Here is a 224,594-nt window from a genome sequence, read left to right on the forward strand (position 1 = left end):
CCGGTGGGAAAAGCTGAGGTTCTTTCTTGCAATCATGAGGTCATTCATTGGGGGGGAGGATGCGAGGGATGTTGAGAGCCTCAAAAGTGACGACACACTTGCGGAGGTTATGGGGGAATTCCGCGAAATATCGCCCTCAGCATACCGTGTGCTTGTTGAGGAGAGGGATGCATTCATGGCCCACAGGCTCCTCTCCATTGAGGAGGACCGCGTTGTTGCCGTTGTGGGCGCAGGCCACAGGAGGGGAATAGAGCACTACATCAGAAACCCGCAGGAACTTCCACCACTTGAAGAACTCATTTGAATATCCGATGATATCATTCAGGGTAATGTCCCGGGCACACCCCCAGGCTCCCAACAATATTACAAGTCATCATTCAGAGTAATGGCATGATAGGGGAAAAATATTCATTAAATACCGGTCCAATAAATATTTACTGTGGAAAGAGCAGTGTGATATGCAATGTACGTCATATTCAGATGTGACTGTGGAAGGGCCCTCTACTCAAAGGAGGGCGCAGATACCCGGAAGTGCGTCTGTGGAAAAACCCTGAAGGTTAAAACAAGGCGCATATTTGGAAAGGCCGCTAGCTTCCAGGAAGCCGCAGAAATTGTGAGAAAACTCCAGGAAGAAAGGTGTGGCACCTGCCATTTCACAAATCCAGTGAAAAGGGAATAGAACGAGATATGATAGAAGATATCCGATCATTCACATCAGCCGGTGAGAGGAGGAACATAGAATTCAAGAAGGCACTCTCACCGGGGTATCATCTGAAGATGGACCGGAAGAAGAGCCTGATCTCCCAGATGAAGTACCGTATGGAGAGGGGTGATGGAAGGGCAGTATACCTCCTTGGTGTGGAGGACAGCGGTGAACCGGTTGGCCTCCCTGATGAGGAACTCAGGGGGTCAGTTGAGGTCCTCAGAAAACTGAGTCAGGAGATAGATGCCGTTGTGGAGGAGGTTAACCTTCATGAGGGAACCCACGGTAGGGTGGCCGAGGTGATAATCTCAAGGAAACAGAAAACAGAGAGGGAACACCTCCTCATAGGTGTCGCCGGCCACGTTGACCATGGAAAGAGCACGCTCCTCGGTACACTCACAACAGGAACCCCCGACGATGGAAGCGGTAAGACAAGGATATTCCTTGATGTCCAGAAACACGAGATAGAAAGGGGTCTATCAGCGGATCTATCCTTCGCCATATATGGATTCAGGGATGGAAGGGTCATAAGACTCAAAAATCCGCTGGACCGAAAGGAGAAATCAGGGCTCATGGACAAGGCCGACAGGGTAATATCCTTCGTTGACACAGTTGGACATGAGCCATGGCTGAGGACAACAATAAGGGGGATTGTGGGGCAGAACCTGGACTATGGCCTCCTGACCGTTGCCGCGGATGAGGGTCCAACACATATAACAAGGGAACACCTGGGTATAATGATCGCGATGGAGCTTCCTGTGATCGTTGTGCTCACAAAAACCGATATGGCCACTCCTGAGAAGAGGAGGATTGTGCGGGAGAAGATATCTGAACTCCTTAAACTGGTTGGGAGGATACCCTTCCATGTGACCGGAAGGGACTCTGCAAGGGAAATAGCCGGCAAGATGAACCAGCACATAGTACCCATAATAGAGGCATCCTCTGTCACAGGGGAGGGCCTTGAAGTCCTGGATGAACTCTTCCTCAACCTGGAGGTTAAGCGTGACGTCAACGGGGATGAGAAGCCGTTTCTCATGTACATAGACAAGGTATACACCATCAGGGGTGTTGGAACCGTTGTCAGTGGAACCATCCAGCAGGGCCTTGTCAGGAAGGGGGATACGCTGCTCCTGGGCCCCATGAATACCGGAAAATTCAGGGAGGTCACCGTTAAATCCATTGAGATGCACCACTACCGTATAGGCTGTGCAGAACCAGGGCATATAGTTGGAATATCCATCTCAGGGGCATCCGCAGATGAAATAGAGAGGGGTATGATCCTGGCCCACCCTGACTATGAACCCGAGGCCGTCAGGGAGTTCGAGGCCGAGGTGGCCATACTGGTGCATCCCACAACCATAAAGGCTGGCTATGAGAGCGTAACCCACATTGAAACAATAGCAGAGACCACCATACTGGAACCCCTTGATGCAGAGTTCATGTCAGCCGGTGACAGGGGTCGTGTGAGGATGAGGTTCAAGTACAGGCCTCACCATGTGAGGGAGGGTCAGAAGATAATCTTCCGTGAGGGAAGAAGCAAGGGTATTGGCTCAGTTACCAGAATCCTGGAATAAGTTAAAAAGAGCCTCTAATGATCCGTTTCTTCTATAATTTCAAGGAACTCACAGGCCTTACATTTAATCCCTGATGCTGGTTCTCCACATACTGAACACTCCCCGATCCCATCCTCCTCCACCAGCGGTTGGAATGTGACCGTTAATGATTTCATGATCCTCTCCTTTATGCCAGGACTTTTCGATTCTATCCTGTTAAGGAAATCCCTTATCCCGGCCCTCATTGATCTGCTGGAGTAGGGACAGGGGTCACTGTGGAATTTCACATCATTGAGTTCAGCCCAGAGCCTGACATCCCCCTCAGGTGTGCTCCAGAGGGGTTTTATCCTTGGTACCATCGCGGGGTGTATCCTCTGAAGTTTCGGGCCGAACTTGGAGAACTTCCTCACATCGCCCCTTGCAAGGCTCATGATGAATGACTGAACCTCATCATCCATGTTGTGGCCCGTTGCAATCTTTGATGCTCCTATTTCCCTGGCTGTCCTGTTGAGTATCCATCTCCTGAAGACACCGCAGGGGATGCAGGGGCTTCTGAACCCTTCCAGAACATGGTCAAGTTCAAAGTTGAATTCATCCCTGAATGATTTCTCTATTAGTTCAACATTTCTCACACGGGCGTTTTCCCTTGCTGCGAGGACCCCATTCCCCCTGTAGCCCTCTATACCCTCATCAACCGTGATGGCTGTGAGTTCAAAATCCAGTTCCTCCCTTAAATCTGCGAGCGCATGGAGTGTCAGCACACTGTCCTTGCCGCCTGAGAGTGCCACTGCAACGTGTTCTCCCCTCCCTACGAGTTCATGTGATTCCATGAGACCCCTTATTCTGGCCATGATTCTCCGGTTGAATTCCTGAACATCCATGGAACCGTATATATGGAACAGCCGACATATATATTCACCATGATAACAGCGGAGCTCACCATAATACCCCTCGGTACAGGCAGCACCTCGCTCAGCGGCTACGTGGCAGCTGCAGTCAGTGCCCTCGAGAGGATGAACGTGAGGTATGAGATCTCAGGTATGGGGACTCTTGTTGAGGCCGGTGACCTGGATGAACTCCTTGAGGCTGTTAAGGCGGCCCATGAGGCCGTCCTGGAGGCAGGCTCAGAGAGGGTTTACACAACCATCAAAATCGATGATAGAAGGGACACCGACAGGGGCCTCAGTGACAAGGTTGAATCTGTAAAGAAAAAGCTCAAGTAAATGTTCCTTAATAAAGGCTGAGTCTCTGAAACTCCCTTAAGTGTTATTCAGTAGTTTAATTTTTAAATGTAAATCCTCAGGGCGTTGAACGATAAAAAAATAGAATTTAGGTTCTCAACACTACACCACACCTGAGATTAATAATAGAATGTTAGTTCTGCCCGAAGAAATTCCTGACAGAATCCACAATCATTTCAAGGTCCTCGTCAGTAAGGGCAGGGTGTACCGGTAGCGATAGGACCTCCTCTGCAGCCTTCTCACTGGCAGGACAGCTGGCATTGAATCCCATCCTCCTGTAGAGTTCCTGCCTGTAGATGGGTTTCGGGTAGTGAATTCCCGTACCTACACCCCTCCCGTTGAGGAATTCCATGAGCCTGTCCCTTGAACCCGGAACCCTCAGGGTGTACTGGTGGAAGACGTGTTTAACCCCCCCTGCAACGTGGGGTGTTGACACCTCCTCAATGTCCCTGAGGTTACCTGTGAGGTACCCTGCATTTTCGATTCGTCTTCTGTTGAATTCGTCAAGTTTGTCGAGCTGGGCTATACCAATGGCAGCGGAAATATCGGTCATCCTGAAGTTGTAGCCGAGGTAGGTGTGGTTGTAGCGCTCTGTCTCACCGTGGGCCCTTAGAATACGTGCCATATCTGCAATTTCCTCATTATCAGTTGTTATCATCCCGCCCTCGCCTGTTGTCATGTTCTTTGTTGGATAGAAGCTGAAGCATGCGGCATCCCCCATCGAACCCACCATCCTCCCATGATACTCCGCACCATGGGCCTGGGCAGCATCCTCAATCACCAGGAGGTCATGGTCAGCAGCCAGGTCCATGATGGGGTCCATGTCGGCGGGCTGCCCGTAGAGGTGTACGGGTATTATCGCCCTTGTGCTGGGTGTTATGAGTTCCTCAATTCCCTCAGGATCTATATTGTAGGTTTCGGGATCTATATCTGCAAATACAGGCTCAGCGCCAACATACAGTGCCGCGTTTGCCGTTGCAGCGAAGCTGAATGGTGTTGTTATAACCTGGTCCCCCCTTCCAATTCCTGCAGCCAGGAGGGCCAGGTGGAGGGCTGTTGTCCCTGAACTCGTTGCAACAGCATGTTCCGTGCCCACGTAGGATGCAAATTTCTCCTCGAATTCAGCCACCCGGGGTCCCTGGGCAATGAATCCCGATTTAAGTACCTTCACGACTTCCTCTATTTCCTCTTCATCGATTATGGGAGTAGCAACCGGTATCATGTGAACACCTGAGTAAGAGTTACTGAGTTATTAGTTTCTCGCCGGAACTTAAAAAGTGATACCCTACCCCTGCAATCAGTCAGAAGGTACCAACCCGTTACTGGGATTCAGTGGATTGTTGATCCTCATCCACGGTACCTCAAAACATCCAGCAAATCTCTGTAGCGCCCCCTGAACAGTATGGCCACAAGAAGAACCGATGCAAGGATAAGTGCCAGTGGGGAGGTGTAGGGATCTGATGGGCTCACCATAAGGGATGGAAGGTTTCCGAGACCTGCCTCCGGGGAGCTGTGTATAACACTGACATAGAGGTTGTTTGCAATATGCACCCCCATGGCAAGTTCCACACCATCATCTGTGAGTGTTATGAGTGCAAGTACCAGTCCAATTATGAATGTGCTTGCTGTGATTGAGAGGCTCATTGTAAGGGTTGTACCATTCCACCAGTGCAGGATCGAGAATATCAGTGAATTCAGGATCATCAGTGGGATTGGCCTCTTAATGATCATCCACATCCCCTGCATGAGGTATCCCCTGAAGAATATCTCCTCAAAGGAAGCCTGCACAGGGAATGCGAGTAATGCAAGGATTAGAAGCCACCAGAATTCCTGTGTGAATTTAAATCTGACTGAAGACGGATCCATGATAATCGAGATCAGATCAAGGACCCCGATAATAATAAACCAGACCACTCCCCCCCTGAGAATCCGCCTCCAGTCAAGCCCCTCCCTGGAGTTCACGGCTGATATGAAATCACGTTTGTGGATAAACTTCAATCCAACGTAGAGAAAGAACATTGAGGCAGAAAAGGCCACCGCCACCATGATGAGTAAAGCTGGCCAGCTGAAACCCGGGATGCCCTCAATTGCATCCACACTTCCCGTGATTATCAGGATGGCCACAAGGAATAAGCCCACAATAAAACCAGCGCCCACATTGGACACCACGAAGCTAAGGAGCACCGTCAGTATATAACGCCAGGGTTCATTTCTTCCAGCATAGACGTTGTCCAGGAAATTCCTCATTTAGTCACCGGTCCCCTTGCCAACTGTCTGAGTATCACAGTAACCAGTAAATCATCCGGCACTAATAAATATATTGATGTGGGTGTCGAGGCTCCGGTCCTTGGTATGTGCTGAGTTTCATTTATTGGGCTGCTCCCCATAATCATAACAGTGTGCATGTAATTAAGTTTCCTTTATTGGATGTGAGTCCAGAACCATAACTGTGGATTGTTATCGTGTTTATAGGTAAGGAAGTGTTACCATGATAACCATAAATGAGGGTTCAGTCACAATTGAGGTCCCGGATTTCAGTAAGGTCTCGTCCAGCGCCCCTGTATTCTATAACCCTGTAATGGAGTTCAACAGGGATGTTTCTGTGCTTGCGGTTCAGGCCTTTCAGCGGATACTTGATAGGGAGATGCGTGTTGCGGATACATTCTCAGGGAGCGGCATAAGGGCCATAAGGTACCTGGTGGAGGTTGATGGTGTCTCTGATGCCGCTGCAAATGATATAAACCCCCTTGCAGTTGAATGCATAAAGCACAACTCAGAGCTGAATTCTGTATCCCCCGAGGTCAGCAGGGAGGATGCCGCTATATTCCTCAGAAGGAACCCTGGCCGCTTTGATGTTATCGACGTGGATCCCTTCGGGACCCCAGCACCATTCATGGACTCTGCGGCGGCATCCGCCAGGAACAGGTCCCTCCTTGCTGTTACAGCCACAGACACCTCGGGTCTCTGCGGAACCTACATAAAACCCTGCCTCAGGAAGTACTCATCAAGACCCCTCAAAACAGAGTACTGCCATGAAACTGGGTTGAGGATACTTGCAGGTTTCACTGCAATGAACCTTGCAAGGTACAGTAAGGGTGCATCCTTCCTTCTCTCACACAGCAGCCAGCACTACATGAGGATCTATGCCCATGTGAGGAGGGGTGCCGGGAGGGCAGATGAAACCCTCAAAAACATTGGCTACATGCTCCACTGCTTCAGCTGCCTTCACCATCAACATGTTAGGGGTGTGCCAGATCACAGAGAGTGCCCCATCTGCGGGTGTAAAATGGATGCTGCCGGACCCCTCTGGGTAGGGGAACTTCATGATGAAAAATTCATAGGCTCCATGATGGCTGAAGCCAAAAATAAAACCCTCAACAGATCAGGGGATGTTCTGAAACTGCTCAAAACCTGTGGGGGGGAGGTGGGAATGCCGCCGGGATTCTATGATGTCCATGGGGTCTGCAGCAAGCTGGGGGTGAGCGCCCCCCCGCTGATAGATGTTATGGGTGGTCTTGAAGAGGCCGGCTTCAGGGTTTCAAGGACCCACACAAGGCCAACCGGGATAAAAACAGATGCAGGAATCAGGGAAATTGAGGAGGTTATAATGGACCTCCACGGTTCCCCTTCGTAGTCCTTTACCATCCAGCTCCATGTGCCAAGGCCAAAAGCCAGTTCTCATTCATAATTCAGCATGTTGTGGGTGTAGTAGTACTGAAGGGCCCTTGCATTCTTGATCTCAAAGTTCCGGTAGGGGTTGTTGAGGTACGGGAAGATTATTCCCCGGATAACATAATAATACGCTGCGATGGGCCCGTACTCTTCCCTTGAAATCTTGTAATATAGGGGGAAACCGCATCCCTGGTTTATGAAAATGTCCCCCTCCCTCACTGTCCCATGATACACCATTGGTATGGGACCCACCTGCCCATGCTCCTCGGCCCTCTCCTTTATATAAGCCAGAGCCTCATCCAGGGTATCAAATTCCTTACCATCTGAACGGTAGGTCCACTTGTCGTCCGGGATACCATATATACCCTCCTGCCAGACCTCATTCCAGTCTATGCCCGGTCTGTACTGCTTTTTTTCGACGTATGCAAGTTCAAGGATGTAGACATCACCCTCCATGTAGCAGCGATAATTGGAGCTTCCCCCGTAATGGACCACAAGGATGCATTTCGAGCCCCTCTCCCGGGCATAATCTGCAAGTAACTTTGAGTGTATGTGCCCCGGGTACATGTCGGGGTTGGCGATTTTAACGAATCCGAGTCTTCCAAGTGGTTCAAAATCTCCTGAAGTGGATGTGAAGTAGAAGTAGCCCCCTACAATCACCAGCAAAGCAATGAGTAGTATCCCCTTCTTCATCCATTCACCTGTTCTCCTGTGTTATTAACTGTGCAGCGATTTATATATTCCTCTAAACAGATTAGACAGTTTTATATATAATCATTTATATAATTTTAGCTGCGGGAATCCGCGGAGGTGTGAAAATTGGATATAGGTGAAATTGTAAACGACGCCATAATGGTATCCCTCCAGTGACTGGAAGAAGGTCATAATACTCGGTGTCCTGATGATAGCCAGTGTTCTCATAATACCCCTCTTCCTGGTCATGGGATACGGTTTCAGGGCCCTCAAGGCCTCAATAGCGGGTTTTGATGAGCTTCCTGAATTTGATGAATGGGGTGAGATGTTCGTTGATGGATTAAAGGTCTTCGTTGTCCAGATAGTATACATGATAGTTCCATTGATAATAATATTTGCAGGTACTTTCGGATCCCCGGCAATGGTTTCACCAGCCGGTGCTATCCCAGAGCCCACATCCTTCACTGGTCTTCTTGGAGGTACTGCGATAATCGGTGTGATACTTGCAATAATCCTTGGGCTCATAGAGACCATCGCAATAGCACACATGGCCTACAATGACAGTGACCTTGGAGCAGCATTCAGGTTCAGTGAGATACTGGATGTAATCTCCCAGATCGGATGGATCGACTACATCATCTGGTACATCGTTGTAGGTCTGATCGCAGCTGTTATTGCATTCATTGCCGGTCTTCTCAATGTAATACCCATCATAGGTACCATCATAGCGGTGCTCATAGTATACCCCTACATCCAGCTCTTCTGGAACAGGGCCCTTGCACTCAGGTACGCCTACGAATAGATTAACCCTTTTTTTACTTTTTCCTGTCTTTCAGCTAAACATTTATAAGGGAATATCCACTATCTATAAAAGTTAATAACTTCTTCTAAAACACCATAATTTAAAAAAGTTTATAATATAACTTCCACAAGTATACATTGTTTAGTGGTGATTCCAATGGATGATGATCTAGTCAAAATCGATGATATTGACAGAAAAATAATAGACCTCCTAAATGAGGACGGACGCATGTCCTACAGGAACATATCAAGAATACTTGATGTCTCGGTGGGTACTGTGCACAACCGTGTTGAGAAGCTGGTCAGGAAGGGTGTTATAAAGAAATTCGTGCCGGTGATAGACCACTCCAAACTTGGATACAAACTCACAGCCATAATAGGCGTGAAGGTCAAGGGCGGAGTCCTGAGGAACTGGGAGACACGGACAGCCTACCACAAAAACGTCCTTGCAGTTTACGACGTCACAGGAGAATTCGACGCCATACTCATAGGAAAATTCAAAGATACCGGGGAACTGGATAGCTTCATCAAGGGTCTGCTGAGTGAGGGTGACGTTCAGAGAACCTACACCCAGACAGTCCTCAACATAGTGAAGGAGGACATGACCTCCACCAAGATGATAGGCGATTAATTATTTATTCCCTTGCACCAAAAATTCAACCATGGCCATTATATACTCCAGCACCTATGACCTCCACAACAATAAGGGCCATGTTGAGAACAAGGGGAGGACAGGTGCAATCATTGACGCCCTAAAGTCCTCGGGGCTCCAGCTGAAGTTCAGGGAGCCGCGCATGGCAGGTATTCATGATATCCTCATGGTTCACAGCAGCGTCCATGTGGAGTACCTTGAGGAGTTCTCAGGGAGGGGCGGTGGATGGCTGGACTATGACACCTACATGACACCTGAGAGCTTCAGTGTGGCGAGGCTCGCCGCAGGTGGCGCCACGGTCGCGGCTGAGGAGGCACTGAAGGGTGGATGGGGATACTCCGTTGCAAGGCCCCCGGGTCACCATGCCACCTATGACAGGTCCATGGGTTTCTGCATATTCAACAACATCGCCATAGCCATTGAGCACAGCCGCAGGAACCTCGGGATTTCAAGGGCGGCTGTGATTGACTTTGACGTTCACCACGGGAACGGAACATCAAGCATATTCTACACCGACCCGGAAGTCATGTATGTCTCGGTTCACCAGGACCCCAAGACACTCTTTCCAGGGACAGGCTTCATTGAAGAGATAGGAGAGAGTGATGGTGAGGGCTTCAACCTCAACATCCCCATGCCCAGGGGTTCAGGAAACAGCGACTATATCTGGATACTCTCTGAGGTGCTCCAGCAGGTACTCAGTGAATTCAGGGCAGATATGTTATTCGTATCTGCAGGGTTCGATGCCCACAGGCTGGATCCACTGGCAGATATGAGGGTGGATGAGGAGTTCTTCTCATGGATGGGATGGTTCATCCATGAAACAGGGCTGCCATGCGCAGCTGTGCTTGAGGGGGGCTATGACCTCCAGGCCCTTGGAAACTCAAATGTCTCATTCATCGGGGGCCTTGAGGGTTCCAGTGTTAAGGTGGAATATGAGAGGTCACCTGCGGTGGCTGAAATCTTCAACGAGATTAGCGACGTGTTTTCACCATTCTTCAATTTCTGAGAGGGTCAGAAGATGGAAAAAATCAGACTTGAACAGGCAGAGGAGCTTATAAGAAAATCATGCACGAATATCCGGAGGGAATCCAGGTTCAGGGACCCCCATGATGGTGTCATAGACACCAGAAAATTTCAGGAGGCCCTGATGGAACTCATTGAAGCCGAGGACCATATATATGCCAGCCTTCCATCCCATGAGCTCACCGGGGAAGATGCATACGATTTCTGCAGGAGGCTCATGGCCGCCAGGGAGGCCATTGACGGCATGCTTGCAGATTTCGGTGTCATTGAACGTGAAGACCCATCTGAAAGGATAAAAGAAGCTTCGAAGGGTAAACTGATACTTGTGAATAATTCATCAGTTAAAAAGCTCCTTGTTAAGGCCGGCGTTGAGCCGGGGAATATCCTGGTTGCAGGTGCGCCCCTCTCAGTGGATGATATGAAGAAGATAAACCCCCGGATCCCTGATGCTGCCCTTAAGGGTATAGAGAAGAAGATAGAGCACCTTAAGAATGACATTGAAAGGAAGCTTGAAGACCTTGGGGAAATCCTCGTTATAGGGGAGCCCGATAAAAGCACAGGCCTCCTTGCATCAAGGGCTGAAGAACTGTATGGTGCCGGTGTGAGACTGGATGAGAATATCAGGGACCTCACCCCTGAGGAGATACTGAAACTCCTCTCATAGATTGATTATTGCCTGAGGTATCTTTTGATGGTAGAATGATGCCTTCAGTCACAGCATGACCCAGGTCCCGATACATCCTCCATTATTGCACCATTTCAGAAAAGACCGGACTGAAATTCCATCAAAGAAACCAATCCCCACTTACACTTGACTCCAGTGTAATATTATGTTTCATGGGACTCATAATCACCGGACAAGTATATAAGCAAAGTTTTCATACTATACTTAAAACCTAGGTAACCATTACTTATGGGGTGTAAAATTTGGGTTTAGTTTGTTTTCCAGATACACAGGACAAGATTCCTAACATCCCCGTTCACCTTACAAGGGTGGGTGTTACAGGTGTTAAGAAGCTTCTGAAGATAGAAAGGGATGGTAGAAGACCCATAATACTTCTTCCAACATTCGATGCATTTGTGGACCTCCCGAGCAGGCAGAGGGGGATCCACATGTCAAGGAACCCCGAGGCCATAAGTGACGTCCTCGAGGAGGTTGTTGAAAACAACGCCCTTGAACTGGAATCCCTATGCGCAGAGATAGTCAATGAACTCCTCAAAAAGCACAGGTACGCCCGCAGAGCCGAGGTGAGCATGAAGAGCGACTTCATGTTCATGAAGAAATCCCCTGTCACCGCCAAGAAGAGCCAGGAGATGACAAAGATCATGGCAGACGCCATCGGGTACCGGGACGATGACGGTATAGTGATACGCAAGATGATAGGGGCAGAGGTGGTGGGGATGACCGTGTGCCCCTGTGCACAGGAATCAGTTAAGGAAACATCCCGTCAGAATCTTCTGGAATTCCTTGACCCTGAAACAGTTGAAAGGGTTCTTGACTGTGTATCCTTCGCCTCCCACAACCAGAGGGGGCGCGGCATGATAATGATAGAGGTCCCTGAGGACCAGACGATAAGGGCCGAGAACCTCATAAACATCATAGAGGGCTCCATGAGTTCACCTGTCTATGAACTCCTCAAGAGGCCCGATGAAAATGCCGTTGTTGTGGGTGCCCATGAGAACCCCATGTTCGTTGAGGACTGCGTCCGTAACATGGTGCACAGGATAGTCAGCGAGTACCCACACCTCCCCGACGACACAATAGTCACCGTAAGGCAGATAAACGAGGAGAGCATACACAGACACAACGCCTTCGCTGAGAAGGTTGCGACAATGGGGGAACTTAGATACGAGATAGAGGAACTTAACGGATCAGAGGAGTGATAACCTTGATGAAACTGCACAGGATAGCCGGGGAGATCATGGGTTACTTTGAAGCTTTTGAGGGCTCAAGACCAGCCCTTGACTCAAAGGAGATACTAATAGTTAGGGGAATGTCAAGAAAGAGGATGAACATTGAGGAAATGGGCAGGGAACTTGATGGCCTTATAGAGAAACTGGGTGCAGAGGAACTGGAGCTCATATCCGAGGAGGGCACGGCCCTCATTGGTGTGATGGATGAGCAGATAAGGTCCTGTGTTGAGGTCGGAACAGAAACCGATATCGGGGGTATCCACAGGCTCAAGGAGGCCCTTGAGGATATGAACTTCAGCGTGGATTACAGGCTCTGCATGACAGAGGATACAGGGCTCTTTGTTGTTCTCTACAGGGACCGGAGTGGTGTGGGGCCCTGTTTTGTTGAGGTTGTTGTCTCTGATATTTCAGATTAAACTTATTTTAGCGGTGCTTCCATGGTTCTTGGAAAGGAAGAAATCCTGGAACTTCTCCTTGTTGATGGCCCTGAACTACTGGACCTCATGAAGCGTGTCTGCGAGCCAGGGGAGGTGACCTACTCAAGGAATGTCTTCATACCCCTCACAAGGGCCTGCCGCAACCGCTGCGGTTACTGCACCTTCAGGTCAGACTCCCCCGACCCCCCCATCATTCCCCCAGGGGACGTCCTCAGGGAGGTCAGGATGGCCAGAGATATGGGGTGCACAGAGGCCCTCTTCACCTTCGGTGAGAATGCACATGAGGTCCCCGAGGTGATGGAGAAACTCGAAGAACTCGGATTCAGTGATATGGTTGATTATGCCCATCACCTCTGCAGCGCCACACTGGACCTTGGTCTTCTGCCACACACAAATATGGGTGTGCTTGGCTACAGGGATCTCAGGAGGCTCAGGGAGGTGAACGCGTCCATGGGGCTCATGCTTGAGTCTGCAAGTCCCCGCCTGATGGAAGAAGAGGCGCACCGTGAAAGCCCGGGTAAAGATCCTGCCTTAAGGATAAAGATGATAGAAGACGCTGGGCGCCTTAAAATACCATTCACCACAGGGATACTCGTGGGTATAGGTGAGACAGTGGAGGAGCGGGCTGAATCACTCCTTGAACTCAGGCGTATCCAGGACAGGTACGGTCACCTGCAGGAGATAATAATCCAGAACTTCCGGGCAAAGCCAGGGATACCCATGGAGCGCCACCCAGAGCCCTCACTCCTTGAAATGGTGAGGATGGTTGCTGTGGCCAAGCTCCTCTTTCCCGATGTGAGCATACAGGTGCCCCCAAACCTCAACAGGGAAACAGGTGAGGTCTTCCTGCTTGCAGGTGCAGATGACTGGGGTGGTGTTTCACCGCTGAGCAGGGACTACGTGAACCCGGAGGCCCCCTGGCCAGAGATAGATGAACTTCGAAGGCTCACAGAGTCTGCTGGTTTCACGTTAAAGGAGAGGTTACCGGTTTACAGGAAGTTCATCAACCGTGATTTTTTAAGTCCAAAGGTCATGGAGACAATAGAAAAGCTTTACCCTGAATTCCTTGTATGAAACCCTTCTTTGAGAATTTATGGGTCCCTAAGGGGTTGGTTTATCCAACTGTTTTTTAGATTATGATTCCTCAACCTTTGGGAGTATTATGGTTCCCTCGGAGGGATCCCCTAATTCCATGAAATTTCCCTCTGAATAGAGGAGGGCGACCAGTGCAGCCGTGAGGGCGTCCCTCTGGTGTATGCTCATGGTGGAGGTATCACAGAGTTCCAGCTGCAGCCCTGCATTTTCCAGCATCCCCTCTGCTGTCCTGGGGTGTGTCTCAATAACCTCCACCCCACGGGATTCAAGTGCCTCCCTTATCCTGATACCCCTCATGGTGAGCTCCCTCATCCCCCTCCAGGTCAATGGTAGAACACTGCCATACCTTCTGATCTCAAGGTCAGCCCTTCTGAAGTGGCCATGCCTGCTGCAGCTGCAGTCACTCCTGAGGCAGCAGCGCCCTCTGGGAAGTGAGAGTGGCGCGTCAACCGCCACTGTATCTGCGGATTTCACTGAATGGATTATCTCATCAAATGAGAAGACACTGAACACCTTCACCTTCCCACCATCTATTATGGCCACGCCTGTCTCGTTTTCATGAGATGCAGCCAGATCAACGCCTGCAACAGACACCGCTACCCCTCAGTGGACCCTTACATCCAGGACAACATGCCAGACACCCGGCGAGTACTTCTTTATAACATGCCTGTCAAGAACAGACACCCTCCTTGGGTGTGCTGCCCTTTCAATCCTCTTAAGGGGCCTTGAGAACATTATACTCTCAGGGACAGTTTCATGGTAGTGTAAAACGCCCCCCTCATTGACGCATTCCAGCGCAGCTTCAAGGAAGTGGTGGGTGGTTCCAACATAACCCATTATAACCCGGTCAGCGTCCAGTTCAGGGGCGATGGAACGGCAGTCGCCCAGGTGTGGTTTCACGACCCCCTCAACCCTGTTGAGTTCTATATTGGATTTAAGGAATTCAAATGAGTCAGGGTTTATCTCTATGGAGTGAACCCTCCTAGGATTTGAGTGGACCGCCACCGGTATCGAAAAGTAGCCTATACCCGCAAACATGTCAACAACGGTTTCGCCGTCCTCCACAAGTCCGGGTATTCTGGCCCTCTCATTTATGTTGCCCCTTGACCACATTACCCTGGAAAGGTCTATCCTGAAAAGGCAGCCGTTTTCCCTGTGGATTGTCCCGGTGCATTCACCTGCAAGGACCCTGACCCTGGGCTTCCTCAGGGGTCCACGTATCCCCTCAACAAGGAGAACACCCCTCACACCGGGCATTTCAAGGAATCTTTCAGGGTCCTCAACATCCCTGTTTAGAACTATAATGTCCCCTATCCTCACCCATTTCATGTTTTCACTGCTAGGAGGGCTTTCTGAAAAATAAATCCATAAATGTTCTTCTTCATCAAAGTATTTAATGGCTTCTGTTGAAGGCAAAAAAGATAACTAGCATGAAATCCAACCCTTTATATATAAATTTGAGGGGTTTTTTTATGAGTAAGGTAAACCGTGATGAGATACTCAGCATCCTTGATGGATACAGCAGGGAAGACATAACAGTTGCAACCCTTGGCAGCCACACATCACTTCACATACTCAACGGTGCAAAACAGGAGGGCTTCAGAACCGCTGTGGTATGTGAAAAGGGCCGGGAGGTACCATACCAGCGGTTCAGGGTTGCAGATGAATTCATAATTGTTGACAAATTCAGTGACATTGTAAATGACGATGTTCAGGACAGATTAAGGTCCATGAACAGTATAATAGTTCCCCACGGATCATTTGTGGCCTACGCAGGCCTTGACCATATCGAAAACGACTTCTATGTCCCCATGTTCGGTAACAGGGACATACTGAGATGGGAATCCGAACGCGACCTTGAGAGGAAACTCATGAAGGAGGCTGGTATAAGGATACCCCTCAAGTACACTGACCCCGAAGAAATAGACAGACCAGTGATGGTCAAGTTCCCGGGGGCCAGGGGTGGCCGGGGATACTTTGTGGCTTCCAGTACAGAGGAATTCAACGATAAAATCGATTCAATGATTGAGAGGGGCTGGATAACCGAGGACGATGTTGATGATGCCCACATTGAAGAGTATGTCTCAGGTACAAACTTCTGTATCCATTACTTCTACTCAATCATGAACGATGAAGTGGAGCTCATGGGCATGGACAGCCGCTTCGAGTCAAACATCGACGGCCTTGTGAGGATACCTGCAAGGGACCAGCTCGAGATAAACCTCGAGCCATCATATGTTATAACAGGTAACCACCCTGTTGCGATGAGGGAATCACTGCTTCCACAGGCATTTGACATGGGCGACCGTATGGTTGATGCGGCCAGTAAGATCGTGCCCCCGGGTATGAACGGCCCATTCTGCCTTCAGACCATGTGCACAGATAACCTCGAAATCGTTACATTCGAGATGAGTGCCCGTACAGATGGGGGAACAAATACCTTCATGCATGGATCCACCTACAGTTACCTCATCCATGGGGAGGGGATGAGCATGGGGCGGCGTGTTGCAAGGGAGATAAAGGTGGCCTCAGAGACAGACCGCCTGCCTGAAATCATAACATAGCACCCCCACTTTCATTCTGGATCCATAAAAACCTGAAATGATAACCCCCTTAACCTTATTTTATTATAAAAAAATCGCAAAGTTTAATAAGGACCTCCAATTTATATAAGGTACAGAACTTTTATGTCCTCATGGACAGCCACTTACATCATAAAACACAATTAAGAACTGGAGCTGGTTTTTTATTATTTTTATTGAGGTGTATTTATGAAAGATGAAAAAACGCTGAAAGGCACCACAACTGTTGGCATAACATGCAAGGATGGAGTTGTTTTTGCCACAGAGAGAAGGGCCAGCATGGGCAACCTCATAGCCCACAAGGCCACAGACAAGATCTTTAAAATAGATGAACACATAGCAGCCACAATAGCGGGCTCAGTTGCAGATGCCCAGAGCCTCATGAAATACCTCAAGGCAGAGGCTGCCCTTTACCGCATGAGAAACTCAGAAAGGATAAGCATAGAAGCTGCAGCTGCACTTGCAGCCAACATACTTCACTCATCACGTTTCTACCCATTCATTGTACAGACACTCCTCGGTGGTGTTGATGAAACAGGTGCAAAGATATACTCCCTTGACCCATCAGGGGGTATGATACCTGACAGGTTTGTATCCACAGGTTCAGGTTCGCCTGTGGCCTACGGTGTGCTTGAGGACAGGTACACCGATGAACTTTATGTTGATGATGCGATTGACATCGCCATAAGGGCCATAAAGTCAGCCATGGAGAGGGACACCTATTCAGGCAACGGCATCCTTGTGGCGACTGTCACAGAGGAGGAAGGCTTCAGGATGCTCAGCCCAGAGGAAATCCAGAAAAGGCTTGAAGACCTCAACTGATTTTTTCCTGTTTTTTTAATCTGCAGTAAACGTCCCGTTTACTGTTGATCCCCTGTTTTTTAGAAGTGATCTTATGGTTTCAGAGATGCTTGAAGAAATCAAAAGGACAATAATGCAGAGACTTCCTGAGAGGGTCCAGGTTGCAAAGGTGGAATTTGAGGGACCCGAGGTCGTCATTTACACCAAGAACCCCGAGATAATAACCGAGAACGGTAACCTCATAAGGGACATTGCAAAGGACATACGCAAGAGGATAATAATAAGGTCCGACCGTTCGGTACTCATGGACCCTGAGGAGACCATAAGGAGGATCCATGAGATAGTACCTGAGGAGGCGAAGATAACCAACATATCCTTTGACGATGTCACCTGCGAGGTCATCATCGAGGCAAGAAAACCAGGGCTCGTAATAGGTAAGTACGGCTCAACATCCAGGGAGATAGTCAAGAACACTGGATGGGCCCCCAAGATACTGAGAACACCTCCAATATCCTCTGAAATAATAGAGAGGATACGCAGAACCCTCAGGAAGAACAGTAAGGAAAGGAAGAAGATTCTGCAGCAGCTTGGAAATAGAATACACCAGAAACCAAAATATGAGAATGACTGGGCACGGCTTACAGCCATGGGTGGCTTCAGGGAAGTGGGGAGATCCTGCCTCTACCTCCAGACCCCCAACAGCAGGGTCCTCCTTGACTGTGGGGTGAACGTTGCCGGTGGGGATGACAGGAACTCCTACCCCTACCTCAATGTCCCTGAATTCACACTGGACAGCCTGGACGCGGTAATAATAACCCACGCCCACCTTGACCATTCAGGTTTCCTGCCCTACCTCTACCACTACGGATACGATGGGCCCGTCTACTGCACAGCCCCAACCAGGGACCTCATGACGCTCCTGCAGCTTGACCACATAGACATAGCCCACAGGGAGGACGAACCACTTCCATTCAACGTTAAACACGTGAAGAAGAGCGTCAAACACACCATAACCCTGGATTACGGCGAGGTGACCGACATAGCACCGGATATACGGCTGACACTCCACAATGCAGGCCACATCCTGGGATCGGCAATGGCCCACCTCCACATAGGCGACGGCCAGCACAACATGGTCTACACAGGGGACTTCAAGTATGAGCAGAGCCGGCTCCTTGAACCAGCAGCCAGCAGGTTCCCGCGAATTGAAACCCTGGTGATGGAGAGTACCTACGGTGGACACGAGGACGTGCAGCCACCAAGGACACGGGCAGAGAAGGAACTTGTGAAAACAATCTACTCCACCCTTAAAAGGGGCGGTAAGATACTCATACCGGTATTCGCGGTTGGAAGGGCCCAGGAACTCATGATAGTCCTTGAGGAGTACATAAGGACAGGTATAATCGATGAGGTCCCGGTATACATAGACGGTATGATCTGGGAAGCCAACGCCATCCACACGGCAAGACCCGAGTACCTCAGCAAGGACCTCAGGGACCAGATATTCCACATGGGCCACAACCCCTTCATCTCAGAGATCTTCCATAAGGTCAATGGTATGGATGAGCGGAGGGAGATCGTTGAGGGAGAACCCTCAATAATCCTGTCAACATCGGGTATGCTGACAGGCGGAAACTCCCTGGAGTACTTCAAGTGGCTCTGCGAGGACCCCAAGAATTCACTGGTATTTGTGGGTTACCAGGCCGAGGGCTCCCTTGGTAGGAGGATCCAGAAGGGGTGGAAGGAGATCCCCCTCAAGGATGAGGAGGACAAGATGCGGGTCTACAATGTGAAGATGAACATAAAGACCATTGAGGGTTTCAGCGGTCACTCAGATAGAAGACAGCTCATGGAATACGTGAAGAGAATCTCACCCAAACCTGAGAAGATACTGCTCTGTCACGGTGATAACTACAAGACCCTTGACCTTGCATCAAGCATCTACAGGACGTACCGCATCGAAACAAAAACACCGCTGAACCTTGAAACAGTACGTATACAGTGAGGCTAACTATTTAGATGACCTTAAACTATTCTTTAGTGGTGATTGAATGGTAACCTATTCAGAATCCGGCGTGGATATAGACCTGGAGGAGCTGACCGTATCACGCTTAACCTCCCGGCTTAAGGACACACTCAGATACTGCGACGTTATAAGCGGGGCCGGCCACTTCGCAGCCCTGGTCAGGATGGGTGATGTGGCCATAGCCATGAGCACCGACGGTGTCGGTAGCAAGATACTGGTCGCTGAGATGATGAACCGGTACGACACCGTGGGGATTGACTGCATCGCAATGGTGGTAAACGATATACTCTGTGTGGGCGCAAGGCCGGCGGCACTCGTTGACTACCTGGCCGTTGAAGAACCCGACCCTGATGTTGCGGATGAGATAGGTGAGGGCCTTGCAAGGGGTGCTGAAATCGCACAGGTGGCCATAATAGGTGGTGAGACAGCCTCACTACCAGGTATAATCAGAAACCTTGACCTTGCAGCCACGGGGATCGGTTTTGTTGGTGTGGACAGCATAATAACCGGTGAAAACGTAAGTGATGGTGACGCTGTTATAGGCCTTGAAAGCAGCGGTATACACAGTAACGGCCTGAGCCTTGCCAGGAAGGTATTCTTCGATGAACTGAAACTCTCAGTGGAGGATGAAATGCCCGGCTCCAGTAAAACCGTGGGTGAGGAGCTGCTTGAACCCACAAGGATCTACGTGGATCCTGTAATGAGGCTCCTTGAGTCAGGGGTGAGTGTCCATGGCCTTGCCCACATAACAGGAGGGGGCTTCGGAAACCTCAAGAGGCTCAACAGGTACGCCGGATACCATCTTGATTCCCTGCCAGAACCACAGGAGATATTCAGGACCATCCACGAAGCAGGGGTTAATATAACAGAGATGTACAGGGTTTTCAATATGGGTGTGGGCTTCTGTGCTGTTGTCAGCCACGGGGACCTTGACGATGCCCTTGATGTCCTTGGTGATGGGGCCCACCATATCGGGAATGTCACATCCAGGAAAGCGGAGGTTGCCCTTAAAACTTACACCGGTGAATCAATAAAGCTTTAGGAGGACTCTTATGAGGATAAGTGCTGAAGAGGAAGTTAGAATCATAAAGGAGATACTCACCGCCATGAATGTTCCAGAGGAGGTTTCAGAGATAGTGGCTGAGGTTACCCTTGACGCTGACCTGAAGGGTTTCAGTTCACATGGAATCGGCCGTTTCCCCCAGTACGTTGAGGGGCTGCGGTGCGGAACAATAAAGCCCCATGCTGACATAACCATTGAAAGGGAAACCCCTTCAACGGCCCTCATAAACGGTAACCACATATTCGGACACTTTGTCGCCTGCAGGGCCATGGAACTTGCAATTGAAAAGGCCCGGGATACCGGTGTAGGGCTTGTGGGTGTCCATGACTCCAACCACTTCGGTGTCGCCGGATACTACTCGGACATGGCGGTCATGAAGGACATGATAGGGATTGTGATAGCAAATACAGAGCCTGCAGTGGCACCCATAGGTGGTAAAACACCCATACTGGGAACAAACCCCGTGGCCATAGGGATCCCATCAAACAGGCACTATGTCTCGGTTGACATGGCAACCTCAGCATCCGCCAGGGGCAAACTCCTGGAGGCCGCCAGGAAGGGTGAGAGGATACCCGAAAACATAGCCCTGGACGCCGATGGAAACCCCACCACTGACCCTGAACTTGCCCTTAAGGGGTCCATACTCCCCTTCGGTGGGCATAAGGGTTATGCACTTTCATTCATGATAGAGATCCTGGCGGGCCCCCTTGTGGGGGCGGCCTTTGGGGCTGCGGTCAGGGGAACAGCGAACCCCCGGGAGATGTGCACCAAGGGTGACCTCATGATGGCCATAGACCCCTCAAAGATGGTTGACCTCCAGGAATTCAAATCCAGCGTGGATGAATTCATCGAGGAGGTCAAATCATCCGGTGACGTCCTCATACCAGGTGACATTGAGGCCATGAATATAAAGAGGGGGCGCGATGAAGGAATAGATGTGGACGAAAAGCTCCTTGAAAGGCTGAATGAAATATCAGATGAGCTCGGACTGGACCTCAAGATTAAGGGGTTATGAAGTTGGATAGCAGCAGGGCTGTTTATGAGGGTATGAAGGAGGCGGGGATAGACTTCGCGGTCAGTGTCCCCTGTGTGAACCTCAGGTTTGTCCTTGAAATGCTGGACTCTGACCCTGAAATCAGACACGTGCCTGTTACACGTGAAGAGGAGGGATTCGGTGTTGCAGCCGGTGCCCGCATGGCCGGCAAGACCACGGCCATGCTGATGCAGAACTCTGGTCTCGGTAACTCCGTGAATGTCCTGGCATCACTCTACAGCCTCTACCATATCCCCATAACCATGATTGTAAGTCACAGGGGCACCCGGGGCGAGTTCATGGAGGCCCAGGTTCCAATGGGAAGTGTCACGGCGGATATACTTGATGTCCTCAAAATACCCTACAGTACCCCTGAAACACCCTCAGAGGCAAGGGAATCCATAATGGAACTCACAGAACTCTCACTTGAAAGGAGGCACCCTGTGGCTGTACTACTTGAGGTTGCCTACTGGTGATACCATGCTCACAAGAATTGAAGCCATAAAAAGAATTGTGGAAGTCCTTGATGATGAAATCGTGGTATGCAACCTGGGTTTCCCGTCAAGGGAACTCTACAGTATTAAGGATTCGCCAAGGCATTTCTACATGCTTGGATCCATGGGTATGGCATCCTCCATTGGACTTGGACTTGCCCTCTCACAGGATAGAAGGGTTGTTGTACTTGATGGTGATGGATCCATCCTCATGAACCTGGGGGGACTGGTAACAGCCGCTGCCCAGGCACCCGGAAACCTCATCATAGTCCTCCTGGACAACAGATGCTACGGGACCACAGGTTCCCAGTGCAGCTACGCAGATGTGATAGACCTGGGGGACGTTGCTGAGTCAATGGGATTCAATGTTATCAGGTTCCACAAGGAACTCGACTTTAAAAGGGCCCTCAAGGAGGATGGGCCCGTGTTTGCCCATGTGCCTGTAACCCCCGGTAACGCGGATGTACCTGTCATAGATTTAAGTCCTGAGGAGATAATAGAGAGGTTCATGGATGAGCTGAGGCCTTAAGAGCTCCTGCCTGTGTATGTGGCGTAGAAACCATCTGTGTCTGCGTAAACCGTGTGGAAACCGAATTCCTCGGCGATTTTTATTGTCCTCTTGATATAGTCCCTTCCCCATGCGGTTATGGCCTCTGCACACTCCATTGAATACCACCTGAACCTTGAGTAACCGTAGACCCCATACATGGTGTTCGCAAGCCTCTTGAGGGCTTCCTGCTGTACATTGAGTATCTTCCGCTCCATTGGGTCCTCTGAGCGCTTCATCTCCCCCTTGATTCTGACCCTCTCAGAGAGTATCTCACCTATAACCGATGGTACAAAACCAGGTGGCTCCTTACGGAACCTGTAACCGTATTCTGGTGCAACGTGGCATTCACAATCCCCCTCATCTGTGAGTGTATCGGGGGATATGTTCTTTGAGATTATTATGCTGGGGTAGAGGCTGCGGAAGTCAAACTGGACTATGTTCTCATGGAGGCCCCTCTCAGGTTCCTTAACATACCCCCCAACGGCCCTGCGGCCCCTTCTCTTTGAGAACTCCGAGTGTGAGGGTTTGTTTGGTACAAGTTCACCGTACTGGTGTGCCTTGCGTACAAGGAACCATTCGGCCTGCTGTCCGGTTGCCATGCGGGATATGTCAAATAGGGGCTGGCCAACTATACGGGTGAGCTCCATGTTAAGGGGGAGGATCTTCTCTGCGATCCTGTAGGTTGCAACGACATCATCAAGGGAGTACCTGAAGAGTTCATCCCTCAGCTCCTCCCGGTCCCAGTACTCCCAGAGTTTATCGCCGGGAAGGTCTATCTTCTCCTCCCCGAATAGCTCCTGGTAGACCCTCTCAAGTGTGTAACGGTCAAGGTTCATGTACCTCCTCATCACAGGGTAGAGGTCCACATGCACCGTCCCCCTTATGGCTGTTGCGTTTGCAAATCCCCTCCTCATGGTCTTTATCCCTGAGCCGTCCCATCCAAGGTCAAGTTCCACTCCAAGAATCTCGGCCCTCCTTGATAGGTAGGGGAAGTCGAAGTTGTCGGAGTTGTAGCCCACGAGGATGTCGGGTTTTTTCTCCCTGACGATTTCAGCGAACCTATCAAGGATTTCAGCCTCATCCTCAACCATTTCAACGAATTCCAGGTGCTCGCCCCTTGTTGATATCACCGATTCAACACCCATGTTGCCGGCAATACCAACCATCACTATCTCATCATTCTCAGGGTCAGGCATCCCATGGGGGTTTCTAACCTCAATGTCAAAGCTGAGGATGTCCAGTTGAGGGAAGCCAGAATCAGATGTTTCTATTTCATCTCTTATCTCAATGATTCTCACATCATCTGATTTGACGGATGGTGCCGAGTCCACCTCCACCCCACTGAATTCTATCCCTGACATTGGCACGATTGACCTGTCAATGAGGTACCTCCTGTAGAATGGGATGTCATGTTCCCTTATATCCGCCACGGATTCAAGGTTCCTTATCCTCTCCCTTAACTTCGGAACCTCCTGGGGGTGCCTGAATTCTATCCTTATAACCTCCACTGGTCTTCCAAGGTCCCTTCGCTCTGTGACCTCAAGCTTTTCCAGTCCAAGTTCAGCGAGGTCATCCATGCACCTATCTGTATCAGTGGGGATTGCATAGATGTAGGGCCTGAATGAACTGTCATATGCGATGATTGGCTCATTCCCTGACCTGTCCTTACCAAATAGTCTGATGACCGGCATCTCATCGACAGTTAGGTAGTCGATGTCAAGGAGCACCATACTGTATCTGTCCATAAAATTTACTCTGTTTTGGGGGACTAATAAAATGTTCCAGTGAAAAATGAAGGGGTCATTCGTTTTACCTGGAATGCAGAAAATTTCATATCAGCTCCTCTTCACAATCATATAATATATAACTCTTCTTAAACTAGCAAATGAGAATATTTACGAGAGTTGTCTTCCTAGAGGGCCCTAGCCTATCAGCGCAAAAAAGAAAGAAAAAAGTTCTTGAATATCCATCACACAAATTGTTAACGTACTGGTTTAATTAATCGTGGAGAAGATAAAATATGGTATCATGAATCTTATGGAAATGATAAGTAATGCTCTTAATAGATAAAGGCAACTAAAGGCTTTGAGAGGGTGAAGTTCATAATATTGTATGGATCAGCAGCCCATGGTAGAGCACAGTAGCTCCGATATAGACCTTTGGATCTATTATGATGGGGACAAGGAAGAGGCTGGGGATTTCAGATTCAGGCTCTTATCAAAGCTTCCGGAAATATTTGATGTTGAGATTTTCCACTTCTCCCATTGTACATTAGAATAGAGGTTGAAGGGAAAATTAATCTACTGTGAGGATGAAACATTCTTGCATGATGTTGCATGGGAAACTATAAAAGAATTCGACGCCTTTAAACATAGGTTCTATGATTATATTGGAGAAAAGTCAATAGGATAAGGGAGTGAGGATGGTAAGGAAGACTACTATAAGAACGAAACTTAGGGAAATAGAAGAAAGCATAAAGTCGGTGAAAGAGAATACTCCCACGACCTTCAAGGAATTTTCCAGGCTAGGACTTGTAAAGGACGGGATCTATAAAAGATTGGGATTTTCCATGGAGAATATTTGACATATGCTTCTGATCTAAAACTTGGAGTTCCAGGTGAAGATGAAGACGTGTTCGAAAACCTGATGCGGGAGAACATCATAAACGAGAAGATGGGTGAAAAACTCAGGGCCATGAAAGCCTTTAGGAACATCTTGGCTCATCGTTATGGAAAAATCGATGATAAAATAGCCTTCAATACATTTTCAGGATAGCTTCCTTTAAATTGAATCTTTTCACAATCCCTTCTAAGGTTGTTAATTTTACTTGCTTTCCTGGTGGAAATCCTTTAATTGTGAAGTGGCCAGGCCTTCATAATCTTCTTTTATCCTTATTTTTTCCATGTTCTTGCTGAGGCCCCCTCGTTGAATGCTATTGTTTTCTTGTCTAAGCTATTAACTTTAATGTTTTTTAGGAGCAATGAATATGAGCTTGGATAGGGTTCGAAGGCATATACTTGCCCCGCCCCCTTTAGTATGAAGTATATTGGTGAATCTCCGATATGAGCCTATATCAACCACAATTTTCCCTTTAACGTTTAATTGTTTGTAGACTTCCATGCCAAAGATCTCGTTTAACACTTTGAGGGCGTCTAGTAGCACTCTTTTACTTGAATAGAATCTAAGGTTTCGGTTTTTGAATTTGAATTTTATGATGGAACCCCAAATCTTAGCATCCTGTAGCATGTGAGAATAAGATACGATAATAGTCCCATAGATTTTCTATTTCTACTTTTTCTCCATTGCTGAGCTCCCCTAGGAATCTGTTCGAGACGCCAAATCTGAATAGTATGGCCTTTAACCAATTCTTGAAAACCTTTCTAGCATTTAAAAACTCTTCATGATAAAACAAGAGGTTAGAGGAGAATATGGCTCTCATATAATCTGTGAAGGTTACATTTAACATAGTTTGTAGTCTCCATATTTGGAGAGGGTCATTGTATCTGGTTTTTTGTGGTAATATGGAATGGTTCTAGGGAAATGAAAGATTTTATCTTTGTTGTTTGGGATGAGGGAGCCGTCTCCCGGAACTCCCAAAATGAAGCTCTTTGACATATCAAGGCAGAACGGGAGAAGTTTCGTCTGTCGGTGGGGTGGTTCACCTCGATCTTAAAAATTTGGATTTTCACCCCCCCATTGTAATTTCCTCTTTTAGTTAAGCTTTTTTTGTTTCCTACACACTTTAACCTATTTAGTAATGCCTATTTTAGGGGGCACTTTCATCTCAGCAACACTTTTACGGGGCTTGTTGCTTTAACCTTTGCATTTTAACTAGCCGTTATGCTTAACATGAAGATCAAAACAAGGTGCAAAGCTAATAAGTCTTTTTTAGATGATTTCATCCATAAACTTATTATAAATCAACGTAATTTAATGGATACAGAATATTTTGAAATCTAGGTAAATTTTATGTCTGTCATAGAATGAGAATATTATTGTAAATCTAATTACAGAAGGTGAGGTTCAGAAAATGGTTGATGTGCTTAGAGAAATATTTGGTGATACTAAATTGTATTGTTAGAGATGATGAAAAGGCCCATAATTTCTGTAAAAACCTGTTAAAAAAATCACATGAACTTCAATCATTTTTAACAAGGACAGCCATATGGTCCTTCTCGTAGGGATTGAGACCCACCTGATCGATCACCTGGAAATCTGAGTCCCTGAGTTTCCTGACCTCCTCACGGAAGATCTTACGGGGGCTCCTTGTAACATCTATGCTCCTGGCCTTTATCATTATGAGACCGTAGCCATCATCCCTCAGAAAATATTCCATATTCTCGGTGAACAGCCGGGTCTGATCTGGCTGTGCAATGTCACAGTAGACAAGGTCAGCGGCCTCAACCATCCTAAGGTAATCTCTGGGTCTTGAGGCGTCCTCGAGAAGCGGCAACATGTTCATACGGGCACTGCACACCTCCAGAAGCTCCCTCATCATTCTGGGTGAAAATTCAACGCAGTATACCCTGCCGTCTGTCACGATGTCCGAGATGTGCGAGGCTGTTGTTCCGGCCGAAGCCCCAAGATACAGCACATGGCAACCGGATTTGAGGCTGAAGCCTCTGAGGCCGTTGTGAATGGCAGCGGCAAGTTTGGATCGCCTGGGATCCCAGACCCGGTACTCCCGGCCACCCCACTCCATGAGCTTCTCCCCGTAGACCCTGACACCGGGGTTGAGGTTTACTGTGAGGAGAGAGTCATTCATCATAAAAACACCATCAAGACCCTTAACACGTTTCACTGGACACACCCTCCACTCCGATTATCTTTTCCTATTGAACCTCTTCTTTTTGACGGGAGGTTTTTTATTTTTCTTTTTAATCAATTCTAATCTCTCATTGAAACTTTCAATGATCTCTGGATCGAATTCACCGCTGAAAACATCCTTTCTCACCGCAATCACTGTTTTGCCAGCAAGAAGCCTTGCAACCTTGCCCCTTATCCACCAGGGCGATGACCGTATGGATGGGTGCTGAAAGATCACACCATGCTTTGGTGGTCTGGCATTTGATTTGAGGTGCCTGAACAGGGCCTTTTCAGCCCCAAGGACCTGTACAGTGGATGAGGGGAGCATGGCAAGTTCTCTCAGGCCACCTGCATGTGCAATAAGCCTTGCCCCAACATTAGCACCTGCAAGTGCCCTGAGGTTGGGGGCGAGTTTCTCCATTTTGAGGTCAATATACCTCTCGGTGTCCTGCCTCAGCCTCTGAAGTCTCCTGATATTCTCTGCAAGGTCCATGAAGATATGAAGGTCCTCGCTGCTGATATCTGAGCCTATACTTTCCTCAACATCCATCCTGAAATTTTCAAGTATCCTCTCCCTGTCACCGTACCTGGCAACCAGCTCAACGTACTGCTCATGGCTCCTCACACCATCCAGTTCCGGGAAGTGAAGGGAATACCATTCCCTCAGCCTTTCTATCAGTTTCCCGATCTCCTCGTCCAGTTCATCAAGGGCATTTATGGCCTGTATGAGGAACCTGTCGGATTCTCTGAGGGACTCCCTCAGTTTTTCCCGGGCTGCCGAGATGAGGGCGTCGTGTATTAATCTGGAGGGGGGTATATCAGTGATGGATTCCAGTATCTCATCGAGGTTTTCCCTCAGATGGACTCCGGCGCCTGATGGCATTTCGAACCTGATTTTACCGAATTCAGAGTATGCAGGTGAGGGTTCGGCCTCAACAATAACTTCATCGTATTCAGCAATTAGCCTTTCAAGTATACTCCTCTCCTCAGGTGTGATTCCTCCCATCTGTGATTCTTTGAGCCTGCCGGCCACCTCATCCAGCGGGAAAGTTTCATAATCTATGACTTTCAGATCTTCACTGAAGGCAACAAAACCAGCAACGCAGCCTGTAAGATAACACTTCATAGGGGTACATCTATAGGTGGTGACTATAAATATATTTAGAAGGTGTTTTTCATGCTGAGGACCAGGATATGTAATATTGAGCTCAGGAATCCGACCATGCTTGCCGCGGGAGTTATGGGGAGCATGGCATCATCCCTCAACAGGGTCTACCGTGCGGGTGCAGGGGCCGTTGTAACCAAATCATTTTCACTGGAACCCAATGAGGGCTATAAAAATCCCACCACAGTCGAGGTTACCGGCGGGATCATAAATGCCATAGGCCTATCAAATCCAGGGGTTGAGGCATTTAAAGAGGAGCTCAGGGGGGTGGATGATGATGTGTCCCTCATAGCATCCATCTATGGGTCTTCACCGGAGGAATTTGCCAGGGCCGCTGCTTCTGTGGAGGAATATGTTGACATGATTGAACTCAATGTGTCCTGTCCCCATGCCATGGCGGGCTGCGGGGCTTCCATAGGGCAGGATGCCGGGCTGACATTCAGGGTGGTGTCAGCTGTAAAGGACGCCGTTGGGGTGCCGGTATCCACCAAGCTCACACCAAACGTTACAGACATCGTTGAGATAGCAAAAAGTGCGGAGGAAGCGGGTTCAGATGCCCTGACCCTCATAAACTCCCTTGGCCCCGGGATGAAGATTGATATAAAAACAGCAAAACCTGTACTCTCCAATGCCTTTGGGGGAATGTCGGGTCCCGCCATAAAACCCGTGGCTGTAAGGTGCGTCTATGATGTTTACCGCAGTGTTGAGATCCCCCTAATTGGTGTCGGTGGCGTCAGGGACTTCAGGGACGCGGTTGAATTTCTCTTTGCAGGTGCAGTGGCCGTTCAGGTGGGTACAGCCATAATGTATGATGGTCCCGGGATCTTCATGAGGATATGCAGGGGCCTTGAGAGGTTCATGATTGAGGAGGGCTTCTCATCGGTTGATGAGATGGTTGGCCTGGCCCATGAGGGGGTGTGAGTTCCATGGGAAATGTTCCGGAGATTCTTGAAATTAAGGGGATAGTTGAGGAATCTGAGACCGTCAAAACCTTCATATTTGACTGGGACTTCAGGAGCGAAATAGTCCCCGGGCAGTTCGTCATGGTCTGGAATTTCAGCGACGAGAAACCCATGTCAGTATCACTCATTGACCATAAGAGGTCTGAGATCGGCATATCCATAAGGAGGGTTGGTGAATTCACATCATCGGTCCATGAACTGGAGGAGGGAGACCTCCTGGGGGTCAGGGGACCCTATGGAAGGGGTTTTGAACTCATAGGAAGAAACCTGATCCTTGTGGGTGGAGGGATAGGCATGGCCCCCCTGGCAGCCCTTGCAGAGGAGGCTGTGGCCCGGGGCATGAATGTGGATGCGGTTGTGGCTGCAAGGACAGCAGATGAGCTTCTCTTCACCGAGAGACTTGAGGGCGCAGGTGTTAATATCCATACATGTACAGATGATGGAACCTGCGGGTTTCAGGGATTTGCACATGAACGCCTTTCTGAAATGGATGGAGAATATGACATGGCGGCTGTGTGCGGTCCGGAACCCATGATGTTCCATGTGAAGGAGGTGCTTGATGAGAGGGGAATACCGGCCCAGTTTTCCCTTGAGAGGTACATGAAGTGTGCCGTGGGTATCTGCGGCCAGTGCTGCGTTGATGGGACAGGGTGGAGGGTCTGCGCCGAGGGCCCTGTCTTCTGGGACCATGAATTAAGGTGTGTGGGTGAATTTGGCAGGTACAGGAGGGACGCTGCCGGCCGGAGAATCAGCTGGTAATGTGGTGGTTTCATGATAGAGAGGCTCAGAGGCACCATCACATCCACTTCATTCCTTGTACTTGCACTGATACTTCTATCGGCCATTGTAATCTATCCCATCTGGACCATGCTCTTCCTGGGGGCGGTATTCGCCTACATTGTAAGGCCTGTGGCTTTAAGGATAAATGAGAGGATACCATACCTCTCGGTCTCCATAATCATCGCAATGGTCTTTGTTATAATGCCCCTTGTTGGTATAGTGGTTTTCACAGTGGATTCCCTCATAAACTCCACCCCCTCACTCATAACCCTCGCAAGGGGCTTTGATATCCCCCACCTTCCGGGACAGCTCCAGAATTCCGGGAGCACCCTGGGGGCTTTGAGGGGTATTCTAACCGACATACTGAGCGGATCCCTCAACTATGTGATCGATGTGATACAGTCAGTCCCCATGATAGCCCTGCAGCTCTTCATATTCCTCTCATCAACATTCTACTTTGCAAGGGATGGTGAAAGGCTCCTTTCATATATAAGGGGCATCATACCCACTGAAGCCAGGCCCTTCATGAGGAGGATGGCCTCTGAGACAGAACGTGTTCTCATGAGCATATTCTATGGCCACTTCCTCACAGCGCTCCTCATAGGCATCATGGCGGGCGCCGGCTTTCACCTCCTGGGCTACCCCTACGCGATACTACTCGGTATAATAACAGGGATATTTCAGCTCATACCGGTTATAGGTCCATGGGCGGCCTACACCCCCCTTGCCATCTATGACTTCGTGACCGGGAATATCCTCAGGGGGGCTCTGGTCCTGATCTTCGGGATATTCCTCAGCACAATCGACATATACCTCCGGCCAAAGCTCTCAGGTAAGTATGCTGATATACACCCCATGATATTCCTCGTGGGCTTCCTTGGCGGCCCGGTTGTATGGGGTGTGGCAGGGTTCATAGTGGGGCCGCTGGTCCTGGGGCTTGCCTACGCAGCCCTTGAGGCCTACCGGACTGGAGAACCAGATACTGGGGAGAACCAGTGAACCTGGAGTGTCATATGGTTATTTCATAATACTAAAGTACGTGGATGATAGACAATCCAAAAACAGCAAAAAACTAATAAAACTGGAAGAAGGGCATCGTAACAAACAAACTAATAGGCCCTAAAATTGCACTATAAAGGTTCTTAGTCCAATGTTAAATTTTTGATAAAATGAATGAAACTATAAAACCTAGAACTGTTATAAGCCCCGCGAGCTCATGAGTCTCTGAGAAAGCTTCTGGTATCATCGTATCGACGAGCATGGCCAGGATGGCGCCAGCTGCAAGGGCCATGTTAGTCGCGATCAAACCATTAGGTAGATTATTGAAGAGCGTGTAACCTGCAAGTGATGCCATTGCAGTGCAAAATGCTACGAAAAGCCATAAACCAAAAATTGAAATAGCCTTCCAGCCCGATTTTTTCATCCCCACAGAACTTGAAAGACCCTCTGGTATATTGGACAAAAATATGGCGATTACAGTAGCCATGCTCACAACACCACCTTTTATCATAGTAAGGCCTATCGCAACAGATTCTGGTATACCATCCAAGATCGAGCCTACTGCAATGGCTAGACTATCACATTCCAGCATATAGTCACCGGAACGTTTACGATGCTTACCCCCTTTACGCGCCAAATAAACATTCACTCCAGTGAAGATGACAGCTCCACTTATAAAGCCAATGGTAGCATGTAGAAAGCCTCCAAGTTTATAGGCTTCATCCATTAGTTCGAATGCTATGGCTGATATGAGCACACCAGCCCCGAATGCCATGATAGAAGCAACAAGACGCTTGGGCATCCTGAAAAAGTATCCGATTATGGCGCCGATTAGAAGGGCTGAACCAGCGAAGAATCCCCAAAGTCCCGCTAACAACACCAACATAACTAATATTTTGTAAACCTTAAAATATGTTTCTCTAGATTGTAAAGTTTATATTTTGATTTCGAGTCCTATGGGGCAGTGGTCTGATCCCATAACATCTGATAATATCCATGATTTTTTAACATTACCCATAAATTCCTTGTTAACGAAGAAGTAATCTAGTCTCCATCCAACATTCATTTCACGGGCTCTTGTCCTGTAACTCCACCATGTGTATTGTCCTGGTTCCTTGTTGAATGCCCTGAATGTGTCGATGTAACCGTTTTCGATGAAAGTGTCAATCCATGTCCTCTCAACCGGAAGAACCCTGAGATGTTACTGTTTTCCCTTGGCCTTGCGAGGTCTATTTCTTTATGGGCGGTGTTGAAATCGCCGCAGACTATTATGTTATGTCCTGAATCTCTTTCGCGGTTCACATCCTTGAGGAATGCATCATAGAAGTCTAGTTTGTATTTGGGGCGTTCTTCGGACATTTTACCATTGGGAAAGTATATGTTGTAGAGTAGGAAATCATTGAAATCTGCTATTGGATTCGGCCTTCGATGTCGAATTTTTTTATTCCGAATCCTTCTCTCAGGCTTTTTGGTTTGATTTTGGTGTACATGGCAACTCCACTGTAGCCTTTTCTCTGGGCTGGTGTGAAGAATGTGCTGTAACCTTCAACGTGCCTTAATTTTCTTGGGATTTGTCTGTGGTTTGCTTTTATCTCCTGTAGACATAATATGTCAGGTTTTTCTGTGAGGAACCAGTCCAGGAAACCTTTACGATAAACAGCCCTCAGGCCATTAACATTCCATGAAATTATCTTAACAGTGGACATACCAACACCTAATAATTCTCTGGATAAAATAATAGTTAGTATCCATTTATCTTGAGATTTTTGTAGTCAAATGTTTTATAAACTTGGACTGAGATATGTTTTCTTTGTTATGATGAGGCATTCATTTAAGACCGGGTTTAGTTTTGGTTTGACTTCCGCGGTAATCACAACCCTAGGTTTGATGGTGGGTTTGAATTCCGGGACACATTCGAAGTTTGTGGTTATTGGTGGTATATTAACGATAGCGGTTGCTGACGCTCTTTCTGATGCGCTGGGTATCCATGTTTCTGAAGAAGCTGAGGATGGGCATACTACAAGGGAGATATGGTAGGCGACTTGGCCACTTTCTTGTCTAAGTTTGTTTTTGCTTTAACTTTTGTCATCCCACTTTTATTGTTGAGTTTATCAATTGCAATTGTGGTGAATATCTTTTGGGGTTTGTTTCTTTTGGGAATTTTCAGTTTTCAGATCGCCCGGGAACAGAAGAGGGATCCTTGGAGGATAGTGTGGAGCATGTGGTTATAGCGTTGGTGGTTATAATCATAGCACATTATGTTGGAGTTTGGATCTCATTAACATTCTGCTAGGAGGTTTAATTTTAGCGTGGGAAGCTTATTGTTTTTCAGAAGTTTGCCAAGGATTATGGTAAAGGGGAATTTTTTTCACTAGGAAAGTTATTATTCTTTGGATATATAGTAGGTTGGGTTTTCTTTCCTCTCTGTTTTTTTGTTCGGTGTATTGTGAAGTTTTTTTGGGTGTCTAACCCCTCTACTCTTTACAAACTTTAGAACCCATGATCATGGGGGAACAATTAGAGGAGATGGGTTTGTCTGTTAACCAAATTTTGAGACCTTTATTTTGTTGGTTGAGGGATTCTTTGGGTGTTATAGCATTCATCCATTTAAAATGTTTTTTGTTGTTTGTGATTAATTTTGCATTTAATGAGAGTGCTGTGCCGCCTATGGCATAATCTCTAGCATTTTCGCTGAAATCCCAATTGTCGAGGCGCTTGCAACGGCTTTTTTGCTTCTTTTTCTCTGAATGGCACAATTTAATATTTGCTTCTTTTAGGAAGGTGTTTACCATGGACTCCGTATTCCTTTGTTCATTTGATGGTATAGAAATTCCATGTAAGCAATTGATGGCAAATATTTTTGTTTTGAGTTCAAAAGCCCACTTACAAAAATATTTTATCGTTAAAAACATTAGTATCTAAGATTACCATGATCACCTATACTATCTTAGGGATTTGAGGTTCCTTATACCTCTTAAAACCTTCTCTTGATTCTTTTACTGTTTCCTTTATATCTTATGATTCTATTATCTTCTCTGCTAGTTGTTCAAGTTTCATGAGCTTCCATTCCCCCCTTCTTTGTCTTTTATGAAGACTACTTTGTCTTTTGCTTGGATTTTAAGGTCTTCACGCACTTTCCCTAGGGATTGTTACTTGATACTTTCTTGTAACACTTACCATAATATCACCTTACCCTATTTGTAATACCATAAATGATTTTCTAGTACCATCCCACTTTTAAGTAAATTCTCATCTAAAATGAAGACTAAATTGAGTTTATAGATCTCGATGAAAATTTAGGTGTCTCAAAAAATCAGTTTTCAAAAAAAGTTAAAAAGGAAAAAATTATTTGCCTTTTGGCGTGCTTTTAACATTGTTGATTGTATGGAGAATGCTGCCTCTTTTGATGTAACCTAGCGCTGCTATTATGAGTATTGCGATCAAAGCTAAAGCTGGGTATGAAGTTCCTGCGACGGTTTTATGTGGGCTTAGATATGAAGCCTTCTTGACTGGTTGAGGCGTTGTAGGAGCTGGCATTGCATAATGACTTACACTTGCCTGCCCCTCTGCCATTGAAATGCTTGAAATTCTAGGCAATACTATCACATTTGACTGCGCTCCCGGCGTTGGAGTGACTGGAGTTGTTGGTTGAGTTTCCTCAGTTTTAACTGGTACTGTTATCTCTTGAGCTTCTGCTTTGTTTCCATTGGCATCAACGCCATAATAGTATATTGTAGCTGTTTTTTCAAGTTTTATTGGATTTGTGTATTGTTGCCATGTTGAACCGTCTGTTGAATAATATATGGTACCTTCTTCGTTGATGTCCATGTAAACTGTTGAATCTTTTACTGTTGCCGTAATTTCTGGTGGCGTGACATCCTGGAAGTTTAATAGGTATTCAACAGGGTCTCCAGCCGCCAATAGCTGATAATATTCCGTTTTTGTGAGTGTAACTTCCTTTTTGATGCTGTATGCTTCCTGTAATTGGCTATAAAGCTCTTTTCCTGGGAATGCGCTTGTAATGTACCAGAGGGCCCAGTACATTGTCCTGTAGTAATTGTTGTTATCAGGTTGTATACTAGTTAGAATTTTCTTGTCATAGTCTATGAGGATTGCTTTACCTGTATTTTTTGACGGATCCCATCTTATCGCTATACCCTGTGATGAGGATAAGGCTTGTGTATTTCTAACCCCTGTGGTGTAGTATGTTCCTTTAGAAGCTGAAAGTCCGAGAACTTGCATTATAACTTGTTCTTTACAATGGGCTGGTACTCCAATGTATACATAATATTGTGTTCCTGTTAATGGTAGCCATGATTTTATGAGATCTGCTATTACATATCCCTGTGTCAGTCCTGAACCTGGACAGCCGCCTCCAATGGCCGCTAACATGAAGTCGTATGGCATTCCGACTGCCCATTGGTTTGCAAGGCTAACTATATAATAATCTTGCTGAGCATATGCTGGTATATCATACGTGTATGTTCCATAGACTGCGAGAGATTTTGTATAACCTTCTGTCCCCTTGTTTCCTTCAAGGTTTTTTGCGCTGATATCGAAGACATTATAGCTTACACCATTGTAGAGTACTGGTTTTATTTTCCCTTCAGAATCGATGAAAACTGCATATAAAGGTCCGTCTGCAATCGTCGGTTTTTTCACGAAGACGTACCAGAGTGGTGTTTGGGTGCCTCTTTTAAGGGAATAAATGTTCTTTAACAGCATCCCTGTGGAATCTATCACACCATCGATGGCTGCATAGGTTAGTCCGAGGGTTTGTGAGTAGCCGGCTGATGTTATGAGAAGATCTTCCTTGGTAAGTGTTGGTAGTCCAGCTTCTTTGAATGCTTGGTTTGCTGCATCCACTGCTTTTTTACCGTTTTCGTAAAGGCTATTGTAATTGTTTATTGGTAAAACTGGAATGTCTGTGTTCATAGTTTCTTGGGGTTGTGGCAAACTGTTTATATATTCTTTGTCTATTCCTGTGGCCCATAGGTGTGAGAATTGTTCATCATTGATTGTGGCTAGTTTCAGGGTTTTGTAGAGAGATGCTGGGTTTGTTGAAAGTAGTGTGAGCAATTCTAGGTCATGTTTTAGTTCTGTGAGCGTTCCTGTAGGACCACTGTATTTTACATTATCGTTTATTGTCCAATAAAGCAGTTTACCCGTTTTTGAGTTTGCGTCCCACCATATGTAGATGTTTTCGTTCGGATCCTTTGCATATGTTGATCTGAAGTTGTAGTAGTTGCCGTTCCATTTGAGTGGTGTGGAATCCATGAAGAACATGGGGACATCGTCGTCACCGCCGCCTACAGATGTTATTACATGGTATGAGTTTGTATTTGATTCGAGAGGATAATTTTGTATGAATTGTTTAGATGCTGCATAGGCGGTTATAAGGCCGTCGTTGATTGTTCCAGTCCATGCTGCTATCTTTAGCATGTCTAATGGTGCTCCTGCTGTCCAAGCGCTTGCAATAGCTAAAATGTCATATCCTAGTTCTTTGCTGGCGGTTGTGAATTGTGTTCCTGTCATCTGCGGTCCTATGTTAATTTTTTGTGTTTTTTCCCATCCTGATTCGAGGATTGTGTATTTTATTGCATAAGCGTTGTTGTTTTCTTTTTTGACGAATGTGAATGTCACTGGATCGTTGGGTTTGTTTAGTTGGAGTATGTTTGAATATTGTAAGGGGATTTCGTCTTTTACGGTTTGTAGAGCGTCTTCTGTTGTTGAATTTTCATATTTCGCGGGTCCTGCCGTGGTTATTAATAATGTGTTGTGTGGATTTTGTAAGTTTAGTGTGTTTTGTGCGTCTGTTGCCATATTTTTTGTAATGTTTGTAAGGTCGGATGCTGAGGCATGTCCACTGAGTACGATGACTATTACTGATATTATTAGAAAGTGTATTATTTTTTCTTTAATTTCTTTCACCTCCTTAGTCGTCCTTAGTCGAAATGCAACAAAATGCACTTCGTACACTTCGTATATATGAAGTGAAGCAACTAATAAAATTAACGAAACAACCCTCAAACGAAAAATTTATATATAAAGGATGGCGGTCTCTAAAAACTTAACATTGACACAAAAAACCTTGAAGGAGAAAAAATACTTTGATACGCCCCGTTTTAAAAAAGCTTGAAAGCAAAAGAAATGACGTCTACGCTATAAAATACAAAAATAAGCAGTTCATAGTGAAAATATACAAGAATAAAGACTCCAGAGTCATGGAAGAAAAAACTCTTAAAAGATTAAACAAACACGGATTAAACGTGCCCAAAGTAGTCAACTCCCATAAGAACATCTTAATAACAGAATTTATAGACGGCAAAACAATAGGAGAAGCAATCCATACAAGTGCAGATTGGGTTGAAGACCTTGCAAAATGGCTAGCAAAGCTCCATAACATAAAACACGATGAAACCACTATCTTAAAAGGAGATTGCAACCTGAAAAATTTCATATTCACAAAAAAGGGAGTATACGGGATCGACTTCGAAAATACATTTTATGGAGACCCCATCCATGACCTGGGAGAGATATGCTTCTTCATAATCGACAGCACTTCAACCCTAAAAAGAAAAACCAAGGAAAAAATAATTAAAAAATTCATCCAAAACTACCAAAAACACTCCAAAAAAAGTATAGATACCAAAAAACTAAAAAAGGCTATGAAAATAGCAAAAGAAAAAGCACAAAAAAGAAGATCAAAAAAAGATAGACCCTATATTGGATCATAAAATATCCTTTTATTTTTTTAATCAGATTTTTAGTAAAAAAGGTATATATTGGGTTAGTTACATAATTTTAATCCCAACTGAAGGCCATAATTTCACCTCCGGGTTATTGTTGCAACACAATAACCTGGAGTGAATAACTCCATTTTTCTGATTCCTGATGAAATAAAAATAAAAAGCCATTATTTTCCATTAAACTTCATCAAGAACTTCGTTCCTTTTCTTCAAGTTTTGCTGCAATTTCATCAACTATGAGGGATGCAAGGTCATCCTTGCTCATTACAGGAAGTTCCAGGGTCCTATCTGAGACCATGATGGCCATGTTACTGTCTGAGCCGAAACCCTCAACTGAAACATCATTTGCAACAACGATATCCACACCAGCCTCCCGCATCTGCTTCTCTGCAGATCCGATAAGTTCCTCCCTGGGGACATCGTACTCAGCCTTGAATCCAACAATAAGTGCATCAGGGTTAAGTTCTCTTGCAATTTTTATGATCTTGGGGTTTGGTTTCAGTGTGAGTGTGAGCTCTCCATCTGAGGATATCTTCCTCTCAGTGCAGGTGGGTTTGAAGTCAGCGACGGCTGCAGCCGATACGAATACATCATGTTCCCCTATAAGTTCCCTGACTGCGGCTGCCATGGAATCCGCTGTCTCAGCCTCTTTAACAGTGAACTGCTGGGGAATATCCACTGAGACGATACCCGCCAGGAGTGTAACATCTGCACCCTCAATGTATGCCCTTCGTGCAACCGCAAGACCCATCTTACCTGAACTTCTATTTGTAATGCCCCTCACTGGATCGATTGGCTCATATGTTCCGCCGAGGCTTATGAGAACCCTTTTACCCCTCAACCTCTGCTTTGAGGTCTGCCTCATGGCCTCAAGTACTATGGTGTTGATGTCCGGGAACTTGGCCTTACCCTCATCCATGCGGGGTTCAACAAAGACAACGCCCTCCTCCCTCAGCCTCCTTATGTTCCCCTCTGCGGCGGCATACATGGCCTCATGCATTGATGGAACCATAACTATGGGTGTCCCCATCCCGGATGCCGTGAGGAGAAGGGATGATATGGGGTTGTCGGCCAGCTTAAAGGCAAGCTTACCTATGATGTTAGCCGTTGCAGGGGCCACCAGGATGAGGTCTGCGTCGGCGTACTTAACGTGCTCGATCTCCCCTGTAAGTTCAAGGATGGGTTTACTTCCTGTGGCAAACTCCATTGCATGGGGGTGTATTATTCTGCAGGCGTCCTCACTCATGAAACATCTGACGCTGGCACCCTGCCTTCCCAGTTCCCTCGCGAGTTTAACTGCCTCAATGGCGGCAACGCTTCCTGTAACGCAAAGTACAATCTCCATTCCATCCCCATCATGTGTCATCTATAACAACAACCGTTTTCTCTCCTGTCAGCATTTCTATTATCTCGTTGAGGGTTTCAAGTTTGCCTGGCACTCTCCTTGCATCCTCCCGCATAACCCTGATCTTGAAGCGTTCCTCACCGTCCTTCCCGAATACTATGTTGATCCCTGAAATCCTTGCAGGTGCAAGGACATCCTCTGCAACTGATTTGAGGTCAGAGTTCTCACCAACCACCCTCACCTTTTTACCCAGGGCCCTTGATATTGCCCTTACGATTTTACCGCCCTTACCTATCAGTTTTCCGACCTCATCAGACTCCGTTATGATTATAACTATTCCATCAAGGTCTATGGCCCTTTTAAATCCTAGTTTTCCCTCTCCAATCCTGTATAGAACCTTTGATATCTCCAGTTCAGTCTCGGTTACCTCCCCTGTTTTAAGTTTATTTTCACAGCCCTGACATAAAATTCCGCTTTTAAGACAGACATCGCATATTGGCAATACCATTCCTTCTTCCTCCTTTTCTTTAGTGGTTACCGTGGTTATCGCAAACAAGGCCACACCTATAAATCCCGGTTTAAAAACCCAGTACAGTCTTTAAACCTCTGGAGATAAAATAAAAAGAGCCCATTTAGTTATCACTGCAGTGACCCTTATAATTTAATAATATTTTGATAAATATAAATTTATAGTTTTGGCCTATCCCTAAAGAAAGGAAGGTGGAGTTAAATAAACCTGAAGCTGTTTACGATGAGGTCGAAGTTCTTTCCTTCAGCATCGAACCTGTCAGCCGGGGCTGTGCAGAGTATCACATAGACCCTTCTGTTGTTCTGTATCCAGATGGCCCTATGCTTCTTCTGGACTCCATCAAGGACAATATAGACATTTTCTATTGCCTGGTAACCACCTATGGTTGTGTTTGTCTCTGAGACCCTCCTGTAACTGGAGTTAGTGAACAGTGCATCATAGTTGTCCCTGTACATATCATAGATGTTACCCTTAAGCTCCCTTGACTGGATAACAACCGATACCTGTGCAAGTCCAGATGAATCAACTGATGTCGGGTCCCCAACTGCTGCAATGGTTTCGTTTGCCAGTGAATTGGCCGTCACCCAGTTGGATGGGTACTCAAATGAAATGTTGTTTCCGGAGAACCTTTTGGTCTGGTTCTCTGAGTTGCTGTCAGGTGAGGTGCATCCTGACACCGCAACGACCATTATTATGAAAAGGATGAACCAGTGCTTCCTCATGCAATTTCCTCACTCTCATGGTGATGATGGTGGATTCTGACCGCCACCGGTCCCCTGATTATCGGGTGCTGTTGGAGTGGTGGGTGTTGAAGGCTTTTCTGGAGTGGTGGGTGCCGTGGGTGTTGTGTTGGTGGGGTTCCTGTTTGTGGGGTGGGTTACTGTCACATTCTTAACGGTGTTGTTGAAGGATGGGAATGCTGTTTCATTCACGGTAACTGTCCCTGTAACGGGGGTTTCATCCTTCACGTTCATGAAGTACAGTCCAAAACCCGTTCCAAAGAAGAATGCCGCCACAATTATTATGGCACCTATGAGCGACAGATTCGGACCCCTCTTTCCCTTAACCTCATCTGTCCTGACGTACTTCCTGACAAGTTCCTCCTTCTCCTTTTCATCCTTCTTTTTCCGTGATTCCTCCACCCAGTGGTCGAGGGTTTTTTCCGGGGTTTTCTGCCCCTGAAGGCGCCTTATATTTTCAACTGCCTCAATTGTTTCAAGTTCCTTCGTGTACTGTTCCTTCAGTTCACTGTATTCCTTCCTTGAAATATTACCCTCTTCCAGGTCCCTTTCAAGTTTCTTGAGCTGTCTCAGGATGATTTTCTTATCCTGACCAATCATAATCATCTCCTGATAAATCGATGATATCAACTGGATCTATATTGAACAGCCGGGTATATATAATTTATATGGGATGGAACACCTAAACCCCTGATGCTCCGTTAACAGGCAAAGTAGCTTTATACCTAGGTACCCGGGTGCTCAGGTGAGTTCCTGAAAAATCAAAAGGGCTATTCATAAACAGTTTCCTCTGGATAGGATCCCAGAATTTTAAAGAAAGGTGTTCTATCAGCTATACAATCAAGCACACCCATTATGACGGCGTCCTTCCGGTGTCCCTCAAAATCTATGAAGAATATGTACTTGCCAAGCCCCCTCTTTGAGGGTCTGGATTCTATCTTTGTGAGGTTCACTCCATGCTCTGCAAAGAATCCCAGAACCTCATAAAGCCCCCCTGGTCTGTCCTCTGCCAGTGAAAAGACTATGGAGGTCTTGTCCCTTCCTGTTGGCTCATGATCCTTTTCCGAGAGGACTATGAACCTTGTGAAGTTGGGGTCAAAGTCCTGTATGTCCTCTGCGATCACCTCAAGGCCATAGATATCCGCGGCTCTCAGGGTCCCTATCGCCGCAAGTTCCTGTCTCCCCACTATCGTCCTGGCCGCTGCTGCTGTGCTGGGTGCTGAATGTGTTGTGACACCCAGCTCCTCCAGGAACCTCCGGCACTGGGCAAGGGACTGGGGGTGTGAGTAAACCTCCCTCACCTCCCCCAGGGAGACCCCCCTGTTGACAAGGAGGTTGTGCCTTACCCTAAGTATTATCTCCCTCTCTATGCAAAGATCATATTCCCATGCCAGAAGGTCGAGTGTTACCCCAACCGGCCCTTCAATTGAGTTCTCAATGGGAACAACCCCCTTTGAAGCCTTACCTGATGCCACAGCCCCCAGAACCTCAAGTATGGAGTCAAATGCCAGAAGTTCATCACCAATATGGAGCGCAGCCTCCTCGGTGAATGTCCCCTCAGGCCCGAGGTAGGCTATGGATTCTTCTGCCATCAGTAGAGGCCCCCCTCCAGGTAGTTGTTTATCCTGTCTGTTGTTGCCTGGTAGAATCGCCTCACCGTGGCCTTACCGTCCCTGTAGTCTGCGAGGGTCGCTGAGACACCGAGATGTACAAGGTGCCTTATGAACTCCTCGGCGGTCTCCCTGTCCTCCACATCGATGATAGTGTCCTCGTAGGCGGCCTCACCATCTGCTATGGCCTTTATCCTCTCAAGCATGGGGTATATTATTGCCTCTCCCAGGCGGTGAGCCCTCTCAAGGGTTTCCTCATCTGACTCATCCAGTTCATAGGCCTGGAAACCCTCCCTTATAACCCTGCTGAAGAAGAAGGGTCTCCCAAAGTCAAAGGGGTAGCTGAAGGCATATGCAAGTTCCCGTGCATGTGCCTGGGATGATGTGTACTTCAGGGGTGGTAAATCCATTGAGGGGTCCTTCATGACAACCCCCTCTCTTCCCTCCTTCCCCAGGGCCCTTATTATATCTGCAACCTCCTCTGCAGCATCTTCAACAGGGTAAATCCCGAATAAACGGACGGGTGGAAGATCATAGGACTCAAGAAGGTCCCTCTTCTCTTTTATTGGGAGGGGCTTGTTGGTGTTCTTCTCCCTCAGGTCAAAGACCCTGAAACCCAGGGACCCCACCTCAGGGTAGTCCTGTGAAACATAGGGATTGTCCCTTCCAACCATCTCACCGCATACAACAAGGTCCCCGTGGTCAGAGAAGAACCCGTCAAGGTCCATGAGTTCCAGCGCCTTCCGGGTTGTGAAGGGGCATACATGGCCTCCTCGTGTGAGTGCAACCGTATCACCAGATGAAAGGCGTGTTATGCGGACATTGTAACCGTTCATCTTCTCCTCTACTGCAACGCTGTCCCTGAAGTGTTCCATCAGGGTGGGGGCTAGTAGAAGTGTTCTTCTGATCTTCGGAAATCCCCGGATAACCTCAACCTCATCTCCAGTGTAGATCACCGTGCCTGCCTCAAGGTCCATGAGGGACTTTTTGAAAATTAGTGCATTCATGCCACCCTCTTCAGTGACCCTGATGGCACCCCTGGCCAGCCCCGCCTCCAGTCTTTTAGATGGAATCCCTGTTTTCTCTGTGATCTCATGGAAAGGAATGTCTGTATTCATCAGATTCACGCTGATCATTCAATTATAAACATGTGTATTCAGCTTATTCAAAAAAATAAAGGATTAGAAGACACCCTCTATCTCAACTATGAGATCAAGGATGTCCGTCTTTGTCACTATACCCTCAAGTTCGCCGTCCACAACAGGGAACCCGCCGTAACCTGTCTCCATCATCATGGATGCAAGATCCGTTACCGGCGTGTCTGCCTCAACGGTCCTGACGTTCTGTTTCATTATATCCTCAACAAGGAGGTTTCTTATCCTTGATGATTTGTGCTTATCAGGTACGACCTTCCTGAAGTTTATAACTGCACGTGTCATGTCCTTTGCGGTGAGTATACCGGCAAGTTCCCCTCCATCCATGATCAGAAGCCGTCCTATGCCTGCATCAATCATCATCCTCCTTGCATGGACAGCCCTCTCCTGGGGGGATACTGTTATCATCTCTGTGCTCATGACATCGGCCGCTGTGTAACTCTCATAGGCCCTTCCCCTGCAGATATCAAGGAGGTCTGATTTGGTTACGATTCCCAGTATCTCATCATCAAGGATAACAGGCAGACTTCCTATGTTGTTCTCAAGCATGAGACTTGCTGCGTTTCCTGCATCCATGTCTGGATCTGCAGTTATGAGTTCAGATGTCATGACCGTTGAGACATGGAAGTGGGATGGTGCCATGTTCCCGTACCTTGATGATCCCAGTTTTATGGCTATATCCTTCTCGGTGACTATCCCCACAAGTTCCCTCTCATGTTCGCTGTTTGTGTTGATCACAAGGAGCCTTGATACGTTTTTCTTTCCCATTAATCGAAGGGCGTCGCAGACGTTCTGGTCCTTATCGATGCAGACAGGATCCTCTGACATGATATTTTTAATTATCATACTCTTCACCTACTGTATCCCGCTTATTATATCTGTTTTGGTTATTATTCCCACCAGTTCCTCATCCTCAACAACGGGCAGTCCGCTTATTCCATTATCAAGCATCAATGAAGCGGCCTCTGATGCATCAACTGAGGGTTCAACTGTTATGACGTCCTCAGTCATTATATCCCCTGCAGTTAACATTGCGATTGTCCTTGCCCTTCTCTTCTCCTCGGATGCGCGGCTTATGAAGTAGACCCTTTCAACAGGTATGCCCCTTTCAGGGTCCTCAAATGTTGCAAATGAAAGGTTCTCAGAGGTTATTATTCCCTCAACAGCCCCATTTCCGGTTACAACGACCCTTGATATACCGTTCTCCTCCATGACATCTATAACATGGGCCAGTGTATGGTTGGCTGTCACGGTTTTAACGTCCCGGGTCATTAAATCCTCAACCTTCCATCTGCCGGCGCACCTGTCCTTGAAGAATCTGAGAAGGTCCCTCTTGGTTATGATGCCTGCAAGTTCCTCTCCATCCATCACAAGGAGTGAGCCTATTTTCTTCTTCAGCATGAGGTCAGCGGCTTCCCTTGGAGTGGCGTCGATATCAACGGTTATGGGGTTTTCGTTCATCACCCTTCTTATTGAGATCTTATCTATTGGCCTTCTCTTCCATGCGGGTCCGTTGATTCTCAGCTTCCTTGTTATGTCCGTCTCTGTGACGATACCTGCTGGTTTCCCCCCGGAGTCCACCACCACTACCCTGCTTATCCCATGCCTTAACATGAGGTTCCGGGCGTATGCAACCTGCTGTGTGTCTTCCATGACAAAGACTTCATCTGTCATTATAGCTCCAACATTCATGGGACCACCTAACCTGTTATTGCCCTCAGAAGGTCGCTCTCTGTTATGATTCCCCTGAGGTTTCCATAGTCCACCACAGGCAGACCACCAATTCCATGTTTCTCCATGATCTCACAGACCTCCCCAAGGGTGGTTGATGATGTGACGGTGCAGACCTCCCTTTCCATGATTTCGGTAACAGGTGTGGCGAGAACCTCCTCTGCACTGTTGTTCTTCATTGAGTTGAATGCCTGGTTCCTTCCAAGGAACTCAAGTATGTCGGTGGATGTAACAATTCCAACAAGTTTTTCATCCTCGGGATGGGGGGTTCTTCTTTCCTCACCAATAACAGGTATTCTCCTGAGCCTGTTTCTTACCATTATCTTGGATGCACCCTCTATCGGTGTTCCGGGTGTTGTTGTTATAACATCGGCCGTCATGTGATCCTCAGTGACCTCATCGATGAATACACCTGCCATGAGGAGCACGAAGTCCCTCTCGGATACTATACCTGCTATCCTCCCATCATCATCAACTACCGGCAGAGCACCGACACTGTTTTCCAGCATCATGGTCACCGCATCTGATATGGAGTCCCTGGTGGTTATGTGGATGACATCACGTGTCATTATACTCTTAACCGGTTCGTTGACTGCTGCGAGGAAGTTATCATCGTATTTGTTATCCAGGATCTTGAACTTATCTCCCCCTCCTAAAAAGTCCAGGATGTCCATGGCCGTTACTATTCCCTGGAGCTTCCCTGTTCCGGGGTTTGTTATGGGAAGCCTCCTGAATTTGTTCTTAACCATTATCTCCGCTGCTTCCTTGATGGTGGCTGTCTGTGGTATGGAAATTACTTCCTTGCCGGCGATTGTCATGACATCGCCTTCATGGTCGAAGTTTCTGCTCTCGAATTCAATGGGACCACGGTCCCTAGACTTTACCAGGTTTATGGTGTCTTTTTTTCTCATTTACACACCTCTCTGGGAGATATACTTACATGAAGTAAGTATCGTTATTACCCAAACCAATATTTTTAATAAAAATTAATTTCTCGTTGATGGGACTTTCAGGTTTCATCAAGCCACCATTTCACTTGATATATGCTTCCAGGATGTCCTCCCTGGACACTATACCCAGAAGATCGGCCTCCTTCACCATGCTGGGGTCCCTCTTCACAAATACAGGGTTTTCAACCACTGGGATCCTTCCAATATCCTTCTCCAGCATGAGAGAGGCGGCCTTTTCAGAAGGAGTATCCGGTGTTATGGCAACAGGGGGTGTCTTCATTATCTTCTCAACCGCCACGGATTTCACGTCACCTGATTCCCTGTGTATCCTTGCATGGCCGTACCTCAGGAGGTCCTTCCTGGTTATGATACCTATAACTTTACCATTCTTCATCACAGGAAGGCCTGAAAACCCTGATTCATCCATAAGATCCCATACAGCTGAAAGCTGGTCGCTGTGTTCACATGTAACAGGGTTTTTGGACATTATCTCACTTACAGGGGTTCTGACCGGCTCATAGCCGTTTTCAAGGAAGCCTGATATGAGGTCTATGGCGCTCAGTATTCCCACAAGCTTCATGCTGTCGGTTGACTCAACAACAGGTGCCTGTATCTCACCGGCCTTTAGTAGCTCAGATGCTGCCCTCACCGCATCCATCTCAGGGGTCAGGATAACCTTTGGTTTCTCCATTATGCCCCTTGCCTCAAGATTTGACTTGGTTGCTGTGATGCTGAGCACATCACCCCTTGTTATAAGACCCCTCAGTTTCTCTCCCTCAACCACAGGGACGCATCTGAAATCCTCATCCCTTAGAATGGATCTTACTCTTGTGGCGGCGGTTTCAAGTGAGACTGAGACGGGATTCAAAGTCATTACGTCTCTTACAAACAAATCATTCACCCTCTAGGTCCTCTTTACACTCCTCACATATGTATCTACCATCATACTCCTCAAGGTACTCCTCATAGTTACCGCAGACCTCGCACACACCGGGGACAGACCTCTCATTCTCAAGTGTCAGTGCCCTGTTCTCCTCAATCCTTGCATTCTCAACAAGGATCTCGGTGAGCTCAGGGGCGACCATCATGACATCAGAGGATGTAAGTATCCCCACCAGTGCACCGTCCTTAACCACAGGGAGTCTCCTTATACTGTTCTTTGCCATCAGCCTTGCGGCGTCACTGAGTTCCCTTTCAGGTTCTATGCTTATGAGGTTGCGGCTCATTACCTCGCCAATTGTAACCTTGCTGGCAGTCAGGTCCTTGGAAACCACCTTCCTTATGATGTCACTCTCTGTGATGAGTCCTTCAGGTTCGGAGTTGCTCTTCACAATGATGCTTCCGACCTTCTTTTCTGTCATTATCGATGCTGCTTCTGCAACGCTGATGCCAGGGTCTGCTGTTATAACATTCGATGTCATGGCATCATGGACTGTAACCTTTGTTTCCATTTCCATCTGACAACCTCCTACCTAAGGCCAAGGGCCCTATGCATCTGTGGTATAACGTAAACATCCATATACTTTCCGGCTTCCTGAGACATTTCCAGCAGGCGAGGAGTGTACAGAGCCCACTGTTCAGGGGGACTGCAGGGCTGTATAACCATTGAAAGTTTTTCAGGTTCATCAACGCCTTCACGGAGCCTCATGGCCAGGGCCCCGATGTATTCAGCCCCCGTTGTGGGCATCACAACCACCTTACAATATGTATTTACACCTTTTGATATTAATATGTTTATGACTTGAATCTCCCGATCAATGAGGTCATCTGGACCGGATATATCGGATTCTGTAATATTCTGGTTGAAATCCCCTGAAAAATGTTCAGATGTTTTAATATCCACCGATGCGTAATCAAAGAGGTGGGATATCCTCCGGGCACTGGCCGGGAGAGAGCCGTTGGTTTCAAGAAGAGCACTCCATGGGGAATCCTCAAGGAATTCCCTGATAAAATCAGGGTAAAGAAGCGGTTCACCACCTGTGATGCTCAGTGAATGAAAATCAGGTGTCATGAGGTTTTCAACCATCCCCTGAAGCTGGTCTGCTGAGATTTCCTCTCCACATGAGGGGTCCCTGCTCTCTGGGGTGTCGCAGTAGCTGCAGTTAAGGTTGCAGCCTGCGAACCGTATGAAAATCTGCCTCTTCCCTACAAGGAGGCCCTCACCCTGGATGCTGCTGAAGACCTCCATAATGGGTGCCCTCATATGGATCACCGGGATATGGTGTAGATGGCCCCCTGTCCTATTCCCTCATTTACGCAGACCTCAACCGAGGATATATCGTACTTTCTGCCAAGCTCCTTAAAGAGGGTGGAGGCAAAGTAACGTGAAAGTTCCTCTGCAGAGCTGGACTCAAGGTCAAGGAGGCAGCAGTCCTCCTCGGGTATGCTGTACTCCTTACCACCGATCTCAAATTTGATGTTTCCACTTATTGATGAGAAATTTATAAGAGGACTTCTGAGGGGTATGAGGAGTTTATGGTCAAATCTGCTGCATAGTTCTCTGACCACTGCCTTAACGTCCTTGAAGTCAGCCACGAACCCGTGCCTGCCACTCCTTTTCCCCTCCACCTTAACGTCAACTATGTATGAATGTCCATGTATGCATCCACATGACTCGTGTTCAGGTATCATGTGTGCCGCTGAAAACCTCAAATTGGCATGTATCCCGTTGATAACTATTTTCATTTTAACCACATCTGCTAATCAGAGTGTCTGTTCCTCAGAAGATTCTGGTTTTGCATATATCCTCCTCAATGGAGTCAATCTCATGTATGTATGCCATGGCAACGTTCTCCGCTATCTGCACCACGCCCTCCATTCCAATTTCAGGCCTCTCATCCAGGAGCCCCACGGTAGCCACATCATCTGGTGTGCCCTTCTCATGGATGTTCACACCCAGGTGTATCTTCATGCTGGATACCGAGGCGGTTGCTATGGAAACAGTTAACTTGGATGCTCCTATGTAGAGGTCATCACCCTCCCTCCGGATCTCGAATCCATGGCCCATGAGCTCCTCCATGAGGAGCATGACCAGAATCCTCTGCCTGTGATAGGATAAACGCAGACTTGATGGCTGTTCATCAAAGTGTTCAACAATGAAGTGGAGGACATTCTCAGACTTTATCTCAAGGTCAACGTCCTCGTAGTCCACGATGTTCTTCACGTCCATTGGGCCTATCCAGGTTATTATGCTCGAACCCTTTATTCCCAGTTCACTGAGGGCCCATGCAGGTTCTATCTGGCTTCCATCATAGAGGATAGGGTCCTCGAGGTGCTCATATATCATTCAATCACCATCTAAATATTTGGAGGTGGTCCTATAAGTAGGATTTGAGTCACGTGAAAAGACCGTAACAGAGATCCCGCTGGGGAAGTGATCTCAGGATTTGAGTTTCTGATGTGATTAAAATCATTCAAGAACCAGTAGCTCCCTGTAACCGGTTCTATCATCCATCACCCTTCTCAGTTTACCATGATAGGGTATCACGGCAAGTTCGACGGTTGTCCTTACCCTGCAATAACCCTTAAGGTGTCCGCCAATTACCCTTCCAGAGGAATCAGCCACTGCAATGTGGATGTGGACACCATCGCCTGTGATTGTCCCCTGAAGGGATATTATCTCAAGGGGACCCTCAACCTTGAGGATGCTCTCATCCGCTGTCCTTATCATCACACCATTGAGGCTACCTATACCCGATACAACGGCGCCCTCAACTTCAAGGGCCTCCATCTCAGCCATGAGATCCATTCCAGGCACAATTCGGAGGAGAATCATATTAAATTATTTGCAGATCCGCCCTCATTTAATTATCCCTGAGAATCCAGATAACCCAGAAGAGATACAGCCTCCCATGATCCCCAGAAGAATATGAAAAGCTTTATAGTTACATCATGCATTTAATTTACCTATGAAAGCCCGAATCCGTGACTTCATATACACCTCTGATGACCTATTCTTTGCTGTTACATCATATGTTCATCCAGAAGACAGGATACTATCCTTTTTACGCTACATACCCGACAGTGAAGGTGAAAGGTCCCTGAATTCTGCAAGATACTCAAAGGTGAATTCTGAGCTGGCATACACCTTCCTTGAGGAGAATCACCCCACCTACCTCCACCACTATGAGGAACTCGGCGTACTCATGATGGGTGTGCCAAACGAAAAGGTGGAGAGGATACTGAGGCCAGACGAGCGCCTTATGGATATAATGGAAGCACCCGCTGATAAGCTGCTGGAAAGGGTTGTAATGGTTGCAGACACTTTGCATGATGCCGCAAGGATCCCCTACAGCTCCATGGGGGTTTCAGGTTCAGTGCTTCCCGGATTATATGACCCCCTGAACTCTGATATCGACTTTGTGGTTTACGGTTTAAGGAACCACTGGAGGGCCATGGAAGCCTTCGGTGAACTTAAGGAGGACCCTGAGAGCCCGCTGAATGGACTGGATGAGGAACAGCTCATGAGGGTCTACAGGAAGAGGATCACCGATGATACGCTCTCCTTCAGGGAGTTCTGCTGGTATGAGATGAGAAAGAACAACAGGGGAATAATCGATGGGACCCTATTCGATATCCTCGCTGCAAGGGACTGGAGTGAAATTCATGGTTCATGGGCCGATACAACCTATGAGGACTGCGGCAGGGTGACTGTGGAGTGCACAGTATCTGATGCCATCGAGGCCTTTGACAATCCTGCGAGGTACCTTGTGGAGGATGTCATTGTACTTGAAGGGCCCGAAGCTGAAATCACTGAGGTTGTATCCTTCACCCATACCTACGCGGGGCAGGCCAGGGAGGGTGAAAGGATAATCGCAAGGGGTAAGCTTGAAAGGTTCAGTGGAAGGGAAAAAGGATACCGGGTTGTTGTGGGGACAACAAGGGAGGCCGAGAACGAGTTCATAAAGCTAAAGGAACTCAGATTATAATAACAGGTGAAAGACCCAATATACCTTAAATTAAAAAGAAAATGGGTTCATTAAACCGTGGTGAATACTGATCTGAAGTCCGCTGCCATCATGTTACCTGTGCTGGTCTTAACTGCAGTCCTTGGAACAGTTATGATGTATTTTGTACGGGCACGCCAGCTGCCAACGGGTTTTATGTAGAGCCTGTTACCTACGATCCTCTTACTGATGGACTTCGACCTTCCAGTGGATGTTCTAACCGTTATCCTACTGTAGGTTGGCCCTGCAATTATACTGTTACTGAAGGTTATAACAATAGTCTTGGTCCTTGAAACCCTTGTCGCACCATTTCTCGGGTCAATGTAGGTCACAGCAATTGCGGATGTGAAGAAAGAACTGAAATCCGATGTAAGGGTAACCCCATTGGCAGTTTTAACTGAGTTCCTTGGCACGGTAATTATATACCTGACGCCGGGGCTCCATCTGCCATCAGGGGTAATGTAGAGCCTGTTACCACTTATACTCTTGTAGATTTTCTTGGAGACACCGCTGGATGTTTTGACTGTTATGTTACCGTATGCAGTGCCGGCGAGGATATTCTCACTGAAGGTTATAACAATCTTCCTGGTTGATGAAACTGAAAGTGCACCCTTAGGCGGGTCAACTGAGAGTACACCTAATGGTTTGAAGACTGTAACATTCACCGGTGTCATGTTATTTACAGTCACGCTATGGGTTCCATTCTGAAGAATGATACTGAATGTCACCGTAACCGTTGCGTGTGTATCAACTTCAACAATCTTCTGATCAACTATAACACCATTCACAACGAGAAGGACTGTCTCATTCTTTGAAAAATCACCAATATTTGTGATTTCAGCCGTTACTGTGACATTTAATGGTTTTGTTCCATTCAAGGGTGTTACAGTGAGGTTATCATAGTTTATGGTGGCAGGTATAATGTTCCTGTTCACTATGAGATTGTTGTTGAGTACACGGGCGTCCCTTATATCTTTACCCTCTAGGTCTTTACCCTCTAGGAGCTGGGTTGTATCATTGTAGGGAACTGTTATGTTGACCACATGGTTACCTGGCCCGAGGCTTACTGGCCTTGTGATGGTCTGTGTCTCGCCGTAATTGAGTGCATTTATGTAGTGCACTGTTTCATTGCCATCACAGTTTATCTTAACCATGAACTGTCCTGTGGGGTCTATGCGTGTGAGGTTGGCCCTGCCGTTGTTCCTTATAATCACCTGAATGTTCGTGGGTGTTACCGCAGCATCAACCACTTCAAGGTCCACTATCATGGGTCTATAATCCACAGATATGGGTGAATCCCCAAGTCCATCCCCATCGGTATCATTCCCTAAGTAATCTGACCAGTAGTTACCTATCTCTGTGTTGTTAAGGCGGTTGCCCGCTGCTGTAGACACGACGCCGTCTATGAGATAGTTTCCATAGATACTATTATCACTACCTGTGAGGTAAAGATTGTAACAGGTCGAATTAGCTATCCTGTTAGCTGTTATGGTGTTGTTGACACCGTAATTGTGTATTCCAAAATTATTGTCGGTCATGTTATTATCAGATATTGTGTTGAAGGTGGCCCCGTTCATGGAAATTGAATAGGTGTTTTCTTCAAATGTGTTCTGGGATATGGTGTTGTATGAGGAATCCTGAAGGTATACGCCGATATATCTGAGAGTTATAGTGTTTCCTGAGATCAGGTTATCTGAAGAATTTATGAGATCTATTGCGTCTCCGCCGCTAGTTATGGTGTTACCCATAATTTTGCTGTTGGAGGAACCGTTAAGTTTAATTCCGCCAGCTGTGGTGATGTAGTTACTCGATATGTTACATCTATCTGCATTCACAACTATTCCATAGTCATTGCCCCCGGTTATATTGAATCCGCATATACCAACACCTTCTGCCGTTACGTTTATTACGGGTCTGTTGGGATCACTTGGATTTATAACCGCGGTTCCCATCTTTGCTGCTCTCAGTGAAACATACTCCTGGTTTATCTGGATATTCTCAGTGTAGGTTCCAGCCTCAACTCCTATAACATCACCCGGGCCACACTCATCCAGTGCCGCCTGAATGGTGTCATAAATCTTCCAAGTCCTCTCGTTGACAACAGCCCCTGAGGCTGTGCTGGAAAGGGCAGCCGCAAAAAAACAGCCAATAACAACATAAATACCTTTCTATACATGCACCTCCCCCCATTGAGTACATTAATTATATTGAACAAAAAACAATTATATAATTTACTAATTTAACCAAAATTCCAAAATGTATGGAGAAGTATACCTTCATGTCTCACCACGGTTCGCCTTTTCATCAGGAAGCGAGGAAAATCAACTCAATTTCCCTATTTCATCGGAAGTTGAACTATTTAACTGCAATACGATAAATCATCAAGGTGGACATTGGATAGACACCAGTAAATGAAGTTATACCATTCATTTAATATACATGGAGGTTTTCATGTGAATGTTGGACTCATAGGATTTGGAACAATCGGGGCGGGGGTTGTGGAGATATTCAACACCAACCATGAACTCATCAGAGAAAAAACTGGAAAGGACCTGAAACTCAAGAGGGTGGTGGACCTTGACATAGAAACGGACCGTGGCGTTGAGATAGACCCTGAGATACTCTCAACAGACGCTGATGATATACTCAATGACCCGGAAATCGATATCGTGATAGAGCTCATAGGGGGCTATGAACCTGCCAGGAGCTTCATACTGAAGGCACTGGAAAATGGTAAGCACGTTGTAACAGCCAACAAGGCACTCCTGGCCAGGCACTGGGATGAGATAATGGCCGCTGCAAGGGAGAATGGTGTGAGGATCGCATTCGAGGCCAGTGTGGGTGGGGGCATACCCGTGCTGAGGGCCCTCAACGAGTCCCTTGCAGCCAACAGGATAAAATCCATTTATGGTATAATAAACGGCACAGCCAACTATATCCTCACAAGGATGGCCTCTGAGGGTATGGAATTTGATGATGTCCTCAGGGAGGCCCAGAGGCTCGGTTATGCTGAGAGGGATCCCACATTCGATATTGAGGGTCATGACACCGCCCAGAAGCTGATAATACTGGCTCTACTTGGTTTTGGTGTTTATATACCTGAAGAGGACCTCCACGTGGAGGGTATAAGCAGAATAAGACGGGATGACATTGAATACGCAAATAATGAGCTTGGGTGCAGTGTTAAACTTCTTGCAAGGGCCTCTCTGGATGATGGTGAGCTGGAAATGGGTGTCATGCCCTTCCTTGTACCCCATGAACACCTGCTTTCATCTGTAAATGGCGTGTTCAACGGCATATACATCACAGGTGACTTCACCGGCCCTGTGATGTTCTATGGTAAGGGGGCCGGGAGGAGGGCCACTGCAAGTGCAGTTGTTGCAGACTGTATGGACATCGCCCTGAACCCTGAAAGTCCGCTGCAGCCAGGACCTGGTGTCAGGATGGTTGAATCCATAAGGGAGTTCAGAGAAACCAGATCAAGGTACTATATCAGGCTCGATGCGGTTGACAGGCCAGGGGTCCTCCATGAGATAGCCGGGGCCTTCAGCAGGCATGAAATAAGCATTGAATCGGTTACACAGAAGGGTGCACTTGAAGGCGAATCTGTACCCATATACATAGTGACCCATGAGGCAGCCGAGGGTGACATTCAGAGCGCCATGAAGGAGATATCTGAAATCCAGTGGGTTACAGGTGAACCTGTCCGCCTTAAAATACTCTAATTTTCTAAATCTCCTCTTTTTGTTTTTTCATTGCGTAGATATCACGTAAACCCCATGCCATGAGTTCCTTCAGACCCGGGATTCTTACCACCATACTTAATACTTATTAATAAATTAATAATAATATAGTGGTGGTGAATTCTATGTCCATTGCGGTTTCCATGATATCTGAATTCATGTTCTGTCCCATGAAGGTATACCTCCGTGAACTCCTTGGTACCAGTGAGCCGGGTAACAGGTTTGCAATAAGGTTAAGGGATACTTACCTCGATTTCAGGGCAGCCGCTGAGAGCAGGGCCCGGAAGATCGATGAAGACATCAGGATGGATGAACTGGAATCGGTCCTCAGGGAGGATCTCGAGGGGATAATAAGGGGCCTTGATGACACCGAAAGGGATAAGATAGTGGATCTAATGCTTTTTGAGGTTGAATCCACTGCAAACAGGATAATGAGGGCGATGAGCACCCTTGGGTTTTCAGGGGACATGGCGGCCCATGTGCTGTTTCCCCCATTGATCAGGGATTACCCCATAAACGATCCCTCCCTTGAGATCCATGGACGTGTAACCATGGAGCTGGTTGATGGCTCCTACTACCCCCTGAAGATCAAGACCTCAAAACCCCCCTTCAGGGGTGTCTGGCCAGCTGACACCCTTGAACTCACAGCACAGGCTATTCTGGTGGAAAGGGAATTTGAAACAGAGAGCATGGTTTCATTCATTGAATACCTGCTTCCCGGTGCGCGAAGACCCGTGCTGACAGATTACGGGAGAAGGGAGTACCTATTCGATATCCTGGATGATATAAGAAGGATAAAGGATGATGGTGAGGTGCCTGAAGTTCAGGTGAATCCCTCTAAATGTGCAAGCTGCGCTCTTGCAGAGACCTGCTCACGGGAGTATCCGCTAAAATGACGGTGTTATAGCATCTGCACCACCAGTAAAGCCAAGAGATCACAAAATCCACTGTACAATAATCATCATCATGTGAAAAAGACCCCGACATTCTGCCGCTAAAATGATTAGAATTAAATAACCGTTAAAACATAATAATTCAAGGTGATGATATGAAGGAGGAGCTTCTTAAAAAGTGTGAGGATATTGACAGCCCGGATGTGATGAGCAGTTGCCGTGTTCTCCTGGAACTCGCTGCCAAGAAGAAGGAGGAAATACCCGAAGAGGATCAGACCTACCTTGAAATGGCAGAGAACCTCAAGCCATCAGATGTATCAAAGGTCCTTGAACTCGCCCTCAAAATAAGGGAAAGTGGTGAGATAAAGGACCCTGAACTCAAAAACGCAGCCAGTAAACTTATAAGGGCTATCGAGATGAGCTGAAACCTTTAAATCTTTTTTACCCTTTATCCGGGTGGCTAAAATTTTTCACCCCTTACCTTTTCAATGTTAAAAACCGCGGTGTCGGCAACCGCCATTACACTCATAACCCCCGCCTGTATGGGGTCTGTCACCACAAGATCCGCCACCCCTGTGACGCTCCCTGGCATGTTGAGGCTTATGACGATAATATCATGTTCACTTTTAACCCTCTCAACAGCCCTTGTGATCTCCCCACCCATGAGCGAACCGGCAAGTACAAGGGCTGCCACCCTCGGGAGCCTTCCAACCGCGCTTACAGCCTCTGCAAGTTCAGCCTCACCCACGAGGGGTATGGTGTCGATGCTTATGCGCTCGCCCCTTATGTTGTGCCTGTCGGCCTCGCTGATGGCACCCATTGCTACCTGGGATACCTGGGCCCCTCCCCCTATTATGATTATCCTCTTACCATAGATCTCCTCAAGTGACCTGTGCACCCTGACATCAACCACTGTTTTCGAGGCCCTGATTTCATCCAGGAGGGAGTCCATGTCCTCCACATCCTCAAGTTCCATGTATATGGAGCCATGGCCATCCCTTTCAACATACAGATGGGCGTAGGTGATGTTTATATTCCTTGAGGCTATCATGCCGGTTATTTCACTGAGAACTCCTGGCCTCTCAACTGTCTTTATACTGAGAGCTGCTGAACTCATTTAAACCACGGAAAAATTTAATCTGAAGCCTCAAGGAGGGCTTTCTCTCTCCTCCAGAGGCTCAGGTAGTTATCCTCATCCCTTACGGGTATTATTCTGAGGCCCAGTTCTCTGTGTTCATCTATCCAGTCCTCATCAAACACAGGGACCTCTATCTTGATGTGCTCGTCGGTGGGGTTTACGACTATGAGGTTCCTGTAGGGGAACTCCAGTTCCACTATGTATCCACCGAGGCTTATCATGTGGTGCGGTCTTATAACAATCTTCATGTTATCACCTTCATACGAATGCCACCACCAGTGCCAGAACCCCTATCACCGATGCTGCTGCTGTTACCGGATAGAACTGCTTGAAAGTGAATACCGGTGCAAAGGCGCTGAATACTGCCATGATTATGGGGAATATGACTGCAGCTGCCAGGTTGACGAGTATGCCCCAGCTCAGTATGTTGGGGGGTACCCCGATGAAAAGCACGGAGAAGAGACACCCAAGTGTGAACATCAGAAATCCCCGGGTTATGTAGACGAATGCCCTGTACTTGGAAGCGTACTCCATGTAGGGGCCCTCTATAACATCGGCCTTGGTCTTGAGTATTGCGAAGGGATACTCGTTGAGGAGTATCATGTAGCCAATGAAGAACGCCACTGTACCTATGACCCCTGCAAGGGTGAAGAGCACAGGGCCATTGGCTGCCTGGTATGCCACTATATCCCCAATGGATATGCTTCCAGCCATAACCGCAGGCACGAAGAGTGCGATGTACAGGGGGAATGACCCGAATGCAATCAGCCTGAAAGCCCTCATTGCACTTAGATCCTCAAGGAAGTACCTCTGGACGTTGGGGTGTTTGGCCCCCTTTGCAAGGTCAGGGAATGGCATTCTGAGGGACATGACCGACCTTGAGAGTGAACCCATGAAGACGTAGATCACCTCCTCTATCTTGAGGAATCCTACAACTGCGACGAGACTTGCAAGGGCCCCGAAGGTGTACATGGGGGGTATGAGGAAGAGCAGTATGAGGAGTGCTGATAGGAACCCTATAATGGGGAGTGAGTTGTATAGACGTGGGAGTGGTGAGCATGGCTCAATGGTCTTCTTGTAGAAGAACTTGAGTGCAGCCATGAGTCCCGGGCTTGAAACAGGGGGACCTATGCGCTGCTGTATCCTTGCATGGACAAACTTCCTCTCAATACCCGGAAGCCAGAGGCTTACAATCAATCCAAGTATGACTGTTCCCGTGACAGATATGATTGAATATGATGCATCCACTTTGATCACCCTTCAGCATTGAGGTCTACTATTTCAATTGCCCTGTCTGTGCATGTGAAGCAGGGGTCGCACTGCACTATCCCGAGCTGTGCATCGGTGATGTGGTGGCCTATGCAGGCATACTGCATCGCCCCTATGTTTGACATTGAGGGTGTCCTTATTATTGAACCCCTCACCCTTCCATCCTCTATTGCATAGGAATGGTAGAGTCTCCCCCTGGGGGCCTCAACGTAACTCTTCACTATTCCCGTATCCTGCATCTCCCAGTTCCTGTCAACAACCCTTCCATCTGGGAGGTCCCTGAGGGCCTGTCTTATTATCTTTATGGATTCAAATATCTCGAGTACCCTCATGAGGAGGTTTGCCCTGACATCTCCACCATCCTGGGTTATGACCTCGAATTCGAATGGGTCGTAGCATGGCATTTCAGTCCTCAGGTCGAATTCTACACCGGTTGCCCTGAGTGTTGGACCTGTTACATGTAATCTGAGGGCATCCTTCCTGCTTATGGGGCAGACCCCTGTTATGCGGGACATTACCATTGGATCCGATGTGAACCTCTCTGCAAAGGCCTCAACCTTCTCCTCTATGAAGTCCATTCCCTCCATTATCCCCTGGATTTTCATCTCATCAAGGTCTGCCCGGGGCCTTATTCCCCCGATGATGGGTACACCGTACTGTACCCTGTTACCCCCTATGAGCCTCAGAAGCTCCATGACGGTCTCCCTTATATAGAATAGCCTCATGGAGAATGTTTCATGGCCCAGGACCTCATTTCCATGGGCCAGATAGAGGAGGTGGCTGTGGAGCCTTTCAAGTTCCCCCACTATTATCCTTATGTAGGATGCCCTTTCGGGTATCTCCACACCGAGGCCCTTCTCAGCCACCAGGACTGAATTCCAGAGGTGAACGCCTGAGCAGATCCCGCATACCTTCTCTGTCAGGCTGTTGGCCTTCTCAACAGGGAGCCCCTCCATTATCCTTTCAATTCCCCGGTGGTTGACCCCGACGGTTATCTCGGCGTCTCTGACTATTTCATCCTCAACGAACAGCCTCACACGGTAGGGTTCTATGGCTGCCGAGTGCACGGTACCCATTGTTATTTCTGTCTCAATTATCTCCCTTTTTCCATCCATTGTAAGCACCCTGATTTATCAATCTGCCTCCAGAAGTTTTGGCAGTGCTGCGACTGCCCCTGCAAGGACATCTTCAGGTCTTACCGCGCATCCAGGGACCTTTGCATCCACAGGTATGACCTTATCCACTGGGCCGCAGATCTCCTCTGAGGGGATGTCCCCATGTATATTCTTGTAGACCCCGCCCATCAGAGCGCAGGCCCCTGCAGCTATAACAGCCTTGGGTTCTGGTATTGCATTGTATATCTCCTTAAGTGGCCCCTCGTTCTGTTTTGTGACCGGACCGGTTACTATTAGTACATCAGCCTCCCTGGGGTTCCATGTCAGGAAGATCTTGTACTGTTCGGCGTCATATTTTGGTGAGAGAACTGCGTTCACTATCTCTATGTCGCAGCCGTTGCATCCCCCGGTGTATACGAGCATTGCATGTACAGCTCTTGCCCTTGAAAATGATTTGAGACCCATAATCCATCACCTACATCTTCCTTGCAGCCTCTGCAAGGGTGTCGGTCCTCTTTATAACGCTTTTATCCGCCAGGAACTGTGATATGAACTTCAGTTTGTCCTCACTTATCTTGATGGGTTTCTGAAGTACGGCTCCGGCGTCAAATTCCGCCTCACCCACATCATTGGGGTGGATGGTCCCTGGTTCCCCGAAGAGGGCGTAGAGTGGGCAGAAGTCATGGCAGTAATAGCAGTGAACACACTTTTCACTGTTGAGGACCGGTATCTGTTTCTTTATGAGGCCCTCTATTATCTCAACCGGTTCATCAAGGTCCTTCATCTCAATGGCCCCTGTTGGGCATGCATTTGAGCATCCAGCACATCCTATACATGATACCTCCGCAACCTTTGGTTCCGGTTCCACTGTGCCCTCAAGGATCCTTCTTCTCAGTTCCATGTCCGTTACCCTGTCTGCTGCAAAGAGTATCCTCTTGAGGTTTGTGTAGGAACCCTCCAGCATTATCCTTAATATGTTCTTCACATGAGCCACCATCCATTAATCTGATAAACCGAACTCCCTCTCAAAGAGAACAGCCCTTGCAGGGCATATGTTTGAACAGGCACCGCAGTGTATGCATTTATCCTCATTCACCATCATGAGCCCGCTTTCATCCCTTGATATTGCATCCTCAGGACATATATCCATGCAGAGACCGCATCCAATGCATAGGCGGGGGTCTATGAGTGTGAAACCGCCTGTTATCCTTCTCTTCTTCATGGTAGTTTTTGGTATGGCGTCTGCGGGGCAGTGGATTCCGCACTTCTCACAGAGTATGCATTTATCGGTGTCCACCTCTATGGAGCCCCTCTTAAGGGTTATGGCATCAACAGGACATATCTCTGAGCAAACACCACAGGATATGCAGTCCTCTGAAACCGAGCCGTCCCATCTCACCGTCTTGAAGTCACGGGCCCTGCTCACATCACACGCCCTGACGCAGCGGCCACAGGATACGCAGTAGCCCCTCAGTTCCCCGTCAACCATCCTCAGGGTTCCGACAGGACATGCGTCTATGCAGGGGGTTTCATCGCAGTCCCTGCAGAGGGATGGGTCGTATCTCAGCTTGCCGTCAACCATCCTGATGGCACCCCTTTCACAGGCCCCTGCACAGAGCCCGCAGTTGAGGCAGGATACTATGCTGCCCTCACGCTCTGTTTCCGGTCTCCTTATCTTCACCTCGAAGTCATCCACGTATATTGCTCTGCTCGGGCATTCCCTGAGGCATTTGAGGCAGAGTGTGCACTTCTCAGGGTCTATCTCAAGGTCCTCTATTGCCCCCACAGGACAGACATCCTCGCAGACACGGCACTCTGTGCATACCCCATCATCTGTATCAACGATTATGGCGCCCGTTGGACAGTAGTACTGGCATCTCCTGCAGAGGGTGCATTTATCAGTGTCAGTGATCACATTGACCCTGGTGGCCTCATGGCTCCGGGGCGTCCTCCTCACAGGTGGCTTCACCGCCAGGTTGAGTGATTCCAGGAAACGGAGCTGTCTGTCTTCTATGAGGTCAAATGCATCCACTCTTGCCCCCAGGGGGCATTTATCGACGCAGAGACCGCACCTTGCACATATGCCCTTAACTACACCGTCCTCTATCCTTATGCTGTTTACGGGGCACGTCATCTCACAGACACCGCAGGCGTTGCATTTTGCCCTGTCAACCACGTATCCCCCGTACCTGTTCCTGCGTATTGCCTTGTTTGGACAGGCCTCCATGCATGCACCGCAGGTTATGCAGCTGAAGGCCCTCCCATCAATCATCCTTATTGCTTCAGTTGGGCATGCCCTGATGCATTCTCCAAGTCCCTCACATTTTCCTGTTGATATGAACATGATACTAACCCCATGATATTATCAGCGCCCAAGTAAGAGTTTACCCGCCACTATACCTGCTGCTGCCGCTGCAAACCCTGTGGCGATGGGGATATCGGTGTAGTACGGGAATGGGCCGATGTTCCATGCCACCAGGATGAGGACCAGGAGCAGCACAATGTAGGTGGATGCAGGAAACTCATCATCCCTTATTCTGCTTCCAAGTATGAATCCAAGTAGAAACCCGAAGATTATTGGACCTGTAAACATTCCTGATTCCCCACTATTCAGTGACCTCTTCACCCCTGAACTCCATGAATGTTATCACGATTGCGCTGAGCCCCACGAGGACCTTGAGGCCCACAACTATGTTGAGGTAGGGTATTATACCTGCATGTGTCGGATCCGGGTAGTTGAAGAAGCCACTGACACTCTGTGATATGCCATAAAGGTCAACTCCCAGGTTGTAAAGGAAGAAACCTGAGAATAACAGGCCGCAGAGTCCCAGTGCAACGTATCCAAGCGCCCCTATGCTTTCCATTGCAGACATGAATTCATGTGAAAACTGGAAGGGGCTCTTTTCGATTCCGTATACGACTGCACAGAATATGAACCCGGCTGCAACCATCGCACCCCCCTGAAAGCCTCCTCCAGGGGTTATGTGGCCCCCGAGCACCGTCAGGATCCCCAGGCACATTATGAATATTGCTGCGGGGAATGCGAATATCTTAAGTATTGTACTCATCTCTCTTTCCCTCCATCATCTCTCCCTATCTGGACCTTACCCCTTCCAAATACCAGAAGGGTTACAAGTACAGCTGTGACAAGTATGAGGGCCTCTCCAAGTGTATCGTATGCCCTCCAGTCAAACACAACAACCGTCACCATGTTTGGGGCTATCTTTGTTCCCAGGTAATTGTAGACAATGCTTATCCCGGGGTTTATCACATGGCTAAGGTCAATGATGGCATCAAAGAGTGTCACCCCAAAGAGGCCCAGTGCCACCGTTGCCATGAGGCCCCTGATGGATTCAGACACCTGAACCACCCCAGTAGAATATTGAAGCCAGTATTCCGAGTGTCATGAGCACATAGAATATCATCCTGCTGAACTCGTCCCCCTGTTCACTTCTGAGTCTCACAGAGATGGGGAACGAGGTCAGGAGGAAGACTGCCAGCAGGAGAACCGTGAAAACCATGAGGATGAAATTTATCTTCCTCAGCATCACCGCAGCTATCAGGACAGCTGCAGTTACGGTTATCTCTGCTGTGAGTGCTGCTGAGGCCGAAATGTTGCTTACTCCCTTCTCACCATCTTTTTCTGTTAATTCCCTTATCCTGTCTATTACCGTATCATAGAAGCTCATCTCATCCCCTCTCATATTATAAGACCCTGTATCAGTGATGTGAACTGGGATGTTGCAATCCAGGGCGCCAGTCCCAGTGCCGTGCATATGAGAATCAGCACCACAAGTGAGAATACCGTTGACCTGGGGACCGATTCGGATTCCAGTTCCATTCCCTCAGGTTCTGGTCTGAGGTAAACCGAATAGAATGCCCTTAGGAAGGTCATGAAGGTGACTATGCTGAGGAGTATCATCACAACACCCAGTTCAGGGAATCCGGCCTGTATGGATGCCTGTATGAGCATCAGTTTACTCTGGAATACATTGAATGGTGGTACACCCGCCATTATGAATCCTGAAAGCATCACGAGACCTGCAAGGCCTGGTTTATATGCTATGAGGCCCCCTATCCTTTGAGGGTCGGATCTTCCAGTCATGTAGAAGATTGTTCCAAAGCCCAGGAATATGCATGCTGTTATGAGGGCCTCGTTGACAGCCTGAAAGAGACCCGCTGATATGCTGGCTGCGGTTCCAAGGCCAAGGCCTATTCCAATGTACCCCAGTTCACCCACCGCAAGGAAACCTATCATCCTCCTTAGATCAGTCTGCATGAGGGCCATGATTATACCCAGAACCATCCCTGCCAGTGAGAAGAACACCATCGCCCACCTCACAAGCGGCATGTGGTAGAACATTCTCAGTATGACCAGTGCAAGGGCTGTGAAGGTGAATACAGAGAAGGCCTGAAGAAGTGCCGCCCCATGGGGCAATGCCCTGCTGTAGACCGCTGATTTGATGGTGTGGAATGGTGGGAGCCCAGTTCCATAGAGCCACCCGAAGAGTATCAGTGATGATGCAAGCAGGAACAGGGGGCTGCCAGGGTTGACAAGACCGCTTCTCATTGAAAGCACTATATCTGATATGTTAACGTTTCCTGTCAGTGCAAGGAGTATGGCCACCCCCAGAAGGAGCATTGGGGCTGCCACCCCACCTATCATCATGTATTTGAGTGCGGTTTCATAGCTGCGCTCCACCCCCGAGCAGAGTATCACACCAACCTGTGCAAGTGCCGCTATCTCAAAGAAGACATAGAGGTTGAATATGTCATCTGTGAGGACTATGGCTGTAACAGCAGCTGTCCCCATGAACATGAGGAATGCGTAGACGCCTGAAGGTTTCCTGACCTCATTGAGGGATGTTAAAACCGCCAGGAAAGTCACGATTGATAGTATAATGAGGAAGATCCTCTGGGCACTTCCAAAGAGGTATGTTATCCCCGGGTGAAACGAGTAGAGGTACGATGACTTTATGGACTCAGGCAACCCTGATGCAATGGCAGGATTCTCTGATAGGGGGGCGTAGCCACCAAAGTAATGTGCACCGTACCCTGCAAGGAGGGGTATGGTTGGAAGTACAACTGCCACTGCAACAGCCAGTGCCTTCACGGTTCTGTCCCTTCCATGAAGGAGGTTGAGTAGAAGAGCGCAGAGAATCGGTAAAACCACCATGACCGGTATAAGTGGATTCATAATTTCTCACCTGTTAAACTCCTGATTTTTTTACTCTTCCAGCACCTTGGATGCGCTTATGGTGCCGTGTTTATGGTAAAGGATTATTATTATGCCGAGCATCACAGCAAGGGTGCTGGCCCCTATAACTATGCTTGTGAGTACAAGTGCAAAGGGCAGGGGGTAGGATGCGTTTTGTGCGAACCAAGTCCCTGACATTCCTGGAAGGTAAATGTAGACTATACCCCCGGGCCTATAGCCCAGTGTCACAAGGAAGAGGTTAACGCCGTCGGCTATGAATGAAAGGGCTATAACCTTCTTTATGAGGTTGTCTATGAATATCACGGCCACAGCGCCTATGACCATGAGGCTTCCTGCTGTCAGTAGGGATGCCAGCTGTAGAGAGATCATGATTCTTCCTCCATTCTCATTGTCCTGTAAGCAGCAAGTGCAAAGAAGACCGGTATAATTGCGGATCCAACTATCGCCTGTGTCAGTGCCACATCAGGTGCCAGTAGCAGCTGGTAAAGGGCTGCTATTGCAGCCCCGGGAACGCCTGTGAGTATGGCTGCCTTCAGCAGGTCCCTCTGGACCAGTGCAAGTACCGCTCCAAGTATGGCTATAATCATTATCACGTATTCGATCATCTAATCCCCCTCCCCATGGTAGTGGGCGTTTGCTATTGCATGTGAGACGAATGGTGCCAGTATGAAGTATGTTGCGGCCAGTAGTGGTTCCCCAAGGGCAAGTAGTGCCAGTATGCATGCAACATCGGCAATGCCAAGGACGTGGATCCTTGCATACAGGACCCTCTCTATGTCATCCCTGAATCTGAGTATACCTATGGCTGCAAGTATCACGAGTATGGCTGATACGATAAGGATAGCAGACCTTAAAATCATGATGTACACTTCTATCAACCCCTCAGAACCCTCGCAAATGCTATGGTGCCAACTGGCCCCAGAAGAACAAGGGCATAGGCTATATCACGGCAGAAACCAACCCCATAGATCCTGTTTATAAGTATGAGTATCGTTGCGATGGCTATGCTTAGCGCCGATATACCAACAAGGCCCATCCCTATGCTCTTCCTTGTTGCGATCCTAACCGCTGCAATGGAGAATACTGCCAGTGAAGCCAGGAGAATATATTCTGATATTATCAGCAGATCCATGAAAAACCCCCTATTCAAGCATCCCCCTTATGTAGGGCTCGAATGGTATTATGTCCTCCCTGCTGCGGGGATATATTGCAGCGACCTTCAGGATTCTGTTCTCAGAATCAAGGTCAACCGAAAGTGTTCCTGGTGTAAGGGTTATGCTGTTTGCAAGTATCGTCTGGGACACCGGCCTTGTGAGTTCAGTCTCTATTTCCACTATTACAGGCTCAATGTTTCCATTCAGTGTTCTTACTGCCACGTCAGCTGTTGCCTTAAGTATCTCATATATCAGGACCAGGAAGTAGGCGATACCGTACAGAATCCTTGTGATAAACATTTTATAGCTCCCTTCTCTTTAGTACCAGTTCTAATTAACATGATTATTTATGATAATATAAAGTTTTCTATATAAATCGTAATAAAAATGTGATAGTCGTTGATTACGGCAGGAGGAGCACGTAGACTACCACAAGAGCCCAGAAAATCAGCATAAGGATCCCGAAGCCCCTTCTGAAGGTTCTCCCTGAGAAGGGCCTCATGAACCTGACCCCTGATGGTGTGAAGGAATCAAGGACATCATGGCTGATGAACCCGATGAGGAGGGGCCCCATTATTGTGTAGAGATTCATTGTGGGAAAATCCGTGAGAAACACCCCAAGAAGAGTCAGAAGTACGAATGGTAATATCATCACCCTGTTAAGGAACATGAACCCCAGAACCATGAGTATGACCACTATTGATGCCTTCCTATCAAGGCCCAGTGACCACAGAAGGAAGAACATAGATAGAACAAATACCGTCAGGCAGGCAGAGATTATGAGAGCCCCCAGAATTGAATGTGTGAATCCCCTGTGCCTTGAAAGGTAGAATATGAGGGCAAGATCCATAAGGGCAATCCCCGCAAGGTAGGGAAGACCCAGGATATAAAATACAAGGAATATCACAAGTCCAAAAAGAAACACCGTTGACACATTCTCTGATTTAACCTCATGGTCCATATCAGGAATCATGGCCCCCAGAAGTGCCAGTGCAACCGGGAAAACCGCCTGGAAAATTGGGGACGCCATTATGATTGAAAAGGCGGCATGTTTCTTATATGAGGACACTGACCCACCCCACTCTACTGAAGGAACACATCCAAACACCTCATCATGATAGAATACCCATGTACTTCAGAAAAAGCCTCATCTGCAGGAGCGACCTCACGTCACTGCCCTCCCTGACAACTCCATTCTCAGATAAAACCTCACAGGTTACAGAGGGGATGCCTGCAAGATTGCATTCATCCTCAAGGGCCCCTCTGTAATGGGAAGACGCCCTCTCATAGCATAGAAGTTTTGATGAAGTCCTTGAGGTTATGTAACGGGCTATCTCCATGCTTTCATGTTCAGGTTCCTCTGAACAGAAAACACCCTCAACACCTGGTTTGCTTCCAGGTGCCGTGGAGTGGAAATCTGCAAGGGCATCTACCCCCATCTCACATGCCCTCCTGAATATGGAATTTGTCACAGACCCCCTGATACTGGCTGAGCGGTTCAGATCATGACCCATGAACCACCTGCTGTTCTTCATCGTTGCCCATGGGGCGGCAAATGGTATCACATGAACTGTCCCCCTGATATCCATGGATAAAAGCTGTTCCGAAAGCCTTAAAGCCGCTACCTGTGGGGGTATCTCATTGCCATGGACCCCCGCCACTATCATCACCACTGGCCTCCCCCCTCCAAGGGTGAGCATCACTGTACCCTTCCGGGAGTGCTCTGCCAGTTCAAGGGAAAGTTCTGAGCTTAAATGTGGCCGTAGAGCATCATTGAGAGTAACATCACCCCCCGAGCCCTCATGTACAGTTGAAATTTTAATCGACTCCTCCCTCACAAACATCAAGGTCACCACGCACAGAACCATAAACCTAATAGAGTATCAGGGGTCCCCAGTGCAGATCTCTCAGTTAACCGAAGTGGTGATAGCACCTTCACCCCATCACATATAGGTCTCCGGCTACACCGGGGACAGACTTAATAACACCTAGCCATTATATCTATAATGCTGGTAATAAAAACATGAGTATTTGATTCTTATAAGGTGATTGTTATGGATAAGGTGGTTCTTGCTTTCAGTGGAGGTCTTGACACATCTGTATGTATCAAGCTCCTTGAGGAAAAATATGGTATGGAAGTCATAACAGCCTGCGTGGATGTTGGTCAGCCGCGAGAGGAGGTTGAAAGACCGGCAAGGGTTGCAGAGGAACTCGGAAACTATAAACACCACACAGTGGATGCAAGGGCAGAGTTTGCAGAGAACTACATATTCCCCGCAATAAAGGCAAATGCAGTATACGAGGGCTACCCCCTCAGCACGGCCCTTGCAAGACCCCTCATAGCAGAAAAGATAGTTGAGGTGGCCGAATCCGAGGGTGCATCTGCAATAGCCCATGGATGCACAGGTAAGGGGAACGACCAGTTCCGTTTTGAGGCAGTTATAAGGTCAAGGACAGACCTTGAGGTCATCGCACCCATAAGGGACCTGAACCTCACAAGGACAGAGGAGATGGAATACGCAAGATCCTGCGGCATACCCCTGCCCTCCGATAAGCTCTACAGTATAGACGAAAACCTCTGGGGGCGTGCAATAGAGGGCGACATCCTGGAGGACCCCATGGTGGAACCACCTGAGGACGCATTCCAGTGGACAAGGCCCATCGATAAAACCCCTGAAGAACCAGAGGTGGTCGAGATTGAATTCAGGAAGGGTGTCCCCGTTGCACTGAATGGTGATGAGATGAAGCCCCTTGAACTCATAGGCCTCGCAAATGAAATCGCTGGTAAACACGGGATTGGAAGGGTTGACATCATGGAGGACCGTATCATAGGTATGAAGAGCCGGGAGGTCTATGAAACACCCGCAGCCTTCCTCCTCCTGGAGGCCCACCGGGCCCTTGAGCAGCTGACACTTACCAGGAGCGAACTTAGATTTGCGGATATAATCAGCAGCACCTACGCTGAACTCGTCTACAGTGGACTCTGGCATGACCCCCTCCGTGAGGACCTTGACATGGCAATAAATCACATGCAGAGGCGTGTAACAGGAATGGTGCGGGTCAAGCTACATCGGGGCAGTATGCGGGTCATAGGCAGAAAGTCACCCTACAGCCTCTACAGTGAGGAGATAGTATCCTTTGAGGACAAGACCCTCGACCAGAGGGAGATGGCAGGAATGGTCAAGAACTACGCCCTCCAGGCAGGGATATACAACAGGGTGTGCAGGAAGGAGAACTGATGGAAGGGTTCTCATTCCTTGTTCTCATTGTGGTTGCCACATTCATAATTGCGGGGGGTCTTGCGTCCCTCAGAATACTTTTTGGTGTTGGAAGGAAGATACTGGCACTTGCAGGAAACATAGTGCTTGGTATTTTTCTTCTTTTTGGTATTAATATGCTGCCCTTCGTAAACATCCCCATCAACCTTCTCACAGTCCTTGTGGCTGGTTTTGGTGGGGTGACAGGAGTCGGGATACTCCTCATTGGAAACATCCTTGGGCTGGTCTGAGGATAACCCCTTTGATATTATTTTTGACTTCACAGTGAAAAGGAGGTCCCTTTCAGCCTCCCTTAAGCTATTAATTCAACTATTACTTTTTGATGGCTCAGAAGCCATAGGTCCGCATATCCATCGCCCCTGGAATAAAATCATGGATCTCTGATGCTAAAAATCCTGTTCCATATTTCTCCATTGCCAGTTCCCCTGCCTTACCATTTATGAATGCTGCAAGTGAGGCGGAATCAAATGCTGAAAGCCCCATTGCACGTAGACCCACAGTTAAACCAGCAAGGCAATCCCCTGTGCCGCCCACAGTCATCCCCGGGCAGCCCGTCCTGTTGAGGCGGAATCTGTCACCCTGGAATATCATGTCCACAGGACCCTTCAGAAGTACCGTTCCCCTTATCCTTGAGGAAACAGAGCTGAAGGCAGCCACCTGTTCACTGAAATCGGCGTATATCTCGGATCTGAGTTTAAAGAACTCCCTGAATTCACCCATATGTGGAGTGACGGTTAGATCCCTGTAGTCATTGACATGGGAGTAATCAATCAGCCTGAGTGCATCGGCATCGAGTACCAGGGGTTTTCCCATCTCCTGGAGTGCTCCAATAAGTTCTCTGAAAGTTTCTGATGTTGATTGGTGTCTGCCAGCCCCACAGCCCACAAGAACAGAATCGGCATTTTCTGCAAGTTCCAGGAGCTCCCCCAGAGACCCTGGCCCTATATATTTACCCTCAAGTTTCCTGACTATTAGATCAGGTACGATGGATTTGATGGCGCTGGCTGCACTGCCCGGTGCTGCAACGGTTACAACGTCTGCACCTGCCCTCAGTGCGGAGATGGCTGCGAGTGCAGGGGCCCCTGAGTAGTGATGGCTTCCACCGATAACCAGAACCCTCCCGTTTTCCCCCTTATGACTCTCAGGGCTCCTGGATGGTATCCTGAGAAGGTCCCCCGGACCCACAAATACCTCGGCTGCCCTTGGTATCCCTATGTCCCTCACCACGACTTCCCCTGTGATGGCAGGGTCCGCCTTTTCAAGTCCATCCTTCATCCTGTGAAAAGTCACCGTAAGGTCTGCAGATACAGCCACATCATCCACGGTACCAGTCTCTGGGTTGAGTCCACTTGGTATATCCACAGAAACTTTAAATGCATCTGAACGGTTTATGAGTTTAATGGCTGACCTTGATGGTTCCCTTATAACCCCCCTGACACCCGTGCCAAGTACTGCATCAACAACCACATCTGTATCCACAGGGAAAAGCTCAGATGAATCACTGACTGCCCTTAAACCGAGTATGCCCGGCTCCGGCTGCATGACCCTGAGAACATCCCAGTTACGCCGTGCCTCCGCTGACCGTATCCTTTCGGGGTGCGTGAGTAGGAGAACCTCAACCTCGAATCCCATGTTAAGGAGATGCCGTGCGGCAACAAACCCATCACCACCATTTCCCCCCGATCCGCAAAATAATACGACCCTTCCTCCATCCGCATAATTCCCTATCTCCTCTGCAACTGCCCTTCCAGCAGTCTCCATAAGGGAAAGTCTTGGAATACCAAGGTATTCGGCATTAATATCGGCTGCTGCCACATCAATCGGCTTCATGACTGTTTCACCATCCTTAGAATTTCAGGGTTAATTCCAGAGCCCCCACTCCAGATGCTCTGAATTTATATTATTGGCTGACAGATATTTAACATATCAAGAGGCGAGGTTTCCCATGCCACCCAAAAGGAATCTGGTGGAGAATATTCCATACGTTCCCCTATCAGTCATATACTATGCCCTCGCGGCTCTGGCGGCTCTCATAATTTATGGTATAGCTGGCTCAATGTACATAATGGGGCTTGACCTCTACAATGCCATCTACTTCACAGTGATCACCATCGCCACTGTGGGTTACGGGGACATAACACCCGTCACGGTATCCCAGAAGATATTCTCTGTTACCCTTGCCCTTGGTGGTGTGGGACTCATAGCCTATGTTCTAAGCTTAACCGTTTCGGTGATCACGATGACACTGCAGGAGACCATATCAGGTGCCCGGATACGGAGGTTAATGCAGTCAATGAACAACCACTTCATTCTCTGTGGTTTTGGCCGTGTTGGATCCGCCGTTTTTAATGAACTCCAGAAAAGGAATCAGAAGACCATAATAATTGAGAAGGACCGGGAAATAGTGGAGAAGGAACTCTGGGAGGATCCCAACGTACTTGCAATACCTGAAAGCGCCACAGATGAGGATACACTCAGGGCTGCGGGGATAAAGAGGGCCCGTGGGGTTATAATAACAACAGGGGATGATGTTGACAACCTCTTCATAACCCTCACCTGCAGGGAGCTGAATCCGGATATATGGATCGTGACAAGGTCCAGTAAGAGGGAAAACATAAAGAGACTCTACCGTGCAGGGGCCAACCGTGTGATCTCCCCTGAGATCAGCGGGGGTGAGGACATCTACTTTGCAGCCATGGAGCCCACCATGGTGAAGATAACAGTTAAGCATGACGTTGAGGATATTGGAAGGGAGGCAGAGATAATACTCAAATATGGGTGCACACTGGAGGATATAGAGTACCATCTCCCTGAGTTCAAGGAGCCCCTGGTGAGGAAGATCGGGGTATCCGAGAGGAAGGAACTTGAAAGGTTTTTAAATGCCCTTGAGAGTGATCCCGCCAGAAAGAGCTCCCTTACAAGGATCTATGAGTCTGTGAGCGGAATACACTCCCACTGGATATCCGGGCCAGACAGGGAGAGTATAGATAAGGTTATAGATGAACTAAAAGAGGAGGGTATCCTTCTCGGGGTTAACCTCGATGACGGTGAGATAAAGGAAGTTGCAAGGAAACATGGGCGGCTTGTTGAGATAATAATTAAACCTGAGATGAGCATTGTTGAAAACCACGGCGTGGATGACATAAGAAGGGAAGCAGAGATCATAATAAAGAATGGCTGTACAATCGACGACATAGAGTACTACCTTCCAGGTTTCTCAGAGCCCCTCAGAAGAAATGTGGGTGTTGATTCAATTGAGGACGTCGACCGTTTCATAAAGACCCTCCAGAGTGACTCCCGTAAACTGGAATCCCTTGACAGACTCTACACCCTCTCAGGTGGGGGTATACATACCCACAGGATATCAGGACCCGACGCAAAAAGCCTTGATAGGGTGGAGGCGGAACTCAGGAAGGAGGGTTTCCTCATAGGGGTTAATCTGGACCTCGCCGAGATCAAATCCATAATACAGGAATCAGGAAGGGTTGTTGAGATGCTCCTCAAACATGACCTGGGTAACATGGACGACAAGGAGACAATTATAAGGAGGGGCGGCCGAATCCTTGACTCAAAGCACTACCTTCCAGGGGTGAGGCAGGTGGTCACAAGGAACCTTAACATAAGGAACATGGATGACCTCCGGAGGTGCCAGGAGGAACTTGAAAAGCCAGACGCCAGGAGATCCCTGAAGGCCCTGTACAGCATATCAAGGAATATACACTCACACACCGTCGCTGCAAGTGACGTTAAGGTTATAAAGAAGATTGAGAGGGACCTCGAAAAGAGGGGTGTGCTCCTTGGTGTTAACCTCTCTGAAGATGAGATATGGGACATAGTTGAAAGTGAAATGATGGAGAAGTTCTGCATAGAATAAAAAATGTTCTAATTAAGAATAAAAAATGAATTTAGAAGAGGTCATGGAGTTTGATCTGGTATGCTCCAAGGTTGCCGCCGTAGTTCCCTGCGCTTATCTTAATTGTGCCCGGAACGGTACATGCGGCCTTTATACCTTCCTTCATTGCTTCCCTTACAACCTCTTCGTTGACACCGTCTATAACTATCTCATATACCCCATTGACGTTTTCAGGTATCTCGCTGCCCTCAACCTCATCCTTGAGTGTCACGCACATCTTCTCATTGGTTGATGCGTTGAGGAACTTGTACTTGTTTGATCCAACCTTTGAACCTGAAGCCACCACACCGCCAGGGAATGGTGTTATCGTGCCTTCAACTGCGGCTATTGCATCCACTGCAGCCTGGGCCGCAAGGAGGGCTGATGCCTGACTGTCACCCATGATGAAGAAGTTTCCGCCTGCAACTCCGTCCTTTATTCCAAATTCGCTTTCAATGAGGAAGTCGCCTGACATTATCGGGATTGAGTGGATCTTTCTTCCGTCGATCTCAAGTTCCTTCTCGTAGCCATCCCCGAAGAACTTGAGTTTGAATCCCACGTTGAGCTTCTCGTCCTCGTCATCGAGAGCATCGAATACTGCGGTTGTTGGTGCTGTAAGTATACCCATCCCTATCCTTTCAAGGAGTTCATGGTCCAGGTTCTTCTTTGATGGGTTGCAGATCATTATTATGTATCCAGGCCTTCCATCGGGTGTCTCCTCTGGTGGAACGTAGCAGTCTATACCTGCCTCTGCAGGACACCCTATAACAGATGTACCGTAACCTGTTGCCTCGGTTGCAGCTATCTTTGCAAGTTTTTTGGTTGCTGCGGTTACAAGGACCCTTGAAACCTTGATACCGAAGGCCTCCGCAAATGTATCCTCTATTTCAACACCATTTATCTCCATAATTATCACCTAGTTGATTTAGTGGAAGAACTGCTAATATATTTTTCTAATTTTGTTTAGGTATTAAGGCCCTTTCAAAAATCAGTTATCTTCTCAGCACCCCAAGAGCACTTTAAATGAATCTAAATGATCTTCTGGAGAATTAAAAGTACTAAACCACTGCCTTAAATGAATCTACAGGATGTTTTACAGAATTAAAAGTGACTTTGAGAAAAACTATCAGTAAACCAGAGTAAAGAAATTGCATGAATTATCCTCATGGAGGTTTAATCCAAGATGTGCTTCATTCACCGTCAGCGGGTTTCAGTACCTTTATCCTGAAACAGGTTCCAGGGGAGAGCCTGTAATCAACCTTTGCCTCTATCTGATTCAGAAGGCTTCTTACAAGCTGCAGACCCAGTGAATCTGCATTCTCAAAGTCCACGTCCTCAGGGAAGCCACGACCATTGTCCCTGACCTCAAGCATGTAGTGATCATCCTTATTCCTGAAAACAGCCCTTATCTTTCCATCCTGTCCCTCGGCAAAGGCGTGTCGGAAGCTGTTGGATAGTAGCTCTGAGAGTATCATCCCAAGGGGCACCGCCAGGTCAAGGCCCATTTCAGCATCCTCAAAGTACATCTCAAGTCTCACATTTCCCGGTTCAGGGGAGTATGTGCTTAAAATCCCTGAAACAATGCTCCTGGCATACCCTGCAAAGTTTATTGACTCAAAGGATCCCTCATGGATAAACTTCTCATAAGCTTTCCTTATTGACCTTAGACGATTCTGGGTATCTCTGAGGAGCTCATAATCATCCCCATCCTTTATATATGGGAACTGGAGATTAACTATGCTTGTGATAAGCTGAAGGTTCCTGTCGATCTGCCTGTAGAGGCCATTTATTGTATTCCTCAGTTCAGAGATCGTTTTACGGAGCTCGGCCACCTCATGAATCTTTTCTGAAGCGTCTCTTGCAGTTACAAGGATAAAATCCTGGCCTGATAGTTCCAGGGGTCTGAAGCTCAGTTCAAGGGGCACATCCCGGCCATCTGAGTCCATGAACTCCATGATGGTTGTGCATGGGCGGGGTTCCTCGGCCAGACGGTCGAGTATTATCCTCAGCCTGGACTTCTGAATGAGGGGAATCGCCCTCAATGTTGGAAGGTACCTTCCCCGCAGATTATCAGGATCATACCCCAGCTTATCAGCGAAGGAATTGCTCAGGTCAAGTATGAAACCATTTATATCCTGTAATATCCAGGGTTCAGAAGATTCCAGGAGGAGGTTGAGGTAATCAGGTGATGAACGTATTTCCTCCACGAGGTTCTCATACATTTTTTCGTCGTGTAACTTATCGGTTAAGAAAACCCTTTCAAGCATGATTATCCCCCTAACCTGCTGCAGCGGTCAATCTATAGATCTGATTATTGACCCATAAATCTTTTTCCAGTGTTGTGTCAGATTTCACAATAACCCTGAAGTTTTACATCAGTTTCCCGGATACTCACCAGAGTAGTCAAATGAGTACTATGCTGACCTCCCTAAAGTTTCTCCATCAGTTTCTCAGATACAGAAGCCCCAAAGTAGGGTAGAGATGCCACACCCATTGCTGAGATCATCCAGAAAGATATGAGTCTCTCAACCACAGTTACGGCTGCGCTGACAGACGGCGATACGCCTGCTGCCGAATAGAAGACTATCATAACCCCATCAACGGCACCAAGGCCTCCTGGAAGGAGCGGTATCATGCCAATGAGTGTTGCCAGAATGAAGACCTCGGCTATCACAATAAGTGAGACGCTTGTGCCAAATGCCTCAAATACAAGGTATACCCTTATGATCTCAAGGATCCAGAGGAGAAATGAAAGTGGTATTCCATACAGCAGCACTCTCCTATCAGCCAGCATTATCCTCATGGTACTCTGAAATTCTCTGAGCGCATTTCTTAACCTTTTTTCAAGTTTTTCATAGTTCTTTCTGTAGAACCTCCTTACAATGCCAAGTATCCAGCCAAGTATCCTCTCACCGGACTCCCTGTCAATGGATATGTAAAGGACCAGGAAGAAGGCCGCGGTTATTATTATAACCGAAACTATAAGTGCGGCCACTATCCATGGTGAAAGTTCAAAGTAGAGGACTATTGCGACTATGGTGAGTATGGCGAGGAAAATAAAGGGGAATGTGTCAAGACCCCTGTCTGCTATCACGGTTGCAAAAGCAGCCTCCATTGAAGCCCTGGAGTATTTTCCAAGTATATATGCCCTTACAGGTTCACCCCCACCCCTTGCGCTCGGTGTGAGGTTATTTATTGCCATTCCCACAAGTAGCATTGGAAAGAGGTGCCTTTTTCTTATGTTTATTGAAACAGCCCCCGTGGTAATGGCCCACCTCACGGTGAAGAGGCCAAGAATTATGAATTCCAGGGCAACCGCCATGATCACATAAAGTGGGTCCGCCTTCCTTAGGGCCTCCTCAATCTCTCCAGGCCCTATGACAGATATCATAACCGCAAGGGCCAGTACCCCTATTGCAATAAGAATTGCGCCTTTGTGTTTCATTTAAACCATCGAGATCCTTTCTCAGATATTATATCATGATTAAGACCTCTCTGTTTCAGAGAGTAAATCAAAGCCTTACAAATTCACAGGAAAGCCTGTCTGTGTCAAAAAGCGCCAGTGTGCTCTCCCCTGAAAGGTAACCGCAGAGTTCACCAGGATTAACCGTTATGGTTTCTGCGCTCACAATGCTCTTCTCATGGGTGTGGCCGGTTACCACAAGGTCATATCTACCACATCCAGCAACACAGTCAAGGATCTGCCTGTTATGGCCATGTATAACCGCTATTTTCAGGCCATCAAATTCCAGTTCCTTAAAGTCAGATAGCTCTGTGAGTTCAGAGTACGCGGCACGCAGCCCATCCCTTTCACCATCATTGTTTCCAAATATGGCCTCAAATCTCATCTCAAGCCTTCCAAATTCCTGTGCAGTGAATGGGGATATTAAATCCCCTGCATGTATAACAAGATCCACAGATTCCCTGTTGAATAAATTGACCGCCTTCCTTACTGAATCAAGGTTATCATGCGAATCAGCCACCAGTCCTATCAAACAAACCACCCGCAAAAGATACAGTGATCTACATACATTTATATACTATGATGTTTAAGTTTATGTATGGGATGCGGTGAGGTCATTATATTATTTCTTACTGTTTCTGGTTGGAAGTAATTATATGATTTTGTGCGTCCCTACTTAAGGATGTGATGAATTGTTTGGAGATAGCTACTACAGGAAGGAAACCTACTCCACACCAGTAAATGTTGGTGAGGAGTATGAAGTTAAAATTGAAGACCTCGGCAGAGATGGCGATGGAATAGCCCGTGTTGAAGGTTTTGTTGTTTTTGTACCTGGTGCAGGTGTCGGAGACGAAGTTAAAATAAGGATAAGTGCAACCAGGCGCAAGTTTGCTTTCGCTGAAGTTGTAGAATAAGCTGGATTGAATTTTATATACGGAGTAGATTATTCTACCCAAAGAACTTTATTTTTTGCTCATTTCCCCCTTGAAGTATTACCCCCTTCTTTATCCATTATTCTAAAAATTTAGAACTTCTATTTTTTGCCTACTCCCCCATTGAAGTATTACCATCTCTTTATCCATTATTCTAAAAATTTATATTGGAACAATCCCATTCTTTATATGGTAACATGAGATACGTTGGAAAGAGGGACCTTTTTACCGTTGGAAAGTATCTTGGCAATATAATGCAGGGGATAGGCTTCGTTGTTGCATTACCCCTCATTGTTGCACTGATCTACGGTGAAGGCAATTTTTTAAGTTTTATTGTGCCCTCAATTATCTCGCTCAGCATTGGAACTGTGCTCAAAAGATATTCCCCTGAGGAATGCTCCATACGCCTGAAACATGGTATGATGGTCGCATGTCTTGCCTGGCTCTGGGCTGGATTCATAGGTAGCCTCATAATGATGTCAGCCCTTAACATCGATTTTGCAAATGCCTTCTTTGAGAACATGTCTGCCTGGACCGGCAGTGGACTCACAGTTTTCTCCAATGTTGAAGCACTCCCAAAATCAATTCTATTCTTAAGAAGCCTTGAACAGTGGATCGGTGGGCTTGGAGTTGTTATAGTTGTTATAGGTGTCCTCATAAGGCCAGGTACAGCTGCTGCACGTTTATACAAGTCCGAAGCAAGGGAGGAAAGGATAAAACCCAGCATAGCAAACACCGTCAGGACTATCTGGTGGATCTACCTCACCTACACGGTCCTCGGGATCGTGCTCTATGGGCTGACAGGGATGCCGCTCTTTGATGCCATCAACAACACCCTCACGAACCTCTCAACCGGGGGAATGTCCATAAAGAACCTCAACATCGGCTACTACCGTAGCGATGCCGTCTACCTTGTAACCATGTTTCTCATGATACTTGGGGGGACAAGCTTCCTTGTGCACTACCAGGCAATAAAGGGTAGATTCTCAAATGTTCTGAGGGATATACAGCTGCAGGCAACCTTTGCCTTTATAATCCTTTTCACGGTCCTTTCGATCTACATTGGGGGCGTGGCCCCCCTTGAATCCGTCTACCATGTGATATCAGCCCTCAGCTGCACCGGTTCAAGTATAAGTTCAACCAGTCAGATGGTTGCCTGGTCAGGGTACTTCAAGATAGTTCTAATAATATGCATGCTCACAGGTATGGCTGCAGGTTCAACCACAGGGGCTGTGAAGATAATCCGTGTCATAACTGTACTTAAGGGTGTCTACTGGGACATCATGAGGATCCTGGCACCTGAGGGTTCGGTTATACCGAGAAAGATATCATGCAAGTCTGTGAGTGACGCTGAGATAAGGGAGGCCGGGTCATACATAAGCCTTTATTTTGTCCTCCTGTTTTTCACGTGGTCGGTTCTTGTAACCTATGGATATGACCCCCTCAACTCCCTCTTTGAGGCGGCCTCTGCCCAGGGAAATGTTGGGCTCAGTATGGGGATAACCAGTTTCAATCTCCCCCTGATACCGAAAATGGCCCTTATAATCAGCATGTGGCTTGGAAGACTCGAGATAATCCCTGTGCTTGTATTAATACGTGGTTTCGTGGAGGCCTTCAAGGTTAGCTGAGACCCGAGAACAGCCATGATCTTCCTGAAAAACCTTATTAATGATGACGTTTAACACAAGTAAACACGAGTAATGATTATCTTTATTCTGCCTGAAGTCTGAAAGGTGTGGATATGTATGTTGTTATAATGGGTGGAGGAAGAGTTGGTTTAACACTCGCAAACCTCCTTATATCAGATGGAAATGATGTAACTCTCATAGAAAATGATGAAACACTCTGTGCAAATGCTGCAGTTGAACTGGACGCCCTTGTGATCTGCGGTAACGGTACAGACATAAAAACCCTTGAGGAAGCCAACATAAACAATGCAGATGTCTTTGTTGCGGCCACAGGAAATGATGAGGCCAACCTCCTAAGCTGCATACTTGTGAGGGAGTACAACATACCCAAGATCATAGCAAGGGTCAGCAACCCAGACCACGAGGACGCCTTCAAGAAGGTTGGCATAGATCACGTTATAAGCCCGGAGAGGACCGCTGCAGGTTACCTTGAGAAACTGATAACAAGGCCAAAGGTGGCTGACCTCATCGTCCTCGGGCATGGGGATGCCGAGATCCTTGATATGGAGATAAAGAGCAGTAAAATTGTTGGAAAGAAGGTCAAGGATGTATCCCCCACTGAAAAGTACATCATCGTGGCAATATACAGTAACGGTGACCTCATCATACCCCAGCCAGACATGGTCCTTGAGAGGGGAGCCAAGATATCCGTACTTGTAAAGACAGAGGCGGTGAATGAGGTTACAAAGAAATTCACAGGCTAAATACCCCCAGTCTTTTTAATTTGATTGCTTTTACTGAATCAACCTCAAAGATCAACTGATCCGTATAAGCCATAACCAGAAGGATAGTTGTGATTATACGTGGTAAACTATGGTTAAATGGTACTTCATGGCTGGCCTCATCACTGGACTGGTCACAGGTATTCTGATTGGTACCTACCTTGAGAGCTGGATTTCAGATGACACCCAGACACCCCTTGATGAAGGTGTAGATTACCCTGAGCCGTTAAATGGGACGGCCATTATATCATACAAAAACACCTGCTCTCAGCTCAACCTATCAGACGTTGATGAGAACCCATTCTTTCTAAAGAAGCAAAGGGTGTGGGTTGATGGAATAATATTCAGGAAATATGAATTTGAAAGTATCAACAGAACAGTGACCCTTATGGTACTCAGCGTATCCCCAGGGCCCGGTTACGTGCTTGTTAAATATGGTTCAGCAAGTCCCCTGAAAAGCGGGGACCATGTGAGGGTCTACGGGGAGTATTTCTATCCAGCGGTGGATAAAATCACACCTGAACTCAGGAACAGAAAATTGCCGGGGATAAAGGCCGTTTACATGCAGAAAATGGAAATAACATCACCCTGAATCCCGGAACCAACCATTTACCCTATTCCAAGGAAGGCCGCAGCCAGTTCCACATGCATTGAACCGTTATCAACCCATGGGCCGTGGCCAGGGAACAGGTACTCGATGTCGAGTTTCATGAGTTTTTTAATGGACTCTGCAAGTTCATTTATGTCTCCGCCAACATCAACCCGACCGAATCCCCCATCAGCAAAAACCGTGTCCCCTGAGATGAGGGATCTACCATCATACAGACATATGCATCCTGGTGTATGGCCGGGTGTGTGGATAACCTCAAAGTCGCCTATGAAGTCCCCATCCCCGATTTCAACAGCCACTTCCATTGGCTCCATGGATGCCGAGAACATGTAGGCAACCGTCTTCGCGTCGTCACCCTCCCTGAGTGCTTCTGCATCAAGACTGTGAATTGCTATATCTGCATCGAAGAGCCTGTTTCCCCCGGTATGGTCAAAGTGGCAGTGGGTGTTCACTATATGTTTTATGCTGCCCGGCTCAACACCGGCCCCCCTTATCTTCCTCATGAGGTTATCAGGGTTCATTCCGGTCCCTGTATCAACCACCGTGTCTCCAAGGATGTATATGTTAGAATCAAAGAGTGTTCCTTCAATCGCTATTATATTATCAAATTTCTGTATCATGAAAGCGCCTCAGAAAAAGGGAGTGATGGGGTCACTGGGATTTGAACCCAGATCCTAGGATTTCTCTTGTCTCAGTACTCCAATCGGTCATCATACTGTAGTCAGAGCGCGCATTTTCTTCAAAGACAACTGGAGTCCCAGATGATAGCCTGGTTACACCATGACCCCATTTGATAGAAATGTTGAAGCCAAGGGTGAGATTTGAACTCACGTGTAATGGATCTGCAGTCCACCGCTTCGCCACTAAGCTACCTTGGCATAGAGTAACTAATATCAGAATTAGTATTTAAAGTTTGCGGTCCCCTCATCTGAGGCGGGTCTGCCTTTCGCAACCGGTGATCTCATGTATATCCCTGCCCCTCTCAAGGGCAATATCAAGGTCAAGCCTGTAATTTTCCGATGGTGTCATCTCAAGGTCAGCCGGTGAAAGGAAGATCCAGTCCCTGTACCTGAATTTTACCCCGATATAGGGTTCTGCACCGAACATCTCTGAAAACTCCAGAAGCCCCTTTATCTTTCCTGAATCAATGTATATGCGCTCACCGGATGTCATCTTAACCTCGATTGCAAGGTATATCTCTCCGTTCCCTGCAATGATGTCAGGTAGGGGCTTTTTTGTGGCCCCACCAGAGGCCGGTGCTCTCATGGCAGCAAAATTCTTTTCCCAGAGGAGTTTTACAAGGTCCCTCTCTCCCCGCGATCCATCCCTAACCATGAAAACACCCTGAAACCCTCAATTCTTCCTTCCCAGATACACTAAACAACACTCTCTATTCTCCTCTCCCCAGACACATTAAACAACAACCTGGACACACTAAACAACACTCTCTATTCTCCTCTCCCCAGACACATTAAACAACAACCTGGACACACTAAACAACACTCTCTATTCTCCTCGCCCTGAAGGTCCCCCTTCCACTGTCACTGAGCCAGTCAATGAGCGCATCCTTTACAATGACATTCTGGTCATGGAGATGGATGTCAACTGTCAAACCGGACCTGTTGAACCTCTCATCAGAGGGTATGAAACGTATAAATGTCCCTGTAAAGTGGTACCTTGTTTTAAGGAACCACTGTGTCAGGTATATGCCCTCCATGATTCCTATCTCCTCGCCCTCCTGGATCACGGTAGCCCTGAAGGAGGCGCAGGTCCTTTCAATACGTATCATATAATCAGCCGTGGTGTTCTGAGATAATCTGATCTACGGAATCCGTAGCTGGTACTGAAAATCTTCATCATAACACAATAAATAATTTTCCATGGATGATTAATAAAACCTCCTAAAGGATCGGTGATTTCACTTGGATCACGGGTAATCAGATGGATGACAATAAACCGTGTCCCGGGGTGCCCGAATTTTGTATTATTCCAGAACTTGATGATTCAGAACAATGAAAAAATGATTGATGAGAATGGGGCCGGGGCCGAGATTTGAACCCGAGTCGCGGGATCCACAGTCCCGAAGGATAACCACCTACCCCACCCCGGCAGTTGAATTCTATCACAGTGCGGGGGCAGGGATTCGAACCCTGGTAGGCCTACGCCAACAGGTCCTAAGCCTGTCCCCTTTGGCCAGCTCGGGCACCCCCGCAGCAATGATGCTCAATATGAAGAATAATCATAAAAGGTAAGAAATGCTCCGGCCGGGATTTGAACCCGAGTCTTCGGCTCGAAAGGCCGAAATGATTGGCCGGACTACACTACCGGAGCCTCTGATTACCGATTAAGTGGGCCCAATGGGATTCGAACCCATGGCCGCCCGGTTATGAGCCGGGCGCTCTACCTGGCTAAGCTATGGGCCCATGACGCCGCCGACAGGGCTCGAACCTGTGACCAATCGGTTAACAGCCGAACGCTCTACCTACTGAGCTACGGCGGCACCTGCCAAGTACAAGTCCTTGCTTGCAACAAACCAGTGGTTTGTGGTGCACATCCCAAGGCGTACAATTAGATTTATACCCATCATATATAAAGTTTTCGGTTTAGCAGTGGTTCTGCAGACACCCCCTGAGGATGTGTTCATATGCTGAATAATGCTGACGCCGCAGCCGCCATTACAAGGGCCACCAACACAATCATCAGTGACTGGGACTTTCTCCTGGAGGAGGAAAGCACGTAGATTACAGATACCATGAGGGCTGCTATAGCACCCATGAATCCAAATATTCTGCCAAGGATCACCATGAGGATCACAAGCACCAGTGCGCCGCGCAGGGAGGTATCCCACTCGAAACCCTCCTTTCTGGCATCACTGAACTCTTTCCTCTGGAGCTCCCTTTTAACAGTGGGTTCTCTGAAATCTCCAGACATGAACCTGGATTTGAGTGGTTTTTCCTCAAGGAGGGTTCCGCAGTTCCTGCAGAACCTTGAGCCCTCCCTGTTCCTTTCGCCACAGCTTGGGCAGTAAACCATATCCATCAGCCTCAATGTATCAACATCAAAGCTTATCTCAACGAAAGTTTATAAAGGTATTCTGCATAGCAGAGAGTGTCAGATATGAATGTTATAGAATCACTGAAGGAAATGGATATACTCAAATTGATGAACAGGGCCAGTGAAATCACCCTCAAACATCATGGGGATATCATAACACTGGAAAGGGCGGTTTTTCTCTCATGGTGGTGTGAAAGGGGGGACTGTGCCTTCTGCTATATGAGCACACAGAAGCCACGTATAAGGGAACCATCAAAGGCCAGAAGAAATGTGAACGCCATACTGGCAGAGGCCGAAATATGCAGGAGACTGGGGTGGAACATAGAGTTCCTATCAGGAGGCTATGGTTCATTCTCCCCTGAGGAGATAAAGGAGATCGCAGAGAGGATAAGGGATATAACAGGATCCCCTGTCTGGCTGAACACAGGTATAACCACCGATCTTGAAATATATGGTGATGAGGTGGCAGGTATAACAGGGGCGCTGGAGGTGGCAAACCCTGACCTTCAGAGGAAACTGTGCCCCAGCAAACCCAGGGAGGACATAGCTGAGATGCTTGAGGCAGCCAGGGACCTGGGATTCAAAAGGGGCATCACCATAATACTGGGACTCGGTGAGACACCCGATGACCTCAGATACCTCTTCGAATTTATAGGGGATCTTGAAATAGACCGTGTAACCTTCTATGCCCTCAACCCCCATGAGGGAACGGTATTTGAGAATCAACCCCAGCCCGCCACCCTTTATTATGCAGGAACAGTTGCCGCCACAAGGATAGAGTTCCCTGACCTGGAGATCATCACAGGGACCTGGATGGATAACCTGGGAAGCATAGGTCCACTAGCCCTCAGCGGGGCCAACGGAATAACCAAATTCCCCCTTTTCAAGATGTTCGGGACCTCCTATGGGAAGCGTGTTGAGGAGGAGGTTAGGTGGGCCGGGAGGAGGCTTAGGGGTACATTCACAGATGTGGAGAGGCTCAGAAGGGGGAGGTCCTACCCTGAAATTGACCCCTTCATAGAGAGGTATGTTAATGGATGTCTGAAAAATCTTAAATTGCTTTAAGTTGATGATAATAAATATAATCTGATATGCTTTCCATCACGTTGAACCATGTTACCATGAAAAGGAGGAATAACCATTAAGATGAAATGTGGTCTTGAAATTCATGTTCAGCTTGACACCAGATCAAAGCTATTCTGCAGATGCCCGACAGATTACCAGGACGCCCCCCCAAATACAAACATATGCCCGGTGTGCCTCAACCAGCCAGGGGCCAAACCACATCCACCAAACAGAAGAGCCCTCGAGGGGGCTCTGAAAATCGCCCTCATGCTTGACTGCAGAATAAACCCTGAGATCACATACTTCATGCGTAAGCACTACAACTACCCGGACCTCCCATCAGGATACCAGAGGACATCCATACCCGTTGGACTTGAGGGGGAGCTCAACGGCGTCAGGATCAGGGAGGTGCACATAGAGGAGGACCCCGGTCAGTATAAACCGGACCACGGTGTGGTTGACTTCAACAGGTCAGGCATCCCCCTCATTGAAATTGTTACAGAGCCAGACATGAGGTCACCTGAGGAGGCCAGAAACTTCCTCAGGGAACTCATAAGGGTGCTGGAATACAGTGGCTGTGCCCGTGGTGAGGGCACAATGAGGGCCGATGTCAACATATCCCTTGAGGGGGGCCGCAGGGTTGAGATAAAGAACATAAACTCAATAAAGGGTGCCTACAAGGCCCTTAAGTTTGAGATGGTCAGGCAGAAGAACCTCCTCAAGAGGGGTGTTGAGGTCAAACAGGAAACACGTGCATTTCTTGAATCCCAGATGATAACCGTTTCCATGAGGCTCAAGGAGGAGGCAGAGGACTACAGATACATACCTGATCCCGACCTCCCCCCAATGCACTTTGGAAGTGAAGTGGTGGATGGCGTCAGGGAAGGAATACCAGAGGCGCCCCACCTCAAGGTTAAACGATTCATGGAGGAATACGGTTTAAGGGAGGAGGATGCAAGGGTGCTGACCTCAGAACTGGAACTTGCAGATGCCTTTGAGGAGGTTGCGGCATCCATAGACCCTGAGTTCGCGGCTCTCTGGATGAGGGACGAACTCAAAAGGGTGCTCTACTACAACAAGGTGAGCTTTGCAGAAAGCGGTATAACCCCCCAGAATATTGTGGAACTCCTTGAGATGATACAGAAGAAGGAGGTAACCACCAAGGCCGCCAAAAAGATCATAGAGGAGATGCCGTTTAACACCAGGAGCCCCCGGGAGATAGCTGCCGAAATGGGGCTCATAGGAATCATAGATGAATCCCAGGTTATAGAGGCGGTTGAACAGGCCATAAGGGAAAACCCCCAGGCAGTCCAGGATTACCATGATGGCAAGGAGGCTGCCATAAACTTCCTGGTGGGGCAGGTGATGAGAATTACCCGTGGAAAGGCAGAGCCTGAACGGACAGTTGAACTGATAAAGGAAAGGATCTGAGGTGCATGGCCAAGAACGTCCTGGATCTTCTTATGTGGCATCCTAAATGGGATATTAAAAGGTGCAGGATAAGTTACATCCACAGGGGGGCTCAGAGGAACCTCAAAACAGTTCAGGGGTCAGATATTGAAAGGCTCGAAAGGGGCTTCATTGTGCTGAGTAACGGTGCATCGATACCCTACCATCGTGTGGTTAAAATAGTCTGCGATAACAGTTTCATCTGGAAAAAACAGAAGAAGGGATAGGATGAGCAATAAGGCACTTGTGAAGGATTACATGACCCGGGACGTTATAACGGTCTCCTCAGACACATCAACCGCGGAGATCATCAAGCTCATGAAGGAAACAGGTCACGATGGATTTCCGGTCAAGGATAACGGTACCGTGATCGGGATGGTGACTGCCTTTGACCTCCTCATAAAGCCATGGGTCAAAACAGTATCAGAGATCATGTCAAAGGACGTGGTTGTTGCAGACCAGGATATGTCCCTCAATGACGCTGCGAGGGTCATGTTCAGGATGGGGATCTCAAGACTGCCAGTTATAGATAAGGAAGGTAAACTTGTGGGTATAATAACAAACACCGACATCGTGAGATCCCATATTGAACGTTCCACCCCCATGAAGGTTAACTACTTCAAGAAGACGCTGGAACAGCTCTATGGTGTCAAGCCGGAGGTCAAGCGGATGAAGGTCCCCATCGAAAAGCTGCGGCCCACCCAGAGCAAGGTATACGCCGATGAACTCCAGGGTAGAACCTATGAAATTAAAAGGGGCCTTGCAGAGCCCACGATAGTTGTGAAGACAGGTGACAGGTATGTACTTGTCGACGGTCACCACAGGACACTGGCATCCTACAGGCTGGGCTGCAAGGAGATAGACTCATATGTCATCGATATCAAGAAGGACATGAAGCTGGGTATGGAGAAGACAGCGGACCTCAACGGCGTTTATACTCTGGACGACATTGAGGTTATAGACGACGCCCAGCACCCCCTGATTGCGATAACAACCAGCATGAGAAAGGCTATGGCAGGTAAGAAGAATGGTGGATGAGGGAATTTTAAGGGAAATCTACGCTGTACTTGAGGACCGTCGCGATAACCCGGTGGACTCCTACACCTCCAGACTCATGACAGATGATGAGAAAAGGGCTGAGGATAAGATACTTGAGAAGATCGGTGAGGAGGCAGCAGAGGTGATCATAGCCTCAAAGAATAATGAGCGCCTCGTAGAGGAGTCTGCTGACCTGATATTCCACACACTTCTACTCCTTGTATACAAGGAGATCCCCTTTGAGAGCCTGCTTGAGGAGTTCGCTGCAAGAAGAAAATAAATAACAATGCAGTTACCTCAGTGAAGTGGTGCTTCTAATCTAATAACTGATTACAACTGCAGGATAATTCAGTGAAGTGGTAGTTCCATCTGATGGAATCTTCTTTTTAAAAGTCTTATCTCCTTTTTACCTGTGAATCTGAATCCAAACTTACTGTAAAGGTTCAGGGCAGGGGTGTTTGTGGGTGATACATCCAGCGTGAGCCTATCAAGACCGCTCTCCTCTGCAATCATCTGGGCCTCCTGGAGGAGCCTGAAGCCAACACCCTGACCCCTCGCCTCAGGCGCAACTGCAAGGGATGCTATGTAGAGGTCACCATCCTCAACCTTCTGGGTACTCAGGGAGTCAATGAGGTCCATCATCATGACCCTCAGGGCATCCATGGGTCCCAGCTTTCTGAATAAATCAAGAACCCCAGATTCACTGCCTTCAAGGTCATATGCCAGTACTCCGAGGACATCTCCTTCACTGGCCGCTAGGATTATTCTCTCAGGGTCCCAGCAGACACCATTCCTTAGAAGTTTTTCCAGTATGTCCTCAGGATTTTTGAAAAATAGGTCAAAGAGTTGCCGGTCAGTCTCATAGATGAGCCTACCCACAATCTCTGAGAAACGGGGTTCGAACTGGACAATATCCATAGTACCATCTTCATTGAATAGTTATTGATTTCCTGGACATGAGTACTTTATAATTAGAAATAATAAAAAGATGGGGGTGCTGTGAAAAAATGGGGGGTAGTTAAAAAAATAATTACTGCTCTGCGTCGAGCATTTCGCCGTATTCAATCTCTATCTGGCAGCCCTTGGGGCCACAGCAGAAGTGCTGCAGATCAAAGTTCACAAGCATGATTTCACCTCTCAACCTTCTTTACTATAATAAAGTAACTTAAAGTATTTAAATGATGTACTTACATAAACTGCATATACACACATAAAGTATACTGGATTACATGGTTGATACCATGAGTGATGAAGAGTACATATGCTCTGTTGAGGCCGCCATTAACGAAATAGGGGGTAAATGGAAGTCACTTGTCCTCTGTTCCCTCAAGGATGGTAAGCTCCGCTTCAGTGAGATAAACAGGAAGATACCCCGAATAACCCAGAGGATGCTCACCAAGACCCTCCGTGAGCTTGAGGCAAACGGCCTCGTAAACCGGGTGGTATACCCTGAGGTGCCCCCAAGGGTTGAATACTGCCTAACTGAAAAGGGGAAATCAGTCATCCCCATCCTTGACGAGCTCTGTGAATGGGGCAGGAGGTACGGTACACACGAAAAATGATCAATCACCTGCAAAGGCCCTCAGTATTTTAACCGCAAGTACAGCGGCCCCAAAACCGTTATCTATATTTACAACCCCTATGCCAGGGGAGCACGACTGTAGCATGGAGTTGAGTGCCACAAAACCGCCCTCACCGACTCCATAACCAACTGATGTTGGTACCGCTATAACCGGCACATCAACAAGGCCCGCCACCACAGAGGGAAGCGCCCCCTCCATGCCAGCCACCACGATGAGCACCTTAACATCTGATTCAAGCATGTTCTGCAGTGGTTCCAGGAGCCGGTGGATGCCGGCAACACCAACATCATATGCCGTGATGACCTCACAGCCCGCCTCCTCTGCGACAACCCTTGCCTCCTCTGCAACGGGTATATCTGAGGTTCCCGCAGAAAGTACCCCGATCCTACCCAGCTTTGCAGGTTTCCATGACCTCACAGCAAGCAACCTGGCCGTTTCATGGTAATCGGCGGTGTAATCTTCTCCAAGATCCAGGCCATCCATGATCATCTCAGCCCTTTCAGGCGGGAGCCTTGTTACAATAACGTCACCAACAGTTCTTATAATGTTAATTATATCCTCATCACTCTTTCCAGGTGCAAATACCGCCTCAGGGAAACCTGTTCTTGTCTCACGCAGTATATCAAACCTGACCCTATCGCCCAGTTTAAGCTGGGCCGATTCAATCGCCCTTTCTGCCTCTTCAACCGAGATTTCACCCCTAAGGAGTTCCCTCAAAATCGATCTCACTGACATCACTACCTAATTTATAAGTTCATGAATATAATCTTAGCATGATGCACTGAACTGTCATCTGTATAAGTTCATGAATTAATCCTAGAATGATGTACCAAACTGTCATCTGTGAAAATCCTTAAAGGAGATAGAATGTACCGTGCCCAGCTCACTGTTGAGGGAATAGTGCAGGGTGTTGGCTTCAGGCCAGCCGTCTACAGGCTTGCACATGAACTTGGACTTACAGGATACGTCAGGAACATGGGAAACCTGGTTGAAATTGTCCTTGAGGGGAGTGAGGATACAATCAGAAAGTTCATTGAGAGGCTCAAGGCAGAAAAACCCCCCATTTCCAGGATAACCAGGATAAATAATGAGATGACCGCCATCGACAGCCCATCATTCAGCGATTTCAGTATAAAGGAGAGCTCCTCAGAGTCATCAGGGACATCCGTGATACCTGCAGACGTTGCAACCTGCAGCAGGTGCCTTGAGGAGATAATGGATGAGAATAACAGACGATACCTCTACCCCTTCACCGCATGCACAGACTGCGGGCCCAGGTTCACAGTGATTGAATCCATTCCCTATGACCGTGAGAGGACCAGCATGCGTGAATTCCCCCTCTGCAGCTCCTGCATGGAGGAATACCTCAACCCCCTTGACAGGAGGTATCATGCAGAGGCAACATGCTGCCCGGTATGCGGTCCCAGGCCATTCCTGTGGCGTGGAGATGTTATTGAAACAGATAACCCCCTGAAAATGGCTGCAGAGTTTCTTGATGAGGGTGAAATACTCGCGGTTAAGGGTATAGGGGGCACACACCTGGTCTGCCGGGCTGACGATGAGGATGCCGTTATGAAACTCCGCTCAAGGCTTGGAAGGCCCAGCCAGCCATTCGCCTGCATGTCCCCTGATGTTCCCTCAGTGGAGGTCTATGCATGCATATCTGAAGCAGAGGAGAAGGCCTTAACCTCCAGGCGAAGGCCAATAGTGGTCCTGAATAAAAACAGTGACTACCCCCTGGCCCCATCAGTTGCACCGGGCCTCCACAACATAGGGGTCATGTTACCCTACTCTGGAATGCACCATGTCCTATTCAAGTACACCGCGGCCCCAGCCTATGTTATGACCTCAGCCAATAAACCCGGTGATCCTATGTTCATCAGGAACAGTGAGATAACCAGGGGCCTTGAGGGTATAGCCGATTACTTCCTTCTCCATGACCGTAAAATCATAAACCGCTGCGATGACTCTGTTGTCCGCTTCAGGGGTGGAGAGATGGCCTTCATAAGGAGGTCCAGGGGGTACGCGCCTGAACCCTATGACCTCACCCATCTATCAGAGAATCTGTCAGCCCTCTGCCTTGGGCCGGAACTTGATGTGACCTTCTCTGTGCTCAAGGGTGGCCAGTGCTATGTATCACAGCACATAGGCAACACATCACGGTATGACACCCTCCTCTTCCTCAAGGACGCTGTGAATTACCTCATGGGTATAACAGGCACAGAATCCGTGGATGTCATAGCCTGTGACCTACACCCCCAGTTCCTGACAACATCCTATGCAGAGGAGCTCTCTGAAAGGTTCTCTGCGGACATCCTGAGGGTCCAGCACCACCATGCCCATGCCCTGGCACTCATGCTCGATAATGGTGTCGGTGAGTGCGTGTGTATAGCCGCAGATGGTGTTGGCTACGGTGCAGATGGCACGTCATGGGGTGGTGAGATCCTCCACTGCCACGGCCCCGAATATTCAAGGGTTGGGAGTCTCATGCCACAGAAGATGCCTGGGGGTGACCTTGCAACAAGGTACCCTGCAAGGATGCTGCTCTCAATGCTCCTGGACAGCTACGATGGGGACATCCGTGAACTCTTCATTGAAAGGTACCTGGATTACTTCCCCCACGGTGAAAGGGAGATTGATGTTATATTAAAGCAGATTGAAACTGGGCTCAACACAGGCGTGAGTAGCAGCACAGGTAGAGTCCTTGACGCAATTTCAGCAGCCCTCAGAATATGCGGAAGGAGAACTTACGAGGGCGAATGTGCCATGAAACTTGAATCAACTGCCTTCAGGGCTAAAGGAGAACTCAAAATACCCTTCAGAATCATGAAGAGGGATGGTAGGTACATCCTTGATACATCAGGCATACTCATGGATGTCATGGATCTTCTGGAATCCGGTGAGAAGAGGGTGGAGATAGCCCATGCAGCCCAGCGAGCCGTTGCAGAGGGACTTGCAGAGATGGCTGTCCTTGCAGCTGAGGATCTGGGAGTTGAGGTTATAGGGGGAACCGGCGGTGTTTTCTACAATGAGGCCATAAGCCTTGCGGTGAGGGATTACGTTAAAGAGAGGGGTTACAGTTTCATTCAGCACAGAAATTCATGTGCAGGTGATGGTTCAGTTTCCCTTGGGCAGGCGGTTGCAGCTGCACTTGAATACAGGAAATAACTAGGTCCTCTGATGTCCTCAGGAAATGGAATCTGGTGTCTCAGGAACTGCTCTACGGGTCTCAATAAATGCAAAAAGCCGGTTTGGTGAAAACTAATCCATCTTTCTTCTCATCTCTGCCTCGCGGAGGAGGTCCTCAGCCCGTTTCTTGAGGTGGTCGTAGAGCCTTATGAGGTTCTTTAACTCCTCAATGGCCTCCCACTGACCGTTCATTATCTTATTTTCAAGGTTAAGCAGTCTGGACCACTCGTCACCTGGGGGGAGCTGTTTCCTCTGGAGGAGGTCATCCACCACATCCACCCTGAAGTTGTTCCTGTTTATGGTTATGCTGATGTGGATGTCCCTTGATATATCATAATATTTGCGGGGCCTTCCCCTCTCTATCTTCCTGAAGAAGGAGCTTAAAATCCCTGCCTCCTCCATCGCCCTGAGGTGCTCTATTATGGCCTTCTGACCGATATCCAGTTCCTTTGATATTTCACTGACAAATCTGGGCTCCTCACGGAGGAGGTTTATGATCTCCCTCCGGGTCTTGCAGCCCATAACATCAAGTATAACTTCCATGTTCCGCTCTTCGGTGGATTTTTCTCTCATCATGGTATGGTATGTCGAAAGGTTTATATAACCTTTTGTAAGTATAATAGCTATAAGGTTATAGGTAACCTCTGGTAACTTTAATTTCTGTAAAAAATGAAAGGTGAAGCAATGTGCGAAGAGAAAAAAACTGATTCTAAGCCATCCAATAACTGTGAGGATGAATTAAAGGAACTTAAAAAGCGACTGAAAGAACTTGAAAGTGAACTCGCGGTTAAGGAAGAGGAAATCAGCGAATACGTATCACACCTCCAGAGACTCCAGGCCGACTTTGAAAACTACAAGAAACAGAAGGAAAAACAGGAGCTGGAACTCATAAAAAATGCAAATGAGAAGCTCATACTGAACCTCCTGGACGTATACGAGGACCTTGAAAGGGCCCTTGAAAACCGGGAGAATGATGGTGACGGCCTGGAGGTCATCTACAGGAAATTTAGGGACACCCTCAGGAAGGAGGGTCTGAGTGAGATACCCGCCGAGGGTGAGAAATTCGATCCATTCCTCCACGAGGCAGTTATGGTTGAGAACCATGATGAATACGATGATGGAATCATAATAGAGGAGTTATCAAGGGGTTACAGACTCAACGACAGGATAATAAAACATTCAATAGTCAAGGTATGTAAGAAAAGCTGATTTGAGGTGATCATGTGGCAAAAAAAGAAAAAATTCTCGGTATTGACCTTGGAACAAGTAACTCTGCAGCCGCAGTACTTATAGGTGGAAAACCAACCATCATACCCAGTGCAGAGGGGGCTTCACAGTACGGTAAATCCTTCCCAAGCTGCGTTGCATTCACAGAGGACGGCCAGATGCTTGTGGGTGAACCTGCAAGGCGCCAGGCAGTCACAAACCCTGAGAACACCATAACAGCCATAAAAAGGAGTATGGGTACAGACAGAAAGGTGAAGGTCCAGGGTAAGGAGTACACACCACAGGAGATATCCGCATTCATCCTTCAGAAGATCAAGAAGGACGCAGAGGCCTTCCTGGGTGAGGAGATAAAGAAGGCAGTCATCACAGTACCCGCCTACTTCGACGACAACCAGAGGACAGCCACCAAGGACGCAGGTACCATAGCAGGACTCGACGTTGTAAGACTCGTCAACGAGCCAACAGCAGCAAGCCTCGCCTACGGCCTTGACAAGGAAGACGAGGACATGGTCATCATGGTCTTCGACCTGGGCGGAGGTACACTGGACGTTACAATCATGGAATTCGGTGGGGGCGTATTCGAGGTTAGATCAACCAGCGGTGACACCCAGCTGGGTGGAACCGACATGGACAACGCGATAATGAACTACCTCGCCGATGAATTCAAGAAGGAGACCGGCATAGACCTCATGGAGGACGACCAGGCAGTTCAGAGACTGAGGGAGGCTGCTGAGAAGGCCAAGATAGAACTTTCAACAACCCTCACAACCGAGGTGAACCTCCCCTACATCACCGTGGCCCAGGACGGACCAAAACACCTCATAAAGACCATCACAAGGGCAAAACTGGAGGAACTGGTTGATCCTATCGTTCAGAGATGTGCGGGACCAATGGAACAGGCGCTGAAGGACGCCAAGATGACCCGGGAGGATGTGGATAAAATAATACTGGTCGGTGGACCCACAAGGATGCCCATAGTCCAGAAATTCGTTGAGGACTTCATAGGAAAACCCGTGGAGAGGGGAATAGACCCCATGGAGTGTGTTGCCATGGGTGCAGCCATACAGGGCGGTGTCCTTGCAGGGGAGATAAAGGACCTTGTACTGCTTGACGTGACACCACTGTCCCTGGGTATAGAAACCCTCGGAGGGGTCTTCACCAAGCTCATAGAGAGGAACACCACTATACCCACCAAGAAGAGCCAGATATTCTCAACAGCGGCAGACAACCAGACCTCCGTGGACATACACGTCCTTCAGGGTGAGAGGCCCATGGCCGCAGACAACACAAGCCTTGGAAGGTTCCAGCTGGTGGGAATACCCCCCGCGCCACGTGGAGTGCCCCAGATAGAGGTGACCTTCGATATAGACGCAAACGGTATACTGAACGTATCAGCAAAGGACCTTGGAACAGGTAAGGAACAGGCCATAACAATAACAGCACCCAACAAGCTCTCAGAGGAGGAGATAAAACAGAAGATAGAGGAAGCCAGAAAACACGCCGAAGAGGACAGGAGAAAACAGGAGGAAATCGAGATAAGGAACAACGCCGATTCAATGATCTACACCGCCGAGAAGACCCTCGAGGAACTTGGAGATAAGGTGCCAGCAGATAAGAAGGAGGCGGTTGAAAAACAGGTCAGTGAACTGAGGGAACTCATAGCAGGTGACGATGTCCAGGCCATCAAATCAAAGACCGAGGAACTCACAAAGATTGTGCAGGAAATCGGGGCGGTTATATACCAGCAGGCTGCCCAGCAGCAGGCAGAGAACACCGCATCACAGGGTGAAAACCAGGGCGACGACACCATAGATGCTGACTTCGAGGTCAAGAACTGAGGCCTCCCCCACCCTTTTTATTCTCTGATGTGCAACTATTTTTAGCTGATCACTTCCAGATTCTATACCAGGTGAAAATCGATGGCTAAGCGTGACTACTATGAGGTTCTCGGTGTGGATAGGGGTGCCGATAAGAAGGAGATAAAGAAGGCCTACCGGAGGCTTGCAAGGAAGTACCACCCCGACGTCAGCGATGATCCTGATGCTGCCGAAAAGTTCAAGGAGATAAGTGAGGCCTACGCGGTCCTCTCTGATGATGAGAAGAGGAGAAGGTACGACCAGTTCGGCCATGCAGGTATGGAGGGCTTCAGTCAGGAGGATATATTCAACAACATAAACTTTGAGGACATATTCAGCGGCCTGGGATTTGATATAGGGAACATCTTCGATATGTTCGGTTTCGGTGGGGGAAGGAGACATGGCCCCCAGAGAGGTGCTGACCTCACCTACACCCTTGAGATAAGCCTTGAGGATGCCTACAGTGGCCTTGAAACAGATATAAGGGTCCCACACACAAAGAAGTGTCCCGTATGTCATGGGAGCAGGGCCGAGCCAGGTACCGGTACAAGGACCTGCTCCACCTGTGGGGGTAGCGGGCAGGTGCGGCAGGTGCGTAACACCCTCCTCGGGCAGATGATGAACATAACGACATGCCCTGACTGTCAGGGGGAGGGAACCCTTGTTGAAAAGCCCTGCAGCAACTGTAACGGTAAGGGAGTTGTCAGGAAAACCAGCACAATCCATGTGAAGGTTCCTCCAGGTGTTGAGACAGGATCCAGACTCAGGATCCCCGGTGAGGGGGAGATGGGTCTTCGTGGAGGGGAACCAGGGGACCTCTACGTGGTCATTAAGGTCAAACCCCACAGCATCTTCAGGAGGGAGGGGGCAAACCTCTACACAGAGAAACCAATAAGTTTCGTGCAGGCCGCCCTGGGTGACACCGTGGAGGTTCCAACCCTTGACAGGCCAGTACAGTTGAAGATACCTGCAGGAACCCAGAGTGGCACAACCTTCCGTGTTAAGGGGCACGGTATGCCCCACCTGAAGTGGAATGGCTACGGAAACCTCTACGTGAAGGTCAAGGTTGTAACACCAAGAAAGCTGAGTCCAAGGCAGAAGGAACTCCTCAGGGAATTTGCAAGTATCAGTGGGGATGAGATCCACGAGGATAAGGGATTCTTTGACAAGGTCAAGGATGCCATAATCCACTAACCTACATCCCCCACCTCATTCTAAAGGTTAAAGATGCAATGATCCACTAAAACCTGTTTTACAATATTTTTAGCTCTTACTGATCACGGTGAACCTCAGACAATGGACCACTTTTTAATACATTAAGAACTAACCGTAATATTTATATTATCTTTTTCCTTAAAGTTACTATAAACTTTGAGGTGAAGCATGAAAAATCCTGCAGGTATTCTAATTTTAAGGAAAATAACAGCAGATTTCAGGGGATGATCAGATGAAAAAGAGTTATTTTCTGATTCTCGGTATTCTTGCTGGTTGTGGGTTACTGTGTGAATGGGCTTCTTACAGATGGTTTCCCCCTCCCATCCAGTGGGTATGATCTTCCTAAACCCTAACATGCGCTGAGGCCACAAATATAAGGAGGGGTGCAGTGCACTTGACCTTTCCACTTCAGGGGAGGATCCATATGCCCTCAACTGTCATAGGGTCTGGGTTGAGGGAACGGTGTATAAAAAGGGTGAATCATATGGCATCAAGCCACAGGAAACCCTCATTGCCCTCAAGATCAACACCACTCCAGAGTACATACTCCTAAGCTACGCAACAACAACCCCAATAAAAATTGGAGACCGAATAAGAGCCTGCGGCGAATACTTCTAGCCTGCAGAGGACACAACCACACCTGAACTCAAAAATAAAGAACTTCCCATGAAAGGTCGTCTACATTGAGAGAATAAGAGTTAAAGGTCCCTAAAAGATGTGAAACTCACCGAACTTCTGCGCACATCAGCTCCAGTAAATGCAGAACAGGTAACGCACTTGCGGGGTATCCTGCCAGGATGAATGTTGATAAGGGCATGCCGGGAGTAACCCACCTTCTGTTTCGGCAGCATTCATCTCGGCGGACTACCTCTGCCTCCTACAGTAATCACAGGCAGTATTTGTCCTTGCATCCCGCGGAATGGCCGTTTCACCGGTCCTCCTGGTGTCAGTCTGCTCCTTTAAGGGTGAAGCTTCATTATCATCCACCAGAAGACGTGTCGTTTCTGCTCCAGGGTCCAGCCTCTCAGCTGATGCCTCACGGCACCGCGGTTCTGTATGATGGGTGGAGTTTCCTCAGCCCAAAAATGGACCGTCAGCTGCCCTCCGGCTTGCCCGATAGATGAACATGAGAATAAAAATTGATAGCGGGGCCTAGATTTGAACTAGGGATCTCGGGGTTATGAGCCCCGCGGGATCACCAGACTACCCCACCCCGCTAAACATTAGATTTGTTATTTTAATATATAAAGGTTGTGGTGAGGTCTGGTTTTAGTCCATCAAACTTTAAAATAATGATGGTTTTGAGGTTGGTTATTCCTCCTCCTTCTCCTCAAGCTTCCTGAGCCTCCTGTCAAGGGACTCAAGCTTTTTGTTGGTGTAACCCCTGTACTCGTTGAAGCGGTGCTCCAGTTCATCTATGTTCCTTGATACCAGTTCAAGTCTCTTCTCAAGGTCAGATATATCGTCCTTGGTGGCCAGTGACCAGTCCTCTATGAGTTCATCGCTCTTCTCATTAAGGAATGCGTCTATCTTGTTTGAGATGACATCGGTGCTTATGGGAACCTCCCTTACCTTGCCCATGATCCTGTCACTGACATCTGAAACCTTCTCTCCAACACCTGCCATGTAACCTTCCCTCCCTTCACCTGGTTTTTCGAATGCGCCGTAAACTCTCGTTACCGGCGCCATATTCCCTGATTCCATCAGGTAGTAGTATATTAGGACAATTATGGCCCCTGCAAGTATCAGGATTGCAAGAAGCTCCACCGGTCCCACATTAAAACCTCCAGATCATTTTTTAAGTTTTGCATTGAGTTCTGCTTCCTTCTTCTCAATATCCTTCAGCATCCTCTCCAGTTTCCTGAACTCTGTTCTTGCCTCAAGGAGTGCAAGCCTCTCACTTATCTCACTCTGAAGATAACCCACCTCATGCATTATCTCAGATGTGTTCTTCCTTATGGCAGCCAGTTTCTCCTGCTTGTCCTTTGGGAGAGGTATGGTTGTCTCCATCAGGCGCTTTGCCTGCAGGTCGTTCTCAACAAGGGATATCTTTTTAAGTTCGATCTGCTTTTCAAGAAGCCGGATGTCGTTCTGGGATTCCCTAACCCTCCTCCACTGTATAGCCACAATGATAACTGTCACAAAAGCCAGGATGGATATTATAAGCCACAGGATGTTCTGAGGTATTGTTGCTGTGCTCGCCATATAGCTCCCCCTTGAAGTATTACTGCTGGAAATAATATATAAAGGTTGTGGTGAGGTCTGGTTTTAGTCCATCAAACTTTAAAATAATGATGGTTTTGAGGTTGGTTATTCCTCCTCCTTCTCCTCAAGCTTCCTGAGCCTCCTGTCAAGGGACTCAAGCTTTTTGTTGGTGTAACCCCTGTACTCGTTGAAGCGGTGCTCCAGTTCATCTATGTTCCTTGATACCAGTTCAAGTCTCTTCTCAAGGTCAGATATATCGTCCTTGGTGGCCAGTGACCAGTCCTCTATGAGTTCATCGCTCTTCTCATTAAGGAATGCGTCTATCTTGTTTGAGATGACATCGGTGCTTATGGGAACCTCCCTTACCTTGCCCATGATCCTGTCACTGACATCTGAAACCTTCTCTCCAACACCTGCCATGTAACCTTCCCTCCCTTCACCTGGTTTTTCGAATGCGCCGTAAACTCTCGTTACCGGCGCCATATTCCCTGATTCCATCAGGTAGTAGTATATTAGGACAATTATGGCCCCTGCAAGTATCAGGATTGCAAGAAGCTCCACCGGTCCCACATTAAAACCTCCAGATCATTTTTTAAGTTTTGCATTGAGTTCTGCTTCCTTCTTCTCAATATCCTTCAGCATCCTCTCCAGTTTCCTGAACTCTGTTCTTGCCTCAAGGAGTGCAAGCCTCTCACTTATCTCACTCTGAAGATAACCCACCTCATGCATTATCTCAGATGTGTTCTTCCTTATGGCAGCCAGTTTCTCCTGCTTGTCCTTTGGGAGAGGTATGGTTGTCTCCATCAGGCGCTTTGCCTGCAGGTCGTTCTCAACAAGGGATATCTTTTTAAGTTCGATCTGCTTTTCAAGAAGCCGGATGTCGTTCTGGGATTCCCTAACCCTCCTCCACTGTATAGCCACAATGATAACTGTCACAAAAGCCAGGATGGATATTATAAGCCACAGGATGTTCTGAGGTATTGTTGCTGTGCTCGCCATATAGCTCCCCCTTGAAGTATTACTGCTGGAAATAATATATAACTCCTTATTTAAATAAGTATCAGAACTCAGTTAAGTGGTAACGATGATCGAATCATACTTGAAGGCAGGTAAAATTGTATCAAAGGTTCGAAAAGAGGCTTCAGAGATCATAAGGGATGGTTTACCAGTAATAGAACTCGTGAATTACGTTGAGGATGGTATCAGAAGCAGGGGCGGTGAACCGGCATTCCCCTGCAATGTCTCCATCAATGAGGTCACCGCACACTACACCTCCCCTCCAGGTGACGAAAGCACAATATCAGAGGGCGACCTTGTTAAGCTTGACCTAGGGGCCCATGTGGATGGGTTCATAGCCGACACAGCCATCACAGTCCCCGTGGGTGATGTGGATGATACTTGCTACAGGATGATGGATGCTGCAAGGGAGGCCCTTGAGAATGCCATCTCCACCATAAGGGCCGGTGTGGAGGTTGGTGAGGTTGGCCGTGTTATCCAGGAGACGATAGAGTCCCATGATATGAAGCCAGTGTCAAACCTTACAGGTCACAGCATGGACAGGTGGATACTCCACTCAGGGCTTTCAATACCAAACATAAGTGAAAACAATCCCCATGAACTCGAGGAGGGGGATGTGCTTGCAATTGAGCCCTTCGCAACCGATGGTGTGGGGCTTGTTACAGACATGCCCCAGACCCACATATTCAGGTTCCTCCGTGAAAGACCCCTCCGGCTTGTCCATGCAAGGAGGGTCCTCGGTAAGATAAGGGAGGAGTACCATTCCCTTCCATTTGCAGAGAGATGGCTTGAGGAGTACTTTGAACCAAAAAGGCTCAGCGCCTCCATGAGGCTCCTTATACAGTCAAGGGCCATCTACCCCTACCATGTGCTTCGGGAAAAGAGCGGTGCCACCGTGGCACAGTGGGAGCATACGGTCATCGTTGAGGGTGATGGGTGCACCGTGATAACAGAATAGAAATATAATAGGTTGATGGGATTAGAATGGTGCTGGTACCCATCTCCTTCCTCAGAATAAAAGAAAAACAGTTGATGGGATTAGAATGGTGTTGGTAATCCCATCTCCTTCCTTGCGGCGATGTTCTTCTCTGCTTTTTCCTTTTTCTGTGCGGCAAGTTTTTCAAGCAGTCCCAGACCAGGTTTAACTTCCTCTATTGGTTTTGTCTCAAATAGGCCTGCTTCAACTGCCTGCTTGAATATTGAGTCCCCTGCGTCTGTCCTTGTTATGACGGTTGACCATCCATCGGGTGAACCCACTGAACCGGTTGAGACGTCTGCAAGTTCAGCCACGTAGTCCTTACAGATCTTGCATCCTGCCTGCTCGTATCCATGGGTCTCCTTGAGTGTGAGGGTGAGGACATCATCCTGGGTGTATACCCAGAACTTCCCTTTACCTATATCCATCTTCTCAACGAGTTCCATGCTTACTCCGAGTTTCTCGCAGATGAAGGTCTGGAGTGATGTGTATGGGAAGTTTTCCATGCAGTATATACCCACAAGCAGCTTTATCTTATCTGCAAGGAACCTGACACCGAATGGGTAGGTCTGCATTTTCCTTATACCCATTGTCTGGCAGGGTATGGCAACTGTACCGAGTTTCTCTATACCGTACTGTCTGACGGCCTTCTTGAGCATCATCACGTTGGGTGAGAATGTGTACTTGGTACCGGCTGCTGTCTTGAGTTCATCTGAGCTCATGGCAACCATTGGCTGTGGTTTCCAGAACTCCTCACCTGGACCTGCAACAACTGCACCCTCAATGATACCCTCATCAAGGGCGTAAGCTAGAAGACCTGTGACTATTCCCCCGTCCTGGGCTAGTTTCTGAATCTCACTGTCAGTTGATCTGGCGGAAACAATTTCCTTGTAAGTACCTAAAACCATTTTTCCAGCCTCCTATAGCCCTAACTCCTTTTTGATCTGTTCTTCTGGCCACCAGCTTCTTGGGCACTGCACGTAGCAGATTCCACATTTCACGCAGCGGTCACTGTTCAGTTCCGGCCTTCCGTTGGTCATATCAAGGGCCCTTGTCTGGCAGGCCATTGCACATGTTCCGCATCCAATGCAGAGACCCTGGTTCACGACCTTTGTCTGAAGATCGCATCCGCATGCTTCGGTGTAACCTGCAAGGTCCAGCATTGGCTGCAGGTAATCCATATCATTGTTGAGAAGTGCAACAACGGTCTTTGCTATTATTTCAGGTGATGGTGGGCATCCTGGCAGTGCAAGGTCCACATCTATGAGGTCTGCTATCGGTACAAAGGACTCATGTGATGGCTGTGCCTGCTGGCCACCCCTTGAGTACCTTGTGAAGCAGCCTGTTGCTGCGCATGAACCGAATGCACAGACCAGTTTAGCCTTTTCCCTGAGTTCTTTGAGTTCGTGCAGGCTGTGTTCGTCCTGCAGACAGACGGAACCCTCCACAAGGGCCAGGTCCATCTCTGGCATCTCCCAGAGATCCACCAGGGTCTGTCCATATACTATGTCCACCATATTGGTGAGCAGTTCTGCGAGAATGTCGTAATTTTCAGTTAACGACATGGCGTCTCCGGTACATCCACTCAGGTGAATGTAACCTATTCTTGGTTTTGCATTTTCTTCAGCCACTTTTTCAACCTCCTCTTTTGAAGCTCCAACAGGTTCCGATTTTTCCTTTTCGGGTTCTTCCCTCTTAGCTTCAGCCTCCAATCCTAAAAATCTTTTGATTCGGGCGATTAAACTCATTTAGAAACCCCAATCTCCTCTAAGATCATCTGAATGGCCCTGGGAATAGCCTTCTTTACAGGGGGTGTGAGGCCCATTTCCACATTGGGAGCTGATATCTCCTCGGGTTTACACCCAATTACCACAACGTCAATTTTTTCACTGAGTTCATGGAGGGGCTGGCTCACTGGCCATGTGTGCATATTCTCATAGGATCCCTTTGGAATCTCAGTTACCTCGAATTTTCTGAGGGTTCCAGGTTCTGCATTGAATTCAACAACGTCCACAACTATCATCTTCTTCCACTGTTCATGTGGCAGTGAGAAGACAAAGTGTGGACCGCCAGTTCCAGCGTCTATGAACATTACATTTTCTGGTTTTTCCTTATCCTTGAAATATTCTTCAAGGGCCTTGATAACCTCTGGGCCGAATCCATCGTCCTTGAAAAGGATGTTTCCACAGCCCACCACTAGAATCTCAGCGTCGTATGGCATGTTATTCCCTAGATTCTGACCATTTCGTTTTTAATCACTGATTTGTCCTCATCATCAACAACCATCACGTGTGTTGCGCATGAGAGACATGGGTCGTATGCACGTATAACGTGTGGTCCGTATTCATGGTGGAATCCTTCGGTTGCTGGACCCATTGTTGGGATGTTCCAGGTTGTTGGGACAAGTGCGCTGTAGAACTGGATCTTGCCGTTCTCAACCTTGGCCATGTGCACGTCAAGTCCCCTTGGACCTTCTATTGCACCTATACCCAGTTTACCTGTACCTCTCTCATCGAATTCTGCCCTTACAGGTGCTGATGTGTCGAGTTCATCCAGTATTTCTATTGCCCTTGAGAGTGCGGTTTTCATCTCAAGTGCCCTTGCAACGTGCTGTGCCACAACACCTCTTTCCTTGAAGCCCTGGAATTCAACCATCCTTGCCCTTGGGCCGACCTCCACGTTTCTTCCATCGTAGAGTGGTATTGTTGAGCAGGCCCTTTTGGCTATTTCAGGGTCATCGTACCAGCTTTCTGGCATTACCTCGGTGAACCTGTCAAGGTCGAATTTTGTCCTGTCACCGTATATCTGGTGGCTTGCGAGTGTGGGCTGGTTGTGGACACCGAGACCTTCTGGAAGGCCCTTGTCCTCGATGAGGCCAATCATGAGTTCAACGTGTTCATCAACCTTTGGTTTGAGCTGTTTGAGCCTTGCGTAGAGCCTTTTTCTTGCAAGTTCTGTTATGTTGTCGGCCATTCCACCTATCCTCACGTCTGATGGGTGGATACCCTCACCTGCCACCATGTCAACTACGTACTGTGCATTTTTCCTTATCTCAGAGACTGAGTTTATGGCATCGGCCATCAGGTTTTCAGGCACGAAGTCAGGTGCTATGAGGAAGTGGTGGATTGCATGGCTGTTTACGTGGTGTGCGGCCAGTGTCAGTTCCCTGAGGAGTCTTCCGGCCTTTGGAACCTCAATGTCAAGGGAGTCGTCTATTGCCTCAACGGAAGCCAGTGTGTGGGGTATGGGACACACTCCGCATATCCTCTGGACAATGACTGGAGCTGTTTCAGGTGCTTTACCTGTCACTATTTTCTCAAGGCCCCTGACAGGAGTAATACTGAAGTATCGCCCCTTTGTCACGATTCCTTCATCATCGACTTCCATGACAAGTTCTGCATGTCCTTCTTGTCGTGATGTCGGCGATATAACAATCCTTTCGCTCAAATGTATCACCTCTTGTTTTTAAAGTTCAAAAAACCTTCAATATTATAACTATTTTTAAATGTTATAAGTTTTTCAATTATAAAAAAAGTGAAAACTATTTATATTATGTTGTAAGTGAATTATTATTAGTAGAAAATCTACTTTATAATATTAATTTTTTATTCAGTAATACTGAATATTTATTTATATATGTACCCACATAGTCCATATGTGTTGTCAAACACGCGAGAAGGTGAGTTGATGATAAACTCAAAGATCCTAGCATCAGTGGCAATAGTCCTGATAATTGGAGCTGTTGCAGCAGGTTATCAGGTGAGTCAGAATTCCGAAACACTGTGGAAGTTCACCAACCCCCAGGGCGGTCAGAGCCAGGGGCCACAGCAGGGTGAGTCAAGCGTCCACAGTGAATCCCCCTCAACCACATCATCTCAGGGTGGCAGTGGTTCAGGTTCAGGTGGGGCTTCAGATATGAATGTGAAGATCTCATCTTCAGAGGCAAAGAGCATCGCGCAGAAGTACATAAAACAGGAGGGTGCCACTGCAGGGACCCCAAGGCTTGTTACGTTAAACGGTAAAAGGGTTTACATTGTGCCCGTGGAGATTAACGGCCAGGCCGTTGGGGAGATCTACATTGACCCCATCACAGGCGAAAACCTTGGAGGGGCTGGTGGTGCGCCATGATGATCAAAACAGAAACCGAATGCTGTACAATTTATGCGGAGGATGTTGAGGATGCCGTTGTCCTTGAGGGCTCCCCTGGTGTGGGGCTCATAGGCAACATCCTGGGGTGGCTCCTTGTTGAGGACCTCAAAATGAAGGAGATAGGGTACATTGACTCCAAGTACTTCCCTCCACTTGCGGTTCTCTACAAGGGGGTCGCAATACATCCCTTCAGGATATATGAGGGGGATGGGATAGTGCTCTTCCTATCGGATTTCATCCTTCCACCTGCGGTGGTCTATGACATGACAAATGCAATTGTGGACTGGATGACCCGCAACAGCAGCAGGGAACTCATAACCTTCAACAGCATGGTTGTCCGTGAAAAGTCACAGCCGGTTGCAGGTGCAGGTAACAGCCAGGAGGTCATCCAGAGACTCGCAGATCTCGGAATACCCATAGTCCCCTTCGGTAACCTCAACGGTATTTCAGGAACACTGCTTACAAGGTGCGCTGTTAAGGATATACCGGCCTCATGCCTCTTTGCAGAGATACTAAACCCCTACCCAGATCCCAGGGCCGCTGCAAGTGTTGTTGAGGTTCTAAATGAGATGCTGGGTACAAATGTTAACCCCGAGCCACTCCTACAGGAGGCCCAGGCCATCGAGTCACGCCTCAAGAAGCTCGCGGAGACCGTTCAGGGGGAGGCAGAAACACCCATATACATGTAAAAGTTTATATATGAAGAGATCCAATATCTTTTTACTCTTTTGGTAGGGCCCGTAGCCTAGCCAGGATAGGGCGTCGGACTTCTAATCCGAAGGTCCCGGGTTCAAATCCCGGCGGGTCCGCTAAAAACAGGTGAGTACAGAGGGGCCCGTAGCCTAGCCAGGATAGGGCATCAGACTCCTAATCTGAAGGTCCCGGGTTCAAATCCCGGCGGGTCCGTTCACATTTTCCATTCTGATTTTAAGGGTTGACTTATAAAGTTAGTTTAAGTAAAAGAGTCATTTTTTTGTTGATTATAAATCTACCTGAAGTATGCGTCAAGTGTCTCGGCAGGGAACCTTATCTCACCGTATTTACCCCCACCCCCGGGTATAACGGTGAGTGAACCCTCCCGAAAGGCCTCAACTGCCACCGCAACACCGGCATCGATCCTTCCAATATCCTCAACTGGGGCGCTGAGAAGGACATCGATCTCTGTCCCAAACTCCCCCACAAGACCCTCCCAGATGCCCTGCACGAACTTTGTTGTGACACCCTTACCATACTTCATCCCTATTATCTCTGCAAGGGGCATGATATGGACATACGGCGGCCTGTGCGGGGGATGGTGTGGCTCATCCCAGGTTGAAAGTTCATAGATCCTGTAGTCAACACCCTTCTTGATCCTGCCTCCGCAGGGGCATTTCATCTTCATCTGAAGTGCCTCCTCGGGGCTGTAAATCCTGTAGCACCTTGTACAGGCGGTCATATGGTACTTTCCAAGGCGGGGGTCCAGGCCATAGTTTGCCCTGATCCTGCACTTCCTGATTGACCTTTTGAGGGATGTGAAGGATACGTCATCCATTTCAAGCTGGTTGAACTCCCTCCCAAGCCTGTGGGGCCACGGTGAGTGGGCATCTGAATTTGTTAGGAAAGGTATGTCTGCAAGTTCAGATATCTTATCTGCCATTTCAGTGTCCGCAGAGAGTCCCAGTTCAAGGAAATCCGGTCGCTTCCCGTAGCAGTCCATGTAGCTGTCATATGATTTGTACATGCTGGTCCAGGGGGTGAAGGCATGTGCCGGGCCCGCGATACCATCGTATTCATGTACCATTTCAAGTATCTGGGCCCCGTTCATCCGCACCCTGGGCCTTCCATCTGAGCTGCTGGTTGAGGGCATCCTCTCCCCCATTTCCTCTGCAGCCTCCAGGGATGGGAGTATTATGAGGTGGTGAATCCTCCTTGAGTCCTCCACCTCCGCGGTTATTATGAAGCTGCACTCATCCCGCACATACACACCATCCCCTGCGTATTCAGTGGATTCCTCAATGATTTTCCTCCAGCCAGGGTGGAATGCGTCCCCTGTTCCCACGATATGGAGGCCCTTGAGTTTTGCCTGGGGCGCTATTGCCTCAATGACCATGTTGCGGGATGTTGCCCTTGAAAAACAGCTGTGTATATGTAGATCAGCATTTAAAATCATTTAATCAGCCAGAAAAAATAATTGAGAATCATCCTATGTAACGGAGGTCCTCCTCGCCGGGTTTGAGATTCATCCTGTCAATCATCTCCTGCTCCATCTGCTGGGCCCTGGAGATCATCTTCCGTGTCTCCTCTGCACGCTCCTCGAGTTTCTCAAGGTCAACATGGAGCTTTGTCATCTCAAGGAGCACCTCAAGAAGCGCCCTTGCAGCCTCCGCATCTATGAAGTAGCCTGGTGTTTCACCCATGAGGCAAACTCCACGCATACCCCTCATCCTTCCCATTCCAAGGAGTAGTCCCGATGCACCTATTATACCTCCATCTGCAGAGCGAAGGATAACATCATGCTCTTTAAGGCTCTCAGCAAGTTCCATGTCCGTGGCTGCACCATAAACCCTTGCCTTTTCAACAGGCTGGCCTGTTGCAAGTCCCCCGAGGGTGTATATCCTCTCAACCCCGTAGCCCTCAACAAAGTCTAGTATCATGCCGCAGATCTCATACTGGCCCTCAGGTGAAAGGCCCTGGGTGTTCCCAACAAGTATTATATAATCCCTTTTATCCTCACCAGCCTCCCTGAGGTAGTAGAACTCGTTCTTCATGGGTTCAACTATGCCATTCTCATCTACCAGAACCTGTGGTGGGAATGATGGAGAGTAGAGTTCAGCGAATCTGACCGCCTGGAGTTCATCTATTATATGGTCAGCGGCGAGTTTCCCGACATGCCCTATCCCTGGAAGCGCCTCAATGAAAACCGGGCTGGAAAGTTCAACATCCTCCAGAATATTTATGGTTGTTTCCCTCATTTTATTCACCACTACTTCTCAAGTAAAACCTCTCTTTTGAGTCTTCTCCGGTATTCGCCATACCTGTCCTCAGGGGAAAATTTTGGGGGATAAACAACCCCTGTTGATCCGCCGCAGTGGGGGCATACATCCCTAAGGGTGTACTCCATGCATGAACGGCATCTTCTCATCTTCATGTCAGTTCACGGAGGAATTCTCCCTCTCCACCCTCTTTTTCCACTATATCTATGCACCTCTGGGCCGCTTCCTTGAGCTGTTTCTCGGCCTTGAGGTAATCTGTTGATTTCACTATCAGCCTGTACCTGGGGGCCCCGACGGCCTGGACGGTTATGCCCTCATCCTGGGCGGATTTAAGAGCCTTCCTGATTATTTCAACACCGTTGGGTGCATAGGACTTTATATCAACATATCCTGTGATCTGAACCTCAGGGGGTGTTATGTTACGTTTGGCCACCTCTGTTATGGCAGCGGCCCAGTCCTCTGGGACGCCCTCCTCCAGAAGTGCCTTTTCACCCTCCTCTGCAGCGGTTTCAAATGCGCCGTAGAGGTCGCCGAATATGTCCATGAGTTCGTATCCGACCTCCTCGTAGGCCGTGTCAAGGTCCTTTCCCAGGTCCTTTGCTGCCAGTTCAAGGAACTTTTCAGCCTTCTGCTCTATCTTCCAGGCCTGGATCTTCTTTGTACGCTGGTCCTCCCTTATCCTTTTCATGGAAACATCCACGTGCCCCTTCCTTGGGTTCACACGGAGGACCCTGGCGACTATCTTCTGGTTCTCCCTTACGAAGTCCCTTATATTCTTAACCCATCCAGAGGATACCTCGGATATGTGAATGAAAGCCTCCTTCCCTGGATATTCCTCCAGGGTTGCGAAGGCGCCGTAGTTGAGGACCTTGTGAACGGTCCCAACCACCAGTTCACCCTCTTCAGGCCATTCATTTTTTCTTCTTACCATGAAAAACACCTAGATTAATCCAGGACCTCTAGAATCTGGGCTTTGATCTTTGATTTTCCTCCTGTTGGCTCAACAAGTGTTTTACCGCAGATTATGCACTGGACGTATGATGCTGCCCTGTCAAAGACCACCTGCTGGTTACCGCAGTCCATACATTTAACCCGGAGAAAATTACCTTTCGTATTGTAGAACATCACACATATCACCCCTAGGCTACAAATTCAACTCTTCCAGCCCTGAAGGACCTTTTCTTGATGTGTGATTTTCCACATTCCTTGCATTTGAGCCTGAGGTCAAGCTTCTTGACGGGTTTGTTACCTGAGGGGAGTGGACGTGGGTAACCCCTGTAACCGGCTGTTACACGTCTGAACTGCCTCTGACCCCATTTGAGTTCACTTGCCTTTCTTCTCTTTGATTCAAGTACCTCGTGAACTGTGTGTTTTCTACAGTTTGGACAGTAAGTTCTTCTTTCCTTGGGAATCTTCATATCTAATCACCTCTTAAGTGAAAAAGTAAGCCTTTAAAATAACTGGAACTTTTTTTATACTGGGTTAGTATATCTCAAATCTCTATTTATACCTTTGTATGGAACCTTTCAGACAGACAGAAATGTGCCAGGAGAATGGTATTTATGAGTACCTTATCCTCCTGCCCTTCCTTGCATTTATAAACACATCTGCATTGAGCGATGGGAGTGTAACAATGTCCTGTGGTCGAAATGGGCCGTAAATTTTTTCATCGACCCCCATTATCCTTGCTGGCACCTCCTCAAATATCAGCACCGTCTCAATGCCTCCCCTATCATCCAGTGCATTGGCCCTGGTTTCAGGTTCCCGTGGTCTGGAATTTTTTTCCTTCCGCTTCTGGATAACTTCAGGTTCTGCACGGGGTTCCTTCTCTTTATCAAGTTCTATCGAAGGAATTATTTTCTCCCTGAATTCCCTCAGGGTCTCTATAAGTGAAAAGTAGAGTTCCTCCTCCTCGGGGGTCATGTTGAGGGGGGTTGTATCCTGGAGGTCAAACTGGGGTTTCCCGTTGAACAGGTGGTATGACCTCTGGACGTTCATCACTGCACTGTCTGTTATCTTGTGCTCCCTTCTCTCACATATCTCGGTGGCTATTCTCTGGGTGTCCCTTATAAGGTAGTGTTCCTTTGCAAAGGGGTCATTTCCAACCGCCTCGAGGAGATCCTCCAGGTAGCTGTGGACCCTCTCATAGAAGTCATCACCAACCCTTGCAAGACCGCTTTCAGTTCTTTCCTTTTTCTGAATCCTCCTCAGTTTCTGAAAGAATTCGTCCAACCCCATTCCTCACCAGCAGTTATTCCTCTGCCTCGATTCTTGGAGCAAGGAGGAAACTCAGCTCTCCCTCATTGCTGGCCATCTTCAGTGTTAGTTTAAGGGGCATGTCATCTCCAAGGTTGATGATTGCTGTCTCACTGAACTTATCGGCCTTGAGCATCTCCTTTATCTTGTCAAGTGAGTAAACACTCCTTGCAGGTTTACTTATCTTTTCACCATGGAGATATTCTATCTCGGCGTCTCCGAATTCTCCCTCAGCAGATGCCATGAAGCGATCCTCATCAACACGGAATGTTATCTTATCTGAGAATATGTCTATATCTGCTATTGAGTCCTTGAGGAGCTGGAATGGCACCTCAAATTCGTTCTCATACTGGATTTCAGGAGGACTTGGGGTTTCGTATTCAATGTCAATCAGCCTTATCTTGAAGGTCCTTACTGCCTCTCCCTCAAACTGGACTATAAGGTTCCCCTCATCGGTTGAGAGTATAACCCTGTCGTTTGACTTGGCCCTCTTGAGGACCTTCATGAGTTCCTCTGTATCCACGTTTATCTTCTCTGGTTCATCGCAGACATATTCATCGAAGAGTTCAGATTTCAGTTCAAGGTGCACGTATGTGATGTGGGACCTGTCAAGGGCGTCGAGACGCAGGCCTTCGGCACTGATCTGTATCTGAACCTCATCAACGATGGATGATATGGCATCGAAGCTCGTCCTTAAAATGTTAGGATCATTCAATTCTGCCTTGAACATTTTCGTCCTCCTTATCCTATATAGCTAGATATTGGGGTCATTCTTTATATATTATTCTTCCTCTTTTTCCTCTTCCCCTGTTTCAGCACTCTTAACCTGTTTATAGAGCCTTTCAAGGGGGGTCCTGCCTACGATGCTCTGTACCATCGAGGCGCCAAGCAGCAGGAGACCAGTGAGTATGAGGAATGCTGCAATGACTGTGTTCTCACCTGAGACAACGTTATCCACAACCCTCTCTGAGGATCCGATAATTGCGATTATTCCTGCGATTATAAGGACCGCTCCAAGGGCCATGGCTGAGTACCTGACTATGTCATCCCTGTACTTTATTATCAGTGTCACCGGGAATCCATGATCAGATTCATCATTCTGGATTTCTTCCCTTATCCTTGATATGAAACCCTTGAGGGAACTGGGTTCCTCTGGTTTTTCCTTGTTTTCAGCTCCGGAATCTTTGGTTCCGGTTTTTTCGGTGTTCATCGTGAACCGTCCTCAATCTTCAGAATCTAAAGCAGAGCACTTCATGCCTCAATCGTATTCCCTCCAGGTGTACTTGCAGCGGGTGCACCTGAAAAACCTTGTTTCAGATTCATCAGCCCTTCTTGTCTGCTGCAACCACCAGAAGGCCTCCATGTTACCGCATTTTGGGCATTCCACCCTTGTTGTTGGTAGTGTGCTCACATCATCTCCTGTGAATATGACGTTGTCCTTTGATTCAACTTCCTCTGAAAAGTTGTATTTGTCCTTGAGTTTATCTGTGATATCCTTTTCATAGCCACACTGACAGCTGAATTTTCCCTTCGCAGGAAACATTACAGCTCCGCACCTGGGACAGAACTCCATTTTCTTCCTCCTGATAAGAGAAACTAAATTTTTTGATTTTTAAAATTTTTCTGCAATGACACTTATAATTTTTTTGATTTAATTTACTCCATTCTGGTTTCTAATGGATTTTATGAAGTCATCAAGTATCCGTGAATGGTCAAATGCAAGGTTATCATAGGGTATATCATCAATATGAAACACCCTGGCTTCGGCAGCATCGGATCCTCCAACAGGTCTTCCTGAAGCAGCTGCTGTGAAGCAGATGCTCACGGTGTGCCCCCTGGGATCCCTTGAGGGGTCCGAGTATACGCCAAGAAGGCCCTCCAGTTCCACCTCAAGTCCGGTCTCCTCGAAGGCCTCCCTCCTTGCAGCTTCTTCCACTGTTTCCCCGTATTCAACGAATCCCCCTGGAATGGCCCATGAGCCCTCATATGGGGGTTTTCCCCTCCTTACAAGTACCAGGGTGTCCTCTGACAACCTTATTATCACATCCACTGTGAGTAGTGGTGTCCTCATATCAATACCTCATGCGCTGCCCCTTGACTCGCCCAGTTTAACCCCTGATGCAATGAGATGTGCCGCCCGGAGGGGCTCGGGAATGGAACTTCTGGTCGTTGAGAGCCTCACAATCTCAGCTGCATCCTCCGGGTCTATACCGGCAGTCTGTATGTAGACCGCCTCGGCGGATTCTACCCGGTGAATCTCCCCGGCGTCCTCTATCCTCTGCCACCTCTTCTCCCAGTCAGGGAATCTGTGCTTCAGGGCTCTCCTTATCCTCTCAAGGTCTGGGTATTTGCGTACAACCACTATGACAGGGAGTCCGGTTCTTGAGGATATCTCATTTATATCCGCCACGTTGAAGCCGCCGAAGGTGAGGCCGTCCAGCATTATAACCCTCAGCTGATTGAGGTGCCTTGAGCCATTCACCATTTCAACTATCTTCTCTGTGGCATCATCTCCATCCACCCTTATCTTCGTTGTGAGGACCCCGTCAAGCCAGTGCCCTCCCCTGAAGACCGTGCCCACGAGGAGCACGTCCTCGTCACTTCTGGGTGTGAATGGGGCGTCATCTATCCCGAGAATCCTTATCTCGGATTTTATCTGCCTGAAATTACGGTTCTCCATAAAAATAGTTAGGCTGACTCTATGAGTGACCTGAACTCATCGCATCTCTCAATTAGAGTCCCGGCTGCCCTAATGAGTGATTTCTTGGGGCTCCTTGCCCTTATGTAAAGCTGTGGTTCCCCCACTATGGGGTGGTCGATGGAGTAGGCCGCAGCCTTAACGGTTTCATCCTCCATCAGTATGCTCCTCAGTACATTGCAGAGGGTGTGTGTTTCGCCCTCGAATACTATCTCCATTTCATATCTCTTGTTAAGAATGATTTCCATTTTTCATTACCCCTTAACCTTCATAATTCGCTGATAGTTTCCTTTTTTCCCTGTTTTCACAGTTGGGACACCTCACCTCGTCCCTACCGTTCATCTCCATGAAGTGCCTGCACCTCGTGCACATGGCCTTTATGACACCCAGGTCACGGGATGAGGTCTGGAGGTCTATACCATCAAGGCCCATAACCTTCGTAACCCTTGCCTCCACTATATCCCCTATCCTGAAGGCCTCTGTAAGTTTAGAGAGGTAGCCCTTCTTTGCCTGTGAAACATGAACGCCCCCAACAAAGTAGGTTGCAAGGGCCCTCCTGTTACCCCTGATGCTGTGTATCCTCACAAGGGCCCTCTGGCCCCTCACATCTATTACCTCTCCAATAACCCTTGAGCCTGTCCTGAGGACGGGTGGTGTGCTGAACTTTGAGATTACCTTTATGCTCTTATTCCTATCATCCCTTGCCACCTCTCCAACAACAAGGGACTTTATTTCTCCATCGTCGTCGTAGGTCCCCTCTGAGGGAAGTACCTCTTCACTTACAGCTAAAAAGTCTCCGGGAAAAACGATGTCCCCAGATTTAACTTTCATCCATTCACCTCTTGAAGGTAAAAACAATACCTCATAGTTACAGTGGGTTATGATTACTTTCTGATTATATATATGCTTTTTGTATGATAAGTTGAGCGTTACTCACAGTGTATGGCTGTAAGATTGTTAACATGGTTTCTGCAGTGTCCAGTTAAACCGCCAGTGAAGATCTTCAGGAAAATATTATCTCATCGAGGACGTAATCCTCCCATTCCCTTTCACCAAGGGCTATCTCAAGTTCCGATGGGTTAAGGAGTGGCCTATCATAAATCTGTGAGTCGTCAATGGCAATCCTCGGGCAAGCTGTAACCACGAACGCCTCGATCTCCCTGAATGGCAGCAGTGCCTCTGGTGATACGTTTTCAAGTAGGAATATGAATGCATCCCTTCCAGCAGACTCCAGCTTCCTTTTTATCTCAAGGGCCAGTTTGAATCTCCTCTGCCCCTCCTTTGATGAAACTATTATCCCCCACCTCCCGGCGGAGGAGGCCCTGTTTATCCTTGCGAATCTGATCCTGAGGACCCTATCTGCGAATTCATCCACTCTCCTTACTTCACCATGGTAGGGGTCAGCCACCACAACATCACTTCCTGTTAAAAGTTTTATGCCCAGCGGATGGAAGTTTCCGCTTCCAATGAAGAGGTATGCGTCTGCATCGGTATTCCTGATGGCTGAAAAGTTACACCCGAGTACCTGGCCCTCGGCGGTGTTTACCCCTGAGCCCTTAACAACCTCAAAGCCCCTCTCCTCAAGGAAGGACGCTGCCTCATCAAGGAAGTGGAGGTGCTGTGCGGTTGTTGCAAGGCCCACCCTTTCGTGGCCATCCAGGAGACGGGCAGCATCCTCCAGGACCCCCCTTACATCAACCCCTGAACGGGCCTCGATGAATATGACGGGCACCTCATAGTGAATGGAAAATGGTGTGTGCCCGTAGTGGATTATTAGATCAACCATACCCTTCATCTTCCTGTCTGAAACATCACATGCACCAAAGCATGGGTCTGCAGATATAACAGCTGTCGCATCCGTTTCTGATTCTATAGTCTCTGCAAGTTCAACAGCCCTTGTTTTAAGTCCCTCAGGAAATTGGAGTCCAACAACATCTGCTTTGAGGCGCTTTATTTCCCTGATAACCCTTTCTGTTTCAAGATCATAGAGTGACATTTAATCATTCAGCCCCCATCAGGGATGTCCTCAACGGTGACCCGCCCGTCCACAACATCCACCTTCACAAGGCTCCTTACAGTGAACCCTGTCCTCTCCTTCACCACCCTTGAGCCCTCACCCTTATCTATGACGGTTACAACGTCCACAACATCCACTTCCATCTCCCTGAGGGCCTCGAGGACAGCCAGCAGTGTTCCGCCGGTACTCACTACGTCATCTATTACCATTACACGGTCTTCCCCATCAACACCGTTTATGTAAAGTTCTCCCTCACTGTAACCTGTCATCTGATGGACCGCAACCTCCCCGGGGAGGCCGTACCTCCTTTTTCTTACAACAACAAATGGAATGCGGGTTTTGAGTGATAGCACCGTGGCATGGTGTATACCCATGGCCTCAATGCACACTATCTTATCCACACTGGCAGGATCAGGGTTGAATCTTCTCACTATTTCATCAGCAATTTCCTCAAGGAGTTCAGGCTCTGTGAGTGGTATCCCATCAGTTACAGGGTTAACAAAGTAGTCATACTCCCCCTTCTTTATTACAGGGGAATTTCTGAGGCTTTCCTTTAGTTTATCAAGCATTTTTCAATCACCCGTTATTGTCTGTGAACAGTGATCATGACCTGACTGTTTCAGTGTATCCACATCGGCACAGGATACCCTTTATAAAGGATCTTAATATATAAGTTAGCCCCAACAATAGTTAATGATTACTGATCACTGCAGGTGAAACTATGCTTGGAAATCTGGGCAGGAGTCTCAGTAAAACAATGAAAAAACTGGCAGGGATGACCATAGTTGATGAGGAGGTCGTGAAGGAGGTCATTAAGGATATACAGAGGGCCCTGATCCAGTCTGACGTTAACATAAAACTTGTATTCAATCTTTCAAAATCAATAGAGGAGCGGGCTCTTAACGAGGAGCCCCCAAAGGGGATAACACCCAAGGAGCACATCATAAGCATAGTCTACGAGGAAATGGTTAAGCTCCTTGGTGAAAGGTCCCATGAATTAAAGATAGAGGAAAAACCCTACAGGATACTCTTCCTGGGGCTCCAGGGGAGCGGTAAAACAACAACCATCGGTAAACTTGCAAGGTACCTGCGTAAGAAGGGTTTCACCGTGGGTGTGGTCTGTACAGACACCTGGAGACCCGCGGCCTTTGAACAGCTGAAGCAGTACACAGAGGGCCAGGATATCAGTGTCTACGGGGACCCTGAAAACAAAAACGCCCTTGACCTTGCAGAGAAGGGACTTGAAAGGTTTCAGAAAAAGGATGTTATCATATTCGACACCGCAGGAAGGCACAAGGAGGAGAAAGACCTCCTCAGGGAGATGGAGGAACTCTCGGCCATCATTAAACCCCATGAGGCCATACTCGTAATCGATGGGACAATCGGCCAGCAGGCGAGGGAACAGGCCCTGGCATTCAGGGAGGCCACAGATATCGGGTCAATAATCGTTACAAAGCTTGATGGGTCAGCAAAGGGTGGAGGTGCCCTCTCAGCTGTTGCAGAGATTGGTGCCCCCATCAGGTTCATAGGTACCGGGGAGCGAATAGATGACCTGGAGGTCTTCGACCCTGAAAGGTTCATATCAAGGCTTCTTGGAATGGGGGACCTCAAAAGCCTCCTTGAAAAGGTTGAGGAGGTCTCAGAGGAGGAAATTGCTGAGGAATCCCTTGACGCCATACTATCCGGGAAGTTCACACTGAAGGATATGAGGGTCCAGTTTGAGATGATGGGCAAGATGGGGCCCCTGCAGCAGGTCATGAATATGCTCCCGGGTGTCGGGAAACTCCCCAAGGACGCCACAAAGATGACCGAGGAGACCATAAGGAAGTACCTTATCATAATGGACTCCATGACAGATGAGGAACTGGAAAAACCCGACATAATCAAGCAATCCCGGATCCGGAGAATATCAAGGGGGTCAGGTACCCGGAACGAGGACGTCAAGGAACTTTTAAAGTACTACAGGGTCACCAGGAAGGCCATGAAGGGACTTGGCAGGAGAAAAATGGGTGGCCCCATGGGCCAGCTCATAAGGCAGTTCATGAGGTAGATCTGATTTAGACCAGGAGAATGAAAATGGACGTTCAGGAAAGACTTGATGTCATCTTGGATATCACAGACTCAAAAATATGTCCCCACTGCCTTGGAAGACGTTTTTCTGATGTCATGGAGGGGCCTGGAAACCGCCTTAGGGGTGAAAGGCTTGTTGAAAAATTTTCACTCCATCTGGAAGGCCCCTGCCTGGTATGTGGCGATGTGTTTGAGAGGCTCGATGAGGCTGCCCTGAGTGTCAGGGAGAAGGTGGATGACCTCAACCTGGAGTACTCATCGGTACTTGTGGGTACAAGGCTCCCTGATGATGTGCTCAGAATTGATGAAGAGATAAACAGGCGCCTTGGAATCAAGGTGGAGGGTATCAAAAGGGAGGTGAACCGTGAACTCGGAAAAAGGGTCACTTCAATCCTCTGCTGCGCTGCGGACTTTGAATCACCTGACCTTGTAATAACTGTTGATCTGAGGGGGCAAATAAGGGTCCATGTTCAGATAAACCCCATCTTCATTGAGGGACGATACCGTAAACTTGTCCGTGGTATACCACAGACAAAATGGCCCTGCAGGAGCTGCCGCGGGAGGGGGTGCAGCAGGTGCGATTATACAGGTAAAATGTACCCCACATCTGTGGAGGAACTCATATCAGAACCGGTACTCGAGGCGACAGGGGGAAGTGACAGTAAGTTCCATGGCTCCGGCAGGGAGGATGTGGATGTGCGGATGCTTGGAACCGGAAGACCCTTCGTGCTGGAGATAAAGGAGCCGGCAATCCGCACACCAGATCTAAGGGCACTGGAGGATGAGATAAACAGAAGAGCCAGGGGCATGGTTGAGGTGGCTGATCTAAGGTTCTCCTCAAGGAACAGAAAGGTGGAACTGAAGGAGTTATCAAGGAAAAAATACAAGGTCTACCGTGCCATTGTTGAACTCAAAGGTGCCGTGTCTGATGAGAACCTGGTAAAGCTTGAGAAACTTGACCTGATAAGGCAGCGGACCCCTCTGAGGGTTTCACACAGAAGGGCCGACAGGATCAGAAAACGCAGGGTCCTTGACATATCCTGGAAACGCCTTGACGATCAACTGGAACTCATAATAAAGGCTGAGGGTGGACTGTACATAAAGGAACTGATCTCAGGGGACTCGGGCCGTACAGAACCCAGCGTGAGCAGCATCCTGGGTGTACCTGCAAGGTGCGCCAGCCTTGATGTCCTTGAGGTCGGAGAGGCCACATGATGATCCATATGACCCAGGAGACAAGCCTGATGATGATCTCCCCCTTAACCTGAGAGACCCCCTGCCCTGAGGAAAAATATATATCTATGGAAATGTTAAATACAGAACTTATAAGTTTAGATGTCTGATTCTTGTAAGGTTTTAATGACTGTTACAAGCCATCACAGGCTTTTTATGGAGGTTAAAAAATGAGAAGATCAAGAGGTTTCAGAAGTAAAACAAGACACAAGCTTCAGAAGGTTAAAAGACCTGGAAGATCAAACCCGATAACAAGGAAGATCCAGAGCTTCAGTGAGGGTGACCTTGTACACATAATAATAGATCCAAGCATCCACCGGGGCCAGCCCCACCCCCGCTTCCATGGTAAAACAGGCCGTGTTGCAGGGATGATGGGAAGATCATATGTCGTGTCCATAAGGGATGGTAACAAGGAGAAACAGCTTGTGGTGAGGCCAGAGCACCTTCAGATGCAAGAGTGATTCCCATGATAGGGAAAAAGGTTCTGGAAAGTGAACCTGTTTCAATGGCAGAGGTTAAGAAGATACTTGAAAAATTTGGGGAAGAACATGAGCTCACCTACGAGCAGAACCTTGTCCTTGACCATGTAACCCGCTTTTCAAGGCTTGACCCTGAAACCAGCAGGAGCCTCATTGAGGAACTGATGGGTATCCCCAACATAAAGAGGAGGCATGCTGTCAAGATCGCAGATATCATGCCTGTGGACCTATCTGACCTCCGTTTAATCTTTGCCAAGGAAAGGGTCCCCATAAAGGCAGAGGACCTGCCAGGCATACTCGAGGTAATAGATAAATACCGGGTCGAATAAAAATAATATCTGACCTGAAAAATTAGAGTATGTGATTTCATGGAAGAGTACGCTATCATACTGGATTACCTTCCACTTGGTTACGTGAGTGAAGGTTTCGGTACATTCAAGAAGAGGCCTGTTGCCCAGGCTCTGGGAAAGGACGAGTTCACCCTCCTTGAGTTAACACCCAGGCCAGATGTTGACCTTGAGATTCATGAGGAGGTCTACATAGGTAAGGGTAAGAGGGATAAGATAGCCAAGATCAACAGGAGACTCCGGCACAATGAACTCACGGCCACAGCCAGGGTTGAACTGCCCTACGTCATTGAGGAAATAATAAAGTCCAACGAGGACAGGTTCGTGCGTTTCTTCAATGAGGCGGGCCCCATAAGCACCAGGCTTCATCAGCTTGAACTTCTTCCAGGAATCGGTAAAAAGCATATGTGGGATATCCTGAAGGCCCGTGAGGAAAAGCCCTTTGAGAGTTTTGAGGACATAAAGAACAGGGTCCCCATGCTATCAGACCCTGTTAAACTCATCGTCAGGAGGGTCCTCATGGAACTGGACGTTGAGGGCGCCAAGCGGGGAAAAAGGAAGTACACAATATTCACAAGACCTCCCCAGAAGAAGAGGGACTGATTTTAACCCAATAACCAATTTATTTTATGACGGGACTCTACAGAGAGACAAGGGACGTTCTGAGGAAGTACGGTGTCAGGCTCAGAAGGAGTCTGGGGCAGAATTACCTTGTTGATGACGGCAAGAGGCAGCGCATACTGGGATATGCCGATCTGGGGCCCGATGATCATGTCCTGGAGATAGGGGCCGGCATAGGTACACTGACACTCCCCATGGCGGAACTTGCAGGTCATGTCACCGCAATTGAGAGCGACCCATTCATTGCAGAGATCCTTGCCGATAGAATAAAAGGGGACAATGTGGATATCATTGTCGGCGACGCCCTTAAGGTTGATTTTCCCGACTTCAACAAGGTGGTATCCAACCTGCCCTACCAGATATCGTCCCCTGTAACCTTCAGGCTTCTGAGGCATGAATTTGAGCTGGGAGTCCTCATGTACCAGAAGGAGTTTGCTGCAAGGATGGTTGCAGAACCGGGTGCACGGGATTACTCAAGGCTCTCTGTAATGCTGCACTTCCTTGCAGAGGTCCAGATAGTTGATTACCTAAAACCGGGCTGCTTCTTCCCTAGGCCCCGTGTTGACTCTGCAGTTGTGACTTTAAGGCCCACGGGGTTCAGGCTACCGGCACTTTTTGAGGATGTGTGCCGTGCCCTCTTTCAGCACAGAAAGAAAAAACCTCCAAGTCACTCAGGGAGTCTTTCCACGAGATAAAGGCCGACCTGGACTTCAATGATGTCATGGATGTTCTTCCATCTGAGATACTTGAGAAGAGGGTCTTTCAGCTGAAGCCAGAGGAGATACTTGAAATAGCAGAACGCATGGGGGAACTCTCAGCGTCCTCATGATCACCAGGGCCCCCTCTGAAGTGCAGTCCACTATAGAAAAATATAAATATTATGTAAACTATTTTTTACATGGTGGTTGTTTTGATAATAGCAAGACCCGAATGGTTTGGAAGAAGAAAGTATGGTGGCTGGGGGGTTTCAGTTAAAACCTGGCAGGGCGCTGCATATCTGGCATCCGTGCTTCTAATCCTTGTAGCGGTCCAGCTCCTGCCCCTCAGCACCATGGCAAGAATATATGTGACGGCCGCATGGCTGGTATTCCTCTTCCTTGACATGTTTGATGTTATGTGGAAGGTCAGGAGGGATGAAAGGGAATACATCCACGAGGCAGTAGCCGAGAGAAACGCGGCCTGGGCCATGATGCCAGTCCTTGTGGTGGGAATATTCATCCAGCTCATCTCAAGTTCTCTTAGGGGTGAGCCCTACGTGGATCCAGTCCCTGTGATTGCACTGGTTGCAGGGGTTATCGCCAAATCAGTGACAAACTATCGCCTGGAGAGGGAAAATTGAAAACCCGGATAAGGGAATACAGAAATAAACTTGGATTGACCCAGGAGGAACTGGCAGAGATGGTGGGGGTTACAAGGCAGACCATAATAGCCCTTGAGAGGGGGCGCTACAACCCCTCCCTCATCCTCGCCCACAGGGTCACAAGGGCCCTCGGGGGGGAGCACATAGAGGACATATTCCTCCTTGATGAGGATGGTTGAAATGATAAGGTACGGTGATCTGAAAATCGAAACATGCAGGGACGTATATGAGCCTGCAGAGGACACCTTCCTCCTTGCAGATAACCTCGATGTTGGAGAGGGTGAAAGGGTCCTTGAAATAGGCACCGGTACGGGACTGGTTGCCATAAAGGCCTCAGAGAAGGCCGATGTGACTGCAACAGATATAAATCCCTCTGCAGTTGAATGTGCCAGGAAAAACGCTGCCCTGAATGGTTGCAGGTTAAGGGTACTCCAGGGCGACCTCTTTGATCCTGTGAGGGGTGAGAAATTCGATGTTATACTCTTCAACACCCCCTACCTCCCTATGGGTGAAGATGATCTCACAGAGGACCCCATAGATCTTGCCTGGAATGGAGGACCCGACGGAAGGAGGGTTATAGACCGCTTCCTTGATGGGGTGGCCGAACACCTCAAGCCCGGTGGAAGAGTCCAGCTTGTTCAATCCTCACTCTCAGACACCAGTAGGACACTTGAAAGGCTCCAGAGTCTTGGTTTTGATGCAGAGGTTGCTGCGAGCGAAAGGTACTTCTTTGAGGAGATAGTCCTCATAAGGGCCGTTATGAAAGCTAGGGATCCCTTATGAGTATCCCATCGAACACAAGTACAGAATCGCCCTCCATGTAGGCTCCCAGCTCTGTACCATCCTGGTAGACATCTATTTTCAGTTCACCTCCAGGTAGATGCACCAGGACGCTGTCATCCAGTTTTTCAAGTTTAACCCCTGCAATAACACTGGCTGTGGCCCCTGTTCCACAGGCCATTGTTGGCCCGGCGCCCCTCTCCCAGGTTACCATTATGATCTCAGATGGATCAACCACCTCAACAAAGTGCACGTTGATCCTCTCAGGGAAGAGGGGGTGATTTTCTATTGCGGGTCCAAGCCGCTCCAGGTCCACCGATTCGGCATCATCCACAAATATCACCGCATGGGGGTTCCCTACGCTCAGGGCTGTGAGTTTGATATCCTCACCCTCAACCGGGAGGAAACGGTCTATGAACTCGCATTCCCCCACATCCATGGGTATCTGGTCTGTCTTGAATGTTGCTGTGCCCATATCAACCCTTGAGGAGACCACTGAACCATCATCCCCAATCTCAAGCTCCACGGTTTTGATGCCTGCAAGGGTTTCAACGTCAAGTTTTCTCTTTCTCACAATGGCATTGTCGTATACAAACTTTGAGAAGCACCTTATTCCGTTACCGCACATCTCTGCCTCGCTTCCATCGGCATTGAATATCCTGAACCTTATATCCCCATCACCAGCTGCTGGCTGGACAAATATGACACCATCGGCCCCAACAGAGAATCCCCTGGTGCAGACCTCACTGACGAATTCAGGCTTTTTATCCTCGGGTATGCACTCCCTGGTGCTCTCATCTATAACCACATAGTCATTTCCAAGTCCATGCATCTTGGAGAACATTATCATCCTCGTCATTCTATCTACCTCTTAAGAAGCCTTGCAGGTATGGTCTGTCCTGATAGGAGATCAGCGAATGTCTCCCTCCTCCTCACAACCTCCGCCTCGCCATCCCTTACAAGCACCTCAGCCGGTCGTGGGCGGGAGTTGTACTGGGAGGCCATTGAGAAGGAGTAGGCACCTGCATTCATGATGGCAAGGATGTCACCCTCATTGACCTCAGGCATGGGCCTGTCCCTTGCAAATAGGTCCCCTGATTCACACACATTCCCTGCTATGTCTATCTTTCCTGAGGGCCCAGCAAGGGGCCTGTCTGCAACCAGGATGTGGTGGTAGGAGCCATACATGGCAGGCCTCAGCAGTGTGTTGAAGCCTGCGTCAACCCCTGCGAATTTCCTGTAGCTCTCCTTTACTGTGTTAACGCGTGTTAGGAGATATGATGCATCCCCAACTATGTACCTTCCAGGCTCAAGGCACATCACAGGCTTTCCAAGGCCATAATCAGATAGTTTATCCTTGAAGAGGCCCGTTATCCTTGATGCGAATTCATCGATGTCCAGTGGCTCCTCATCTGGAGTGTAGGGTATGCCCAGGCCTCCACCGAAGTCTATGAATTCAAATTCGACCCCTGTCTCCCCATGAACCCTTCCTGCGATATCCATCAGGGACTCAACTGCCAGCATGAAGGGCTCCGGGTCAAGTATCCCTGACCCTATATGGGCATGTATACCCACCGGCTTAAGGCCAAGGTCAAGTGCGAGACTGTAAACCTCGGGGGCCTCGCTTTCCATGATACCGAACTTGCTCATCTCCCCGCCGGTGATGCAGTGCTCATGGTGGCCTGCACCCACAAGGGGGTTGACCCTGAATGATACCTCAAGTCCCTCAGGGGCCATCTCCGCCAGCCTCAGAAGCTGTGACCTTGAATCAATATTGATCCTCACACCCGCTTCAAGTGCAAACTGCAGCTCATCATCCCTCACATTGTTGCCGGTGTAGAGGATCCTTTCAGGGTCAAAGCCCGCCATGAGGGCGGTGTAGATCTCCCCTGGAGACACGGCATCGATTCCACTGCCCTCCTCCTCCAGTATCCTCATAACCGCGAGGTTGGTGTTGGCCTTGCAGGCGTAGAATACCTGGAAATCTGAATAGTTCCTGGAGAATGCCCTGTGGAGCCTTTTGTAATTGTCCCTTATTCTCATCTCATCGATGACATAGAGTGGGGTGCCGTATTCATCTGCCAGTTCAACTGCATCGGCACCCCCAATCACAAGGTGTCCCTTATCGTTAACCTCAATATCAGAAAACATAATGGATGATCCTCCCAGATTAATTAATGAATCAATCAAATCTTTCATTCAACTGACTAATAAAAGTTCGTGGGATGTGAAAATATGAAACCATTCATACCGGTCGTTAGGGCCCTTATAAGGGGTGATGATGGTGTTCTCATTCTGAAAAGATCCCGTGATTCGGCAACAAACCCCTCAATGTGGGAGCTTCCCGGTGGAAAACCTGATGGTGGTGAAACACTTGATGAGGCACTATCACGGGAAGTCCATGAGGAGACAGGCCTCGAAATCAGGCCCATGCATGTTTTGGGTGCATTTGAGCAGGTTTTCCCGGAGAAGGTATCGGTCAACATTATCTTCTCTACTGAGTTTAGAGGGGGCGTTCCGAAAATCAGCAGCGAACACGAGGACTGGTGCTGGTTCACTGGTGGTGAAATGGACTTTTCACCCTGGCTCCGCGAATTTAAAAATAAAAATCCATGGCTTTTTGAGCACCCCAAAACTCGATGACGCCCCTTAAACCATGAATCTTACTGAAACTAGGAGATGACCTGTCCGAGGACATCGACCGCTGCGTCTATCTCCTCCTTCTTTATGACAAGTGGAGGAACCAGCCTTATCACGTTACCCGCAGTGCAGTTTATAAGCACACCCATCTCCCTTGCCTCGTCAACGACCCTGCTGCAGTCGCCATCAAGTTCTATCCCGATCATGAGGCCCACGCCACGGATGTCCCTCACAGAATCACAGCCCTGCAGAACCCGCCTGAGCCTTGCCATGAAATAGGAACCCATCTTGGCCGCCCTCTCAGGTAGCTTCTCATCCAGCAAAACCTCAATGGTTGCTATGGCAGCTGCACACCCCAGCGGGTTCCCCCCGAATGTTGATCCATGGTCCCCTGGTTTGAATGCCGATGCAACCCTTTCATCTGCAAGCACGGCGCCTATGGGGTATCCTCCACCCATGGCCTTTGCAACCGTGGTGATGTCAGGTCGCACATCAAACAGCTCCGATGCAAACATGGCGCCGGTCCTTCCAAACCCTGTCTGCACCTCATCGAGTATGAGGAGAACATCATTCTGCCTTGCAAGTTCCCCCACGTCCCGCAGGTAGCCCTCAGGGGGGACTATAACCCCGCCCTCACCCTGCACGGGTTCAAGTATTATGGCTGCCGTGTCATCACCTATGGCATCTGCCATTGCCCCCAGGTCACCGTAGGGGACATGTTTGAATCCCTCTGGCAGTGGCCTGAATGGTTCGCTGTACTTCTTCTGTCCCGTGGCGGTTACAGTTGCAAGGGTCCTTCCATGGAAGGAGTTCTCCGTGGCTATTATCTCGGATTTTCCTGTGAACTTTCTCGCAAGTTTTATGGCCCCCTCATTTGCCTCAGCACCGCTGTTTGCAAAGAAAACCCTGTCATGGGGGGATATACCTGTGAGGAGCTTTGCAAGTTCCGCCTGCTCCCTGGTATAGTATATGTTGGATGAGTGGATGAGCCTCTGGGCCTGGTGACAGATTGCAAGTGCAACCTTTGGGTGGGCATGTCCAATGCTGTTAACAGCAACACCAGCAAAGCAGTCAATGTAGGAGTTACCATCAATATCCCATACAGTGGCGCCCTTGCCATGGGAGAGCACAATGGGCTGCCGCGTGTAGGTCTGCATGATAAATTTTTTTTCAAGTTCAATTACTTCCTCTGAATCCATGATATCACCGAAACATGTGGTGGACTTATATTAATCTTGAACCTAAATGGATAATAAATATGTATGTTATGGTGGTTAAATGAAAAGGGCTGTTATTGAAACCTTTAAGGGAGAAATAGAGCTCATCCTCTTCCCTGAGGATGCCCCGAATACAGTTGCCAATTTTGAGAAACTTGCAAACACCGGCTTCTATGATGGACTCACATTCCACCGGGTAATACCTGACTTTGTGATTCAGGGTGGCTGCCCGGTGGGTGATGGTACCGGTGGGCCAGGTTACACCATAAAGTGTGAGATAAATCCCAATAAACACGTGAAGGGGGCCCTTTCAATGGCCCATGCAGGGAGGGACACCGGTGGTAGTCAGTTCTTCATAACACTCTCCCCCCAGCCTCACCTTGATGGGGTTCACACCGTCTTTGGGCGGGTTGTGAAGGGCATGGATGTTGTTGAATCAATAGAGAGGGGCGACCGGATGCTGAAGGTCAGGGTCTACGACGAATGAGAATTCCATTTTCGATTTCATTGATGATTAGGATGAAGACATCTAGGTCAGGGTCTACGACGAATGAGAATTCCCTAGAGGGTTCTATCTGAGGGGTATCTCGCCACGGTAGAACCTTCTAAGGACCCCTGCGTAGGCCTCTGCGATCTTCTCAGCCACCCTGAGGTGACCCTCATTGTAATTTTCAGGGGGATCCGCTGCCACTATCTGCCCTAGGATCCCCTCATCATCCTTCACTGCCAGAGATAGGAACCTTGAAACCTTTATGTGTCCCTCAGGTATCCCATGGGCTGCAGGGTGTCCCGCCGGGTTGTTGGTGAAGAATGACTCCCCTGTATCAAGGGAGTACCCGAGGAGGCCGCCGTACCTCCCGCTTTTTGGGAGCCTGAACCTTGCCTCGCCCATCTCCTCATAGTAACTGCAGTAGTCTGTCAGGTGGGAGAACCTTATACCCACACTGTCCCCATTTTCAGGGTCAACGTAGGCGACATAGCAGTACCTGCTTCCTGTTCTCATTTTTATTTCATCAAAGACAATATCAGAGGCTTCCTTAACAGACGAGACAGATTCAAGTTTTTCCCTCAGATCATTCATCATGGCCCTCCAGTGACCTTATATACCTGTAGAATGGGTGCCCTGGTCGAACCCTGTCCAGGACCCTGCCCCGCACCTCATAAAGGGGGTACCTTCCCCCACCGGTTATGACAGCGGCACCATCCAGTCCCTCAACCCTGAGGATCCTGGAGCCAACCATGACTTCATGGCCCATCCTGAGGCCAGAGGTGCTATCCCTGATGATTATGTATCCCCCCTTATCCCTGATTATCTTAATGGTGGGCTTCTCAGTTTTCTCCCTGATCCTTAAGAGTACACCTTCATGATAAGTCTCGCCGAGGACCTTTACCTGTTCTGTGAGTTCCTCCTCAAGGGCCGATCTGAGACGCATCCATGCCTCAACCTCCCTGCAGCCTATCCTGTCCCTTGTTGACCGCTGGGGGCACTTCCAGCAGTATTTTTCATCCAGGACCCTTCTGAGTTCCCTGAAAGATTTCCCTGCGGCCCTCCTGAATTCATCAATAACATCCTTCATCTTAAAGTTCCCGGGCACAGGTTGCCCTTCATCATTAACCCCTGAGTTTTTCAAGTAGCCCTGACCTCCTTGCGTGGTTGAAGAGGTAGAGCTGGACGTAACCAGCCATTTCACCGTACTCTCGGGCTGCAAATTCAGCAATTTCCCTGGCACTGAAGTTTCTATCAGGGTACATGTGGTTCATTATCCTTCTCACCCAAACATCAACAGGGAAGGCCTCAGTTTTCCTGAACCCATAGAGTAGTATGCAGTCAGCCACCTTCGGTCCGACCCCTGGCAGTTCAAGGAGGACCTCCCTGGCATCCTGGTAGTCCATCCTGTGGATTTTGCTGATATCAAGTTCCTCAGAGAGTATCCTTGAGGTCTCCCTTATGTAGGGGGCCCTGTAGCCCACCCCGCATGATCTGAGGTCAGTGAACCTGAAATCATCGGGTAGTTTATCCTCGCGCCTCTGAAGGTCCTCAAGTGATTCCTCCTCAACTCCTGCAAGGGTGGCAGGAGATGGGAAGGTGTAGAACCGCTCCCCCCTGAATACGTGGCAGTCACCCCATCCCCTTTTGATATCATCCACTGCCCTCGTCCATCTCTTAATGGAGCAGTTGGCGGAGGCTATGGATGAGATTATGCACTCAAATGGATCCTTTGCAAGGAATAGCCTCAGCCCCCTTGATGATTGAATGGTGTCTGAGAGCCCCTTATCCTCAAGAAAAGTGTATAAATCTTCAATTTCAAATTTAAGGTCGAATATATACTCTATCTTCTTCTTTAAAGGTTTTCTGGGGACGTCAGAGTAGGGGTTCACCCGGAGGACTTCATCCTCAACCCTCACCTCCACAGGGCAGGGCACTCCCCCGATTATGAGGAGCTCCCTGAAGGCGCCATCAACCCTTTTCCATGGTGGCTGGGATGTCTGGCCGCTCTCCTGGGTCAGTTCAAGGTCAAATTCCCTTACAGGTATATTCATGTATAGTTTAACCCCGCTTTTCCTGTAGCCTGACCGGGATACCCCTTGAATGAAGGTACTCCTTCACAGCGGGGACCGGATACTCGTTGAAGTGGAATATGCTTGCAGCGAGGGCCGCGTCTGCCTTTCCATCTGTGAAGGCCTCGTATATGTGCTGGGGGTTTCCCACCCCCCCTGATGCTATGACAGGTATGTCCAGGTTCTCGCTCATGGTCCTTGTGAGTGGAATGTCATAGCCCTCCTTTGTGCCGTCGCGGTCCATGGATGTGAGTAGTATCTCCCCTGCCCCCCTGTCCTGGCACTCCATTGCCCAGTTTATAGCGTCTATCCCTGTGAACTCCCTTCCACCGTATATGCTGCACTCGTACCAGCAGTAGCCGTCATCAACTTCTATTATGAACCTCTCATCTGATTCCCGGGGGTTTTCAATGTATCTCCTCTTGGCATCTATTGCAACGACACATGCCTGGGACCCCACGAGTTTTGATGCCTCACTGATGAGTTCAGGGTTTTTGATTGCCGCCGTGTTTGTTGAGCACTTATCTGCGCCGGCCTTCAGCATCTTAACGTAGTCCTCTGGTTTCCTTACGCCTCCCCCCACACATATGGGCACGAAGACGTTCTCGGTGGTTGCCTCTATCACATGGGTCATGGTCTCCCTTCTCTCATGGGATGCTGTTATGTCAAGGAAGACTATCTCATCGGCACCATCCTCGTAGTAGCGGGTTGCGAGTTCCACAGGGTCCCCCGCATATCTTATCCTCTTGAATTCAACGCCCTTCACGACTCTGCCATGAGGCACCTGGAGGTCGCAGTCAAGACATGGTATTATCCTCTTTGCAAGCATTTCAATCGCCACTGGCCCATTAAGATTCCTGAAACTTTATGTATATCTAAAGGGTACCCTCTATAAATCTGTGGTGGTGTACGGCTATGAGAAAATATTTAAATGTTTAAGTTTAAATAGAGAAGTGTCTGTAGGGCCCGTAGTCTAGCCTGGAATATGACGTGGGACTTCGGATCCCAAGGTCGGGGGTTCAAATCCCCCCGGGTCCGTATTTCATCTGGTTCTGACGTTATACCTGTTAATTATAAACTCATAAGGTCGTCTATTCCATTTTACAGCCCCATTCATAGGGTATCAAGTCATTATCATTAGGGTCCAGCCGTCTTTCATCAACGTTTTCAGGATCATATAGAAGGGACGGCATGCCTATGACCACAGCAATATCTGTACCAATATTCTTTGTTCCATGAAATATCCCTGGAGGTATGTAAACAGCTCTTGGGTATCTTTCGCCCATAAAGATTTCATTTATTATACCTAGGTGGGTGAATCCCTGCGGTAGTCATAAAGAGCCAGTTTAACCATTCCATGCACACAGATCAGACGATCTTGTTGCCTGGAATGTATGTGCCACCCTTTAACCATCCCCGGATATGAGTAAGATGCTATTATCTGTTTTATATCCGCCGCTTTCATTCCATGATCATCCAGACGCATTAGCTCTATAAGAAACCCTCTTTCATCTGAAAATGTCACGAGGTCCTTTATCACCACCCCTTCAATGGGTCTCTCACCATTAAATCCTGGCATTTTCTGCACGCGGGGTTTATCCATTTCTTCAAATGTCTTCATGGACTTTCCTCCTTATACATCCATGAAAGGGGATCCTTCCCATCGGGGAACATTGCACCATAAGGTTCAAAATATTTAAGATCCGTTACTGTGCAGAAATGCATCCCCCTATCCGATTCTACCATCATCAATGGTCTGGCTGCTTCTGTATCCCATGAACCATCATTCCTGTTGTATATACGATCATCGACCTCCAGATGCACAACCTTACCTACTATCAGTAGATATGGTACCTCCATGTAGGTATCCTCATAAATTCTGTGAAGTTCGCATTCCATCCATGCATAGCATCCCCTGATTCCCGGCACTGTCACCTTTGCTGATGGTTTCTCTTCAAGACCAGCCAGTTCAAATTCATCAATCTCTGGGGGAACATGGGATGCTGTGGGGATTACTTTCTCAACCATGTCTGCACCTGGCAGATTTATAACAAACTCCTCTGTCTCCATTATGTTCACATATGTATCCCTCATCTTAGCTGATGCCACACAGATAAGGTCAAATGGCCTGAGAATGGGCATCAGACATGAATAGGGGGCTATATTTCTTATACCCTCACCACTCACGGTTGATATGAATGCTACCGGAAGTGGTATTAATGATTCCCTCTTAAAATTTTTTAATATCATATAATCACCGTATTCTATATTAATTTAATAAATATATAAGGCTTTCAGTGTTATATAATTCCTAAATAATCGAACAGCCCTGTGGAAAAACCAGCCCCAGAAACCTAAGAAGAAGATCCAGACAACCAGCAACACAGAAAACATCAGAACATCAAGCAAGGAGAAAATGCAGAACATCAAAGGTAAATGCTGGCAGTTTGTGGGTGGTATTTTATGAAGGGTCTTCTGGGCCTATTATACGGTCTATGGTCTGATTCAGTGGTATGGCGATAATATCAACCCGGGGTTTAAGAGGAGGTATGTCCAGGCATACCGGTGGGTTCACAGGTACCATCTCGACAGATAATAGATAAATGGTGGGTTTTAATGAAATCAGAGGAGAGTTATTTTGTAAGTATGGCTGGAATGGTGATTGTTTTCATATCAACACTTCTCATCCTATTCTCAGGGGGCATCCCGGCGAGCGGACTCTTTCAACTCATCTATCAGCGGCTGAACACAGCCCTGTTTTACCTGCTGCTCAATCTGCTCCTGTTAAGTCTCCTGAAGGCATGGTGGGGGGAGAACTGGCCACCATGTCTCCTATCCCTTGCCATCATCAACATCACAGGTATCACCTATTCAACACTCATGGATATCAGTTTAACCAAAGGCACAATAGAGAGCCTATGGTCAGCCATTCTCCCAGCCGGAATAATCAACATCATCCCAGCCCTCAAACACAAAAGAACCCCAAAAAAGAGGGGGATGAAAAAATAAATTAAATAAATCATCAACACCCTGGCCCAATTAACAGTATCCCCAAACCTGTACCAGAAAAAAGGGATATAAAGGGTTCCCGAAGACAAACCAGAAAAAACCAATGACCCCGATGATCACCAGGTGACAAGAAAGCAACCCCCCAGAAGAATCCTTTCCCATCAACGTGAATAATACATTAAAAGTGAACCATAATATATATGAGTTTTTCTTATAGATTTATTATCAATTTATGGTGGTGATAATGGATGAGAAAGTCGTGTCTTTGGGGTTTGCTGATCCTCTTCACACTCGCAGTATCCTTTAACGCTGCCGCGGCCGCAGCAACCCCACCGATCCCATGGAACTATCCACAGCAGATAACCCTAAAGGGAACTTCACGGATCCAGCAGAGTTCACCATAGACGATAACATCACAGCCGACACCACAGGAGTGGTTATGCAGACCAGGAACTACACCTGCGGCCCGGCAGCACTCGCCACACTACTCCAGAACCTCGGAATAAACACAACCGAAGACGAACTCGCAGACCTCGCCGAAACCACAGAAGACGGAACAACAATGCAGGGACTCATCAAAGCAGCAAAAGGCCAAAGGCGTGAACCTCATTGGAGTGAAACTCAACATCACTGAACTCCGCGGGAACATGATCGCCTATACAGTGAGCGACGGCAAGGGACACTACACCCTCATCAGGGAAGTCACCAGCAACACCGTTAAACTCGCAGACCCCACACAGGGAAACATAGAAATACCACTGGAAGAATTCCAAAAAATCTACACATGCTACACTCTCACAACCACCAACCAAACAGAAACAACTGAAAACACAACAGAAACAGAAAATCAGACAAACCCAGAAAACCAAACAGAAACAGAGCCCCATATAAACACAGGAAAAATCCTAAGCACCGAGGAAATGCAGAGGATTAAAGGGCGGTTATGGTGGCTTCCAGTGACTTTATATGGGCTGGGTAATCCAATCATCACAATCAGAGATAAATATGTTCCTCAAAGATACTGGAAATATTGTGCTTATCATCCGCCAAACAAGAAGGTGAAAGCATACGTGGGGCGTGATCACTGCATACATTATGTAGAATACTAACCACCAAACCAATTATTTTTTAAAAGAGGGGAAAAACTATGAAATATAAAAGGTTTATATTAACGTTACTGGCGGTTTTTGCCATAACTGCGGCTATAGTTCTATCAGGGTGGCTGCAGGGGGATGAGCTGGCCCCATTCTTCTATGTTGTCTCAGGGGACCCTGTTGATTCAGCAGCCTATATTCTCATTTTAGATGTCATTGCTATACTGTTCATGACTGGTTTGAAGGGGGTTATCATAGACACGGGTGGATGCTATGACCATGACTTTACCGGGACACTGCTGATCAGCGCCCTGTTCACACTGGGATTCAACCTCATAGGTTTAACAAACGCCATCCTCACAGAAACACCCATCAACAAAAATGTTGTGGGCACCACATGCGTCGCGCTTACAGTAACCGCCATCGCATATATCGCCTTTACAGTGTTAACCATAATCAAACCAGTAACTGATTCAAAAGATTGAGAAAAAAGCATCATTAAAATACAGCAAGCAAAAAAACTGAAAGTATCGGTTGAAGAAGAAGGGTAAATGGCATGGTGAGGAGTTTAACTGGTGGAAGGTTTATTACTGGGTTGCTGTTGCCGGGACAGTGTATGGGGGTCCTTGGGGCAAAGCGGGTGCCCTTTATCTCATCTTTGAACCTTCAGAAGGGCGTTATTATCGTACACATTGTGGGTGGTGGTATTAAAGTACCGCCATTCCTCCTTATTCAGGAGGTTTTATAATGTTTGATGAAAGAAGGTTTTTAGGCCTATTCACGGTTTTGATGGTAATTTCATTCCTCTATGTGTTGGATGTCCATGGAGCCTCAGAGTTCATGGTTTTTCTCTTGATGCTTACCATGCTCTCCCTCTATGGTTATAGAACTTCAAACCAGCACAAAGGGCAGCTTAAAATTTTTGTTGAGACGGTCCTAACAGCACTCCTCTACATCATACTGGTACTTCAACCAGCGCTAAACACCTTAAACTGGTATGTTGCCATCATATTACTGACAACACTCCTCCTGGTCAACACACCCCAACTGAAACCCTCCTAAGAACCAGCAGTAAAAAGAGACATAGAGTACCTTTTTGGATGCTAAGACCTAACTTATATCAATTGTTGAGGTAGAAGGGTGGCTTCATTGTGGAGATATTTGGGGGGTAGATTTCGATGGGTTCCAGGATTACAGTGAAAGCTAATGGTCTGGTACAGTCACGAGGGTTATAGATTTGCATCATAATGGGGCCTCCCTACCCATTGATAGGTGGTGATTTAGGTGCGACGTGCATATGTACTCATGACTGGGGTTATATTGCTCCTTTTCCCTGGATGCTGAGCAGAAATTCAGGTTTCCTTCTGGGCCTGGCATTCGCCATCTTCACGTGACTCGTTATCGCACGCTTCAGTAATCCTGCTGAAGAAAAGACCAACATGATAATATCAGCAGTATCCTGTTACACAATCCTGGTCCTGCTGCAGGCTCTTAGAGGTTTTCCATTAAATTCCTGGACTTGCTGTTCACAGCAGGGTCATTTTTCCTCTCACTGATCCTCATGCAAACAGGAAGCATTCTAAACAGCGCCCTCCCCCAGTAAACATTCCGGGAAGCCAATGCTGAGACCAGGTAATCCATTTAACGTTTTTTTTATATCTGGATGATCATCTGGTGAACTGAATATAACCTAATGATAAAAAATAAAATTTTAACCCCTGAAACATGGGATGCAGACTATTTCACCATTCTTTATTCTTGCCCTGTGCTCTGAAACCGGTTCTCCGCATTCAGCACACTTCACCGATCCATAGATCCTCGCCTTCTCTGGAATCTCCTCCACCACATCGGTGACATCAAAGAGTTCATTGGGGTCCATTTCAAGTATCCTGTCTGTCATCTCAGCCCTGTCAGCAACTCCCAGTTCATCCATGAGTTCATCAATTGTCTTTTTAAGGGATATCCTTATTCCCTCACCTGTTTTCCTGTTCAGGAACGTGTAGACATGTTTTCCATGGTCCCTGAATATCAGGTTCCCCTTGCCGAATGTGCACCCTGTCATGAACTGGATGGAGTCTATGCTGCAGCTGTCGTTCTCAACAACCGCCACTATCTCCTCATCCTCTGATCTTCCAAATCTCTCTGCCACGATCTTTCCAACCATGTATCCGAGAGCTGTTCCTGCACAGGAATGACCGTGAAATTTGACTATGTCACTATAATCCATGTTATCACCCATTCTATCTCTGGAGACCACACTAAATATAAACGTTTGTGCCGGATCCAGAGAATATTATTACTCATACTTATATTAATTTAAAAAAGTAATAATATTAATTTTTATAGTATTAAAATTATATTCTTAGTGAAAAAACGGATGGAGGTGAAAAAAATGCGTGAGCTATTTCTTGTCTCAGTGCTCTTAATGATGATCCTAATGACAGGATCGGTGGCGGCTGCAGACAACACAACCTGTGAAGTTGGCGTACTTGTCAGTTACCAGTACAGCGATGACACAGCCAGAATAAACCCAACATTTGAGATCACAGACTCGGGGGTTGGTTTGAATTACACGAGAACCTACGACCCATCAAGCGACTACACAAAGCTGATATTCCAGCACACAAATATAAGCTCATCAAATCTTACACTCACGGTGAGGGCCCCTGGATACATAACCGCAGAGAGAAGACTCAACCTCACATTAAACCCGAGGGATCCCAGAGACACAAGGTACTACGCCAGCCTGAACCTTCTGCTCAATGCAACAGAAGCATACCGTCTTGGCAGAGATGTGACCGAGAGGGCCAACAGAATCCTGAACTTCACATCAGGAAGTGAAGTTCTGGTTATAACAACCGCAGGTCTTGTTAAATACAGAAATAAGACGACCGAAGACGTGATAGAGGGCATACTCAACAGGGCAGGGGGTGTTATCAGTTATGGAAAGGCCAACATACTCACCCTCAGGAGAACAGCAGTGGATCCATTCTGCACGGCCTTCATAATAAAAAAGGGCAAAGACCTTCTTATGGCTTTTTACAGAAACAGCACCCTTGTTTATCTTGGAACCGTCTCCCAGAACATGACCATCACCCAGTGGAACAACCTGACCTCAAGGCTGGGGGAAGACGCCTTTCCATTCGCAAGCCTTGCCAATGCATGGGCTGTTGGAGCCCCCGCTGACCTTCTCAAGCAGGCAGCTTTCCACGGTCACATGTGTATTGGAACAATCAGCGGCTATGCCATGAGCAAAACGCTATACATGTACTACCCGCCACTTCAGGACTGGTCAACAGGTTCCCCGATAGAAATCACCAACTATGTAACAATAGGTGTTCCAGGCGGATCAGATGACGACGCACTCATACTTGCACTCGACAATACACCTGGAAAGAGGTCATACCTTGGCTTTGATACATCAGGTACTGGTGCAGATGCGAGTATGGTTGGCTTCATAAGATGGAACTCAAGGACAAATACGGGCACCCTTGTTGTCATGAAGTTTGACCAGCAGGCACTCATCGACCTCTACAAAAGGGAAACAGGTGCAACAGCAGTATCAGAACTCAAATTCAATGCCTGGCTTGTTAAAAAGGTTACACAGAACCCCACATCACTTGTAACCATAGTTAAAGAGCTCGATAATCTCACAGCCGATCAGTACTACTACCTTGCGGGAAGGGAGGTCAACTATAACCAGGTGAACGAAACCCACGGCCTTGACATGGAATACATAAACAGACTCAATCTTCCAAATGCAACCAGGGCAACCCCCGCCACATCAGCTGGTGGTGTGAGTTACACTGAGCTCAGGGAGATCGGAAAAATGGCTGCAGAGATGGCAAAGAACATATTCATGGCTGAGAGGGGTGTGAACCTTGAAAGGGACAGTCTCAACATTGCCGTCCTCACATCGGCAGGTTACGTCTACCTCAACGGTACGCCAACAGATGCATGTTATGACGGAATCTTTGAGGTCCTTGGTTCAAGACTCAGCAGGAAAAATCTGCTACCGATCCACAGCCCATTCTACAAGCCCCTGTGGTTCACATTCGTCCTTAAGGGAGCCGATGGAAGAACACTGGACTCAGTATACATAACCTACAACCCCACGACAGGTGCCCTCACTGCAGGGGCCACGCCGGATGGTATACGGGTCAACGACATAGGTCCTGCAGCCCTTAATGACGCCGCAAGAGACACCGCAAATTCAAGGATATTTGGAAGTTCATATTTCAGCATAGAGAGCATAGCAAACGCATGGAAGTACGACATCCCCTACGACCAGCTCGTGACGTTCCTATTCCACAACCATGTCTGCCCCGGTGTTCAGCCAGGTTTCTTCATAACAGAGTATGCCTTTGAGAACTATCCGCTGGAAGCTGGCCAGCAGTACCAGTGGTTCGGGACAAGCATATACTGCAAGGACGACGCCCTCCTCTATCTCATGGGTGTTAGCCCTGGTACAGGCACATACTTTGCGAAGAGGGTTCTCCAGGATGAACTTGAATCACCCATGATCCCCGGTGGAAGTGAAGAGGGAATACTCATACTATGGGACCCCGTGAAGAAGGTTGGTAAGGCGGTGATGATAAGCTTCAGATGGCCACAGTTTGACCTCAGTGACTGCACCACAAGGAATGCCATGTTCGAGAAATGGGCCGCCGCCTTCATAATGCTCTACAGCGGCCAGACACCAGCTTACATGACATCTCCCATGGTGCTCACAAAGGAGGTTGAGAAGTGGATAACAGAGGACGAACTGAGGGTGATACAGAGTGGTGCAAATGGTAACCCGCTCGCCTACCTGCGTTCAATACCTGCAAGAACTCTGGATGACCTCATACCTGTGAACAATGGCGGATCACAGAGTGGGAACCAGGGAGGTGTTCCTGGTGGCTCCACAGGCGGCTCAACTGGTGGCGTGTCCTCAGGTTCTCATGGTGTTACAGGTGTCCATGCCGGTTACTCACCGGGTGTTGACCTCAGTACTTCACCTGCTGGTGAGAGTGCTGCATCTGAAGCCTCAGAGGAGTCCTCCGTTGAAGGTAAGAAGGCATATGAGGTTAAGAATGCGACATCATCTTCCAGTGACGGAGAATCATCATGGTATGTTTATGGTATCGTGGGCGTCCTTGTGGCTGCTGGTCTCGTGGCCTTCGGGTTCCTAAGGGGTGGAGCCGGAAAATAAAAAAACTTTTTTCTTTTTATATATCACTCATTGACTATGGCCTCCTTGAAGAACTCAGGGAGGAGCGACCTGTAGAGGGGGCTTCTGAAGAGCATCTCTATGTTACCGTCCAGTATGTAGGTGTAGCATGAGTCGTCATGGGCCCTCATACCACGCCCATATGCCTGCATCAGTGTCATTATTGTCTTGTAGGCGTACCACCTCTGGTCCATCCTCTGCCTCCTGTTCACCTGCTTATCCCCAAGGTAGGGGAAGGGTATCTTGTAGATCACCTGGAACCTGCACTTATCATAGGGTAGATCAACGCCCTCACTCATTGATGGGCTCACAAGGACCAGTGGTTCAGTGGAGTCCTCAAAGTATCTTAGAACGGCCTCCCTGTTGGATGCCTTGTGGTCGATGAGTCTCCTGTTTGGTATGTTCTCCATTATGAACCTCTGGCAGCGGTAGTTGTGTGTATGTATGAGTCCCTTATCGTTTCTGTGCCTTTCAAGGATCCTGTTCAGTATTGGGATGGTCTCCGGGGCCGTCTGCTTTATCCGGTTCCTTGACATTTTCCCGGCGATCTTCAGTTCTATGGGTCTTCTTGATGCCGGGAATGGGCTGTCGACCCTTACGATGTAGGCCTCATCGGGTTTTATGCCCAGCCACTGGCAGAAGAGCCTCTCATTCAGTATTGTGGCGCTCATGAAGAGGCATGACTCAGAGTAGGAGAAGAGGCGGTCATGTGCATAGTGGTGGACCCTGAGGGGTTTGAATGAAACCGATTCACCGTCGGAATCAATAACCCAGTTTTTTGGTTCATCCTCAAGGCTCATTTTAAGTTCCGAAAGCCTCTTGATGGTCCTCTTTATCCTGTCCCTCCTCTTCCTGGGCAGTGATTCCAGTTCAAGGTCACTGTAGTGGTCGGCTATGGCCTCAACCTGGAGGATCCACTCGGCGGGGTCATCCTCCTGCATCATACTGGAGGGTATTGTCCTCTTAATGTCCTTCCTGAGGCGCCTGTTGGATATGGTGACCTCCAGTCGCTTCATGAGTTTATCCTCGATGTTGTGGGCCTCATCCAGTATCATGAGATTCCTCCTGTCAAAGTGGCCCACGTAGTTCAGTTCAAGGAATGCGTAGTCATAGTTCATGAGGGTTATGGGGCTGTTTATGGCCTCTGCCTTCTGTTCCCAGTAGTGGCAGTGCTCATCTGTCCTGAAGAATACCCTGTTGCCATATGAGTCCTGGAATGCCTCCTCACCCAGGAGTGTTTCGCCCCTCACAACACCGTAGGGGCAGTGGAAGTTCTCTGATGAGGGGGTTGTCTGGCAGGTTCCCATGTCACAGGTTGACTCAAGGTCGTCGTTGCGGCAGAGGAAGTTACCCCTCCCCTTCACAACCGGAAACCCGAATTCATTTGCATACTGGTCCTGGAGCTGTTTTGTCATTGTGAGTATGTATGCAGGCTGGTAGATCCCTGCGAGGGTGCATGCTATTGCCGACTTCCCGGTACCTGTACCTGCCTCCAGTATAACGTAACGGTAGCCGTCCTCAAGTGCCTGGTAGATGTCGTTTATGATATCAAGCTGCCCTGGTCTTGGCTGGGGAAAGGGAAAGTTCTCTATGATTTCGCCGGGTATATGGGGATACCTCTTCTGGAGGTCCTCGTTGATGGAATCTGATTTCTCATCGGATTTTATGATGTTCCTGAAGAATGAAAGGCGCCCCCTGCCCCTGCATGTGCAGTTATCCCTCATCATTCCACAGTCGGGACAGAAAAGTGGGTTTTCCATGGAGTCTATTTAAGGGTGAGGAACTATATAAGTTTAGAGAGTGCCACTGAAAACAAATTCATTGACTGCAGAATGATTATCAGGTGTTTCTAATGAATGGAAAACTCATAGGTGTGGGTGTTGGGCCAGGTGACAGTGAACTTTTAACCATAAGGGCCCTGAAGGTTTTAAGATCAGTTCCAGTTATATGCGCTCCCCGTTCGTCATCTGAAAGGGACAGCATAGCCCTTTCAATTGTGAAGGATGTTTTAAGTGAACGTGACGATGATTACAGGGTAATTGATCCTGTATTTCCCATGACAGATGACAGGGGGGAACTTGAAAGGCACTGGGATGAGGCTGCCCGCCTGGTTTCAGGGGAACTTGCCTCAGGGAGGGATGTTGCATTCATAACCCTGGGTGACCCCTCCATCTACAGCACCTTCAGTTACCTTCAGAGGCGGATTGAGGATATGGGCTTTGAGACAGAGATGGTTCCTGGTGTGACATCGTTCACAGCGTGTGCTGCAAGTGCAGGCACGGCTATCGTGGAGGGGGATGAGATCCTTGTTGTGGTGCCAAGGGTTGATGAGCGCTTCAGGAACATAATTGAAAACGTTGATGCCTGCGTTATAATGAAGACCTCACGTCATGGGAGGCGCGCCAGGGAGGTTGTGGAGTCCGACCCCCGGGAGAGGGATGTCGTATCTGTGGAGAACTGCAGCATGGATGATGAGGTGGTTGAGAGGGGCTTCCCGTCACAGGGGAGGTACCTTGCAACGACCATTGTGAGGTTCAGGGGGAGCATCTAATCGAAAGCCCTGGTGGGGGTTCCTGGGTATCCTGGCCATGAACCGGGACCCTCATGGGTTTATGAGGAATGAGCACCTCTCATCCCCCCTTGCATAGCATTCTGTCTCCTGTATTTCAACATCAGAATTGAAGTATCTGCCAAAGACGGCCTCAAGTATCCCTGAGTCCAGGGCACAGGCGGATTCCCCGATGTCAGGAAGCAGTCCGCATTCAAAGCAGTCGTAGGCCCTGATTATAAGTGGATCAGTGCTTTCCACCTTGAGTGTCCCCAGCCGGTTTATCCTCCAGAATCTTCTGAGGTTTTCAAGGAGATCCTCGAGGTTTTCTGCCCTTAAACTGGGGTATATGACCTCCCCTATCTTCAATCCCACCTCGTGGAGAATTGGGTCGATGTTTATACCCTCCTTTATGAGTTCAACCCGGAGCACATGGAACATCAGCCTGAAGAACTCAAATGGGTCCCCCACTGAGGTCAGGTGTTTTGCAAGAAACTCTGTTTTTTCCTCATCCAGTTCTCCGCGCTTTTTTCTTCTGAGTTTACCCAGGTACCTTGAGTTTATTGAGAAGACCTTTATTCTCCTGTCTGCAGGGTCCGGCCTTTCAACGATGAGGCCAGCCATTCTGAGATCCGAGAGGTGCTTTGATACCGTGGACTTGGATTTCCCGGTTATTCTGACTATATCCTGAAATCTGAGTTCCCTCTTCATGAGTTCCGATAGTATGAGTGATTTAACGGGACTCTCGATTACCTCTATTCCCCTATCCGTTGCGAATATTGTGAACTGCTGTCTTTCCCTCATTGAGCAGAGTTATGTTTCACCATCCATAAAATTGTTTCACCACCATAGAACAGAAAAAATTATATATTAGTTCGTAGGTTATAGTACATTCGATGACATACGAACTGAATATCCGGTGATAATATGAAGGCCGCAGCAAAAAGAATATCCGATGGAGTGTACTGGACTGGAGTCCTGGACTGGGATCTTAGAAACTACCATGGATACACCCTGCAGGGCACCACATACAACGCCTACCTTGTCTGTGGACATGATGGGGTTGCACTGATAGACAACTCCTACCCCGGCACCTTTGATGAGCTCATGGCAAGGGTTGAGGACGCCCTGCAACAGGTGGGAATGGACAGGGTTGACTACATAATCCAGAACCACGTTGAAAAGGACCACAGCGGTGTCCTGGTGGAACTCCACAGAAGGTTCCCTGAAGCCCCCATCTACTGCACAGAGGTGGCTGTTAAGGGGCTCCTGAAACACTACCCCTCCCTCAGGGGAGCAGAGTTCAGGACCGTGAAAACAGGGGATGTGCTCGATCTTGGCGGGAAGACACTGACATTCCTGGAGGCCCCACTGCTCCACTGGCCAGACAGCATGTTCACCCTACTTGATGAGGATGGGATACTCTTCTCAAACGACGCCTTCGGGCAGCACCTCTGCTACCCCCAGCGCCTTGACAGGGAGATACCAGAATACATCCTCATGGATGCCGCCAGGAAGTTCTATGCAAACCTCATAACCCCACTCTCAAAGCTGGTACTCAAAAAATTCGATGAAGTTAAGGAGCTTGGGCTACTCGAAAGGATCCAGATGATCGCCCCATCCCATGGGCAGATCTGGACAGACCCCATGAAGATCATAGAGGCCTACACAGGCTGGGCCACAGGCATTGTGGATGAGAGGGTCACGGTGATCTACGACACCATGCACGGTTCAACCAGGAAGATGGCCCATGCCATAGCAGAGGGAGCTATGAGTGAGGGGGTCGATGTTAGGGTCTACTGCCTCCATGAGGATGACCGGAGCGAAATCGTGAAGGACATACTTGAAAGCGGCGCCATAGCACTTGGAGCCCCCACCATATACGACGAGCCCTACCCAAGCGTCGGAGACCTCCTCATGTACCTCAGGGGCCTCAAATTCAACAGAACCCTCACCAGGAAGGCCCTTGTATTCGGGTCAATGGGTGGAAATGGTGGTGCCACAGGCACCATGAAGGAGCTTCTTGCAGAGGCGGGATTCGATGTTACCTGCGAGGAGGAAGTCTACTACGTGCCCACAGGTGAAGAACTCGACGCCTGCTTTGAGGCAGGGAGAAAACTTGCAGCTGAAATCCGGAGGTGAATGACATGAACGAAAACAGGACAGGTATATGCAGGGATACTGAGATGGAGAAGGTGGTTGATGCCAACTTCAGGGGAGAATGCTCCGAGGTTGGAATGTACCTTGCAATGGCGAGGCAGGCCCAGAGGGAAGGCCTCCCTGAGGTGGCAGAGGCCCTCAGAACCATAGCCCTCGAGGAGGCTGAGCATGCAGCCAGGTTTGCAGAGCTCAATGGCGTGATCAGAGACAACCTCAAGGAGAACATCGAGATGATGCTTGAGGGTGAAGAGGCTGCCAGCAGGGAAAAGGGTGAAGCGGCCCTCAGGGCCACAGAGTGTGGTGTTGATGAGGCCTGTGACTTCTTCCATGAGAGCTCAAGGGATGAGGGAAGGCATGCCCGTATGCTCAGGGGCATTCTCGAGAGGTACTTCAAGGGATAGAGATGTACGTCTGCAGGATATGCCAGTACCAGGTCCCTGACAGGGATTTCAGCGAACTTGGGGATGGCTGGGTCTGCCCCCAGTGTGGTGTGGGCAGAGACGAGTTTGAGCACTCAACCGATTCATCATCCCCTGAGCAGCCATTCATGCTCATGTTCAGGGCCATCACAGAGAGCCTCTGGAAGGTCCTCGGCAATGGTTCCCAGGGAGTCACAAGGGAGATGGGCTTCGTCCTGGCAGAGATCATTGACCCTGAGGATCCTGTAAAATCAACAGCAGAATACTTCCTCAGCCATGGATTCGCGGCATCCATCGAGTGCTCTGAAGGAGAGAAGCATGTTATGGATGTGAAAAACTGCAGGTTCTATGGTTTCTGCCGCTCCCTTGAGGACGATGGGGTCACAGTATCCACCTGCCCCTATGCAAACACCGCTGCAGCGGCCCTTGAGACCTCCACAGGATACAGGTACAGGATAAGGAGGCTTCCAGGGGAATACGGTCACATCATCGAACTTTCAGGGGTATCAAAAAAATAGGGCCTGCCAGATTCATCCCATCATCATCTTAATTGAATTTTTTTCTTATCCCACCTGGCCAGGTGAAACAGAATTTTTATGAATTTGAATAAAATCAGGGCCCTGTACTATTTTTTATTATAAATGTTGGCGTAGGGTGGTTCGTCTGCAATTTCCCCAACTATCCTCTCTGCAAGTTCAAGTGACCTTTCACTGCCCTCAACCAGTATGTAAAATGCCCCCTCGGCACCACAGACTCCTCCAGCTGCAACCGGCTCTGCAGATGCGCCTGTTAGAAGTTCCAGGGCATCAACCTCGGTGAATACCCTGCCGGGTATGGGAAGCATGCCTGGCCCATCGGCAGCTGCTGAGTTGAGTTTGAGTGCAATAGAATCAAGGTCCCCGGGTATTATCTTCTCAAGGCCCACGGGTACTATAAGCCCTGTTTTTCTCCCCACAGCGGCCTGCAGTGCAGCAATTACCGTGCCCCCCATTGGGTGGCCTATGTAGACAGCGGCCCTTCCTGATTGATAGTCGAGGGCGTTGGCACCCTTGAGTATGAGGTCTCCCCTTCCAAGTTCGTCTGCAACATCAAAGATTTCAAGACCACGCTCCCATCTGCCATCTCTGATCACAACGTCACCTGGAAAATCTGTGCCCATCCGACCCATATCATCCCTGCTGATATTTGCGGGGACCGTTATACCCCTGTGAAAGCCCCTTCGATCAAATCCATCCTCACCGATTTCTGCCAGGATCTCCTCTGCTATGTAGCCATTGGTTGTCCCTGCAATTATAACAAGGGTTCCATCCTCAAGAACCCTCTCCACCTCGGGGTGCCGAATCATTCCCCTGGCAATCAGGCGTTTACCCGCCGCAGGGGTTATGAGAAACTGCCTCATTTCAATCATCCTGCTTGCTGTTCACCCGTTTGAGTTTTTCACAGGCGGCCTCAGCTGCAAGGATTATGGGGTCGATGACCATTGAAACGGGGGGCGCATACGAAAACTCTGTCCAGGCAAGATCTGAACATGTGAGTCCCTGTGATATGGCAAGTGACATGGTGTCAACCCTTTCAGCCACCCTCTCCTTTGCAACCATCTGGCACCCGATTATCCTTCCCTTGAGGTCACATATCATCTTCACATCAATCCTCTCGGCGCCGGGATAGTATCTGGCCTTTGTAAGGGCCCTCTTCTTTCCTGAGACCACCTTTATCCCGCTCTGGAGTGCCATGACCTCTGTGAGTCCAACAGCACCGAACTCGAGTTCACCTATCTTTGATACCATGGCGTTGAGAACCGGCCTGAAGGTTGCATCAAGACCCACTATGTTCCTTGCAGCCACCCGGGCCTGTCTCACGGCAGTGGAGCCCAGTGGTGACTGGGTCCTGAAGCCTGTCACGGCATCGTAGACCTCAACGCAGTCCCCGACGGCATAAATGTCAGGTACGCTTGTCTGCATCCTCTCATTGACCCTTACCGCCCACTGTCCCAGTTCGCATCCCGCCATCCGAGCAAGTTTTGTCTCTGGCCTCACCCCTGTTGCGAGGACCACCAGGTCGGCCTCAATGCACTCATCTCCCACAGCAACCGCCTCGACCCTTTCGTCTCCGGTTATCCTCTCAAGTGCCTTTCCAAGGACAACCCTTATCCCCTTCTCCTCAAGGTACTCCTGTACTATGGCTGCCATGTCCGGGTCCAGGGAACGGGGGACGATCTGTGGCAGCATCTCTGTCACGGTGACTTCAAGTCCCATTTTCAGAAGACCATATGCTATCTCCAGACCTATGAGCCCTGCGCCCACCACCACGGCTTTTTTACTTTTGGATGCCCATTCACTTATCCTCTCACCGTCTGTGAGTGTCCTTATGGTGAACACCCCCTCAAGGTCAACCCCCTCAACCGGTGGTATGAATGGGGAGCCCCCGGTTGCAAGGACAAGGACGTCGTAGGGTATTTCCTGGCGTTTACCATCCTTCACATAGGTCACGGTTTTTTTATGGGAGTCAACCTCTTCCACCTCGGTTTCTGTGAGGATATCTATGTTGCGTTCCCTGTAGTCCTCTGGCTGGTGCATCACTATATCATCAAAGCACTCAACCTCCCCGCACATAACGTAGGGTATGGCGCAGGGTGAATATGCCACGTGCTTATCACGGGTTATAACAGTTATCTCTGCATCCTTATCATATTTTCTTATGTTTGAGGCCGTTGAAAGTCCTCCGGCCCCTCCTCCAACTATAACAACTCTCATTTATCCCTTTCTCCCTCAGAGTTATCACTTATGGTTTTATTTTTTATCTCATAAATAACTCGATATATTTATAAATTTGGATGTATGAATAGATTTCAGTGCACGGGTTTATGTGCCAGAAACTGTAAAGAGGATCACCATGAAGAAGAGGGTTCTTTTCATATGCAGAAACAACTCAGGAAGGTCCCAGATGGCTGAGGGTATTCTCAGAAACATGTACGGGGAGCACTACCATGTCCAGAGTGCCGGAAGCCAGCCAAGGGAAATCAACCCCCTGACAGTGAGGGTCATGGAGGAGATTGGAATCGATATGAGCTCCCATAAGCCCACCGACCTCAGGGAACTCGAGGGTGAGGAGTTTGATGTGGTTGTGAGCCTCTGTGATGAGGCATGCCCTGTATTCCCTGGTGGTAAGAGGTACATGCATGCGGAGTTTCCAGACCCTGCAGGTGGGGATATAGCCAGATTCAGAAGGATACGCGATGAAATCGCAGAGTGGATAAGGACTGAATTCAAACCGGAGGATGATTGAATGGTCAGGGTTGCAATAGTGACAGACGGCCCCTACGGTGAAAGGGCCCACGAAAACATAGGTGAGGAGTTTGAAACAGATTTCATTGAACTCCAGGCACCCTCAGGCATATTCGCAGATGAAGTTGAAATACCACAGGAAAAGATTGAGCAGATAGTATCAGCGCATATCGTTATAACCTACATCCTCCACCCTGACCTCACACTTGAACTTGTGGACCGCATCCACAATCAGGTTGACTGGATAATAGTGGGTGCCTGGAGGGGTGAGGGCTTCAGGAATCAGCTGCTGGGATACGGGAATGTCACAGCACCAGAGAACATGTGCGACCTTGAGGAGAACGGGAATCCATCCTTTGATGAATTCGTATCGAAATTTGGAAAGCCCGTGGTTGAGGTTGATGTTGAAGACGACAGGGTAAAGGATATAAGGGTCCTCAGGTGTTCACCCTGCGGTGCAACACGGTTTGTTGCAGAGGAACTTGCCGGAACTGAGGTGAAGGATCTGCCTGTCCGTGCAGGTCTTAAAATACAGCATTACCCCTGCAGAGCCGCCAAGATGAGGTTATTTGCAGATGATGAGTGCAAGAAGGAGCTGGCTGCCAGGATCCACTGCGAGGCCTTTGAGAGGGCACTTGAAAATCACTGAAAACTATCATTATTATTCATAATAAATTATTTATTTTATGGATGCGAAGATAGATCCATGGAGAAAAAACTGCTCACAATAGTCCTCCTTGAGGGTCCCTACCGCCATCAGTATGCTGATATAGCATCAGAACTGGCAGAAAGCGCCATAAAAAATGGCTACGATGTTAACATATTCCTTTACATGGATGGAACACATGTACCGAAAAGGGACCAGGCCCCCCAGTCATTCCCCAATGTGGCAGAAAAATTCAGGGCCCTTGTAAGGTCCGGTGTTAATGTGATATCCTGCATAAGGTGCTCCACCGCACGGGGCTACACCTGTTCAGAGAAGCCCTACATAAAGGGCGTGGAGATAAAAAGTGTTTATGAACTGGCAGAATGGATAAAGAAAAGTCACCGCGTGATAAGTCTGGGTTGTTAAAATGAAATCCTCTCTCATAATAATAGACAGGGCCCCCTATGGATCTGAAGATGCATTCAGTGGTTTCTATGTTGTCATAGCATGTCTGAACAGTGGCCTTGACTCTGACGTTCTCCTGATGGAGGACGGTGTCTACGCTGCAGTTGCAGATCAGAAATCAGAGAGCATAGGGTACCCAAATGTGGAGGAGCTCACATACCTCATATTTCCGGAGGGAAGCATACTGGTACATGAGGGGTCCCTCAGGGAGAGGGGGCTTGTGGAGGAGGATCTTGTCGAAGCTGCAGAGATAATAAACGATGAGGAACTCCATGAGATAATCTCTGCAAAGGGTGAAACCGCAGTTATCAGGATATGAGGTGCCGTTATGGAAATGGATGAGGTTAAAAGGGAGCTCATCCCTGATGGGCCCCTTGTAAGGGAGGTTACCCTCAAACAGGTTAAGCCATGCATTGCAAGTGAGGGGAAAATAAGGGTCCTTATGGAGCTTGACTCTGAAATCGGAGACATCATCCCCCTCCTGGCAAATATGTATCCGCCGGGTGCTGTGAATTATGTTAAGAAGAAAAACATTCTCACCCTCACCATCTACGACAGGCTCATAAGCCTCTACCCCTCAGGGAAGGTCAGCATGAACAAAAACCATGACGTGGAGGAGGCCTTTGATATCATAAGGAGGATCATGGAAAGGATAAACCAGGCCTACGAGGCCTACATGAGGGGTGTGCGTGGGAGGGACGTGGAAAGCATTGGACCCCTCGATATACAGAGGTGCCTCCCTGGCAGCAACTGTGGCGAATGCGGTGAATCAACATGCATGGCCTTTGCAATGAAGCTCCTGAACGGTGAGCAGAAACTCGATAACTGCTACCCCCTCAAGGAGCCATGGATGCAGGAGAATGTCCAGTGCCTTGAGAAACTTCTTGGTGAGCAACTCATGGAGACACTGGGGTGGAGCGGTTACTGATGGGTTCTGTGGGGTTCCTTGTAACTAAAAGTCCATCTGAACTGGGCTTCAGGACATTCCTTGACCTTGTGGGGATATGGAGGGAAGATGAACTCACCGTGTACCTCATATCCAGTGGTGTGTATGCTGCAATGAAAAAAAACAGGTATTCCCACACCATCAGAGAACTGTCAGAGACCGAGGCTGTTTTTGCAAGGAAGGAAGATCTAATGGCAAGGGGTATAACCCGTGACATGCTCATCGATGGTGTGGAAATACTTGAGGGTTTTGACAGGATAGTTGTGGATATCATGGAGAAGCACCGGATGGTCTTCACCATCTAATCTTCTGGTTTTACAGGTTTTCTTGCACCCCTTATACCTCCACGGGAGACCATGATTTCACCTCCATTCTGTGATCATAAACCAGTCAGAGTACCTGCCGTGTAGACAAGGAATGACGCAATCCAGGCAACCAGCATGGAATATGCGGGAGAGAAGAGGGCCCATTTTGTACCGGCCTCCTGCTTTATTACGGCAAGTGTTGCGAGGCAGGGGGTGTAGAGCAGTATGAATACCATGAAGGAGAAGGCCTCCAGTGGCGTGAAAATCCCCTGAATGGTTGCTGCAACATCACCGGTGCCGTATACCGTCCCGAAGGTACTTATTACAAGCTCCTTTGCGGCAAAACCGAATATGATTGCAACCGCAGACTGCCAGTCCCCAAAGCCCAGTGGCTGGAAGATGGGAGCTATCATGGATCCTGTAATCCCCAGGATTGATGATGAAACGTTCCCTCCCGGGAAGTTCGAGAGGAACCATATCACCAGTGAACCTGCAAGTATGATGGTCCCAGCCCTCTTTATAAACTGAACACCCCTCATGTAGGTGTGGATGAGCAGTGTCCTAAATCTCGGCACCCTGTAGGGTGGAAGCTCCATGAGGAAGAGTGACCTTTCACCCTCCACGATTCTATTACCGAGTAAGCGGGCGGTCAGTATGGCCACCACTATCCCTAGAATGTAAAGTGAGAATATCACCCAGCCCTGGTAGATAACCGGGAAGAGGGCTGCTGTGAATAGCACATAGACAGGGAGCCTTGCGCTGCATGACATGAAGGGCACTATTAGTGCCGTTATTATCCTCTCCCTCTCAGAGTCTATCGTCCTTGTGGCCATGACGCCCGGTACGCAGCATCCAAAACCCAGCACCATGGGGATGAATGACCTTCCACTGAGACCCCCCAGTGTGTTCATCACACGATCCATGACAAATGCCGCCCTGGCAAGGTAACCTGAATCCTCAAGGAATGACAGGAGGAAGAAGAGGATGAATATGTTGGGTATAAAGACCAGGACAGATCCTACACCACCTATCACCCCATCAGATAGAAGGGATGCCAGTATAGAATCACCCATGATATCATGAACCGTAGCTGCAAGGTATGAAAAGGCGGAATCCAAGAGGTCTGTCAGTGGGGCCCCTGCAGTGAATGTCAGCTGAAAAATCAGCCACATCACCCCAAGGAGTACCGGAAGGCCAAGGTACCTGTTGAGCGCAATTCTGTCAATAATCTCTGAACCTGTAACCCGATCCACCGGTGGCTTTCTGAGTGTACTCTCAAGAAGGGCCTCTATAAGCCCATAACGGGCATCGGATACAATCACGTCAGCCTTCACAGAGTATTCATCCTCAAGGACCCCGCGAATCCTCCTGAATTCATCATGAATTTCCTCCCCGAGCATTGAGGCCACCCTCTCATCGCCCTCAAGGAGCTTTATGATGATCCATTGGGGTGGAAACTTGAGTTCGCTGCCCCTGATGAGTTCATACAGTCTGCTCAGAGATTCATGTCTCAGGAATTCATATCCGGGGATCCTGGGTTCACCTTTACTCCATTCGATTACCCTTTCAAGGAGCTCATCCTGCTCGCCTTCAGTTGCCTCGATCCTCACAACAGGCACACCCAGGAGTTCCCCAAGTTTCCCATAATCCAGACTGTAACCCCTCCTCTCGGCCTCGCGGTTGAGGTTCACTGCGATGACGGTGTTAAGGCCAAACTCCATTATCTGGAGGGCCAGGTAAAGGTTTCTTTCGAGATTTGATGCATCAACAACGTTTATCACAAGATCCGGAGACTCCTCAAGGAGGTAATCAATCACCACCTCCTCCTCTGGAGAACCGGCTGTGAGACTGTAGGTTCCCGGCAGATCTATGACCTCAATGTCACATCCCCTGAAGTGCAGGTGCCCCTCCTTCTTTTCAACGGTTTTGCCTGGCCAGTTGCCGACGTGCTGATTTAGGCCTGTGAGGCTGTTGAAGAGGGTGCTCTTACCCACGTTGGGGTTTCCTGCAAGGGCTATCCTCAGTGACAACCTAATCTCTCCTCACCCTTATCCTTGAGGCCTCCTCCCTGCGGATGGATAAGGGGTGGCCCCTGACCCTCACCTTGAGGGGGTCGCCGAGGGGTGCAACCTTTTCAAGGGTTACCCTGGACCCCCTGACGATTCCCATCACCGTGAACCTGTGCTTTAGGTTACCGCTAATGTCAACTGAGGTGACCGTTACCATCTCTGATTCGGATATTCTGTCGAGTGTAGTTTCCATGACACCACCTTTTTAGGTATTCCTAAACTTTAGTTATACCTAAACCCCCATCACATATAAATTTTTAGGTTTTCCTAAAATGGGTTTCATGAGGGTGAAAAATCAGACATCAAAAAATAAAAAAATAGGGGTTTAATTTCTTCCCTGATAGAAATACCCTGCTCCAAGGAGGCATACAATTCCTATGATGCCAGCAAGAGCATAAAATGGTGTCTGGGTGCTTGCTGAACCGCTCTGGCTTGAAGCAGCGACCTCATAGGCCTTACCTGACTCGCCGGCAGGTTCTGACTGTGAAACCTCACTGGCCTCAGATGACTCACCAGAACTGGCAGCCTCACTGGGTGTGGAACCTGATATTCCACCGGCTGAACCTGATGACGGTGCACCGGTTTCACCAGCACCAAGACCATCATCACCTGTCCCGCCAGATGTATCAGACCCCGTATCAGATCCCGGTACATCAATGGATTTTCCTGTGGCTGCTGCCATTGCACTTGCAAACTTCCTCAGGGCAGCCTGGTTAAGGGAGGAGAGCTTCACAACCCACTCATTGAAGACGATGTTGGCACAGGTATGGTGACAGCAGACAACACCATACTCATTGACCGCCGAGATATACTCATCTGCAAGCCTCTGAAGCGTTGCTGAATCAGCCCTCCACAGGCCCCTTCTGCTGGCCTCAAGAAGCCATGCCACGGTGGAGGCATACGAATAGGGCTGAACACTCCTGAACCTGTCCCTCACAGAAGAATCAAGGACATAGGTCTCGGCGACCCTCTGCCACATCCAGTCCTGTACAAGTTCAGGTGTGACCGCGCTCCACCCGAAGAGGTGTCCTATCTCCTTTGAGATCTGATGACCCCCTGAAAAGCCCTGGCTGAGCATTCCCTCAATCCACTTTGGGTTGTAGGTCCTTGTCCTCAGTTCAGCTGCAAGGAAATCTGAGAGTGTCTCAATCCTCGGGGTGAACCTTGTGTTGGCAATGTAAGATGCAACATTCTTACCTGACATTGCCCTTGCAGCCATTGTGAGCCCTCCGAGGTACTGGTAGACATCATCGTTGTCCAGGACCCCGTAGACACTGTCCCTCACCTGCACGGTTGCATCTACATTTGATAGCTGCTTCATGAAGACCTCCTTTGCATCAATGGCGTATATGTCCTTTCCATAGATGAATCCCATGTGGTTAAGGTAGGTTTCAACAAGCTGTGACTGGTTGTTCCACTTGGCAGTGGACTCAACAACAGCAGGTATCCCTGTACCGTAACTTCCAGGGGCGCTGCCGAATATCCTTGCCCCTGCAAGTGTATCTGCCATTGGCAGGCCCCTGGCGGTGTAATTCATGAGATCCTGAAGGTAGTGTTTTCTGAGATAGTTCTGGTTCACCGGTTCATCCAGTTTCATCACAAGCCTTATTGCCTCGTCCATCCTGTCTATGCTGTAGGCAAAGGTATCCCTGAAGAGCCCACTGATGGTTACAAGGACATCGATCCTTGGCCTTCCCAGGGTTGCAAGGGGGGTCACGTTGATCCCTGTGAACCTTCCCGACTTATCCCATACCGGCTCAGCACCTATCAGTCTCAGCACCATGGCTATTGTCTGTCCATTGGTCCTCATGGTTTCAATGGCCCAGAGAACAACCCCCACGGTTTCAGGGTACCTGCCGTTCTTTGCAAGGTAGTCTGCTATGAGATCATCGGCCATCTTCTTACCGATCTCCCATGCAGCCCTATCAGGTGCCAGTCTGGGGTCAAATGAGTAGGAGTTCTTACCGGTCGGCAGGAGATCGGGTATCCTGATGGGGTCGGCGCCTCTTCCAGGCTCAACGAATCTGCCTTCAAGGGCCCTCAGGAGATTGCTGATCTCACAGTCACTGGCCAGCTTCTCCCTTATGGCGTTCCTGAACTCTGTGGTGTTACGTGTCGCCGGGTCAAAGCTCACAATGGCTTCAACCATTGCATCAAGTAGCTGACCGCTCAGTGGTTCTCCGAATACATGCAGACCGTAGGGTATCAGTGTTGCTGAGAGTTCATCGAGTCTGTGTTCGATCCTGTCAAGTGCCTCCTCAAAGGATGCGTTGAGGTCAAGGTTCAGTTCCCTGTGAAGGTCCAGCTTCACCGTGAGGTTCTTTATCTCCTCTGCGATTATCAGTTTCCTCTGGGGATCCTCTGATGAGTGGTAGCTGTTGATCTTGTGCTGGAGTTCAGCCAGGTCTCCGTAGAGTTCACCCACGACCATCGGTGGAATGTTATGGTTGATGAGCACCGCATATCCCCTCCTCTTGGCCTGTGTTCCCTCACCGGGGTTGTTGACGATGTAGGGGTAGATGTGGGGAAGGTCACCTATCATTACGTCTGGCCAGTCAAGTGAGGAGAGTCCAACGGATTTTCCTGGCAGCCACTCAAGGGTTCCGTGTGTTCCCAGGTGTATAACTGCATTGAAGTTCCTCTGAAGCCACAGGTAGAATGCCAGGTACTGGTGGTGGGGTGGGAGCGTGGTTGAGTGTATGAGGTCAGCTGCGTCCTCGCCAAAACCGCGCATTGGCTGTGGCCCAAGGAATACGTTTCCAAGCATCACACCGGGTATCACGATGCTGCCATTGTATACCATAACGTTTCCTGGTGCTGGCCCCCAGGTTGCTGTTATGTTGTTTCTGAGGGCTTCAGGAAGGAGGCTGAACCATGACAGGTATTCTGATACGGGTATGGTCACTGCACCTGCCTTCACAACCTTTGCAAGTTCCCCTAGGGCCCATGATCCCACATTGAGGCCCGGTCCAAGGAGTATGCTGATTACCTCTGCAGTTGACTTTTCATCCACTGTGTAACCTGCTGCCTTCAGGGCACTCAGTATCGTGCTTATGCTCTCTGGTACGTTGAGGTAGCTGGCACTGATACCATCCTTACCGCCCCCTATGTTGTAGTAGATGAGGGCTATCTTCTTCTCTGAGTTTGAAAGTTCCCTCAGTTTCACCCAGTTGATCATCCTCTCTGTGAGCCTCTCTATCCTGTCGGGTATGGGTACGTAGTATGTGTACCTCAAGCCTGTCTCCGGGTCAACCATCTCAACGCCGCCGCCGATCATGATGGGCTCTATTCTCCCATCAATCTCTGGCATGGCTATCTGCCAGTAGACCTCGGAGGAGAGTCCTGATATGCTCTCGTTCCATGTTTTGAGGTTTGAAGCATATACCGCTGAGAGTGAGGGTACATCAAGTTCCCTCAGTATGCTGGTGGAGTTCACCGGATCCCCGTTATAGAGGTTGAACCCCATACAGGTTATGAGGCCACTTATCCTTGGTGTTCTGTTGCCATCCAGGAAGAACTTCTCTATGACATTCCTCTTTGTTGGTGTGTCCGCTGCAAATCCAAGCATCACATTGTAGCCCTTGCGCTCGAGGCTCTCAACTATCGCAGTGTGCATCCTCATGTCGCTTCCACGGTAGTAGGTGTCAAAGGTCAGGATCCCTATCCATGGTTTTCCCGGCTTGTAGTGTCCGCTCTGCACATACCATGAATAGTACTGGTCCCAGCTGGTGAACTGCTGTGCTGATTCAGGATGGTAGACAAAGGATTTTATGGCTGGAATTGCTGTGAGGTTCTCCCCTGGTCTGAGTTTCATCCCTGCATCCCTCAGAAGGAGAAACATCATCCTCCTGAAATTTTCAGGGCCCCCCTGGTCCCATATATTCTTAACAGTTGCATTGTCCTCGCCTATCTGTGGATAGCTCTTGAATGTGTTCCCTGTTCCTATGGCTATGATCCTTCTTGCTGATGTGACGTTGAGGATCTGGTTGACCTTTGCAACCGTGTTTGGACTGCTTATCATCTGTATAAGTATCACATCGGCCCTTCTGCCAGCCTCAATGGCTGCTGCATCGATCTGCGGGTCGTTTCTCAGGAGTTCGTCATTGGTGAACATTGAGAGGTTGAATCTGTAGCCGTTCTGGCCTGCCAGTTTATACCCCTCCACTATCGCCTTTGTACTGGATGTTGACCCTGTCAGTATCAGAAGGTTGTAGTGGGATGAGTTCTCTGCAATAACGTCTCCCGTGGTGTTGCTGCTGTTATCCGCTGCTGAAACACCTCCTGTAAACATGAGTGCAATGATTAGAATTAATGGAATCACTGATCTTCTCATATTTTCACCTCCATTTAATTTTATTTTAAATCAAATATTGTTGAATTAAGATTTATATAAAATTTGCTTTAATAAAAATAAAAATTATTTTAATATGCTGTGTATCTGAATTTAATACCTGGCAGACGTCAATGGCTCAAAAAAGATGAGTATCTTATCTGCAGATTCATGATCAAAGAGGGCCCGCTGGTGTGCTTTACAAAAATAATATCCTATCCGCAACTAAATCAGATCACATGAAGAAAAAGAAGAAGATGGTGGGCGTGAGGTGCCAGTGCCACGATCCCCCAGCCAGGAGCAGCGGCATGAGGACTGTTATGTGCCCCCGCTGCGGTAAGATATACAGGACCGATAAGGAAGACGATGTCTGCTTCAGCTGCCAGAGGCGCTGATCAGAACATCGGTCGACAGCTTATAGCTCAGCTATCAGAACATCATCAGGATACCGCGCCCTGTGCCCCAGATTATACTCACCGCTATGATGAGTATAACAAATATGGAGACATAGCTGACCGCCGGTTTAACAATCCTCTCCGGTAACCTGTAGCGCAGGAGCTCCTCAAACATGAGGCCTCCATCAAGGGGCTTGGCAGGTAGAAGGTTCACCGTACCCACTGCAAAGTTCAGGAAGAATATCCAGAAGAAGAGCTCCTCCAGGTATGTGAGGGCAAATGGCAGGGTGCCGCCAAAGACCGATGCCACAGACTCCCTCACCTTCAGGTGGTTGCTGGTCCGGATACCCATGTAGGCCCTGCTTGAGTTGTTGGGGTTTCTGCCTGTCTTAAGCCTGAATGTCCCCTGATCAGTGTCTATTGTGATAACCTCACCAACCCGTATCATCTTAAGGGCCATTCCATAGGTGGTGAGGTTTGTGGTTGGCATTCCATTTATGCTCTCAATAACGAGGCCCGGTTTGAGGACCTCGCTTGCAGGACTTCCAGGGACCACACTGTCTATCTGAACACCGTCGGCCTGGAAGGCAGCGGGCATGGCATATGCTGAAATACCAAAGAATAGTGCAAAGCATATACCTGCAAGTATGAGGTTCGCCACTGATCCGGCGGCATATATCCTCAGCTTTGAGATGGGGCTCACCTTCTTGATGTCATCCTCATCAGGTTCAACGAAAGCGCCCGGAAGTATTGCCAGAAGAAGGAGGCCAATGGATTTTATACGGACCCCCTCAACCCTTGCAAGTATCCCATGGGCGAATTCATGCACCACTATGACCGTGGCAAGGCCCACTATACCGTAACCCAGAGGCACGTAAACCGGTGATCCCGGTATGTCAACACCCGGCACGATGAGTGAAGCCTGTGGAGTCACGAATATGTTCTGAAGGGACATCACCATGAGGTAGAGCATGTAGAACATGAAGAAGAACGCCACAGGGATGCCCGCATTCAGTATCCACCTCCAGAGTCTTGGGTGGCCTGACGCTATGCTGTCGATGAATCCCCTCATCCTCTTTGTTCTCCTCAGGAGGAGGGGTCCCTGTATCTCAATCTTGAGTCTGTCCCTGAAAAGAACAGCGAGTGTCCATATCAGGATAAATGCGATGACGTAAAACCACAGTGCATTCATATTACATAACACCTGTTTTAATGGTTGTTGAAGCGGTCATATAAAAGCTCCCATTTATATATGCTGGCAGGGTTTCAGAGTGTCATTGAATCAAAGAGGAGGACCTCACACTCCTCACCTTCAGCTATGCCCTCAAGGTTCTCATCTATCACTATGTAGGCATTTGACTCCACCATTGACCTTATTATACCCGAACCCCTGCTCTGGACGGGTTTAACCGTTCCGTTATCTGCATTTGCCCGCACGTATTCCGTCCTGCCGGGTCCAGATGCGACCTTACCAAGACACCGCCTCTTCACTGTTCTGTGCCTGTAATCCAGGTGCTGCATTCTGAGAAGATAATACCTTGCAAGGACATCGAACTGCACCATGGCGGCGACAGGATACCCTGAAAGCATGAACACAGGTTTACCCTCAACAATTCCAAATGCCACAGGTTTCCCTGGCCTCATTGCCACCCCATGGAAGAGTACGTCGCCAAGGCTGTCCACAGCATCCACAACCACGTCTCCCCTGCTTACAGCGGTTCCTCCGGTTGTTATGACCATGTCATGTTCCTTCACTCCCCCTCTGATTTCATCCACTATGATATCCATGTCGTCGGGGGCGTGGCTAACCTCTGCCTCTCCACCTGCACTCTCCACAAGGGCCTTGAGGGTGTAGAGGTTTGAGTTGGGTATCTTGCCTGGTTCAAGGTCCGCTGAAGGCTCCATGAGTTCATTACCTGTTATTATCACCTTTACCGAGGGCCTTTTATACACCCTCAGCTGGCTGTAACCTGCCGATGCCGCCATGGCAATTTCTGCAGGTCTGAGGAGGGTTCCTTTACTCAGGATGGTATCCCCTGCCCTGAAATCCTCTCCTGCCGGTGCCAAGTTCTCTCCAGGAAACACCGGTCTTACAACACTGATCTCAGACCCTGAGCCGACAGTGTATTCCTCCATGACAACAGCATCTGCTCCGCGGGGTATGGGGGCCCCTGTTGCGATTTTAACAGCCTCACCCCTACCCACATCCACATCAGATACATCCCCGGCCCCTATGGAATCTGTGACAGTGAATCTTGATGGATTTTCAGGGGAGGAACCGAATGTATCCTCTGCCCTCACCGCGTATCCATCCATCGCTGACCTGTCAAAGGGTGGGGAGTCAAATCTGGCTTTTAAATCCTCCGCAAGAACCCTTTTATGGGCATATAAGAGATTAAGGGTTTCAGTCGCAGTTGATCTCTGATTTTCATCAAGAATCCTGAATGCATCCCTCACTGGTATGAGTTCTGATAGAAACATGTGACCATCACCGCTTAAGTACTGTTTATACTATTATATATAAAGGGGGATATAAATTCCCAGCTGGAAAAGAATCTTTGATTCATGGAGGTTTCATGATAGAGGTGGACTCTGTCTCTAAAAGCTTTGGAAGAATCAGGGCCCTTGATAACCTCAGCTTCAGTGTGAGGGAAGGGGAACTCATGGGCATAATCGGCCACAACGGTGCCGGTAAGACCACCGCAATACGCATAATAGCAGGGATACTGCACCCTGACTCTGGCACAGTCCATGTGGGTGGCTATGATGTTACCAGGGACCCACTCAGGGTTAAAGCAATGATAGGTTATCTTCCAGAGGAGCCCAACCTCTATGAGCGTTTCAGGGCTGCAGATCTCCTGAGGTACTTCGGTGAGCTCTATGGTGTCCCCAGGGATGTGCTGGATGATAGAATATACGAGTTACTTGAACTCGTGGGTATGAGTGAACGTGCAGCGGACCCCATAAACACATTCTCCAAGGGCATGCGGCAGAGGATCGGGATAGCAAGGGCCCTCATACATGACCCTCCAATCATAATATTCGATGAACCCACCATGGGCCTTGACCCGGCGACAGCATTCTCAATAAGAGAATTCATAAGGGATCTAAAGGGCTCAAGGACCATGATACTCTGCACCCACTACATGGAGGAGGCCGACTACCTCTGTGACAGGGTCGCCATAATAAACAGGGGGCGCATACTAGACATTGGAACCCCCGATGAACTCAAATCCAGGGTCCAGGGGGACCTGATACTTGAAGTTAAGGTCTCAGAGCCCTCATTGATCAGCAGGGGCTCTCTTATGAAGGTGAGTGGTGTTAAATCCGTTGAAATCGATGGTAAAATCATCAGATTATCCCTTGGTAGCCGTGAATCCATAACAGAGGTTATAGAGAATATCCCTGGAACTGTCTTCAGTGTGAACACCCGGGAGGCAACACTCAACGACGTATTCATACAGAGCCTGAAGGGGTCCTAGATGAATCTCCTAACAGTTACAAAATGGGAACTCAGGGGAACATTCAGAAGCCGTAAATTCCTCTTCATATTCCTATTCCAGATACTGGTGCTTTCACTCACCATATTCATGTTCAGCGGCTTCATTGAGATGATCGGTGAGGGAAACACCTTCACACCCTCCCTCAGGGGTTTTGCAGAGCTCAGTATCACCGACCCCTCAGGTATCATCTCCAGGCAGCTGAACCCCGACGTCCTCTATATACATGGGGGTGCGGCCTCCAGGCTCCTGGTCGATAACTTCACCGGCATCCCCCTGAATGCAACACTCTACCTTGACTATTCTGATCCAAGGAGGACCGTTGTGAGGGACGAGGTGGAAGCCGCGGTTGAGAGGGCCTCCACCATTATAACCAGGGAACTCATTGAAACCCCAACGCCGAGACCTGAGGTCCGTGAGGAGACACAGGGTGAGGCCCTTCCACTTCAGCTTGTGAGGCGTGTCATGGTTTCCATTCTCCTCTTTCTCCCGGTTTTCCTGTTCGGAAACCTTGTGGTGGACAGTATCGTGGGTGAAAAGGAAAGGAAAACAGGTGAAGCCCTCATCGCAATGCCCATAAGGCGCTCTGAAATAATCATCGGAAAGTGCCTCTCTGTTACCGCAACGGTGGCGCTGCAGGTGGGTGTATGGATGAGCCTCATAATGGCGGCCGGTTTCAAGATAAGCAACCCGGCAGGTGCCTATCTAACCGTTGTGCTCTCATCAACACCCATCATAGGGCTCACGGCACTCATATCGGTTTATGCAAAGAACTACCGTGAGGCAGGGATAGGTATAACCTTTGCCTACATAATCGCAGCAGCATACCTGATTGTGCCGGCCCTCGCCTACATGGCCGGTTCCTCAGGAGCCCTCTCACCCATGACCCTCACCATAAAGCTGATATCAGGAGTTAACCTGAATGCAGCTGACCTCATACCGCCCCTGTTCTCGGTCCTCATACTCAACATCCTTTTCTATGGCCTTGCAGTCAGATTATTCGGCAGGGATGATGTGGTTTTTGGTCCAAGGCCCGGTATTTTAAGGTTGATGGTGAGACCATGAAACTGAAGGCCCTTACAGTTAAGGAGGCACGGGACATATTCTCAAACAGGATCTACATGCTGCTTGTCCTGGTGCAGGTCATAATAATACTGGGTGCCTATGGACTTGCAGTTGTAAGTTCTGTTGCAGCGGATCCAGAGCTCATTGGGGAGTGGGGTGGTTCCAGGTTCCTCAAGGTGGGTGTTGTGGGGGATGAACGTCTGCTCATTGAGGGCCTTGAGAGGGAGGGTCTGGGTGTTACGAAATTCCCGGATCTTGCTGATGCCCGGAAAAGTCTGGGTTCAGGGGTGGTTGCCATTGTCTACACAAGCGGTGGGGATGTCCGTATCGAAGCAGACACCGGCAGTGCATTCTACACCATCATGAGCGAAAGGCTTCAGCGTGCCACCTCATGGTACGCGGAGCAGAAACAGTTCAGGGAGGCGGGGATTCCATCATCCACAGTTAAAGCCCTGGAGAATCCTGTTAAACTGAAAATTATCCCCATTAACAGGGACCGGTATGCTCCCCTTGCAGTTGAAAGCTCCTACTTTGTGGAGATAATGTACGGTTTCATAATACCCTTCGTGGTTTTCCTCCCATTCTTCCTTGGTAGTAACATTGTAACCGACAGCGTGGTTGGCGAGAAGGAAAGAAAAACCTTCGAGGTCCTCCTGATGGTCCCTCTATCCGAGACCAGCATCATTCTTGGTAAGATAACCCCTGCGCTCATTTTTTCATTCATTCAGAGCCTCCTGTGGCTCGGGATAGTGATGCTCCTTGGGGTGCCTGTTTACAATATCCCCCTGCTGTCCATCATAATGTTCCTCACGGGACTGGGGTTCACAGGGACCGGTCTCTTCATATCCATCCTCGCAGACAGCACAAAGGAGGCCAACTCTGCCATCACGGTGGTGCTCTTCTTTGCAACGTTCCTGCTCTTCGTGCCCCTATTCATGGATATGGGCATCTTCAACCCCATAATACGCTTCATACCAAGCATCATAATGGTCAAGCTCTCATCGAGCCCATATCTCAACCCGGGTCTCATATATGACATGTTACCGGCGGCCCTTTTATCTGTAATCCTCTTTGCGGCTTCAGTGGTCTCATTCAGGAGGGAGGGAGTCATAAGACTCTGAAATTCAAAAAAAGCATGTTTTTTGTCTCATCACGTTATAAGACTCTGAATCCTCACAAAAAAATCTGTTCAGTGGACGAGGAGCAGCATCACAACCCCGGCACCGATGGGAATGGTTATGTTATCCTCAACCGGGGTGTAGGCCTCCACCAGCATGCCCGCAATAGCCCCTGTGAGTGCGGTTAGGGGGTCAAGGAAAAAGAGGGCCCCCAGGAACCCTGCTAAAAGGAAGGCCGCTGAACCCTCAATGCTCTTATCAGGGTTAAATGGGAGGGGATGTGAACCATACTCCCTGCCGATGATTGTGGAGAGTGAGTCACCCAGGGTGAGTATTATAACTGAGGCACTGGCCACTGAAATGTTAAAACCAAAGAGGGCATAGGTGAGGGCCATTCCCAGAAAGTAGTAGATGAAGCCCCTCTCGGTATCATCCCTCCGGCAGCTCCTCAGAACATAGGAAAAGAAGGGGAGGGTGAACCTTCTGTCAAGCTGAAATATCAACTCACCCATGAGTGCTGCTGCGAGGGAGAGGGCCACCATGGGGAGGGAGCCAAGGTAGCCTGCAAGGATCACGAAGACTATGCCTGCTGCATGTATGATCTGCCTGAAGAACTCCCTCCGGTACCTCAAAAAAACACCTATGTGGACATGTATGCCTCAATAACCCCATGGTAGGCATCATAGAGTTCAGATACATCCAGTGCTACATCATCAAATTTCAGGGTGTCGCCTCCAGTGGTTCCTATCACAGCGCAGGGCACTTCAAGTTCCTGGATTATTTCCTCCACGGATCCCGTCACGGTTATGATGTACCTTCCATTTGATTCAGAGAATAGGGCCTCATGGATGTTACTGAAGCTTCCAGGGATCTTCCCTGTGTCTATGGTTGCCCCGATACCTGACTTTATGGCCATCTCAGCAACTGCAACCCCTATACCGCCTGCTGAACAGTCATGGATTGCCGTTACCTTATCCCCGAATCTCTCAATTATCCTCCTGACTGAGTTCGCAGCGTCAAATTCTGCCCTGAGGTCTGTCTCAGGTGGCTTGCCATCAACAATGCCATGGACCGTCCTTAGGTACTCTGAGGCTCCCAGTTCAGGTTTTGTATGCCCGATGACGATTATCTTCTCGCCCTCGGCCTTGAAATCCATTGTCTTTATGCTATCAAGTGGTAGCCTCCCTGCAACTCCAACCACTGGGGAGGGGTTCACTGTAACCCCCTCGGTTTCATTGTAGAAGCTCACGTTACCGCTTATTACCGGCGTGCCGAAGGTCTCTGCCATTTCAGCCATTCCCCTCACGCATTCCCTGAACTGCCAGAAAACCTCCGGTTTCTCCGGGTTTCCGAAGTTGAGGCAGTCCACTATGCAGAGTGGCCAGGCGCCCATTGAAACAACGTTCCTTATTGCCTCCCCCACAGAGGCTGCGCCGCCACCGTACGGGTCCAGCTTTGTGTGGATGCTGTTGCAGTCAACGGTTAGCGCAACTCCAGTCTTCTCATCGACCCTGAGGACCGCCGCATCATCACCTGGCTTCACAACGGTCCTTATCTGAACCTCATGGTCGTACTGGCGGTAAACCCACCTCTTGCTTGCAATGTTGGGTGATGACAGGAGTTTAAGGAGCGCTTCAGTGAGAGGGGGGTGCTGGACCTCCACCTGCCCCTCGGGTAAATCAGGTTTTTTTGCCTCCCTTTCAATCACCGGGGGATCCGCGAGGAGCTTTGCTGGCAGGTCCGCTATAACCTTCCCTTCGCTTTCAACGATCATCCTTCCGGTATCTGTAACCTCACCTATGACCGCGGCCGGAAGCTCATACTTCCTGCAGATCTCCATTGCCTCATCAACCCTGTCAGGGCTGAGCACGAATATCATGCGTTCCTGCGACTCTGAGAGCATTATCTCATAGGGTGTCATTCCCTCCTCCCTGAGAGGTATCGCCTCCAGGTTGACCCTTGCACCGTTATCACACTTGGCCACGAGTTCAGAGATGCAGCACGTTAAACCCCCGCCCCCGAGGTCCTTCACGCCTGAAACCTCTATTTTCTCCATTATCTCAAAGCTCGCCTCCATCACCATCTTCTTGGTGAATGGGTCGCCGACCTGAACCGCTGGCCGGTCCTCCAGTTCAGATGAACTGGTGAGTTCCTCAGATGCGAAGGTTACGCCATGAATTCCATCCCTGCCTGTTCTACCCCCCATGAGGAGGAATGCGTCTCCTGGCCGCGGGGCTATGCCCCTTTTTATCTCATCCTTGCGCACAAGGCCTGCGCACATAACATTCACAAGGGGGTTCAGCTGGAAGTTATCGTCAAATTCAACCTCGCCTGCGACGGTTGGAACCCCCACACGGTTCCCGTAGTCGGATATGCCCTTAACCACGTGTTCAAAGAGGTACCTTGATTTCTGGTCCTCAAGGTATCCGAACCGAAGGGAGTCAAGGAGGGCTATGGGCATGGCACCCATTGAGATTATATCCCTCAGAATCCCGCCTATACCGGTACCTGCACCCCCATATGGTTCTATCGCAGATGGGTGGTTGTGGCTCTCAATTCCAATGGCCATGGCCAGCTCATCGGTGACCTCAACCACACCGGCGTCATCACCGGGGCCTATGATTACCCCCTCGCCCTCGGTTGGGAAGAGGCCGAGGACCGGGCGGCTGCTCTTGTATGAGCAGTGCTCAGAGAACATCACATCCAGCATCCCGTATTCGAGGGGGTTCGGATCCCTCCCAAGTTCTTTCCTTATGAATTCAATCTCTGAATCTGTTAAAACCATTTTCACACCTTATCTAAAGGTTTTATGGATATTATAAGGTTTTCATCCGATATCTTCCATTCCTTGGTGTATTCGAGTTCGGTGTAATCAAAGGAGAGATGGCTGGCCCTGACCTCATTTTCAACGAATTCCCTCTGGGGCTCGGTCAGTTCCCTGAACTCTGGGCTGCATTTCACTGAAACCTCTATTCTGGCCTCAACGTCCAGGTCAAGGTCCTTCCTCATATCCTGGATCCTCCTTACAAGTTCGCGGGCCATTGCCTCGCTCATTATCTCAGGTGTGAGTTCCGTGTCAACGAATACACTTCCGCCCTCGAACTGTGCATTCACGATGTTCTCAGGGAGCTCTGTCTCAAATATTATATCATCGGGTTCCAGGACGATTATTCTGCCGTCCAGTTCAACCCTGAAGCTGCCCTCTGATTCCAGTGCGGCTTTAACCTCAGCGCCATCCGCCCCCTCAAGTTTTCTCATGACAGGTGGCATGTCCTGCCTGAGCTTTGGACCCAGGGTTGCGGGGTTTGGTTTGGCTATTATCTTCATATCAGGGAATTCAGTTGAAGTCCTGATGGACTTGGCGTTGGCCTGTTCCGCTATAACCCCTTTGAGGGATTCAGCGGCCTCCAGAACCTTCTCGTCCTCTGATACCACAACTATCTCCCTTACAGGCCATCTCAGCTTGTACCTTGCAGTGTCCCTTGCCCTTGCACATGCCTCTATTATCTCGCGGACGATGTCCATCTCTGCCTCGAGTTTGCCATCCACCGCATCCTCACTCACCATCCAGTCCAGCATGTGTATGCTCTCAGGTGAGTCGGGTTCAGCCCCCCTCACAAGGTTCTGGTAGATGTCCTCGCATACGTGGGGTGCTATGGGTGAGAGTGTCACTATCAGTGTCTTGAGGGCTGTGTAGAGGCTGTGGTAGGCTGCCAGCTTGTCTGGGTCGTCCCTCTCTATCCATGTGCGGCTCCTTATGAGCCTTATGTACCAGCGGCTGAGGTCCTCCACTATGAAGTCGTGGATTTCACGGGTTGCCCTGTGGAAGTGGAGGTTATCCAGGGCCTCTGTCACCTTCAGGGCCACAGAGTTAACCCTTGAGATTATCCATCGATCCTCATCCCTGAAGTGGAGGTCCTCCAGTTCATGGTCACCTGGCTGGAACCTGTCAAGGGACATGTAGGTTGTTGCGAAGACGTAGACATTCCAGAGTATGTTGAACATCTTGTTAACATTCTTAAGTTCGTCCCATACGAATTTAAGGTCCTCCCATGGCTTGTTGGCCCATAGAAGGTAGAACCTCAGGACGTCTGCCCCGTACTTCTCTATGACATCCTCAGGTTCAACAACGTTCCCCAGGGACTTGCTCATCTTCCTGCCCTCTTCATCAAGGGTGAAACCGTGCATGAGCACCCGCCGGTAGGGTGTCTCATCAAGTGCTATCACACCGCAGCCAAGCTGTGAGTAGAACCAGCCCCTTGTCTGGTCATGTCCCTCGGTTATGAAGTCGTAGGGGAACCATTCACTGAAGAGTTCCTTCTCTCTGGGGTAGTGTAGGGCTGCCCAGCCTGCAACCCCTGAGTCTATCCAGACGTCCAGGACATCGGGTGTCCTCTTCATTTTTCCCCCGCATCTACCGCACTCAAGTATTATCCTGTCAACATGGGGCCTGTGGATGAAGTCCCCTTCAAGCTGGCCCTCAACAGCCAGCTCCCTGAGCTCCTCTATTGATCCAACAACGTGTATGCTGTCGCAGTCCTCGCAGACCCATATGGGGATGGGTATCCCCCAGTAGCGCTGCCTTGAGATGGTCCAGTCCCTTGCATTCTCTATCCAGTTCCTGAACCTGCTCTCCCCTGCCCATGAGGGGATCCACTGTACCCTGTCGAGTTCACTGAGCATTTTATCCTTTATCTCTGTTATCTTGAGGAACCACTGCTCTGTGGCAAGGTAGATTATGGGTGTCTTGCATCTCCAGCAGAACCCGTACCTGTGACTGATGGTCTCTGCCCTCAGGAGGAGGTTCTTTGATCTGAGGTCATCTATTATGTCAGAATCAGCGTCCTTAACAAATTTACCATTATATTTCCCTGCATCCTCAGTGAAGACCCCTGCCTCGTCCACAGGGCAGAATACCGGGAGGCCATATTCTTTACCTATCTCGAAGTCCTCTGGACCGTGACCAGGGGCTGTGTGCACGCACCCTGTACCCTCCGTGAGTGTCACATGGTCCCCCAGGATGATCCTGTGCTCCATGTCCCTGTGGCATGGCACCTCCTCATCCAGGGGGTGCCTGTAGGTGAGGCCCTCAAGTTCAGATCCCTTGACGGTCTTTATGATCTCCGCCTCCTCCCCGAGGACCTTCTCAACGAGTGCCTCTGCCATTATGTAGGTTTCCCCATCCAGGCGGGCATGGGCATAATCAAAGTCAGGGTGGACAGCAACGGCCATGTTTGCAGGAAGGGTCCAGGGGGTTGTTGTCCATACCAGTATATACGTGTCCCCTGAGACTGGGAACTTCACGTAGATGGATGGGTCCTCCTTCTCATGGTAGTCTATCTCTGCAAGTGCCAGGGCCGTTTCACAGCGGGGACACCACGTTATCACCCTGAGGTCCCTTAAAAGGAGGTCCTTCTCATGGGCCCTCTTCAGGGTCCACCAGCATGATTCCATGTAGGCGGGGTCGAAGGTCACGTAGGGGTCATCCCAGTCCATCCAGACCCCGAGGCGCTGGAACTGGGATGTCATCACAGCCTTGTTTTCAACCGCGAATTCCCTGCACTTCCTGACAAATTCCTCTATTCCGATCTCATCCTCGATGTCCTTCTTGCTCCTGACACCCAGGATCCCCTCAACCTTGTGTTCTATTGGGAGGCCATGGGTGTCCCATCCAGGCTGCCTCCTGACATTGAAACCCCTCATTGATTTGAAGCGGAGGTAGGAGTCCTTCATTATCTTGTTCCATGCTGTTCCAAGGTGAATCCTTCCGCTGCAGTAGGGTGGGCCGTCCAGGAATGAATACCTTGGGCCCTTCTCCCTCAGTTCCTTCACGCGTTCATAGATATCCCTTTCTTCCCAGAAACTCTGAACCTTTTCCTCTATCACATGGGGCTTGTAGGATTTTTCGGCTTCCTGGATTGGCATGAATTTCTCCCTCAGATGGATATTAGAATGTCCGGAGCTGGCCCTTGACCAGCATCTCGGTTATGCTTGGTATGTCCTCGAGCCATGCGTCCATTACTCCTGAAACCTTTCCTGTGATGTCATCCATGGTGTAGCCGTCCTCAAGGATCACCTGGGCTGTGGCGGCCTTGGGGTGGTCAATTGGCTTTCCTATCTGGCTGAGTATCATTATATGGACCTGCTTAACTCCCTCGATGCTCTCAACTATGTCTGCGGCCATCTGGTTTGAGAGGAGGTTGTAAATTTTACCCACATGGTTTATGGGGTTCTTACCTGATGTTGCCTCCATGGACATTGGCCTGTTGGGTGTTATGAGGCCGTTGGCCCTGTTACCCCTTCCCACTGATCCGTCATCACCCATCTCAGCGGAGGTCCCTGTAACTGTTATGTAGACTGATGGCTCATCGTCCTCGCAGCGGTCGGCTGTGTTGACAAAAACCTCAAGGTTTCTCTCTGTGATCCCTGAGGCCAGCTTGAATACCTCATCCTTCACCACATTCTTGATCTCAAGGTATTCCTCTAGGTCTGATACGTATCTGTCCACCATTGCACAGGCAACTGTAAGGGTTATGTTGTCGTTTTCCCTGAGCCCCATGACCTTTATGTCCTCACCCACTGCAGGGTATTTCTTCTTGAATTCAGGGGAGTTGAGGAGGTTCTCTGCCTCCATCACTATCCTCTCGGTCTCTGAGAATGGTGCGAATCCAACCCCGAATGATGTGTCATTTGATAGGGGTGCTCTTCCCTTCCTTGCAAAGACGTCCCTCAGGTCCCCTGAGCCGTGCCCGATCTTGCACTCCACCACGGTGCAGGTCTCAACATCAAGGTTTATTATGTTGTCCCTGAGGTACTCCTTGGCTGCTGATATGGCTATCCTGTCAAGGCCTATCTTCTCTCCATCAACCTCGGCGATACCCCTTCCCGTGAGGAGTATCTCTATCGGTTTTATAACCTCACCGCCTCCAAACTGTGGTGCGGATTCTCCGGCTGTTATCTGTACCTCGTCGGTGTTGTGGTGCATTATGGCACCGAATCTATCAAGGTAGGCGTTGCAGAGGGCCCTGCTCACTGATTCAGCGATCCCGTCACTTATACTGTCAGGGTGTCCTATGCCCTTCCTTTCAACTATCTCCACCTTCTGGTCCTCGATTGGTGTCTGGTTAAGGGGTTCAACGATAATATTTCTCACACTGATAACCTCCTGATGAATATGCACAGTAATGGTTTATGGTTTTGAGCTGATGATATAAATAAATATAACACAGTGTTTTCAGGAGAATCTATGATGGAGAAAGAGGTGTTCAATAAGACAAGGGGCGCCACTCTTGGTGCTGTGAGGTTTGCAGATACATTCCTTTCACGTTTCAGGGGTTTGATGCTCAGGAGGAACGTTGAGACTGGACTTGTACTTGAAATACCCGAGGGACGTGGGAGATACGGTTCAGGGATACACATGTTCTTCATGCTGGTCCCGCTTGACGTTCTATTCGTTGATAAAAATATGAGGGTGGTGGATATGGCTGAACTCAAACCATGGCAGGTCTACAATCCAGTGAAACCCGCAAGGTATGTTGTAGAACTTAAAAAGGGAAAAATTGATGAAACCGGGACCCGAATAGGCGACACGCTGGAATTTAAGGACATCTGATTCCGCCTCAGGAACCCAAAATGTGAAATCCCAGGAGAGCTAGGATCCCGCCCTCTTCTTTATCTCGGAGATTGCAACCTCCGCCACCCTCCGAACCATTGGGCTCTCATCGTCAAGGAGGCCCTCAAGGTCCTCGACTGAATCCTCATCGCCGAGTATTCCAATGGCCAGGGCACAGGCGTACCTCACACCGGGTTTCTCATCTGAAAGATGCTCCCTGAGGGGTTCAACAGCCCTTTTATCATCAAAGGTTGCAAGGGCGAGTGCAGCCGCCTCCCGGACATGGTAGTCCTCGTCATCAAGGGCCTCTATGAGTGGTTCCACAGCCCTGGGATCTGCAACCTCTGCAAGAAGTTCAACAGCGTCCTCACGCACAACCCAGTCAGGGTTCTTGAGTTCCTCAAGGAGAAAATCAATCCTCTTGCCCTCCATTAAAACACCCCCTATCTCCATTATTTCTGTTGCAGATGATAATTAAATTTTATGAAGGAGAATGGGTGCTGACCTTAAAACGTAATGTTGGAGGGCTTTGGAATGGTCATATGTTCCCGAGAATTTCCCCGGGCCCCTCAAACACGGTTATGCCCTCCATTGAGGAGAGCCTCTCTGTGTTTCTGATGTCCACCTCCCTCATGTGGATGGTTATTATCCTCCCACCTGAGACAGCGCCATATGGACATGCGCTCTGACACAGTCCGCAGCCCCTGCACTTGAGGAGCCTTATCTCAACCCCCGGCACTATGGCGTCCCCTGGACATGCCGCTGCAGCAAGACACTGCTCGCATCTCCTGCAGAGTTCAAGTTCAAGTTTTGATGGGAGGACCGTTTCAACGTCCCCCTCCTCAAGGTCCACCGGGACGCAGTACACCGGCACTCCCCCCTTACCTGCCTGGGCCACGGCATTTGTCACAAGTGTGTCGGCTATGCCATGAACTATCTTGGCCACGGTATTGGATGTTACAGGGGATACCACCAGAAGGTCATACCTACCCATGGAGAGCCTGCCTGTTATGGGGAAGCTGTAGCCCTCCTCACTTTCAAGGACAAGTTCCCTGTAGTATCCGCCAGAAAGTTTCCTGACCCTTTCAAAGAGGCCGTACATCCTCAGAACCTCCTCTGCGGCACCTGATAGGAGTATGGTTACCTCGTGGCCCCTGGAAACCATCTCCTCCAGTGCCTCCACACTCTCAAGGAGGAGGTGCCCGGCCCCTGTGAATGCCCAGGCAATTCTCATCTACCGGATCTCCATGTACTTGTAGGCCTCTGACTCCTCAAAGGCGTAGTGAACCTTTGTATAGGATGACATGAACTCTGAAACCTCTTCCTTAACGTCCCTGCCATCAATAACAACCTTCTTTATATATTCTGCAACCTCTGACATCTCTGACTCCTTCATTCCGCGCCTTGTTATCTCCTGTGTACCTATCCTTATTCCTGATGGGTCGTCTGACCTGTTAACATCGTCCCATGGGAGAAGGTTCTTGTTGAGTATTATGTTGTTGGCCTCAAGTCTCTTGGATATCTCGGCGGCCCTGCCAATGTCTGATACATCCATCACAACCTGATGGGATTCTGTGAAGTCAAGGTGCTCACAGAGTACATTGAATCCAAGTTCATTGAGGCTTTCCGCGAGTTTTTTTGAATTTCTGATTGTCTGTGCCGCGTATTCACTTCCAAACTCAAGCATCTCTGCGGTTGCTATTCCAAGGCCTGCCACATGGTGAAGGTGGTGGTTACTCACAAGTCCCGGAAAGACAGCCTCATCTATGTCATCTGCAAGTTCCTCCCTGCAGAGGATTATGCCGCCCTGGGGTCCGGGAAATGTCTTGTGTGTGCTTCCCACCAGCATATCGGCGCCCTCCCTGAGGGGATCCTGGAAGTATCCGCCTGCAATTAGGCCGAGGACATGGGCGCCGTCGTACATTATCCTTGCACCCACCTCCTCTGCGGCCTCAACTGCCTCCTCCACAGGGTGGGGGAAGAGGAAGAGGCTTCCGCCGAAGAGTATTATCCTTGGTTTGACCTCAAGGATCTTCTTCTTCATTGCATCGGCGTCTATGTTCATGTTTTCAAAGTCAAAGGGGTGGGTGTATATTTTGAATCCCCTCACACCGGCTGCACTGACCTTGGCATGTGATATATGGCCGCCGTATGGGACCTCCATGGCCATTATGGAGTCGCCAACATCTGCAGTTGCAAAGAAGCAGGCGAGGTTGGCCACAACACCCGACGTTGGCTGGACATTGGCATGCTCTGCCCTGAAGAGTTTCTTTGAGAGTTCAATTGTGATCTCTTCAATCTCATCTATGTACCTGCAGCCCTCATAGAGCCTCTCGCCGGGAAGGCCCTCTGCATAGCGGTGTGAAAGGTCAGAGATGAGGGCCTCCTTGACCCTTGAACTGGTTATATTTTCACTTGCTATGAGATTGATGCTTGACTCCATCCAGCTGTTATGATCCTTCATGAGATCTCTTATCCTCTCGGTATAATCCTGATTGCTGACCATGAAAATCATCTCCATAGGAAAATAGTTAAAATTACAATATAAAATTGGTGCCGCTATTATACTTGCAGCCAATCATGAGACCAACAGATGAATCCTGCAGGATGATGCAAAAAAGACGGCTACAGGAATAGCCTTGAAACAGAATCAAATCAGAAGAGATAAAAGAAAAGGTTTTGATGGGTCCCAGCCCATCTATTTTGAAGCTGGTTCGTTGAGTGCCGCTTCGATCTGAGCCATGATCTGCTCTGTTTTGAAGTGCTGCTGGTCCATTGCACCTGATGGGCATGCTGCCACACAGGTACCGCAACCCTTACAGAGGGCCACGTTGACGTTGGCGTGCCCTTCCTCTATGCTTATGGCGCCGAATGGACAGAGCTCAATGCAGACCTCACAGCCACCGCAGACGTCGGAATCTGTAACTGCGATTATTGGCTCAATTTCCACTTCACCCTTGACCATTGGTATTGCTGCACGTGCAGCTGCACCTGAAGCCTGTGCAACAGCGTCAGGGATGTCCTTTGGACCCTGAGCCACACCTGCAAGGTACACACCGTCTGTCAGTGTGTCAACAGGCCTGAGTTTTGGGTGTGCTTCCATGAGGAAGCCATCTGCAGATTTGGATAGACCGATTGTCTGCCTCAGTGTCTCTGCACCCTCTGGTGGCACGAGACCGACACCAAGGACAACCATGTCGTAGTCGTACTCTGTGACCTTACCCAGGAGTGTGTCCTCTGATCTCACTGTGAGTGTGAGGTCAGGGTTCTCGATGACCTCAGCGGGTCGTCCCCTTATGAACTTGATTCCGTATTTCTCCTGTGAGCGTTTGTAGAATTCCTCGAATCCTTTACCGAATGCCCTTATGTCCATGTAGTAGAGTGTGACCTCTGTGTCAGGCATTTTGTCCTTGATGAGCTGTGCGTTCTTCATGATGTACATACAGCACACACGGGAACAGTAGGGTTTTCCAACCTGTTCGTCCCTTGAACCCACACAGTGGATGAATGCAACCCTCTTTGGTTTTTCACCGTCTGATGGTTTGAGGACCTTACCATCGGTTGGACCTGATGCGTTGATCATCCTTTCGAGTTCAAGACCTGTTATGACGTTGGTGTGTCGACCGTAACCGTATTCGAGTTTCTCTGTTGGGTCGTAGGCGTCGTATCCTGTTGCCACAATTATTGTACCAACTTCGATTTCGATCTCCTCTGGTTCCTGGTCGTGTTTAACGGCTCCCCTTTCACAGACCTCATCACAGAGCATGCACTCTATACAGTAGTCCTTGTCAATTGTTGCGCAGAGCGGGACAGCCTGTGGGAATGGTATGTAGACAGCCTTGGTCATACCGATTCCCTCGTCGAAGTAGTTTGGCATTTCAATTGGGCATACCTCTACGCAGGAACCGCATCCGGTACAGAGGTCCTCGTCTATGTACCTTGGTTTCTTCTCGATTTTGACCTTGAAGTTACCTATGTAACCGTCAACTTCCTTAACCTCGGCGTAGGTTATGAGTTCAATGTTGTCGTGTTTACCGACATCCACCATTTTTGGTGCAAGGATACACATTGAACAGTCGAGGGTTGGGAAGGTTTTGTCCAGCTGACCCATTCTTCCTGAGATACTTGGCCTCTTTTCGACCATGTAGGTCTTGAATCCCATGTCGGCCAGGTCAAGGGCGGCCTGTATACCTGCAACACCTCCACCGATGACAAGGGCCTTGTCATCCACACTAACCTTTGATGCCTCGAGGGGCTCCAGGAGCCTTGCCTTGGCAACCGCCATCCTCACAAGGTCCTTGGCCTTTTCTGTTGCGCCCTCAGGGTTGTCCATGTGGACCCATGAGTCGTGCTCCCTTATGTTTGCAAATTCGAATAGGAACTGGTTGAGTCCTGCCTCTTCAACACATCTCCTGAAGGTTGGTTCGTGGAGCCTTGGGGAACATGCAGCCACAACTACCCTGTTTATACCGAGTTCCTTGATGTCCTTCTGTATCTCGAGCTGACCTGGGTCAGAACAGTAGTACTTGTAGTCCTTTGCAACCACAACGTTTGGTAGTTTCGCAGCGTAGTCCCTTACAGCCTCAATGTCGACCACACCGCCGATGTTTACACCACAGTGGCAGACGTAAACACCGATTTTTGGTTCTTCCATTGTTTCTTTTTTTTCTTCTGCCATTAGATCACCTTGCATAGAGATATCTAGCAATGACACTTATTTGATGTAAGGTATAGCACAGTGCTAAATAAACATTTCTATCAAAAACTTTAAGTAAGATTTATATACTATTACACTCATTTTCATGAAATGGATAAAATTCAAAAATATTTTCATTATATTCCAAATATAAAATAAATTTTTCAGAGTATAATGGACCATACTGGCAGTGACACGAGGCCCAGTATTGTGCTCATGAATATGCACGATGATACAAGGTCAACGTCAAGGTCATTTTCAATTGCAAGTACCGCTGCAAGCATGGCTGAGGGCATTGATGCCTCAAGGACCGTTACAGAGAAGTCCAGACCCTTAAATGATAATAGGTAAACAATGAATGCGGCAATCAGAGGTGATACTATGAGCCTCAAGGCACTCACAAATGTGGCCTCAACCAGCGAATCCCTCAGGAACCTGAAGTTCAGTGAGAGACCAAGTGAAATCATTATGAGGGGAACCGCTGCACCGGCCAGATATCCAAGAACCGTACCTGCCATTCCCACAGGTAATCCCATCAGGTTGAAGGTAACCCCCAGTATGAATGCCCAGAGGGGTGGGAAGGTGGCTGCCCTTTTAACGACTGCAGTCCCCTCAGCCCCTGAGATAAATGATAGTATAAGCCCAAGGGATGTGAACATCACTGTTGTGCCTGTATCATAGAATATGGCCCTTAAAAGACCCTCAGATCCAAATATTCCCTCAGTTACAGGGTAACCCAGGAAACCTGAGTTCATCATTGCCGCAGCAACAATTATCCCCCAGGTTTTCCTGGAATCCAGACCCCTCCTTTCTGCCCACAGGGACGCTATGGCTCCAGATAATGCCCCGGTGGTTATACAGACGAGTGGTATCAGGAACAGGTCCGCTATTCCACTTAAATCAGCCCTGTAGAGTGACGTGAATATCAGTGAGGGTATTGCAAGGTTTATGACAATCCTGTTGAGGGGTGATGCATCCTCCTCCCTCAGTATGCCCCCCAGTTTAAGTGCATGTCCTGTGAGGACAAGGATCAGTATGGATAGAACCGTTTCAAACGAGCCCATAAAAATCAAAATTAGGGTTTAATCAACAATACCTGCTTCTGTTATCTTGAAGACACACTCACCCTCTGGGAGGTGGGGGCTGTCAACAAGTCTCGCTATCCTCTTACCTGCAAGTCCCTTCTTGAGCCACAGGCGGTAGGTCGCTGCATGGCCCAGGACGTGTCCGCCTATAGCCTTTGTGGGGCTTCCAAAGAAGGCGTCGGGTCTTGCCTGAACCTGGTTTGTTACGAAGACAGCTGCATTGTAGGTGTTTGCTATGTTCTGGAGGGTGTGGAGGTGCTGGTTGAGCTTCTGCTGCCTTGTTGCTAGGGCCTCCCTCCCCACATACTCCGCCCTGAAGTGGGCTGTGAGGGAGTCCACAATTACAAGGCGTATGTTCTTGCCCTCCTGTATGAGCTCATTCACCTTCTCTGCCATGAGTATCTGGTGACTTGAGTTGAATGCCCTTGCAATGTGTATCCTGTTGAGAACCTCCTCAAGGTCCAGTTCAAAGGCGTTGGCTATCTGCTCTATCCTTTCCGGACGGAATGTGTTCTCTGTATCTATGAATACAGCCTCAGCATCCAGACCACCCCTTTCCTCTGGTAGCTGCACAGTCACTGCTAGTTCATGGGATAGCTGGCTCTTACCTGATCCAAACTCTCCGAAAACCTCAGTTATTGCCTGTGTTTCAATCCCGCCGCCTATGAGTTCATCCAGGGCCTTGCTCCCTGTTGTTATTCGGCCCACGTCCTTCCGGCGTTCCATCACATCAAAGGCTGTTTCAAAGTCTATCTTCTCAGCCCTTCTGGCGGCCTCTATCACCTTCTCAGCCACGCCCTCACCAATTTCAGCCTTTACAGAGAGTTCCTTGGCGGTGGCTGTGGCAAGACGCATCATGTCCCCGAAGCCTGCGTCCCTTAATTTCTGTGCCGTTTTGGCCCCTACATTTGGTAGATCTTCCAGTTCAACCATTTTAATCTCCCTTAAATCATTTTAAAGTTCAATATTCACAACCTTTCTGGGTATAAACCTCGGTTCCTCATTGTATTCATCAAAATCCGCGTTTCCGATAACCTCCACGGTTACGCCGTTAAGGTCCTCAACCCTCTCCTCAAGTGCTGATTCATCTGCAGACTGGTTTATGATATCAACAACCTCCCTCGTGGACATCTCTAGGAGTTTCTCGGCCTCCCTTCCAAAGAAGGTTATGAGGACCTCGCCGGTATCATCCATGATCCTTCCAGGGATCATGAGGAGGTATCGTGGCTCATCCACAAGGGCGCCGCAGAAGTTACAGATGTTCTCGTCAGAGAGTTCAAGCCTCTCATTGCATGATGGGCACTTTATGGATAGAATCCTCCTGCCTGACATTTCTGTAAGTTCACCCTTTATCATGACATTTCTTGAATCCTCCTGAAGGTCCTCAATGTTTACAAGAGGATATAGAATCTCCTGGAGCTCCTCAAAGGAGGGTAACCCGCTGATATCCCTTTCAGTTGCCGGTTCAATCCTTGAATTTCTCCCTATGCTGAGTTCAAGTCTCTCTCCGCCCATATCATCCCTGTAGATTACGCGGGGGTTTTCTATTCTCACCGCATCTCCAATGCTCAGTGGTTTCTCCGCAGCATCATCCCAGAGGCTTGCCCTTATGGATCCTGTGTCATCAGCAAATTCAACGGTTCTCACAAGGCCGGGTGTCCCGTCACCCCTCTGGAACTCCCTGGGATCAAAGAGATCAACCACCCTCGCAATTATCCTTATGTTCCTGTCGTCCTCTTCAAGTTCATCAATTTTCTTTGTGGTGTAGAGCATCTCCTCAAGCTCCTCAAAGGAGGGCAGGTTTTCAATATCCTCTGGGAGGGGCTCCACTATTCTGGTTGTTCTTCCTGTGTTGAGTTCCACGCTGTAAAGCCCTAGTCTTATTCTGGCATTCTCTATTCTCACGGCGTCCCCCACATTCAGGGGTTTTTCTGCCTTCTCGTCCCAGAGGCTGACCCTTATCTTGCCTGTCTCATCTGCAAGTTCCATTGACCTCACGATACCGGTCCCATCCTGCCTCTCAAATTCCCTCGGGTCGCTGAGGCTGAATATCCTGCCTACAACATCTACCTCCTCACCCTCATCCTCCATTTCAAGTATCTCGGCTATCTTGAGGGGTCTCAGATGTTCCCTGTACTCCTCAAGGACCTTAAGGAGCGAACCATCAGATTCAGGGTTGACGGTGATACGGGTGTTGAAGTTTGTGTTTATGCGGTATGACTGGTTGAACTCATCAAATTCAACCCTTGCACCGGATATCCTTACAATGTCCCCCTTGTTGATTTTTATGCGGGTGTCATCATCCCAGAGTGTTACCCTTGCAGAGCCTGTATCATCTGTAATCTCAATGGATCTTACAGAGCCCGTTGTTCCATCGTTTCTTTCAAACTCCACAGGGTCATGAACCCTTGTTACAAGGCCCATCACAGTTGCGCTCTCCATCTCATGGAGGTCCCCTATCTTAACCACCTTCTCACTGTACTCGGGAACATCATATTCCCCTGGCACAATCCTTGTGAGGCTGGTGTGTGTGAGTGTTACACTGTCATCCCTTCTCCTTGTCTGGGCCCCCAGTATCTTAACCGAGTCTCCCTCCTTAAGACCAAGCTCCTCCACAAGGCTGACATCGTTGTTCCAGATTGTGTATGTGGTTGAACCTGTTTCATCCATTATGTCAAGGGAAATGAACCTTCCTTCACGGCCATCCCTCTCAAAGGTCCTCACCCGGGATATGCCTGTTATTCTTGCAATGACGTTGACCTCCTGGTCCTCGGCAAGGTCAGCGATGGGGGTTATCTCCTCCCTGTATTCTGGAAAGTCCGGGAAATCCGCAGGGTCAAGGACCTCAACCCTTGACCTTGGCATGAGATGTGCCTCCTTTCTGCCCCCGAATCCACCCCTTATTCTAACATCCCTTATCCTGATCACATCGCCCTCATTGAATTTCTTGAGGAGCTTCATGTTCTCTGTCCAGAAAACTGTTCGAAGTTCAGCTGTATTATCTGCGATGATAACATTGGCGAGTTTTCCCTCTCTTCCCTTCCTTGTTGTGAAGGTCCTGGGACTTGATATTTTCATGACCCTGCCTGTCACCGGTGCCTCTGCACCCTCCTCAAGTTTGGATATGGTGTCCATCCTGTGCTCTTCCTTCTCTGATAGCATCGTATTTTCATCCCGGAGGATCTCATCAACCACCGTCGTTGCAATTGCAACATCATCCATGAATCCTACGTCCCCATATTCCTCTTTCCTTTTCTCTATTAGCTCCTGAAATTCCTCAAGGGACATTCTGTCCTTAATCCTTTCATATTCCCTCTTAAGTTCTTCCTTCATTTGGGTCCCTCACTTGATTAATAATATTATGCACCGTCTATAAAAGACTTGGTGAGGTCCTGGAAACTAATATTCCTGGAACTGTTACTACCTTGTATTACTGAATATTTAAATTTTATTATCAAAGTATTTATTAATGGTGGGTGAAAATATAACTGTAAAATTCAGCCGAGTTTTTCAGTATGAAGGTGGAATGCAGATATCCAGTGAACATATGGGGACATCTGAACTTTAAGGATGCTCTAATTTTCACAGCCAGCCCCATGGATCCATTGCTGGAAATTTTATGATGCCTTCATTATATTCTGCTAAAGGAGGATAGAAGATGTCTATGACTGTTTCTGAGAAAATACTTGCCAGGGCTTCAGGTAAAGACCGTGTGGAGGCCGGTGAAATAGTTATGGCCAGTATAGATGTCGCCATGACCCATGACCTCACAGGACCCCTGTCAGTTGAATCCTTTGAAAGAATAGGAAGGGACAGGGTCTGGGACCCTGAAAAAATCGTTGTTATATTCGACCACCAGGTGCCTGCAGATTCCCTCGATGCGGCCCAGAACCACATGATAATGAGAGACTTTGTGAGGGAGCAGGGCATAGAGAACTTCTATGATGTCAGGGAGGGCGTATGCCATCAGGTGCTACCTGAAAAGGGACACGTGGTGCCTGGAGAGGTTATTGTGGGGACAGACTCCCACACCTGCACCCACGGCGCCCTGGGGGCCTTTGCCACCGGTATAGGGTCAACTGACATGGCAATGGTCTTTGCCACCGGAAAACTGTGGTTCAGGGTGCCTGAAACGATACGCTTCGAAATAAGCGGCTCACTCAGAAAACATGTGTATGCAAAGGACGTCATACTGAACATCATAGGGGATGTAGGGGCAGACGGTGCCACCTACATGGCCTGTGAATTTGCAGGCGAAACCGTCGCAGATATGAGTGTGTCAGACCGTATGGTGCTCTCCAACATGGCAATAGAGATGGGAGGTAAAACCGGAATAGTGGAACCCGATGAAAAAACCATAAGGTACGTGGAAAGGAGATCAGATAAACCCCACAGGGTCTTCAGGACAGACCCCGATGCCCCCTCCCTCAATGTCATGGAGGTTGATGTCTCTGACCTTGAACCCCAGGTGGCATGCCCACACAACGTTGACAATGTGAAGCCCGTCAGTGAGGTGGATGTTGAGATAGACCAGGTTTTCCTTGGCTCATGTACAAACGGCCGCCTCAGTGACCTCAGGGATGCCGCTGCAATACTGAAAAACAGGAAGGTTGCAGACAGCGTCAGGATGCTCGTGATACCCGCCTCAAGGGAGGTCTACCGCAGGGCACTCTCCGAGGGTCTCATGGAGATATTCGTGGACGCAGGCGCCCTGGTATGCAACCCCTGCTGCGGACCATGTCTCGGTGGCCATGTGGGACTCGTGGGGCCGGGAGAGGTCAGCCTTTCAACATCAAACAGAAACTTCAGGGGCCGGCAGGGAAGCCCAGAGGCAGAGGTATACCTATCATCCGCGGCGGTTGCAGCCGCATCCGCAGTTACAGGCAGAATCACCCACCCTGCTGAACTTGAATAGTGGAGGTGCTTAGATATGAAAGGAAGAGTCTGGAAATTCCCCGACGACGTGGACACCGACATAATCATACCCGGAAGGTACCTTGTGATGCGTGACCCTGAAAAACTCAGGGAACACGTCATGGAGGGTCTCGACCCTGAATTCCCCTCAAAGGTCAGGCCAGGGGATTTCATAGTTGCCGGGAAGAACTTTGGATGTGGATCATCAAGGGAACACGCCCCCCTTGCCCTCAAGGGTGCTGGAATAGCCGCTGTTATTGCAGAGTCCTTTGCCAGGATATTCTACAGGAACGCCATAAATGTGGGCATACCCCTCCTTGAGGCGCCAGGAATAACAGATAAACTCAATGAGGGTGATGAGATAGAGGTGGACCTGGAAAGGGGCGTTATAATACGGGGAGATGAAGAATTCCCCTTCAAGAGACTCCCTGATTTCATGGTGGAGATACTTGAAAGTGGGGGTCTCATACCCTACCTCAGAAAAAAGGGAGAATTTGACGGGTGAATACCATGAAGATAGCCGTTATACCCGGGGATGGTATCGGTAAGGAGGTCATGGAGGCCACCCTCCACGTTCTCAAAGGACTGGACCTCGACCCTGAGTTTTTATATGCAGAGGCTGGAGATGAGTGCCTTGAGATGACAGGAACAGCCCTTCCAGATGAAACAATTGAAATCATCGGTGAGGCGGACGCCACCCTCTTTGGTGCCGCAGGTGAAAGTGCAGCGGATGTTATAGTTAAACTGAGGCGTGAATTTGATCTTTTTGCGAATTTGAGGCCTGTGAAGTCCCTTCCGGGTGTTCCGTGCCTTTACCCGGACCTTGACTTTGTCATAGTGAGGGAGAACACTGAGGACCTCTATGTGGGTGATGAGGAGTTCACCTCTGATGGGGCGGTTGCAAGGAGGATCATAACACGCCCTGCGTCCAGGAGGATAAGTCGATTTGCCTTTGAGTATGCTAAGAGGGAGGGCTGGAGTCGTGTGACCGCGGTGCACAAGGCCAATGTCCTTAAAAAAACCGATGGGGTGTTCAGGGAGGAATTCTACCGGGTGGCATCAGACTACCCCGAGATGGAGCCAGAGGACTACTACGTGGACGCCACAGCCATGTACCTCATAACACAGCCCCAGGAATTCCAGGTCCTCGTCACAACCAACCTATTCGGGGACATACTCTCAGACGAAGCAGCAGGACTCATCGGAGGACTTGGACTGGCACCATCAGCAAACATAGGAGAAAAAAACGCAATATTCGAACCAGTCCACGGATCAGCACCCCAGATAGCCGGAAAAAACATAGCAAACCCCACAGCAATGATACTAACAACAGCACTCATGCTAAAACACCTCAACAAAACACAGGAAGCACAGAAAATACAGAAAGCACTGGAAAAAACCCTTGAAGAGGGTCTGGTTACACCGGACCTGGGTGGAAGCCTCGGTACAATGGAAATGGCTGCTGAAATAGCAAAAAGAATCGATGGGTGATCCTGTGCGTACAGAGGACGTGAGGGCAGACATACCCCTCCTCAGGGAGAAGGTGTACCTTGATGCTGCAAGCACAACCCCAACCCCCCTTCCCATTGTGAGGGCCATGACAGATTACTTTGAAGGATACAACGCCAATACAGGACGCGGGGCGTATTCACTTGCAGTTGAAGCAACCATGAAACTTCAGGAAGCCCGGAGAAAGGTTGCAGGATTCATAAATGCCTCTGAGGACGAAATAGTATTCACAAAGAACACCTCCGAGGCCATAAACATTGTGGCAGGCGGCCTCAAATTCAGGAGGGGGGACTCGGTGGTTGTACCCAACATCGAGCACCACTCAAACTTCCTGCCCTGGCTCAGGCTCCGTGAAAGGGGTGTTGATGTAAGGATAGTGAGGGCAGATGAAAATGGCGTTGTGGACCCTGCAATGGTTGAGGAGGCGGTCGATGATACCACGCGGCTTGTAACCATAACCCACATCTCCAATGCTCTTGGCACGGTGCAGGATGTGAAGGAGATTGAAAGGATCGCCCATGAAAACGGTGCCCTCTACATGATTGACGGGGCCCAGTCCATTGGACACATGGAGGTCGATGTTAGGGGGTTAGGGGCAGACTTTGCAGCCTTCCCTGGCCACAAGGGGACGCTGGGTCCGGTGGGGACAGGTTTCCTCTACTGCAGGAGTGAGTGCCAGGATGAACTTGAACCATTCATGCTGGGTGGGGGTACAGTCATTGATGTCTCAGAGGATGACTACGTCCTAGAAGAGTTTCCCTCAAGGTTCGAGGCAGGAACCCTTAACATAGCAGGTTTCATAGGTCTGGGGGCATCCATAGACTACATCAACAGGATAGGAATCCATAAAATCAGAAAGCATGGCCTGAAAATGACAGGAAAACTCTACAGTGAGGTTTCATCCATTGACAAAATCCGGTGCTATGGTGACCCCCAAAATATTTATGGTATTCTTTCCTTCAACATAGATAATATGGACCCCCATGACGTTGCAAAGCTGCTGGATGAAACCGCCGGTGTCTGTGTTAGAAGCGGCCACCACTGCGCGATACCAGCCATGAGGCACCTGGGAGTTCATGAATCCGGTGGCACCGTGAGGGCATCCATACACTACTACAATACAGATGAGGACATTGAGGTCCTTGCAGAAACCCTGAGGGAAATAGCAATGATGGGGTGATGGGATGAATAAGGCACAGATAATAGCACTGCTCATAGTAATCATAATGGTCTTAAGTACCATTGCAGGCGCACTTGTGCTCTAAAGGAGGTATTGAATGGTAAATGTCAGAATAGGGGCTGTGGTAGCCGAATTCAACTATGACATAACACATATGATGCTTGAACTTGCAAAAGAACATGCTAAATTTCTTGAATCCGAAATAACAAGGGTTATAGCTGTTCCAGGGGTGTTCGATATGCCGCTCGCGGTTAAGAAGCTTCTCCTGGATGATGAAATCGACGCTGTTATCACACTGGGGGCTGTTATTGAGGGGGCAACGGACCATGACCAGATAGTGGTCCAGCACGCCTCACGTAAAATAGCGGACCTTTCACTTGAATACGATAAGCCCGTGGCCCTTGGAATATCCGGCCCCGGTATGACAAGGCTGGAAGCCCACCAGCGTGTTGACTATGCAAAGAGGGCCGTTGAGGCAGCCGTTAAGATGTACAGAAGACTCAACGAAATTTGATATTTCTGGAGAACCCCCATGGAGATACTCAGACCATCAGACCTGAAGGAAAGGTTCAGGGACCCCTGGATATCACCCTACACCAAGGTCCTCACCATGGTGGACGGGGACCTCGTTGAGATCCTGGAATACCACCCCTGCATCTCAGGGTCAGAGTGGATGATATACCAGTACAGCAGGTCAAGCAAGCTGATAGAGAGGGCCCGGAGGGATGGTAACCGGCACACCTACCTTGCACATACCGGTAAGGCCCCAATAGAACTCAGGGCGAGTCTCAATGCCGCCGGAATAGAGGAGGTGGCTGTTGAGGGTGATGAGGTCCGTGTTGTGCATGCCGGCCTTGCAGGTGCCGGGGTCGGTGCTGCCATGTGCCGGGGCATGGCAGAGGGCGTTAAGAGAATCGAACTCTATGATGTGGGAGGGGGTTCAAAGCCCGGGAGGGCAGCCGTGATAACACCCCGCCTCGAGAAGGTTGTCCTGGGTATAGATGACACAGACACCCCTGAAAGCGGTGCGACCTGGACCCTTGCCAACAATATGGGTATGGAGATTTCCAGGAGGGGATTTGAGTACATTGACCATGTGACGGTTCAGCTCTACCCGCACAACCCCCGCAAAACACAGAACTGTGTTTCGGTTGCCCTTGCCTTCGCGGTGCAGCCCGGTAAGAGCAATGAACTGGTCAATCTTGCTGCAGGTTTTCTTGAAGAGAACACCCTTTCCGATAAAACGTCACTTGCAGTTTTCAGGGGAATAAAGGTTCCAGAAGAGCTTAAAGAGTATTCAATGATGGCTAAAAAGAGTTTCATGGAAGTTGAGGATGCGGAGGAAGTTGCAGAGTCCCTTGGAATAGATCTCATTGAGGTAACAGGTTCTCAGGGTAAGATAGGGGCCCTTGCAGCCATCGGTCTCTATGATGATCCAGAAGAAGCTGCAAGGGTATACTACTGACCTGAGAACCATATGTTGAGGAATTTCCCCTCATATGCAGATGCAAACCTCATGTCAGATGAACCCCCTTTTCTGATATCAATTTTTATTATATGGCTTCCATGATAAATTCTGTAGCTGGAATCCTCTCCCCTGAACCTTATATTTCTTATAAACTCCCCATTAACGGATACAGTGTATGAACCATTCTTCATGACACCACTCGCCTCTGCAACCAGCCGATTGTCAACGTAAACCAGGATATTTGAGGCCGGGGACTCGTCGTACTGAATTATGATACCGTTATATACCGTCATGTTTGAGCTGGATATATTCCTAATTGCATAGATGTTGCTGAATATCTTTCGAAGATTTCCATCCTGAATCACGTCCCCCACGTTAACCCCGAGGGCCTCCCTTGCACTGGTTGGGATCCTCATTATGTTACCTTCACCGTCACGGGTCCTGTTGAGGGTATAGGCCTCACCATCCAGAAATACCATGTCACCATAACCAAGTCCAAGGGTATTTATCGCCTCCTCGGGAATTCTTATGGAGTTATTCTCATTTTCAAGTGCACTATCAACCCTGTATGGTCCCCTGACATCGAATGTTCTGTTTTCATTGCTCTTCTTCCATATTATCAGGTTACCTGATGTTGGTTCAATTGATATTTTACCATCGTCCACCTTGACGGCGCCCAGCAGTGTCGAGATCATTGCAAGAAGAATAAGACCAGAAACCAGGATTGGAAAGTGCATGTATATGAATGATCTAGCCGTCTGAAGCTTGCCCCGGGAGCGCCTGAAAACGTATATGGATCTTCTTATTAAGCTTATAAAGTAATAAAAAGCAACTATGGATCCTGAAACCGCAATTATGATCCCTGCTGTTGCCGGTATTGTCCTTATAAAGAATATGCTGAATATCCCAAGGGTTGCAAGTGAGAGGCCCAGTATGCACATTCTTATGGACTTTCCCATGGTGTCCATCATGGTTATTCTACCGTACTCAACTGCCCTGTCAACTATGGTCCTTACAACCTCGTTGGCCACCAGGTTAAGGTCCCTCAGGCTTGCCATGTCATGGTGTATTGTCCCTATATCCACCTCCTTAACCGTAAGGCCAAGGACATCCGCATCAAGCACTATACCGACATCGACCCCATAATCCTCCTCAAATTTCATCTTTTCAAGTACAGATCTCCTTGCCGCAAACTGTCCGCTTAGTGGCTGTTCAAATTTTATCTCAGGGAAGAAGAAATTCAGAAGTGGCTTTGCAGTTAACTCAGTGACCCTCCCAGCCTTTCTCCTGAAGCGTGTTTTTGTTAGGTCCGCCCTCCCCCTCAGGATGGGCCTTATCATCCTCTCAATTTTCTCTGTTGTCATATTCTCAAGGTCAGCGTCAACAAAAACCACTATGTCCCCACTAGAATGCTTGAATCCCGTCCTCAGGGCAGCACCCTTGCCGCGGTTGCTGGCATGCCTTATGACCCTTGCACCTGCAGCCTCTGCCACGCCGGCGGTGTTATCTGTGGACCCATCATCCACCACTATGACCTCACTAACTAGTTTAGAACCTTTAGCCGCCTCTACAACCAGTGAGACGGTCTTTTCCTCATTGAACGCTGGTATAACCACTGAAACTGTCTGGTCATCTTCCCTCACTGTCCTGAGGGCACATAAAAGGAAGACCAGAATCAGAATAAGCCATGACATCCCTACACCTTCTCCTACCTATGAAGTTCTATTGGTTGAAAACCCTTAAATATTAAGCTATTAAGACGCGTCGGGAGATTCTATTAAATATGAATTGGAATAAATATCTATCCATAAATGTAAAGGTGAATCTCTAAATGAAGCCCAGAGTGATGATACTCCTTGGAAGTGCATCAGACTTCAGAATAGCTGAAAAGGCCATGGAGATCCTTGAAGAACTCAGGATACCCTATGACCTCAGGGTTGCCTCAGCCCACAGGACCCATGAAAAGGTGAAGGCTATAGTCTCTGAGTCCATAAAGGAGGGTGTTGAGGTCTTCATAGGCATAGCAGGACTCTCAGCCCACCTTCCAGGCATGATATCGGCTAACACCCACCGGCCGGTGATAGGTGTCCCGGTTGATGTTAAACTCGGAGGACTTGACGCCCTTTTCGCATGCTCACAGATGCCCTTCCCTGCCCCGGTTGCAACGGTTGGTGTTGACAGGGGAGAAAACGCCGCAATACTGGCTGCACAGATAATAGGGATAGGTGACCCGGAGGTGAGGGACCGGGTCTCTGAACTCAGAAGGGGTTTCTATGAGAAGGTCCGAAGGGATGAGTGCCAGGTACTCAACAGCATAGAGGGATCATACTACGCCCCCCTCGATGTTGAGCTGCCAGAGGTGCAGGATAAGGAAAAATCTGGTGAAGAAGACGCCCCAATGGTATCTGTGATCCCTGGCAGCTACTCGGACATGAAAATCGCCAAAAAGACAACAATGTTCCTTGAGAGGATGGGTATAAGCTATGACCTCAACGTCATATCACCCATAAGGTACCCCGACAGGTTCGAGAGGTACCTTGAGCGGATGGAGAATGTTAAGCTCTTCATAGCGATAAGCGGACTCTCTGCCCATGTTACAGGTGCCGTGGTCGCCCTCAGTGACAGGCCTGTGATCGGTGTTCCGTGCCCCCTCAAAATGAACGGCTGGGATTCCCTCCTTTCAATGGTTAACATGCCGCCAGGTGTCCCTGTTGGAACCGTTGGAATTGGTAACGGTGGTAACGCGGCAATACTGGCGGCTGAAATGCTTGGAATATATGACGGTAAAATTGAGTCCAGGATAAAGAGGATAAAAAGCCGTTCAGTCAAGTTCTGATGGTGATTCAATGAGAGAGTTCCTTGATAGGCTCGGCGAAGAACCCGTGATAATTGAGGATGAGGTTTCGACACGATTTGAGGCTGCAGGTATACTGAGGAGGCATCCAAGGGATGTTGTGATACTGAGGAATATACGGGAATCAGATATCCCTGTCATATCCGGCCTCTGCAATACCAGGGAAAAGATCGCCCTCTCCCTGAACTGCCAGGTCAATGAGATAACCCAGCGCATTGTCCATGCAATGGAAAACCCGACACCCATCAGAACTGTGAGGGGCCTTGAGGGTTACAGTTCTGAGGATGCCGACCTCTCAAGGCTCCCTGTTCTAACCCACTACCAGAGGGATGGAGGCCCCTACATAACAGCAGGGGTCATATTTGCCAGGGACCCTGAAACCGGAATCAGGAACGCCTCCATCCACAGAATGATGGTAATATCTGGTAATAGAATGGCGGTCCGTATAGTTCCAAGGCACCTTTACACCTACCATCAGCGTGCCGAGGAGATGGGTGAGGACCTTGAGATAGCAGTGGCCATAGGTATGGACCCCGCCACCCTCCTTGCGACAACCACATCCATACCGATAGATGCCGATGAAATGGAGGTTGCAAACACCTTCCACGACGGAAAACTGGAACTTGTGAGGTGCAGTGGAGTTGACCTTGAGGTCCCCCCTGCAGAGATAATACTTGAGGGCAGGATACTCTGCGGTGAAAGGGAAAGTGAGGGCCCCTTTGTTGACCTCACAGACACCTATGACGTTGTAAGGGAGGAACCTGTCATAGCCCTTGATAAAATGCATGTAAAGGAAGATGCCATGTACCATGCGATTCTGCCGGCAGGATTTGAACACAGGCTGCTTCAGGGGCTGCCCCAGGAGCCAAGGATATACAGGGCAGTCAAGAATACGGTGCCCACGGTCAGAAATGTTGTTCTAACCGAGGGGGGGTGCTGCTGGCTCCATGCAGCCATCTCAATTAAAAAGCAGAGTCAGGGGGACGGCAAGAATGTGATAATGGCGGCCCTTGCAGCCCATCCATCCCTCAAACATGTGGTGGTCGTGGACGACGATATAGACGTTTTTGACCCTGAGGAAATCGAATATGCTGTTGCAACAAGGGTGAAGGGCGACGATGACATATTGATAGTCCCGGGGGCAAGGGGCTCATCCCTGGACCCTGCAGCACTTCCCGATGGTACAACAACCAAGGTTGGTGTTGATGCAACGGTGCCCCTAGCTGGCGCAGAAAAATTCCAGAGGGTCAGCAGGTCCGAGTGACAGGGCACCATAAGAATTTATTTTTTGGATAGTACTTCATTTTCTTCCTATTTTATGGACACAAGTCTCAGCCAAAACACAGTTACAGAAATAAAATAGCACTTCTATTCTCCAATACCTTGAGACTCAGTTAACTAATCTATTACAACGTCTACATCGGCTCTGCAGGCACTGCACTTACCATCCCTGATCCCCACTGTTCTTGTGAGGTAGCCATCCCTTTTTATAAGTAGCTCCCCGCACAACGGACAGTAGGTGTTCTCAGCATCGGTCCCTGGAAGGTTCCCCACGTACACATACTTCATCCCCGCCTCAAGGGCAAGCTCCCTGGCCCTCATCAGTCTCTCAACCCCGGTTGGGGGCACATTCTGCATCCTGTAATGTGGAAAGAACCTGGTGAAGTGGAGTGGAACCTCAACCCCGACCTCAGATACCATGAAGTTCACAAGGGCCACTATATCATCATCGGAGTCATTGTAACCGGGTATGAGGAGGTTGGTGACCTCTATATGGATACCCATCTCATGCATCCTTATGATGTTCTCGAGTACGGGTTCCAGCCTTGCATCACATAGCTCACGATAGAATCGCCCAGACATTCCCTTGAGGTCAACGTTTGCAGCGTTCAGTAGGGGTCCAAGCAGGTTGAGGGCCTCCTCACTCATGTAGCCATTTGTAACATAAACCGTTTTGAGACCCTCTGCCCTTGCACGTTCTGCAGAGTCCAGGGTGTACTCAAGCCACATGGTGGGCTCATTGTAGGTCCATGCTATGGAGGTGCAGTTACTTCTGAGGGCATTTTCAACCGCCTCCTCCGGTGAGATGTACTTGGTTGGGAAGCCATCTATGCGTGCCTGTGATATGCTCCAGTTCTGGCAGTACCTGCACCTGAAGTTACATCCAACACCACCAAGGGAGTAGACAAGGCTGCCAGGATAAAAGTGGAAGAGGGGCTTCTTCTCTATAGGGTCAACCGACTCTGAGGATACCTCCCCATAGGTGAGAGAATAGATCTTACCGTCGCTATTTTCACGCGTGAGACAGTACCCCCTTCCCCCTTCAGGTATCAAGCACTTTCTACTGCATACCAGGCACCTCAACCTATCATCGGCCTTCTCATAGAGTATGGATTCCTTCCTCATGGTATCCCCCCCACTGCAGTCAGGGGCGCAGATGTTCATAGCCCCTCACATGAAGTTTATATGTATCTCCATGCTTATCAACCATTTCAATGGAGGGTGACTCTATGACCTCACCTATGATATGCACTTCCATTATTCTGGAGAGTTCATCCATTGCATCAGGTGGTGCAGTGAAAACAAGTTCAAAATCCTCCCCATAGTACAGGGCAAGTTCCAGTGGATCCACTCCAAGGAGGGATGCCGACTCTGATACCTGGGGAGGTACAGGTAACTTCACCTCGTGGATCCTCATTCCCACACCGCTGGCATCCCTCAGCTCACCAAGTTCACTTATGAGGCCATCGGTTATGTCCGTGGCCGAAGACACAAGCCCAGACTTCGCCATTCTGGATGCCTCTTCAACCCTTGCAATGGGTTTCAGGGATTTTTCAACCGCGGCCTCAAATCCGGCAGTGTCTGTTCCCGATAGAAGAAGCTCTGTGCCCGCAGCTCCAAGTCCAAGGGGCCCAGTAACTGCAATGAGGTCCCCTGGCCTGGCACCGGACTTCATCATCACAAGGTCCTTCCTGATCCTCCCAATGGCTGTGCCCGCCATTATTATCTCATCCCCCTCATTGGTATCCCCCCCAATGAGGGGTGCGCCGTAGTAACTGCAGGCCTCCAGGACCCCGCTTATGAGGGAGTCGAAGGATTCCAGGTCAAGGTCAGGGAGGGCCATGGAGAGTATGAAACCCTCCGGTGCAGCCCCCATTGCAGCCAGGTCACTCATGTTCACTGTAACCGTTTTCCATCCCATATTGTGATGGCTCATTGTAGGGGGGAAGTGCCTGCTTTCAATTAGAAGGTCTGAGGTCAGTGCAAGGTATTCCTCCCCCATATCAAGAAGTGCGGCATCATCTCCAAGACCGAGAAGCTCTGAGGGTCTGAAAAATGAGGCTGATCTTGATATTATCCTTGAGATGAGTTTCTTCTCGCCAAGGGATGATATTCTATCAGGGGGCATTTTATCAAAAATAAATTGGGTGTTTACCCTTAAATGGCTGATTTAACCCTGTCCCGGATTATCTCAGCAATTCGTGGATCCGCCCCGAGGGGCTCGGTGTAGACTATCTCACCGTCGAATTCAAATTCCTCGTGCTCATGTTCATGGTGATGGTGATGTTCAGTGCCATTATCAAGACCCAGAATGTGTGGTATGTCGTGTTTGGTGTGGACTCCGTGGGCCAGGAATACCGGGGTAACAATGATCTTTTCAACGCCCATCGCTGCGAGTTCATTTATTGCCTCTGGTATTGATGGCCTGGAGATGTTCATGAATCCCACTGCAACAGGATGGTCAACCTCCTTCCTGTAGATATCTGCTATGCCATTTATGACCTCCTCACCGTAGGGCAGGCGGCTTCCATGCCCCACAAGAAGAACACCTATCTTAGTTTTTTGGCCTGAATTTGAATCCATATGATATCACTCCATCTTCACCCTCTTCTCTCACCTTGCGGAATACCATTTCGACCTCGTCGCCTATCTCTATTGAATCAGGGTCGCAGTCAACAATCTGACTTGTTATCTTAGCACCTTCCTCCAGTTCAACTATGGCCACCACGTAGGGTGCTATATCCTTGAACTCATCGGTTGGGGTGTTTATCACGGAGTAACTGTGTATCTTTCCCCTCCCGCTGAACTTTAGGTCCTCAAGCTTACCTTTACGCCTGCATTCAGGGCATATTATTCTGCTTGGGAAGAAAACGTTCCCGCACTGGAGACATTTTGAACCTGTAAGATTGTAGCGCTGGGGTATATGGCGCCATGTCCTAACGGTTTCTGTCATGATGTGACCTCCATAAATGTAATCAGTTTTCATTATCTATCTTGATTCATTATAATTAAATCATATGGTCAGAGGATATTTAAATCCCTTGTGCTTCCAAGGGAGTAATAAAGATTCTTATTACCCCCTGAGTTGATCCATGGGATAATCTGGCCTTTTTTTCTATTTCTAATGGTTTAGATCGTCATTGAAGCTCCAGAACGTTTAATATTAACTTAATATCATTTCAGTAATATTTTTATGTTGGTAATACTTAATTTTAATTGGGTGATACGATGGATGATGGAGGTTATGTGATGGCAGGTTTCAGTCTTCTTCTCATGGTGCCGGCCATGATACTCGCTCTGATGATACTCAGCATCGATGATTCATCAGTGGAAAGAAGTGCTGATAGGTCCCTATCTGAGAGTATGACAGGGGCCCTGTGGGATATCAGGGACAGTATCCCGGTGGTAACAAGGGAAGTACTAAATGAAACTGCACAGGAGGCCATAAACGGTACGCTTCCTCCAGACCTGGATGCCAGGGCCCGTGTAAGAGCAGGGGTGCAGGGGCGTATTGACAGGTTATGCGCTGTCCACAGAAACATGAATCTAAGCTGCAGGGTGAATTCAGTTGAGGGGGCAACCGACGACCCTTTCTGTATTGAGGTTAACTCCACTGTTGATATTAGGGCAGGAAAAATCCACCACACTGAGAACATTTCGGTAAGGGTACCTGTTGAGGATCTGCCTGATCCCCTGCCCTTCAGGGTTCTGGGAAGGTTGCAGCACAATGAAACGTCAATAGAGTATGGCAGGAGCCTCATGGAATACCTTTCTTCAGGGAACAGGGAAGCCTATGATGGGGCTTCCGGTCCTTTCCTGATAAGAAGGTGTCCCTATGAACCCTACACCATCCATGGATCCAGCGGAGTCCTTTACGCCTGCCTCCTAAATGGATACTATCATGAGAGTCATGATGGGTCCTGCTACCTCTGTAGACTGGAGGGAAAAACCTCCTGTCCGCACCTGGGTCTTGAAACCTTCATAATACCCTCAGGAAATTTTGAGGAGGCCCCGGTATCTGTTGACCATGTTCTATTCACGACAGCATACACTGGAGAACCCCACAACGGATCAGGATTCATCATATACCTTGACGGGGCCCACAGAAAAAAGTACGGTGTTATACAGTGATATTCTCAACAGATTTTCTGCTCTCCCTCATAATCGTGGCCATTATAGTGGGCATATCTGCAGAAATGATGGACGTACAGGAGGCCCGAATGAATGAAAGATTCAGAGAAACATACATAAGGGATAAAGGTGCCACAGCAACGGATATTCTCATAAATACACCTGGAGATCCTGTTAACTGGGAAAAGCTTCCTGTAGGCACCTGCAAGTATCCTGGACTTGCCGTCCCAGGAAAAAGAGGGGTCATATCCTATGAAAAAATCATGAAAATTCGCTCAAGACCAGAATTACTTGAAAGGGCATTCAGGGGATTTAATGTGAGAATCGTACTGCGTCCCCTCAACAACAGAATAAGCCCCATAATCATTGGGGATGAGTTGAAGGGGAATGAAATATATGTATTTAGAAGAACCGTCAACTGCAACTTCCTGTCTGATTATGTTATCAGGCAGGAGGAATGCCTGTGTCCCTCGGGTCATGGTGAAAACTGGACCTGCATGAATTTCCGCGTTAATGACTCACTGGATTACTACCTCATATCAGAGGGCTGCAGCGGATCATTCATCGTTGATACAGACTGCAACAGAAGCCATGAAGAGATAAAAATCCGTTCAGGAAGTTTAAAACTGAATTTAACAGGTCAGGGCGTGGTATGGATCCATTTACATGGATGTGGAAGGGGTGTAATAATTGCCGGGCTTCCCCGCTCTGTAATGGATTGCCCGCTGAAACCTGATTACTTTGAGGTCCAGCCATGCTCCCTCCAGATCCTAATATCCCCATACTGACCCAGAACCCATTCCAGCAGCTATTACAGGTTCTGAGGCCTTAATGGTGATTCAGAGCCCTATAACTGCTATTATGGCTATTACAAGGCACGTGTTTGCCACCGGGTCGGTCATGCTGGTCGATAGTGGAATAACTATGTTGTCAGGGTCCAGTTCAAGTCTGTAGGATGCTGAGCTCAGATAAAAGCCCACCAGTAGAAGGAATGGGGTCAGGAGGTACCCTGCAAGTGAACTTATAAGAACCATCCTCTCAAGTCCAAGGGACCCTATACCAAGGGAAACACTCACAACATGGGCCAGAAGCCCGATTGTTGGATATATGATCAGTGAAAGTACTGATATTATTCCAAAGTTTCTGAGGGCCTCCCCATGGGGTCTGAGGGTTGCGGGGACTATACCTGAGTGGAGCCCGGAGGAAAGCCTTGCTCCGAGTATGCTCACAAGGTCTCCACTTTCACCTGAAAACAGCGGTACCAGTGCAAGGATTGCAGGGTTGTCAAGTATAAACGATAGTTTGCTGTTTAGGACTATACCCGCAGTGGTTCCCAAGGCCGAGCAGACCAGAAGTACGGGCACGCTCTGTCTTATGATCCTCCTGAGGTTATATCTGCCCTTAATTCCCATTGCAAGGCCCAGAACACCCATCAGAATAAATAGGAAAAAGAGCACCCATTCAAAAATACCGTTCCTTACAGCCTCAAGGATGGCCAGTGCCGCGAATATTGATGGGAGCGTGAAAAGATCGCCTGAAGCTGCTATGAGGGGTGTTGTGACGTTATCAGGGTCCCAGCCATTCTCATAGCTCTTGAGGGATATGAGGACGGTTGCCGGGAGAAGAACGGCACCTGATATTATTCCGCCGGCAACAGAGATAACAATGAAATCCATTATTCCCATACTTCGAAATCCGAAGATCTGACAGAATATCCAGGCCATGAATCCAAGGAAAATTGACATGACCACGGTCAGTATTATGGTCGCCTCAATGTTCTCTGTAAGGACATCTGATTTTCGAAGTTCCGGTGAAAGGGTACCTATATGCAGACCTGAACCGAGGCGTGAACCCAGGGCCCCGAAGATATTACCCCTCATCCCTATGGCACCGGGTATCAGTACAAGTAGGCCTGGATATGACTCAAGGAGGGGAGACATCTTACCCAGAAATATACCTGCCACAAGGTCCCCCAGGGCACATATGAAGAGTGCGACGAAGCTTTCCCCTATAACCCTTTTAGAACCCCTGAAAAAGCTTCCAAAACTCTTGAATAGGTTAAAAGCCCTGACCCATCCCCTTGAGGCCATTATGGATAAATTCACGGTAAATGTTAGCAGGGACTGTAGTATGAGCCGAGTCGTCCTCAGTAATCTTCCTGTTATCCTCATTGACCTCACCTGCTAACATTTACATCATCTCTGGGACTATTCTATGCTGCACCCAATATCCTCAAGGGTCATCTCACCCTTTGCAAGTGCGAATAAGAGTTCTGAACCTGCTTCGTTTCCCTTGGCAATAAGAGTATCGTTCTCTGCAAGTACCGTGTTTCTATCGGGTCCATAAATCCAGGATTCTCCTCTTCTGATGGCTATAATCCTCATACCTGTTCTGGTTGCAAGTAAAAGGTCCCCCAGTGATTTTCCTGCCAGCTCTGATCCCTCATCAATTGTCACCCTGACTATTATCTCATCGGACTCCTCCATGACCATCTTGAAGACAGGGTGGGGTTTGATGCCCTTCAGCACCAGGTCAGCGATATCCTTGGCAGAGTTCGCTATGCTTTCAGCTGCCTCACCCACCTCAAGGAGGGCTGTCAGTTTTTCGGCGTCCTCAACAGATCTTGCAGCAAGAAGTGACTCCTTTTTTATCTCATAGTTAAGCCTGTTGACCTTGTTTTCAAGTTTTATGACTTCCTCTGCCGCGTCCCTGCTGTTAAACAGGAGGGCAGAGTATGCAAGATCCACCATCAACTCCGAGAGGTTCTTCATTTCGATGAGAATATCCTTAACACTTTTGGACAACTTTCATCCTCCTGGGCTGGTGAAATGATATTGGGTGATTTAAAATAAATATCTTGCTGCGGTGAAATCAGTTATTTACTGGAGTTTCCTCCTGAAGCCATGAGGCACTCCCTTCGAAGCTTGAGAAGTTCCTTCTTCCTATTGGTTAGATCATCTGGTTCTGAAATAAGCCGCCTGAGGCCCCTCCTGACGCACTCAACAGCCTCATCGGTGTGTATCCATCTGCAGTCCTGGCAGCTCCATACACCCTTATCCCTTATCCAGTAGCCCCCTGTGGACCCTTCACCGCATGGATAGAATGGGCAGTAACAGAATGCGCAGTTCTGACCCTCAAAGTGGCAGGGGTAGAATTCACACTTCTCATCAGGGCCTGAATCTTTTCCGTAAGGATTCTCCTCATAGAACTTCCTTGCAAGTTCATGGAGTGGGGCCTCAACCGCGTATCCGCGGGGTGTGATCATGTATCCATCCCTTGTGTAGGTTGTAACGTTGCCGACTATGATGGTGGTGGACATGTCCACAAGGGATTCATTTAGGTCTCCAAGAGCCACAATACTCACCTGTGGACTTCCATTTTCGGTCCTCACCACACCCACTGGAGTTTCTGGTTCAAGTTCAGATCTTAGTATTTCAAGTGCCTCCCTGAAGGGTTTCTTCCTCCTCTTTCCCAGGGGGTTGTAGAGGGCTATTACAAGACCCGCCCCTGCAGCTGCCCTGATCTTTCTTCTTATCTCTGATAGGGGTGTGAGGATGTCACTTAGACTTATAACCGCAAAGTCATGGAGAGGTGCCCCCAGGTGGGATGCTGCATAGTTGACCGCTGTCACGCCAGGTATAACCTCAAATTCAACCCCGGAATACTTATCAAATATCTGAAAGAATACATTGGCCATCCCATAGACACCCGGGTCTCCTGAACTCACAAGTGCGACGTTGAGACCTTCAAGGTGTTTCTCAATGGCCTTTTCCACCCTCTCAAGTTCAGACCCCATTCCGCTTTTTATTATCTCCTTGCCCTCAAGGAGGTCCTCTATCTGTTTTATGTACCTTGCATATCCTATGACAACATCGGATTCTTCAAGAGCCCGGAGGGCCCTAACTGTTATATCATCCCTTGTGGGTCCAAGTCCTATTATCCTTATCATGAAAACACCTTCAGTGGATCGGGAGCTTAGTGATGTGAAGCCACTGCAGCGGATTTCCAAACTGTATGAATTTACCCTCCCAATTGATGCTCAGTAAATCCTGGTTACTGAAATGATCCTGAGGGTCCTAACATCGACCCATACCCCTGATGACCTCGTCTCGGCCCTTGCAGCTGCAGTTACAGTGAACTGCTCAGTTGGCCTTATAACTATCTGACCGCTTCCTGTCTGGTTTTCACGGTACCCGGTCGCTGTGATGTTGATATTGATGTTCTCAAGTGATGTGTCCTCTGTTGTTGTTGCATTGAGGGAGCGGATGTTTATTCCATCAAGGCCCGTGCGGGCTTTAAGGGCATCTGCAACATCTGCATTGTTTATTATCCGGATCTCCTCAGGCCCTCCGGTGATTGTGGAGGTTATATTCTTACCTGAATCCAGAAATGAGGATACGGTGTCTATCTGCATTTCAATAAGTTTTTCCACGTCCGGTGGTTTTGACGTTACAAGTGTGTATGAACTTATGAGCCCGGCCTCAAAGAAGGCCAGGAATATTATGAGGAACAGGAATAATTTAATGATCCTTGGCAATGCATCACCTTTTTTCTGTGAATGGACCCAAAGGGTAAACTACCATTTCGATAAAGAATATATGAACTCAATGAAATATTTAACCGTGAACCCATTTTAAAGATTTCTGAATTCCCCTAACCAGTTCATGCAGTATGATTGAAATGAATGAAATAATAGGAAAATTTGCAAGGGAAGGAATTTTAATAGAGGATAACGCATATTTCAGGCTGAAAGAAATGGATGACCCTGCAACAGCCTCCTCAGAGATTATAGTTAAGATAAAGAAGAATGGTGGGGGTAAATTCACTCTTCTGACCTCTGAGATGCTTGATGAGCTCTTTGAGGTGACTGAGGAAATAGATAACCCCGCAGAAATAAAGGCGAGGGGTCCAATCAATGTTCCAAGGGAGAGGGAATTTGACTTCAGGGTCATCACAGACACCAGTAAGAGATCATACACCAGTGGAGAGATAGGTGATATGATCTCCTACTTCAACAGCAGATTCAGCTGCCTGAGGGATCTCCTCAAAAGACGCCCTGAACTTAAGAGCCACGTGCCCATTGCGGATCTTCGTGGCGGGGACGACGCTGTGAGCATCATAGGGATCATAAATGACATACGAACCACCAAGAACAACCACAGAATGCTTGAACTGGAGGATGAAACAGGGGAAATAACAGTGGTGGTTCACAATGAAAACCATAAACTGTTTGAAAAATCCGAGAAACTCGTGAGGGATGAGGTCATAGGTGTTCAGGGAGCGAAAAAGGGGAGGTTTGTGGTGGCCTCCGAGATCTTCCATCCTGGTGTCCCACGAATACAGGAGAAGGAAATGGACTTTTCAGTTGCCTTCATATCTGATGTCCACATAGGAAGCCAGACCTTCCTTGAAGATGCATTCACCAGGTTCATTAAATGGATAAACGGGGACTTTGGAACGGAGGAACAGATGAATATCGCGGCTGACATTAAGTACCTGGTGGTTGCAGGTGACATCGTTGATGGTATCGGTATATACCCCGGACAGGAAAAAGAACTCATCATAAGGGATATCCATGAGCAGTATGAGGAGGCTGCAAGGCTTTTTGGAGAGATAAGGGATGACATAAAGATTGTGATGATCCCTGGAAACCACGACGCATCAAGGATCGCTGAGCCCCAGCCTGCAATACCCGAGGAATATGCGAAGCCGCTTTACAGCCTAAAAAATGTTGAATTCTTGAGTAACCCGTCCATGGTGAGTCTTGACGGTGTGAAAACTCTCATATATCATGGCAGAAGTTTTGACGATATGGCCATGAGCGTGAACGGGCTTTCCCATGAAAGGTCCGATCTCATAATGGAGGAACTCCTTGAGAAGAGACACCTTGCACCCATATACGGTGAGAGGACCCCCCTTGCATCTGAGATAGAGGACCACCTTGTGATTGATGATGTCCCCCATATCCTTCATACGGGACATGTCCATATAAACGCATACAAAAAATACAAGGGTATTCACCTTATAAATTCAGGTACATTCCAGTCGCAGACGGAGTTTCAGAAGATATACAACATTGTCCCAACATGTGGCCAGGTCCCGGTGCTCAACAGAGGGGTAATGAAGCTTCTGGAGTTCAATTAGTCCAGGCAGGTGATTACTTGAATCCATTGAGGGATGTTGTTGATGTTTCGGTCCACCTCTACAGGAGGGGTCTTGTATCTGGCATTGGAGGGAATGTGAGTGCAAGGGTGGATGATAGGGTTTTCATAACACCCACAATGGTCCCCCTTGACCAGGTGACACTTAAGAATGTTGCAATGGTTGACCTTGAAGGGAATATTCTCAGGGGCGGAAGACCATCCTCGGAACTGGAACTCCATCTTGAGGTCTACAGGAGGAGGCCTGATGTCAATGGGGTGGTGCACACCCACTCACCATATGCCAGGGCATTTTCAGTTGCCGGCATTGAAATTGAGAAAATGGAGGGTTTCAAAGGGCTCGGAGATGGAAATCTTCCTGTGGTACCATATCATCCCCCTGGAAGCAGGGAACTTGCATCCGCCTGTGCAGAGATTATGGTGAATGAAAATGCGGCTGTCCTTGAAAACCACGGTGTGGTATGTGCAGGTGAAACTGTTAAGGAAGCCCTCCTGCTTGCAGAGTTCATTGAGGAACTGGCAAAAACCCGGTTCATTGCCGAGGTCCTGAAATTCATGAAATAGTTAAATTAATTGTTTAAATAGGTATGGAAGGGATTTATTCCCTGGCAACTGTTTAAACCAGACAAAATAGGATATAAAAAACAGAGATTTATTCCCTTATGGATTCAAGTTCACTGAGTATTTCCCATACCAGTGTCCTTGCATGTATCGGGATGTTGGGGTCGTTGCTTATCTCATCCAGAATTGATATGACCGTGCTCGCCCTCACTGTGCTGTCCTCATCAGGGTTGTTGAGGATCTCCTTTGATTCCTCGGCAGCCCTTCTGATGTTCCTTGGGACACTATTATCTTCCATAATGTGCTTTAAAATTCCAGAAACGCGATCAAATGTTTCGTTACTCATGTTGGGTCCTCCCTGCTGAATTCCTGAAGAATACAGAATAATGTTTATATTCAATCTGGTTTATATCATTTGGGTTAAAAAGTTTTTGGTGTCCCTGAAACCGCCACTGAAACCGCGACTCCTGATGATGTTGTTTTCCTTATAACGAGTTTTGATCCGGTTCCTGCGCTTTTAAGGGCTGCGGCTTCACATACACTCCCAACACCAAATTTTTCGTTGACAAAATCTGAAAATGAGTGTGTATCCTGTGCTTTTAGCTCCTGCAGAGGTATGATTTCCAGGGGGACCCCCATATCCTCTGCTGCATCAATTATCCCCCTTTCATTTTTCTTCATGTAACCTGTTGCCAGTGCATCGATCCTCTCTGGGGGTAGCTTCAAGAGACCAAGTGCCTCCACAATTGCACCGGTTACCCGGCTGGACTCAACCCCCCTCCTTGTCCCTATACCCACTGAAACCTTGAGGGGAGCAAGTCTCATGACCTCAGAGTTACAGTGGGCCCTTACAATCTCATCTCCATCCATCATGTACCTGTAGGTCCTGGACAGTTCACCATCAATGAGGGGCCCCAGGTTCCTTGATGAGTGCAGTTCCACAGTGTGCCCCTTCACAATTGAGGAATTGAAGTGCTTCACGAGGTGCCTGTCAAGTATCACGTAGAAGTATCTTGCCGCAAAGCTGTCAATTCCCACAAGACCATTGACATCAGTTGCTGTTGTTATAACGGGGTTTGCGTTGATTATGTCTGCAATTTTAACTGCAAAATCGTTTGCACCTCCTGCATGTCCCGAAAGGAGACTTATGACATTCTGCCCCATTTCATCAACAACAATAACACCTGGATCAGAGAATTTGTTTTCAAGGAGCGGGGCGATTTTTCTCACCATTATACCCGCTGCCATTATACCAATTACCATGTCGCTTCTGGAAAACACCTCCCTGAAATCTATATCCCTGTGCAGGGTTTCAACTGAGAGAATTGTGGGATCGTCCATAAGAGCCGTCTTCAGGGTCTCACCAAGTTTCCTGCCATTTTCTGTGAGTGCCAGTATGCTCACTCTCATGGTATCACCAGTATTATTCCTGTTGCAGACACGATGAACAGAACAAGAGATATTGAACTCAGTTTCAGAGCATCTTTAAGCTTTTCAGTTGAAAGTAACTCTCTGGGATCCCCAAGAACATATACTCCTGGTTTTTCCAGCTGAACGGATAGTGCTCCAGCTGCTGCAGCCATTGTGAATCCTGAGTTTGGACTGGGGGTGCGTCTGGCGTCCCTGAGGAGTACTCTCAGCGAATTTTTCCAGTTCATGGAGAGGAAAAACGCTGCAAGAACAATCATAAAACCAGTCACTCTGGATGGTATGTAGTTAAGTATGTCATCAAGTCTGGCAGGGAACCATCCCAGATTCCTGTTTTCGTCATCAAGGTATCCCACCATTGCATCAAGTGTATTAACGGCCCTGTAAAGGATTGCACCTGGAAGTCCGAGTAGGATGAAGTAAAAAAGCGGCGCTGTAACAGAGTCTGTGAGGTTTTCTGTGAGTGTTTCAATGGTTGCTGAAAGTATCTGCTCATCTGTGAGTGTGGTGGTGTCTCTACTCACAAGATAGGAAAGTTTCTCCCTTGCCTCATCAATGCTGTTATCCAGTGACTTTCCAACATCCAGGGCAGATGTAAAGAGCATCTTTATGGATATTACCGTTGAGAGGAGCACTGCAGCTATCAGAGTGTATAGGGGGTCACTCAGGTACCCTATGAGTAGTGCTGGTGCTGTGAATACCGAGACAACCACTAGAGTCATTATTATTCCTGATAGACGCGTTTTACTGAGTATTCCTTTCATCCATGCTATGATTGAGCCCATGTGTACAACAGGGTGAAGTATGGTTGGGGGTTCTCCGAATATAATGTCAATTGAAACTGCAAGTAACAGGACAGGGATTTCATTCATGTTTTCTCTTTTTGTTGCAATTCATTATATACCAGTAACATCTATCATGTAATAATTTCACCATGTTATATATTCATGGATGGATATAATTAGTTGTGTGATACCATGCCAGAGAAGAAGATAAAAAAATGGCTTGAAGAGGAGGGTTTTCTGAGGATGGAGGTCCCTGACGAAAACGCCTCGTTCCATTATGTGATAAACTATCCAGAGGATCATGTCATTGATATCATTCAGCCCGCTGGAAAGAACGACATGATTCTTATAGCCTGTGCAACCAGTGTTAGTCCCGAGCACCAGTCAGGTATACGAGCCCTTAGCATGGAGAAAAGGACTGAATTCATATGGAAGGTTCGTTTTACCCTGAACAGGTTTGGAGTTGATTTCCAGCTTGATCATCCAGAGAACGTTCTGAACAGTTATCTTGTAACCTCTGAGATATTTTCCGATGGCCTCTCAAAGGACAGATTGATTTCAAGTATAAAAAATGTTTTCAGGGCTAAACTTCATGTCATGTGGATGATACAGGAACGTTTCGGCGATGATAAACCTGAACACGACAGCATGTATGTGTGAGGTTCATTTCCAGTGTAACATCTATGAAGTGCTTCTGAGCATCTGGGAGAGATGGATTTCAACTGTAAATTATTTTTTGTGTCATGAGTCTGGTTTGAGGGACGTCTATTTCAAGTGTAAATCTGTTCCAGTACATTATGGGGCATGGGTGAGAGGTACATTTCAACTGTAATTTGTGTACAATACTGAGGGAGATGTGAGGGAGAGGTGCATTTCAAGTGAAATCTTTATTACAATATTAAATTTTGAAATTAAAAACTTAATGGAGATGTGAAAATGGGAGTTAAAGAAGATATTCGTGGACAAATTATAGGAGCATTAGCAGGAGCCGATTTCCCAATAAATTCACCAGAAGAACTAATGGCAGCGCTTCCAAACGGTCCAGATACTACTTGTAAATCTGGAGATGTAGAATTAAAAGCATCTGATGCTGGACAAGTACTTACTGCTGATGATTTTCCATTTAAAAGTGCTGAAGAAGTTGCAGATACTATAGTGAACAAAGCAGGATTATAAGCCAAAATCGACTTCCTACTTTTTCTTTCTTTTCTTTTTTAAGGATAATTAATTATTATCTTATAATAGGTTTTAATGGAGAAATTAAAATGGATAAGCCCAATAGTAAAGAAAATAAGCATAAGTCCCGTTGTACTGAATGTCCGTCATATAATGAATGTATGTGCGTTTGGTTAGATTATTTTGCTGGAAAAATAGAATAATTTGCAGTAATATTAAGTCCTACTGCTTTCACTACAGATTAAATATTAAACAATCAATAATTTTCAATTGATTTTAAGAATGCCCCCCCTCCAGTTTTCAATAGTTCAACCGGAGGGGATAATAGTTCTGAAACGATTATTTTTTCAAATATTTTTTAAAATTACTGAGCATTATGAGTAGATTATATCCTTTTTCAGTAATCATATAATCTCCACGTTCATGACGCTGCAATATCAAGTCACTTTCAAGTAATTTTTGTATGTGGAAAAGTAAATTACCACCACGAAGCCCTGTAAGTTCTGAAAGAGCAGTGAATGTCATGGTTTCAGAGGCCATAGATTTAAGAATTTGAAGTCTCTGTTTATTAGAAATAGGTTCAAGAACACTCTTAACCATAATTTCTTCAGGAATAGAAGATATCTCAGTTTTATCCTCTTTATTATTGTCATATATTTGTAGAGAGCCAATTAGATTTATTTGCTTATCAAATAGTGAGTCTACTTCCTTAAAACAAATATCACATTTATCAAAAGGAGCACTTTTCCTTATTTCATCTAATTCCTCTCTTTTCTCTTCTATAATTTCTTTGGAAACATGTTCCTGTTTTATAAGTTTAGAATTATTTTGTAGAAATCCGTTAAATTTCTCTTTACAGGTTTCCCGCATCTTACAGGGATTAACCATATTTTGTTCTAAATCATTTTCAATATCATCAGAAATATAAACAGATACTGAATTCAAAATATCCTTTTTTAAGTTGCTTAGCATTAAATCAAGGTATTCTTGATTAGATTTTTCCATCAAACGCTTGATATCCTGATGTATAGCTTCTAATTTCATTCGGGCATCATAGAATTCAGGATTATCCATTTTATTTAGATTTTCCATAAATTATTTTATTGATTTAGATAGTATTAAAGGTTTCTTTCTTGACCTTTTAAGTCATATTTGTGTATAAAACTGTACTTAGTACATTTTAATGACGGTTTAGTATATATTTCTAATAAACAATAGTTATATTTGAAATTAAAATGTGACATTGATTTCAACTGTAAATATATTAGATGTCTCTGGTCAGATCCGCTTGGGAAATCCTGTCTTTACATTTAATTACATTTGAAATGCATGTCCCCAACATAACAGTAGCCAAATCTTGGATTTACACTTGAAATCTATGTCTCCCTTACAATATCCAACACTTCAGGAACCATTACACTTGAAATGCATGTCTCCCATTCATGACTGAGTGGACAGATAAGTGTTACACTTGAAATCCATGTCCCTCCTTCACATCCAAGCAGACTGCCAGGGAAAATTTACACTTGAAATGCATGTCTCACTGCCATTATTATGAAACGGATTGATATTAATAAAAACTTTTATCTAAGAGTTAGAATAAGAAAATTTACACTTGAAACTTATCACCCTGTTTATAGGGTGATCTAAAGGGGCACTGCCAGTATTAAAAGGGAAACCTCAAAAACCTGAAATGATTATCATTCCAGTTTTGAGGACTTCATAATAAATTCAAGCAGCAGTTTTCTCTAAAACTTTATTTGAAGTGGTAATATGAACATTTTTGATGAGATAGGGGACAAAGAATCTGTTTTTAAGGATAAAAAATATCTTGACCACAGGTTTCTACCTGACAGGCTGCCTCACAGGGAGGAACAGATACGTTCAATAGCCAAGTACTGGGTTGAAGCACTGAATGGAGTAACACCACCGGACATAACAATATATGGAAAAACAGGGACAGGGAAAACTGCGGTTGCCAAATTCGCCATGAAACAGCTTAAAGAGGCTTCAAGGGACTGTGATTTTAACATAAGGACGGAGTACATCCGCTGCACAGATTACACAACAGAGTACCAGGTCATAGCAAGGCTCTGCCAGCAGCTTGGTCGTGATGTCCCCTACCGTGGCTGGACAAAGGCTGAGATAGTCAACACATTCAGGAACATGTTCAAGAAAAATGCCTTTGGCCAGGACATGATACTCCTTGTTGTCCTTGACGAGATAGACATACTCCTGAGGAACGATGGTGACGGCCTGCTCTACACCCTCACAAGGACAGATAACGTCTCCATACTATCCATAAGTAACTATGTTGAATTCAAAAAGTTCATAAAACCACGCGTGAGGAGCAGTTTGAGGGACAGGGAGATAGTCTTCCCGCCCTACGGCGCCCAGCAGCTTGTTGATATACTTGAGGAGAGGTCAAAGTTATCCTTCAAGGAAGGAGCCCTTGATGACGATGTAATACCCCTCTGCGCAGCACTTGCAGCCAAGGAGGAGGGCGACGCAAGGTATGCCCTTGACCTTCTCAGGACAGCAGGTGAAATTGCAGATGAAAGGGATTCTGATATGGTTAAGGGGGACTTTGTGAGGGAAGCCAAGGACTACATAGAGCACAACAAGATCACAGACATCATACTGACACTGCCCAGCCAGCAGCAGAGGGTCCTTGAGGCGATACTCTACCTCACAAAGAGAAAGGAGGAGATAACCTCAGGAAGGCTCTATGAGGTCTACAAGGAGATATCAAAGGGTGATTCAGTTTCATACAGAAGAATATTTGACTTCATAAATGAACTCGAAATGCTTGGACTCATATCAACCAACACTGTCTCCAGGGGAAGGGGAAAGGGACGCACCAATATCATAGACCTCCAGTGCGAAACTTCACTCCTGGAGGACTCACTCTGGGGAGTCTGATCTTTCTCTTATCAGCATCTTAAGAAGAGCCATTCTCACAGGCACACCGTAGAACGCCTGCCTGAAGTACATCGCCTGTGGAAGCGAATCAACCTCAGGGGATATCTCATCTATCCTTGGAAGTGGGTGCATAACGATGAGGTCCCTACCCGCGACCATATTTCTATCTATGTGATAAGCCCCTCTGATCCTTGAATACTCCTCAGGGTCAGGAAAACGTTCCTTCTGTATTCTTGTAACATAGAGGACATCCACATCATCTATAACATCATCCAGTCTCTCGGTCTCTGTAACCTCAACACCACTACCTTTAAGGTCATGTATGACACTGTCAGGCATTCTAAGCTCGGGGGGCGATACAAAACTCATTTTCACACCGAAAACAGCAAGTGCATAGGCCAATGAGTGCACTGTCCTGCCATACTTCAGGTCACCCACAAGTGCAACATTGAGGGATTCTATTTTACCAAAGAACCTCTTCATTGTGTAGAGGTCAAGGAGGGTCTGGGTGGGGTGCTGACCTGCCCCATCACCTGCATTGATAACCGGAACATCCACGATGTCCGATATATAACGGGCCACTCCCTCAAGGCTGTGCCTTATAACAATTGCATCGGAGTATCCTGCAAGCATCATTGCGGTGTCAGTTAGACTTTCGCCCTTGGCAGCGGATGTAGCGCCTGTATCTGCAAATCCAACCACACTGCCACCAAGTCTCTTCATTGCAGTTTCAAATGAAAGTCTTGTCCTTGTTGATGGTTCATAGAACATCATCCCAAGTATCTTTCCTGTAAGAACGCTGGAGGGCCTTTCGCCAGAGGCAATCGGCTCCATCTTTTCTGCTTCCCTCAGAATGAACTCTATGTCATCCTTTCCAAAGTCCTTTATTGAGATAACATTTTCAAACATCAAATCCCTCTAGACCTTTCTCATGAATGTGAGGTATCCTGTGTGTCCGACCATTCTGGTCCTGGGGCGTGTCCCTTGCTTCCTGACCTCAATTTCACGTTCAATTATCTCGGATGTCCTCATATCTGCAAATCCCACCTTTGAGCCGACCCTGTGCAGAATTTTCACCTGTTCAATGTAGGGGTTGTAGAAAACAGCCCACCCCCCTCTAATAAGGGATTCATGCAGATCCTCCATAAGCTCCCAGGGCTGGGGAAGATCCAGGAAGACAAGGTCAAGGTCATCCTCATCTATACCCTCCTTTATATCTCTGTTTTTTACCTCAATATTTTTAAATCCAAAGTCCCTGATGTTCCTTTCTGCAACCTCTGCAAAGTCCTCCCGTATCTCATAGGTTGTAACATGCCCTGATTCACCCACCACATTTGCCAGGTACATTGCAACTGTACCCGCACCGGTACCTGCATCAACAACCCTTGAGCCGTTCACTATTCCTGTGTATGCACAGATCATTCCTATATCCTTGGGAAGGAGTATGGAGCACCTCCTTTCCATGAGTTCAAGGTAATCTGAGAGGCTGGGTTTAAGGACATACACCTCCCTTCCAAGGTGGGTTCTGAGAACATCCCCTGGTCTGGCCTCCTCTATCATCCGGGACTGGATGATTCCCATGTCAGTCTGAAAGTCCTCCCCTGCCTTCAGGAGGTACTTTTTACCCCTTTCATCCATGAGTATACGCAATTGATCACCCTCTCATTTTTTCTGAATCCCTGAATTCTGTTTCAATAACCTTTCTAATCTCGGATGCTATCCTTTTACCGATTCCCTCCACTTCCATGAGCTCCTTCTCTGATGCGTTCATAACCGCTTCAACCGAACCGAAACTTTCAAGGAGCCTTCTGGCATACTTGGATCCAATGTAGGGAAGTGATTCCACAATGAAGAGCTGCTTTTCCTGGAGGGTGAGGGGTTTCTTATCTGTCCTGATACGCATGTCAGGTTTTCCCTCCCTCTGTTCCCTCAGGGCTATCCTCCTTATCATTGCAGCCGTATCTGCAGGGGACCTTGTGGGGATTATGGGTATTCCAAAGTCCACCGCAACTGATGCAAGGGCACCCCTCACAGCATCGGGGTTCATGAAGCCCGAGTAGAGGTCCTCACCCTCTATTATCATCACAGGGCGCTTGAAGTTTTCCACCATTTCCCTGGCCTGCCTGTAAAGTCTCTTATCCATAATTGACCCCAGGAAATCCTGGGTGGTTTTTCTTTCAATCACAGTGTCATCGCTGACCTGATAATCACCCACAGAGAGTGTTCTGAGTTCAAAGTCCACCCCCATCTTCCTGAGCTCCCTGAGAACCCTTGAGTTAACCTCACGTGAATCCACGTAGATGAATGGTCTTTCACCGTCAGTTTCAGGAAACCCAAGGGGCGTCAGTTCAATTTTCATGGAACCCCCCCTGAGGCTTTCCTTCATGGTTTTTTCCTTCCTGATACTTGAGTAATAGTAGGCCTCGTCCCGTGTCTTTTCTGTCATGAGGACAACCATTCTTCCTGATCTTCTTCTTCCTGTCCTTCCCCTCCTCTGTATCATCCTTATCTCCGATGGGACAGGCTCGTACATGACCACAAGGTCAACTGAGGGTATATCTATTCCCTCCTCTGCCACGCTGGTTGATATGAGAACATCGTGGTTTCCCATCCTGAATGACTTGATTATATCCCGTTGCTGTTTCTGGGTGAGGCCCTTTTCACCGCTTCTGCTGTTCTGACCATAAAATTTAACGGCGTTTATACCCTCACGTACACAGCGCTGGTATATTTCCTCAAGGGTGTCACGGAACTGGGTGAAAACTATTATTCTTGAGTCTCCCCCTTCAAGTTCCTTTCTGAGTATTTCAATGAGCCTGTCAAGTTTTGGGTGTTCAACCCCTGAAACAGAGGCCTTTCGGGTGAGGTACATGGCCCTTGTGAAGTCAGGGTCCATAATGAGGCTTCTGGCAGCCTTTGTGTTCTTCTTTTTAAGTCGGGTGAGGTATTTGTGAAGTGGATGGATCCCCTGGGTTTCAAGGAGTTCAAGGGCGTGCTCCACATTTATTGAGGCTGCTATGAGTGATATGGCCCTGTAACATGATTTTGGCGGATTTGATGAGCGCGCGATCCTGTTCTGAACACGGCCCCTGGCCTTCAGGAGGTCCCTTTTACCCACACTCACAGTCTCTATGACTCCAAGGTTCTTGAGCATCTTCAGCCGCGTCTTTAAAACCTTCTTCAGGAGGTCCCTTATCTCCTCAAGTTCGGGCTTCATCTTGACCCTGACCCATTCTATCCTGATGGGTTTGAGGTAGGGCCTGACGTCCGGGTCCTTTTCTGTCTTCACAATCACCTCGTTGAGGAAGAGGTTACTGCAGACGGTTTTTATTTTGTCCTCATCTGCACCGGGGGAGGCTGTCAATCCCAGTATAAGGGGGTTTTTCGCGGTCTGCATATAAGTGGATGCAAGGAAGACGTAGGAGTAGGAACCAACGGCACGGTGGCACTCATCGAATACAATGAGTGAAACGTCGCTGAGGTCGTACCTCCCGGCCAGGATGTCTGATTCTATTGTCTGGGGTGTTGCAGATATGACCCTGGACTCATTCCAGCGCTTCACCCTTTCCTCAGGGTTTATGCTCCCTGTGAGTGAGGTGCATGGTGCGAGGAGGAAGTCCCTGAAGCTCTCCTCATGCTGTATGGCCAGCGGTTTGCTGGGAGATAAAATGAGCACCCTGGACCCCCTGTATTTCTGCAGCCTCTCTGCAGCCACCAGAACGGCAACAATGGTTTTTCCAAGGGCCGTGGGAGCCACTATCATCGAGTTACCCTTCCTTAGGACGTCTGCTGCCAGTAACTGCTGGTAGGTCCTTGCCTCGACTGTCCCTGGTTTTATCAGTGGGTGCTCTATGTACCTTGCCATGGTCTTCTATCTGGTGATCAATTTATTTAATGATTTAATCATGGCATCCGCTGTTAATGCATATGCTGGAGCGAGATGTAAAGTAGAATTAAATTTCCGGTACCCACATGGGGAAATAAAAAATAGAAATTAGGAGACTTAAAGTTATGCAAGGACCGATGCAGCTGCAAGCACCGCCACTGTGGTCATGGTGCTGAGATGACATGCGTATAGGGGAGCGGTCTGGAAGTTATCCCTGAGTACCGGGAAAAACTGGGTGTAGGCTGATATACCGGCCAGGAGCTGGAGGGCCACAGCAAGATACATTAGATTCCCACCACCTATCACAAGGTTCAGCCCCGTTGCAATGATCGCAAGGATGAGGACCCCAAAGTGGGGTGCCATCCTCATCCCCATTATACGGAATGTTATAAAACCTGAGGGGATCCCTGCAAGTAGCAGAGCAAACACAATAACCTGATACATCCCATCACCTCTAGAAGTTCACTACGGCGTACCTGGGGTCGCTAAGGAGTGTTATGAATGTCGCGGCCCCGGCGATTTTACATCCTTCTGTTATTTTATCTTCTGTGAGCCCCCTGAACTGGGCGCTCATCTCGCAGACATAAACTTTAGCACCCATTTCAATTACCTCCTCCATGAGTTCATTGAGGGCCGGGAAGGCCGGGTGTTTAACCTTTGCTGCCGCGCCCCTCCTGGCAAGGCTCACACCATCCATCAGAAGGAACACAGTGACGTCCTTACCCATGCTCAGGGCAGCCTTTGAGAATATGAATGTGGCGTAGGCCCTCTCCGCATTACCTGTTCCATTGCTCTGAACAACCAGAACCCTGTCCCTTCCTGTGAATTCCTTTTTCTCGGTCTTTTCTATTTTTTCAAGTATTAGGCTGGCATCTGATTTTTCTATCACCCTGGCGTTCATTTCAGGGGCTGAAACCGCAAGGTCATCGATAACGTCCTGACTTTCGGACTTTATTTTTATTCTCATCCCTGATTTCATTGATGATAGTTTTTCGCCTACGATTATAAGGGGTCCAGGACAGGTTTCACCGGTGACGTCCACCTCTTCAATCTCTCCACGTGAAATATCAACCACCACTCCATCAGGTCCTTTTTTAGCAGAATAATTCATTCCGTGCCTGGATGCAACCCTTTCAATCTCTTCATAGTTCTCCCTGAGTATCAACTGGAGGTTTTCCTGGCCATTCTTCAGGATGTTGTCTGTGATTATGGCTGCAGCGTATCTGTTTATTCCTCTGAGGTTGATCCTCATGTTTACCCCCATTTCTCCCTGAATTTTCTGAGGGCATCCACTATTCCCTCAAGTTCCTCTGCAGGGACTCCAACTGCGAGTTCCTCTGGCTTTATTCCGGCATATTTTCTTGACCCGTTGCATCCCATTGTAATATTTGGAAGGCCCCTCTGGATGACCGCAGCAACTGCATCTGCGCAGAGTGACTGTATACCTGAGTAGTCCCCTGTGATTCTGCCACCCCTCTCGTGGAGGTATGCCTGGCTGAGTCTCAGTGCCTGGGCAGGTTTGAGTATCAGCACAACCACGTCGGGTTCAAAGTCAGCATCCTCAAGTGGAGCGTACTCTGAGGCATAATATTCCTCATCTAGCATTGGCACAGCCTTCACGGTTTCATGGGCCGCTTCAGGGGTGCTGTAGTTTCCGAGTTTGTGGTACATGCTCCCATCTGCAACAGGCGCTGGAAGGCTGCAGAGGCCCATGGCGGCGGCACCACCCTTACAGAGGTGTTCCTCTGCTGTTGCATGGCCCTTTAGCCCATTTAATCTGGCCTCCTGTATGAATTCGCAGTGCCTCCTTTTTTCAAGTCTGGGACCTGATGTTTCTTCATCTGCCTTAACAAGTTTGACAGCCACGGGGCTGCCCTCCATCTGCAGGAGTTCTTTGAGTTCACCTGCGATCTCACGGTAATCCATACAACCACCTCAACATTATAGTATAACTATACAATAAAGTATAAAAAACTCATATTTAAATATTTCTATAAAATTATAATTCATGGTTATACCATAGGTAAATGGGGTGAGATCTTGGAGAACCTTTCTGAAACCGAGAAGCTGATAATGTCCTACCTTGAATCGAACCCGCCAGAGGAGTGCATGCTGGATAAGATAACCAGGGGAATAAACCGCAGCAGGGCCACCGTACTCAAATACCTCCACATCCTGGAGGCAAGGGGACTTGTGACCTACAGGATGGTGGGGAGAAGTAAACTATGGATGCCAACAAGGGATGCAGATGTTAAGACAGTGGAGTACCGGGACGACACCTCAAGGGCCCTGGAGATCATAAAGAATGCCTCGGAGATTCACGAGACACTTCTCAGGCTTCTGGAACTTGAAAGAAAAATAGATGACCCTGATAAACTGGTTTTCACAGTAAACACACTCCTTGACATAGTTGTCGCCAATGAATCATTCAGGAGAATGTTCCCTGGCGCCAGAAACCTTGAGGATATCATGGACAGGGAAAGTATAATACTTCTTGAAAGCAGAATGCATGCTCCTGGTAAAATACAGGCGGATCTCAGGGGAAGAGATGGTATAAGGAGAACCTACAGCCTCTTTATAAGTCCTGTAAATAACTTCTGGGTGATTATCGCAAAGGATATGGCAAGCTCATCATTCTCAAAGAATGAACTTGAAGTCCTCCTCACAATCACAAGGCTCAGGACATCATCCGATAGCCTGGAGGACTTTCTTGGGTCTGCAAGGGAGGAACTGGCAGGAGTTCTGGATATCAAACAGATCTCAGTGGTCCTGAGAGACGCATCAGGGTTAAACAGGGTCTATGACCACCCATCAGCAATTAAACTTGAAGAATTTGATTATTTCATATACAGAAGCATCGAAACACTTGAAACGGTATCATGGAACTCTGATAAGGGCCTAATGTTATCGATTCCCCTCATAACAGAGGAAAGGGCAAGGGGGGCCATGATACTTGAGGTGCCTGATGACTCCATATCCTCCAGGGCACTTGAAATCGTGGAAATGTTTGCCGATGAGGTCTCAGAGTACATTGAACTTGAGAGGCTCAGAAGGGAGAACGAGGAATTTATAAGAACACTCCTTGCAATGAACAGGGTTTCTGAGATTATAAACAGCGATGAGGAAGAGAACAGGATACTTGAGAAATCAATTGAGGCCGTCATAGATACCCTTGAATTCGAAATGGGATGCATCTACCTCATGGAAGAGGAAAGGGAACTCAAACTCAGGGTCCAGAAGAACCTGCCCGAGACCCTCAGCCGTATGTGCATGGCCGGGGTATTCACGGACCTCTTCAGCAGATCAATTGAGGATGAGCGGGTAATATATATAACCGCAGAATCCCCTGAATACCGCATGATCCATGATTCAATACGTAAAAATAATATAAGGACTATTTTAATGATTCCAATCAGGTTTTCAGGGGAAATAATCGGGATACTGAACCTTGCAAGTTACAGTGTGAAGCCCTATAACAGGATAAGCCTTGAAAACATCTCATCCATTGGGCTTCAGCTTGGAAGTGCCATCAGAAAAATAAAGGGTTAGAGTGCCGGGCAGTTATTCCAGGCAGTTTACAATTTAAGGAGATTCATCCAGTCATCATAGACTGTATCAAGGCCGCACATACTTGGGACATAGTTGGCTGCCTTTGCAGAGTCAACACCAAGGACCTCATAGCCCAGTTCCTCCACAGGAGCCACAACCATGCAGGTGTCGGATACAACCATTCCCCCGGCAGCCTCTATCACATCTGTGTAGCCCATACGGTCCGCGGCACTTTTTATGGCGGCAGATGTGCATACCCAGAGATCACAGTCAGTGCCCTTCTTACCCACAAAGGATGCTATCCTTCTTATCTCATCAAGGGAGCAGTGGGGGCATCCAAGGCAGATTAAATCAGGACTATCAGAGGTGGTGGAAAGTTCCTCACGGGCCTCTGATATGTCACCGGCATCCACCCTGATCCTCTCATCCACATCATCCAGGGAAGCATCCCTGTACTCAGGTGTTATGCCATCAACATGGTAGAGTGCAACAGCACCTGATGACGCCATGGCAGCTCCAAGGGCTTTAAGATCCTCGGGCGCAGGCAAACCCCTTAGTTTGAAGTACGGCACACCCTCCCCTGCAATCCTCCCTGCAATGTAACCGAGGGCACCGTAGTCTGCACCTGAGAGGTCACATTCCACATCAACCAGAAGGGTGGCCTTTCTGTTTTCATCAAGGTGGTAACCGTATTCAGGTGTCCTTCCACATATTGCAGCTGCAAGGGCCCCCGGGCCGCCCTCCCTGTTTGTCCTGGCACCGAGAACCGAGTTTGCATAGGAAACCGCAGATGACTCTGACCATGCAATATGGGACCCCCTGAGGGGCACGTTCCCTATGAGGTAAGGGGTGCAGGTGCAGGTGTTCATAACATCCATTGATGAGTAGGCTTCCACTATTCTGAGCTGTCTCCTGGCAAATTCATCTGAAAAACCCATCTCCCTCCATCTCTCCAGGTCCATGCCGGCAGGGTTTAGTGTACTCTGGACCCGGACCCTGGCACCACCCTCACTCAGGTCCTCCAGGTATTCAAGGCCTGCGTCTCCTATGGTTTTGTAGGAAACACCTGAGATCTGGGCGGATGATATTTCAACCATCCTCTCAGCCCCGTAGATGTCACCCAGGGCCACCAGTATCTCCATACTCTTCTGGATGGTTTCACCGAATTCGCCGTCATACATCTTCTCTTCGATTCCATCAAGGTACATAATCAACACCAAGGCAGCACTCACGATTTAATCTGAGCACCTGTTATTTCATCCACCAGCTGGAGGAAACTCTCCATATCCCTGTAGGGTACCATGGCACCGGCCGCTATATCATGCCCGCCACCTGTACCACCAAAACTGGATGCTGCATCCCTGAGGGCAGCCCCCAGATTAACACCCCTCTCAACAGCAGGTCTGGTGGTCCTTGCAGATACCTTCACATGCTGGTCCATCCTTGAAAGACCAAGGAGTGGAATATCAGGGTTCAGCAGTTTCAGGGAGAGTGATATGCTTGCTATGGTCCCCATTATCCCCTTAAAGACCCTGTCCTCACTGTAAATGTACTGTATATTCTCCATTACAGTGGATCCCTCCCTCCTGATCCATGCAAGGCCCCTTATGAGCTCTTCACGGTAATTTTTCTGGAGTTCAAGGCCCACTTCAAGGGCACCTTCACCCTCACCAAGGCATAGACCTATTCCAATACCGTATTTACGGTTCTTTCCACAGGCATCAAGAATCCCTGCAAAATCAGACAGGTCACCAACGGCTGGCTGAAACTCCCTTGAAGTGAAAACCTCACCGAATATATCAGGGTTTATCCTTGATAGCTCATCCCTGAGGATGTCCTTCTCCTCGGGTGAGAGGTCAGCGTATTTTATCCCATATGAGACTCCTATACGCTCAAGAAAACCCCTTGAAGCCTCGATGTCCCCTGTTAATCCAGGGAGAGGGGGATTGAATGTGTATGCAATGGAACGGTAAAGGGGCTCGGTGTATCGTGATGCCAGTTTGAGGTCGCTGTGAACCTGCAGGACACCTGCTTCAATCGCCTCATCCATTATGAAACGGTTTGCACCTGTGAACCCGTCACTGTACTGCATATCGCCCAGTGCTCCAACCAGGGCCAGCTGCCCCGTATTTCTGCTGATGTTCCTGGTTGCCAGGTAGGCTGCCCCCGAGGCGCTGAGGTCCCTGCTTCCATCAAGGCCGTGAAGATGGGGATTGACGTGTACAACGTTGGAATCGGCCTCAAATTCAGAGGGCTGGTGATGGTCGGCAACTATGATATCGGCCTTGAGCCTTGATATCTCCTCAAGGTAGGCGCTTCCCATGTCACAGAAAAAGAAGAGGGAGTACTTCTCCCTTCCAAGTTTTTTTATGAACTCCTTCCTGAGTCTTGAAAGGATGGAGATGTGGAACTGGCCGTTTCTTGATGAAATGGCCCGTGCAACAACTCCTGCAGCTGACAGACCGTCGGCATCGTTGTGGGATATGACCCTTATTATGCTTCCCTTCTCCAGGTGCTCCTCAAGGAGTTTTGAGGCCTCTGACCCCCTCTTTAAGATTGAGTCGGGGAGTTTACTTAACGAGTAGGGCTGCTTTCTGTGGGTCATATCTCCATCCTTCAGGCAGGACACCTTCTCTCACATAGTACTTCACAAGGCGCCTTATCTTTGATTCAACAATCTGCAGACCCCTCCTTGTGTGGAGGTCCTTTGGGTGCTCCTTGAGGTGGTCCCTTATGTTGACAGCCTTTCTTATGAGGTTCATGAGATCCTCAGGGTATTCAGGATTCATACCATGTTTTTCCAGTATCTGGGTTATTTTGAGTCCGGTGACGGCCTTAACGCTTGGTATGCCGTGCTGGTCCCTAAGTATGATTCCTATCCTGCTTGTGGAGTTACCCTCCCTGTATAACTTTACTATGAGATCCTCGATTTCTTCGTTTGAGTATTCAACCCATTCAGGTTTTAGAGCCATTAAATCACCTCATAATTTTCAGTATACCACTGTGCAAATTTTTTAAGGGCCCTGCTCCTGTGTGAAAACCTGTTCTTTTCGATGGTACTGAGTTCTCCAAAGCTCCTATCCATACCTTCAGGATAAAACAGGGGGTCAAATGCGAATCCCCTGGTTCCACGTTCCTCAGTACCTATACGTCCTTTCACCACGCCTAGAAAAACCTCGGGTTCGGAGTTGGGGGCGCAGAACCCAACAGCCGACCTGAACTCAGCGTAGCGGTCTTCAACATTTTCCATGAGCTTTAAGATACCTCTGTTTCCAATGGTATCCTGTACATAGGCAGAATAGGGTCCTGGAAACCATTTAAGGGCCCTTATAAATAGTCCTGCATCCTCTACAATAACAGGACCGTCCATGATCCTGGCTGCATGCTCTGCACCGTACCGGGCCACCTCTTCAAGGGTTCCCTGAAGTTCAGGGTAGCCCAGATCAGCATGCTCAAGTTCTATTCCGGTATCATGGAAGATCTTTTCTGCCTCAGATAATTTGTGTTTATTGCCTGTTATAAATGTTACCTTCAATGTGAATCACCTTCAGGTTTTTCTCTTATTTTCTAGGATTCACCCATCCCTGTCCCTGGTTGTGTATCTACCCCTTGCCTCTATTTCATCTATCTTTGATGAGATATCAGCGTCTGTGAACTTCCTGTAGCCCTCAAGCACGCTCCTGAAACAGTCTGATGCAAGCTGGTAGTGTGTGCTCTCCAGGGATTTTTTCAGCACAAGGAGATCCACCCCCATGTCCTCGATTTCATCCGAGAACATGCCCAGGCCAAAGTCTATGAGGACCACCTCATCCCCCCGAAGGATTATGTTGGACCCTGTGAGGTCTCCATGTATTATACCCGCACGGTGCAGTTTTCCAGCAGCCTCACCTATTCTTGAGCAGAGTTCCTTATTTTCAACAGCGTCCCTGAACCTTGTACCCTCAATCTCCTCCATGATGATGGTTCCCTTTTCTGTATCCACGTCAAAGAGTATGGGTGTGCGTACACCGGCGCTCTTTGCCTGGTTGATGAGGCGGGCCTCCCTCCTGGTCCGGGATGATCTGAGTTTATGGTCGATTTCAGGGATCCTGTAACCCTTTGATATTCTTTCCTTAACAATACACGGTCTTCCCATCCACTCGCCGCTGTAAATATTGGCTTCGGCACCCCTGGCCCTGAGGTTTCCCTGAAACTGTACCACATGTTCTGACTCCCGCATCCAGGGGACATCCACCTCATCTGTCCTGTAGCGCTGCACAACAGATGTTTCCTCTATCCTCTGGGGCCCATGATGTCTGTGGACAAGATGTCCCAGCCAGGCTATCATGGCCCCGTTGTCACCGCAGTATTCAGGGGGTGGCATATGGAAGTCCACACCGTGCTCCCTGCACATGGTCTCCATCATTTCACGGAGCCTTCTGTTAACGGCAACACCCCCACAGAGGAGGACCTCGCCCTTTTCTGTGTAGGCAAGAGCACGCTCACTGACCTCAACGAGCATGGAGAAGGCTGTCTCCTGCAGACTGTAGGCCAGGTTCTCAAGTTTTTCACCGGTCTCCAGTTTCCTGATGGCCGCCGTTAAAAGACCTGAGAATGAGATGTCCATCCCCTTGACACTGTAGGGAAGCTCCACGTACTCTGATGCCTCGGCTGCAAGTCCCTCAATGACGGGACCCCCGGGGTGGCCAAGGCCGGCCTCCCTTGCGAACTGGTCCAGCATGTTTCCCACCGCGATGTCAAGGGTTTCACCGAACACCCTGTACCTGCCCTGGTTGAAGGCTATGACCTGGGTATTCCCACCACTCACATAGAGTGAAAGAGGGTCTGCTGCACCTGTTGTTAGCCTACCTATCTCTATATGACCTATACAGTGATTCACACCCACTATTGGTATTTTAAGTGAAATTGCCAGGGTTCTTGCGGCTGTTGCAACTGTTCTGAGGGCTGGCCCCAGACCAGGGCCCCTGGAGAAGGATATGAGTCCTATTTCATCCATATCCACTCCTGCATCCTCCAGCGCTTCCCCTACAAGCACCGGTATCCACCGGGCGTGGTGTTCAGCGGCCTCCCTAGGATGTATGCCACCCCTTTCAGGTATAAGTGGTCTGCCCCTGAGTGAGAGCACCCTTCCACTGTCATCAACGATACCAACACCCGTCTTCTCTGCGGTTCCCTCTATACCGAGACACAACATTTTATTGATCACCACCGGTTGAGGTGCGTAAGGTCACCAGAACTGTAACTACTTTATTTATTCACGGTTATAACTATTGTATCGGTGAAAAGGTGAATGGAAATGTTTGATGGACTTAGGATTTATGGATCAGGTGATTACCTGGAGGGGGTTCTTGACAGGGAATCCCTCTTCATATGTGCAGTTGCAACAACCGAGACATCAAGGATTCCGGGGATAACAGGGGCCGGGGCCGGACCAGACCTGACTGAGTACACACCTGCGGCTGATGTTGAACTAATAGTACATGACGCCCCAAGGTGTCTTCCTGAGATACCCCAGACAATTGTGGAGGGCGAATCTGCACCCACACCTGCGGTTATAACAAAGGCCTCCCTTGAACTGGCTGAGGTACCCTTCATGGTTGCGGATGCAGGGGCCTCGGTGAAACCCGACGTGCCCTATATAAACATCAACTCAGGGCATGGAGGGGATATAAGAACAGGGAGGGCCGTGGATAATCCTGAGAGAATATATGAGAGGGGATTCATGGCTGGCAGGATGCTATCGAAACTCACAGAGCACCTTGTGATTGGCGAAAGCACACCGGCCGGTACAACAACCGCGCTGGGGGTCCTGACGGCCCTTGGGTATGACGCTGATTTCAGGGTCAGCGCAAGTCTCCCTGAAAATCCCCACAATCTCAAGAGGGATGTTGTAATGGAGGGCCTAAGGAACGCAGGCCTTAAGAAGGGTGATTGCTGTGAAGATCCATTCAGGGCTGTTGCTGCAGTCGGTGACCCCATGATACCCGCTGTTGCAGGTATGTGCATGGGAAGCAGCGTCCCTGTAACACTTGCAGGGGGGACCCAGATGACCGCGGTATGCGCCCTCATGAAGGCAATTGATCCTGAATTCGACTTTTCAGACACAGCAATTGCAACAACCATATTCGTTGCAGAGGATGAAACATCAGATATAAACAGGATCGCTGAACAGATAGGTGAAATCGATATCTACGCAGTTGACCCCGGCTTTGAGAGGGCATCCCACAGGGGTCTTCACGAGTACCTCAATGGCTCGGTCAAGGAGGGCGTGGGTGCAGGGGGTGCAATGCTCCTGGCACTTCTTCATGGAATATCTGTTGAGAACATAAGGAACAGGGTTGAGGAGCTCTGCAACACAATACTCTGATTATGGGGTGATATTCTGCTGGCCATGAGCAGGGAGGGTCTGGATGGTATGATACCGGGCCCCTCCATCCTCATGGTAGCAATGCTCCTTTATATTTCAGGTTTTTTACTGGACGCTTCTGGCATGCCACCGTCATATGGGTTTCTCAACGGGAATATGGTGGTCCATTTTTCATCCTTCCCTGGCTTCAGGGAGCAGTTCATTGACTATCTGGGCGCAACAGCTTTCTGGATATTCGTATCAAATATCACCCAGGTACTGATTTTCATATTCACACTGGCAACCACCATTCCGGTTTTGAAATTAATTGTTCTATCCGGGGCGCTCCTCCACAATCTCGTATCCAGGTGGGGATTCAGGGGGTTTCTGATCTATGCAGGTACGGTGCACCTCCACTTTGAGGTTATGGGGTGTCTATTCTCACTGCAGGCCGCCAGGGTTTTTATTGGTTCGATACTGGAGTCCATATCAAGAGGATCCGCAGAACCACTGATAGGCGCCATAAAAGAAAGGCTCCTGTTTCTGATAGTACTGATCGCTATCATATTCGCAATGGCGGCCATTATTGAGGTTTTCTGGAGCACCTGGTGGGTGTATATATTCACAGAGAGACAGGTTTCATGGACCTATTTCCACAGCCATGTTGCCTCCGTGGAGCTGTGAATTTGAGTAGATCTAAAACCCTGGATCAGGATTAAGCCGTGAATTACTTTAATGTACATGCGGAACGTGTTCTGGATTCTGTGGAGTGCCTTATAAGGCTTGGCGCAGCCGTGACTTTAATGTACATGCGGAACTGAATTGGGGTGTCTGTGATTTTACAGGGAAAAATGAAGATGTGAGCTAATCAGAGGAGTGACACTCCGAGGACCAGGAGACCCAGTGCAAAGCAGTAGTAGGCGAAAACGTAGAGGTCCCTTTCCCTTATGAGCTTCAACAGGAACTTTATTGCAATGTAACCTGATACAGCGGATGCCACGAAACCTGCAATCATACTGGCACCCAGTAGGTCCATGCCTGCACTGATATCCTTCACCTGGATGATTGCAGCCCCCAGTATGGCGGGTATTGAGAGAAGGAAGCTGTACCTTGCTGCAAGCTCCCTTTCAAATCCAAGGAAGAGACCTGCAGATATGGTTGCACCGGAACGGGATATACCCGGGGCTATTGCCAGTGCCTGGGCACCCCCTATTATGAGGGAATTCCTGACACCCAGTTTTTCAACAGGAAGTTTTTCCCTTATCCTTGCGCTGATCCTCTCCGAACCCCACAGGAGAAGACCTGTTACTATAAGGAAAAATCCAACGGCTGTTATGCTGCTGAACAGGGATTCGAAGAAATCCTTGAACAGTACACCGGCAAGCCCGGCGGGAATGGTGCCTATGATGACCATCCAGGCCAGCCTCTTATATGGATCATCCTCTATCCCATTCCTGAAATTGCCTCCGGGAATATCTGTAAGACTTGAGATGAATGACCTTATCATGTGGACTATGTCACTCCAGAAGTAGGTGACAACAGCCACCAGGGTTCCCACATGGAGCAGGGTGTCAAATGCAAGGCTGGATGTGACACCCATTATTTCATGTACGAGCACAAGGTGGCCTGAGCTGCTTACTGGGAGGAACTCTGTGAGCCCCTGAACAATTCCGGTTATTATTGCCTGAAGAACATCCATGGAAATCACTTATAACTTTTAACTTATAACTTCCAAGTTTTCACTTATAATGCTGAAATACTAGATGTAGGTTAACCAGCCGAAGCTGTCCTCTGATTCGGCCCTGATTACCCTGAAGAACTCATTCTGCAGCATCTCTGTCACAGGCCCCCTTCGACCTGAACCTATCTCTATACCATCAACGGACCTCACAGGGGTTATCTCTGCGGCTGTACCTGTGAAGAAGATTTCATCTGCAAGGTAAAGCATCTCCCTTGTAATAGGTTCTTCACGGACAGGGACGCCCTCGACCCTGGCTATCTTCATCACAGAATCCCTTGTTATCCCCTTAAGGAGGGATGAGGATACAGGTGGGGTCTGAAGTTCACCGTCAGTTACGATGAATATGTTCTCCCCGCTGCCCTCACTGACATAGCCATGGTAGTCCAGCATTATTGCCTCGTCATAGCCATGTCTAACAGCCTCCATCTTGGCCAGCTGGGAGTTCAGATAGTTTCCACCTGCCTTTGCAAGGTTTGGCATTGTGTTTGGGGCCATCCTCCGCCAGGTTGAAACACCCACGTCAACACCCACCTCAAGGGCCTCTGCTCCCAGGTAGGCCCCCCATTCCCAGGCAGCTATGGCAACCTCAACAGGGCAGTTAACCGGGTGAACACCCATCTCTCCGTACCCCCTGTAGACAACAGGTCTTATGTAGCACTCATCGAGCCCGTTCTCCCTGACGGTCTCAATTATTGCATCGCATATCTGCTCCTCTGTGTAGGGGATCTCCATCCTGTATATCTTTGCAGAATCAAAGAGCCTCCTTACATGCTCCCGCAAACGAAAAATGGCGGATCCTTTCCTGTTCCTGTAGCACCTTATTCCCTCAAATACCGCAGATCCATAATGCACGACATGTGAAAGCACATGTAATGTGGCGTCTTCCCAATCAACCATTTCACCGTTAAACCATATCTTTCCACTGGCTTCGCATGACATGAGAATAACCTCAGAATGATATTCACTACCTTAGTTATACTCCAAGGTTTATATATTACCCCCATAACCGGAAAACTTTATATAGGGTAAGAATTTAAAGTCACACTGAGGGCCGGTGGTCTAGGGGTATGATACCTCGCTTACAACGAGGTGGTCACGAGTTCGAATCTCGTCCGGCCCATCTGATTATTGAAGGATCCCGGTGGGGGCCGGTGGTCTAGGGGTATGATACCTCGCTTACAACGAGGTGGTCACGAGTTCGAATCTCGTCCGGCCCATCTGATTATTGAAGGATCCCGGTGGGGGCCGGTGGTCTAGGGGTATGATACCTCGCTCACACCGAGGTGGTCACGAGTTCGAATCTCGTCCGGCCCACTGGATTTATTTCATGAATGCAGCAGTTAATTTTTCATGAGTTTTTTTGATTTCTCATCAATTAAAACCGGCACCTAAAATCTTTTCAGAACATTTATAACCAGTGAAAAACATAAAACCAATAGAGCGTCGAATTTCTTTTCTTTGTCGATGCTGAACTGAAGGGGGGGTGAGAATGCACAGATTTTTTGTCTTTGCACTGCTATTCATGGCACTTGGGACTGTAAGTGCCCAGGAAACAGAGGACAATGTACAGATCACCACGGATCTTGCAGTGGATGCAGAATACCTTGGTCTTGATGAAAACATTATAAACAGTGCCTCTGTTGGAGATGAGGTATTTGAGGGAGTGGCAGTCACAAACAATTTACCATCAACTGCAACCGGAGTGAAGGTAACCATCACAAGGAGCAGCAATTATCCCTTTGAATACCTTGAACACGAGGTCTCCTGGGACAATGGGGTCACATGGATCTACAATGACCCATCATACAATCCATCAACCAGTGAGTGGACTATAGGGAACCTGCCAGCCGGCGCAGTCTATAAACTCGTTGTACACCAGAGGGCCGTGGCAACTGGAACAGCACAGTTCACTGCAACCATCTCAGGTAATCTGCCTGATATAGATGCCACCAATAACCAGGATACGGCAACCATCGACGTCACTGAATCATCTGAAGAACCGGAATATCAGGTAACAGGAGCAAAAATGGTTCCCATGCGGGAGACAGGCGCATCCGCAGGATTACTCGTGGCAGGGATATTTATCCTTGGCGCGGGGCTGGTTATCTCAAGAAGATAACCATTATTTTTTAGATCAGTCAGCTAATCTTATTCAGTTTCAAGTTGCAGAGGTCGCTTATTCCAGATGACTAGATAAGTATCAGTATGACAAGGAGGAGAAGAGAACTGAAGAACACTATTGTCCCCTTTATCATTATAACAGCACCGTCATCCTCAACAAGGTAGGGTATACCATAGGAGAGGGCGGCGGCAATCATTATCTTCACGACGCCCGTGATGCTTGTCCCCAGGCCCGCTGCCATCTGCAATATGGTTGCAATCAGGAAGGAAACCGCCACAACGGTTATTATGAGTATGATGGTGTTCTGCAGAAGACCCCTTATAATGGGGGTAAGGGGCTGGCGTCTTTCCCTCCTTGATAGAAGTCCCCGCTGGGACCCTGTGTGCCCTGTGTGAAATATGGTTGATGGGGGACCGTATACCTCAACCTCCTCCTCATAGTATTCATCCTCTTCCGCTTCTTCTTCAGGGACCTGAATTTTCTTTGAAAACTCCTCAGCAATTTTTATGAGGCCATTTCTGTCTATCAGCTTCATGTTCCTCTTGACAGCATAGTTTCTGGCCTGGGTTGAAAAATCAGATGTTGTAACAATCACTACCTTGGAGGCCTTGAGGGTCTTTGCAGCCATTTCCATTTCCTTTAAAACGTCCATGCCAACCTTCCAGCTTTCATCATAGTTCTTACAGGCCACCACAACCCCTATATCCCCGAGGGTGGTGGGGAGAATACCATATATGTCAACTATGTGCTGGGAGGTTCTGAAATCCTTGTAAACCTTGAAACCAGAATCCTCCATGACTTTGGCGATGAAATCCACGAGTTTCTGCTTCTTCAATTCCTCCACCCTCCGGGGTTAGACTTAATAGAGCTATGTTATAAGATATACTTAAAATTTGATATAAATGCTAGTAAAAGGATAGAGATGGTTACCGATGAAGATTCTCATAACAAATGATGACGGAGTGAACTCATCCGGGATTCTGGCGGCCAGGAAGGCTGTTGAAAACCTTGGAGAGACAATTATAGTGGCTCCAGCCACTCAGCAGAGTGGCATAGGCCATGCCCTCACCCTCTTTGAACCCATAAGGGTTAGCGAGGTCACCCTCAGGGACGGTTCAGAGGCCTACGCGGTTTCAGGGACACCAACAGACGCCGTAATAATAGGTATATTCGAGCTGATGGATGAAAAACCTGACCTTGTAATATCCGGCATAAATATGGGGGAAAACCTTGGGAAATCTGAACTTACAACATCAGGGACGATAGGTGCAGCAATGGAGGCGGCGGTTCATGGTGTACCCTCCCTTGCAGTTTCACTCCAGGTGAGGAGGGGGGACATCAAGTTTCATGATGGCCATGTGGACGTGGACTTTTCACTGGCATCTGAGCTGACGGAAAGGGTTGCATCCAGTATACTCAGGAAGGGCTTACCTGATGGTGTCGATTTCCTCAACCTTAACATCCCATCACACCCCTCAGGAAATGATATACGTATAACAAGACTCGGGGACAGGATGTACAATGTACACATCAAGAAGAGACTGGATCCAAGGGGGAGGCCCTACTACTGGATTGATGGCGACCCTGCAGGTAGGGACGCCCGTGGAACAGATGTCCATACCCTGAAGGCTGAAAACACTGCAACCCTCACACCGGTATCCCTTGACTGCACCGCGCCCCTTGATTCAATGGTGGGATGGCTTGATTAGCGGCTGGGGATCATCGATAACTCCCTTTGACCATACATCCATGCTTCTGTTCTCTGAAGATTTCTTGAGGTCTGGGTTTAAGAATTTCTTTCTACTTTTCTGGTCGCTTTCTGGTGTAGATGTAATATATTTGGAAGAATTTCTTTCTACTTTTCTGGTCTCTGTAGATATGGTGGAGATTTGGGTGTAAATTCGGAAAAATTTCTTTTAAGAGAAGGTCCAATTTTAAAATAAAAGATTGGAGGACCTTAAAATGGAATACACTATTTTTAACGTGACCCTTCCATTAATAGGGCTTTATATATTAACCTATACTCTTTACAGGAATGGCAGGATACGAAGAAGTTTTCATGTGAACCTCTGGAACCTGATCATACTCATTGCATTCCTGATATCAGGAATTGGAGGTTTCGTCCTTCTCCTCCTGCTGGAGAACGGCATAAGGTTTTCACTGAACTCACAGCTTCTCTACTGGCACGTGGAGGCGGGCCTGGCACTGGTGGTTGTGACGGTTTTTCACTTCCACTGCTACACAGGCAGCTTAAACAGAATTCTGGGGGTTGGTAGATGAACCTGAGGAAAGGATTTGAGTTCATGGCTGGAATTTTACCCTTCGCAGCTGCAATATCCACTTCTGGCATTTCATGCGCCGCTTCATGCCCCTATGGTCTTGTGAATGACCCCTACCCCGGGCAGTGCCCACGGTTCACGGACCTCAACGGTGACGGCATATGTGACCTCTCACAGACAGCATCCACAACCGATTACGCAGCATCTGAGGATCGGGAAGCTTCTTCATCTGACCAGAAGGATTCTTCATCCAGCGGTAGCGATGATTACAGTCCAGCAGAAACTTCTGAAATTAACAGGACACAGAATCAGACCCCTGAACATAACATGAGTGGAGATGTTTCAGACGGTACCAGTGGAGAGTTTCAGCGGCCCTGAAACAGATTACCATTTAATACCTGTGAGCCTCATTATAGGGGGGGCGTACCTCCTAACGCTTTACCTCATGCGCAGCGGCTACATCAGGGGTTCATTGTACAGAAGGCTGTGGAACATGCTACTGACTGTGGGATATGCCGGGACAGGAATTACAGGCATACTTCTCCTCATATTCATACGCCTTGGTATAAAAACTGCCCTGAATCCATCTGTGACCTACTGGCATGCTGAACTGGCAATTCTGATGGTTATAGGTACCCTGATACATGCCCACATCTACTGGAAGCCGTTAAAGGGCATGTTCAGACAGCTGGTGAGGGGCGCATCCTGATGGTGAAGCAAATCACCACTGCCGGATCCTGACGGACTTCAGAATCCCCACTTCCCACCTTTAAAATTTAGGCATCATGTGTGGACTCTCATGTATTCAAAGGTAAATCACTGGATGGATCAGTGCCAAAAAATTATCCATAGTTATCCCCATATGTATAAGCGTGGTTCCATGAAGAGGCTCCTGTGGTGGCTTATTGCAGCGACACGTGGGGGGGGCGAACCGTGCAAGGATAATCCGAATGCTGCATGAGAGGCCATACAACACCAACCAGCTGGCAGAGGCTCTTAACCTGGACTATAAGACTGTTCAGCATCACTTAAGGGTTCTTGAGAAGAATAAAATCATAGTATCGTCAGGTGAGAGGTACGGAAAGATATACTTTCTTTCAGATGCAATGGAGGAGAATTACGACTTATTTGAGGATATAATGGAGAGGATGCAGGGG

Annotated in this window: 248 protein-coding genes, 14 tRNA genes, 1 other RNA gene and 2 pseudogenes (2 of these 265 cut by a window edge); 113 read left to right on the plus strand and 152 right to left on the minus strand. The window is 48.4% G+C overall.

All coding sequences use genetic code 11. From position 1 onward, the window contains the following. The 3 genes from OXN82_RS06785 to OXN82_RS06795 form a co-directional block, all read left to right on the plus strand. Positions 1–304 carry the end of a TraB/GumN family protein gene (locus tag OXN82_RS06785; RefSeq protein WP_321212173.1) on the plus strand. It extends 389 nt beyond the left edge of the window, so only the last 304 of its 693 coding nucleotides appear in the window; its start codon lies off the left edge, out of view; its stop codon occupies positions 302–304. A gap of 159 nt (positions 305–463) precedes the next feature. Next, on the plus strand, positions 464–679 hold the full coding sequence (locus tag OXN82_RS06790; protein WP_321211120.1) for a DUF1922 domain-containing protein: 216 nt from the start codon (positions 464–466) through the stop codon (positions 677–679). An 8-nt stretch (positions 680–687) separates the two neighbouring features. After that, positions 688–2,277 (plus strand): GTPBP1 family GTP-binding protein, encoded by a 1,590-nt coding sequence (locus tag OXN82_RS06795; RefSeq protein ID WP_321211121.1) that lies wholly within the window; start codon positions 688–690, stop codon positions 2,275–2,277. Positions 2,278–2,291: 14 nt separating this feature from the next. Here OXN82_RS06795 and OXN82_RS06800 read toward each other — a convergent pair whose 3' ends face one another. Beyond that, positions 2,292–3,137 (minus strand): TIGR00269 family protein, encoded by an 846-nt coding sequence (locus OXN82_RS06800; RefSeq protein WP_321211122.1) that lies wholly within the window; start codon positions 3,135–3,137, stop codon positions 2,292–2,294. A gap of 39 nt (positions 3,138–3,176) precedes the next feature. Between OXN82_RS06800 and OXN82_RS06805 the strand changes: the two genes are divergently transcribed. Continuing rightward, complete coding sequence (locus OXN82_RS06805; RefSeq protein ID WP_321211123.1) at positions 3,177–3,479, plus strand: MTH1187 family thiamine-binding protein; 303 nt, start codon at positions 3,177–3,179, stop codon at positions 3,477–3,479. Positions 3,480–3,630: 151 nt separating this feature from the next. Here OXN82_RS06805 and OXN82_RS06810 read toward each other — a convergent pair whose 3' ends face one another. Then, positions 3,631–4,719 carry a DegT/DnrJ/EryC1/StrS family aminotransferase gene (locus OXN82_RS06810; protein WP_321211124.1) on the minus strand — a complete coding sequence of 363 codons (1,089 nt, stop codon included), beginning with the start codon at positions 4,717–4,719 and terminating at the stop codon, positions 3,631–3,633. Positions 4,720–4,844: 125 nt separating this feature from the next. Beyond that, a complete protein-coding gene (locus OXN82_RS06815) occupies positions 4,845–5,744 on the minus strand; it encodes a type II CAAX endopeptidase family protein (protein ID WP_321211125.1) in 900 nt (299 codons plus the stop codon). 241 nt (positions 5,745–5,985) lie between these two features. Between OXN82_RS06815 and OXN82_RS06820 the strand changes: the two genes are divergently transcribed. Beyond that, positions 5,986–7,131: a tRNA (guanine(10)-N(2))-dimethyltransferase gene (locus OXN82_RS06820; protein ID WP_321211126.1), complete on the plus strand. Its 1,146-nt coding sequence runs from the start codon at positions 5,986–5,988 to the stop codon at positions 7,129–7,131. A gap of 44 nt (positions 7,132–7,175) precedes the next feature. Here OXN82_RS06820 and OXN82_RS06825 read toward each other — a convergent pair whose 3' ends face one another. Beyond that, a complete protein-coding gene (locus tag OXN82_RS06825) occupies positions 7,176–7,862 on the minus strand; it encodes a hypothetical protein (protein ID WP_321211127.1) in 687 nt (228 codons plus the stop codon). A 208-nt stretch (positions 7,863–8,070) separates the two neighbouring features. Between OXN82_RS06825 and OXN82_RS06830 the strand changes: the two genes are divergently transcribed. From OXN82_RS06830 to cofG, 7 genes are all read left to right on the plus strand, one after another. Continuing rightward, on the plus strand, positions 8,071–8,664 hold the full coding sequence (locus tag OXN82_RS06830; RefSeq protein ID WP_321211128.1) for a DUF4013 domain-containing protein: 594 nt from the start codon (positions 8,071–8,073) through the stop codon (positions 8,662–8,664). Between the two features lie 156 nt (positions 8,665–8,820). Then, positions 8,821–9,294 (plus strand): Lrp/AsnC family transcriptional regulator, encoded by a 474-nt coding sequence (locus OXN82_RS06835; protein WP_414855689.1) that lies wholly within the window; start codon positions 8,821–8,823, stop codon positions 9,292–9,294. A 31-nt stretch (positions 9,295–9,325) separates the two neighbouring features. Continuing rightward, positions 9,326–10,321: a histone deacetylase family protein gene (locus OXN82_RS06840; RefSeq protein ID WP_321211129.1), complete on the plus strand. Its 996-nt coding sequence runs from the start codon at positions 9,326–9,328 to the stop codon at positions 10,319–10,321. 12 nt (positions 10,322–10,333) lie between these two features. Beyond that, positions 10,334–11,002 carry a DUF2100 domain-containing protein gene (locus OXN82_RS06845; RefSeq protein ID WP_321211130.1) on the plus strand — a complete coding sequence of 223 codons (669 nt, stop codon included), beginning with the start codon at positions 10,334–10,336 and terminating at the stop codon, positions 11,000–11,002. Positions 11,003–11,265: 263 nt separating this feature from the next. After that, on the plus strand, positions 11,266–12,222 hold the full coding sequence (gene mptA, locus OXN82_RS06850) for a GTP cyclohydrolase MptA (RefSeq protein WP_321211131.1): 957 nt from the start codon (positions 11,266–11,268) through the stop codon (positions 12,220–12,222). Positions 12,223–12,230: 8 nt separating this feature from the next. Further along, a complete protein-coding gene (locus OXN82_RS06855) occupies positions 12,231–12,668 on the plus strand; it encodes a DUF2120 domain-containing protein (protein ID WP_321212175.1) in 438 nt (145 codons plus the stop codon). A 21-nt stretch (positions 12,669–12,689) separates the two neighbouring features. Further along, on the plus strand, positions 12,690–13,763 hold the full coding sequence (gene cofG / locus OXN82_RS06860) for a 7,8-didemethyl-8-hydroxy-5-deazariboflavin synthase subunit CofG (protein WP_321211132.1): 1,074 nt from the start codon (positions 12,690–12,692) through the stop codon (positions 13,761–13,763). A gap of 60 nt (positions 13,764–13,823) precedes the next feature. Here cofG and OXN82_RS06865 read toward each other — a convergent pair whose 3' ends face one another. After that, positions 13,824–14,378, minus strand: a complete 555-nt coding sequence (locus OXN82_RS06865) for a DUF429 domain-containing protein (protein ID WP_321211133.1) — start codon at positions 14,376–14,378, stop codon at positions 13,824–13,826. Positions 14,379–14,387: 9 nt separating this feature from the next. Beyond that, positions 14,388–15,113 (minus strand): class I SAM-dependent methyltransferase, encoded by a 726-nt coding sequence (locus OXN82_RS06870; protein WP_321211134.1) that lies wholly within the window; start codon positions 15,111–15,113, stop codon positions 14,388–14,390. A 143-nt stretch (positions 15,114–15,256) separates the two neighbouring features. Here OXN82_RS06870 and OXN82_RS06875 point away from each other — a divergent pair, with 143 nt between their 5' ends. The 7 genes from OXN82_RS06875 (at position 15,257) to comE (ending at position 22,312) form a co-directional block, all read left to right on the plus strand. Further along, positions 15,257–16,348 carry a formate--phosphoribosylaminoimidazolecarboxamide ligase gene (locus OXN82_RS06875; protein WP_321211135.1) on the plus strand — a complete coding sequence of 364 codons (1,092 nt, stop codon included), beginning with the start codon at positions 15,257–15,259 and terminating at the stop codon, positions 16,346–16,348. A gap of 207 nt (positions 16,349–16,555) precedes the next feature. Continuing rightward, positions 16,556–17,188, plus strand: coding sequence for an archaeal proteasome endopeptidase complex subunit beta (psmB, locus tag OXN82_RS06880; RefSeq protein ID WP_147671422.1), 633 nt, complete (start codon positions 16,556–16,558; stop codon positions 17,186–17,188). A 73-nt stretch (positions 17,189–17,261) separates the two neighbouring features. Next, entirely contained in the window at positions 17,262–19,172 is a 1,911-nt protein-coding gene (locus tag OXN82_RS06885; protein WP_013296370.1) for a beta-CASP ribonuclease aCPSF1, read from the plus strand. Positions 19,173–19,218: 46 nt separating this feature from the next. Continuing rightward, positions 19,219–20,235 carry a phosphoribosylformylglycinamidine cyclo-ligase gene (gene purM, locus OXN82_RS06890; RefSeq protein ID WP_321211136.1) on the plus strand — a complete coding sequence of 339 codons (1,017 nt, stop codon included), beginning with the start codon at positions 19,219–19,221 and terminating at the stop codon, positions 20,233–20,235. A gap of 10 nt (positions 20,236–20,245) precedes the next feature. Then, positions 20,246–21,271, plus strand: coding sequence for an L-sulfolactate dehydrogenase (gene comC, locus OXN82_RS06895; RefSeq protein WP_321211137.1), 1,026 nt, complete (start codon positions 20,246–20,248; stop codon positions 21,269–21,271). Further along, positions 21,268–21,765: a sulfopyruvate decarboxylase subunit alpha gene (gene comD / locus OXN82_RS06900; protein WP_321211138.1), complete on the plus strand. Its 498-nt coding sequence runs from the start codon at positions 21,268–21,270 to the stop codon at positions 21,763–21,765. The genes comC and comD overlap by 4 nt, the downstream gene beginning before the upstream one ends. Before the next feature lie 4 nt (positions 21,766–21,769). Further along, entirely contained in the window at positions 21,770–22,312 is a 543-nt protein-coding gene (comE, locus tag OXN82_RS06905; RefSeq protein ID WP_321211139.1) for a sulfopyruvate decarboxylase subunit beta, read from the plus strand. Here comE and polB1 read toward each other — a convergent pair. Beyond that, positions 22,309–24,078 carry a DNA polymerase PolB subunit 1 gene (gene polB1, locus OXN82_RS06910; protein WP_321211140.1) on the minus strand — a complete coding sequence of 590 codons (1,770 nt, stop codon included), beginning with the start codon at positions 24,076–24,078 and terminating at the stop codon, positions 22,309–22,311. The two genes, comE and polB1, sit on opposite strands and share 4 nt — an antisense overlap. Before the next feature lie 677 nt (positions 24,079–24,755). Between polB1 and OXN82_RS06915 the strand changes: the two genes are divergently transcribed. Together OXN82_RS06915 and OXN82_RS06920 are read left to right on the plus strand one after the other, a co-directional pair. Beyond that, positions 24,756–24,917 (plus strand): hypothetical protein, encoded by a 162-nt coding sequence (locus OXN82_RS06915; protein WP_321211141.1) that lies wholly within the window; start codon positions 24,756–24,758, stop codon positions 24,915–24,917. Continuing rightward, a complete protein-coding gene (locus OXN82_RS06920; protein ID WP_321211142.1) occupies positions 24,914–25,108 on the plus strand; it encodes a DUF86 domain-containing protein in 195 nt (64 codons plus the stop codon). Before OXN82_RS06915 ends, OXN82_RS06920 begins: the two co-directional genes overlap by 4 nt. Positions 25,109–26,471: 1,363 nt before the next feature. On the opposite strand, the gene OXN82_RS06925 is transcribed toward OXN82_RS06920, so the two are convergent. Next, positions 26,472–27,101 (minus strand): fibrillarin-like rRNA/tRNA 2'-O-methyltransferase, encoded by a 630-nt coding sequence (locus OXN82_RS06925; protein WP_321211143.1) that lies wholly within the window; start codon positions 27,099–27,101, stop codon positions 26,472–26,474. 54 nt (positions 27,102–27,155) lie between these two features. Next, positions 27,156–28,265 carry an NOP5/NOP56 family protein gene (locus tag OXN82_RS06930; RefSeq protein WP_321211144.1) on the minus strand — a complete coding sequence of 370 codons (1,110 nt, stop codon included), beginning with the start codon at positions 28,263–28,265 and terminating at the stop codon, positions 27,156–27,158. 51 nt (positions 28,266–28,316) lie between these two features. Here OXN82_RS06930 and OXN82_RS06935 point away from each other — a divergent pair, with 51 nt between their 5' ends. From OXN82_RS06935 to OXN82_RS06945, 3 genes are read left to right on the plus strand one after another with little or no spacing between them, the layout of a single operon-like run. Beyond that, positions 28,317–29,225 (plus strand): dihydroorotate dehydrogenase, encoded by a 909-nt coding sequence (locus tag OXN82_RS06935; protein WP_321211145.1) that lies wholly within the window; start codon positions 28,317–28,319, stop codon positions 29,223–29,225. Positions 29,226–29,230: 5 nt separating this feature from the next. After that, a complete protein-coding gene (locus tag OXN82_RS06940) occupies positions 29,231–30,025 on the plus strand; it encodes a dihydroorotate dehydrogenase electron transfer subunit (protein WP_321211146.1) in 795 nt (264 codons plus the stop codon). A 12-nt stretch (positions 30,026–30,037) separates the two neighbouring features. Next, positions 30,038–31,045: an AI-2E family transporter gene (locus OXN82_RS06945; RefSeq protein ID WP_321211147.1), complete on the plus strand. Its 1,008-nt coding sequence runs from the start codon at positions 30,038–30,040 to the stop codon at positions 31,043–31,045. Between the two features lie 154 nt (positions 31,046–31,199). Here OXN82_RS06945 and OXN82_RS06950 read toward each other — a convergent pair whose 3' ends face one another. The 4 genes and pseudogenes from OXN82_RS06950 to OXN82_RS06970 all read right to left on the minus strand — a co-directional run bounded on the left by OXN82_RS06950 (position 31,200) and on the right by OXN82_RS06970 (position 37,015). Beyond that, complete coding sequence (locus tag OXN82_RS06950; protein WP_321211148.1) at positions 31,200–31,931, minus strand: ZIP family metal transporter; 732 nt, start codon at positions 31,929–31,931, stop codon at positions 31,200–31,202. A gap of 48 nt (positions 31,932–31,979) precedes the next feature. Continuing rightward, positions 31,980–32,213: an exodeoxyribonuclease III gene (locus OXN82_RS06955; protein ID WP_321212176.1), complete on the minus strand. Its 234-nt coding sequence runs from the start codon at positions 32,211–32,213 to the stop codon at positions 31,980–31,982. After that, positions 32,108–32,751: pseudogene (xth, locus tag OXN82_RS09095) on the minus strand (exodeoxyribonuclease III). The gene OXN82_RS06955 and the pseudogene xth overlap by 106 nt, the downstream one beginning before the upstream one ends. A 1,639-nt stretch (positions 32,752–34,390) precedes the next feature. Further along, entirely contained in the window at positions 34,391–37,015 is a 2,625-nt protein-coding gene (locus OXN82_RS06970) for a chitobiase/beta-hexosaminidase C-terminal domain-containing protein (RefSeq protein ID WP_321211151.1), read from the minus strand. A 140-nt stretch (positions 37,016–37,155) separates the two neighbouring features. Between OXN82_RS06970 and OXN82_RS06975 the strand changes: the two genes are divergently transcribed. Then, complete coding sequence (locus tag OXN82_RS06975; protein WP_321211152.1) at positions 37,156–37,782, plus strand: phosphotransferase; 627 nt, start codon at positions 37,156–37,158, stop codon at positions 37,780–37,782. Positions 37,783–37,981: 199 nt separating this feature from the next. On the opposite strand, the gene coaBC is transcribed toward OXN82_RS06975, so the two are convergent. The 15 genes from coaBC to OXN82_RS07050 all read right to left on the minus strand — a co-directional run bounded on the left by coaBC (position 37,982) and on the right by OXN82_RS07050 (position 49,601). Next, positions 37,982–39,139, minus strand: a complete 1,158-nt coding sequence (gene coaBC / locus OXN82_RS06980; protein ID WP_321211153.1) for a bifunctional phosphopantothenoylcysteine decarboxylase/phosphopantothenate--cysteine ligase CoaBC — start codon at positions 39,137–39,139, stop codon at positions 37,982–37,984. A gap of 10 nt (positions 39,140–39,149) precedes the next feature. Then, positions 39,150–39,647, minus strand: coding sequence for a transcription elongation factor NusA (locus OXN82_RS06985; protein ID WP_321212177.1), 498 nt, complete (start codon positions 39,645–39,647; stop codon positions 39,150–39,152). Between the two features lie 218 nt (positions 39,648–39,865). Then, positions 39,866–40,390 (minus strand): PsbP-related protein, encoded by a 525-nt coding sequence (locus OXN82_RS06990; protein ID WP_321211154.1) that lies wholly within the window; start codon positions 40,388–40,390, stop codon positions 39,866–39,868. 15 nt (positions 40,391–40,405) lie between these two features. Beyond that, on the minus strand, positions 40,406–41,008 hold the full coding sequence (locus tag OXN82_RS06995) for a hypothetical protein (protein ID WP_321211155.1): 603 nt from the start codon (positions 41,006–41,008) through the stop codon (positions 40,406–40,408). Positions 41,009–41,178: 170 nt separating this feature from the next. After that, positions 41,179–42,000 carry a prephenate dehydratase gene (gene pheA, locus OXN82_RS07000; protein ID WP_321211156.1) on the minus strand — a complete coding sequence of 274 codons (822 nt, stop codon included), beginning with the start codon at positions 41,998–42,000 and terminating at the stop codon, positions 41,179–41,181. Then, positions 42,000–43,136 (minus strand): RNA ligase, encoded by a 1,137-nt coding sequence (locus OXN82_RS07005; RefSeq protein ID WP_321211157.1) that lies wholly within the window; start codon positions 43,134–43,136, stop codon positions 42,000–42,002. Before OXN82_RS07005 ends, pheA begins: the two co-directional genes overlap by 1 nt. Positions 43,137–43,199: 63 nt before the next feature. Further along, on the minus strand, positions 43,200–44,018 hold the full coding sequence (locus tag OXN82_RS07010; RefSeq protein ID WP_321211158.1) for a CBS domain-containing protein: 819 nt from the start codon (positions 44,016–44,018) through the stop codon (positions 43,200–43,202). 9 nt (positions 44,019–44,027) lie between these two features. Beyond that, complete coding sequence (locus OXN82_RS07015) at positions 44,028–44,864, minus strand: CBS domain-containing protein (RefSeq protein ID WP_321211159.1); 837 nt, start codon at positions 44,862–44,864, stop codon at positions 44,028–44,030. An 8-nt stretch (positions 44,865–44,872) separates the two neighbouring features. Further along, positions 44,873–45,814 (minus strand): CBS domain-containing protein, encoded by a 942-nt coding sequence (locus OXN82_RS07020; protein ID WP_321211160.1) that lies wholly within the window; start codon positions 45,812–45,814, stop codon positions 44,873–44,875. 121 nt (positions 45,815–45,935) lie between these two features. Then, positions 45,936–46,754: a CBS domain-containing protein gene (locus OXN82_RS07025; protein ID WP_321211161.1), complete on the minus strand. Its 819-nt coding sequence runs from the start codon at positions 46,752–46,754 to the stop codon at positions 45,936–45,938. Continuing rightward, positions 46,747–47,310 carry a CBS domain-containing protein gene (locus OXN82_RS07030; protein ID WP_321211162.1) on the minus strand — a complete coding sequence of 188 codons (564 nt, stop codon included), beginning with the start codon at positions 47,308–47,310 and terminating at the stop codon, positions 46,747–46,749. Before OXN82_RS07030 ends, OXN82_RS07025 begins: the two co-directional genes overlap by 8 nt. Positions 47,311–47,321: 11 nt before the next feature. After that, positions 47,322–48,056: a 7-carboxy-7-deazaguanine synthase QueE gene (locus OXN82_RS07035; protein WP_321211163.1), complete on the minus strand. Its 735-nt coding sequence runs from the start codon at positions 48,054–48,056 to the stop codon at positions 47,322–47,324. Positions 48,057–48,061: 5 nt separating this feature from the next. Continuing rightward, a complete protein-coding gene (locus tag OXN82_RS07040; protein WP_321211164.1) occupies positions 48,062–48,538 on the minus strand; it encodes a 6-carboxytetrahydropterin synthase in 477 nt (158 codons plus the stop codon). 34 nt (positions 48,539–48,572) lie between these two features. Next, positions 48,573–49,139, minus strand: coding sequence for a DUF366 family protein (locus tag OXN82_RS07045; RefSeq protein ID WP_321211165.1), 567 nt, complete (start codon positions 49,137–49,139; stop codon positions 48,573–48,575). 123 nt (positions 49,140–49,262) lie between these two features. Beyond that, positions 49,263–49,601: a PPC domain-containing DNA-binding protein gene (locus OXN82_RS07050; RefSeq protein ID WP_321211166.1), complete on the minus strand. Its 339-nt coding sequence runs from the start codon at positions 49,599–49,601 to the stop codon at positions 49,263–49,265. Between the two features lie 160 nt (positions 49,602–49,761). Between OXN82_RS07050 and OXN82_RS07055 the strand changes: the two genes are divergently transcribed. After that, positions 49,762–50,781 (plus strand): DNA polymerase subunit beta, encoded by a 1,020-nt coding sequence (locus OXN82_RS07055; protein ID WP_321211167.1) that lies wholly within the window; start codon positions 49,762–49,764, stop codon positions 50,779–50,781. A gap of 50 nt (positions 50,782–50,831) precedes the next feature. On the opposite strand, the gene OXN82_RS07060 is transcribed toward OXN82_RS07055, so the two are convergent. After that, on the minus strand, positions 50,832–52,751 hold the full coding sequence (locus tag OXN82_RS07060) for an Ig-like domain-containing protein (RefSeq protein ID WP_321211168.1): 1,920 nt from the start codon (positions 52,749–52,751) through the stop codon (positions 50,832–50,834). Positions 52,752–53,252: 501 nt separating this feature from the next. On the opposite strand from OXN82_RS07060, the gene OXN82_RS07065 reads away from it, so the two are divergent. From OXN82_RS07065 to OXN82_RS07075, 3 genes are all read left to right on the plus strand, one after another. Further along, positions 53,253–54,524: a homoserine dehydrogenase gene (locus OXN82_RS07065; RefSeq protein WP_321211169.1), complete on the plus strand. Its 1,272-nt coding sequence runs from the start codon at positions 53,253–53,255 to the stop codon at positions 54,522–54,524. 143 nt (positions 54,525–54,667) lie between these two features. Next, complete coding sequence (locus OXN82_RS07070; RefSeq protein WP_321211170.1) at positions 54,668–55,438, plus strand: Dna2/Cas4 domain-containing protein; 771 nt, start codon at positions 54,668–54,670, stop codon at positions 55,436–55,438. A 152-nt stretch (positions 55,439–55,590) separates the two neighbouring features. Continuing rightward, positions 55,591–55,860, plus strand: coding sequence for a hypothetical protein (locus tag OXN82_RS07075; RefSeq protein WP_321211171.1), 270 nt, complete (start codon positions 55,591–55,593; stop codon positions 55,858–55,860). A gap of 35 nt (positions 55,861–55,895) precedes the next feature. Here the strand turns inward: OXN82_RS07075 and OXN82_RS07080 are convergent, their stop codons facing one another. The 19 genes from OXN82_RS07080 to OXN82_RS07170 form a co-directional block, all read right to left on the minus strand. Next, positions 55,896–56,552 (minus strand): DUF5612 domain-containing protein, encoded by a 657-nt coding sequence (locus OXN82_RS07080; RefSeq protein ID WP_321211172.1) that lies wholly within the window; start codon positions 56,550–56,552, stop codon positions 55,896–55,898. A 17-nt stretch (positions 56,553–56,569) separates the two neighbouring features. Further along, positions 56,570–56,821 carry an energy-converting hydrogenase B subunit P gene (locus OXN82_RS07085; protein WP_321211173.1) on the minus strand — a complete coding sequence of 84 codons (252 nt, stop codon included), beginning with the start codon at positions 56,819–56,821 and terminating at the stop codon, positions 56,570–56,572. 10 nt (positions 56,822–56,831) lie between these two features. After that, on the minus strand, positions 56,832–57,821 hold the full coding sequence (locus OXN82_RS07090; RefSeq protein ID WP_321211174.1) for a respiratory chain complex I subunit 1 family protein: 990 nt from the start codon (positions 57,819–57,821) through the stop codon (positions 56,832–56,834). 5 nt (positions 57,822–57,826) lie between these two features. Further along, positions 57,827–58,957: a nickel-dependent hydrogenase large subunit gene (locus tag OXN82_RS07095; protein WP_321211175.1), complete on the minus strand. Its 1,131-nt coding sequence runs from the start codon at positions 58,955–58,957 to the stop codon at positions 57,827–57,829. 18 nt (positions 58,958–58,975) lie between these two features. Further along, positions 58,976–59,422, minus strand: a complete 447-nt coding sequence (locus tag OXN82_RS07100) for an NADH-quinone oxidoreductase subunit B family protein (RefSeq protein WP_013296416.1) — start codon at positions 59,420–59,422, stop codon at positions 58,976–58,978. Positions 59,423–59,432: 10 nt separating this feature from the next. After that, the gene (locus OXN82_RS07105; protein WP_321211176.1) at positions 59,433–59,942 is read right to left on the minus strand and encodes a 4Fe-4S dicluster domain-containing protein; all 510 of its coding nucleotides are present in this window, start codon (positions 59,940–59,942) and stop codon (positions 59,433–59,435) included. A 15-nt stretch (positions 59,943–59,957) separates the two neighbouring features. Then, positions 59,958–61,301 carry a 4Fe-4S binding protein gene (locus OXN82_RS07110; protein ID WP_321211177.1) on the minus strand — a complete coding sequence of 448 codons (1,344 nt, stop codon included), beginning with the start codon at positions 61,299–61,301 and terminating at the stop codon, positions 59,958–59,960. Positions 61,302–61,322: 21 nt separating this feature from the next. Then, complete coding sequence (locus OXN82_RS07115; protein WP_321211178.1) at positions 61,323–61,550, minus strand: energy-converting hydrogenase B subunit J; 228 nt, start codon at positions 61,548–61,550, stop codon at positions 61,323–61,325. A gap of 13 nt (positions 61,551–61,563) precedes the next feature. Beyond that, positions 61,564–62,025 carry an MnhB domain-containing protein gene (locus tag OXN82_RS07120; protein WP_013296420.1) on the minus strand — a complete coding sequence of 154 codons (462 nt, stop codon included), beginning with the start codon at positions 62,023–62,025 and terminating at the stop codon, positions 61,564–61,566. Next, entirely contained in the window at positions 62,022–62,318 is a 297-nt protein-coding gene (locus tag OXN82_RS07125; protein WP_321211179.1) for an EhbH, read from the minus strand. Before OXN82_RS07125 ends, OXN82_RS07120 begins: the two co-directional genes overlap by 4 nt. Next, entirely contained in the window at positions 62,311–62,646 is a 336-nt protein-coding gene (locus OXN82_RS07130; protein ID WP_321211180.1) for an energy-converting hydrogenase B subunit G, EhbG, read from the minus strand. Before OXN82_RS07130 ends, OXN82_RS07125 begins: the two co-directional genes overlap by 8 nt. An 11-nt stretch (positions 62,647–62,657) precedes the next feature. Next, on the minus strand, positions 62,658–64,154 hold the full coding sequence (gene ehbF / locus OXN82_RS07135; RefSeq protein ID WP_321211181.1) for an energy conserving hydrogenase EhbF: 1,497 nt from the start codon (positions 64,152–64,154) through the stop codon (positions 62,658–62,660). Between the two features lie 30 nt (positions 64,155–64,184). Further along, the gene (locus tag OXN82_RS07140) at positions 64,185–64,544 is read right to left on the minus strand and encodes a cation:proton antiporter subunit C (RefSeq protein ID WP_171770416.1); all 360 of its coding nucleotides are present in this window, start codon (positions 64,542–64,544) and stop codon (positions 64,185–64,187) included. Then, positions 64,541–64,780, minus strand: coding sequence for a DUF4040 domain-containing protein (locus OXN82_RS07145; protein ID WP_321211182.1), 240 nt, complete (start codon positions 64,778–64,780; stop codon positions 64,541–64,543). Before OXN82_RS07145 ends, OXN82_RS07140 begins: the two co-directional genes overlap by 4 nt. Next, the gene (locus tag OXN82_RS07150) at positions 64,781–65,035 is read right to left on the minus strand and encodes a DUF2109 family protein (RefSeq protein ID WP_321211183.1); all 255 of its coding nucleotides are present in this window, start codon (positions 65,033–65,035) and stop codon (positions 64,781–64,783) included. A 14-nt stretch (positions 65,036–65,049) separates the two neighbouring features. Next, positions 65,050–65,307, minus strand: a complete 258-nt coding sequence (locus tag OXN82_RS07155; RefSeq protein ID WP_321211184.1) for a monovalent cation/H+ antiporter complex subunit F — start codon at positions 65,305–65,307, stop codon at positions 65,050–65,052. Positions 65,308–65,317: 10 nt separating this feature from the next. Then, entirely contained in the window at positions 65,318–65,629 is a 312-nt protein-coding gene (locus tag OXN82_RS07160; protein WP_321211185.1) for a monovalent cation/H+ antiporter subunit E, read from the minus strand. Between the two features lie 103 nt (positions 65,630–65,732). Further along, entirely contained in the window at positions 65,733–66,398 is a 666-nt protein-coding gene (locus tag OXN82_RS07165) for a metal-dependent hydrolase (RefSeq protein ID WP_321211186.1), read from the minus strand. A 43-nt stretch (positions 66,399–66,441) separates the two neighbouring features. After that, on the minus strand, positions 66,442–67,173 hold the full coding sequence (locus OXN82_RS07170; RefSeq protein ID WP_321211187.1) for a succinylglutamate desuccinylase/aspartoacylase family protein: 732 nt from the start codon (positions 67,171–67,173) through the stop codon (positions 66,442–66,444). A 210-nt stretch (positions 67,174–67,383) separates the two neighbouring features. Here OXN82_RS07170 and OXN82_RS07175 point away from each other — a divergent pair, with 210 nt between their 5' ends. Beyond that, positions 67,384–68,568, plus strand: a complete 1,185-nt coding sequence (locus OXN82_RS07175) for an argininosuccinate synthase (RefSeq protein WP_321211188.1) — start codon at positions 67,384–67,386, stop codon at positions 68,566–68,568. Further along, positions 68,568–68,837 (plus strand): pro-sigmaK processing inhibitor BofA family protein, encoded by a 270-nt coding sequence (locus OXN82_RS07180; RefSeq protein WP_321211189.1) that lies wholly within the window; start codon positions 68,568–68,570, stop codon positions 68,835–68,837. The genes OXN82_RS07175 and OXN82_RS07180 overlap by 1 nt, the downstream gene beginning before the upstream one ends. Before the next feature lie 97 nt (positions 68,838–68,934). On the opposite strand, the gene OXN82_RS07185 is transcribed toward OXN82_RS07180, so the two are convergent. Next, complete coding sequence (locus OXN82_RS07185) at positions 68,935–70,437, minus strand: NAD(P)H-hydrate dehydratase (protein WP_321211190.1); 1,503 nt, start codon at positions 70,435–70,437, stop codon at positions 68,935–68,937. A 115-nt stretch (positions 70,438–70,552) separates the two neighbouring features. Between OXN82_RS07185 and OXN82_RS07190 the strand changes: the two genes are divergently transcribed. Beyond that, the gene (locus OXN82_RS07190) at positions 70,553–72,481 is read left to right on the plus strand and encodes a 3H domain-containing protein (protein WP_321211191.1); all 1,929 of its coding nucleotides are present in this window, start codon (positions 70,553–70,555) and stop codon (positions 72,479–72,481) included. A gap of 31 nt (positions 72,482–72,512) precedes the next feature. Here OXN82_RS07190 and fhcD read toward each other — a convergent pair whose 3' ends face one another. The 4 genes from fhcD to OXN82_RS07210 all read right to left on the minus strand — a co-directional run bounded on the left by fhcD (position 72,513) and on the right by OXN82_RS07210 (position 76,503). Further along, on the minus strand, positions 72,513–73,406 hold the full coding sequence (gene fhcD / locus OXN82_RS07195; protein ID WP_321211192.1) for a formylmethanofuran--tetrahydromethanopterin N-formyltransferase: 894 nt from the start codon (positions 73,404–73,406) through the stop codon (positions 72,513–72,515). A 283-nt stretch (positions 73,407–73,689) separates the two neighbouring features. Beyond that, the gene (locus tag OXN82_RS07200; protein WP_321211193.1) at positions 73,690–74,766 is read right to left on the minus strand and encodes a sensor histidine kinase; all 1,077 of its coding nucleotides are present in this window, start codon (positions 74,764–74,766) and stop codon (positions 73,690–73,692) included. Between the two features lie 161 nt (positions 74,767–74,927). Beyond that, positions 74,928–75,944: a UPF0104 family protein gene (locus OXN82_RS07205; RefSeq protein WP_321211194.1), complete on the minus strand. Its 1,017-nt coding sequence runs from the start codon at positions 75,942–75,944 to the stop codon at positions 74,928–74,930. A 67-nt stretch (positions 75,945–76,011) separates the two neighbouring features. Further along, complete coding sequence (locus OXN82_RS07210) at positions 76,012–76,503, minus strand: metallophosphoesterase (RefSeq protein ID WP_321211195.1); 492 nt, start codon at positions 76,501–76,503, stop codon at positions 76,012–76,014. Positions 76,504–76,654: 151 nt separating this feature from the next. Here OXN82_RS07210 and OXN82_RS07215 point away from each other — a divergent pair, with 151 nt between their 5' ends. The 4 genes from OXN82_RS07215 to OXN82_RS07230 all read left to right on the plus strand — a co-directional run bounded on the left by OXN82_RS07215 (position 76,655) and on the right by OXN82_RS07230 (position 79,896). Continuing rightward, complete coding sequence (locus OXN82_RS07215; protein ID WP_013296439.1) at positions 76,655–76,876, plus strand: TRAM domain-containing protein; 222 nt, start codon at positions 76,655–76,657, stop codon at positions 76,874–76,876. Between the two features lie 215 nt (positions 76,877–77,091). Beyond that, on the plus strand, positions 77,092–78,522 hold the full coding sequence (locus tag OXN82_RS07220; protein ID WP_321211196.1) for a TrkH family potassium uptake protein: 1,431 nt from the start codon (positions 77,092–77,094) through the stop codon (positions 78,520–78,522). 113 nt (positions 78,523–78,635) lie between these two features. Next, entirely contained in the window at positions 78,636–79,286 is a 651-nt protein-coding gene (locus OXN82_RS07225; protein ID WP_013296441.1) for a potassium channel family protein, read from the plus strand. A 109-nt stretch (positions 79,287–79,395) separates the two neighbouring features. Continuing rightward, positions 79,396–79,896 carry a hypothetical protein gene (locus OXN82_RS07230; protein WP_321211197.1) on the plus strand — a complete coding sequence of 167 codons (501 nt, stop codon included), beginning with the start codon at positions 79,396–79,398 and terminating at the stop codon, positions 79,894–79,896. Positions 79,897–79,913: 17 nt separating this feature from the next. On the opposite strand, the gene OXN82_RS07235 is transcribed toward OXN82_RS07230, so the two are convergent. From OXN82_RS07235 to OXN82_RS07285, 11 genes are all read right to left on the minus strand, one after another. Continuing rightward, on the minus strand, positions 79,914–80,534 hold the full coding sequence (locus tag OXN82_RS07235) for an MBL fold metallo-hydrolase (protein WP_321211198.1): 621 nt from the start codon (positions 80,532–80,534) through the stop codon (positions 79,914–79,916). A gap of 26 nt (positions 80,535–80,560) precedes the next feature. Continuing rightward, positions 80,561–80,702: transfer RNA gene (locus OXN82_RS07240), tRNA-Trp, on the minus strand. 18 nt (positions 80,703–80,720) lie between these two features. Beyond that, positions 80,721–80,792, minus strand: a tRNA-Cys gene (locus OXN82_RS07245). Between the two features lie 46 nt (positions 80,793–80,838). Then, a complete protein-coding gene (hjc, locus tag OXN82_RS07250) occupies positions 80,839–81,249 on the minus strand; it encodes a Holliday junction resolvase Hjc (RefSeq protein WP_321211199.1) in 411 nt (136 codons plus the stop codon). A gap of 157 nt (positions 81,250–81,406) precedes the next feature. Beyond that, positions 81,407–81,703, minus strand: a complete 297-nt coding sequence (locus OXN82_RS07255; protein ID WP_013296445.1) for a hypothetical protein — start codon at positions 81,701–81,703, stop codon at positions 81,407–81,409. Positions 81,704–81,948: 245 nt separating this feature from the next. Further along, a tRNA-His gene (locus OXN82_RS07260) sits at positions 81,949–82,024 on the minus strand. Positions 82,025–82,042: 18 nt separating this feature from the next. Beyond that, positions 82,043–82,126: transfer RNA gene (locus OXN82_RS07265), tRNA-Leu, on the minus strand. 44 nt (positions 82,127–82,170) lie between these two features. Continuing rightward, positions 82,171–82,245 (minus strand) — tRNA-Glu (locus OXN82_RS07270). An 18-nt stretch (positions 82,246–82,263) separates the two neighbouring features. Then, a tRNA-Ile gene (locus OXN82_RS07275) sits at positions 82,264–82,337 on the minus strand. Positions 82,338–82,341: 4 nt separating this feature from the next. Further along, positions 82,342–82,414, minus strand: a tRNA-Asn gene (locus OXN82_RS07280). A 140-nt stretch (positions 82,415–82,554) separates the two neighbouring features. Then, positions 82,555–82,953 (minus strand): zinc ribbon domain-containing protein, encoded by a 399-nt coding sequence (locus tag OXN82_RS07285; RefSeq protein WP_321211200.1) that lies wholly within the window; start codon positions 82,951–82,953, stop codon positions 82,555–82,557. A 78-nt stretch (positions 82,954–83,031) separates the two neighbouring features. Between OXN82_RS07285 and OXN82_RS07290 the strand changes: the two genes are divergently transcribed. The 5 genes from OXN82_RS07290 (at position 83,032) to hisE (ending at position 86,800) form a co-directional block, all read left to right on the plus strand. After that, entirely contained in the window at positions 83,032–84,033 is a 1,002-nt protein-coding gene (locus OXN82_RS07290; RefSeq protein ID WP_321211201.1) for a radical SAM protein, read from the plus strand. Between the two features lie 81 nt (positions 84,034–84,114). Then, positions 84,115–85,464: an Asp-tRNA(Asn)/Glu-tRNA(Gln) amidotransferase subunit GatB gene (gene gatB, locus OXN82_RS07295; protein WP_321211202.1), complete on the plus strand. Its 1,350-nt coding sequence runs from the start codon at positions 84,115–84,117 to the stop codon at positions 85,462–85,464. Between the two features lie 5 nt (positions 85,465–85,469). Further along, positions 85,470–85,709 (plus strand): DUF504 domain-containing protein, encoded by a 240-nt coding sequence (locus OXN82_RS07300; RefSeq protein ID WP_321211203.1) that lies wholly within the window; start codon positions 85,470–85,472, stop codon positions 85,707–85,709. Position 85,710: 1 nt separating this feature from the next. Continuing rightward, positions 85,711–86,520, plus strand: coding sequence for a CBS domain-containing ParB/RepB/Spo0J family partition protein (locus OXN82_RS07305; RefSeq protein ID WP_321211204.1), 810 nt, complete (start codon positions 85,711–85,713; stop codon positions 86,518–86,520). Beyond that, positions 86,510–86,800: a phosphoribosyl-ATP diphosphatase gene (gene hisE, locus OXN82_RS07310; RefSeq protein ID WP_321211205.1), complete on the plus strand. Its 291-nt coding sequence runs from the start codon at positions 86,510–86,512 to the stop codon at positions 86,798–86,800. Before OXN82_RS07305 ends, hisE begins: the two co-directional genes overlap by 11 nt. Positions 86,801–86,868: 68 nt before the next feature. Here hisE and OXN82_RS07315 read toward each other — a convergent pair whose 3' ends face one another. Beyond that, a complete protein-coding gene (locus OXN82_RS07315) occupies positions 86,869–87,438 on the minus strand; it encodes a GNAT family N-acetyltransferase (RefSeq protein ID WP_321211206.1) in 570 nt (189 codons plus the stop codon). Positions 87,439–87,749: 311 nt separating this feature from the next. Between OXN82_RS07315 and OXN82_RS07320 the strand changes: the two genes are divergently transcribed. Next, positions 87,750–88,082, plus strand: a complete 333-nt coding sequence (locus tag OXN82_RS07320; protein ID WP_321211207.1) for a winged helix-turn-helix transcriptional regulator — start codon at positions 87,750–87,752, stop codon at positions 88,080–88,082. Here OXN82_RS07320 and larB read toward each other — a convergent pair whose 3' ends face one another. Continuing rightward, positions 88,083–88,832 (minus strand): nickel pincer cofactor biosynthesis protein LarB, encoded by a 750-nt coding sequence (larB, locus tag OXN82_RS07325; RefSeq protein ID WP_321212178.1) that lies wholly within the window; start codon positions 88,830–88,832, stop codon positions 88,083–88,085. It lies immediately after the preceding gene. Positions 88,833–88,970: 138 nt separating this feature from the next. On the opposite strand from larB, the gene hypF reads away from it, so the two are divergent. Continuing rightward, complete coding sequence (hypF, locus tag OXN82_RS07330; RefSeq protein ID WP_321211208.1) at positions 88,971–91,271, plus strand: carbamoyltransferase HypF; 2,301 nt, start codon at positions 88,971–88,973, stop codon at positions 91,269–91,271. 93 nt (positions 91,272–91,364) lie between these two features. On the opposite strand, the gene OXN82_RS07335 is transcribed toward hypF, so the two are convergent. Continuing rightward, entirely contained in the window at positions 91,365–91,868 is a 504-nt protein-coding gene (locus OXN82_RS07335; RefSeq protein ID WP_321211209.1) for an ArsR/SmtB family transcription factor, read from the minus strand. 108 nt (positions 91,869–91,976) lie between these two features. Here OXN82_RS07335 and OXN82_RS07340 point away from each other — a divergent pair, with 108 nt between their 5' ends. From OXN82_RS07340 to dnaJ, 3 genes are all read left to right on the plus strand, one after another. After that, positions 91,977–92,501, plus strand: coding sequence for a nucleotide exchange factor GrpE (locus OXN82_RS07340; RefSeq protein WP_321211210.1), 525 nt, complete (start codon positions 91,977–91,979; stop codon positions 92,499–92,501). Between the two features lie 14 nt (positions 92,502–92,515). After that, positions 92,516–94,357, plus strand: coding sequence for a molecular chaperone DnaK (dnaK, locus tag OXN82_RS07345; RefSeq protein WP_321211211.1), 1,842 nt, complete (start codon positions 92,516–92,518; stop codon positions 94,355–94,357). Between the two features lie 81 nt (positions 94,358–94,438). Further along, on the plus strand, positions 94,439–95,569 hold the full coding sequence (gene dnaJ, locus OXN82_RS07350) for a molecular chaperone DnaJ (protein WP_321211212.1): 1,131 nt from the start codon (positions 94,439–94,441) through the stop codon (positions 95,567–95,569). A 122-nt stretch (positions 95,570–95,691) separates the two neighbouring features. On the opposite strand, the gene OXN82_RS07355 is transcribed toward dnaJ, so the two are convergent. Next, the gene (locus OXN82_RS07355; RefSeq protein ID WP_321211213.1) at positions 95,692–96,024 is read right to left on the minus strand and encodes a hypothetical protein; all 333 of its coding nucleotides are present in this window, start codon (positions 96,022–96,024) and stop codon (positions 95,692–95,694) included. Between the two features lie 28 nt (positions 96,025–96,052). Between OXN82_RS07355 and OXN82_RS07360 the strand changes: the two genes are divergently transcribed. Continuing rightward, a complete protein-coding gene (locus OXN82_RS07360) occupies positions 96,053–96,208 on the plus strand; it encodes a hypothetical protein (protein ID WP_321211214.1) in 156 nt (51 codons plus the stop codon). A 195-nt stretch (positions 96,209–96,403) separates the two neighbouring features. Here the strand turns inward: OXN82_RS07360 and rnpB are convergent. From rnpB to OXN82_RS07390, 6 genes are all read right to left on the minus strand, one after another. Then, positions 96,404–96,703, minus strand: an RNA gene (rnpB, locus tag OXN82_RS07365) — RNase P RNA component. Between the two features lie 30 nt (positions 96,704–96,733). Continuing rightward, positions 96,734–96,808, minus strand: a tRNA-Met gene (locus OXN82_RS07370). Positions 96,809–96,901: 93 nt separating this feature from the next. After that, positions 96,902–97,366: a hypothetical protein gene (locus tag OXN82_RS07375; protein WP_321211215.1), complete on the minus strand. Its 465-nt coding sequence runs from the start codon at positions 97,364–97,366 to the stop codon at positions 96,902–96,904. Between the two features lie 15 nt (positions 97,367–97,381). Further along, on the minus strand, positions 97,382–97,795 hold the full coding sequence (locus OXN82_RS07380; RefSeq protein WP_321211216.1) for a hypothetical protein: 414 nt from the start codon (positions 97,793–97,795) through the stop codon (positions 97,382–97,384). Positions 97,796–97,900: 105 nt separating this feature from the next. After that, positions 97,901–98,365 carry a hypothetical protein gene (locus OXN82_RS07385; protein ID WP_321211215.1) on the minus strand — a complete coding sequence of 155 codons (465 nt, stop codon included), beginning with the start codon at positions 98,363–98,365 and terminating at the stop codon, positions 97,901–97,903. A 15-nt stretch (positions 98,366–98,380) separates the two neighbouring features. Then, on the minus strand, positions 98,381–98,794 hold the full coding sequence (locus OXN82_RS07390) for a hypothetical protein (RefSeq protein ID WP_321211216.1): 414 nt from the start codon (positions 98,792–98,794) through the stop codon (positions 98,381–98,383). A gap of 85 nt (positions 98,795–98,879) precedes the next feature. Here OXN82_RS07390 and map point away from each other — a divergent pair, with 85 nt between their 5' ends. Further along, complete coding sequence (gene map / locus OXN82_RS07395) at positions 98,880–99,770, plus strand: type II methionyl aminopeptidase (protein WP_321211217.1); 891 nt, start codon at positions 98,880–98,882, stop codon at positions 99,768–99,770. Between the two features lie 80 nt (positions 99,771–99,850). Here the strand turns inward: map and frhB are convergent, their stop codons facing one another. From frhB to frhA, 4 genes are read right to left on the minus strand one after another with little or no spacing between them, the layout of a single operon-like run. Further along, positions 99,851–100,696, minus strand: coding sequence for a coenzyme F420 hydrogenase subunit beta (gene frhB / locus OXN82_RS07400; protein ID WP_321211218.1), 846 nt, complete (start codon positions 100,694–100,696; stop codon positions 99,851–99,853). Positions 100,697–100,708: 12 nt separating this feature from the next. Then, positions 100,709–101,536 carry a coenzyme F420 hydrogenase subunit gamma gene (gene frhG, locus OXN82_RS07405; RefSeq protein WP_237779205.1) on the minus strand — a complete coding sequence of 276 codons (828 nt, stop codon included), beginning with the start codon at positions 101,534–101,536 and terminating at the stop codon, positions 100,709–100,711. Then, a complete protein-coding gene (gene frhD, locus OXN82_RS07410; protein WP_147671377.1) occupies positions 101,533–102,009 on the minus strand; it encodes a coenzyme F420-reducing hydrogenase, FrhD protein in 477 nt (158 codons plus the stop codon). The genes frhG and frhD overlap by 4 nt, the downstream gene beginning before the upstream one ends. Positions 102,010–102,017: 8 nt before the next feature. Further along, entirely contained in the window at positions 102,018–103,235 is a 1,218-nt protein-coding gene (gene frhA / locus OXN82_RS07415; protein ID WP_321211219.1) for a coenzyme F420 hydrogenase subunit alpha, read from the minus strand. 240 nt (positions 103,236–103,475) lie between these two features. On the opposite strand from frhA, the gene OXN82_RS07420 reads away from it, so the two are divergent. The 4 genes from OXN82_RS07420 (at position 103,476) to OXN82_RS07435 (ending at position 104,843) form a co-directional block, all read left to right on the plus strand. Next, positions 103,476–103,916 carry a PepSY domain-containing protein gene (locus tag OXN82_RS07420; RefSeq protein WP_300477699.1) on the plus strand — a complete coding sequence of 147 codons (441 nt, stop codon included), beginning with the start codon at positions 103,476–103,478 and terminating at the stop codon, positions 103,914–103,916. Continuing rightward, a complete protein-coding gene (locus tag OXN82_RS07425; protein WP_321211220.1) occupies positions 103,913–104,626 on the plus strand; it encodes a proteasome assembly chaperone family protein in 714 nt (237 codons plus the stop codon). The genes OXN82_RS07420 and OXN82_RS07425 overlap by 4 nt, the downstream gene beginning before the upstream one ends. Positions 104,627–104,671: 45 nt before the next feature. Next, a tRNA-Arg gene (locus OXN82_RS07430) sits at positions 104,672–104,746 on the plus strand. A 22-nt stretch (positions 104,747–104,768) separates the two neighbouring features. Further along, a tRNA-Arg gene (locus OXN82_RS07435) sits at positions 104,769–104,843 on the plus strand. An 82-nt stretch (positions 104,844–104,925) separates the two neighbouring features. Here OXN82_RS07435 and OXN82_RS07440 read toward each other — a convergent pair. The 16 genes from OXN82_RS07440 to hpt all read right to left on the minus strand — a co-directional run bounded on the left by OXN82_RS07440 (position 104,926) and on the right by hpt (position 114,449). Then, complete coding sequence (locus OXN82_RS07440) at positions 104,926–106,086, minus strand: TIGR00375 family protein (protein WP_321211221.1); 1,161 nt, start codon at positions 106,084–106,086, stop codon at positions 104,926–104,928. 28 nt (positions 106,087–106,114) lie between these two features. Continuing rightward, the gene (locus OXN82_RS07445) at positions 106,115–106,888 is read right to left on the minus strand and encodes a proteasome assembly chaperone family protein (RefSeq protein WP_321211222.1); all 774 of its coding nucleotides are present in this window, start codon (positions 106,886–106,888) and stop codon (positions 106,115–106,117) included. Positions 106,889–106,899: 11 nt separating this feature from the next. Beyond that, complete coding sequence (locus OXN82_RS07450) at positions 106,900–107,064, minus strand: RNA-protein complex protein Nop10 (protein ID WP_321211223.1); 165 nt, start codon at positions 107,062–107,064, stop codon at positions 106,900–106,902. Continuing rightward, positions 107,061–107,840, minus strand: coding sequence for a translation initiation factor IF-2 subunit alpha (locus tag OXN82_RS07455; RefSeq protein WP_300477693.1), 780 nt, complete (start codon positions 107,838–107,840; stop codon positions 107,061–107,063). Before OXN82_RS07455 ends, OXN82_RS07450 begins: the two co-directional genes overlap by 4 nt. 14 nt (positions 107,841–107,854) lie before the next feature. Next, positions 107,855–108,034 (minus strand): 30S ribosomal protein S27e, encoded by a 180-nt coding sequence (locus OXN82_RS07460; RefSeq protein ID WP_013296474.1) that lies wholly within the window; start codon positions 108,032–108,034, stop codon positions 107,855–107,857. Between the two features lie 14 nt (positions 108,035–108,048). Continuing rightward, on the minus strand, positions 108,049–108,327 hold the full coding sequence (locus tag OXN82_RS07465; RefSeq protein ID WP_013296475.1) for a 50S ribosomal protein L44e: 279 nt from the start codon (positions 108,325–108,327) through the stop codon (positions 108,049–108,051). Positions 108,328–108,469: 142 nt separating this feature from the next. After that, complete coding sequence (locus OXN82_RS07470) at positions 108,470–109,141, minus strand: hypothetical protein (RefSeq protein ID WP_321211224.1); 672 nt, start codon at positions 109,139–109,141, stop codon at positions 108,470–108,472. 19 nt (positions 109,142–109,160) lie between these two features. Then, on the minus strand, positions 109,161–109,895 hold the full coding sequence (pcn, locus tag OXN82_RS07475) for a proliferating cell nuclear antigen (pcna) (RefSeq protein ID WP_321211225.1): 735 nt from the start codon (positions 109,893–109,895) through the stop codon (positions 109,161–109,163). 51 nt (positions 109,896–109,946) lie between these two features. Beyond that, on the minus strand, positions 109,947–110,375 hold the full coding sequence (locus tag OXN82_RS07480) for a hypothetical protein (protein ID WP_321211226.1): 429 nt from the start codon (positions 110,373–110,375) through the stop codon (positions 109,947–109,949). A 48-nt stretch (positions 110,376–110,423) separates the two neighbouring features. Then, positions 110,424–110,738: a transcription factor S gene (locus OXN82_RS07485; RefSeq protein WP_147671368.1), complete on the minus strand. Its 315-nt coding sequence runs from the start codon at positions 110,736–110,738 to the stop codon at positions 110,424–110,426. A gap of 78 nt (positions 110,739–110,816) precedes the next feature. Beyond that, positions 110,817–111,236: an NUDIX hydrolase gene (locus tag OXN82_RS07490; protein ID WP_321211227.1), complete on the minus strand. Its 420-nt coding sequence runs from the start codon at positions 111,234–111,236 to the stop codon at positions 110,817–110,819. 9 nt (positions 111,237–111,245) lie between these two features. Next, positions 111,246–111,845, minus strand: a complete 600-nt coding sequence (locus tag OXN82_RS07495) for a DUF99 family protein (protein ID WP_321211228.1) — start codon at positions 111,843–111,845, stop codon at positions 111,246–111,248. A gap of 8 nt (positions 111,846–111,853) precedes the next feature. Next, positions 111,854–112,111 carry a DNA-directed RNA polymerase subunit L gene (locus tag OXN82_RS07500; protein WP_321211229.1) on the minus strand — a complete coding sequence of 86 codons (258 nt, stop codon included), beginning with the start codon at positions 112,109–112,111 and terminating at the stop codon, positions 111,854–111,856. 13 nt (positions 112,112–112,124) lie between these two features. Next, positions 112,125–112,694 (minus strand): exosome complex RNA-binding protein Csl4, encoded by a 570-nt coding sequence (locus OXN82_RS07505; protein WP_321211230.1) that lies wholly within the window; start codon positions 112,692–112,694, stop codon positions 112,125–112,127. 172 nt (positions 112,695–112,866) lie between these two features. After that, on the minus strand, positions 112,867–113,859 hold the full coding sequence (gene dph2, locus OXN82_RS07510; protein ID WP_321211231.1) for a diphthamide biosynthesis enzyme Dph2: 993 nt from the start codon (positions 113,857–113,859) through the stop codon (positions 112,867–112,869). 8 nt (positions 113,860–113,867) lie between these two features. Further along, the gene (gene hpt, locus OXN82_RS07515) at positions 113,868–114,449 is read right to left on the minus strand and encodes a hypoxanthine/guanine phosphoribosyltransferase (RefSeq protein ID WP_321211232.1); all 582 of its coding nucleotides are present in this window, start codon (positions 114,447–114,449) and stop codon (positions 113,868–113,870) included. A gap of 152 nt (positions 114,450–114,601) precedes the next feature. Between hpt and OXN82_RS07520 the strand changes: the two genes are divergently transcribed. From OXN82_RS07520 to OXN82_RS07560, 9 genes are all read left to right on the plus strand, one after another. Beyond that, positions 114,602–115,930, plus strand: a complete 1,329-nt coding sequence (locus OXN82_RS07520) for a signal recognition particle protein Srp54 (protein ID WP_321211233.1) — start codon at positions 114,602–114,604, stop codon at positions 115,928–115,930. A gap of 26 nt (positions 115,931–115,956) precedes the next feature. After that, positions 115,957–117,165 (plus strand): tRNA pseudouridine(54/55) synthase Pus10, encoded by a 1,209-nt coding sequence (locus OXN82_RS07525; RefSeq protein WP_321211234.1) that lies wholly within the window; start codon positions 115,957–115,959, stop codon positions 117,163–117,165. Positions 117,166–117,353: 188 nt separating this feature from the next. Beyond that, positions 117,354–117,644: a 50S ribosomal protein L21e gene (locus tag OXN82_RS07530; RefSeq protein WP_013296488.1), complete on the plus strand. Its 291-nt coding sequence runs from the start codon at positions 117,354–117,356 to the stop codon at positions 117,642–117,644. Positions 117,645–117,649: 5 nt separating this feature from the next. Next, complete coding sequence (locus OXN82_RS07535) at positions 117,650–117,991, plus strand: DNA-directed RNA polymerase subunit F (protein ID WP_321211235.1); 342 nt, start codon at positions 117,650–117,652, stop codon at positions 117,989–117,991. 39 nt (positions 117,992–118,030) lie between these two features. Next, entirely contained in the window at positions 118,031–118,612 is a 582-nt protein-coding gene (locus tag OXN82_RS07540) for a DUF655 domain-containing protein (RefSeq protein WP_321211236.1), read from the plus strand. A 26-nt stretch (positions 118,613–118,638) separates the two neighbouring features. After that, a complete protein-coding gene (rsmA, locus tag OXN82_RS07545) occupies positions 118,639–119,325 on the plus strand; it encodes a 16S rRNA (adenine(1518)-N(6)/adenine(1519)-N(6))-dimethyltransferase RsmA (RefSeq protein WP_321211237.1) in 687 nt (228 codons plus the stop codon). 203 nt (positions 119,326–119,528) lie between these two features. After that, positions 119,529–119,969: a hypothetical protein gene (locus OXN82_RS07550; protein ID WP_321211238.1), complete on the plus strand. Its 441-nt coding sequence runs from the start codon at positions 119,529–119,531 to the stop codon at positions 119,967–119,969. Then, positions 119,966–120,169: a helix-turn-helix transcriptional regulator gene (locus tag OXN82_RS07555; protein WP_321211239.1), complete on the plus strand. Its 204-nt coding sequence runs from the start codon at positions 119,966–119,968 to the stop codon at positions 120,167–120,169. The genes OXN82_RS07550 and OXN82_RS07555 overlap by 4 nt, the downstream gene beginning before the upstream one ends. Continuing rightward, positions 120,156–120,773, plus strand: coding sequence for a HemK2/MTQ2 family protein methyltransferase (locus OXN82_RS07560; RefSeq protein ID WP_321211240.1), 618 nt, complete (start codon positions 120,156–120,158; stop codon positions 120,771–120,773). The genes OXN82_RS07555 and OXN82_RS07560 overlap by 14 nt, the downstream gene beginning before the upstream one ends. Here the strand turns inward: OXN82_RS07560 and dapF are convergent. Then, positions 120,757–121,629: a diaminopimelate epimerase gene (dapF, locus tag OXN82_RS07565; RefSeq protein ID WP_321211241.1), complete on the minus strand. Its 873-nt coding sequence runs from the start codon at positions 121,627–121,629 to the stop codon at positions 120,757–120,759. The genes OXN82_RS07560 and dapF overlap by 17 nt on opposite strands. Positions 121,630–121,634: 5 nt before the next feature. After that, positions 121,635–122,921, minus strand: coding sequence for a diaminopimelate decarboxylase (gene lysA, locus OXN82_RS07570; protein ID WP_321211242.1), 1,287 nt, complete (start codon positions 122,919–122,921; stop codon positions 121,635–121,637). Positions 122,922–123,005: 84 nt separating this feature from the next. Here lysA and OXN82_RS07575 point away from each other — a divergent pair, with 84 nt between their 5' ends. Then, positions 123,006–123,413 carry an NUDIX domain-containing protein gene (locus tag OXN82_RS07575; protein ID WP_321211243.1) on the plus strand — a complete coding sequence of 136 codons (408 nt, stop codon included), beginning with the start codon at positions 123,006–123,008 and terminating at the stop codon, positions 123,411–123,413. A gap of 29 nt (positions 123,414–123,442) precedes the next feature. On the opposite strand, the gene OXN82_RS07580 is transcribed toward OXN82_RS07575, so the two are convergent. Continuing rightward, the gene (locus OXN82_RS07580; protein ID WP_321211244.1) at positions 123,443–124,609 is read right to left on the minus strand and encodes an acetylornithine transaminase; all 1,167 of its coding nucleotides are present in this window, start codon (positions 124,607–124,609) and stop codon (positions 123,443–123,445) included. A 79-nt stretch (positions 124,610–124,688) separates the two neighbouring features. On the opposite strand from OXN82_RS07580, the gene OXN82_RS07585 reads away from it, so the two are divergent. Next, positions 124,689–125,114, plus strand: a complete 426-nt coding sequence (locus tag OXN82_RS07585; protein WP_321211245.1) for a peptidylprolyl isomerase — start codon at positions 124,689–124,691, stop codon at positions 125,112–125,114. An 84-nt stretch (positions 125,115–125,198) separates the two neighbouring features. On the opposite strand, the gene OXN82_RS07590 is transcribed toward OXN82_RS07585, so the two are convergent. Genes OXN82_RS07590 through hisF form a run of 4 tightly spaced genes read right to left on the minus strand, consistent with a single transcriptional unit; the run spans position 125,199 to position 128,015 of the window. Then, on the minus strand, positions 125,199–125,708 hold the full coding sequence (locus OXN82_RS07590; protein WP_321211246.1) for a GAF domain-containing protein: 510 nt from the start codon (positions 125,706–125,708) through the stop codon (positions 125,199–125,201). Further along, the gene (locus OXN82_RS07595) at positions 125,701–126,204 is read right to left on the minus strand and encodes a hypothetical protein (RefSeq protein ID WP_321211247.1); all 504 of its coding nucleotides are present in this window, start codon (positions 126,202–126,204) and stop codon (positions 125,701–125,703) included. The genes OXN82_RS07590 and OXN82_RS07595 overlap by 8 nt, the downstream gene beginning before the upstream one ends. 34 nt (positions 126,205–126,238) lie before the next feature. After that, entirely contained in the window at positions 126,239–127,168 is a 930-nt protein-coding gene (locus OXN82_RS07600; RefSeq protein WP_321211248.1) for a DNA glycosylase, read from the minus strand. Positions 127,169–127,175: 7 nt separating this feature from the next. Then, positions 127,176–128,015 (minus strand): imidazole glycerol phosphate synthase subunit HisF, encoded by an 840-nt coding sequence (gene hisF, locus OXN82_RS07605; RefSeq protein ID WP_321212179.1) that lies wholly within the window; start codon positions 128,013–128,015, stop codon positions 127,176–127,178. A 133-nt stretch (positions 128,016–128,148) separates the two neighbouring features. Between hisF and OXN82_RS07610 the strand changes: the two genes are divergently transcribed. Further along, positions 128,149–128,224: transfer RNA gene (locus tag OXN82_RS07610), tRNA-Arg, on the plus strand. Between the two features lie 53 nt (positions 128,225–128,277). Here the strand turns inward: OXN82_RS07610 and OXN82_RS07615 are convergent. From OXN82_RS07615 to OXN82_RS07625, 3 genes are read right to left on the minus strand one after another with little or no spacing between them, the layout of a single operon-like run. Beyond that, positions 128,278–128,472, minus strand: coding sequence for a polysaccharide biosynthesis protein (locus tag OXN82_RS07615; RefSeq protein ID WP_321211249.1), 195 nt, complete (start codon positions 128,470–128,472; stop codon positions 128,278–128,280). A gap of 20 nt (positions 128,473–128,492) precedes the next feature. Continuing rightward, positions 128,493–128,807, minus strand: a complete 315-nt coding sequence (locus OXN82_RS07620) for a dTDP-4-dehydrorhamnose 3,5-epimerase family protein (protein ID WP_321211250.1) — start codon at positions 128,805–128,807, stop codon at positions 128,493–128,495. After that, the gene (locus OXN82_RS07625; RefSeq protein WP_321211251.1) at positions 128,804–129,436 is read right to left on the minus strand and encodes a flavin reductase family protein; all 633 of its coding nucleotides are present in this window, start codon (positions 129,434–129,436) and stop codon (positions 128,804–128,806) included. Before OXN82_RS07625 ends, OXN82_RS07620 begins: the two co-directional genes overlap by 4 nt. Positions 129,437–129,802: 366 nt before the next feature. On the opposite strand from OXN82_RS07625, the gene OXN82_RS07630 reads away from it, so the two are divergent. From OXN82_RS07630 to OXN82_RS07655, 6 genes are all read left to right on the plus strand, one after another. Beyond that, positions 129,803–130,195, plus strand: coding sequence for a hypothetical protein (locus OXN82_RS07630; RefSeq protein ID WP_321211252.1), 393 nt, complete (start codon positions 129,803–129,805; stop codon positions 130,193–130,195). Positions 130,196–130,443: 248 nt separating this feature from the next. Continuing rightward, positions 130,444–130,599, plus strand: a complete 156-nt coding sequence (locus OXN82_RS07635; protein WP_321211253.1) for a hypothetical protein — start codon at positions 130,444–130,446, stop codon at positions 130,597–130,599. Positions 130,600–130,634: 35 nt separating this feature from the next. Next, complete coding sequence (locus tag OXN82_RS07640; RefSeq protein ID WP_321211254.1) at positions 130,635–130,829, plus strand: cysteine peptidase family C39 domain-containing protein; 195 nt, start codon at positions 130,635–130,637, stop codon at positions 130,827–130,829. 13 nt (positions 130,830–130,842) lie between these two features. After that, positions 130,843–131,304, plus strand: coding sequence for a cysteine peptidase family C39 domain-containing protein (locus OXN82_RS07645; protein WP_321211255.1), 462 nt, complete (start codon positions 130,843–130,845; stop codon positions 131,302–131,304). A 38-nt stretch (positions 131,305–131,342) separates the two neighbouring features. Beyond that, positions 131,343–131,774 carry a hypothetical protein gene (locus tag OXN82_RS07650; RefSeq protein WP_321211256.1) on the plus strand — a complete coding sequence of 144 codons (432 nt, stop codon included), beginning with the start codon at positions 131,343–131,345 and terminating at the stop codon, positions 131,772–131,774. Positions 131,775–132,036: 262 nt separating this feature from the next. Then, the gene (locus tag OXN82_RS07655) at positions 132,037–132,351 is read left to right on the plus strand and encodes a hypothetical protein (RefSeq protein WP_321211257.1); all 315 of its coding nucleotides are present in this window, start codon (positions 132,037–132,039) and stop codon (positions 132,349–132,351) included. 649 nt (positions 132,352–133,000) lie between these two features. Here OXN82_RS07655 and OXN82_RS07660 read toward each other — a convergent pair. Further along, positions 133,001–133,516 (minus strand): FmdE family protein, encoded by a 516-nt coding sequence (locus tag OXN82_RS07660; protein ID WP_321211258.1) that lies wholly within the window; start codon positions 133,514–133,516, stop codon positions 133,001–133,003. A 165-nt stretch (positions 133,517–133,681) separates the two neighbouring features. On the opposite strand from OXN82_RS07660, the gene OXN82_RS07665 reads away from it, so the two are divergent. After that, positions 133,682–136,483 carry an FmdE family protein gene (locus tag OXN82_RS07665; protein WP_321211259.1) on the plus strand — a complete coding sequence of 934 codons (2,802 nt, stop codon included), beginning with the start codon at positions 133,682–133,684 and terminating at the stop codon, positions 136,481–136,483. A 23-nt stretch (positions 136,484–136,506) separates the two neighbouring features. Here the strand turns inward: OXN82_RS07665 and OXN82_RS07670 are convergent, their stop codons facing one another. Beyond that, positions 136,507–138,261 carry an ATP-dependent DNA helicase gene (locus OXN82_RS07670; RefSeq protein WP_321211260.1) on the minus strand — a complete coding sequence of 585 codons (1,755 nt, stop codon included), beginning with the start codon at positions 138,259–138,261 and terminating at the stop codon, positions 136,507–136,509. A 92-nt stretch (positions 138,262–138,353) separates the two neighbouring features. Here OXN82_RS07670 and cobI point away from each other — a divergent pair, with 92 nt between their 5' ends. Continuing rightward, positions 138,354–139,052: a precorrin-2 C(20)-methyltransferase gene (cobI, locus tag OXN82_RS07675; RefSeq protein WP_321211261.1), complete on the plus strand. Its 699-nt coding sequence runs from the start codon at positions 138,354–138,356 to the stop codon at positions 139,050–139,052. A gap of 51 nt (positions 139,053–139,103) precedes the next feature. Here the strand turns inward: cobI and OXN82_RS07680 are convergent, their stop codons facing one another. Further along, positions 139,104–139,853 (minus strand): V4R domain-containing protein, encoded by a 750-nt coding sequence (locus OXN82_RS07680; protein ID WP_321211262.1) that lies wholly within the window; start codon positions 139,851–139,853, stop codon positions 139,104–139,106. Between the two features lie 123 nt (positions 139,854–139,976). On the opposite strand from OXN82_RS07680, the gene OXN82_RS07685 reads away from it, so the two are divergent. Genes OXN82_RS07685 through OXN82_RS07695 form a run of 3 tightly spaced genes read left to right on the plus strand, consistent with a single transcriptional unit; the run spans position 139,977 to position 142,146 of the window. Continuing rightward, a complete protein-coding gene (locus OXN82_RS07685) occupies positions 139,977–141,191 on the plus strand; it encodes an FprA family A-type flavoprotein (RefSeq protein WP_321211263.1) in 1,215 nt (404 codons plus the stop codon). Positions 141,192–141,196: 5 nt separating this feature from the next. Then, positions 141,197–141,610, plus strand: a complete 414-nt coding sequence (locus OXN82_RS07690) for a ferritin-like domain-containing protein (protein WP_321211264.1) — start codon at positions 141,197–141,199, stop codon at positions 141,608–141,610. A 2-nt stretch (positions 141,611–141,612) separates the two neighbouring features. After that, positions 141,613–142,146 (plus strand): rubredoxin, encoded by a 534-nt coding sequence (locus tag OXN82_RS07695; protein ID WP_321211265.1) that lies wholly within the window; start codon positions 141,613–141,615, stop codon positions 142,144–142,146. Between the two features lie 107 nt (positions 142,147–142,253). Here the strand turns inward: OXN82_RS07695 and OXN82_RS07700 are convergent, their stop codons facing one another. Continuing rightward, complete coding sequence (locus OXN82_RS07700; protein ID WP_321211266.1) at positions 142,254–143,036, minus strand: hypothetical protein; 783 nt, start codon at positions 143,034–143,036, stop codon at positions 142,254–142,256. Beyond that, positions 143,029–144,381 carry an FAD-dependent oxidoreductase gene (locus OXN82_RS07705; RefSeq protein WP_321211267.1) on the minus strand — a complete coding sequence of 451 codons (1,353 nt, stop codon included), beginning with the start codon at positions 144,379–144,381 and terminating at the stop codon, positions 143,029–143,031. The genes OXN82_RS07700 and OXN82_RS07705 overlap by 8 nt, the downstream gene beginning before the upstream one ends. Positions 144,382–144,520: 139 nt before the next feature. Here OXN82_RS07705 and OXN82_RS07710 point away from each other — a divergent pair, with 139 nt between their 5' ends. The 6 genes from OXN82_RS07710 to tusB are packed head-to-tail and all read left to right on the plus strand — an operon-like array spanning position 144,521 to position 147,274. Continuing rightward, positions 144,521–144,913, plus strand: a complete 393-nt coding sequence (locus tag OXN82_RS07710) for an arsenate reductase ArsC (protein WP_321211268.1) — start codon at positions 144,521–144,523, stop codon at positions 144,911–144,913. Next, positions 144,914–145,561, plus strand: coding sequence for a DUF166 domain-containing protein (locus OXN82_RS07715; protein WP_321211269.1), 648 nt, complete (start codon positions 144,914–144,916; stop codon positions 145,559–145,561). It abuts the gene before it with no gap. Positions 145,562–145,618: 57 nt separating this feature from the next. After that, complete coding sequence (locus OXN82_RS07720) at positions 145,619–145,984, plus strand: DsrE/DsrF/TusD sulfur relay family protein (RefSeq protein WP_300477627.1); 366 nt, start codon at positions 145,619–145,621, stop codon at positions 145,982–145,984. Position 145,985: 1 nt separating this feature from the next. Beyond that, on the plus strand, positions 145,986–146,342 hold the full coding sequence (locus OXN82_RS07725; RefSeq protein WP_013296526.1) for a DsrE family protein: 357 nt from the start codon (positions 145,986–145,988) through the stop codon (positions 146,340–146,342). A 9-nt stretch (positions 146,343–146,351) separates the two neighbouring features. Then, the gene (locus tag OXN82_RS07730; protein WP_321211270.1) at positions 146,352–146,951 is read left to right on the plus strand and encodes a (Fe-S)-binding protein; all 600 of its coding nucleotides are present in this window, start codon (positions 146,352–146,354) and stop codon (positions 146,949–146,951) included. Beyond that, the gene (gene tusB / locus OXN82_RS07735; RefSeq protein ID WP_242451228.1) at positions 146,936–147,274 is read left to right on the plus strand and encodes a sulfurtransferase complex subunit TusB; all 339 of its coding nucleotides are present in this window, start codon (positions 146,936–146,938) and stop codon (positions 147,272–147,274) included. The genes OXN82_RS07730 and tusB overlap by 16 nt, the downstream gene beginning before the upstream one ends. A 74-nt stretch (positions 147,275–147,348) precedes the next feature. Here the strand turns inward: tusB and feoB are convergent, their stop codons facing one another. From feoB to OXN82_RS07750, 3 genes are all read right to left on the minus strand, one after another. Next, positions 147,349–149,304: a ferrous iron transport protein B gene (gene feoB / locus OXN82_RS07740; protein WP_321211271.1), complete on the minus strand. Its 1,956-nt coding sequence runs from the start codon at positions 149,302–149,304 to the stop codon at positions 147,349–147,351. A 1-nt stretch (position 149,305) separates the two neighbouring features. Further along, on the minus strand, positions 149,306–149,536 hold the full coding sequence (locus OXN82_RS07745; RefSeq protein ID WP_321211272.1) for a FeoA family protein: 231 nt from the start codon (positions 149,534–149,536) through the stop codon (positions 149,306–149,308). Between the two features lie 132 nt (positions 149,537–149,668). Beyond that, a complete protein-coding gene (locus OXN82_RS07750; RefSeq protein WP_321211273.1) occupies positions 149,669–153,676 on the minus strand; it encodes a cobaltochelatase subunit CobN in 4,008 nt (1,335 codons plus the stop codon). Positions 153,677–153,912: 236 nt separating this feature from the next. Here OXN82_RS07750 and OXN82_RS07755 point away from each other — a divergent pair, with 236 nt between their 5' ends. Further along, positions 153,913–154,068: a hypothetical protein gene (locus OXN82_RS07755; RefSeq protein WP_321211274.1), complete on the plus strand. Its 156-nt coding sequence runs from the start codon at positions 153,913–153,915 to the stop codon at positions 154,066–154,068. A 34-nt stretch (positions 154,069–154,102) separates the two neighbouring features. Here OXN82_RS07755 and OXN82_RS07760 read toward each other — a convergent pair whose 3' ends face one another. Together OXN82_RS07760 and glp are read right to left on the minus strand one after the other, a co-directional pair. Beyond that, positions 154,103–155,260: a site-2 protease family protein gene (locus OXN82_RS07760; RefSeq protein WP_321211275.1), complete on the minus strand. Its 1,158-nt coding sequence runs from the start codon at positions 155,258–155,260 to the stop codon at positions 154,103–154,105. Positions 155,261–155,334: 74 nt separating this feature from the next. Continuing rightward, positions 155,335–156,549, minus strand: coding sequence for a gephyrin-like molybdotransferase Glp (gene glp / locus OXN82_RS07765; RefSeq protein ID WP_321211276.1), 1,215 nt, complete (start codon positions 156,547–156,549; stop codon positions 155,335–155,337). A 95-nt stretch (positions 156,550–156,644) separates the two neighbouring features. Between glp and OXN82_RS07770 the strand changes: the two genes are divergently transcribed. Genes OXN82_RS07770 through OXN82_RS07780 form a run of 3 tightly spaced genes read left to right on the plus strand, consistent with a single transcriptional unit; the run spans position 156,645 to position 159,754 of the window. After that, on the plus strand, positions 156,645–157,550 hold the full coding sequence (locus OXN82_RS07770) for an ABC transporter ATP-binding protein (RefSeq protein WP_321211277.1): 906 nt from the start codon (positions 156,645–156,647) through the stop codon (positions 157,548–157,550). Next, positions 157,551–158,633 carry an ABC transporter permease gene (locus OXN82_RS07775; protein WP_321211278.1) on the plus strand — a complete coding sequence of 361 codons (1,083 nt, stop codon included), beginning with the start codon at positions 157,551–157,553 and terminating at the stop codon, positions 158,631–158,633. It begins immediately after the preceding gene. Continuing rightward, complete coding sequence (locus OXN82_RS07780) at positions 158,630–159,754, plus strand: ABC transporter permease (RefSeq protein WP_321211279.1); 1,125 nt, start codon at positions 158,630–158,632, stop codon at positions 159,752–159,754. Before OXN82_RS07775 ends, OXN82_RS07780 begins: the two co-directional genes overlap by 4 nt. Before the next feature lie 68 nt (positions 159,755–159,822). Here OXN82_RS07780 and OXN82_RS07785 read toward each other — a convergent pair whose 3' ends face one another. The 4 genes from OXN82_RS07785 to OXN82_RS07800 are packed head-to-tail and all read right to left on the minus strand — an operon-like array spanning position 159,823 to position 166,904. Next, positions 159,823–160,383 carry a diacylglycerol/polyprenol kinase family protein gene (locus OXN82_RS07785; protein ID WP_321211280.1) on the minus strand — a complete coding sequence of 187 codons (561 nt, stop codon included), beginning with the start codon at positions 160,381–160,383 and terminating at the stop codon, positions 159,823–159,825. A gap of 8 nt (positions 160,384–160,391) precedes the next feature. Then, the gene (gene purL / locus OXN82_RS07790) at positions 160,392–162,536 is read right to left on the minus strand and encodes a phosphoribosylformylglycinamidine synthase subunit PurL (RefSeq protein ID WP_321211281.1); all 2,145 of its coding nucleotides are present in this window, start codon (positions 162,534–162,536) and stop codon (positions 160,392–160,394) included. A 2-nt stretch (positions 162,537–162,538) separates the two neighbouring features. After that, a complete protein-coding gene (gene ileS / locus OXN82_RS07795; RefSeq protein WP_321211282.1) occupies positions 162,539–165,676 on the minus strand; it encodes an isoleucine--tRNA ligase in 3,138 nt (1,045 codons plus the stop codon). A gap of 22 nt (positions 165,677–165,698) precedes the next feature. Next, positions 165,699–166,904, minus strand: coding sequence for a methionine adenosyltransferase (locus OXN82_RS07800; RefSeq protein WP_013296541.1), 1,206 nt, complete (start codon positions 166,902–166,904; stop codon positions 165,699–165,701). A 93-nt stretch (positions 166,905–166,997) separates the two neighbouring features. Here OXN82_RS07800 and OXN82_RS07805 point away from each other — a divergent pair, with 93 nt between their 5' ends. Further along, positions 166,998–167,363 carry a DUF192 domain-containing protein gene (locus tag OXN82_RS07805; RefSeq protein WP_321211283.1) on the plus strand — a complete coding sequence of 122 codons (366 nt, stop codon included), beginning with the start codon at positions 166,998–167,000 and terminating at the stop codon, positions 167,361–167,363. Between the two features lie 39 nt (positions 167,364–167,402). On the opposite strand, the gene OXN82_RS07810 is transcribed toward OXN82_RS07805, so the two are convergent. The 7 genes from OXN82_RS07810 to OXN82_RS07840 form a co-directional block, all read right to left on the minus strand. Beyond that, positions 167,403–167,795, minus strand: a complete 393-nt coding sequence (locus OXN82_RS07810; protein WP_321211284.1) for a HEAT repeat domain-containing protein — start codon at positions 167,793–167,795, stop codon at positions 167,403–167,405. Between the two features lie 106 nt (positions 167,796–167,901). After that, a complete protein-coding gene (locus tag OXN82_RS07815) occupies positions 167,902–168,597 on the minus strand; it encodes a dihydromethanopterin reductase (acceptor) (RefSeq protein ID WP_321211285.1) in 696 nt (231 codons plus the stop codon). Beyond that, complete coding sequence (gene glyA, locus OXN82_RS07820; protein ID WP_321211286.1) at positions 168,598–169,869, minus strand: serine hydroxymethyltransferase; 1,272 nt, start codon at positions 169,867–169,869, stop codon at positions 168,598–168,600. It abuts the gene before it with no gap. Positions 169,870–170,061: 192 nt separating this feature from the next. Further along, positions 170,062–172,041, minus strand: coding sequence for a H(2):CoB-CoM heterodisulfide ferredoxin reductase subunit HdrA (gene hdrA / locus OXN82_RS07825; protein ID WP_321211287.1), 1,980 nt, complete (start codon positions 172,039–172,041; stop codon positions 170,062–170,064). Between the two features lie 182 nt (positions 172,042–172,223). Then, positions 172,224–173,123: an AEC family transporter gene (locus OXN82_RS07830; protein WP_321211288.1), complete on the minus strand. Its 900-nt coding sequence runs from the start codon at positions 173,121–173,123 to the stop codon at positions 172,224–172,226. A gap of 18 nt (positions 173,124–173,141) precedes the next feature. Continuing rightward, positions 173,142–174,077, minus strand: coding sequence for a DNA repair and recombination protein RadA (gene radA, locus OXN82_RS07835; RefSeq protein ID WP_300477590.1), 936 nt, complete (start codon positions 174,075–174,077; stop codon positions 173,142–173,144). Between the two features lie 21 nt (positions 174,078–174,098). Then, the gene (locus OXN82_RS07840) at positions 174,099–176,477 is read right to left on the minus strand and encodes an OB-fold nucleic acid binding domain-containing protein (protein WP_321211289.1); all 2,379 of its coding nucleotides are present in this window, start codon (positions 176,475–176,477) and stop codon (positions 174,099–174,101) included. Positions 176,478–176,802: 325 nt separating this feature from the next. Here OXN82_RS07840 and hacA point away from each other — a divergent pair, with 325 nt between their 5' ends. The 6 genes from hacA to mmp11 all read left to right on the plus strand — a co-directional run bounded on the left by hacA (position 176,803) and on the right by mmp11 (position 182,212). Beyond that, on the plus strand, positions 176,803–178,059 hold the full coding sequence (gene hacA, locus OXN82_RS07845; RefSeq protein ID WP_321211290.1) for a homoaconitase large subunit: 1,257 nt from the start codon (positions 176,803–176,805) through the stop codon (positions 178,057–178,059). 15 nt (positions 178,060–178,074) lie between these two features. Continuing rightward, positions 178,075–178,563: a 3-isopropylmalate dehydratase small subunit gene (locus OXN82_RS07850; protein WP_321211291.1), complete on the plus strand. Its 489-nt coding sequence runs from the start codon at positions 178,075–178,077 to the stop codon at positions 178,561–178,563. 5 nt (positions 178,564–178,568) lie between these two features. Then, positions 178,569–179,549: a 3-isopropylmalate dehydrogenase gene (locus OXN82_RS07855; protein WP_321211292.1), complete on the plus strand. Its 981-nt coding sequence runs from the start codon at positions 178,569–178,571 to the stop codon at positions 179,547–179,549. A gap of 4 nt (positions 179,550–179,553) precedes the next feature. Further along, positions 179,554–180,747 (plus strand): cysteine desulfurase, encoded by a 1,194-nt coding sequence (locus OXN82_RS07860; protein WP_321211293.1) that lies wholly within the window; start codon positions 179,554–179,556, stop codon positions 180,745–180,747. A 97-nt stretch (positions 180,748–180,844) separates the two neighbouring features. After that, positions 180,845–181,261 (plus strand): 6,7-dimethyl-8-ribityllumazine synthase, encoded by a 417-nt coding sequence (gene ribH, locus OXN82_RS07865; protein WP_237779131.1) that lies wholly within the window; start codon positions 180,845–180,847, stop codon positions 181,259–181,261. Positions 181,262–181,279: 18 nt separating this feature from the next. Continuing rightward, positions 181,280–182,212, plus strand: a complete 933-nt coding sequence (gene mmp11, locus OXN82_RS07870) for a methanogenesis marker protein 11 (protein WP_321211294.1) — start codon at positions 181,280–181,282, stop codon at positions 182,210–182,212. Here mmp11 and OXN82_RS07875 read toward each other — a convergent pair. Further along, the gene (locus OXN82_RS07875; protein WP_321211295.1) at positions 182,206–183,909 is read right to left on the minus strand and encodes a glycosyltransferase; all 1,704 of its coding nucleotides are present in this window, start codon (positions 183,907–183,909) and stop codon (positions 182,206–182,208) included. The two genes, mmp11 and OXN82_RS07875, sit on opposite strands and share 7 nt — an antisense overlap. A gap of 137 nt (positions 183,910–184,046) precedes the next feature. Here OXN82_RS07875 and purE point away from each other — a divergent pair, with 137 nt between their 5' ends. Beyond that, on the plus strand, positions 184,047–185,051 hold the full coding sequence (purE, locus tag OXN82_RS07880; protein ID WP_321211296.1) for a 5-(carboxyamino)imidazole ribonucleotide mutase: 1,005 nt from the start codon (positions 184,047–184,049) through the stop codon (positions 185,049–185,051). Between the two features lie 10 nt (positions 185,052–185,061). Next, positions 185,062–186,333, plus strand: coding sequence for a UbiD family decarboxylase (locus OXN82_RS07885; protein WP_321211297.1), 1,272 nt, complete (start codon positions 185,062–185,064; stop codon positions 186,331–186,333). 134 nt (positions 186,334–186,467) lie between these two features. Here OXN82_RS07885 and amrS read toward each other — a convergent pair whose 3' ends face one another. From amrS to OXN82_RS07905, 4 genes are read right to left on the minus strand one after another with little or no spacing between them, the layout of a single operon-like run. After that, on the minus strand, positions 186,468–187,475 hold the full coding sequence (gene amrS, locus OXN82_RS07890) for an AmmeMemoRadiSam system radical SAM enzyme (RefSeq protein WP_321211298.1): 1,008 nt from the start codon (positions 187,473–187,475) through the stop codon (positions 186,468–186,470). 19 nt (positions 187,476–187,494) lie between these two features. Next, a complete protein-coding gene (gene thiL / locus OXN82_RS07895) occupies positions 187,495–188,478 on the minus strand; it encodes a thiamine-phosphate kinase (RefSeq protein ID WP_321211299.1) in 984 nt (327 codons plus the stop codon). A 29-nt stretch (positions 188,479–188,507) separates the two neighbouring features. Continuing rightward, the gene (gene cfbA, locus OXN82_RS07900; protein ID WP_013296561.1) at positions 188,508–188,933 is read right to left on the minus strand and encodes a sirohydrochlorin nickelochelatase; all 426 of its coding nucleotides are present in this window, start codon (positions 188,931–188,933) and stop codon (positions 188,508–188,510) included. Then, entirely contained in the window at positions 188,905–189,303 is a 399-nt protein-coding gene (locus OXN82_RS07905) for a Zn-ribbon domain-containing OB-fold protein (protein ID WP_013296562.1), read from the minus strand. Before OXN82_RS07905 ends, cfbA begins: the two co-directional genes overlap by 29 nt. A 275-nt stretch (positions 189,304–189,578) precedes the next feature. On the opposite strand from OXN82_RS07905, the gene OXN82_RS07910 reads away from it, so the two are divergent. Both OXN82_RS07910 and OXN82_RS07915 read left to right on the plus strand, forming a co-directional pair. Continuing rightward, positions 189,579–190,481: a hypothetical protein gene (locus OXN82_RS07910; protein WP_321211300.1), complete on the plus strand. Its 903-nt coding sequence runs from the start codon at positions 189,579–189,581 to the stop codon at positions 190,479–190,481. Then, the gene (locus OXN82_RS07915) at positions 190,478–191,269 is read left to right on the plus strand and encodes a hypothetical protein (protein WP_321211301.1); all 792 of its coding nucleotides are present in this window, start codon (positions 190,478–190,480) and stop codon (positions 191,267–191,269) included. The genes OXN82_RS07910 and OXN82_RS07915 overlap by 4 nt, the downstream gene beginning before the upstream one ends. Before the next feature lie 51 nt (positions 191,270–191,320). Here the strand turns inward: OXN82_RS07915 and OXN82_RS07920 are convergent, their stop codons facing one another. From OXN82_RS07920 to OXN82_RS07935, 4 genes are all read right to left on the minus strand, one after another. Further along, on the minus strand, positions 191,321–192,652 hold the full coding sequence (locus tag OXN82_RS07920; protein WP_321211302.1) for a magnesium transporter: 1,332 nt from the start codon (positions 192,650–192,652) through the stop codon (positions 191,321–191,323). 36 nt (positions 192,653–192,688) lie between these two features. Further along, on the minus strand, positions 192,689–193,252 hold the full coding sequence (locus OXN82_RS07925) for a potassium channel family protein (RefSeq protein ID WP_171770417.1): 564 nt from the start codon (positions 193,250–193,252) through the stop codon (positions 192,689–192,691). A gap of 104 nt (positions 193,253–193,356) precedes the next feature. Further along, a complete protein-coding gene (gene cobJ / locus OXN82_RS07930; protein ID WP_321211303.1) occupies positions 193,357–194,430 on the minus strand; it encodes a precorrin-3B C(17)-methyltransferase in 1,074 nt (357 codons plus the stop codon). Positions 194,431–194,520: 90 nt separating this feature from the next. Next, on the minus strand, positions 194,521–195,018 hold the full coding sequence (locus tag OXN82_RS07935) for a hypothetical protein (RefSeq protein WP_013296569.1): 498 nt from the start codon (positions 195,016–195,018) through the stop codon (positions 194,521–194,523). Positions 195,019–195,161: 143 nt separating this feature from the next. Between OXN82_RS07935 and OXN82_RS07940 the strand changes: the two genes are divergently transcribed. Together OXN82_RS07940 and OXN82_RS07945 are read left to right on the plus strand one after the other, a co-directional pair. Next, complete coding sequence (locus OXN82_RS07940; protein WP_321212180.1) at positions 195,162–196,625, plus strand: DNA-directed DNA polymerase II small subunit; 1,464 nt, start codon at positions 195,162–195,164, stop codon at positions 196,623–196,625. A gap of 17 nt (positions 196,626–196,642) precedes the next feature. Then, positions 196,643–197,206 (plus strand): class II aldolase/adducin family protein, encoded by a 564-nt coding sequence (locus OXN82_RS07945; protein WP_321211304.1) that lies wholly within the window; start codon positions 196,643–196,645, stop codon positions 197,204–197,206. Between the two features lie 88 nt (positions 197,207–197,294). Here OXN82_RS07945 and OXN82_RS07950 read toward each other — a convergent pair whose 3' ends face one another. From OXN82_RS07950 to OXN82_RS07960, 3 genes are all read right to left on the minus strand, one after another. Further along, positions 197,295–197,549: a UPF0147 family protein gene (locus OXN82_RS07950; protein WP_321211305.1), complete on the minus strand. Its 255-nt coding sequence runs from the start codon at positions 197,547–197,549 to the stop codon at positions 197,295–197,297. Between the two features lie 74 nt (positions 197,550–197,623). Continuing rightward, positions 197,624–198,613: a cobalt-precorrin 5A hydrolase gene (locus tag OXN82_RS07955; protein WP_321211306.1), complete on the minus strand. Its 990-nt coding sequence runs from the start codon at positions 198,611–198,613 to the stop codon at positions 197,624–197,626. Continuing rightward, positions 198,610–199,503, minus strand: a complete 894-nt coding sequence (locus tag OXN82_RS07960) for a cobalamin biosynthesis protein (protein WP_321211307.1) — start codon at positions 199,501–199,503, stop codon at positions 198,610–198,612. Before OXN82_RS07960 ends, OXN82_RS07955 begins: the two co-directional genes overlap by 4 nt. A 105-nt stretch (positions 199,504–199,608) precedes the next feature. Between OXN82_RS07960 and OXN82_RS07965 the strand changes: the two genes are divergently transcribed. Together OXN82_RS07965 and OXN82_RS07970 are read left to right on the plus strand one after the other, a co-directional pair. Continuing rightward, on the plus strand, positions 199,609–200,076 hold the full coding sequence (locus tag OXN82_RS07965; RefSeq protein ID WP_321211308.1) for a DUF2299 domain-containing protein: 468 nt from the start codon (positions 199,609–199,611) through the stop codon (positions 200,074–200,076). A 276-nt stretch (positions 200,077–200,352) separates the two neighbouring features. Beyond that, positions 200,353–200,592 carry an MTH865 family protein gene (locus tag OXN82_RS07970; protein ID WP_048060916.1) on the plus strand — a complete coding sequence of 80 codons (240 nt, stop codon included), beginning with the start codon at positions 200,353–200,355 and terminating at the stop codon, positions 200,590–200,592. A 339-nt stretch (positions 200,593–200,931) separates the two neighbouring features. On the opposite strand, the gene OXN82_RS07975 is transcribed toward OXN82_RS07970, so the two are convergent. Beyond that, positions 200,932–201,684 (minus strand): winged helix-turn-helix domain-containing protein, encoded by a 753-nt coding sequence (locus tag OXN82_RS07975; protein ID WP_010876497.1) that lies wholly within the window; start codon positions 201,682–201,684, stop codon positions 200,932–200,934. Positions 201,685–202,365: 681 nt separating this feature from the next. On the opposite strand from OXN82_RS07975, the gene cdc6-1 reads away from it, so the two are divergent. Next, entirely contained in the window at positions 202,366–203,514 is a 1,149-nt protein-coding gene (gene cdc6-1, locus OXN82_RS07980; protein ID WP_321211309.1) for an ORC1-type DNA replication protein Cdc6-1, read from the plus strand. On the opposite strand, the gene pyrB is transcribed toward cdc6-1, so the two are convergent. The 6 genes from pyrB to OXN82_RS08010 form a co-directional block, all read right to left on the minus strand. After that, positions 203,497–204,423 carry an aspartate carbamoyltransferase gene (pyrB, locus tag OXN82_RS07985; RefSeq protein ID WP_321211310.1) on the minus strand — a complete coding sequence of 309 codons (927 nt, stop codon included), beginning with the start codon at positions 204,421–204,423 and terminating at the stop codon, positions 203,497–203,499. The genes cdc6-1 and pyrB overlap by 18 nt on opposite strands. Before the next feature lie 9 nt (positions 204,424–204,432). Beyond that, the gene (locus OXN82_RS07990) at positions 204,433–205,164 is read right to left on the minus strand and encodes a tRNA (adenine-N1)-methyltransferase (RefSeq protein ID WP_321211311.1); all 732 of its coding nucleotides are present in this window, start codon (positions 205,162–205,164) and stop codon (positions 204,433–204,435) included. A gap of 4 nt (positions 205,165–205,168) precedes the next feature. Further along, positions 205,169–207,379 (minus strand): DEAD/DEAH box helicase, encoded by a 2,211-nt coding sequence (locus tag OXN82_RS07995; RefSeq protein WP_321211312.1) that lies wholly within the window; start codon positions 207,377–207,379, stop codon positions 205,169–205,171. Positions 207,380–207,523: 144 nt separating this feature from the next. Continuing rightward, complete coding sequence (locus tag OXN82_RS08000; protein WP_321211313.1) at positions 207,524–207,844, minus strand: DUF5400 domain-containing protein; 321 nt, start codon at positions 207,842–207,844, stop codon at positions 207,524–207,526. A 10-nt stretch (positions 207,845–207,854) separates the two neighbouring features. Beyond that, positions 207,855–208,652 (minus strand): DsrE family protein, encoded by a 798-nt coding sequence (locus OXN82_RS08005; RefSeq protein ID WP_321211314.1) that lies wholly within the window; start codon positions 208,650–208,652, stop codon positions 207,855–207,857. A 2-nt stretch (positions 208,653–208,654) separates the two neighbouring features. Continuing rightward, positions 208,655–209,326 (minus strand): DUF169 domain-containing protein, encoded by a 672-nt coding sequence (locus tag OXN82_RS08010; protein ID WP_321211315.1) that lies wholly within the window; start codon positions 209,324–209,326, stop codon positions 208,655–208,657. 114 nt (positions 209,327–209,440) lie between these two features. Here OXN82_RS08010 and OXN82_RS08015 point away from each other — a divergent pair, with 114 nt between their 5' ends. Beyond that, positions 209,441–210,949, plus strand: a complete 1,509-nt coding sequence (locus OXN82_RS08015; RefSeq protein WP_321211316.1) for a GAF domain-containing protein — start codon at positions 209,441–209,443, stop codon at positions 210,947–210,949. A gap of 26 nt (positions 210,950–210,975) precedes the next feature. On the opposite strand, the gene OXN82_RS08020 is transcribed toward OXN82_RS08015, so the two are convergent. Genes OXN82_RS08020 through OXN82_RS08040 form a run of 5 tightly spaced genes read right to left on the minus strand, consistent with a single transcriptional unit; the run spans position 210,976 to position 216,143 of the window. Next, positions 210,976–212,157 (minus strand): aconitase X catalytic domain-containing protein, encoded by a 1,182-nt coding sequence (locus tag OXN82_RS08020; RefSeq protein WP_321211317.1) that lies wholly within the window; start codon positions 212,155–212,157, stop codon positions 210,976–210,978. 20 nt (positions 212,158–212,177) lie between these two features. Next, positions 212,178–213,554, minus strand: a complete 1,377-nt coding sequence (locus tag OXN82_RS08025) for a DHH family phosphoesterase (protein WP_321211318.1) — start codon at positions 213,552–213,554, stop codon at positions 212,178–212,180. Beyond that, positions 213,520–213,921: a 30S ribosomal protein S15 gene (locus OXN82_RS08030; protein ID WP_013294852.1), complete on the minus strand. Its 402-nt coding sequence runs from the start codon at positions 213,919–213,921 to the stop codon at positions 213,520–213,522. The genes OXN82_RS08025 and OXN82_RS08030 overlap by 35 nt, the downstream gene beginning before the upstream one ends. Further along, on the minus strand, positions 213,921–214,484 hold the full coding sequence (locus OXN82_RS08035; RefSeq protein WP_147671322.1) for an XTP/dITP diphosphatase: 564 nt from the start codon (positions 214,482–214,484) through the stop codon (positions 213,921–213,923). The genes OXN82_RS08030 and OXN82_RS08035 overlap by 1 nt, the downstream gene beginning before the upstream one ends. 39 nt (positions 214,485–214,523) lie before the next feature. Then, complete coding sequence (locus OXN82_RS08040; protein WP_321211319.1) at positions 214,524–216,143, minus strand: bifunctional N(6)-L-threonylcarbamoyladenine synthase/serine/threonine protein kinase; 1,620 nt, start codon at positions 216,141–216,143, stop codon at positions 214,524–214,526. A 102-nt stretch (positions 216,144–216,245) separates the two neighbouring features. Between OXN82_RS08040 and cobT the strand changes: the two genes are divergently transcribed. Further along, positions 216,246–217,316, plus strand: a complete 1,071-nt coding sequence (cobT, locus tag OXN82_RS08045) for a nicotinate mononucleotide-dependent phosphoribosyltransferase CobT (RefSeq protein WP_321211320.1) — start codon at positions 216,246–216,248, stop codon at positions 217,314–217,316. 24 nt (positions 217,317–217,340) lie between these two features. After that, positions 217,341–217,979 (plus strand): hypothetical protein, encoded by a 639-nt coding sequence (locus OXN82_RS08050; RefSeq protein ID WP_321211321.1) that lies wholly within the window; start codon positions 217,341–217,343, stop codon positions 217,977–217,979. Positions 217,980–218,163: 184 nt separating this feature from the next. Here OXN82_RS08050 and uppP read toward each other — a convergent pair whose 3' ends face one another. Further along, on the minus strand, positions 218,164–218,994 hold the full coding sequence (uppP, locus tag OXN82_RS08055) for an undecaprenyl-diphosphatase UppP (RefSeq protein WP_321211322.1): 831 nt from the start codon (positions 218,992–218,994) through the stop codon (positions 218,164–218,166). 60 nt (positions 218,995–219,054) lie between these two features. After that, the gene (gene ilvE / locus OXN82_RS08060; RefSeq protein WP_321211323.1) at positions 219,055–219,975 is read right to left on the minus strand and encodes a branched-chain-amino-acid transaminase; all 921 of its coding nucleotides are present in this window, start codon (positions 219,973–219,975) and stop codon (positions 219,055–219,057) included. Positions 219,976–220,084: 109 nt separating this feature from the next. Here ilvE and OXN82_RS08065 point away from each other — a divergent pair. The 4 genes from OXN82_RS08065 (at position 220,085) to OXN82_RS08080 (ending at position 221,155) form a co-directional block, all read left to right on the plus strand. Continuing rightward, a tRNA-Val gene (locus OXN82_RS08065) sits at positions 220,085–220,156 on the plus strand. A 25-nt stretch (positions 220,157–220,181) separates the two neighbouring features. After that, a tRNA-Val gene (locus tag OXN82_RS08070) sits at positions 220,182–220,253 on the plus strand. 25 nt (positions 220,254–220,278) lie between these two features. Beyond that, positions 220,279–220,350: transfer RNA gene (locus OXN82_RS08075), tRNA-Val, on the plus strand. 175 nt (positions 220,351–220,525) lie between these two features. After that, positions 220,526–221,155, plus strand: coding sequence for a DUF11 domain-containing protein (locus OXN82_RS08080; protein WP_321211324.1), 630 nt, complete (start codon positions 220,526–220,528; stop codon positions 221,153–221,155). A gap of 70 nt (positions 221,156–221,225) precedes the next feature. Here OXN82_RS08080 and OXN82_RS08085 read toward each other — a convergent pair whose 3' ends face one another. Beyond that, the gene (locus tag OXN82_RS08085) at positions 221,226–222,002 is read right to left on the minus strand and encodes a restriction endonuclease (protein WP_414855690.1); all 777 of its coding nucleotides are present in this window, start codon (positions 222,000–222,002) and stop codon (positions 221,226–221,228) included. Positions 222,003–222,090: 88 nt separating this feature from the next. Here OXN82_RS08085 and surE point away from each other — a divergent pair, with 88 nt between their 5' ends. The 5 genes and pseudogenes from surE to OXN82_RS08110 all read left to right on the plus strand — a co-directional run. Continuing rightward, positions 222,091–222,867: a 5'/3'-nucleotidase SurE gene (surE, locus tag OXN82_RS08090; RefSeq protein ID WP_321211326.1), complete on the plus strand. Its 777-nt coding sequence runs from the start codon at positions 222,091–222,093 to the stop codon at positions 222,865–222,867. A gap of 274 nt (positions 222,868–223,141) precedes the next feature. Beyond that, complete coding sequence (locus OXN82_RS08095; protein ID WP_321211327.1) at positions 223,142–223,438, plus strand: hypothetical protein; 297 nt, start codon at positions 223,142–223,144, stop codon at positions 223,436–223,438. After that, positions 223,435–223,815: a hypothetical protein gene (locus OXN82_RS08100; RefSeq protein WP_321211328.1), complete on the plus strand. Its 381-nt coding sequence runs from the start codon at positions 223,435–223,437 to the stop codon at positions 223,813–223,815. The genes OXN82_RS08095 and OXN82_RS08100 overlap by 4 nt, the downstream gene beginning before the upstream one ends. Next, positions 223,775–224,146, plus strand: a complete 372-nt coding sequence (locus OXN82_RS08105; RefSeq protein ID WP_321211329.1) for a hypothetical protein — start codon at positions 223,775–223,777, stop codon at positions 224,144–224,146. The genes OXN82_RS08100 and OXN82_RS08105 overlap by 41 nt, the downstream gene beginning before the upstream one ends. A gap of 171 nt (positions 224,147–224,317) precedes the next feature. Next, positions 224,318–224,594, plus strand: a pseudogene (locus OXN82_RS08110) (winged helix-turn-helix domain-containing protein) (it continues 24 nt past the right edge of the window).

Source organism: Methanothermobacter sp. DP, from assembly GCF_026692625.1.
Taxonomy (GTDB): Archaea; Methanobacteriota; Methanobacteria; order Methanobacteriales; family Methanothermobacteraceae; genus Methanothermobacter; species Methanothermobacter marburgensis.

Coding starts and splice junctions, on each gene's coding strand:
- OXN82_RS07450 (WP_321211223.1), bottom strand. CDS start 107,064: ATGAAGATGAGAAGATGCCGTTCATGCATGGAGTACACCCTTAGGGAT.
- OXN82_RS07995 (WP_321211312.1), bottom strand. CDS start 207,379: ATGGCAAGGTACATAGAGCACCCACTGATAAAACCAGGGACAGTCGAG.
- OXN82_RS07015 (WP_321211159.1), bottom strand. CDS start 44,864: ATGAATGTTGGAGCTATAATGACAGATGAAGTCTTTGTCATGGAAGAC.
- frhG (WP_237779205.1), bottom strand. CDS start 101,536: ATGAGTTTAATCGCCCGAATCAAAAGATTTTTAGGATTGGAGGCTGAA.
- hdrA (WP_321211287.1), bottom strand. CDS start 172,041: ATGGCAGAAGAAAAAAAAGAAACAATGGAAGAACCAAAAATCGGTGTT.
- OXN82_RS07960 (WP_321211307.1), bottom strand. CDS start 199,503: ATGAATGAAATCCCTGTCCTGTTACTTGCAGTTTCAATTGACATTATA.
- OXN82_RS07070 (WP_321211170.1), top strand. CDS start 54,668: ATGTCCATTGCGGTTTCCATGATATCTGAATTCATGTTCTGTCCCATG.
- thiL (WP_321211299.1), bottom strand. CDS start 188,478: ATGCCCCCTGATAGAATATCATCCCTTGGCGAGAAGAAACTCATCTCA.
- OXN82_RS07805 (WP_321211283.1), top strand. CDS start 166,998: ATGATGGAGAAAGAGGTGTTCAATAAGACAAGGGGCGCCACTCTTGGT.
- OXN82_RS07485 (WP_147671368.1), bottom strand. CDS start 110,738: ATGGAGTTCTGTCCCAGGTGCGGAGCTGTAATGTTTCCTGCGAAGGGA.
- OXN82_RS07020 (WP_321211160.1), bottom strand. CDS start 45,814: ATGAGAAAAAAAGACACCATAAACCTGGTAAAGTCTAGGGACCGTGGT.
- OXN82_RS08030 (WP_013294852.1), bottom strand. CDS start 213,921: ATGGCTCTAAAACCTGAATGGGTTGAATACTCAAACGAAGAAATCGAG.
- OXN82_RS06800 (WP_321211122.1), bottom strand. CDS start 3,137: ATGGATGTTCAGGAATTCAACCGGAGAATCATGGCCAGAATAAGGGGT.
- cofG (WP_321211132.1), top strand. CDS start 12,690: ATGGTTCTTGGAAAGGAAGAAATCCTGGAACTTCTCCTTGTTGATGGC.
- ilvE (WP_321211323.1), bottom strand. CDS start 219,975: ATGTCATGCGAAGCCAGTGGAAAGATATGGTTTAACGGTGAAATGGTT.
- OXN82_RS07115 (WP_321211178.1), bottom strand. CDS start 61,550: ATGTTTACAGGTCCAATAATCTTCGGGTTTCTACTTGGATTCATACTT.
- OXN82_RS07495 (WP_321211228.1), bottom strand. CDS start 111,845: ATGGAGAACCGTAATTTCAGGCAGATAAAATCCGAGATAAGGATTCTC.
- OXN82_RS07060 (WP_321211168.1), bottom strand. CDS start 52,751: ATGGGAACCGCGGTTATAAATCCAAGTGATCCCAACAGACCCGTAATA.
- OXN82_RS07170 (WP_321211187.1), bottom strand. CDS start 67,173: ATGTTTGTGAGGGAGGAGTCGATTAAAATTTCAACTGTACATGAGGGC.
- OXN82_RS07620 (WP_321211250.1), bottom strand. CDS start 128,807: ATGAAGACATTTGAAGAAATGGATAAACCCCGCGTGCAGAAAATGCCA.
- OXN82_RS07030 (WP_321211162.1), bottom strand. CDS start 47,310: ATGGAAATGGAAACAAAGGTTACAGTCCATGATGCCATGACATCGAAT.
- OXN82_RS07445 (WP_321211222.1), bottom strand. CDS start 106,888: ATGAGGGAAACAACCATAAATATTCTGGAGGATGTTGAACTTTCCAGC.
- coaBC (WP_321211153.1), bottom strand. CDS start 39,139: ATGGAGATTGTACTTTGCGTTACAGGAAGCGTTGCCGCCATTGAGGCA.
- OXN82_RS07190 (WP_321211191.1), top strand. CDS start 70,553: ATGCCACCCAAAAGGAATCTGGTGGAGAATATTCCATACGTTCCCCTA.
- OXN82_RS08020 (WP_321211317.1), bottom strand. CDS start 212,157: ATGTACCTTGATGGAATCGAAGAGAAGATGTATGACGGCGAATTCGGT.
- OXN82_RS07560 (WP_321211240.1), top strand. CDS start 120,156: ATGAGGATGGTTGAAATGATAAGGTACGGTGATCTGAAAATCGAAACA.
- OXN82_RS07050 (WP_321211166.1), bottom strand. CDS start 49,601: ATGGATCTCATGGCTGAGATGGAGGCCCTTGAAGTTGAGGGCGCCGTT.
- OXN82_RS07465 (WP_013296475.1), bottom strand. CDS start 108,327: ATGAAGATTCCCAAGGAAAGAAGAACTTACTGTCCAAACTGTAGAAAA.
- OXN82_RS07585 (WP_321211245.1), top strand. CDS start 124,689: ATGAAAAGGGCTGTTATTGAAACCTTTAAGGGAGAAATAGAGCTCATC.
- OXN82_RS07225 (WP_013296441.1), top strand. CDS start 78,636: ATGTATGTTGTTATAATGGGTGGAGGAAGAGTTGGTTTAACACTCGCA.
- OXN82_RS07235 (WP_321211198.1), bottom strand. CDS start 80,534: ATGATACAGAAATTTGATAATATAATAGCGATTGAAGGAACACTCTTT.
- OXN82_RS06940 (WP_321211146.1), top strand. CDS start 29,231: ATGGGAAATGTTCCGGAGATTCTTGAAATTAAGGGGATAGTTGAGGAA.
- OXN82_RS07080 (WP_321211172.1), bottom strand. CDS start 56,552: ATGAGTTCAGCAGCTCTCAGTATAAAGACAGTTGAGAGGCCAGGAGTT.
- OXN82_RS06935 (WP_321211145.1), top strand. CDS start 28,317: ATGCTGAGGACCAGGATATGTAATATTGAGCTCAGGAATCCGACCATG.
- OXN82_RS06925 (WP_321211143.1), bottom strand. CDS start 27,101: ATGATGAATGACTCTCTCCTCACAGTAAACCTCAACCCCGGTGTCAGG.
- surE (WP_321211326.1), top strand. CDS start 222,091: ATGAAGATTCTCATAACAAATGATGACGGAGTGAACTCATCCGGGATT.
- OXN82_RS07640 (WP_321211254.1), top strand. CDS start 130,635: ATGCAGACCAGGAACTACACCTGCGGCCCGGCAGCACTCGCCACACTA.
- dph2 (WP_321211231.1), bottom strand. CDS start 113,859: ATGTCACTCTATGATCTTGAAACAGAAAGGGTTATCAGGGAAATAAAG.
- cdc6-1 (WP_321211309.1), top strand. CDS start 202,366: ATGAACATTTTTGATGAGATAGGGGACAAAGAATCTGTTTTTAAGGAT.
- map (WP_321211217.1), top strand. CDS start 98,880: ATGATCGAATCATACTTGAAGGCAGGTAAAATTGTATCAAAGGTTCGA.
- OXN82_RS08105 (WP_321211329.1), top strand. CDS start 223,775: ATGTTTCAGACGGTACCAGTGGAGAGTTTCAGCGGCCCTGAAACAGAT.
- hpt (WP_321211232.1), bottom strand. CDS start 114,449: ATGCTTGATAAACTAAAGGAAAGCCTCAGAAATTCCCCTGTAATAAAG.
- glyA (WP_321211286.1), bottom strand. CDS start 169,869: ATGGTCAGCAATCAGGATTATACCGAGAGGATAAGAGATCTCATGAAG.
- mmp11 (WP_321211294.1), top strand. CDS start 181,280: ATGGAGATACTCAGACCATCAGACCTGAAGGAAAGGTTCAGGGACCCC.
- OXN82_RS06830 (WP_321211128.1), top strand. CDS start 8,071: ATGATAGCCAGTGTTCTCATAATACCCCTCTTCCTGGTCATGGGATAC.
- OXN82_RS06795 (WP_321211121.1), top strand. CDS start 688: ATGATAGAAGATATCCGATCATTCACATCAGCCGGTGAGAGGAGGAAC.
- OXN82_RS07670 (WP_321211260.1), bottom strand. CDS start 138,261: ATGGAAAACCCACTTTTCTGTCCCGACTGTGGAATGATGAGGGATAAC.
- OXN82_RS06835 (WP_414855689.1), top strand. CDS start 8,821: ATGGATGATGATCTAGTCAAAATCGATGATATTGACAGAAAAATAATA.
- OXN82_RS06990 (WP_321211154.1), bottom strand. CDS start 40,390: ATGAGGAAGCACTGGTTCATCCTTTTCATAATAATGGTCGTTGCGGTG.
- OXN82_RS07180 (WP_321211189.1), top strand. CDS start 68,568: ATGGAAGGGTTCTCATTCCTTGTTCTCATTGTGGTTGCCACATTCATA.
- OXN82_RS07440 (WP_321211221.1), bottom strand. CDS start 106,086: ATGATTTTAAATGCTGATCTACATATACACAGCTGTTTTTCAAGGGCA.
- OXN82_RS07520 (WP_321211233.1), top strand. CDS start 114,602: ATGCTTGGAAATCTGGGCAGGAGTCTCAGTAAAACAATGAAAAAACTG.
- OXN82_RS07875 (WP_321211295.1), bottom strand. CDS start 183,909: ATGTCATGGCTTATTCTGATTCTGGTCTTCCTTTTATGTGCCCTCAGG.
- OXN82_RS07715 (WP_321211269.1), top strand. CDS start 144,914: ATGGTCAGGGTTGCAATAGTGACAGACGGCCCCTACGGTGAAAGGGCC.
- OXN82_RS06885 (WP_013296370.1), top strand. CDS start 17,262: ATGGTTTCAGAGATGCTTGAAGAAATCAAAAGGACAATAATGCAGAGA.
- rsmA (WP_321211237.1), top strand. CDS start 118,639: ATGACGGGACTCTACAGAGAGACAAGGGACGTTCTGAGGAAGTACGGT.
- purE (WP_321211296.1), top strand. CDS start 184,047: ATGAAGCCCAGAGTGATGATACTCCTTGGAAGTGCATCAGACTTCAGA.
- amrS (WP_321211298.1), bottom strand. CDS start 187,475: ATGAGGAAGGAATCCATACTCTATGAGAAGGCCGATGATAGGTTGAGG.
- OXN82_RS07185 (WP_321211190.1), bottom strand. CDS start 70,437: ATGAAGCCGATTGATGTGGCAGCAGCCGATATTAATGCCGAATACCTT.
- OXN82_RS07130 (WP_321211180.1), bottom strand. CDS start 62,646: ATGAGCTTCTATGATACGGTAATAGACAGGATAAGGGAATTAACAGAA.
- OXN82_RS07525 (WP_321211234.1), top strand. CDS start 115,957: ATGGACGTTCAGGAAAGACTTGATGTCATCTTGGATATCACAGACTCA.
- OXN82_RS07625 (WP_321211251.1), bottom strand. CDS start 129,436: ATGATATTAAAAAATTTTAAGAGGGAATCATTAATACCACTTCCGGTA.
- OXN82_RS07290 (WP_321211201.1), top strand. CDS start 83,032: ATGAATGTTATAGAATCACTGAAGGAAATGGATATACTCAAATTGATG.
- OXN82_RS07420 (WP_300477699.1), top strand. CDS start 103,476: ATGATAAACTCAAAGATCCTAGCATCAGTGGCAATAGTCCTGATAATT.
- OXN82_RS06950 (WP_321211148.1), bottom strand. CDS start 31,931: ATGTTGGTGTTGTTAGCGGGACTTTGGGGATTCTTCGCTGGTTCAGCC.
- OXN82_RS06845 (WP_321211130.1), top strand. CDS start 10,334: ATGGAAAAAATCAGACTTGAACAGGCAGAGGAGCTTATAAGAAAATCA.
- OXN82_RS07095 (WP_321211175.1), bottom strand. CDS start 58,957: ATGGATGGAAAAAGGGAGATAATTGAGACAGAAATAACAATGGGTACC.
- OXN82_RS08010 (WP_321211315.1), bottom strand. CDS start 209,326: ATGGATTACCGTGAGATCGCAGGTGAACTCAAAGAACTCCTGCAGATG.
- OXN82_RS06855 (WP_321212175.1), top strand. CDS start 12,231: ATGAAACTGCACAGGATAGCCGGGGAGATCATGGGTTACTTTGAAGCT.
- OXN82_RS07660 (WP_321211258.1), bottom strand. CDS start 133,516: ATGGATTATAGTGACATAGTCAAATTTCACGGTCATTCCTGTGCAGGA.
- gatB (WP_321211202.1), top strand. CDS start 84,115: ATGAAATGTGGTCTTGAAATTCATGTTCAGCTTGACACCAGATCAAAG.
- OXN82_RS07940 (WP_321212180.1), top strand. CDS start 195,162: ATGAATGAAATAATAGGAAAATTTGCAAGGGAAGGAATTTTAATAGAG.
- OXN82_RS07705 (WP_321211267.1), bottom strand. CDS start 144,381: ATGAGAGTTGTTATAGTTGGAGGAGGGGCCGGAGGACTTTCAACGGCC.
- OXN82_RS07655 (WP_321211257.1), top strand. CDS start 132,037: ATGTTTGATGAAAGAAGGTTTTTAGGCCTATTCACGGTTTTGATGGTA.
- OXN82_RS08080 (WP_321211324.1), top strand. CDS start 220,526: ATGCACAGATTTTTTGTCTTTGCACTGCTATTCATGGCACTTGGGACT.
- ileS (WP_321211282.1), bottom strand. CDS start 165,676: ATGCCAATCCAGGAAGCCGAAAAATCCTACAAGCCCCATGTGATAGAG.
- OXN82_RS07580 (WP_321211244.1), bottom strand. CDS start 124,609: ATGGATTCAGAGGAAGTAATTGAACTTGAAAAAAAATTTATCATGCAG.
- OXN82_RS07975 (WP_010876497.1), bottom strand. CDS start 201,684: ATGGAAAATCTAAATAAAATGGATAATCCTGAATTCTATGATGCCCGA.
- OXN82_RS07575 (WP_321211243.1), top strand. CDS start 123,006: ATGAAACCATTCATACCGGTCGTTAGGGCCCTTATAAGGGGTGATGAT.
- OXN82_RS07505 (WP_321211230.1), bottom strand. CDS start 112,694: ATGAAAGTTAAATCTGGGGACATCGTTTTTCCCGGAGACTTTTTAGCT.
- OXN82_RS07650 (WP_321211256.1), top strand. CDS start 131,343: ATGAAATATAAAAGGTTTATATTAACGTTACTGGCGGTTTTTGCCATA.
- dnaJ (WP_321211212.1), top strand. CDS start 94,439: ATGGCTAAGCGTGACTACTATGAGGTTCTCGGTGTGGATAGGGGTGCC.
- OXN82_RS07815 (WP_321211285.1), bottom strand. CDS start 168,597: ATGAGAATTGCCTGGGCATTCACAGGGGCCGGGCACCTCCTCCTTGAG.
- OXN82_RS07770 (WP_321211277.1), top strand. CDS start 156,645: ATGATAGAGGTGGACTCTGTCTCTAAAAGCTTTGGAAGAATCAGGGCC.
- OXN82_RS07595 (WP_321211247.1), bottom strand. CDS start 126,204: ATGAAGGATGTTATTGATGAATTCAGGAGGGCCGCAGGGAAATCTTTC.
- OXN82_RS07110 (WP_321211177.1), bottom strand. CDS start 61,301: ATGTTCATATCAACAGGAAAATGTGAGGGACTTGGAGAATGCATCAGG.
- ehbF (WP_321211181.1), bottom strand. CDS start 64,154: ATGAATCCACTTATACCGGTCATGGTGGTTTTACCGATTCTCTGCGCT.
- OXN82_RS07695 (WP_321211265.1), top strand. CDS start 141,613: ATGTACGTCTGCAGGATATGCCAGTACCAGGTCCCTGACAGGGATTTC.
- OXN82_RS07745 (WP_321211272.1), bottom strand. CDS start 149,536: ATGGAAACTACACTCGACAGAATATCCGAATCAGAGATGGTAACGGTC.
- hisE (WP_321211205.1), top strand. CDS start 86,510: ATGGTGGATGAGGGAATTTTAAGGGAAATCTACGCTGTACTTGAGGAC.
- OXN82_RS07175 (WP_321211188.1), top strand. CDS start 67,384: ATGGATAAGGTGGTTCTTGCTTTCAGTGGAGGTCTTGACACATCTGTA.
- OXN82_RS08025 (WP_321211318.1), bottom strand. CDS start 213,554: ATGACCCACAGAAAGCAGCCCTACTCGTTAAGTAAACTCCCCGACTCA.
- OXN82_RS07285 (WP_321211200.1), bottom strand. CDS start 82,953: ATGGATATGGTTTACTGCCCAAGCTGTGGCGAAAGGAACAGGGAGGGC.
- hacA (WP_321211290.1), top strand. CDS start 176,803: ATGTCTATGACTGTTTCTGAGAAAATACTTGCCAGGGCTTCAGGTAAA.
- OXN82_RS07140 (WP_171770416.1), bottom strand. CDS start 64,544: ATGATCTCTCTACAGCTGGCATCCCTACTGACAGCAGGAAGCCTCATG.
- OXN82_RS07490 (WP_321211227.1), bottom strand. CDS start 111,236: ATGAGGACACCACTACTCACAGTGGATGTGATAATAAGGTTGTCAGAG.
- cobT (WP_321211320.1), top strand. CDS start 216,246: ATGTTTGATGGACTTAGGATTTATGGATCAGGTGATTACCTGGAGGGG.
- OXN82_RS07710 (WP_321211268.1), top strand. CDS start 144,521: ATGAAGAAGAGGGTTCTTTTCATATGCAGAAACAACTCAGGAAGGTCC.
- OXN82_RS07905 (WP_013296562.1), bottom strand. CDS start 189,303: ATGACAGAAACCGTTAGGACATGGCGCCATATACCCCAGCGCTACAAT.
- OXN82_RS07335 (WP_321211209.1), bottom strand. CDS start 91,868: ATGATGAGAGAAAAATCCACCGAAGAGCGGAACATGGAAGTTATACTT.
- OXN82_RS07720 (WP_300477627.1), top strand. CDS start 145,619: ATGGAGAAAAAACTGCTCACAATAGTCCTCCTTGAGGGTCCCTACCGC.
- OXN82_RS07830 (WP_321211288.1), bottom strand. CDS start 173,123: ATGGGCTCGTTTGAAACGGTTCTATCCATACTGATCCTTGTCCTCACA.
- OXN82_RS07645 (WP_321211255.1), top strand. CDS start 130,843: ATGATCGCCTATACAGTGAGCGACGGCAAGGGACACTACACCCTCATC.
- OXN82_RS06815 (WP_321211125.1), bottom strand. CDS start 5,744: ATGAGGAATTTCCTGGACAACGTCTATGCTGGAAGAAATGAACCCTGG.
- OXN82_RS07120 (WP_013296420.1), bottom strand. CDS start 62,025: ATGAGTACAATACTTAAGATATTCGCATTCCCCGCAGCAATATTCATA.
- hypF (WP_321211208.1), top strand. CDS start 88,971: ATGTACCGTGCCCAGCTCACTGTTGAGGGAATAGTGCAGGGTGTTGGC.
- OXN82_RS07150 (WP_321211183.1), bottom strand. CDS start 65,035: ATGATTTTAAGGTCTGCTATCCTTATCGTATCAGCCATACTCGTGATA.
- OXN82_RS07635 (WP_321211253.1), top strand. CDS start 130,444: ATGAGAAAGTCGTGTCTTTGGGGTTTGCTGATCCTCTTCACACTCGCA.
- OXN82_RS08005 (WP_321211314.1), bottom strand. CDS start 208,652: ATGAGGATCAACCTCAGAGGAATAAACAGATACGCTGCAGCCATAATC.
- OXN82_RS07730 (WP_321211270.1), top strand. CDS start 146,352: ATGGAAATGGATGAGGTTAAAAGGGAGCTCATCCCTGATGGGCCCCTT.
- OXN82_RS07810 (WP_321211284.1), bottom strand. CDS start 167,795: ATGGAGGGCAAGAGGATTGATTTTCTCCTTGAGGAACTCAAGAACCCT.
- OXN82_RS06805 (WP_321211123.1), top strand. CDS start 3,177: ATGATAACAGCGGAGCTCACCATAATACCCCTCGGTACAGGCAGCACC.
- comD (WP_321211138.1), top strand. CDS start 21,268: ATGAAGTTGGATAGCAGCAGGGCTGTTTATGAGGGTATGAAGGAGGCG.
- OXN82_RS07965 (WP_321211308.1), top strand. CDS start 199,609: ATGCCAGAGAAGAAGATAAAAAAATGGCTTGAAGAGGAGGGTTTTCTG.
- OXN82_RS07160 (WP_321211185.1), bottom strand. CDS start 65,629: ATGTTTATCACAAGGATTCTGTACGGTATCGCCTACTTCCTGGTCCTG.
- OXN82_RS06825 (WP_321211127.1), bottom strand. CDS start 7,862: ATGAAGAAGGGGATACTACTCATTGCTTTGCTGGTGATTGTAGGGGGC.
- psmB (WP_147671422.1), top strand. CDS start 16,556: ATGAAAGATGAAAAAACGCTGAAAGGCACCACAACTGTTGGCATAACA.
- glp (WP_321211276.1), bottom strand. CDS start 156,549: ATGTTTCTATCAGAACTCATACCAGTGAGGGATGCATTCAGGATTCTT.
- OXN82_RS07255 (WP_013296445.1), bottom strand. CDS start 81,703: ATGATACGTATTGAAAGGACCTGCGCCTCCTTCAGGGCTACCGTGATC.
- OXN82_RS07460 (WP_013296474.1), bottom strand. CDS start 108,034: ATGTTCTACAATACGAAAGGTAATTTTCTCCGGGTTAAATGTATGGAC.
- OXN82_RS07855 (WP_321211292.1), top strand. CDS start 178,569: ATGAAGATAGCCGTTATACCCGGGGATGGTATCGGTAAGGAGGTCATG.
- OXN82_RS07200 (WP_321211193.1), bottom strand. CDS start 74,766: ATGCTTGAAAGGGTTTTCTTAACCGATAAGTTACACGACGAAAAAATG.
- OXN82_RS06945 (WP_321211147.1), top strand. CDS start 30,038: ATGATAGAGAGGCTCAGAGGCACCATCACATCCACTTCATTCCTTGTA.
- OXN82_RS08050 (WP_321211321.1), top strand. CDS start 217,341: ATGAGCAGGGAGGGTCTGGATGGTATGATACCGGGCCCCTCCATCCTC.
- OXN82_RS07230 (WP_321211197.1), top strand. CDS start 79,396: ATGGTTAAATGGTACTTCATGGCTGGCCTCATCACTGGACTGGTCACA.
- OXN82_RS07380 (WP_321211216.1), bottom strand. CDS start 97,795: ATGGCGAGCACAGCAACAATACCTCAGAACATCCTGTGGCTTATAATA.
- OXN82_RS07535 (WP_321211235.1), top strand. CDS start 117,650: ATGATAGGGAAAAAGGTTCTGGAAAGTGAACCTGTTTCAATGGCAGAG.
- OXN82_RS07315 (WP_321211206.1), bottom strand. CDS start 87,438: ATGGATATTGTCCAGTTCGAACCCCGTTTCTCAGAGATTGTGGGTAGG.
- OXN82_RS07950 (WP_321211305.1), bottom strand. CDS start 197,549: ATGAGTAACGAAACATTTGATCGCGTTTCTGGAATTTTAAAGCACATT.
- OXN82_RS07885 (WP_321211297.1), top strand. CDS start 185,062: ATGAGAGAGTTCCTTGATAGGCTCGGCGAAGAACCCGTGATAATTGAG.
- radA (WP_300477590.1), bottom strand. CDS start 174,077: ATGGTTGAACTGGAAGATCTACCAAATGTAGGGGCCAAAACGGCACAG.
- OXN82_RS06985 (WP_321212177.1), bottom strand. CDS start 39,647: ATGGTATTGCCAATATGCGATGTCTGTCTTAAAAGCGGAATTTTATGT.
- OXN82_RS07690 (WP_321211264.1), top strand. CDS start 141,197: ATGAACGAAAACAGGACAGGTATATGCAGGGATACTGAGATGGAGAAG.
- OXN82_RS07305 (WP_321211204.1), top strand. CDS start 85,711: ATGAGCAATAAGGCACTTGTGAAGGATTACATGACCCGGGACGTTATA.
- frhB (WP_321211218.1), bottom strand. CDS start 100,696: ATGGTTTTAGGTACTTACAAGGAAATTGTTTCCGCCAGATCAACTGAC.
- OXN82_RS06930 (WP_321211144.1), bottom strand. CDS start 28,265: ATGAAGTGTTATCTTACAGGCTGCGTTGCTGGTTTTGTTGCCTTCAGT.
- OXN82_RS07920 (WP_321211302.1), bottom strand. CDS start 192,652: ATGAGGATAACAGGAAGATTACTGAGGACGACTCGGCTCATACTACAG.
- OXN82_RS07005 (WP_321211157.1), bottom strand. CDS start 43,136: ATGAATACAGACATTCCTTTCCATGAGATCACAGAGAAAACAGGGATT.
- OXN82_RS07035 (WP_321211163.1), bottom strand. CDS start 48,056: ATGAGGGCACCCATTATGGAGGTCTTCAGCAGCATCCAGGGTGAGGGC.
- OXN82_RS07615 (WP_321211249.1), bottom strand. CDS start 128,472: ATGGGCGAAAGATACCCAAGAGCTGTTTACATACCTCCAGGGATATTT.
- OXN82_RS07300 (WP_321211203.1), top strand. CDS start 85,470: ATGGCCAAGAACGTCCTGGATCTTCTTATGTGGCATCCTAAATGGGAT.
- OXN82_RS07085 (WP_321211173.1), bottom strand. CDS start 56,821: ATGAAGATTGTTATAAGACCGCACCACATGATAAGCCTCGGTGGATAC.
- OXN82_RS07480 (WP_321211226.1), bottom strand. CDS start 110,375: ATGAACACCGAAAAAACCGGAACCAAAGATTCCGGAGCTGAAAACAAG.
- OXN82_RS07750 (WP_321211273.1), bottom strand. CDS start 153,676: ATGAGAAGATCAGTGATTCCATTAATTCTAATCATTGCACTCATGTTT.
- OXN82_RS06790 (WP_321211120.1), top strand. CDS start 464: ATGTACGTCATATTCAGATGTGACTGTGGAAGGGCCCTCTACTCAAAG.
- ribH (WP_237779131.1), top strand. CDS start 180,845: ATGGTAAATGTCAGAATAGGGGCTGTGGTAGCCGAATTCAACTATGAC.
- OXN82_RS07055 (WP_321211167.1), top strand. CDS start 49,762: ATGAAAGCCCGAATCCGTGACTTCATATACACCTCTGATGACCTATTC.
- OXN82_RS07590 (WP_321211246.1), bottom strand. CDS start 125,708: ATGAATGATCTGAGGGAAAAACTTGAATCTGTCTCGTCTGTTAAGGAA.
- OXN82_RS07010 (WP_321211158.1), bottom strand. CDS start 44,018: ATGATAATTAAAAATATCATGTCAGAGGATCCTGTCTGCATCGATAAG.
- cfbA (WP_013296561.1), bottom strand. CDS start 188,933: ATGGATTCAAATTCAGGCCAAAAAACTAAGATAGGTGTTCTTCTTGTG.
- OXN82_RS07685 (WP_321211263.1), top strand. CDS start 139,977: ATGAAGGCCGCAGCAAAAAGAATATCCGATGGAGTGTACTGGACTGGA.
- pcn (WP_321211225.1), bottom strand. CDS start 109,895: ATGTTCAAGGCAGAATTGAATGATCCTAACATTTTAAGGACGAGCTTC.
- OXN82_RS07780 (WP_321211279.1), top strand. CDS start 158,630: ATGAAACTGAAGGCCCTTACAGTTAAGGAGGCACGGGACATATTCTCA.
- OXN82_RS07760 (WP_321211275.1), bottom strand. CDS start 155,260: ATGAATGCACTGTGGTTTTACGTCATCGCATTTATCCTGATATGGACA.
- OXN82_RS07680 (WP_321211262.1), bottom strand. CDS start 139,853: ATGAGGGAAAGACAGCAGTTCACAATATTCGCAACGGATAGGGGAATA.
- cobJ (WP_321211303.1), bottom strand. CDS start 194,430: ATGATAAGGATAATAGGACTTGGACCCACAAGGGATGATATAACAGTT.
- OXN82_RS06820 (WP_321211126.1), top strand. CDS start 5,986: ATGATAACCATAAATGAGGGTTCAGTCACAATTGAGGTCCCGGATTTC.
- OXN82_RS07205 (WP_321211194.1), bottom strand. CDS start 75,944: ATGAAACACAAAGGCGCAATTCTTATTGCAATAGGGGTACTGGCCCTT.
- OXN82_RS07220 (WP_321211196.1), top strand. CDS start 77,092: ATGAGATACGTTGGAAAGAGGGACCTTTTTACCGTTGGAAAGTATCTT.
- polB1 (WP_321211140.1), bottom strand. CDS start 24,078: ATGGACAGATACAGTATGGTGCTCCTTGACATCGACTACCTAACTGTC.
- hjc (WP_321211199.1), bottom strand. CDS start 81,249: ATGGTTAGGGATGGATCGCGGGGAGAGAGGGACCTTGTAAAACTCCTC.
- hisF (WP_321212179.1), bottom strand. CDS start 128,015: ATGCTTGCAAAGAGGATAATACCATGTCTTGACTGCGACCTCCAGGTG.
- OXN82_RS07700 (WP_321211266.1), bottom strand. CDS start 143,036: ATGATTGAAATGAGGCAGTTTCTCATAACCCCTGCGGCGGGTAAACGC.
- OXN82_RS07320 (WP_321211207.1), top strand. CDS start 87,750: ATGGTTGATACCATGAGTGATGAAGAGTACATATGCTCTGTTGAGGCC.
- OXN82_RS06810 (WP_321211124.1), bottom strand. CDS start 4,719: ATGATACCGGTTGCTACTCCCATAATCGATGAAGAGGAAATAGAGGAA.
- OXN82_RS08040 (WP_321211319.1), bottom strand. CDS start 216,143: ATGTTGTGTCTCGGTATAGAGGGAACCGCAGAGAAGACGGGTGTTGGT.
- dapF (WP_321211241.1), bottom strand. CDS start 121,629: ATGACGAGGATGATAATGTTCTCCAAGATGCATGGACTTGGAAATGAC.
- comC (WP_321211137.1), top strand. CDS start 20,246: ATGAGGATAAGTGCTGAAGAGGAAGTTAGAATCATAAAGGAGATACTC.
- OXN82_RS06995 (WP_321211155.1), bottom strand. CDS start 41,008: ATGATTGGTCAGGATAAGAAAATCATCCTGAGACAGCTCAAGAAACTT.
- lysA (WP_321211242.1), bottom strand. CDS start 122,921: ATGTTTTCTGATATTGAGGTTAACGATAAGGGACACCTTGTGATTGGG.
- OXN82_RS06840 (WP_321211129.1), top strand. CDS start 9,326: ATGGCCATTATATACTCCAGCACCTATGACCTCCACAACAATAAGGGC.
- OXN82_RS06875 (WP_321211135.1), top strand. CDS start 15,257: ATGAGTAAGGTAAACCGTGATGAGATACTCAGCATCCTTGATGGATAC.
- pyrB (WP_321211310.1), bottom strand. CDS start 204,423: ATGTTTGAAAATGTTATCTCAATAAAGGACTTTGGAAAGGATGACATA.
- comE (WP_321211139.1), top strand. CDS start 21,770: ATGCTCACAAGAATTGAAGCCATAAAAAGAATTGTGGAAGTCCTTGAT.
- purM (WP_321211136.1), top strand. CDS start 19,219: ATGGTAACCTATTCAGAATCCGGCGTGGATATAGACCTGGAGGAGCTG.
- OXN82_RS07425 (WP_321211220.1), top strand. CDS start 103,913: ATGATGATCAAAACAGAAACCGAATGCTGTACAATTTATGCGGAGGAT.
- OXN82_RS07970 (WP_048060916.1), top strand. CDS start 200,353: ATGGGAGTTAAAGAAGATATTCGTGGACAAATTATAGGAGCATTAGCA.
- OXN82_RS08100 (WP_321211328.1), top strand. CDS start 223,435: ATGAACCTGAGGAAAGGATTTGAGTTCATGGCTGGAATTTTACCCTTC.
- pheA (WP_321211156.1), bottom strand. CDS start 42,000: ATGGCAGAAGAATCCATAGCCTACCTCGGGCCTGAGGGGACATTCACC.
- OXN82_RS07040 (WP_321211164.1), bottom strand. CDS start 48,538: ATGAAAATAGTTATCAACGGGATACATGCCAATTTGAGGTTTTCAGCG.
- OXN82_RS07775 (WP_321211278.1), top strand. CDS start 157,551: ATGAATCTCCTAACAGTTACAAAATGGGAACTCAGGGGAACATTCAGA.
- frhD (WP_147671377.1), bottom strand. CDS start 102,009: ATGCCATACGACGCTGAGATTCTAGTGGTGGGCTGTGGAAACATCCTT.
- OXN82_RS08000 (WP_321211313.1), bottom strand. CDS start 207,844: ATGTATCAGGTTATTGTGTTTGCTCTGCTACTTGCAGGGATCCCCTCA.
- OXN82_RS07755 (WP_321211274.1), top strand. CDS start 153,913: ATGAAGAAAAAGAAGAAGATGGTGGGCGTGAGGTGCCAGTGCCACGAT.
- fhcD (WP_321211192.1), bottom strand. CDS start 73,406: ATGGAGATAAATGGTGTTGAAATAGAGGATACATTTGCGGAGGCCTTC.
- OXN82_RS07550 (WP_321211238.1), top strand. CDS start 119,529: ATGGTGGTTGTTTTGATAATAGCAAGACCCGAATGGTTTGGAAGAAGA.
- OXN82_RS07100 (WP_013296416.1), bottom strand. CDS start 59,422: ATGGGTCTCAAATCATTTTCAAGGGCAAGAGCTGTACATGCAATGCTC.
- OXN82_RS07455 (WP_300477693.1), bottom strand. CDS start 107,840: ATGGTAAGAAGAAAAAATGAATGGCCTGAAGAGGGTGAACTGGTGGTT.
- OXN82_RS07155 (WP_321211184.1), bottom strand. CDS start 65,307: ATGGATCTGCTGATAATATCAGAATATATTCTCCTGGCTTCACTGGCA.
- OXN82_RS07530 (WP_013296488.1), top strand. CDS start 117,354: ATGAGAAGATCAAGAGGTTTCAGAAGTAAAACAAGACACAAGCTTCAG.
- OXN82_RS07500 (WP_321211229.1), bottom strand. CDS start 112,111: ATGGAAATCATTCTTAACAAGAGATATGAAATGGAGATAGTATTCGAG.
- OXN82_RS07340 (WP_321211210.1), top strand. CDS start 91,977: ATGTGCGAAGAGAAAAAAACTGATTCTAAGCCATCCAATAACTGTGAG.
- cobI (WP_321211261.1), top strand. CDS start 138,354: ATGAATGGAAAACTCATAGGTGTGGGTGTTGGGCCAGGTGACAGTGAA.
- OXN82_RS07850 (WP_321211291.1), top strand. CDS start 178,075: ATGAAAGGAAGAGTCTGGAAATTCCCCGACGACGTGGACACCGACATA.
- OXN82_RS07725 (WP_013296526.1), top strand. CDS start 145,986: ATGAAATCCTCTCTCATAATAATAGACAGGGCCCCCTATGGATCTGAA.
- OXN82_RS07630 (WP_321211252.1), top strand. CDS start 129,803: ATGAAATCAGAGGAGAGTTATTTTGTAAGTATGGCTGGAATGGTGATT.
- purL (WP_321211281.1), bottom strand. CDS start 162,536: ATGGTTTTAACAGATTCAGAGATTGAATTCATAAGGAAAGAACTTGGG.
- OXN82_RS07145 (WP_321211182.1), bottom strand. CDS start 64,780: ATGATCGAATACGTGATAATGATTATAGCCATACTTGGAGCGGTACTT.
- OXN82_RS07910 (WP_321211300.1), top strand. CDS start 189,579: ATGGATGATGGAGGTTATGTGATGGCAGGTTTCAGTCTTCTTCTCATG.
- OXN82_RS07840 (WP_321211289.1), bottom strand. CDS start 176,477: ATGAAGGAAGAACTTAAGAGGGAATATGAAAGGATTAAGGACAGAATG.
- OXN82_RS07540 (WP_321211236.1), top strand. CDS start 118,031: ATGGAAGAGTACGCTATCATACTGGATTACCTTCCACTTGGTTACGTG.
- OXN82_RS07390 (WP_321211216.1), bottom strand. CDS start 98,794: ATGGCGAGCACAGCAACAATACCTCAGAACATCCTGTGGCTTATAATA.
- OXN82_RS07075 (WP_321211171.1), top strand. CDS start 55,591: ATGAAGGAGGAGCTTCTTAAAAAGTGTGAGGATATTGACAGCCCGGAT.
- OXN82_RS06915 (WP_321211141.1), top strand. CDS start 24,756: ATGGTAAGGAAGACTACTATAAGAACGAAACTTAGGGAAATAGAAGAA.
- OXN82_RS07955 (WP_321211306.1), bottom strand. CDS start 198,613: ATGAGAGTGAGCATACTGGCACTCACAGAAAATGGCAGGAAACTTGGT.
- OXN82_RS07925 (WP_171770417.1), bottom strand. CDS start 193,252: ATGAAGAACCTCTCGGAGTTGATGGTGGATCTTGCATACTCTGCCCTC.
- OXN82_RS07600 (WP_321211248.1), bottom strand. CDS start 127,168: ATGAATATACCTGTAAGGGAATTTGACCTTGAACTGACCCAGGAGAGC.
- OXN82_RS06870 (WP_321211134.1), bottom strand. CDS start 15,113: ATGAAATGGGTGAGGATAGGGGACATTATAGTTCTAAACAGGGATGTT.
- uppP (WP_321211322.1), bottom strand. CDS start 218,994: ATGGATGTTCTTCAGGCAATAATAACCGGAATTGTTCAGGGGCTCACA.
- OXN82_RS07045 (WP_321211165.1), bottom strand. CDS start 49,139: ATGATATATGAGCACCTCGAGGACCCTATCCTCTATGATGGAAGCCAG.
- OXN82_RS07665 (WP_321211259.1), top strand. CDS start 133,682: ATGCGTGAGCTATTTCTTGTCTCAGTGCTCTTAATGATGATCCTAATG.